At 69.0% G+C, this 198,468-nt stretch carries 170 protein-coding genes, 4 tRNA genes, 6 pseudogenes and 6 CRISPR repeat arrays (1 of these 186 only partly in view); of the genes and pseudogenes, 77 read left to right on the top strand and 103 right to left on the bottom strand.

The window, feature by feature from the left end:
* Positions 1 to 486: 486 nt before the first annotated feature.
* Positions 487 to 1,332 (top strand): IclR family transcriptional regulator, encoded by an 846-nt coding sequence (locus ACH34Q_RS11205; RefSeq protein ID WP_395982755.1) that lies wholly within the window; start codon positions 487 to 489, stop codon positions 1,330 to 1,332.
* Here the strand turns inward: ACH34Q_RS11205 and ACH34Q_RS11200 are convergent.
* Positions 1,320 to 1,919: a TetR/AcrR family transcriptional regulator gene (locus tag ACH34Q_RS11200; protein ID WP_395982754.1), complete on the bottom strand. Its 600-nt coding sequence runs from the start codon at positions 1,917 to 1,919 to the stop codon at positions 1,320 to 1,322. The two genes, ACH34Q_RS11205 and ACH34Q_RS11200, sit on opposite strands and share 13 nt — an antisense overlap.
* 875 nt (positions 1,920 to 2,794) lie before the next feature.
* Between ACH34Q_RS11200 and ACH34Q_RS11195 the strand changes: the two genes are divergently transcribed.
* The 3 genes from ACH34Q_RS11195 (at position 2,795) to ACH34Q_RS11185 (ending at position 5,839) form a co-directional block, all read left to right on the top strand.
* A protein-coding gene (locus tag ACH34Q_RS11195) for an IS5 family transposase (RefSeq protein ID WP_395981073.1) occupies positions 2,795 to 3,591 on the top strand; the annotation gives its coding sequence in 2 pieces (ribosomal slippage) (positions 2,795 to 3,137 and positions 3,137 to 3,591; 798 coding nt in all).
* A gap of 179 nt (positions 3,592 to 3,770) precedes the next feature.
* Positions 3,771 to 4,817 carry an NACHT domain-containing protein gene (locus ACH34Q_RS11190; RefSeq protein WP_395982753.1) on the top strand — a complete coding sequence of 349 codons (1,047 nt, stop codon included), beginning with the start codon at positions 3,771 to 3,773 and terminating at the stop codon, positions 4,815 to 4,817.
* Between the two features lie 143 nt (positions 4,818 to 4,960).
* Positions 4,961 to 5,839: a hypothetical protein gene (locus ACH34Q_RS11185; protein WP_395982752.1), complete on the top strand. Its 879-nt coding sequence runs from the start codon at positions 4,961 to 4,963 to the stop codon at positions 5,837 to 5,839.
* A 258-nt stretch (positions 5,840 to 6,097) separates the two neighbouring features.
* On the opposite strand, the gene ACH34Q_RS11180 is transcribed toward ACH34Q_RS11185, so the two are convergent.
* Both ACH34Q_RS11180 and ACH34Q_RS11175 read right to left on the bottom strand, forming a co-directional pair.
* Positions 6,098 to 7,081: an NlpC/P60 family protein gene (locus ACH34Q_RS11180; protein WP_395982751.1), complete on the bottom strand. Its 984-nt coding sequence runs from the start codon at positions 7,079 to 7,081 to the stop codon at positions 6,098 to 6,100.
* A 27-nt stretch (positions 7,082 to 7,108) separates the two neighbouring features.
* Positions 7,109 to 7,450 (bottom strand): helix-turn-helix domain-containing protein, encoded by a 342-nt coding sequence (locus ACH34Q_RS11175; protein ID WP_395982750.1) that lies wholly within the window; start codon positions 7,448 to 7,450, stop codon positions 7,109 to 7,111.
* A 138-nt stretch (positions 7,451 to 7,588) separates the two neighbouring features.
* On the opposite strand from ACH34Q_RS11175, the gene ACH34Q_RS11170 reads away from it, so the two are divergent.
* The 13 genes from ACH34Q_RS11170 (at position 7,589) to ACH34Q_RS11110 (ending at position 20,312) form a co-directional block, all read left to right on the top strand.
* Entirely contained in the window at positions 7,589 to 8,170 is a 582-nt protein-coding gene (locus ACH34Q_RS11170; protein ID WP_395982749.1) for a hypothetical protein, read from the top strand.
* 11 nt (positions 8,171 to 8,181) lie between these two features.
* On the top strand, positions 8,182 to 8,514 hold the full coding sequence (locus ACH34Q_RS11165; RefSeq protein WP_395982748.1) for a hypothetical protein: 333 nt from the start codon (positions 8,182 to 8,184) through the stop codon (positions 8,512 to 8,514).
* 131 nt (positions 8,515 to 8,645) lie between these two features.
* On the top strand, positions 8,646 to 9,215 hold the full coding sequence (locus tag ACH34Q_RS11160; RefSeq protein WP_395982747.1) for a hypothetical protein: 570 nt from the start codon (positions 8,646 to 8,648) through the stop codon (positions 9,213 to 9,215).
* Positions 9,215 to 10,630 carry a hypothetical protein gene (locus ACH34Q_RS11155; protein WP_395982746.1) on the top strand — a complete coding sequence of 472 codons (1,416 nt, stop codon included), beginning with the start codon at positions 9,215 to 9,217 and terminating at the stop codon, positions 10,628 to 10,630. The genes ACH34Q_RS11160 and ACH34Q_RS11155 overlap by 1 nt, the downstream gene beginning before the upstream one ends.
* Positions 10,620 to 12,095 (top strand): SCO6880 family protein, encoded by a 1,476-nt coding sequence (locus ACH34Q_RS11150; protein WP_395982745.1) that lies wholly within the window; start codon positions 10,620 to 10,622, stop codon positions 12,093 to 12,095. The genes ACH34Q_RS11155 and ACH34Q_RS11150 overlap by 11 nt, the downstream gene beginning before the upstream one ends.
* A gap of 14 nt (positions 12,096 to 12,109) precedes the next feature.
* A complete protein-coding gene (locus ACH34Q_RS11145; RefSeq protein ID WP_395982744.1) occupies positions 12,110 to 13,585 on the top strand; it encodes a hypothetical protein in 1,476 nt (491 codons plus the stop codon).
* Positions 13,582 to 15,393: a type IV secretory system conjugative DNA transfer family protein gene (locus ACH34Q_RS11140; protein WP_395982743.1), complete on the top strand. Its 1,812-nt coding sequence runs from the start codon at positions 13,582 to 13,584 to the stop codon at positions 15,391 to 15,393. Before ACH34Q_RS11145 ends, ACH34Q_RS11140 begins: the two co-directional genes overlap by 4 nt.
* 97 nt (positions 15,394 to 15,490) lie before the next feature.
* The gene (locus ACH34Q_RS11135; protein WP_395982742.1) at positions 15,491 to 15,901 is read left to right on the top strand and encodes a DUF4913 domain-containing protein; all 411 of its coding nucleotides are present in this window, start codon (positions 15,491 to 15,493) and stop codon (positions 15,899 to 15,901) included.
* 2 nt (positions 15,902 to 15,903) lie between these two features.
* The gene (locus ACH34Q_RS11130; RefSeq protein ID WP_395982741.1) at positions 15,904 to 16,704 is read left to right on the top strand and encodes a hypothetical protein; all 801 of its coding nucleotides are present in this window, start codon (positions 15,904 to 15,906) and stop codon (positions 16,702 to 16,704) included.
* A 224-nt stretch (positions 16,705 to 16,928) separates the two neighbouring features.
* Entirely contained in the window at positions 16,929 to 17,786 is an 858-nt protein-coding gene (locus ACH34Q_RS11125; protein WP_395982740.1) for a hypothetical protein, read from the top strand.
* 60 nt (positions 17,787 to 17,846) lie between these two features.
* The gene (locus ACH34Q_RS11120; protein WP_395982739.1) at positions 17,847 to 18,251 is read left to right on the top strand and encodes a hypothetical protein; all 405 of its coding nucleotides are present in this window, start codon (positions 17,847 to 17,849) and stop codon (positions 18,249 to 18,251) included.
* Between the two features lie 181 nt (positions 18,252 to 18,432).
* On the top strand, positions 18,433 to 18,825 hold the full coding sequence (locus tag ACH34Q_RS11115; RefSeq protein ID WP_395982738.1) for a hypothetical protein: 393 nt from the start codon (positions 18,433 to 18,435) through the stop codon (positions 18,823 to 18,825).
* Positions 18,826 to 18,830: 5 nt separating this feature from the next.
* Positions 18,831 to 20,312 carry a hypothetical protein gene (locus tag ACH34Q_RS11110; RefSeq protein ID WP_395982737.1) on the top strand — a complete coding sequence of 494 codons (1,482 nt, stop codon included), beginning with the start codon at positions 18,831 to 18,833 and terminating at the stop codon, positions 20,310 to 20,312.
* An 83-nt stretch (positions 20,313 to 20,395) separates the two neighbouring features.
* Here the strand turns inward: ACH34Q_RS11110 and ACH34Q_RS11105 are convergent, their stop codons facing one another.
* The gene (locus tag ACH34Q_RS11105) at positions 20,396 to 21,097 is read right to left on the bottom strand and encodes a hypothetical protein (protein WP_395982736.1); all 702 of its coding nucleotides are present in this window, start codon (positions 21,095 to 21,097) and stop codon (positions 20,396 to 20,398) included.
* Positions 21,098 to 21,393: 296 nt separating this feature from the next.
* Here ACH34Q_RS11105 and ACH34Q_RS11100 point away from each other — a divergent pair, with 296 nt between their 5' ends.
* From ACH34Q_RS11100 to ACH34Q_RS11090, 3 genes and pseudogenes are all read left to right on the top strand, one after another.
* A complete protein-coding gene (locus ACH34Q_RS11100; protein WP_395982735.1) occupies positions 21,394 to 22,551 on the top strand; it encodes a DUF6891 domain-containing protein in 1,158 nt (385 codons plus the stop codon).
* A gap of 191 nt (positions 22,552 to 22,742) precedes the next feature.
* A pseudogene (locus ACH34Q_RS11095) lies at positions 22,743 to 23,000 on the top strand (transposase); the annotation flags it as partial.
* Positions 23,001 to 24,088: 1,088 nt separating this feature from the next.
* Positions 24,089 to 24,811, top strand: a complete 723-nt coding sequence (locus ACH34Q_RS11090; protein ID WP_395982734.1) for a phosphotransferase — start codon at positions 24,089 to 24,091, stop codon at positions 24,809 to 24,811.
* Between the two features lie 465 nt (positions 24,812 to 25,276).
* On the opposite strand, the gene ACH34Q_RS11085 is transcribed toward ACH34Q_RS11090, so the two are convergent.
* The 3 genes and pseudogenes from ACH34Q_RS11085 to ACH34Q_RS11075 form a co-directional block, all read right to left on the bottom strand.
* The gene (locus tag ACH34Q_RS11085) at positions 25,277 to 25,801 is read right to left on the bottom strand and encodes an SRPBCC domain-containing protein (protein ID WP_395982761.1); all 525 of its coding nucleotides are present in this window, start codon (positions 25,799 to 25,801) and stop codon (positions 25,277 to 25,279) included.
* A 21-nt stretch (positions 25,802 to 25,822) separates the two neighbouring features.
* Positions 25,823 to 26,082 (bottom strand): annotated as a pseudogene (locus ACH34Q_RS11080) (ArsR/SmtB family transcription factor); the annotation flags it as partial.
* Positions 26,083 to 26,490: 408 nt separating this feature from the next.
* On the bottom strand, positions 26,491 to 27,453 hold the full coding sequence (locus tag ACH34Q_RS11075; protein ID WP_395982733.1) for an LLM class flavin-dependent oxidoreductase: 963 nt from the start codon (positions 27,451 to 27,453) through the stop codon (positions 26,491 to 26,493).
* A gap of 73 nt (positions 27,454 to 27,526) precedes the next feature.
* On the opposite strand from ACH34Q_RS11075, the gene ACH34Q_RS11070 reads away from it, so the two are divergent.
* On the top strand, positions 27,527 to 28,414 hold the full coding sequence (locus tag ACH34Q_RS11070) for a MarR family winged helix-turn-helix transcriptional regulator (RefSeq protein WP_395982732.1): 888 nt from the start codon (positions 27,527 to 27,529) through the stop codon (positions 28,412 to 28,414).
* 201 nt (positions 28,415 to 28,615) lie between these two features.
* Here the strand turns inward: ACH34Q_RS11070 and ACH34Q_RS11065 are convergent, their stop codons facing one another.
* From ACH34Q_RS11065 to ACH34Q_RS11045, 5 genes are all read right to left on the bottom strand, one after another.
* The gene (locus tag ACH34Q_RS11065; protein WP_395982731.1) at positions 28,616 to 29,155 is read right to left on the bottom strand and encodes a nucleoside 2-deoxyribosyltransferase domain-containing protein; all 540 of its coding nucleotides are present in this window, start codon (positions 29,153 to 29,155) and stop codon (positions 28,616 to 28,618) included.
* Positions 29,152 to 29,286, bottom strand: coding sequence for a hypothetical protein (locus tag ACH34Q_RS11060; protein ID WP_395982730.1), 135 nt, complete (start codon positions 29,284 to 29,286; stop codon positions 29,152 to 29,154). The genes ACH34Q_RS11065 and ACH34Q_RS11060 overlap by 4 nt, the downstream gene beginning before the upstream one ends.
* 114 nt (positions 29,287 to 29,400) lie before the next feature.
* Positions 29,401 to 29,745 (bottom strand): tetratricopeptide repeat protein, encoded by a 345-nt coding sequence (locus tag ACH34Q_RS11055; protein WP_395982729.1) that lies wholly within the window; start codon positions 29,743 to 29,745, stop codon positions 29,401 to 29,403.
* 30 nt (positions 29,746 to 29,775) lie between these two features.
* Entirely contained in the window at positions 29,776 to 31,407 is a 1,632-nt protein-coding gene (locus ACH34Q_RS11050; RefSeq protein ID WP_395982728.1) for a tetratricopeptide repeat protein, read from the bottom strand.
* 264 nt (positions 31,408 to 31,671) lie between these two features.
* A complete protein-coding gene (locus ACH34Q_RS11045) occupies positions 31,672 to 32,919 on the bottom strand; it encodes an MFS transporter (RefSeq protein WP_395982727.1) in 1,248 nt (415 codons plus the stop codon).
* Between the two features lie 35 nt (positions 32,920 to 32,954).
* Here ACH34Q_RS11045 and ACH34Q_RS11040 point away from each other — a divergent pair, with 35 nt between their 5' ends.
* The gene (locus ACH34Q_RS11040) at positions 32,955 to 33,569 is read left to right on the top strand and encodes a CGNR zinc finger domain-containing protein (RefSeq protein WP_395982726.1); all 615 of its coding nucleotides are present in this window, start codon (positions 32,955 to 32,957) and stop codon (positions 33,567 to 33,569) included.
* Between the two features lie 28 nt (positions 33,570 to 33,597).
* Here ACH34Q_RS11040 and ACH34Q_RS11035 read toward each other — a convergent pair whose 3' ends face one another.
* The gene (locus ACH34Q_RS11035; RefSeq protein ID WP_395982725.1) at positions 33,598 to 34,170 is read right to left on the bottom strand and encodes a TetR/AcrR family transcriptional regulator; all 573 of its coding nucleotides are present in this window, start codon (positions 34,168 to 34,170) and stop codon (positions 33,598 to 33,600) included.
* A gap of 130 nt (positions 34,171 to 34,300) precedes the next feature.
* On the opposite strand from ACH34Q_RS11035, the gene ACH34Q_RS11030 reads away from it, so the two are divergent.
* The 3 genes from ACH34Q_RS11030 (at position 34,301) to ACH34Q_RS11020 (ending at position 40,603) form a co-directional block, all read left to right on the top strand.
* Positions 34,301 to 36,004 carry an ABC transporter ATP-binding protein gene (locus ACH34Q_RS11030; RefSeq protein ID WP_395982724.1) on the top strand — a complete coding sequence of 568 codons (1,704 nt, stop codon included), beginning with the start codon at positions 34,301 to 34,303 and terminating at the stop codon, positions 36,002 to 36,004.
* The gene (gene cydC / locus ACH34Q_RS11025) at positions 36,001 to 37,809 is read left to right on the top strand and encodes a thiol reductant ABC exporter subunit CydC (RefSeq protein WP_395982723.1); all 1,809 of its coding nucleotides are present in this window, start codon (positions 36,001 to 36,003) and stop codon (positions 37,807 to 37,809) included. The genes ACH34Q_RS11030 and cydC overlap by 4 nt, the downstream gene beginning before the upstream one ends.
* Positions 37,810 to 37,888: 79 nt before the next feature.
* A complete protein-coding gene (locus ACH34Q_RS11020) occupies positions 37,889 to 40,603 on the top strand; it encodes a DUF4132 domain-containing protein (protein WP_395982722.1) in 2,715 nt (904 codons plus the stop codon).
* A gap of 71 nt (positions 40,604 to 40,674) precedes the next feature.
* On the opposite strand, the pseudogene ACH34Q_RS11015 reads toward ACH34Q_RS11020, so the two are convergent.
* A pseudogene (locus ACH34Q_RS11015) lies at positions 40,675 to 40,944 on the bottom strand (NmrA family NAD(P)-binding protein); the annotation flags it as partial.
* Positions 40,945 to 40,997: 53 nt separating this feature from the next.
* On the opposite strand from ACH34Q_RS11015, the gene ACH34Q_RS11010 reads away from it, so the two are divergent.
* Positions 40,998 to 41,249: an NmrA family NAD(P)-binding protein gene (locus ACH34Q_RS11010; RefSeq protein ID WP_395982721.1), complete on the top strand. Its 252-nt coding sequence runs from the start codon at positions 40,998 to 41,000 to the stop codon at positions 41,247 to 41,249.
* Positions 41,250 to 41,291: 42 nt separating this feature from the next.
* Here the strand turns inward: ACH34Q_RS11010 and ACH34Q_RS11005 are convergent, their stop codons facing one another.
* Genes ACH34Q_RS11005 through ACH34Q_RS10990 form a run of 4 tightly spaced genes read right to left on the bottom strand, consistent with a single transcriptional unit; the run spans position 41,292 to position 46,890 of the window.
* Complete coding sequence (locus tag ACH34Q_RS11005; protein ID WP_395982720.1) at positions 41,292 to 42,017, bottom strand: aspartate/glutamate racemase family protein; 726 nt, start codon at positions 42,015 to 42,017, stop codon at positions 41,292 to 41,294.
* A gap of 36 nt (positions 42,018 to 42,053) precedes the next feature.
* Positions 42,054 to 43,310 (bottom strand): MFS transporter, encoded by a 1,257-nt coding sequence (locus ACH34Q_RS11000; RefSeq protein WP_395982719.1) that lies wholly within the window; start codon positions 43,308 to 43,310, stop codon positions 42,054 to 42,056.
* The gene (locus ACH34Q_RS10995) at positions 43,307 to 45,052 is read right to left on the bottom strand and encodes an ABC transporter ATP-binding protein (protein ID WP_395982718.1); all 1,746 of its coding nucleotides are present in this window, start codon (positions 45,050 to 45,052) and stop codon (positions 43,307 to 43,309) included. The genes ACH34Q_RS11000 and ACH34Q_RS10995 overlap by 4 nt, the downstream gene beginning before the upstream one ends.
* Positions 45,049 to 46,890 carry an ABC transporter ATP-binding protein gene (locus ACH34Q_RS10990; RefSeq protein WP_395982717.1) on the bottom strand — a complete coding sequence of 614 codons (1,842 nt, stop codon included), beginning with the start codon at positions 46,888 to 46,890 and terminating at the stop codon, positions 45,049 to 45,051. The genes ACH34Q_RS10995 and ACH34Q_RS10990 overlap by 4 nt, the downstream gene beginning before the upstream one ends.
* Before the next feature lie 114 nt (positions 46,891 to 47,004).
* Between ACH34Q_RS10990 and ACH34Q_RS10985 the strand changes: the two genes are divergently transcribed.
* Both ACH34Q_RS10985 and ACH34Q_RS10980 read left to right on the top strand, forming a co-directional pair.
* The gene (locus ACH34Q_RS10985) at positions 47,005 to 47,676 is read left to right on the top strand and encodes a MerR family transcriptional regulator (protein WP_395982716.1); all 672 of its coding nucleotides are present in this window, start codon (positions 47,005 to 47,007) and stop codon (positions 47,674 to 47,676) included.
* Between the two features lie 208 nt (positions 47,677 to 47,884).
* Positions 47,885 to 48,199 (top strand): hypothetical protein, encoded by a 315-nt coding sequence (locus ACH34Q_RS10980; RefSeq protein ID WP_395982715.1) that lies wholly within the window; start codon positions 47,885 to 47,887, stop codon positions 48,197 to 48,199.
* Positions 48,200 to 48,388: 189 nt separating this feature from the next.
* On the opposite strand, the gene ACH34Q_RS10975 is transcribed toward ACH34Q_RS10980, so the two are convergent.
* From ACH34Q_RS10975 to ACH34Q_RS10960, 4 genes are all read right to left on the bottom strand, one after another.
* Positions 48,389 to 50,269: an ATP-binding cassette domain-containing protein gene (locus ACH34Q_RS10975; protein ID WP_395982714.1), complete on the bottom strand. Its 1,881-nt coding sequence runs from the start codon at positions 50,267 to 50,269 to the stop codon at positions 48,389 to 48,391.
* A gap of 282 nt (positions 50,270 to 50,551) precedes the next feature.
* The gene (locus tag ACH34Q_RS10970; protein WP_395982713.1) at positions 50,552 to 52,159 is read right to left on the bottom strand and encodes a DUF6882 domain-containing protein; all 1,608 of its coding nucleotides are present in this window, start codon (positions 52,157 to 52,159) and stop codon (positions 50,552 to 50,554) included.
* 902 nt (positions 52,160 to 53,061) lie between these two features.
* Positions 53,062 to 53,832 carry a transposase family protein gene (locus ACH34Q_RS10965; protein ID WP_395982712.1) on the bottom strand — a complete coding sequence of 257 codons (771 nt, stop codon included), beginning with the start codon at positions 53,830 to 53,832 and terminating at the stop codon, positions 53,062 to 53,064.
* Positions 53,833 to 54,099: 267 nt separating this feature from the next.
* Entirely contained in the window at positions 54,100 to 54,405 is a 306-nt protein-coding gene (locus ACH34Q_RS10960; protein WP_395982711.1) for a hypothetical protein, read from the bottom strand.
* 33 nt (positions 54,406 to 54,438) lie between these two features.
* Here ACH34Q_RS10960 and ACH34Q_RS10955 point away from each other — a divergent pair, with 33 nt between their 5' ends.
* Complete coding sequence (locus ACH34Q_RS10955) at positions 54,439 to 54,798, top strand: hypothetical protein (protein ID WP_395982710.1); 360 nt, start codon at positions 54,439 to 54,441, stop codon at positions 54,796 to 54,798.
* Positions 54,799 to 54,824: 26 nt separating this feature from the next.
* Here ACH34Q_RS10955 and ACH34Q_RS10950 read toward each other — a convergent pair whose 3' ends face one another.
* From ACH34Q_RS10950 to ACH34Q_RS10940, 3 genes are all read right to left on the bottom strand, one after another.
* Complete coding sequence (locus ACH34Q_RS10950) at positions 54,825 to 54,956, bottom strand: hypothetical protein (RefSeq protein WP_395982709.1); 132 nt, start codon at positions 54,954 to 54,956, stop codon at positions 54,825 to 54,827.
* 221 nt (positions 54,957 to 55,177) lie between these two features.
* Positions 55,178 to 55,834: a hypothetical protein gene (locus tag ACH34Q_RS10945; RefSeq protein WP_395982708.1), complete on the bottom strand. Its 657-nt coding sequence runs from the start codon at positions 55,832 to 55,834 to the stop codon at positions 55,178 to 55,180.
* A 95-nt stretch (positions 55,835 to 55,929) separates the two neighbouring features.
* Positions 55,930 to 56,679: an ATP-binding protein gene (locus ACH34Q_RS10940; protein ID WP_395982707.1), complete on the bottom strand. Its 750-nt coding sequence runs from the start codon at positions 56,677 to 56,679 to the stop codon at positions 55,930 to 55,932.
* Positions 56,680 to 57,540: 861 nt separating this feature from the next.
* Here ACH34Q_RS10940 and ACH34Q_RS10935 point away from each other — a divergent pair.
* Both ACH34Q_RS10935 and ACH34Q_RS10930 read left to right on the top strand, forming a co-directional pair.
* The gene (locus ACH34Q_RS10935) at positions 57,541 to 58,410 is read left to right on the top strand and encodes a helix-turn-helix domain-containing protein (protein ID WP_395982706.1); all 870 of its coding nucleotides are present in this window, start codon (positions 57,541 to 57,543) and stop codon (positions 58,408 to 58,410) included.
* Positions 58,394 to 58,603, top strand: coding sequence for a DUF397 domain-containing protein (locus tag ACH34Q_RS10930; protein WP_395982705.1), 210 nt, complete (start codon positions 58,394 to 58,396; stop codon positions 58,601 to 58,603). The genes ACH34Q_RS10935 and ACH34Q_RS10930 overlap by 17 nt, the downstream gene beginning before the upstream one ends.
* Positions 58,604 to 59,061: 458 nt before the next feature.
* On the opposite strand, the gene ACH34Q_RS10925 is transcribed toward ACH34Q_RS10930, so the two are convergent.
* The 4 genes from ACH34Q_RS10925 to ACH34Q_RS10910 all read right to left on the bottom strand — a co-directional run bounded on the left by ACH34Q_RS10925 (position 59,062) and on the right by ACH34Q_RS10910 (position 62,626).
* Positions 59,062 to 59,313, bottom strand: a complete 252-nt coding sequence (locus ACH34Q_RS10925; RefSeq protein ID WP_395982704.1) for a superinfection immunity protein — start codon at positions 59,311 to 59,313, stop codon at positions 59,062 to 59,064.
* Between the two features lie 18 nt (positions 59,314 to 59,331).
* Entirely contained in the window at positions 59,332 to 60,231 is a 900-nt protein-coding gene (locus ACH34Q_RS10920; protein ID WP_395982703.1) for a hypothetical protein, read from the bottom strand.
* Positions 60,232 to 60,255: 24 nt separating this feature from the next.
* Positions 60,256 to 62,238 (bottom strand): toprim domain-containing protein, encoded by a 1,983-nt coding sequence (locus ACH34Q_RS10915; RefSeq protein ID WP_395982702.1) that lies wholly within the window; start codon positions 62,236 to 62,238, stop codon positions 60,256 to 60,258.
* Between the two features lie 94 nt (positions 62,239 to 62,332).
* A complete protein-coding gene (locus ACH34Q_RS10910; protein ID WP_395982701.1) occupies positions 62,333 to 62,626 on the bottom strand; it encodes a hypothetical protein in 294 nt (97 codons plus the stop codon).
* A gap of 147 nt (positions 62,627 to 62,773) precedes the next feature.
* On the opposite strand from ACH34Q_RS10910, the gene ACH34Q_RS10905 reads away from it, so the two are divergent.
* Positions 62,774 to 63,256 (top strand): hypothetical protein, encoded by a 483-nt coding sequence (locus tag ACH34Q_RS10905; RefSeq protein WP_395982700.1) that lies wholly within the window; start codon positions 62,774 to 62,776, stop codon positions 63,254 to 63,256.
* On the opposite strand, the gene ACH34Q_RS10900 is transcribed toward ACH34Q_RS10905, so the two are convergent.
* From ACH34Q_RS10900 to ACH34Q_RS10875, 6 genes are all read right to left on the bottom strand, one after another.
* Positions 63,253 to 64,920, bottom strand: a complete 1,668-nt coding sequence (locus tag ACH34Q_RS10900) for a relaxase/mobilization nuclease domain-containing protein (RefSeq protein WP_395982699.1) — start codon at positions 64,918 to 64,920, stop codon at positions 63,253 to 63,255. The genes ACH34Q_RS10905 and ACH34Q_RS10900 overlap by 4 nt on opposite strands.
* Before the next feature lie 860 nt (positions 64,921 to 65,780).
* Positions 65,781 to 66,104, bottom strand: coding sequence for a hypothetical protein (locus ACH34Q_RS10895; RefSeq protein WP_395982698.1), 324 nt, complete (start codon positions 66,102 to 66,104; stop codon positions 65,781 to 65,783).
* Positions 66,105 to 66,296: 192 nt separating this feature from the next.
* The gene (locus tag ACH34Q_RS10890; protein WP_395982697.1) at positions 66,297 to 66,872 is read right to left on the bottom strand and encodes a hypothetical protein; all 576 of its coding nucleotides are present in this window, start codon (positions 66,870 to 66,872) and stop codon (positions 66,297 to 66,299) included.
* Between the two features lie 697 nt (positions 66,873 to 67,569).
* Positions 67,570 to 69,550: a CRISPR direct-repeat array (repeat unit 29 nt; unit sequence CTGCTCCCCGCGCACGCGGGGATGGTCCC).
* A gap of 124 nt (positions 69,551 to 69,674) precedes the next feature.
* Positions 69,675 to 70,127 (bottom strand): nitroreductase family deazaflavin-dependent oxidoreductase, encoded by a 453-nt coding sequence (locus tag ACH34Q_RS10885; protein ID WP_395982696.1) that lies wholly within the window; start codon positions 70,125 to 70,127, stop codon positions 69,675 to 69,677.
* 257 nt (positions 70,128 to 70,384) lie between these two features.
* Positions 70,385 to 70,773: direct repeats of the CRISPR family, unit length 23 nt; unit sequence CCCGCGCACGCGGGGATGGTCCC.
* A 311-nt stretch (positions 70,774 to 71,084) separates the two neighbouring features.
* The gene (locus ACH34Q_RS10880; RefSeq protein ID WP_395982695.1) at positions 71,085 to 72,032 is read right to left on the bottom strand and encodes a phosphotransferase family protein; all 948 of its coding nucleotides are present in this window, start codon (positions 72,030 to 72,032) and stop codon (positions 71,085 to 71,087) included.
* Positions 72,029 to 73,585, bottom strand: coding sequence for a hypothetical protein (locus ACH34Q_RS10875; protein WP_395982694.1), 1,557 nt, complete (start codon positions 73,583 to 73,585; stop codon positions 72,029 to 72,031). The genes ACH34Q_RS10880 and ACH34Q_RS10875 overlap by 4 nt, the downstream gene beginning before the upstream one ends.
* Positions 73,586 to 73,737: 152 nt before the next feature.
* Between ACH34Q_RS10875 and ACH34Q_RS10870 the strand changes: the two genes are divergently transcribed.
* Genes ACH34Q_RS10870 through ACH34Q_RS10860 form a run of 3 tightly spaced genes read left to right on the top strand, consistent with a single transcriptional unit; the run spans position 73,738 to position 77,573 of the window.
* Complete coding sequence (locus ACH34Q_RS10870; protein ID WP_395982693.1) at positions 73,738 to 75,627, top strand: hypothetical protein; 1,890 nt, start codon at positions 73,738 to 73,740, stop codon at positions 75,625 to 75,627.
* Complete coding sequence (locus tag ACH34Q_RS10865) at positions 75,620 to 76,327, top strand: SDR family NAD(P)-dependent oxidoreductase (protein ID WP_395982692.1); 708 nt, start codon at positions 75,620 to 75,622, stop codon at positions 76,325 to 76,327. Before ACH34Q_RS10870 ends, ACH34Q_RS10865 begins: the two co-directional genes overlap by 8 nt.
* On the top strand, positions 76,320 to 77,573 hold the full coding sequence (locus ACH34Q_RS10860) for an AMP-binding protein (RefSeq protein ID WP_395982691.1): 1,254 nt from the start codon (positions 76,320 to 76,322) through the stop codon (positions 77,571 to 77,573). The genes ACH34Q_RS10865 and ACH34Q_RS10860 overlap by 8 nt, the downstream gene beginning before the upstream one ends.
* Positions 77,574 to 77,846: 273 nt before the next feature.
* Positions 77,847 to 78,912: a CRISPR direct-repeat array (repeat unit 28 nt; unit sequence GGACCATCCCCGCGTGCGCGGGGAGCAC).
* Positions 78,913 to 79,025: 113 nt separating this feature from the next.
* Here the strand turns inward: ACH34Q_RS10860 and cas2e are convergent.
* From cas2e to ACH34Q_RS10800, 12 genes and pseudogenes are all read right to left on the bottom strand, one after another.
* The gene (cas2e, locus tag ACH34Q_RS10855; protein ID WP_395982690.1) at positions 79,026 to 79,376 is read right to left on the bottom strand and encodes a type I-E CRISPR-associated endoribonuclease Cas2e; all 351 of its coding nucleotides are present in this window, start codon (positions 79,374 to 79,376) and stop codon (positions 79,026 to 79,028) included.
* Positions 79,373 to 80,322 (bottom strand): annotated as a pseudogene (gene cas1e, locus ACH34Q_RS10850) (type I-E CRISPR-associated endonuclease Cas1e). Before cas1e ends, cas2e begins: the two are co-directional and overlap by 4 nt.
* Positions 80,323 to 80,328: 6 nt before the next feature.
* A complete protein-coding gene (cas6e, locus tag ACH34Q_RS10845; protein ID WP_395982689.1) occupies positions 80,329 to 81,033 on the bottom strand; it encodes a type I-E CRISPR-associated protein Cas6/Cse3/CasE in 705 nt (234 codons plus the stop codon).
* A 1-nt stretch (position 81,034) separates the two neighbouring features.
* Positions 81,035 to 81,751 carry a type I-E CRISPR-associated protein Cas5/CasD gene (gene cas5e, locus ACH34Q_RS10840; protein WP_395982688.1) on the bottom strand — a complete coding sequence of 239 codons (717 nt, stop codon included), beginning with the start codon at positions 81,749 to 81,751 and terminating at the stop codon, positions 81,035 to 81,037.
* Positions 81,748 to 82,950: a type I-E CRISPR-associated protein Cas7/Cse4/CasC gene (cas7e, locus tag ACH34Q_RS10835; RefSeq protein ID WP_395982687.1), complete on the bottom strand. Its 1,203-nt coding sequence runs from the start codon at positions 82,948 to 82,950 to the stop codon at positions 81,748 to 81,750. The genes cas5e and cas7e overlap by 4 nt, the downstream gene beginning before the upstream one ends.
* The gene (casB, locus tag ACH34Q_RS10830; protein WP_395982686.1) at positions 82,947 to 83,594 is read right to left on the bottom strand and encodes a type I-E CRISPR-associated protein Cse2/CasB; all 648 of its coding nucleotides are present in this window, start codon (positions 83,592 to 83,594) and stop codon (positions 82,947 to 82,949) included. Before casB ends, cas7e begins: the two co-directional genes overlap by 4 nt.
* The gene (gene casA, locus ACH34Q_RS10825; RefSeq protein WP_395982685.1) at positions 83,591 to 85,255 is read right to left on the bottom strand and encodes a type I-E CRISPR-associated protein Cse1/CasA; all 1,665 of its coding nucleotides are present in this window, start codon (positions 85,253 to 85,255) and stop codon (positions 83,591 to 83,593) included. The genes casB and casA overlap by 4 nt, the downstream gene beginning before the upstream one ends.
* On the bottom strand, positions 85,245 to 88,163 hold the full coding sequence (cas3, locus tag ACH34Q_RS10820) for a CRISPR-associated helicase Cas3' (RefSeq protein ID WP_395982684.1): 2,919 nt from the start codon (positions 88,161 to 88,163) through the stop codon (positions 85,245 to 85,247). Before cas3 (ACH34Q_RS10820) ends, casA begins: the two co-directional genes overlap by 11 nt.
* A 305-nt stretch (positions 88,164 to 88,468) precedes the next feature.
* Positions 88,469 to 91,731: a CRISPR direct-repeat array (repeat unit 27 nt; unit sequence GCTCCCCGCGCACGCGGGGATGGTCCC).
* Positions 91,732 to 91,859: 128 nt separating this feature from the next.
* Positions 91,860 to 92,855 (bottom strand): LuxR C-terminal-related transcriptional regulator, encoded by a 996-nt coding sequence (locus ACH34Q_RS10815; RefSeq protein WP_395982683.1) that lies wholly within the window; start codon positions 92,853 to 92,855, stop codon positions 91,860 to 91,862.
* A 92-nt stretch (positions 92,856 to 92,947) separates the two neighbouring features.
* Positions 92,948 to 94,219 carry an MFS transporter gene (locus ACH34Q_RS10810; protein ID WP_395982682.1) on the bottom strand — a complete coding sequence of 424 codons (1,272 nt, stop codon included), beginning with the start codon at positions 94,217 to 94,219 and terminating at the stop codon, positions 92,948 to 92,950.
* Between the two features lie 11 nt (positions 94,220 to 94,230).
* Positions 94,231 to 95,979: a S9 family peptidase gene (locus ACH34Q_RS10805; protein WP_395982681.1), complete on the bottom strand. Its 1,749-nt coding sequence runs from the start codon at positions 95,977 to 95,979 to the stop codon at positions 94,231 to 94,233.
* 70 nt (positions 95,980 to 96,049) lie between these two features.
* A complete protein-coding gene (locus ACH34Q_RS10800; RefSeq protein ID WP_395982680.1) occupies positions 96,050 to 97,219 on the bottom strand; it encodes a LuxR C-terminal-related transcriptional regulator in 1,170 nt (389 codons plus the stop codon).
* Between the two features lie 104 nt (positions 97,220 to 97,323).
* Here ACH34Q_RS10800 and ACH34Q_RS10795 point away from each other — a divergent pair, with 104 nt between their 5' ends.
* Positions 97,324 to 97,938: a hypothetical protein gene (locus tag ACH34Q_RS10795; RefSeq protein WP_395982679.1), complete on the top strand. Its 615-nt coding sequence runs from the start codon at positions 97,324 to 97,326 to the stop codon at positions 97,936 to 97,938.
* Between the two features lie 359 nt (positions 97,939 to 98,297).
* On the opposite strand, the gene ACH34Q_RS10790 is transcribed toward ACH34Q_RS10795, so the two are convergent.
* Positions 98,298 to 98,867, bottom strand: coding sequence for a hypothetical protein (locus tag ACH34Q_RS10790; protein ID WP_395982678.1), 570 nt, complete (start codon positions 98,865 to 98,867; stop codon positions 98,298 to 98,300).
* Complete coding sequence (locus ACH34Q_RS10785; protein ID WP_395982677.1) at positions 98,864 to 99,445, bottom strand: recombinase family protein; 582 nt, start codon at positions 99,443 to 99,445, stop codon at positions 98,864 to 98,866. The genes ACH34Q_RS10790 and ACH34Q_RS10785 overlap by 4 nt, the downstream gene beginning before the upstream one ends.
* A gap of 725 nt (positions 99,446 to 100,170) precedes the next feature.
* On the opposite strand from ACH34Q_RS10785, the gene ACH34Q_RS10780 reads away from it, so the two are divergent.
* The 3 genes from ACH34Q_RS10780 (at position 100,171) to ACH34Q_RS10770 (ending at position 101,717) form a co-directional block, all read left to right on the top strand.
* Entirely contained in the window at positions 100,171 to 100,650 is a 480-nt protein-coding gene (locus ACH34Q_RS10780) for a hypothetical protein (protein WP_395982676.1), read from the top strand.
* Complete coding sequence (locus ACH34Q_RS10775) at positions 100,647 to 100,916, top strand: integrase core domain-containing protein (protein ID WP_395982675.1); 270 nt, start codon at positions 100,647 to 100,649, stop codon at positions 100,914 to 100,916. Before ACH34Q_RS10780 ends, ACH34Q_RS10775 begins: the two co-directional genes overlap by 4 nt.
* 90 nt (positions 100,917 to 101,006) lie before the next feature.
* The gene (locus ACH34Q_RS10770; RefSeq protein ID WP_395982674.1) at positions 101,007 to 101,717 is read left to right on the top strand and encodes an HAD family hydrolase; all 711 of its coding nucleotides are present in this window, start codon (positions 101,007 to 101,009) and stop codon (positions 101,715 to 101,717) included.
* On the opposite strand, the gene ACH34Q_RS10765 is transcribed toward ACH34Q_RS10770, so the two are convergent.
* Positions 101,695 to 102,930, bottom strand: coding sequence for a hypothetical protein (locus ACH34Q_RS10765; RefSeq protein WP_395982673.1), 1,236 nt, complete (start codon positions 102,928 to 102,930; stop codon positions 101,695 to 101,697). The genes ACH34Q_RS10770 and ACH34Q_RS10765 overlap by 23 nt on opposite strands.
* 175 nt (positions 102,931 to 103,105) lie before the next feature.
* Here ACH34Q_RS10765 and ACH34Q_RS10760 point away from each other — a divergent pair, with 175 nt between their 5' ends.
* From ACH34Q_RS10760 to ACH34Q_RS10735, 6 genes are all read left to right on the top strand, one after another.
* Complete coding sequence (locus ACH34Q_RS10760; protein WP_395982672.1) at positions 103,106 to 103,936, top strand: SAM-dependent methyltransferase; 831 nt, start codon at positions 103,106 to 103,108, stop codon at positions 103,934 to 103,936.
* 101 nt (positions 103,937 to 104,037) lie between these two features.
* Positions 104,038 to 104,523 (top strand): HAD family hydrolase, encoded by a 486-nt coding sequence (locus ACH34Q_RS10755; RefSeq protein ID WP_395982671.1) that lies wholly within the window; start codon positions 104,038 to 104,040, stop codon positions 104,521 to 104,523.
* Complete coding sequence (locus ACH34Q_RS10750; RefSeq protein WP_395982670.1) at positions 104,520 to 105,194, top strand: endonuclease/exonuclease/phosphatase family protein; 675 nt, start codon at positions 104,520 to 104,522, stop codon at positions 105,192 to 105,194. Before ACH34Q_RS10755 ends, ACH34Q_RS10750 begins: the two co-directional genes overlap by 4 nt.
* Before the next feature lie 660 nt (positions 105,195 to 105,854).
* Positions 105,855 to 106,172 carry a hypothetical protein gene (locus tag ACH34Q_RS10745; protein ID WP_395982669.1) on the top strand — a complete coding sequence of 106 codons (318 nt, stop codon included), beginning with the start codon at positions 105,855 to 105,857 and terminating at the stop codon, positions 106,170 to 106,172.
* A gap of 124 nt (positions 106,173 to 106,296) precedes the next feature.
* Positions 106,297 to 106,452, top strand: coding sequence for a hypothetical protein (locus ACH34Q_RS10740; protein WP_395982668.1), 156 nt, complete (start codon positions 106,297 to 106,299; stop codon positions 106,450 to 106,452).
* 329 nt (positions 106,453 to 106,781) lie between these two features.
* Positions 106,782 to 107,444 carry a class I SAM-dependent methyltransferase gene (locus ACH34Q_RS10735; protein ID WP_395982760.1) on the top strand — a complete coding sequence of 221 codons (663 nt, stop codon included), beginning with the start codon at positions 106,782 to 106,784 and terminating at the stop codon, positions 107,442 to 107,444.
* Positions 107,445 to 107,447: 3 nt separating this feature from the next.
* Here the strand turns inward: ACH34Q_RS10735 and ACH34Q_RS10730 are convergent, their stop codons facing one another.
* The 3 genes from ACH34Q_RS10730 to ACH34Q_RS10720 form a co-directional block, all read right to left on the bottom strand.
* Positions 107,448 to 108,011, bottom strand: a complete 564-nt coding sequence (locus ACH34Q_RS10730) for a hypothetical protein (RefSeq protein WP_395982667.1) — start codon at positions 108,009 to 108,011, stop codon at positions 107,448 to 107,450.
* A 123-nt stretch (positions 108,012 to 108,134) separates the two neighbouring features.
* Entirely contained in the window at positions 108,135 to 109,784 is a 1,650-nt protein-coding gene (locus ACH34Q_RS10725; protein ID WP_395982666.1) for a pyridoxal phosphate-dependent aminotransferase, read from the bottom strand.
* Positions 109,781 to 110,380: an HIT family protein gene (locus ACH34Q_RS10720; RefSeq protein WP_395982665.1), complete on the bottom strand. Its 600-nt coding sequence runs from the start codon at positions 110,378 to 110,380 to the stop codon at positions 109,781 to 109,783. Before ACH34Q_RS10720 ends, ACH34Q_RS10725 begins: the two co-directional genes overlap by 4 nt.
* Before the next feature lie 289 nt (positions 110,381 to 110,669).
* Between ACH34Q_RS10720 and ACH34Q_RS10715 the strand changes: the two genes are divergently transcribed.
* The 11 genes and pseudogenes from ACH34Q_RS10715 to ACH34Q_RS10665 all read left to right on the top strand — a co-directional run bounded on the left by ACH34Q_RS10715 (position 110,670) and on the right by ACH34Q_RS10665 (position 125,570).
* On the top strand, positions 110,670 to 111,899 hold the full coding sequence (locus tag ACH34Q_RS10715) for a hypothetical protein (protein ID WP_395982664.1): 1,230 nt from the start codon (positions 110,670 to 110,672) through the stop codon (positions 111,897 to 111,899).
* A gap of 527 nt (positions 111,900 to 112,426) precedes the next feature.
* Positions 112,427 to 113,628 (top strand): annotated as a pseudogene (locus ACH34Q_RS10710) (IS3 family transposase).
* 388 nt (positions 113,629 to 114,016) lie between these two features.
* A CRISPR array of direct repeats spans positions 114,017 to 114,443; the repeat unit is 30 nt; unit sequence GTCCTCATCGCCCCTGCGAGGGGTCGCAAC.
* A gap of 562 nt (positions 114,444 to 115,005) precedes the next feature.
* Positions 115,006 to 115,734, top strand: coding sequence for a CRISPR-associated endoribonuclease Cas6 (locus ACH34Q_RS10705; RefSeq protein ID WP_395982663.1), 729 nt, complete (start codon positions 115,006 to 115,008; stop codon positions 115,732 to 115,734).
* Complete coding sequence (locus ACH34Q_RS10700) at positions 115,731 to 117,137, top strand: Cas8a1 family CRISPR/Cas system-associated protein (RefSeq protein ID WP_395982662.1); 1,407 nt, start codon at positions 115,731 to 115,733, stop codon at positions 117,135 to 117,137. The genes ACH34Q_RS10705 and ACH34Q_RS10700 overlap by 4 nt, the downstream gene beginning before the upstream one ends.
* Positions 117,137 to 118,165, top strand: a complete 1,029-nt coding sequence (cas7i, locus tag ACH34Q_RS10695) for a type I-B CRISPR-associated protein Cas7/Cst2/DevR (RefSeq protein ID WP_395982661.1) — start codon at positions 117,137 to 117,139, stop codon at positions 118,163 to 118,165. The genes ACH34Q_RS10700 and cas7i overlap by 1 nt, the downstream gene beginning before the upstream one ends.
* Positions 118,162 to 118,815, top strand: coding sequence for a CRISPR-associated protein Cas5 (gene cas5 / locus ACH34Q_RS10690; protein ID WP_395982660.1), 654 nt, complete (start codon positions 118,162 to 118,164; stop codon positions 118,813 to 118,815). Before cas7i ends, cas5 begins: the two co-directional genes overlap by 4 nt.
* Before the next feature lie 5 nt (positions 118,816 to 118,820).
* Entirely contained in the window at positions 118,821 to 121,319 is a 2,499-nt protein-coding gene (gene cas3, locus ACH34Q_RS10685; protein WP_395982659.1) for a CRISPR-associated helicase Cas3', read from the top strand.
* Positions 121,228 to 121,692 (top strand): CRISPR-associated protein Cas4, encoded by a 465-nt coding sequence (locus tag ACH34Q_RS10680; protein ID WP_395982759.1) that lies wholly within the window; start codon positions 121,228 to 121,230, stop codon positions 121,690 to 121,692. The genes cas3 (ACH34Q_RS10685) and ACH34Q_RS10680 overlap by 92 nt, the downstream gene beginning before the upstream one ends.
* Positions 121,692 to 122,672: a CRISPR-associated endonuclease Cas1 gene (cas1, locus tag ACH34Q_RS10675; protein WP_395982758.1), complete on the top strand. Its 981-nt coding sequence runs from the start codon at positions 121,692 to 121,694 to the stop codon at positions 122,670 to 122,672. Before ACH34Q_RS10680 ends, cas1 begins: the two co-directional genes overlap by 1 nt.
* Positions 122,673 to 122,675: 3 nt before the next feature.
* Positions 122,676 to 122,939 (top strand): CRISPR-associated endonuclease Cas2, encoded by a 264-nt coding sequence (cas2, locus tag ACH34Q_RS10670; protein WP_395982658.1) that lies wholly within the window; start codon positions 122,676 to 122,678, stop codon positions 122,937 to 122,939.
* Between the two features lie 137 nt (positions 122,940 to 123,076).
* Positions 123,077 to 124,696: direct repeats of the CRISPR family, unit length 25 nt; unit sequence GTTCTCATCGACCCTGCGAGGGGTC.
* A gap of 460 nt (positions 124,697 to 125,156) precedes the next feature.
* A complete protein-coding gene (locus ACH34Q_RS10665) occupies positions 125,157 to 125,570 on the top strand; it encodes a transposase (protein WP_395982657.1) in 414 nt (137 codons plus the stop codon).
* Here the strand turns inward: ACH34Q_RS10665 and ACH34Q_RS10660 are convergent.
* The 7 genes and pseudogenes from ACH34Q_RS10660 to ACH34Q_RS10630 all read right to left on the bottom strand — a co-directional run bounded on the left by ACH34Q_RS10660 (position 125,543) and on the right by ACH34Q_RS10630 (position 133,914).
* A complete protein-coding gene (locus tag ACH34Q_RS10660) occupies positions 125,543 to 125,977 on the bottom strand; it encodes a DUF2637 domain-containing protein (protein WP_395982656.1) in 435 nt (144 codons plus the stop codon). The two genes, ACH34Q_RS10665 and ACH34Q_RS10660, sit on opposite strands and share 28 nt — an antisense overlap.
* A 319-nt stretch (positions 125,978 to 126,296) precedes the next feature.
* Positions 126,297 to 126,755 (bottom strand): annotated as a pseudogene (locus ACH34Q_RS10655) (IS5 family transposase); the annotation flags it as partial.
* A gap of 27 nt (positions 126,756 to 126,782) precedes the next feature.
* Positions 126,783 to 127,295 (bottom strand): hypothetical protein, encoded by a 513-nt coding sequence (locus tag ACH34Q_RS10650; RefSeq protein ID WP_395982655.1) that lies wholly within the window; start codon positions 127,293 to 127,295, stop codon positions 126,783 to 126,785.
* A gap of 609 nt (positions 127,296 to 127,904) precedes the next feature.
* Positions 127,905 to 128,624 carry a hypothetical protein gene (locus ACH34Q_RS10645; RefSeq protein WP_395982654.1) on the bottom strand — a complete coding sequence of 240 codons (720 nt, stop codon included), beginning with the start codon at positions 128,622 to 128,624 and terminating at the stop codon, positions 127,905 to 127,907.
* A 23-nt stretch (positions 128,625 to 128,647) separates the two neighbouring features.
* Positions 128,648 to 132,685 (bottom strand): trypsin-like peptidase domain-containing protein, encoded by a 4,038-nt coding sequence (locus ACH34Q_RS10640; RefSeq protein WP_395982653.1) that lies wholly within the window; start codon positions 132,683 to 132,685, stop codon positions 128,648 to 128,650.
* 85 nt (positions 132,686 to 132,770) lie between these two features.
* Positions 132,771 to 133,424 carry a WD40 repeat domain-containing protein gene (locus ACH34Q_RS10635; protein WP_395982652.1) on the bottom strand — a complete coding sequence of 218 codons (654 nt, stop codon included), beginning with the start codon at positions 133,422 to 133,424 and terminating at the stop codon, positions 132,771 to 132,773.
* A gap of 97 nt (positions 133,425 to 133,521) precedes the next feature.
* Complete coding sequence (locus ACH34Q_RS10630) at positions 133,522 to 133,914, bottom strand: CU044_2847 family protein (protein WP_395982651.1); 393 nt, start codon at positions 133,912 to 133,914, stop codon at positions 133,522 to 133,524.
* 346 nt (positions 133,915 to 134,260) lie between these two features.
* Here ACH34Q_RS10630 and ACH34Q_RS10625 point away from each other — a divergent pair, with 346 nt between their 5' ends.
* Positions 134,261 to 134,929: a transposase gene (locus ACH34Q_RS10625; protein WP_395982650.1), complete on the top strand. Its 669-nt coding sequence runs from the start codon at positions 134,261 to 134,263 to the stop codon at positions 134,927 to 134,929.
* Between the two features lie 455 nt (positions 134,930 to 135,384).
* On the opposite strand, the gene ACH34Q_RS10620 is transcribed toward ACH34Q_RS10625, so the two are convergent.
* Together ACH34Q_RS10620 and ACH34Q_RS10615 are read right to left on the bottom strand one after the other, a co-directional pair.
* Positions 135,385 to 136,719, bottom strand: coding sequence for a tyrosine-type recombinase/integrase (locus ACH34Q_RS10620; RefSeq protein ID WP_395982649.1), 1,335 nt, complete (start codon positions 136,717 to 136,719; stop codon positions 135,385 to 135,387).
* A gap of 218 nt (positions 136,720 to 136,937) precedes the next feature.
* The gene (locus ACH34Q_RS10615) at positions 136,938 to 137,207 is read right to left on the bottom strand and encodes a hypothetical protein (protein ID WP_395982648.1); all 270 of its coding nucleotides are present in this window, start codon (positions 137,205 to 137,207) and stop codon (positions 136,938 to 136,940) included.
* Between the two features lie 490 nt (positions 137,208 to 137,697).
* On the opposite strand from ACH34Q_RS10615, the gene ACH34Q_RS10610 reads away from it, so the two are divergent.
* Entirely contained in the window at positions 137,698 to 137,904 is a 207-nt protein-coding gene (locus ACH34Q_RS10610; protein ID WP_395982647.1) for a helix-turn-helix domain-containing protein, read from the top strand.
* Positions 137,905 to 137,943: 39 nt separating this feature from the next.
* Positions 137,944 to 139,365, top strand: a complete 1,422-nt coding sequence (locus ACH34Q_RS10605; protein ID WP_395982646.1) for a tyrosine-type recombinase/integrase — start codon at positions 137,944 to 137,946, stop codon at positions 139,363 to 139,365.
* A 183-nt stretch (positions 139,366 to 139,548) separates the two neighbouring features.
* Here the strand turns inward: ACH34Q_RS10605 and ACH34Q_RS10600 are convergent.
* Together ACH34Q_RS10600 and ACH34Q_RS10595 are read right to left on the bottom strand one after the other, a co-directional pair.
* Positions 139,549 to 139,620 (bottom strand) — tRNA-Val (locus ACH34Q_RS10600).
* A gap of 77 nt (positions 139,621 to 139,697) precedes the next feature.
* Positions 139,698 to 140,138 carry a PGPGW domain-containing protein gene (locus tag ACH34Q_RS10595; protein WP_395982645.1) on the bottom strand — a complete coding sequence of 147 codons (441 nt, stop codon included), beginning with the start codon at positions 140,136 to 140,138 and terminating at the stop codon, positions 139,698 to 139,700.
* A 306-nt stretch (positions 140,139 to 140,444) separates the two neighbouring features.
* Here ACH34Q_RS10595 and ACH34Q_RS10590 point away from each other — a divergent pair, with 306 nt between their 5' ends.
* Positions 140,445 to 140,852 (top strand): SsgA family sporulation/cell division regulator, encoded by a 408-nt coding sequence (locus ACH34Q_RS10590; protein ID WP_395982644.1) that lies wholly within the window; start codon positions 140,445 to 140,447, stop codon positions 140,850 to 140,852.
* On the opposite strand, the gene sthA is transcribed toward ACH34Q_RS10590, so the two are convergent.
* Positions 140,849 to 142,252, bottom strand: coding sequence for a Si-specific NAD(P)(+) transhydrogenase (gene sthA, locus ACH34Q_RS10585; protein WP_395982643.1), 1,404 nt, complete (start codon positions 142,250 to 142,252; stop codon positions 140,849 to 140,851). The two genes, ACH34Q_RS10590 and sthA, sit on opposite strands and share 4 nt — an antisense overlap.
* A gap of 64 nt (positions 142,253 to 142,316) precedes the next feature.
* On the bottom strand, positions 142,317 to 142,922 hold the full coding sequence (locus tag ACH34Q_RS10580) for a TetR/AcrR family transcriptional regulator (RefSeq protein WP_395982642.1): 606 nt from the start codon (positions 142,920 to 142,922) through the stop codon (positions 142,317 to 142,319).
* A 99-nt stretch (positions 142,923 to 143,021) separates the two neighbouring features.
* Between ACH34Q_RS10580 and ACH34Q_RS10575 the strand changes: the two genes are divergently transcribed.
* Positions 143,022 to 143,762 (top strand): SDR family oxidoreductase, encoded by a 741-nt coding sequence (locus ACH34Q_RS10575; protein ID WP_395982641.1) that lies wholly within the window; start codon positions 143,022 to 143,024, stop codon positions 143,760 to 143,762.
* A 79-nt stretch (positions 143,763 to 143,841) separates the two neighbouring features.
* Here the strand turns inward: ACH34Q_RS10575 and ACH34Q_RS10570 are convergent, their stop codons facing one another.
* The 11 genes from ACH34Q_RS10570 to ACH34Q_RS10520 form a co-directional block, all read right to left on the bottom strand.
* Positions 143,842 to 146,667 carry an alpha-mannosidase gene (locus ACH34Q_RS10570; RefSeq protein WP_395982640.1) on the bottom strand — a complete coding sequence of 942 codons (2,826 nt, stop codon included), beginning with the start codon at positions 146,665 to 146,667 and terminating at the stop codon, positions 143,842 to 143,844.
* A gap of 5 nt (positions 146,668 to 146,672) precedes the next feature.
* Entirely contained in the window at positions 146,673 to 147,923 is a 1,251-nt protein-coding gene (locus ACH34Q_RS10565) for a CehA/McbA family metallohydrolase (protein ID WP_395982639.1), read from the bottom strand.
* Positions 147,920 to 149,062, bottom strand: a complete 1,143-nt coding sequence (locus ACH34Q_RS10560; protein ID WP_395982638.1) for an ABC transporter ATP-binding protein — start codon at positions 149,060 to 149,062, stop codon at positions 147,920 to 147,922. The genes ACH34Q_RS10565 and ACH34Q_RS10560 overlap by 4 nt, the downstream gene beginning before the upstream one ends.
* Positions 149,062 to 149,886 carry a carbohydrate ABC transporter permease gene (locus tag ACH34Q_RS10555; protein WP_395982637.1) on the bottom strand — a complete coding sequence of 275 codons (825 nt, stop codon included), beginning with the start codon at positions 149,884 to 149,886 and terminating at the stop codon, positions 149,062 to 149,064. Before ACH34Q_RS10555 ends, ACH34Q_RS10560 begins: the two co-directional genes overlap by 1 nt.
* Positions 149,883 to 150,803, bottom strand: coding sequence for a carbohydrate ABC transporter permease (locus tag ACH34Q_RS10550; protein WP_395982636.1), 921 nt, complete (start codon positions 150,801 to 150,803; stop codon positions 149,883 to 149,885). The genes ACH34Q_RS10555 and ACH34Q_RS10550 overlap by 4 nt, the downstream gene beginning before the upstream one ends.
* Positions 150,804 to 150,828: 25 nt before the next feature.
* Positions 150,829 to 152,235 (bottom strand): extracellular solute-binding protein, encoded by a 1,407-nt coding sequence (locus tag ACH34Q_RS10545; protein WP_395982635.1) that lies wholly within the window; start codon positions 152,233 to 152,235, stop codon positions 150,829 to 150,831.
* A gap of 89 nt (positions 152,236 to 152,324) precedes the next feature.
* Positions 152,325 to 153,704 (bottom strand): IS607 family element RNA-guided endonuclease TnpB, encoded by a 1,380-nt coding sequence (gene tnpB / locus ACH34Q_RS10540; RefSeq protein ID WP_395982634.1) that lies wholly within the window; start codon positions 153,702 to 153,704, stop codon positions 152,325 to 152,327.
* Positions 153,701 to 153,922: a hypothetical protein gene (locus ACH34Q_RS10535; protein ID WP_395982633.1), complete on the bottom strand. Its 222-nt coding sequence runs from the start codon at positions 153,920 to 153,922 to the stop codon at positions 153,701 to 153,703. The genes tnpB and ACH34Q_RS10535 overlap by 4 nt, the downstream gene beginning before the upstream one ends.
* A gap of 217 nt (positions 153,923 to 154,139) precedes the next feature.
* Positions 154,140 to 154,979 carry an aminotransferase class IV gene (locus ACH34Q_RS10530; RefSeq protein ID WP_395982632.1) on the bottom strand — a complete coding sequence of 280 codons (840 nt, stop codon included), beginning with the start codon at positions 154,977 to 154,979 and terminating at the stop codon, positions 154,140 to 154,142.
* Positions 154,927 to 155,961, bottom strand: a complete 1,035-nt coding sequence (locus tag ACH34Q_RS10525; protein ID WP_395982631.1) for a chorismate-binding protein — start codon at positions 155,959 to 155,961, stop codon at positions 154,927 to 154,929. The genes ACH34Q_RS10530 and ACH34Q_RS10525 overlap by 53 nt, the downstream gene beginning before the upstream one ends.
* Positions 155,946 to 156,626 (bottom strand): ArsR/SmtB family transcription factor, encoded by a 681-nt coding sequence (locus tag ACH34Q_RS10520; protein ID WP_395982630.1) that lies wholly within the window; start codon positions 156,624 to 156,626, stop codon positions 155,946 to 155,948. The genes ACH34Q_RS10525 and ACH34Q_RS10520 overlap by 16 nt, the downstream gene beginning before the upstream one ends.
* Positions 156,627 to 156,756: 130 nt before the next feature.
* Between ACH34Q_RS10520 and ACH34Q_RS10515 the strand changes: the two genes are divergently transcribed.
* The 4 genes from ACH34Q_RS10515 (at position 156,757) to ACH34Q_RS10500 (ending at position 157,624) form a co-directional block, all read left to right on the top strand.
* Positions 156,757 to 156,828 (top strand) — tRNA-Gly (locus tag ACH34Q_RS10515).
* Between the two features lie 26 nt (positions 156,829 to 156,854).
* Positions 156,855 to 156,925: transfer RNA gene (locus ACH34Q_RS10510), tRNA-Cys, on the top strand.
* 30 nt (positions 156,926 to 156,955) lie between these two features.
* Positions 156,956 to 157,027: transfer RNA gene (locus ACH34Q_RS10505), tRNA-Val, on the top strand.
* Positions 157,028 to 157,117: 90 nt separating this feature from the next.
* The gene (locus tag ACH34Q_RS10500) at positions 157,118 to 157,624 is read left to right on the top strand and encodes a hypothetical protein (RefSeq protein ID WP_395982629.1); all 507 of its coding nucleotides are present in this window, start codon (positions 157,118 to 157,120) and stop codon (positions 157,622 to 157,624) included.
* 723 nt (positions 157,625 to 158,347) lie between these two features.
* Here the strand turns inward: ACH34Q_RS10500 and ACH34Q_RS10495 are convergent.
* Both ACH34Q_RS10495 and ACH34Q_RS10490 read right to left on the bottom strand, forming a co-directional pair.
* A complete protein-coding gene (locus tag ACH34Q_RS10495) occupies positions 158,348 to 159,151 on the bottom strand; it encodes an aminotransferase class IV family protein (RefSeq protein WP_395982628.1) in 804 nt (267 codons plus the stop codon).
* Between the two features lie 189 nt (positions 159,152 to 159,340).
* A complete protein-coding gene (locus tag ACH34Q_RS10490; RefSeq protein WP_395982627.1) occupies positions 159,341 to 159,835 on the bottom strand; it encodes a hypothetical protein in 495 nt (164 codons plus the stop codon).
* Between the two features lie 207 nt (positions 159,836 to 160,042).
* Between ACH34Q_RS10490 and ACH34Q_RS10485 the strand changes: the two genes are divergently transcribed.
* Entirely contained in the window at positions 160,043 to 160,936 is an 894-nt protein-coding gene (locus ACH34Q_RS10485) for a LysR family transcriptional regulator (protein WP_395982626.1), read from the top strand.
* Between the two features lie 228 nt (positions 160,937 to 161,164).
* Here the strand turns inward: ACH34Q_RS10485 and ACH34Q_RS10480 are convergent, their stop codons facing one another.
* A complete protein-coding gene (locus ACH34Q_RS10480) occupies positions 161,165 to 161,878 on the bottom strand; it encodes a hypothetical protein (RefSeq protein ID WP_395982625.1) in 714 nt (237 codons plus the stop codon).
* 129 nt (positions 161,879 to 162,007) lie between these two features.
* Here ACH34Q_RS10480 and ACH34Q_RS10475 point away from each other — a divergent pair, with 129 nt between their 5' ends.
* Positions 162,008 to 162,196, top strand: coding sequence for a DUF418 domain-containing protein (locus tag ACH34Q_RS10475; protein WP_395982624.1), 189 nt, complete (start codon positions 162,008 to 162,010; stop codon positions 162,194 to 162,196).
* Between the two features lie 12 nt (positions 162,197 to 162,208).
* Here ACH34Q_RS10475 and ACH34Q_RS10470 read toward each other — a convergent pair whose 3' ends face one another.
* Entirely contained in the window at positions 162,209 to 163,066 is an 858-nt protein-coding gene (locus tag ACH34Q_RS10470) for a sigma-70 family RNA polymerase sigma factor (protein ID WP_395982623.1), read from the bottom strand.
* Positions 163,067 to 163,174: 108 nt separating this feature from the next.
* Between ACH34Q_RS10470 and ACH34Q_RS10465 the strand changes: the two genes are divergently transcribed.
* From ACH34Q_RS10465 to ACH34Q_RS10450, 4 genes are all read left to right on the top strand, one after another.
* Entirely contained in the window at positions 163,175 to 163,576 is a 402-nt protein-coding gene (locus tag ACH34Q_RS10465; RefSeq protein WP_395982622.1) for a DoxX family protein, read from the top strand.
* 285 nt (positions 163,577 to 163,861) lie between these two features.
* Positions 163,862 to 165,037: an ROK family protein gene (locus ACH34Q_RS10460; protein WP_395982621.1), complete on the top strand. Its 1,176-nt coding sequence runs from the start codon at positions 163,862 to 163,864 to the stop codon at positions 165,035 to 165,037.
* Between the two features lie 133 nt (positions 165,038 to 165,170).
* A complete protein-coding gene (locus ACH34Q_RS10455) occupies positions 165,171 to 166,289 on the top strand; it encodes a sugar phosphate isomerase/epimerase family protein (protein ID WP_395982620.1) in 1,119 nt (372 codons plus the stop codon).
* Positions 166,290 to 166,339: 50 nt separating this feature from the next.
* Positions 166,340 to 169,411, top strand: a complete 3,072-nt coding sequence (locus tag ACH34Q_RS10450) for a PQQ-dependent sugar dehydrogenase (protein ID WP_395982619.1) — start codon at positions 166,340 to 166,342, stop codon at positions 169,409 to 169,411.
* A gap of 88 nt (positions 169,412 to 169,499) precedes the next feature.
* Here the strand turns inward: ACH34Q_RS10450 and ACH34Q_RS10445 are convergent, their stop codons facing one another.
* On the bottom strand, positions 169,500 to 169,958 hold the full coding sequence (locus tag ACH34Q_RS10445) for a MarR family winged helix-turn-helix transcriptional regulator (RefSeq protein ID WP_395982618.1): 459 nt from the start codon (positions 169,956 to 169,958) through the stop codon (positions 169,500 to 169,502).
* A gap of 100 nt (positions 169,959 to 170,058) precedes the next feature.
* On the opposite strand from ACH34Q_RS10445, the gene ACH34Q_RS10440 reads away from it, so the two are divergent.
* On the top strand, positions 170,059 to 171,402 hold the full coding sequence (locus tag ACH34Q_RS10440; RefSeq protein ID WP_395982617.1) for an FAD-binding oxidoreductase: 1,344 nt from the start codon (positions 170,059 to 170,061) through the stop codon (positions 171,400 to 171,402).
* A gap of 65 nt (positions 171,403 to 171,467) precedes the next feature.
* Positions 171,468 to 172,262: an SAM-dependent methyltransferase gene (locus tag ACH34Q_RS10435; RefSeq protein WP_395982616.1), complete on the top strand. Its 795-nt coding sequence runs from the start codon at positions 171,468 to 171,470 to the stop codon at positions 172,260 to 172,262.
* A 66-nt stretch (positions 172,263 to 172,328) separates the two neighbouring features.
* On the opposite strand, the gene ACH34Q_RS10430 is transcribed toward ACH34Q_RS10435, so the two are convergent.
* Together ACH34Q_RS10430 and ACH34Q_RS10425 are read right to left on the bottom strand one after the other, a co-directional pair.
* Positions 172,329 to 173,321 (bottom strand): hypothetical protein, encoded by a 993-nt coding sequence (locus ACH34Q_RS10430; RefSeq protein ID WP_395982615.1) that lies wholly within the window; start codon positions 173,319 to 173,321, stop codon positions 172,329 to 172,331.
* Between the two features lie 132 nt (positions 173,322 to 173,453).
* Positions 173,454 to 174,623, bottom strand: coding sequence for a cytochrome P450 (locus tag ACH34Q_RS10425; protein WP_395982614.1), 1,170 nt, complete (start codon positions 174,621 to 174,623; stop codon positions 173,454 to 173,456).
* A gap of 93 nt (positions 174,624 to 174,716) precedes the next feature.
* Between ACH34Q_RS10425 and ACH34Q_RS10420 the strand changes: the two genes are divergently transcribed.
* Positions 174,717 to 175,319 carry a TetR/AcrR family transcriptional regulator gene (locus ACH34Q_RS10420; RefSeq protein ID WP_395982613.1) on the top strand — a complete coding sequence of 201 codons (603 nt, stop codon included), beginning with the start codon at positions 174,717 to 174,719 and terminating at the stop codon, positions 175,317 to 175,319.
* 83 nt (positions 175,320 to 175,402) lie between these two features.
* On the opposite strand, the gene ACH34Q_RS10415 is transcribed toward ACH34Q_RS10420, so the two are convergent.
* From ACH34Q_RS10415 to ACH34Q_RS10340, 16 genes are all read right to left on the bottom strand, one after another.
* Positions 175,403 to 176,197 carry a hypothetical protein gene (locus ACH34Q_RS10415; protein WP_395982612.1) on the bottom strand — a complete coding sequence of 265 codons (795 nt, stop codon included), beginning with the start codon at positions 176,195 to 176,197 and terminating at the stop codon, positions 175,403 to 175,405.
* Positions 176,198 to 176,310: 113 nt separating this feature from the next.
* Complete coding sequence (locus tag ACH34Q_RS10410; RefSeq protein ID WP_395982611.1) at positions 176,311 to 176,883, bottom strand: hypothetical protein; 573 nt, start codon at positions 176,881 to 176,883, stop codon at positions 176,311 to 176,313.
* Positions 176,880 to 177,536, bottom strand: a complete 657-nt coding sequence (locus tag ACH34Q_RS10405) for a hypothetical protein (protein ID WP_395982610.1) — start codon at positions 177,534 to 177,536, stop codon at positions 176,880 to 176,882. Before ACH34Q_RS10405 ends, ACH34Q_RS10410 begins: the two co-directional genes overlap by 4 nt.
* A complete protein-coding gene (locus ACH34Q_RS10400; RefSeq protein WP_395982609.1) occupies positions 177,533 to 178,171 on the bottom strand; it encodes a hypothetical protein in 639 nt (212 codons plus the stop codon). The genes ACH34Q_RS10405 and ACH34Q_RS10400 overlap by 4 nt, the downstream gene beginning before the upstream one ends.
* Complete coding sequence (locus ACH34Q_RS10395; RefSeq protein ID WP_395982608.1) at positions 178,168 to 178,698, bottom strand: hypothetical protein; 531 nt, start codon at positions 178,696 to 178,698, stop codon at positions 178,168 to 178,170. The genes ACH34Q_RS10400 and ACH34Q_RS10395 overlap by 4 nt, the downstream gene beginning before the upstream one ends.
* Positions 178,695 to 179,954 (bottom strand): MCE family protein, encoded by a 1,260-nt coding sequence (locus ACH34Q_RS10390; RefSeq protein ID WP_395982607.1) that lies wholly within the window; start codon positions 179,952 to 179,954, stop codon positions 178,695 to 178,697. The genes ACH34Q_RS10395 and ACH34Q_RS10390 overlap by 4 nt, the downstream gene beginning before the upstream one ends.
* On the bottom strand, positions 179,954 to 181,174 hold the full coding sequence (locus tag ACH34Q_RS10385) for an MCE family protein (RefSeq protein WP_395982606.1): 1,221 nt from the start codon (positions 181,172 to 181,174) through the stop codon (positions 179,954 to 179,956). Before ACH34Q_RS10385 ends, ACH34Q_RS10390 begins: the two co-directional genes overlap by 1 nt.
* The gene (locus tag ACH34Q_RS10380; protein ID WP_395982605.1) at positions 181,171 to 182,250 is read right to left on the bottom strand and encodes an MCE family protein; all 1,080 of its coding nucleotides are present in this window, start codon (positions 182,248 to 182,250) and stop codon (positions 181,171 to 181,173) included. Before ACH34Q_RS10380 ends, ACH34Q_RS10385 begins: the two co-directional genes overlap by 4 nt.
* Positions 182,247 to 183,278 (bottom strand): MCE family protein, encoded by a 1,032-nt coding sequence (locus ACH34Q_RS10375; RefSeq protein WP_395982604.1) that lies wholly within the window; start codon positions 183,276 to 183,278, stop codon positions 182,247 to 182,249. Before ACH34Q_RS10375 ends, ACH34Q_RS10380 begins: the two co-directional genes overlap by 4 nt.
* Positions 183,275 to 184,312, bottom strand: a complete 1,038-nt coding sequence (locus ACH34Q_RS10370; RefSeq protein WP_395982603.1) for an MCE family protein — start codon at positions 184,310 to 184,312, stop codon at positions 183,275 to 183,277. The genes ACH34Q_RS10375 and ACH34Q_RS10370 overlap by 4 nt, the downstream gene beginning before the upstream one ends.
* Complete coding sequence (locus tag ACH34Q_RS10365; RefSeq protein ID WP_395982602.1) at positions 184,309 to 185,559, bottom strand: MCE family protein; 1,251 nt, start codon at positions 185,557 to 185,559, stop codon at positions 184,309 to 184,311. The genes ACH34Q_RS10370 and ACH34Q_RS10365 overlap by 4 nt, the downstream gene beginning before the upstream one ends.
* Positions 185,560 to 185,566: 7 nt before the next feature.
* Positions 185,567 to 186,406, bottom strand: coding sequence for an MlaE family ABC transporter permease (locus tag ACH34Q_RS10360; RefSeq protein ID WP_395982601.1), 840 nt, complete (start codon positions 186,404 to 186,406; stop codon positions 185,567 to 185,569).
* Between the two features lie 3 nt (positions 186,407 to 186,409).
* Positions 186,410 to 187,111 carry an MlaE family ABC transporter permease gene (locus tag ACH34Q_RS10355; protein WP_395982757.1) on the bottom strand — a complete coding sequence of 234 codons (702 nt, stop codon included), beginning with the start codon at positions 187,109 to 187,111 and terminating at the stop codon, positions 186,410 to 186,412.
* 242 nt (positions 187,112 to 187,353) lie between these two features.
* The gene (locus ACH34Q_RS10350) at positions 187,354 to 188,316 is read right to left on the bottom strand and encodes an ABC transporter ATP-binding protein (RefSeq protein ID WP_395982600.1); all 963 of its coding nucleotides are present in this window, start codon (positions 188,314 to 188,316) and stop codon (positions 187,354 to 187,356) included.
* A gap of 13 nt (positions 188,317 to 188,329) precedes the next feature.
* Entirely contained in the window at positions 188,330 to 190,294 is a 1,965-nt protein-coding gene (locus tag ACH34Q_RS10345) for a hypothetical protein (protein WP_395982599.1), read from the bottom strand.
* 114 nt (positions 190,295 to 190,408) lie between these two features.
* Positions 190,409 to 191,047, bottom strand: a complete 639-nt coding sequence (locus tag ACH34Q_RS10340) for a hypothetical protein (RefSeq protein ID WP_395982598.1) — start codon at positions 191,045 to 191,047, stop codon at positions 190,409 to 190,411.
* Positions 191,048 to 191,637: 590 nt separating this feature from the next.
* Here ACH34Q_RS10340 and ACH34Q_RS10335 point away from each other — a divergent pair.
* On the top strand, positions 191,638 to 192,846 hold the full coding sequence (locus ACH34Q_RS10335) for a helix-turn-helix domain-containing protein (RefSeq protein WP_395982597.1): 1,209 nt from the start codon (positions 191,638 to 191,640) through the stop codon (positions 192,844 to 192,846).
* Here ACH34Q_RS10335 and ACH34Q_RS10330 read toward each other — a convergent pair.
* Complete coding sequence (locus ACH34Q_RS10330) at positions 192,790 to 193,692, bottom strand: ATP-binding protein (RefSeq protein WP_395982596.1); 903 nt, start codon at positions 193,690 to 193,692, stop codon at positions 192,790 to 192,792. The two genes, ACH34Q_RS10335 and ACH34Q_RS10330, sit on opposite strands and share 57 nt — an antisense overlap.
* A 304-nt stretch (positions 193,693 to 193,996) precedes the next feature.
* Between ACH34Q_RS10330 and ACH34Q_RS10325 the strand changes: the two genes are divergently transcribed.
* Positions 193,997 to 196,693, top strand: a complete 2,697-nt coding sequence (locus tag ACH34Q_RS10325; protein ID WP_395982595.1) for an ATP-binding protein — start codon at positions 193,997 to 193,999, stop codon at positions 196,691 to 196,693.
* Here the strand turns inward: ACH34Q_RS10325 and ACH34Q_RS10320 are convergent.
* Both ACH34Q_RS10320 and ACH34Q_RS10315 read right to left on the bottom strand, forming a co-directional pair.
* A complete protein-coding gene (locus tag ACH34Q_RS10320) occupies positions 196,690 to 197,634 on the bottom strand; it encodes a zinc-binding dehydrogenase (protein WP_395982594.1) in 945 nt (314 codons plus the stop codon). The two genes, ACH34Q_RS10325 and ACH34Q_RS10320, sit on opposite strands and share 4 nt — an antisense overlap.
* 57 nt (positions 197,635 to 197,691) lie before the next feature.
* Complete coding sequence (locus ACH34Q_RS10315) at positions 197,692 to 198,051, bottom strand: DUF488 domain-containing protein (protein WP_395982593.1); 360 nt, start codon at positions 198,049 to 198,051, stop codon at positions 197,692 to 197,694.
* Between the two features lie 115 nt (positions 198,052 to 198,166).
* On the opposite strand from ACH34Q_RS10315, the gene fdxA reads away from it, so the two are divergent.
* On the top strand, positions 198,167 to 198,468 hold the 5' portion of the coding sequence (fdxA, locus tag ACH34Q_RS10310; protein ID WP_395982592.1) for a ferredoxin. It continues 40 nt past the right edge of the window; the window shows 302 of its 342 coding nt (coding positions 1-302); its start codon is at positions 198,167 to 198,169; its stop codon lies beyond the right edge, outside the window.

Raw genomic sequence — 198,468 nt, 5'->3', positions numbered from 1 at the left:
AGCATCCGGATCACACCGGCGTCGCGCATCACCTTGGCGGCCTTGTCATCGAGCCGCCCCAGCGACTCGTTCACCGGGCCCAGCTCGCGCAGCTCCGCCGCCCGTTCCATGATCTTGTCGAGCACGCGATCGGTCATCGGCTGTCTCCTCCGGAATGCGGATGCACCGTGAACAGCGGCGAATTCGCGAACGAGGCGGCCGCCGGCGCCCCATCGCGAAACCTACGAGCGCTCGTCCAGAACGGCTGCCCACGCGTCCATTCAGTGGGAGACGACCGCGCGGAGACTTCGTCCGATTCGAACCGCACCGACATGGACGCCCGCTGCCCAGGCGTCTGCCGAGCATGTTCCCGGCCGCACGCGACCTGATCCGGTCGCTCGTTTCGAACTCTTTACAGGCATGTGAACCGTGACTAGCATCACGGCCATGGCAGATTCTGCCACCTAGGCATTACATGTCACGTGATGCCTGGACCTTGGAGGTGCCATGCCCACGACCCGGCCGGACCAGGCCTCGGCCATGCTCGATCGAGTCTCTTCCCTGCTTGCGACGTTCGACGGCACCAATCGTCAGACCCTGGCCGAGATAGCGCGCAAATCGCGGCTCCCCCGCTCCTCCGTCCACCGGATCCTTCAGCGGCTGGCGGAACTCGGCTGGATAGAACGGCAAGGCACCGAGTACGGGCTCGGCTTGCGCATGTTCGAGCTGGGTTCGCTCGTCGTCAGGCAGGACCGGATCCATCGCGTCGGCGCCCCGTACATGCTCGATCTGCACCGCCGGACGGGCTTCACCGTCCATCTCAGCATCCTGCGCGGGAGCGACGTGCTTCACACCGCGCGGATCGGCGGCTCGCCAGTGGACGAGGAGTGCTGGCAGGTCGGTGTCCGATGCCCGGCGCAGTACTCGGCAGCCGGCCGTGCCCTGCTGGCCGATCTGGAACCGGCCGAACGCCCCGTTCTGGACCTGGCGGCTCCCCCGACGCGCTACAGCCTGCGGACGCGAACCGAAGTGAACCGCGAACTCCAGAAGATCCGAGACTACGGCGTCGCCCTCGACCACCAGGGCCAAACGCTTGGCTTCTCCTCAGTCGCGACGACGATCGGCGCGCCCGGCCACTCCTCGGCGGCGCTGTCGCTCACCGGCCCCGCCGATCTGTTGAGACCGGACCGCCTGGCACCGCAAGTGCACATCACCGCAGCCGACATCTGGCTCGCCGCTGACGATTCACCCCGTACCCGGCGCCATTCGTCGCCGCGCCGATCGCCGGCGGCACCGTTCACCCTCGACCGTCTACCCAGGGTGACCGCGCCGAACGTCGATCACCACGCGTGATCGGCCAGGCCGCCCTTCCACGAAGACAGGACCGCCACCATGGCCCGCTCAAGCAATTCGTGCAGACCTTCGGGAGTCTCCGCCTGCATCCAGCGGTAGTACGCCAGCCGGGCGGCATGCAACACCAGCCCCGAACGCAGGCCGCGCTCGAAAGGGTCATCGCCCACGAGCCCCCGCGCCGCAAGGAAATCGGCCATCGGGCCGCTCATCGGCTCGTCCAGGGCGTGCCAGCGCAGCAGGTACTCCGGGGAGTCGCGCATCACGGACAGGAACCGCTGCTGGAAGATCGCCGGTGGCAGATCACGGAACATGGTCCGCGGCGAGAAGATCTCGACCAGGACCTCCACCACATCTCCGTCCGCCGGTGCGTCCCCCAGCGACTCGGTCATCGCCTCCGCCGAACGCTCGAACAGTGGGACCACGACGTCTTCCTTGACCGGGAAGTGTCGGTAGAAGGTCCGCTGCGAAATCCCCGCTCTGTCGCAGATGGCCTCGATCGTGGTGCTCGTTCCACCATCGAACGCGAACAACTCCAGGGCGGCGACGGCGACCGAAAGCCGCAGCTCGTCAGACCGGCGTTCGGTCAACGTCCTGCGCGCGGAACCCCTCACGACGCTCGCTCTCCCCGTACCGGGCCTACCTGACGAAGCCAAGCTTAGGCGAGTCACCCGGCAACTCCGTCACCACCGACCACCTCGTAGGCACCATCCTCAAAGGCGGCTGAGGGGTTCTCCCGCAGCACGACTGCGGCTTCCACAAGGAGCAGAAGCCCGGTCGAGAGATCTCCGTCCCGACGGGTCGCCCGCCACTCCCGCAACTCCCGCAGCGTGTCATGGGCATCCTCGGAAGACTCGCCTCGGGCTTTCGGCCGAGCGTCGGCACCCCTTGGGGGGATCACGGTGCGTACACCCGGTGTAACTGGTGCCGAAGGTGCTGCCCGCTCGTCAGGTTCGTGCCAGGTCGGACAGCGATGGAAATGGCTGCACCCGCATCATCGGGATGCAACCGCATAGTGCGCGGGCACACGCAGTGGCGGCACCATCCTGTGAATCCGGCAGCCTCGTCCCCCGAAGACGACCAAGCTTGCACGACACCAGGGACATCTTCGGCCAGGTCTCCTCCCCCAAGTGGTGACCCCGGCCCTGATCAAACGGGCGCCGAAGCCTGCCCGTTCCGGCGCAGCCGCGCCGGAACAAGCACCGGGCGTGCACGGCTCGCCAGTTCACCCTCTGACAGACACATCACATCCGGGCACGCCAACCAAACACGACCGAGTCTGGGCAACATCACCCAAACCACCCACAGACGGGATGCTGGGTGGTTAGGATCGAAACTTGACGGTTTCTATCGAATGAAAGGGATGGCCTCTATGACAGAACAAGAGTCAGGTTTTGATTTCGAAGCTCGCGCTCTAAGACGCCATCTCATTTGGTGGCTCGGTTGTAGCCTGCCGTTCGTGGGGATGGTCGAGCGGTTGGTTCCGGAGGAGTTGTGGGAGTTGTTTCAGCGGGTGGTGCCGCCTGCTCCGACGCGGCCGCAGGGTGGTGGCCGGCGTAGGTACGGGGATCGTGAGGTGCTGGCCGCGATTGTGTTCGTGGCCACCACCGGCTGCACCTGGAAGCAGTTGCCGCCGGTGTTCGGTCCGTCCGGTCCCACTGCGCACCGCCGCTTCACCGAGTGGACCGCGGCGCGGGTCTGGGCCAAGCTGCACCGCCTGGTGCTGGACGAGTTGGGAGTGCGCGGGGAGTTGGACTGGTCGCGGTGCGCGATCGACTCGGTCAGCGTCCGGGCGAGCAAAGGGGGGAGCTGACAGGCCCGAATCCTGTCGACCGCGGCAAGCCTGGGTCGAAAATCCATCTGCTGGTCGACCGTGCCGGACTGCCCCTTTCTGTCGGGATCTCGGCGGCCAACACCCACGACAAACTGGCGCTGCAGCCCCTGGTCCAGGGCATCGTGCCGATCCGCTCGCGGCGCGGTCCACGCCGGCGCCGCCCCGGCAAACTGCACGGCGACAAGGGCTACGACTACACCGATCTGCGGCGCTGGCTGCGCCGGCGCGGCATCACCCCACGCATCGCCCGCCGCGGCATCGAGTCCTCCGAACGGCTGGGCCGCCACCGCTGGGTGGTGGAACGCACGGTGTCCTGGCTCAGCGGCTGCCGCCGCCTGCACCGCCGCTACGAACGCAAACCCGAGCACTTCCTGGCCTTCGTCGGCATCGCCGCCACCCTCATTTGCCACCGCCAACTCACCAAATGAGATGCCCTCTAAACATAGCCCGAGCAATTCATGATCCTGCCGGACTGCAAGGTGCGGTTCATTATCAGGGCAGCGAACGGGATGGCCTGTTTATTACTTCTGACGCCATCCACGCATATGAATTCACAACTCGGAGAGATATTCAGAAGGCCAAGCATGATGCGACGAAGCTTCGAGACATGCTCATCGACCTACAGCGGCTGCCAGACAATTCCTTCAAAAGTCTAACCGGTTGGTTCGTCACCAGAGAGGAACCGACAGCGGAGCAAAGGAAAGCAATTGGGGAGATACTTCGCAATTCCAGAGTAGTGATTCACTCGGTAGGTGTAAGTACACTGCAGCGAAGGCTATGCAACTCCGAATCCTACCTATCCAATCGCAACAGTGCGCCATTTGGAAGTATTTCCTATTCGGCTCGCCAAAACTTGCCCGAAGTTAAAGTGCCCGTACCTTTCTTTTCAAAGGAGGGGGGCGCGCTACACCTCAAGGAGATAGTCCAAAAGCTCATTGACGGCGAAAATATACTTTTGTCAGGCGAGTTCGGCATCGGAAAGAGCCATGCTCTAAGGGAAATTTATCTGGCACTTCGAAAGTCGCATTTTCGCAAGCAAAAACTGACGGCCTTTCCGTTGCATATAAATCTCCGGGATTGTGCAGGACTTAGAAGCCCTGCCGAAATTATACGTCGTCATGCAGAAGAAATCGGCTTCCCCGAAGGGGATAGTCTTATCTCTGCATGGCGCGCTGGATCCTGCATACTTCTATTGGATGGCTTTGACGAGGTTGTACCTCCTAGATGGCTTGGAAGCGCATCTGACCTAAAGGATTTTCGCTGGGAAGCCCTTGCGCCGGTTAGGCGACTGGTTGAGGAAACCCCGTCTGAGGCAGGCGTGATCGTGTGTGGCCGGTCCCACTACTTCTCCTCTGAGCCTGAGATGGTAGACGCGCTCGGGCTCGGGAGAGAATGCAATCTTATGGCACTCAATGACTTCGATAGAGATCAGCTGCAGAAGTATCTTGACCTGGTTGGCGTACAATGGTCTGTGCCCGAATGGATGCCCACGCGCCCTCTCCTGATCGGCTATCTGGTGTCGATGCAACTTCTTTCGGAAGTAGACCCGACTCTGGATAATCCATCAGCCGCGTGGCGAAGCTTTTTCATGCGCTTTGTGAACGCGAGTCTCGGATGTTTGTTGCCGTTCGACCGCAGGTTATCCAGCGCCTAGTCTCCCGCGTAGCAACCGTCGCTCGATCCAATGGAGATGAGACCGGCCCTGTTGACGTCAATATGCTCCGTACCGCCTTTATTGACGTCAATGGAAGGGAGCCAGACGAGGAGGGATCTCAAGTCCTACTTCGCCTCCCTGGATTGGCAATAGCTGACGCAGAGACTGCCTCAACAGAGGATGGAGAGAAACGCTATTTCGTAGATAAGGCTCTGGCGGAAACTGCCTACGGGGAGGATCTAGCCCAGTACTTGGCTGCCCCCTATGAGGGACACGCTCTCTCAAGAAGCGCCTCCTGGGTACAAGCTGCAAGCGATCTGGGTATCGGCGTAGCCGCCGCCGCCTGTCTGGATTCTAATGTTGCACCCTCCGGCGCACTCGCTGCAGCCAGGAGAAGACAAGACAACCACCAGTACGATGCCGTACTCGCAGATTCGCTGCGGGTTTGCTCGGAGCTAGGAACAGGAGAGAGGAGCGTACGCAGCGACTTTCTTATCGAGGGTGTCATATTTCCTTTTCTTGGCCTTTCGGGAAACGATCCGATACTTTCTCGAGCCGTCTTTAGTGACTGCGTGATTGAGGTTCTCGATATATCAGATGTCGAGACGAACGACAGGATGCCCACCTTCCAAAACACGGTTATTGGGCATCTTGACGGCGTATCGGGAGTTCCTGCTTGGTTGTCTACGAATTTCTCCGACTCCGATATTGAAAGCTTTTCACCACCAAACCGCACGACTGCTGCGATCATGGAGTTGAAAATTCCTCCTGAGCGTAGGGTGGCGCTTACAATTCTGAAAAAGATTTACACTCAGCCAGGCGGAGGTCGTAAAGAGGGAGCCCTCTCCAGAGGTATAGATATGCGCAGCCGGGAACTTGTGCCGGACGTTATAAACAAACTGGTATCTGGTGGATGGATAGCTCGCGCATCTGGCAGTAGCGATCCCCTTTATGTCCAAATGAAGGGTCTCAAAGCGAAGGTTGTGCATGTGCTCGATGATCCGACTAGTTTTCATTTCTGACCGACAAGGCATGACCTACACCATTCGCTTTTCCAGCTTCCCAGGACCCTTGTGCACCGGGAGCGTTCGCAGGAACTGACCTGGCAGATTCTATTCGACGATAGATTGACCCGGACGGCTGCTGCAGAGACCTCATTCTGGTCCAGCCGATATCGAACACGATATCCGGTTCATCAAGATCGGTAATGTTGCGCACCCAAATCGAAGAATTAATATGGGCACGCCGCTTCACGATCGGGCTCAATCTGAGGTTTAGTGCTAGCCGCGGAGGCGGGTGGCGGGGCGGGTGGCGCCGGCGTATTGGTTTTCGCGGTAGGGGTTGCCGGCGAATTGGGCGATGCGGACGACGTCGCCGGTGTGGGGTGCGTGGATCATGCGGCCGTGGCTGAGGTAGATGCCGACGTGGTGGATGCTGCGTGGGTTGCTGGGGTTGTGGGCGAAGAAGATGAGGTCGCCGGGTCGGAGTTGGGAGCGGGGGACGTGCGGGCCGGCGTTGTACTGGTCGGCGGCGACGCGGGGTAGCCGGACGCCGGCTTGGGCCCAGGCGTAGAGGGCAAGGCCGGAGCAGTCGAAGCCCTTGATGTGGGCGCCGTGTTCGATGCCGTGACTGGGGCCGGTCGGGCGGCCGCCGCCCCAGGAGTAGGGGGTGCCGAGCCAGCGGAGCGCGGCGCGTGCGGCGGTGGGGCCGTGGCCGCTGCCGAGCGCCGTAGGGGCGGAGGCGGGAGCGGCGTAGTCGGCGGCTTTGTCCAGGACTTTGCGGACGTACCAGTCGGCGTGGTTGTAGTGCCAGATCGCTTGGCGCAGGTGCTTTCCGCCCTTGCCTGCGTGATTGGCGCACAGGTAGTTGGCGGCGCCGTGGATGGCGTCGGCGGGGTCGTAGCGGTTGGTGTGGCCGTCGCGGTTGTGGTCGATGCCGTAGGCGGCCCAGGTGCCGGCCAGGAACTGCATCGGGCCGCCGGCTCCAGCGCTGTTCTGGCCGGAGTGGATGCCGGGCAGGGTGGAGCGGCCGTGGTCGGATTCCACGCTGCCGATCGCGGCCAGGACGTTCCAGGGCAGGCCGGGGCAGGTCTGTGCGGCGTCGAGGTACCAGCGCAGGTACGCGGTCGGGATGTCGTCCTTGGCGTGGGCGGTCGGGGCACCGGCGCTGCTGGTCTGTGCGTTCGAGCCGGGGGCGGCGGCGGTGCAGATGAGGCCGAGCGGCACGGCGAACGCCAGGGCGCCGCCGGTGAGGGCTTTCAGCACGCGCGCCGCCGGTGCGGCGCGGGGCGGTCAGTCCTGGTCGGGTTGATGGGCGCCGGTGCGGGCGCGGCGTTGGGCGCGGTAGCCAGCGCCCTTCTTGGACGGCTCGGCGGGCTCGGCCGGTTGCTGGCCGGGTTGGTCGGGCTGGTCGGACTCGTGCTGGTCATTGGTGGGCACCCCTGGTTGGTGATGGGGCTGCCGCAGCACGTGGCGGACCGCTTCCCAGGAGTACCGGAAGTCCTTGCCGGTCTTGAGCGCGGGGAGTTGCCCGGCGTTGGCCATCCGGCGGACGGTCTGCGCGGACAGGCCGAGCTTGGCGGCGAGTTCGGCGGTGGTGAGCACGTCGGGGTCACGGCCGGTCTGCTCGGTCATGGCGCTGGCTCCTGGGTGTCGATCACGGGTCGCCTCTCAGTGTGGCGGAACGGGTGCCGCGGAAGCACGTTCTTCGAAACATTGACGCCTTCAGAAACGGTTTGACGATGCTTGCGCTCCATAATGTTGCCACGTACGGTGATCGTCACACCACTCACCGCACCTGAACGGGGGTTCCAGGTGTTTCCACGACGAACACCACCCAACGCCGTACACCACCGCATCCGCGCCCACGCTCACGCCGGTGACCCGGACGCCACACCGCACAATCTGCTGGTGATCGGCGCGCACGGCGGCGCAGGGACCAGCACCCTGGCCGCGCTGCTGGACCCGGCCCACGACCTGGGAACCGTCGACCGGCTGTCAGATGCCGACCGTTCACGCCTGCAGACCCAGGGGCCGGTCGCGATCGTCGCCCGCAACACCGTGGCCGCGGCCTGGCATGCGACACGCGCCGTGACCGCTGTCGCCGCAACCTGCCAGGAGACCGGCGGGCACATCGCCGCGCTCGTCATCGTCAGCGACGGCGCAGGCTCTGAACCCAGGGAAGCGACCGCGCGGTTCGGCCTCCTTCAGGGCCGGGTCCGCGGCCTGGTCCGGATGTCGTTCGTCCCCATGCTGCGGCTGGTGGACGACCCCACCACCGTGATGTTGCCCGCCAAGGCACGCGACGCCCTGGAAACCGTCCTGGAGCTGGCGTTCAGCCGGCCCTGCCACTGATGGAGACCCACATGCCCGACAACATCCTGCGATCACTGCACCTACTACCGGACATGCCGTGGCTGGTCCCCCGCAAGCCCAGCCCGCCGGTCAACATCCCCAACCCGCCACCGGCTGCACCACCCGGCCTGGACACCAAAATCAACGTGCTCCTGAGCTGGGGCAAGTACGGCGTGATGATCTGCGGCCTGGCCGGACTCCTGTACTGCGCCGGGCAGATGGGCATCGGCCGCAAGAACCGCTCGGCCCTGGCCGCCGACGGCGCCACCGGAATCCCGTGGGCCCTGGCCGGCCTCAGCCTGGCCGCCACCGCCGCACCCATCGTGGGGGTGTTCTTCAGTTGAAGACACCCTCGGCGACGAGCCGCCGCATTGTGTTCGGGAGCCTTGCGGGTACGGCGTTGCTATGCGGCGTGCTGTACGCCGGACGATGCACCGCGCCGGAGAAGATAGCCCCTGCGGTCACTCGTGTCTCCGTGCAGCCTTCCGCCGCGCAGTTGCAGGACGCTCCCCCGGTCACCATGACCGACCTGGCCTGGGAGGACTATCGAGGCGTACGGCTGCCTCGCGCCGCCGACGACGGCCCGCGTGACACGCGAGATGGACTGGCGCTCGGGTACTCCCGTACGCCGCGCGGAGCGCTGCTCGCCGCGATCCACATCAGTCTGCGGGCGAACGCGCGCTGGGGCACGGAGGTGTTCGAGCCCACGATCAACGATCAGATCGTCGGCCCCGGAACCGACCTGCTGTTGTCTTCCGCGCGAACGGCCGCGCAAGCGTCCAAGAGCGCCGAAGACGCCCGGGGATACGTGGTGATCGAGGGCTTTCGCTGGCTCGGCTACACGCCGGAGACCGCGAGCCTGGACCTGGTCTCGGCCGGTCCCGGCGATAGTGACACTACCGCCCGCGCCGCAACCCGGCTCCAGGTGCAATGGCGCGAGGGCGATTGGCGCGTGGTCGCGCCGCTGGCCGGCGGCTGGGGCGGGTCGGCCTACCCGGTCGATTCGCTGGACGGCTTCACCCTCTTCCCCGCGAGGGGGCGCTGATGGTGCCGTTCCGGCCTCCGCCGTGCTCGTCGATCCTTGACCCGCGCTGCGTCCAGACGGTCGACAAGGACGAGAGCCATCCGTTCGGACCGCCGCTGCCCGATCTACCGGCCGAAATCGGCGGCAACATGCTGGACGACATGGCCAAGTCGTTCCAGTCGGCCGTCGGATGGTTCGTGTCCAATACCGCCTCCTGGTGGGTGAAGGCACCCTCGCCCAAACTCGCGGACGACCCCGTGGTCGAGGCGATGCATCAGCTGGTGCAGCCGATCACGATCGCAGTGGCGATGATGGCGCTGCTGATCGTGGCCGGGAAGATGGCGCTGACCCGCAAGGCCAGTCCTCTGGTCGACGCGGGTGGCGGCCTGGTCGTGCTGGTCACGGTGACCGTGATTGGTGTCCTGGTCCCCGATCACCTGCTGCAGTGGGTCGACGCCTGGTCGGACTGGGCGCTGAAGGCCGCGTCCGAGGGCAACTTCGCCAAGCGCATGAGCCAGATCGTGACCATCCCCAGCGGCACGCCCGCCGGGGTCGTGGTCATCATGAGCCTGGCCGCGCTGTTCATCGGGATCATCCAGGCGATCCTGCTGCTGTTCCGTCAGGCCGCGCTGATCATCCTGGCCGGAGTGCTGCCGCTGGCCGCCGCCGGGATGATCACCACGGCCACCCGGCCCTGGTTCAAGAAGGTCACCGGCTGGGGCTTGGCCTTGATCTTCTACAAGGCGGCGGCATCGGCGGTGTACGCGACCGCGTTCCTGCTCATCGGCGACGGCAAGAACCTGCAAGCGGTGCTGATGGGCTTCGCGATGATGGTGATCAGCCTCATCGCGTTCCCGGTGCTGCTGAAGTTCTTCAGCTGGACGACCGGTGGCACCGAATCCAGCAGCGGCGGCGGGATCCTCACCGCTGTTCTCGGTGGCGCGACCGCGCTGGGCGCGCTGCGTACGTTCAGCGGTTCCGGTGCGGGCGGCGGACGCGACATCTCGGCCAGCGAACATGCCGGCTTCCTCAATCAGCAGCTCGGTCAGAACGACCAGGCCGATCCGGCATCCGACCAACCGCCGGGGGCTCAGACGCAGCCCTCCGGTCACGGCCAGCCGACCACGAGCGGGGACGTTCCACCCGGCGGTGACCGTCCTGAAGGACCGAGTGGCGGCGGTGTTCCGAGCGGAAGCGATGAGCCGATGACCGATGCCCATGGTCCCGCACGAGGCGGAGGCGGCGGGGGTGGCGCGCCCGAGGGAGGCCACGACGGCTCCGGAGAACCCGTCGGCCCGGCCGCGGTGCGCAGCTGGAACAAGGAACGCCGACGAGGCCGGGAGGGAATCCGGTGGCTGAACAACCCCAGCGGTTCCGAAGACGCCGGTGGCCCGACCGGCGCGTCCGATGGAGGAGGTAGCGGCAGTGGGGCATGACATCCGTACGTATGGCGGGTGGCGGCGCCGGCATGGCATCGGGCTGCTGGGGATGGACACCACGGCCACGTTCATCGCGCTCGGCACGGCGATGGTGGTGATCGTCGCAGCGGCAATGGCGCCCGAGTCCCTGTTGTATTTGTTGCCGCCGGTGTTGATCGCCGCGGGGTTGGGGTTGGTACGGATCGGCGGGGTGCCGGTGGCCCGGCTGATTCTGGCGCGATGCCGCTGGTGGTGGAACTGCCGCCGGCACCGCAACCAGTACCGGGCCGGTGTCGTGGTCGATCACCCGCGAGCGTTCCAGCTCCCGGGCGTCCTGGCACCGCTCACCCTCCTCAGTGCCGAGGACGGATACGGCAGCCGGTACGGCATCGTGTGGGACCGCCGATCCGGGCTGCTCACCGCGACGCTGCGGGTCGTCCCGGCCTCCACCTGGCTCGCCGACCGCAAGGACGCCGACACCTGGGTCGCGTCCTGGGGCGGATGGCTGGCCGGGCTGGGGCACCTGCCGATGGTCCGCTGGGTGACGGTCACGGTCGACACCGCACCCGAGCCCGGCTCGACCCTCGCCGACTCCATCGCGGACGCCATCGACTCCAATGCTCCCCAGCCCGCGCGGGACATCATCGACGAGCTGGTCGCGACGGCACCGGCTGCAGCGGCCGATGTCGATACCCGGGTGTCGGTCACCTTCGATCCCAAGGCCTCGCCTTCGGCGCCCAAGGACCTGGCCGAGGCGGTCGGTGAAGTCGGCCGGACGCTCGAGCACCTCGCCTCGGCGCTCAGCGGATGCGGTGTCGCCGTCGTCGGACGGGCCACCGCCGCTGAGATCGCCGGGACAGTACGGATCGCGTTCGACCCGCACGCCCGAGGCGAGGTCAACCGGCTCCTGAACGGCCCGCGTTCGGCCGAGGTACTGGGCTGGTGCGACGCCGGACCGGTCACCGCGACCGAGCACACCGACCACTACGAACACGACGGCGGCATCTCGGTCTCCTGGGGATGGCACGAACCGCCTCGGCAGAACGTGCACTCCGACGTTCTCGCGCGGCTCATGGCGCCCGGGCCGTTCCCCAAGCGCGTCACGTTGCAGTACCGGGCGTTTCCGGCGGCGGTCGCGAGCCGGCAGATGCAGCAGGAGGTCAACGCTGCCGCGTTCCGTGCCCAGTTCCGCCGCAGGACCGGACGGGACGAGACCGCCCGCGACAGCTGGGACGCCGCCCGCGCCCGCCAGGCCGCGAACGAGGAGGCCATGGGCGCCGGCGTCTGCCTGGTCTCGATGTACGCCAGCATCACCGTCACCGACCGCGAGCACCTGCGGCGCGCCGTGGCGAACGTGGAAGCCGCCGCCGATACCGCCAAGATCCGGCTGCGCCGGTTGTGGGGCAGCCAGGCCGCCGGGTTCGCCACCACGCTGCCGTGCGGAATCTGCCCGCCCGAGCTGTCACGGCGCCTCATCCACTGACTCGAAGGACCCGAATGTGCAAAACGAGAATCGGCCGGGACCGCCCGGACAGTGTCGAGGCGGAGGCGATGTCCGAGGCCCTGGCTCCGGCATGGGGTTGGAAGCAGCCTCTGGGTGGACGGGCCGCGCACGTGGAACCGGCGCCGGAGTTCCAGGCGACCACGATGCAGGTGTGCGGGCTGTTCCCGTTCACCGCAGGCTCGGGCACCCCGACCGTCGGTACCCCGGTCGGACGTCATCAGCTGTGGGGTGAGGTCGTCTGCCTGGATCCGCTGGCCTGGCTGCGCGCGGGACTGGTCACCAACCCGGGCATGTTTGTCCTGGGGCAGCCGGGCACCGGCAAGTCCACTCTGGTGAAACGCCTGGTCACCGGAGCCGTCGCCACCGCAACGACCCCGATCATCCTCGGGGACACCAAACCCGACTACTCCATGCTGGTGGACTACCTGGGTGGCCAGGTCATAAGCATCGGCCGCGGCGCGGACCGGATCAACCCGCTCGATTCCGGGCCGTTGGGCGCCGTCCTGCGCAGCCAGACCGGCGCCCGCGCCGAGACCCTGCGCTGGGAGGTACGCGGACGGCGGCTCGCGCTGCTCATGGCGCTGTGCACGCTGGTCCGCGAGTCCCGGATCTCCAACGCCGAAGAGGTCGTCCTGGGGCGGGCCGTCGATCTGCTGGACGAGCGCCTGGGTCACGAGCCGACCGTTCCTGATGTCCTGAACGTCCTGGAGGAAGGACCGGCCGAGCTGCGATCGGCGGCCAGGACCAACTCCGTCGAGACCTACCGGCAGCGGACGAGCGACCTGGTCTTCACCCTCGACCTGCTGTGCAACGGCTCGCTGGCGGGAGTCTTCGACGCGCCGACCACCCGCCCCATCGACCTGAACGCACCCGCCATCAGCGTCGACATCTCCCGTGTGAGAGCGGCGGGCGACAAGCTGCTGACCGCGGCAATGCTCTGCACTTGGGCGTATGCGTTCGGGATGGTGGACGCCAGCGCCGCACTCACCGATCTCCAGGGCGGCTCGCGCCGCTCCTACCTCGGTGTGATGGACGAACTTTGGCGAGCCCTGCGCGGAGCACCCGGCCTCGTCGAGCACGCCGACGCGCTCACCCGCCTGAACCGCGCCAAGGGCATGGCGTCCATCATGATCACGCACTCCCTCGCAGACCTGGACGCCCTGGCGACCGAGGAGGACCGGGCCAAGGCCAAGGGCTTCGCCGACCGCTCAGCGATCACCGTCCTGGCCGGGCTACCGCCCCGCGAACTGGCCCGCGTACACGAGATCACGCCGCTGACCGGGCCGGAGCAGCACCTGGTCACGTCCTGGTCGGCGCCCGACTCCTGGCAGCCCGGCGCTCGCCATCCCGGACGCGGCAAGTACCTGATCAAGACCGGTGAACGACTCGGAATCCCGGTCGAGCTGTCCCTGGTCGGAGCGGAGAAGCGGCTCTACGACACCGACCAGGCCATCAGGCGCGACGCATGAGCCGCGCCCTGGGGCCGCGCCCTTCGATCTGGCACACCGGCGCCGCCGGCGGCTGGATGGTGCTGGCCGGCTGCTGGGCACCACTCGGCTGCCTGTGGGTGCTGTGGGTGTCAGCCAAGATCGCCGCCGCGCTCACGGGCGGCCAGGTCATGGCCTTCGGTGCGGACTTCGCGATCGCGTTCGCCCGATGGGAGCCCCGGCTTCTGTGGCCGGAGACGCCCACACCACTGGTCCTGGCCGTTCTCGCGGTGCTGGTCGCCGGCCTCGGGGCGCTTGTCTGGACGATCTGGCAACGTGCCGCCCGGCTCGTCAAGGCTCCCGGGGATCCGGTCGCCGCCTTGGCCGACAACCCCGGTCTGGAAGCGCTCCAGACAGGCGCCTCGGCGGAGAAGGCCATCGCGCTGCGCCGTTCCCTCCGCGGTACGGCACCCGGACGGATCTCCCACGATGACGTCGGGCTCGTGCTCGGCGACGTGATGCGGCCCGGAGACCGTACCGGCCCCACCTTGTTCACCTCGTGGGAGGACACGGTGGTGGCGTTCATGGCACCGCGCTCGGGCAAGACCACCACCCAGAGCATCCCGCACGTCCTATCGGCGCCCGGAGCAGTCATCGCCACCAGCAACAAAGCAGATCTCTGGTCGGCGATCGCGACCGTACGAGCCGAGAAGACCGGCGGCCGAATCTGGCTGTTCGATCCGCAGCACATCACCTATCAGCCCCAGCAGTGGTGGTGGAACCCGCTTGCCTCGCTGACCACCGTGGAGGAGGCGCACCGGCTGGCCGGGCACTTCGTCCTCACCGTCGACGACGGCCAGAAGAAGGACCTGTGGGGACCCGCCGCCCAAGACCTGCTCTGCGCGCTCTTCCTCGCCGCCGCCACGTCCGGCCGCTCCCTCCACCACGTCGCCCAGTGGCTCGACGAACCGGCCGTCCCCACACCGATCGAGCTACTACACAAGGCCGGCTTCCAGCTCATGGCCTCCTCACTCAAAGGCACCCAGAACGGCGCAGTCGAAACGCGCGACGGCATCTACCAGACCGCCCGTACCGCAGCCAAATGCCTCCGCGACCAGGAGATCCTCGCCTGGGTCACACCATGCGCAGACCTGCCGACCTTCCAACCGGACGCGTTCGCCACCTCGCGCGACACCCTCTACCTACTGTCGAAGTCCCTGTCGGCCGCCGCGCCCCTCATCGCCGCGCTCACCGACACCACCATGCGCGCCGCCGAACGCCGCGCCGAACAAGCCGGCGGCCGCCTGGACCCACCCCTGGTCGTCGCCCTCGACGAGGCCGCCAACATCTGCCGCATCGCCGACCTACCCCAGCTCTACTCCCACCTGGGCTCACGCGGCATCGTCCCCGTCACCATCCTGCAGTCCTACGAACAGGGCGTCACCGTCTGGGGCGAACCCGGAATGGCCGCCCTCTGGGGCGCCGCCACCCGCAAAATCATCGGCGCCGGCATCGACTCACCCCGCCTCGTACGCGACCTGTCCACCCTCGTCGGGCAACACGACGTCCCCGTCCGTTCCATCACCTACGGCGACGGACGCACCTCCGAACAGATCTCCCTGCGCCGCCAGGAAATCCTCGAAGCCTCCGCGATCCGCGCACTCCCCACAGGTACCGCGCTCTTGCTGGCCACCGGCACCAAGCCCGCGCTCATCCGACTCCGTCCCTGGTACCGAGGGCCTCACGCCGCTCCGATCAACAAGGCCATCGAAGCCGCCGACATCGCCATCGCCGACGGCGCCCGGCGCCACTACGGGCGAACGGTGAACCTCCGCAAGGAGGACACGTGACCTAACTCAACGCACTCCACCAGGCACGCAAGACACCGAGTCCCACCGCACGAGAGGAAGCAACGCCCATGAACGAGCTGACGACACCGGAGATCACATGCACGCTCAGACCGACACCACCCCGGCCACGGACGAGCAGCGTCCCCAGCCGCTGTACGCCAGCCTCGACGCCTGGCTGACCCACCACTTCATCCCCATGTACCGCCGCACCCTCGGCGGCGAATTCCGATGGTGTGCCCAGTGGTGGAAACACGCCGAGGCCATCTCCCGGCTCACCGCCCTCTGGTACGCCTGGGAAGCCATGCGCCTACAAGGCGCCACCGGCATGAGCCTGTGGTACCGAGACCACCTCGACCACCAACTCCCCATCCTCCTCGGCGCCCGCGGCCCCTTCTACCAGTGCACCGAGTCCGAGCACCTGGATCCCCACGAGGCCGCGCTCTCCCCCGTTCCACCGGACTGGCTCGTCACCAGCACCAGCACCACCGCCGCCGAAGGAGAGGGCTGACGATGCCGACCTCAGCAATGAACCCGCACAGCCGCCTCGTCGAGAACGCCACCGCCGCAGTGGACGCCTACCTCCTGCGAGTCCTTCCCAACCGGCCACCGGAAGCCCAGGCCGAAGATCACAGCTCGGTGGAAACCCTGCACTGCCTGTTCAGCGACCTCCTCCACTTCTGCGACCACCACGGCCTCGACTTCGACGCGGCACTGGGCTGGGCCCGAACGTCCTACGCCGACGACCTGGCCATGGAACAGACCTTCACCAACGGCGATGAAGTGCAGCCAAGGCACTCAGCCACCTGGCGAGGCATCGTCGTCGACGTCCATACGACAGACCAGGGCCAGGTCCTGCACACGGTCCGTATCCCCGGTGAACGCGACCGTCGGCTGATTCCCGTCGAGGCATTGGAAACCGAAGCGCCGTTCGGGCCCATCGAGACGCGCAATAGCCCGGTCCTTACCGCTCAAGAGGCCGAGGGCCATCTTGAGGAGCTTTCCCTCCTCATCCGGCGTACCGAACACGAAGGCCGCCTGCCCGCGCAGCCGCTCTACGCCGATCAAAGAAAACTGGTCGACGCCCTGGCGGACTGGAGTCGCAGCTCACCAGCAAGCATCCTGCAGCTCCTCGGCTCGCAGATCGCGGCAGCTCTCGACGAAGAACGACTGCAGACTCCAGAGGCGACAAAGCTCGCCAGCACAGCGTTCCCGAACGACATCGCCAGCGGCCTGGCCGACCCACGGTCTACAGAGTCTGAATCTCAGGGTTCTGGATCATCCGCTCCAGATGGGCGGCCCCGCAGCCGCTGAGCCGAATCACCTCTCCACATCCATCCGACTTACGAGAGCGCAGCAGCGCGCCCGCTCGGGTCAGGCACCTTCCCGCGCCCCAACGGCCCTTACAACAGCGCTGCGCCCTTCAAGCCCGACAACGCGGCCCGCAGCCACCGGCCTTGCGGAGCACGGTCCTCGTCACCAGGACGCCTTGGCACCGGCTCGCCTGTCATCCCAGACCACCGACCCATGGAGTGCCCATGACCGACGCCACCACCGAATTCGCCGAGTACGGAGCCACAGCCCTGGACTCGTACCAGAACCTCTTCGAACACGCGGGAAGGCGAGATCACCGCGCAGACGACCGTCACGCCAGTGAACTCGTCGGCGACCTCCTGGCCGACCTGATGCACTACACCGACCACCGAGGTCTCGACTTCGACGAGATCGTCAGGACCGCGCGCAACGACTTCCTCAGGGAGCTGTCCCCGGAACCCCCACCAACGCTCGGCACGCTAGTCCGCATCAAGGGACCGTTGGCGGAAGAAGCGCACATCCTGGGCCAGCCCACTCTCGGTGCGGTCACGGGACTCGTCGTCCCTCATCGGGGCAACACCGAGTACTACGTACGGCGCATGGGTGAGCTCGGAAGCCAGCAGTACACCGGAGATGACCTGGAGCCGGCGCCGCCGTTCCCTTCGGTGCCGACCAGCACAGGGATCGTCGACAACCCACTGAGAGCCGAAGAACTCCTGGTGGATGCCACCGTCCGCTCGAGCCTGACGACAGCCGCCACCGAAACGTCCCGACCCGACGACGTACGTGAGCATCGCGCATTGCTCACCGCCCTCGCCAGCTGGAACGGCCTGGACGAGCAAGCGGCCAAAGACCTCCTCCTCGCGAAGGTCGCGGACAAGCTCAAAGTGGCCGAGGGATCGCCTGGCCAGTTGACGCCCATCCCACCGAGACAGCCGGCAACGAACGAGGAACCGGCCAACCCGGCCCGGCTGGCTGCACAAGCCTTCCCACCGGCCCTTGAACAGGACGTCACGCCAGCGGAGCCAAGCCGACCAGCGGCGAGCAACTCCCGCACTTCCCGCAGGTCTCCTGCCCTCTGACCTCCGGCCCTCGTGTCGAGATACCCGAAACCAGTATCCCACTGACGACCTGGAGGTCGGATGCAAGCCCAGTTCGACTACGTGATCCGGCAGATAGAGGCCGCGAACACCATCCCCAGCCTGATGGCCTCGGCGCTCATCGGACTGGACCTGATCGAACGCGCCACCACGCTCCTCGCCCAGATCGCTCCTGAAGAGTCCTTTCCCGCCTGCCAAGCCGCCATCGCCGAAGCCTCCGACGCCCGCAACGCGCTAGCAGAAGCTCCAGCGCTGGCATGGCGGAAGGGCTCTGAAGGCTCCGCGCCAGCCAACGTTCACGAGTTCACCGAGGCGATCACCACGCTCATCCTCGTCGCCGCCGAGAACGCACTCAACGCCGCCTCCAAGACGACCGAACCCGCAGATCGCGTGGCATGTCTCCAAGCCGTTCAGCACCTCGGCCGGCTCTACTCGGCCCTCAAATAGGCACCGAGCAGCCACAGCGCGTCCGCCGCGAGGCAGGACCTCGCAGCCGAACGAGCGCTCAGCGCCTGCGAAAGATCCGCTTTCCATCCCCAATACACAGCCCTCCCCACGGCACCCGATCCCCTTCCCCACTCTGGACTTCAAAGACCACCACATCGATCCGTCACATCAGGGAGAACACATGAACCACGACGACACCCGCTCAGAGCACGCCGACGTCCGAGGCAGTTGGCTCGTCGAGATCCTCAACACCGCCCTCGACGATCTCTCCCACGCCGAGCGGGTCATCACGGCGTTCGCCGATCAGACGCCCGACGGATTCATCGCCTGGGGGATGGCCGAAGGCGAAGCAACCCAGGCACGACAAGCCCTGCTCCAGGCTCCATCCCTTCGGTCGCCAGCCGCCTCCCCCGTCACGGACGCGACCGCGACCACCGACGCCCTCTACGAACTGGCCTCGAAAACGTCCCGTGACCTCGTCCGAGCCGCTGAACTGGCCGGCGACCCCGCCGACAAGATGGCCTGCCTCCAAGCAGCCCTCCACGCCGGCCGACTCCGCGACAACCTCCGGTAGCCGCCGTGGTCACCTTCGGAGAAATGACCGCAGTCGCCGACGCCCACTTGGCAGAGGTGAACCGCGCACTCCACACGCCCGACGTTCAACGCCAGGCCCGAGATCCCGACCTATCCGCTGAGCTAGCCCGCTTCGCCAGGGTGCTCGCCCGCTACAGCGACCAGATCTCAACCGGCTTCGGCGTCCCGGACACCGATGACACGGCCGTACGCGACACCGCCCGACGCTCAGGAGCACTCATCCGCCTCGCCCAACAAGCACTGGGCAGACCGGCAGAAACCGAAACCACAGCAACTCCGCTGACCGAACACCTCCGCGCCAGCTCCATCGCTCTCGGCTGCGGCCTAGACCTACTCACCTCCCACTTCTCCGAGACGACCTCGCCCACCACCGTGGTCATCACAGCGACCGACACCTCCCGCACCCTCCTCCAGATGCTCAACAAGCACGCGGTGACCGCCGCCCATGTGGCCCAGCACCTGGAGACCCCGCACGCCGCGGCCAGCAAGCTGCTACTCCAAGCCGCGTCGACCACTGACACCTTTAATCGCCCCATCCGAGCCCCTATCACTGCCGTCCCTCTCCGCCAACGCCCCGAACGCATCCCACCTGCAGTCGGCGAAGACTTGAGCCCGGCCATGGCCGGCATCGACACCACCGCCCAGCGCCTGAGCCACCCCGACTCCGTCAGCTCGGTCACCACGTGGCGCTACGTCTCGAGAGCTGCCGCCATCACCTGCGACATCGGCCACCTCATGGCCAACCAGCTCGCCACACGCATGGATGAACTGGCCCAGCGTGACCACGCTGCATCCCTACGCCGTGCCGCGTGGGAGACACGAAAGACGGCACTGAGTTGGAGAAGAATCGCCCGCCACTGGAGCAGCCTCACCAGCCAACACGGTCATCCGAGCAGCGAACTCGCTACCGACGCCTCCGACCTCGTACTCCGGCTCGGGCGCATCGTGTTCGCCACACCCGACTGGTCACCCGGCCCCCGAACCGTCTACCGGGTCAAGCCGCCACACGTCCTGGCCCCTACAACCACCGATGCAAGCCTTGTTGGAGCAACCGCCCTCAAAGCCATCGAGGCCTGCGCCAACCTCGCCGTCCACCACCGCGCGGCGGCCAACGACGCCGCCATCCTCCACAAAGCCCAACTACGCCGCGCAAATCCCGGCCCACCCGCCGCCGCACGAACCCTGCTTGCCCGCTACGAAACCCTCACAGCTCAAAACCGCAAAGCCGTCTTGGCTCTCGGTGAAGTCACTCTCGCACTTGCGCCCGAGATCATGCCTAGCAAGCAGGAAGTAGCACTAATCCTCCGTCGCACCACGTCTCAGGGGCTACACGCCCAACCCGCTGTGGCCTCCGCCGACTTCCCACTCAGTCCCACCGAAGCCCTCTCATCCCCACGAGTGGATTCACCCAGCACAACTCCGTTCCACAGAACCGGCACCCAAAAGGCACCTTTTAACCAAAGTTAGCAGCAGGGACCAGAGACAAGCCGATTCGGACTGCAGAAAGAGCCAGGTCTATTACTGCGGGATCTGAACGCAGGAATCGCCGCTCAGTGGTCAGCAACGGGATAGCTGGCCGCCGCTAGGTCTTGGACCAGGGACTCCATGTGGAACTCGGCGTTGAGCAGGGAGATCACCTCCCGAGTCAGTGGGCGAAGTGCATAGACATGACGCACCGCTTCGAGATCTACAGGAATCTCGTAGTAGTCCCGGGCGAACCGCTGATATGCCTCCGGCGCAGGATCTATGAGCAACTCGAACAGACCCGCGGCACCATCGAGATCGCCCCAGTGCTCCGGATATTCAATCTCGCCCACATGCCACCGAGTGTCGCCGGTTTCGCACCATAGGCAGGCCGTTACCGCCGGCACAACGTTCTCATCACAGAACGCCGGCTCCTCCACGCATGGCCTGAAGACCTCGGGGACCGAGTCGAGCACTCCCGGCCACGGTTCGTGATCTTCGTCGACATAGGGGCTCATCGGTGATTCGTGATCGAAGCCGCGGACATACGCGCCGGCCGGAGAGAAAACGATCGAATACTCATCACCAGAACCGTTCCTCATTGCGGCCAGCTCCTCGCCGCCCGGCGACCAAGTCCCGTCGAAGGAGTAGTAGCGGCTCTCCCAATCCGGGCTCAGGATCGCCTCCAGCACTGCAACGGAGCGGCAGAGATCACGGAGCTTGGGGACGTCCGGCAGCAGCCGGGCCACGTCATGAGCAGTCACGGACCACAGCCAATCGAATGCCACGGACATCCCGGACGGAAGACACGAACTTCGTGTCGCACGCGCGGGCCCCGGGAGCCTGCCACGTCGAGGTGGACAGCCCAGATCGGCAGCGTGCGTACTTGAGGGACCGCGCGTCTCACTGGGCAAGACACTCACCAAGGCGGACCGCGCCTCACCGCTACCGCTGATGCGAGGCCGCCTGGCTGGACGGCCCCGAGCAGGGAACGCCACAGGCCCGACCGGCGTCAGTATCGGAGCGAGCCGTCCTAGATCACCGGCGGCTCCGCTCCAACCTCCGGCCCCCGTGAGAGAACCCGATGCGCACCCCGCTTTCCGACCTGAACGCCCGCGAGGTCCTCGATGTCCTGTACGACCAGCTCGCCACGCCGGTGGCGATGGCCGAGGGCACCTTCGACGAGATCGTCGAGGAGGTCATCGACGGCTGCCTGATGATCGATCTGCCGCTGGAGATCGAGGCGGGCGAGTTCGAGGAATTGCAGGGTGTGGGCCAGGACGACCTGCGTGCCTGGCTCGTGGACCTGCTGCGGTCCGAGTTCGCCGAACACCTGGCCTGGCAGGAAACCCTGGACGGGCGTCCGGCCGACGGCGATCTGCTGGGCCAGGCCTTCGACGAGCTCAACGCGCGGGCGATCGTCGCGCGCGAGGACTTCGCCTGCTGCCAAAGGTGCGGCCTGTCGGAGATCCGCGACGAACACCACGACGGCGAGGACGAGCGGGCCCGGGGCTATGTCTTCTACCACGAGCAGGACACCGGGCGCCGCCCCCTGTACCTGACCTTCGACACGCCCAACGGCTCCGACGAGTCCCGCGCCGCGCTGGGCAACGAGGTCATCGGCGTGCTCCGCGAGCAGGGCCTGGTCCCGGAGTGGGACGGTGACCCGCGCCGGCGCATCGCCCTGGACGTGGACCCGCGCAGGGTCCGGCACGGCGAACTCGCCGACCACCCCGGCCACGGCCTCACCCCAAAGGAGCCGGACCAGGCAACAGGGGCGAGCACGCCGAGCTTGCAGGCCGATGGCTTCGTGCACACGGTGACCGGGGTGCGCACCGGGGCGGAGTCCTTCAACGTCGCCCACGCCCTAGTCCGCGACGGGGACGCGATCACCATCGTGGAGCAACCCGCCACCTGGACCGCCACCGGCCGCTACACCATCGTGGACATGCTCGTGGAACTCCCCCACGAGGATGGGAACGACCTGAAGTACTATCCCGGCCGAAACCAGATCCTGTACGACACCGACGGCCACGCCCACGCCCGGCACCACGCGGCAACGACCGCCTACCTCCTGCCCGACAACGCGATGCTGGTGACCAAGGAAAACGGACTCCGAACCGGGCTGGTGTTCGACCTGCCTCCCGACGCCGCCCCCTCCTACCTCGCCCTCACCGGCGACTCCCGGGGCAAAGTTCGCAACGACCTGACGCTGCCCCGCACCGAAGGAACCGGCGACTAACAGTGGTGCAGTGGGCAGGAGAGCACTGCACCACCGTCCTCCTCGCGGCCACCCTTGTCCGCCAAGTCAGACGGTGGCCGCCATGGCCCCTCACCCCCACCAACGCCGAGCCGAGCCTTTACAGCCGCCGGGCGGGCGGCCAGTGCGTGCTGTCAACCGCGTAGTGCGCCCTTGATCTCCAAAAGACGGCCCGCTATCGCGAACGCCACTCGGTCGCCCGCCGCAAGTCCGACCACGTCGACGCGATGACGCTAGCGGGCATCCTGCGCACCGACGCCCACGCCCACCGGCCAATCCCTGAGGACACCGATGAGGCCCGCGCCGTTGCGGTGCTGGCCCGCGCCCACCAGGACGCCATCTGGCGCCGCACCCGCGCCTCCAACGCGCTGCGGTCGCTGCTGCGCGAATACTTCCCGACCTTCCTGGCCGCCTTCACCGACCAGGGGTAGTGACGCAAGTCCTCCTCTAACAGCGACGGAACAGCCCCCCAGCGACAAGCTGGGGGGCCTGTTTGCTTTGCCGAGGTTCGACCTGACCCCGCCGGGGCCGCGACCAGCCGATTCCGGAAGTCTCTGGAGCCCCATGGGTACGCGCCGACCGCTTTCAGAGCATGCTGGCAGAGGCGCGGCTGACGTGGCTGGTGATGTTTTCCGGCGATGCCGGTCAGGCAGCATCGCCGTCATGCCTGCGGTGTGAACCCTGGGGTAGTTTCTTAGTGCCTGTGTTCAAAGCCCTGTTGATCTGATGTGGAACAGGCTCTCGCGGTGCGGTCCGGCGCTGTCCGGGGAGACTTCCGAGTGTGGGTCAGGCCTGGAAGTGCGCGGTGTGCGGGGGCGCGATTGCCGGCGGAGTCGTCGCCGCGCCGGAAGTACTGTTCAGCGGCGTGTGGGATGCGGGCGTATCGGGCGCGGAAGCGGGCGGCCGAGCTGGAGAAGTTGATGGCCACGCTGATCTCGGAGGAAGCAGCAGTGTGGTTACGGAGCCCGGCCGGATGGCGGGCGCGGTTGACCGCATGGCGGCACTGCCCGGTGTGCGGTGTGCTGGTGTGGGCGGGGGTTCGGCGTCGGGCGGACGCGGTCTACTGCTCTTCACGGTGTCGGTTGCGGGCATGGCGAGCGCGCCGAGAGCCCTCTGCGAGGGTGGACGATCTCAACGGTTAGCCGTTTACGATGCCCCGGAATGTCCGGGTGATGAAATGGCTAGTTGTTAGGCGGCCAGCACACGGAATGGTGCCGGTGGGGCGGGCAGGGCGGTGGCCAGCCGTGCCAGGACGGCACCAGGTCGAGTGGCGCGGCGATCGGCGCTGCAGGTCTGCACCGCCGCCGCGGCGGCCGCCAGCTCGGCGAGCGGCCCGGCGCCGGACGCGGCCTCGAATGCCTCGGCCAGGCGCCTATCCAGACCGTGGCGGCGCTTTCCGGACTAAGGAACTGATCACGGGGGTGGTTGCCTTGAGAAGACAAGGCCGCGTTCACGGAGGAGCCGGCGGCAGCCAGCCGACCGTGAGATGCGGACCGCCAGGCTGTCTATGCTGACGCGCATGGAACAGGCGCTGGAGATTCCATTGACCGGGGGCCGGATCACGAAGGGAGTCGTCCGTGTCGGGGACACGGTGCGGCGGCCGGTCGGGCCCCACTCGCCGTTCGTTCACCGGCTGCTCAATCATCTGGAGGATGTCGGCTTCGACGCCGCGCCGAGGTTGCTCGGAACAGATGGCAAGGGCCGCGAGATCCTCAGCTTCCAGCACGGTGAGAACCGTACTGACTTCCGGGCTCGTAACTGGTCGCCCGCCCAGATCACCGCCGCGGCGCAGCTGCTGCGCCGACTACATGACGCGACCGCTGGCACGGCGGTCGCGGACGGCGAGGAGACGGTGTGCCACAACGATTTCTCCCCGCTCAACGTCGCCTTTGTCGAGGGACTTCCTGTCTCCGCCTTCGACTTCGACCAAGCCGCTCCCGGCTCCCGAGCGCGTGACCTTGCCTATGCCGCCTGGCTGTGGCTGCTCGGCGCCGACATCGTCCGCCCTCTCGACCGCCAACTGGCCCTCCTACGTACCTTCCTCGACGTGTATGGATTCGCGGACGAGTCCCGCCGAGGCTTCGGCGGGCGCATCGTTGCCCGGGTCGAGGCCGAGCGCGACATGCATGACCGTGCCGGACGCATCACCAGCCCCGGGTCATGGCTGCACCTTGAGATCGCCTGGCTGAGCGAACACGCCAACGCTATCGACCGGTACTTGGAAGCAGTATCTGACGGGTAAACAAGAATCAGCGTTGAATGATGGATGAGTGGCACGACCGACGCCGCAGCCTCGCACTCAGCGCCATCAGCATCAGGCCGACCAGCCGCTTGCCTGCCCCGCCTCATGCGGGGCAGGTGGTTTTGTCGGTGTAGAGCGGTCAGGCCCTGAGTGGGGGTGTTCAGGGGTCACCCTGACCTGCGGGGAGAGCGGCGTCTGAAGATCTCTTCCCGCGAGGAGACTGATCGTTTCCCAGCCACGTAGTTGTTGGGAGACGAAGCGCCCGAAGGTCATGGGGAGGGTGGGAGCCGATCCGATCGCTCGGCGCCCAGGCCAGGATGATGCTCCAGCTCCGGGAAGAGGATCCTGCGGGTTGTGGCGGGGTGTTCAGCCGGTGTCGCGGTCGGCTGAACCCCGCGGGCCTGACCGAGTGAGCGCGTAACCATGGTCGCCGGACGGCTGGTCACGTTGATCCTCATCGGACCCTCAGTCTTGACCGGCGGGCAGATTCTGCGCCGCCCAGCGCCGTCCCGGCTCCGGGTCGACGCCGAAGCGCTCGGCGTAGCGTTCGTGGATGTCCTTCCACGGCTTGTGTGCCTCTTCGTCGGATAGGTATTCGCCGGCGAGATGGGGCGCGAGCCGCGAAAGGTAGGTCTGCCAGCCGGTTGCGGTCTGCGCTGCCGGCAAGTCGTCGATGACGTGGGTGAAGATCAACCGGCAGCCGCCTTCCTCCGCGACCAGTTCGAAGCTCTGCGGCTGGCCGGCGAAGGTCCACGCCAGGCGGTGTGGTGCGTTGACCTCAGTCACCTCGAGGGTGGCGCCGCCGAGTTCGATGGTCTCCCCCTTCACCGGCGTCCAGTCGGCGGCGCCAGGAAAGAATCGCTCGAGCTCTGCCGGGATACTGACCGCCTGCCACACGCGCTCGATCGGGTACGCGAGCGAGCACTCGAAACGCAGCGCTGGGCGGCCGTCGATCGTCTCCAGTGTTCCGTAAGCGATGGTGTCGGTCATGGAGTGTCCCTTTCGTGTCTGTGGCCAGCGATCCGCGATGGTTCGCAGTGGTGTGGTGTCGATCGAGTAGTACTTGTGGCGGCCTTCCTTGGCCGCGATCACGAGCCCGGCCGCCTGGAGTACGCCGAGGTGTTGCGTTATGGCCTGACGCGACGAGTGAACCCGTGTTTCTCGGTCAAGCGGCCGCACAGTTCGAGCAACGTCTGCCGATCCCGCTCGATGAGCTCGTCGAGAATCGCTCGCCGGGCTGGATCTGCCATCGCCTTGTACACGTCGCTCACGCAACCGACAATAGGCAAGTGTCGACTTGCCTGTCAACGGTGACCTCCTCGGTTGTGGCCTCTTAGCCGGGCGAGGGTGAGACGTGCCGGACATGGAGTGCACTGCCGGTTCCGTCCCTTGTGCCGCAGGGTTGCCCGTGGCCCGCAGGTACTGAGGGTAAGCTGATTGCAGTCTGTGCGTTGCAGCTCACAAGACACGGTGAGCACAGAGCGAGGCCGGGTTCACTTAGGGTGGTTGCAGTCATCCGCAGAGTCAGCTCGCCTAAGTGCCTGTGTTCAAAGCCCTGTTGATCTGATGTGGAACAGGCTCTTAGAACCGCCGCGGGCCTCGACGAGAGCGCCACCCTGCCCACCGGCGCCGGCGACCATGACGGCCAGCACACCCTCACGTGCTCGCCGCCACTGCCGTCACCGCGCCTTCGTGATCGCCTCCCGGACAGCAGGCACCACCTCACGTGCCCACCGGGCGAGTGCGACCTCGGCCGGCTCCGGTCCGGTGGCGAAGTAGATGAACCCGGACGCGCCGTGGTCGAGCACCGCGCTGGTCAGCTCATCGACCCACTGCTGGACCGAGCCACCGGCCCAACGCCCGTCCTCGTCACGCACCGCCGATGCCGGGGCGGCCGTGATCCGACCGGGCAGGACATAGATGGTGGCGACCTCGTCCGCGCTCCGCCCGGCCGCGGCGGCGGCCTCGTCGATCAGCGGCCGGGACCGTCGATAGCGGTCGCTGAGCCAGTCCGCCGCCCACGCGGGGATCCAGCCGTCGGCCAGTCGGCCGGTGACGGCCAGCGATCTCGGCCCCATCGAGCCGGTCCACACCGGGCACGCCGGCACCGGGGCCGGGTCAAGCTCGCGCACCTGGTAGTGCGCACCATGGATGGTGACCGGTGGCCCACCGCCGCTGAGCGCCCTGGTCAGCATGATGGCTTCGGCGAGGGCGTCCACGGCGCTCGCCGGTGACCGGCGGGCCACACCCATGCGCACGATCTCGTCCCAGTCGCCGCCGGCACCCAGGCCCAGCACCACCCGGCCGCCGGACAGCGCCGACAACGAGGTGACGGTGCGCGCCAGCATCGGCGCGGGCCGGGTCGGCAGGTTAGTCACGTTCACCAACCCGGTCAGGTCGCGGGTCTGCCCGAGGACGAATCCGAGCGTGGCGTAGGCGTCCAGCCGCTGTGCTACGTACGGATGATCGGAGACGGAGAACAGATCCAGCCCGTCCCGATCGGCGAGCTGGGCCAGCCGCAATACAACCTCGACATCGTTCTGGTCGGCAGCCGTGCCGAACCCGACGCCGAACCCGAAGTGCACCCCTGCGGCCGGGGCAGCAGCCCGGCCCTCACCCGACAGCTCAGAAAGATCGCTCATGGCGGCACAGTATCGTCAACTAGACTAATCATCAATCAACCTAACTATCTGTGGCCCTTGGTATACTAGGCCGGTGACCCGGCCAGCGCAGTCCTCCACGTCGATCGAGCCGAAACTCGCCGGCCACAGCGGCCACCTCGCCCGACTCGCTGCGTTCCGGGCGGAGGCACTGTTGCGCGAGCACCTGCCGCCGGAGCGCTCGATGCGCGACGTGGCCGTGCTGTGCGTGCTCGAGGGCGGCCGCCTCTCTCAGGCGGAACTGGGCACGCTGCTGTCGATCAACCGCACGGTGATGACCTCGGTGATCGACGCCCTCGAAGCCGATGGGCTGGTCCAGCGGCAACGCGACCCCGCCGACCGGAGGTGCTACGCCCTGGCCGTTCGCGCCGCCGGCCGGAGCGAGCTGGCGACGCTGCACCGCGCCGTCGCCGACGTCGAAGCCGCCCTGCTGGCCGGCCTCGACCCGCGCGGGCGACGGCGGCTGGTCGAACTCCTCCGGCAGGTGCAGCCCACCCCGGTGTCCGACCTGCCGGCCGAACTCGCCGACCGGGCGTGCTTCCTGCTCGACCCCGCCGCCCAGTGTCTAAGGGCGCGCAGCGTGCAGATGCTGCAGGAGCACGGCTTGACACCCCGCTGCGTGCGGCTACTGCTGGCCCTGGAGGCCGGCCAGCCCTGCCCCCAGGAACAACTGGCCCGCTCGCTGGCCTTGGCCGCCCCCAGCATTGTCGGTGACCTCGACGAGATGCACACCCACGGCCTGATCCTTCGCGAGCGTAACCCCGCGGACCGCCGTGCCTACGTGCTGCGGCTCTCGCCCTCTGGACAGCGGTACCTCGCCGACGCGGTGGCTGTCGAGCACGCCGCCCAGCGCGCGCTCGAGCACGCACTCGGCCGCGCCGAGGTGCAAGAACTCAACCACCTGCTCACCGACCTCGCCTGCGCTCCTACCGGGAATCGGTAGCCGGCGCGGCGACCAGGCTGTTGAATCGGCCGAAGGCGCGGGCCGGGGCTTGAGGATCATCTCTGCGAGATCGTGCGCCGTGCCTCTATGAGGCGGCCGGCATGTCGAGCGCGTGGCAGGGATCTTGAAGGCCGTGTCCGGGAGCCGGTGTTCACCACCCATCGCCGGCCCGGGACGGGCATGGTGAACGGCTCGGTACTCTCAACAGTCACTGGCGCATCCTGCCAACACGGCCCGGAGCACGTCGTCCAGGTCGGAGAAGACCGGCATGCCCGGCCGGGCCAGCTGGCAGAGCATTCGCACGTCAGGTTCACGCGGGAACCCCGGATGGGCGCCGACCACGACTCGCCGACCTTCGCCCAGTGCCTGGCCGAGCTCGAACAACGCGATGGGCTGACTGGTCACCGCCGGGTCGCTGGCCGGGAACCAGAACAGCGTGATCAGACCGGGCACGTGCAAGTGGTGCTGCTCCCAGCTGACCTGTTCCCACGCCGCAGCCGGGTCGGTCATCGAGAAGCCGGCGCGGGCAGGGTTGAGCAGGACCAGCGGTTGCTCGGCCTCTTCCAGGTAGGTCGCGGCCCTGGCCTGCCAGCGCTCCACGCCGGTGATCCCGCCCGCCAAGAACACCGCCGGCGGATCCGCCGCCTGGGGACGGTAGTAGGCGGGTGCCTCGAGATAGAGGTGCTGCGCCGTGGCCCGCCGGGGATCTGGAGGCGTGTGGTGGGGGCTTCCGCGACTCACCGCTCCACAACCGCCCTGTCCAGGTCGCGATGCTCCACGACCACCTGAATGCCCTGTCCGTAAAGCTGTTTCCCCAGTGCCCCGGCAGGGTGCAGGTATCCGAACGTCGTGATGGTCACTTCGAGTCCCATGAAGGGATCCTCCAGAATGGCGTTCAAGAGAGAATGCCGAATGCGTGCTCGACAGGACTGCGGGGAACGTCGCACACGGGCGCTGCAGAACGAGCCATGCGGCAGTGCCACCTCCTAGAACAAGCCCGGAATGTGAGGGGCGCCGTGCGCCCTCAGCCCGCTGGCCAGCGCGTCCGCCCCGGCCGCCCCGTCGGCCTCCTCGGGCCGGCCGAGGGCGTAGAGCAGGTTGGCGAGGCCGTCCATCGCATGGGCGTCGCCCTCCTCCGTCGCGAGACGCCACCAGACCTCCGCCTCCTCCGGCCGATTCAGTTGCTTGAACGCGACGCCGAGATTACTCATCGACGCCACGTCACCGGCCTCGGCCGCCGCCCGCCACAACCATTCGGCCTCGGCCTCATCGCGGCCAAGACCAGCATCCCGAGAACCTCGCTGCATCGCTACCTGACGGCCAGCGATCAACCCGCCTGAGCACACCTCCCGGACGATCCCTCACCGCCGCACAACCTCCAAGTTCGCCCGCACCACCTTGGTGATCGAATGCTCCTCACCCAGCACCCGCTGGCAATCGGCCAGGGTGGCCTCGTACAGCGGTATCGCCCGGCCCAGGTCACCGGCCGACTCGTAGGCGCTGGCAAGGTTGTTGCGGGAGGTCAGGGTGTCGGGGTGGTCGCCGCCCGGCACCCGCTCCCGATCGGTCAGGACGGCCTCGAACAGTGGGATCGCCCGGGCCAGGTCACCGGCCGCCCGGTAGGCACAGGCGAGGTTGTTGCGGGAAGTCAGGCTGTCGGGGTGGTCGCCGCCCAGCACCTGCTTCTGGGCGGTCAGAACGGCCTCGAACAGCGGGATCGCCCGGCTCAGGTCACCGGCCGACTCGTAGGCGCCTGCGAGGTTGTTGCGGGAGGTCAGAGTGGAGGGGTGGTCGCCGCCCAGCACCCGCTCCCGATCGGCCAGGGTGGCCTCGTACAGCGGGATCGCCCGGGCCAGGTCACCGGCCGACTCGTAGGCGCCAGCGAGGTTGCTGCGGGAGGACAGGATGGAGGGGTGGTCGCCGCCCAGCACCCGCTCCCGATCGGCCAGGACGGCCTCGAACAGCGGGATCGCCCGGGCCAGGTCACCGGCCGCCCGGTAGGCACAGGCGAGGTTGTTGCGGGAAGTCAGGGCGTCGGGGTGGTCGCCGCCCAGCACCTGCTTCTGGTCGGTCAGAACGGCCTCGAACAGCGGGATCGCCCGGGCCAGGTCACCGGCCGCCCGGTAGGCACAGGCGAGGTTGTTGCGGGAGATCAGGGTAGAGGGATGGTCGCCGCCCAGCACCCGCTCCCGCTCGGCCAGGGTCTGCTCGTACAGCGGGATCGCCCGGCCCAGGTCACCGGCCGACTCATAGGCGCAGGCGAGGTTGTTGCGGGAGGACAGAGTGTCGGGGTGGTCGGGGCCGTGCAGGCGTTGATCACAGGTCAGTGCGCGTTGAAAGTAGCTGATGGCGCGGGCCACCGCGCCCTGGTCCGTTAGAAAGGTGGCGGCGCGGTTCAGTAGTTGGCTGGTGGTGTCGGTGTCGGGGCCGGGGCCGGTGTGTTCGGCGAGGGCGTCGATGTGCGGCAGCAACGTGTGCCAGGTGGGCCATTCGGTGGGGTCGTCGGTGGTGGCAGGGAGGGCCTGGTTGAGCAGGTCGGTGGCCAGCTCGCGGGCCGCGTAAATGTCGGCGGGTCGGCGGTGCGGGTCGCCGGGGGCGTCGGGGTTGTCGGGCTGGTGGGGAGTGCGTGGGTCGGGGGTGCGGGCGACGGCTTGGGCCAGGCGGTGCACGGTGATGCTGTCGGGGTCCAGGGTGATCATGTTGTAGGCGGCCAGATTGCTCAGTGCAGTGGTAAGCCGGGCCGGCCCGGCGAGCGGGGCGAGCAGGCTGCGGGGAATGTTCTCGGGCGCGCACCAGGCCAGAACGCGCAGCAGTTCTGCGGTCAGCGGCTCAGCGGCCAGGTGGTCCAGGGTCAGGCGCCAGATCTGGGCGATGGTGCGTTCCCCGTCAGCGCCGCGCGCGGCCTGGTCGTACATCACCGCCTCCTGAGTCCGCCCCTGCTCCTCCAGCGATGCCGCCGGCTCGTACTCGGCTTCGAAGAGGTCTTTCTCCACGACGATCCTCCATTCCTAAAAGTGATCATCTAGACGTTCCGTGTCAGACCATGGTCGACCGGGATCGGTTCCCTGGAAGGTGTCCCGCACCACACCGCACCGCGAGCCGCGGCGCGGACCGGATGCGGGATCCGCTTGCGCCTGGTGATGCGGGTCTGGTTCGCGGCGCGGGTATCCAGTTCGTTCCAGCCGCGTGACCACTCCGGTGTTGGTGCCGCTGGTCAGTCCTGTCAGCACGGCCGGCCGGCAGGATCACGAGCTCGCTCATACCGATCCGCCTGCTTGCAAGGATGCGGGACGGGACGGGTTCGGCGCGGGGCGGTAGAAGACTGCGGCCAGGGCCGCACCGAGGAGAGCGACGCCTGCGGCGGTGGTGAAGGCCGCGGTGCCGTTGTCGCCGGGGCCGGTCACGGTCCCGGCGATCGCGGTACCCAGGCCGTATCCGGCCCACATAAAGGTGGTGAGCCAGGCGAAGACCTCGGTGCGGTGGGAGGCAGGGGCATGCTCGGCGAGCAGGGCGGGCTGCAGTGTGTCGCGGGGGCCGGTGAGCAGCCCGGTCACGGTGATCAGTACGGCGAGCGAGACGAGGCCAGGGGCGAAAGCGCCGGCGAGCATGCCGGCGGCGTCGACCAGGCAGAGGATGATGAGCAGATGGCGGCCGGTCGGTGACCATGTGCGTGCTCCGTAGACGAGCGCGCCAGCCAGGGCGCCGGCCGACAGCAGTCCCATCAGCAGTCCGGCCGAGGAGGCCGAGCCATAGGCGGTCGCGGAGGCGACGGTGGCGATGCGCAGGCAGCCGAAGGAGAAGGTGCCGAACGCAGCGAGGCACAGCAGGACGAGCGTGGGCCGGTGCGTGAGAGGTCCGGTCAGCCGAGCCGTCCGCGCGCCTCGGGAGTCACGGTTCCCTGAGCGCTCGGGCGGGGGTGCGTCCCGCACCGCCCCGGAAGCGATCAGCAGTATCGTGCCCAGCAACACGGACGCACCCGCCACCGTCACGACGCTCTGCGCCGGCATCGCCAGCATCAGCGCCGACACCAGCACCGGCCCGGCGATGAACATCATCTCGTTGATGGCACTGTCGACCGCGTAGGCGCTGGACAGCGACTCGGCTGGAACCAGGTGTGGCCAGAGGCCCCTGATGACGGCTCCGGCGGGCGGGTTGGTTATGCCGAGCAGCGCTGCAGCCCCGATCAGGACGGTGGCGGGTGTCGGCGTGAGTAGGGCGAGCAGGAGCAACGTGTAGGCGATCGCGTGAGCGGCCAGATAGCTCGCCAGCGTGCGGCGTGCGCCCAGCCGGTCGGCCAGCCGGCCGCCGACGGGAGCGCACAGGGCCAGAGCGAGGGCGTGGCCGGTGAGTACGAGCCCGGCGGCGCCGTAGGAGCCGAGCCTGCCGACCGCGGCCAGCAGCAGGGCGAGGCTGAGCACGGGCGCGCCGAGCTTGACGAGCAGGCTCAGCAGGATCAGCTGGGGGACGCCTCGATGGGTGAGCAACTGACGGTAAGACGCGATCACGACCATCTCCGTTACGCTCTAAAGCGATTACGCCTATGACACATCGGAAGGATGTTACTGGTCAAATGGAGATAGCCTGTAACGTCACGGGCCAGGCGCCGCTGATCGCCGAACTGGTCAATCTGGCCACGCCGCGTTGGCGCGGCGGCGGCCCGGCACGGCGGTTCGAGGGTGAGGAACTGGTGACGGCCTTCGCCGCCGTCTTGGGTGAGCGCAGCGCCGCGGCGCTGCGCTCGGCTCCGGACGCGGGAGTGCGGCTTGCGGAGCTGGCAGCGGAACTGCGTGCCGCCTTGCTGGCCGAGACGGCCGCGGGCAAGGCCACCCTCATCAACGCCATGATCCGCAGGTACGGTGCTCAGCCGTACCTGGTCGAGGACGTCGGTCAACCGTTCCATCTGCATTTCCACGGTTCGCGCGAGACCGAGGTCGAAGCGCTGGGTGGTGAATTCGCCACCGCGCTCGCACTCATCGTGGACGGTTACGGCGCTGAACGGTTCGGGCAGTGCCAGGCCCGCCGGTGCGAAGCGGTCTACATCGATCTGACCCGTAACGGCTCGCGCCGCTTCTGCGGAACCGCCTGCACGGCCCGGGCCAAGACCGCCGCCTATCGCAGCCGCCGACAGGGCGGGCAGGACAACGTCAGGTCATGACGCCCGACGTTGCTTGGAGTGGCTGCTACTAGCGCGAGCCTCGTGGGCAGGTGAGAAGGGCTCGGCAGAGGTGACGCAGCTCACGGGCAAGGGCCGGCTGCGGGCCGGGAGCGTGGATCAGATGGTCGGCCACGCCGTGCATGGCGTGATAGATCACGGTGGCCGTGGCGGCGGGATCGGGGAGCTGGAAGGCGCCCGCGTCGATGCCTTCCTGGAGCAGCCGGGTCAGGGCGGTGACGGGGGTCGGCCCGGCCGGGGCCGGGGGGTGATGCTGGAAGATCACATCGTGGAGGCTGTGGTCGCGCACGTAGTCGTCCAGGCCCACCGTCACCCAGGTCTCCACCCGCGCGACGGGGTCCCCGATGCGTGCCACCGCCTCCGCCTGGCGTGCCATGAAGCCCGTCACGTAGCGGTCGCGTAACGCCTGAAGCACGTGATCCTTGGAGTCGAAATACAGGTAGAAGGTGCCCTTGGAGATGCCGGCGACCGACGTGACCTGATCCACGGTGATGCCGTCGGCGCCCCGCTCCAGCGCCAGCTTTTCAGCGGCGTCCAGCAGGTCGGTGCGCCGTTCCTCGATGGGCTTGGTCCGTGGCCGCAACGCTTCTCCCTCCACCTCCGGCCATCGTAGAGCCCCGGCGAAGTTAGGACAGCCTTGCCTACCACTCGGCTCGCGTGATACTCCTTCAGCCATAAATGACCGGCAGTCATTAATGAGGGAGGTGCGTGCGATGGTGCTGCTCGACCGGCGGCTACTACGACTCGCGCGGACGGTCGGCGGCCCGATCGCCGCCGTCACGGCGCTGGGGGTGACGATCACCGCCACCCGGATCGTGCAGGTGCTCGCGCTGGCCGCGGTGGTAGAGGCGGCGATCGCCGGACGCGGAGCGACGACGGCGTTCGCCTGGCTCGCCGCGGCGATCGCGGCGCGGGCCGTCCTGCTGTGGTGGTTCGAGGTGACCACGCAGCGGGCCGCGGCGGTCACCACGGAGAGGCTCCGGACCCGCCTGTTCGAGCGGCTGCTCGTCCTGGGGCCCGGACACCTGCTCCTGAACCGCAGCGGTGAGGTGCGGGCCACCCTGGTGGACGGCGTCGAGGCGCTGGAGGCCTACTTCGGCCGCTACCTGCCCGCGCTGCTCAAAGCAGCGATCACGATGCTGGCGATCGGCGTGCTCCTGCTGACGATCGACCCCCGGCTCACCCTCATCGCGCTGGCCGGAGCCGTCCTGACGATCGGCGCCACGGCGATCTGGCGGGCCGCGTTCGCCGAAAGCAGCGACAAGGTATGGGCGGTCATCGGTGAGACCGACGCCGAGTTCGTCGACACCGTCCAGGGACTGCCCACCTTGAAGGCGTTCAACGCCTCCGCACGCCGCCGGGTCCTCGTCGCCGCGCATGCCGAAAGGCTGCGCAAGGTCTGCATGGACCAGCTCCGCTACAGCCTGATGTACCTGGGGCTGCAGCGGGTCGGAACGCTTGGCGCGGGTGCGGCGGCAACGATCCTCGTCGTGGCCGGATACCCGGAGATCGACGCGTTCGCGCTGCTCTGCGTGGTGTTCCTGGTGCCCGAGACCTTCCGCCCTCTCGACGAGCTCAGCCAGTACGCCCACGACGCGATGGCCGGCGTCAGCGCCGCCAAGGGCGTCGAGGAACTGATGAACGCCCCCGAGCCCGCTCCCCCGGCTCCCGGCGCCTCCCGGACACTGATGCCGAGCGTGGAGTTCGACTCGGTGACCTTCACCTACCCCGGACGGGACAGCCCGGCACTACGACAGATCTCCTTCACGGTCCGCCCGGGCGAGACGGTGGCGATCGTCGGCGAGTCGGGATCGGGCAAGAGCACGCTCGCCTCCCTCCTGCTGAGGTTCATGGACCCCGGCGAAGGCGAGGTGCGAGTGGGCGGCCAGGACCTGCGCACTCTCCCGGCGGCGGCACTGCGCGACACCATCGGGCTCGTTCCCCAGGACACCTACCTGTTCCACGGGACCATCGAGGAGAACATCGCCTTCGGCCGGCCGGACACCACGCCCGAGGAACTGCGTGCCAGTGCCCGGGCAGCGGGCCTGGACGAGATCCCGCTGGACGCCGAGACCGGCGAGCGCGGGCTGCAACTGTCCGGCGGCCAGCGCCAGCGGGTCGCGATCGCCCGCGCGCTGCTCAGGGACGCGCCCATCCTGGTTCTGGACGAGGCGACCTCGGCCGTGGACGCCGCCACCGAGTCGTCCCTGCAGGAGACCTTCGGCAGCCTCACCCGGGACCGCACCACCCTGGTGATCGCCCACCGGCTGTCCACCATCCGCGACGCCGACCGGATCATCGTGCTCGCCGGCGGCGAGATCGCCGAGACGGGCACCCACGAGGAACTGCGTCACGGCAACGGCGCCTACGCGCGGCTCATCGCCGCCCAGGACGAGATGACGGGAGCAAAGGGATGAGCCACGGCCATGGCCACGGGCACGCGCTCGCGCTGGAGGCACCGGCCGGGGGGCCGGCGCGCCCGCTGCGCAGGCTGCTCCCGTACATGCTGGAGAAGCCGGCCCTGTTCGCTCTCATCGTCCTCGCGGGCATCCTGATGTCCGGCCTGCTGATCGCCACCTCGGCCACGGGCGCCTGGCTCATCGGGTCCGTACTGACCGGCCACCCCGCAGGCGAGCTGGAACCGGCCATGTGGGCGCTGGCGCTGCTGGCCGTCCTCACCGGAGCGTCGACCTGGTGGCAGTCGACCATCAGCCACGACTGGTCGTTCCACCTCATGGCCCTGCTGCGGGTCCGCATCTACGACGGGCTGGAGCGCGCCACCCCCGGCCGGATCCTCGGCAAGCGCACCGGCGACCTCACCGCCTCGGCCATGGCCGACGTGGAGAAGACCGAACTGTTCTTCTCCCACACCGCCGGAGACTACGTCGGCGCGGTCCTGGTGTCGCTGACCTCCCTCGCGGTCATCGCGAGCCTGGACTGGCGGACGGCGCTCGTCGCGCTGGTGCTGATGCTGCTGGTCGCCACCGTCCCGCTCGCCCTGGCCCGGCGGGCGAGCCGGCAGGGCCGGGCGCTGCGCGACGAACTGGGCAGGCTCAACGCCGAGGCCCTCGACGGCGTTCAAGGGCTGCGTGAACTGGTGGTCTTCGGCCGTGGCGACTGGTACCTGAACCGCCTCCTGCGCCGCACCCGCCTGACCCACCGGCACAGCGCCGCCTACGCCCGCCGTTCAGGACTGGAGCAGGCGGCGACCGACCTGCTGCTGTCCCTCGCCGTGATCCTGGTGCCGCTGACGGCCGCACGGCACGTGGACCCGCGCTGGCTGCCCGTGGTGATCGTCCTCGGCATCGCCTCGCTCGCCCCCATCGCCACGGTGTCGGCGACCGCCCGTTCGCTCGGCGACGTGCGGGCCGCCGCGTCCAGAATCCTTACCATCATCGACTTCCCTGCCCAGGTCACCGACCCCGGCGGCAACGGGCCCGCGAGCCTGGAACCGAGCGTGGCCTTCGAGGACGTGCGATTCGCGTACGACACCGATGGTCGCCAGGTACTGGACGATGTCTCCTTCACCGTGCGGCCGGGCGAGACGGTGGCGCTCGTGGGCCGTTCAGGGGCGGGCAAGACCACATGCGCCAACCTGCTGCTGCGGTTCTGGGACACGGACTCGGGACGGGTACAGATCGGCGGTCACGACGTGCGCGACCTGCCCCTGAACACCCTCCGCGAAACGGTGACCCTCGTTCCGCAGGACGTCTACCTGTTCAACTCCTCGGTACGGGAGAACATCCGCCTGGCTCGTCCTGACGCCACCGACGGCGAGGTCGAGACGGCGGCACGCCAGGCGATCGCACACGACTTCATCACCGCGCTTCCGCAGGGCTACGACACCCCGTGCGGCGAGCGGGGCGCGCATCTGTCGGGAGGCCAGCGCCAGCGGATCGCCATCGCCCGCGCACTGCTCAGCAATGCCTCCGTCATCGTCATGGACGAGGCGATGTCCAACCTGGACACCGAGAACGAGCGAGCGGTACAGGAAGCGGTGACCGCCGCCCGCTCCCGCCACACGATGGTCACGATCGCCCACCGGCTGTCCACGATCCGCGCCGCCGACCGTGTCGTCTTCCTGGCGGACGGGCGGGTGGCCGGCAGCGGACCGCACACCGAACTGGTGGCCTCGAACGCCGACTACCGCGCGCTCCTCGCCTCCCAGACGAACGAGGGAACGAACGGGGCGCATGCCGCACGAGGGAACCGGTGGACATGACGCCGCCCTCACTCCCGGAGCCGACGGCTCTGGTCCGGTTCGGCGCGATTCTGGCGTATCCGGTCATTAGAGTGCGGCCATGATCGACGAGAGTTCCCTGATCCTTCCCGCTTCCTGGCGTTCCGCGCTGGATCCGCGGCGCGGCGACGCACCCGCGTCCGGCGGGAGGGGGCCGGACGCCGCCGCGGGCGACGGGCTGGCGGCCGCCACCGCCGCGAACGGCGACGTGATCGGCCGGGTGCTCGCGGGGCCCGAACAGGACCCCGAGCTCAAGGACCGGGCCCACGCGTACCTGGGCGGTGCGGCCGATCCGGCCGGCGCGGCGGTGGTCGCGATCACCTTGCTACAGGAGAGTCGCGGCAGGCCAGGGCTGCCCGGCTTCGTGGAGGCGTGGGCGGCACACCACGGTACGGTCTTCGCCGCCTGCGCCTTCGCCGAGATGGCCGTGCTCGCCATGGCGTCGGAGACGACCAGAACGGGGACGACGTGGCAGGGCCTGCGGTACCGGCGGCCGGCCGACCGGTGGCCGCTGTGGGGGCCGATCGGGGAGCGGGAGGGCCACCGGCTCCGGGTTCTGCTCGCGATGGCGGGCGACCTCGAGTACGGCGAGGCGGTGGAGCGCCTCGCCGCCCACCGGCGCACACCGCTGCAGCGAATCGCCGTCTCCTACGCGGTCCCCGACCGGATGGACTGGGTGGAGGAATGCTGCGCAGCGCCTCCCCCTGCTCAGGGCAAGGACGTGCTCTTCTGGTGGATGCTGCTGTTCGCGCTGGGCTCAGGCCACCATCTGGACCTACTCCAGAGCCCGGTTCCGAAGTGGGCGCTACGCAGCACCCCCAGAGCGCTGGGCACTGTGCTGGACGGCATCGGGGCGGCCGCCGCGCCGCTGATCGCCGACATGCTGGACCAGCCGAGCCAGGCCCCGGTACGCCGGCTTCAGGTGAAGGCGCTCTCTCTTCTGCCGTCGGACGAGGCGTTCGGCCTGCTGCTCCACCGGATCGAGGACCGGTACGTCCCGTTCGGGCTGATCGAGGCGATGGAGCGGTTCCCGGCCCGGGCGCTGCGCCTGCTGGGCGCGGCGTCCGCCGGTACGTCGAAGGCGGCCGCGATCGCGGGAGAGCTGCTGAGCGCCCATGTGCCCGCGCACCACGAGCGGGCGGCCGGGCTCCTGGACGGCCTGCCGGCGGAGGCGCGCGACGCGGTGGCGACCCGGTACGAAGCCCTGCGGCGTCCCGCGGACGCGGCGCCCGAGGATCTGCCGGAGCTGCTGACCGCACCGCCGTGGGAGCGGCCCGAGGTGCCGCGCGACGACTGGGAGGACCCGCCGGACCCGCTGCCGGTACCGATCCCGCGGCCCGGCGCGTGGGCCGGACCGGACCGGCTGCCGCGCATCCTGTTGCGCGGGCGCGGGCGGGCGCTGCCCCCGTCCGCGACCCGGCACCTGCTGACGATGATGGCGATGTGCGAGCACGACCGGGTGTACCCGGGACTGGAGGAGATGGGGCGGCTGTGCGATCCCGCCTCCCTCACCCAGTTCTCGTGGGCGGTGTTCCGCTGGTGGCGGCTGAACGGCGCACCGGCCAAGGACGGCTGGGCACTGACCCAGCTGGGCGTGCTCGGTGACGACGACACGGTCCGGCGGCTGGCCCCGATGATCCGGGAGTGGCCGGGCGAAGGCTTGCACAAACTCGCCGAGAGGGGCCTGGAGGTGCTGGCCGCCCTCGGCACGGAGGTCGCCTTGATGCACCTGCACGGCATCGCGCTGAAGGTGCGGTTCAAGGGCCTGAAGGCTCTCGCGCAGGCCAGGGTGGAGGGCATCGCAGCCGAACTGGGGCTGACGCCCGAGCAGCTGGGCGACCGGCTCGTCCCGTCCCTCGGCCTGGACGCCGCGGGCGGCCTGACGCTCGACTACGGGCCGCGCCGGTTCTGGGTCGGCTTCGACGAGCAGCTCAAGCCGTACGTGACCGACGAGTCCGGCAAGCGGCGCGCGGCGCTGCCCAAGCCGGGCGTCAAGGACGACCCGGAGCTGGCCCCGGCCGCCTACCGGCGGTTCGCCGGCCTCAGGAAGGACGTGCGGACGGTGGCCGCCGACCAGGTCGGGCGGCTGGAGCGTGCAATGACCGACCAGCGCCTTTGGACGGCGGCCGAGTTCGGTGCCCACGTCGCCGGCCATCCGCTGGTGTTCCACATCGCGCGGCGGCTGGTGTGGCTGGCCGAGGACGCCGGGACGGTCACGCCGTTCCGGCTCGCCGAGGACCGCACGCTCGCCGACGTCGCGGACGAGGCGTACACCCTGCCCGGGTCGGCGGGGGTCCGGATCGCGCACCCGACCAAACTGGGCGGCACGCTCGGCCCGTGGCAGGAGCTGTTCGCCGACTACGAGATCCTCCAGCCGTTCCAGCAGCTGGCCCGTCCGGTGCACAACCTCACCGAGGCCGAGCGGACGTCCTGGCGACTGGAGCGGTTCGCGGGACTGAAGGTGCCCAGCGGTGCCGTCGTACGGCTCGAACGCCTCGGCTGGGAGCGCGGCGAGCCGGAGGGCGGCGGCAGCCAGAACCGGGTGTCCCGCACTCTGCCCGGCGGCCTGTTCGCCGTCATCGACCTGGACCCCGGCCTCGCGATCGGGGCCATCGACGCGACCCCCGAGCAGGTCCTGGAACGCGTGTGGATCGACGAACGGACCGACGTGTACCGCCGCGGCGCGCAGGAGCGGCACACTTTCGGCGAGCTCGACCCGCTCACCGCGTCGGAGCTGCTCCTCCATCTCACCGAGCTGGCCGACAAGGCGCTCTGACGTCCGGGCGGGCGCGGATCCACCGGTATGGCTGCGATGAGGGCGGCGTTGTGGTCCGAGTCGAGCTCGTTGGGATTCTCGACGGCGTGCACGGCCATGCCGGCGATGTCGAGCACGGTCACCTGGCCGAGCGGCTTGCCAGGTGTCAGGGGGTTGGCGAGCATGCCGTCGCCGAGCCGGCTGAAGCCGACGTTGAGCGCGTTCTCCATGAAGTACACCGGGCCGAGCACCGTTGCACGCACCTGCCGCTCGCGCAGGTACGCCTCAATGAGCTGCTTGCTATCGGCGTGGTCGACGTTGGTGGCCACCAACTGGTCACCGCCTCGCACGGAGGAGTACACCCACCTCGTGGCCGCGCTCCAGGAGCAGGTCGGCGACCGCCCCGCCCTGTTGGGTGGCCTACGTACGCTCGGCGGAGTCGCCGGCCGCGAAGGAGCTGTCGGCCCGGGGAGCGCGGCCGGCCACCGGCGACCTCGCCGACCCTGACGCGCTCCAGCGGGCCGGCACGGGCGCCGACGCGGTCTTCGGCCTGTCGGTGCCGTTCGGTGAGGGCGGCAAGGAAGAGGAGGTCGCGCAGGGACGCCTGCTCGTCGACACCTCCGCTCGCCTCGACGTCCACTTGAGGTCAAGCGCCGGGGCGTTGTGAACGCACGTGTGCGAACACGCCACGAGCCAACGAGGGGTGAGGTCAGGGTTTCGGTCCGCCGTGCCAGGTCGGGAAGGGACGGCGGCCGGTGGCGGTGTCGAAGGCGGCGCGGGCCAGGAGGCGGGTGGAGTCGAGGGTGGGCAGCGGCGAGGCGTCCGGGGTGATCAGGAGCGGGATCTCGGTGCACACCAGCGCGACGGCGTCGCAGCCGCGTGCCGCGAGGCGTTCGATGATGGCGGTGAAGTCGCGCCGGGCGGATTCGGTGAAGACGCCGTTCACGAGCTCGGAGAAGATGGTGTGGTTGATGGTGCGGCGGTCCTCGTCGCCGGGGATCTCCGCCTGGATGCCGTGTCCGGCGAAGGCCCGCGGGTAGACGGGGCCGTCCATGAGGTACCGGGTGCCGAGCACGCCGACGCGCCGGTGGCCGTCGGCGGCGGCCTGGTCGGCGACGACGTCGGCGATGTGGAGGCCGGGCAGCGCGAGGTCCTCGCCCGGCAGTTCCAGCGCCATGTGGGCGGTGTTGTCGGGGCAGACGAAGAAGTCCGCGCCGGCGCGGGCGAGGCGCTGGACGCTGGCGGCGAGCGTGGCGCGGATGGCCTGGTGGTCGGCGGCGTCCCAGGCGGGCATGCTGCGTGCCATCGCGATGCAGTCGAGCGTGACGTCGGGATGGTCATGGGGGCCCAGTTCGGCGAACCCCTCCTGGCAGAAGGCGCGGAAGCACAGGGCTGCCCCTTCGGTGCTGTGCGCGAGGATACCGAGGTGTTTCACAGGCACTCCCGAGTGGTGGATCGTCCAACAGAGTGATCATGGTGAGCCGGGTCCGTCAAGACGGCCCTGGCGAATCCAGAGGGGGGCGACGGCGGTTCCCGCCACGGCCAGGACGACCGCGAGCCCGATGGTCCAGCCGAAGCCGGCGACGGAGGCCAGGCCGAGGCCGGCCGAGTTGATCGCCGTCACGAAGATGCCCTCGATCGACATGGGCACGGTGTAGTCGGTGGCCGCCGAGGACGGGCGGGCCTGGCTCATGGAGACGGCGGCGATCCAGGTGACCTTCGCCCCGTACACGACGGACACCGTGATCATGGCCGCCATGGCCGGCACCAGGGCACCGTGGCCGGTGGCGAGGGGGAGGAGGCCTGCGACCCCTGCGACGCCCATCAGGCCCATGACCAGGGCCGGCCGTGCGGCGCCGTAGCGGGTGACGGCCGCGCCGGCGGTGATCGCGGCGACGATCTGGAACGCGATGGACACCGAACCGGCCAGCGCGATCCGGTCGGTCGCCCATCCGGCGGACAGCAGCATGGCGGACTGGGGCGCGGTGGCCAGCCACTCGCTGGTGGCGAAGATCGGGATCACCAGGAACGTCCACATGGCCATGCGTGGGTTCCGGAAGAACCGCACCAGCGCCGGCCACGGAACGGCCTTCCGCTTCACCTCCCGGGGCGGGGGTTCGGAGAGGCGCGCGAGGACGGCCAGGGGGACGACGAACACGGCGGCGAGCGCGAGCACGGTCGGTGTCCATCCGGCGTGCGCGTACAGCAGGAGAGCGCCGCTGGAGCCGATGAGCAGGGACGCGCTGGCCGAGGCCATCTGGACTCCGTTGCCGATCCCGTGCTCGCGCGCCGGCAGCAGCCCTACCACCAGGCCGTTCAGCGCCGTGTCGTGGAACACCGAGAGCGTGAGCAGGACCGCCATCAGCCCCAGCATCACCGGCATGTCCGCGACGGGATCCACGGCGGCCAGACCCCCGAGGGTCGCGATCAGGGCGGGCTGGGTCAGCAGCAGCCAGCCGCGGTAGTGCCCGAGCCCGGCGAGGCCGAAGCGGTCGACGACCGGTCCGGCCAGGAAGCGGACGAAGTAGATCGCGCCCATCACGTTGATCAGCGCGACCTCGCCGAGCGGCACTCCCCGGTCGAGCAGGATGGTGCCCAGGGTGAGGAAGAAGAAGGTGTACCCGGTGTTGGCCACCAGGTAGAGCGACCCGACGACCCGCAGCGTTCGCCGGCGTGCTGCCGCCGCCGCTGCCGGGTCGCCGGTTCTGGGCGGATCCTTCGTCGTCATCGGCGACCGGGCGCGGTGATGTGCCAGCTTCGGGCGGTCTCGTACTGGTCGTAGAGGCGGGCGAAGGTCCCGGCCCTGGTACGGAGCTCGGCCGGGGTCCCGGTCTCGGTGACGCGGCCGGCTTCGAGGGTGACGACGTGGTCGGCGGCGGCCAGGGTGGCGGGCCGGTGGGCGATCACGATGACGGTGCGTTCCGGGTCGCGGGCGAGGCGGGTGATGGCGTCGCTGACGGCCCGCTCGCTCTCCGGATCGAGCGCGGAGGCGGCTTCGTCGATGAGCACGATGCGGGCCTTCTTGAGGAAGGCGCGGGCGATGGACACGCGCTGCCGCTCGCCGCCCGAGAGCTGGGCGCCGCCCTCGCCGACACGGGTGTCCCAGCCGTCGGGCAGCCGGTCGATGACCTTGTCGAGACGGGCCTCCCGGGCGGCGGCCTCCAGTTCGGCGCGGGTGGCGCCGGGGTGGGCGAGCCGGAGGTTCTCCTCGATGGTGGTGTCGAACAGGTAGACGTCCTGGAAGACGATTGCGATCTCGCTGAGCAGTGCGGCATGGTCGTAGTCGCGGACGTCGCGGCCGCCGACGCGGACCTGCCCGGCGCCGGTGTCGAAGAAGCGGGCGACCAGCCGGGTGACGGTGGTCTTGCCGGAGCCGGAGGGCCCGACCAGGGCCGTGGTCGTTCCGGGCCGGCAGTGGAAGGACACGCCGGACAGGGCGGGCGTGCTCCCGTACGAGAAGGTCACGTCGGCGAACTCGATGCCGGCGTCGGCCACGCGGCGTACCGGGTCGGGACTGTGCGGCAGTTCCGGGGTGCGCAGGAGGGCGTCGACGCGGCCGATGCTGTTCTCCATCGCGCGCAGCGCCCCGATGAGTTCGATCAGCGCGCCGAGGGGTTCCAGGAACCGGACGGCGAGCACGAGCAGCGCGACCGTATCGGGGACGGTGCTGGACCCGGAGAGCAGCAGCTGTGCGCCGAGGACCAGGACCGCGACGAATCCGGCCATCACCACGCTGGTGAAGCCCAGGTCGGGGAGCATGGAGCGGTTCAGTCCGCGGCGGTAGGTGCGGCGGTGCTCGTCGAGGGCTTCGCGCATGCGGTCGCCACCCGTGCCGCCCTTGCCCGCGGCGCGCAGCACCGGCTGGGCCTGGCCGAGTTCGATGCCGCGTCCGGCGATCTCGGTCGCGGCCCAGTTCAGTTCCTTCTCGGCGGCGGCGGAGACCTGTCCGGCGCGGCGCAGGGTCCAGTAGGCGGCGGGGACGACGGCCAGGAACAGCAGCGCCAGCCGCCAGTCCACCGTGAAGGTAACGACGATGATGGTGGCGGGTACGAGCACCGCGGTGATGGCCGGCTGCCCGATCGTCACCGACAGCGTGCCGATCGAGCCGGCGTCGGAGGTGACGGTACGGGCAAGCCGCGCTTTGCGTTCGGTGGTGAACCAGCCCAGCGGGAGGCCGGTCACATGCTGCATCAGCCGGTGCCGGAGCTGTGCGCTCAGCTGCATGGAGGCGGCGAACCCCACCGGTGTGGCGATCACCGTGAGCACCCCGTAGACGACCAGGCCGATGCCGCCGGTGAGGAGCCAGGGCGCCGCGGCGTCCAGGTCGGGTTCCGGACGGAGCAGTGCCCGCAGGATCGGCACCAGCGTTCCGAGCAGCAGTCCCTGGAGGACGGCGAGGACAGCGGTGAGCAGGCCCAGCCTGACCATGAGCCCGGCGTGCGGCCAGAGCCGGTAGAGCTTGCGGATCATGCGTTTTCTCCGTTCCGCTGGGCGCGCCACAGGCGGGCGTAGAGCCCGTCGCGGGCGATGAGGTCGTCATGGGTGCCGGCTTCGGCGAGGCGTCCCGCGTCCAGGACGAGGATCCGGTCGGCGCCGCGGATGGTGTGCAGGCGGTGGGCGATGACCAGGACGGTCTTGCCCGCCGCCAGCGTGGACAGCGCGTCCTGGACGGCGGTCTCGCTGTCGGGGTCGAGCGCGGCGGTGGCCTCGTCCAGGACGACGATGGGCGCGCCGGACAGGATCGCGCGGGCGATGGTCAGCCGCTGGCGTTCGCCACCGGACAGTCCCCCGCCGTCGGCGCCCAGCACGGTGCCGTAGCCGTCCGGGAGCCGCTCGATCACCTCGTGGATCTGCGCCGCCATGGCGGCCCGGCGAACGTCCTGGTCACCGGCGCCGGGACGGCCGACCCTGATGTTCTCGGCGACGGTGTCGCGCAGCAGCGCCACGTCCTGGAACACCAGCGACATCGACGACAGCAGCGTCTCGGCCGGGATGTCGCGCAGGTCGGCGCCGCCGACGCGGATGGCGCCGCCGCTCACGTCGTAGAAGCGGGGCAGCAGGCTCGCGAGCGTGGACTTGCCGGCGCCCGAGGGGCCGACCAGCGCGGTGACCGTCCCCGGCTCGCAGACGGCGCTGATGCCGGTGAGCGCGTCAGTGGCCCCGTCGTAGGAGAAGGACACCCGGTCGAACTCGATGCGGTGACCCTGGGGAAGCCGGGGCCGTTCCGGCTCGGGCAGGGTCCGGCGGGCCAGCAGGGCGTCGATGTGGGAGGCGGCCATCCGGCCCTGCCGCAGCCCCTGGCCGCCCTGAACCGCCGGGGTGATCGAGGTCGGCAGTCCGATGCCGATGATGAGGAACGGCAGCAGGTCGGCCACGGCGAGCCCGCCCGTACCGATGAGCGGCACGCCGACCGCCATCAGCGCGGCCAGCACGGCCATCTCGCAGGACAGGAGCCGGGCCGCGGCCGAGCTGTAGCGGGTCTCGTCCACCCACGCGCGCATCGCCGCGGCGTGCTCGTGGACGGCGTCGGCGAAGCGGTCCAGCGCGCGCCCGCCGGTACCGAACGCCTTGACCACGGAGATCCCGTCGGCGTACTCCACGGTCGCGGTGCTGATCCGCCCCGTGGCGGCGATCAACCGGGTCATGTGGGCGGTCATGGAACGCATCGCGGTCCGGTAGCAGGCCAGCATCGTGACCAGGACCGCGACGGTGACCAGCGCCAGCCGCCAGTCCACGAACGCCAGGTACGCGAAGCCGATCGTGATCGCCGTGGCCGCGCCCACCAGTTCCCCGAACGCGTGCGCGATGAGCTGGTGCATCTCCTCCAGGTCGTCGGTCAGCGCCTTCTTCACCTCGCCGGACCCGGCCGTACGGAACCAGCCCAGCGGGAGGGCGCCCAAGTGCCGGATCACCCGGACCCGGATGTGGTGCAGGATCTCGGCGTCGGCGTAGTGCCCCAGATGCGAGGACGCGAAGACCAGGACCAGCCGCAGGCAGGCACCGGCCGCTCCGATCCCGACCCAGCCCCACACCGTGCCGCTGACGGCCGAGACGTCGGGAGCCCCGAGCACGGCACGGGCAATCTCCGCGATCGCCACGTACGGGGCGAAGCCCGCCGCCGCACCCGCCGCCGACAGGACGGCGCAAACGATCAGATGGGTACGGACCGGGCGCAGCATGCGCGCCAGCGGGCCGGTGCTCAGGAGCCGGGCGGTGAGCGCGGCGTTCTCGGCGTCCTGCGCACTCTGCCCGGTCTCGGCAGGAGCCGGCGGCCCGGAGGTGTCCGGCGCTGTGTCTGTGGTCGTCATGGGCCTTCCTCGTCCGGCGGTCGGTGCGGGCAGCCCGGCGGACGGGGAAGAGCGGCAGAGGATTCCCTTAGGCAAGGCTAGCCTTAGATGATCCTCCGAGTTAAAGTCGGCTTCATGTCAAACCGCTCGCCCGATGAGGCGCCCGCCGTCCGGATCGGAGAAGCCGCCGCCCTGTACGACCTGGCACCCTCCACCCTGCGCTGGTGGGAGAGACAGGGCGTGCTCTCCCCATCGGCCCGCCACGGCGCCCAGCGGCTCTACCGGGAGGAGGACCTGCGCCGTATCGGCCTGGCCTACCTGTGCCGCGTCGTCGGCATGATGCCGCTGGACGGTGCGGCCGTCGTCGCCTCCGGCAGGACCGACCTCAAGGCATGGCGGCACACCATCCACGAAGAGATCGCCCGCCTGGAGAAGCGCATCGAGCAGGCGGCCGCCGCCCGCGACTACCTGGACCACCTGCTGAACTGCAAGGACGACGACATCACCCAGTGCCCCTACTTCGACATCGAGCTCGCGACCCGCACACCCGCGGGCCCGCCCCGCCACCCCGACCTCGTCACCGCCGCGCGCGCGGCCCACGCCCGCAGTCACCGCCCCCGTGACGAAAAAGCAAGCAACGATCACCCGCGTGACGAAAAGAAGCAGCCGCTTCCCGTATGCCCGAGCTGCGAACGTCCGATCCCCCGGTCACCCCGAGGCCGCCCCCGCACGTACTGCTCCCACGCCTGCCAGCAGCGCGCCTACCGCGCCCGCCGCAAAGCCGATACCGCGATCGCCATCCCGTGATCCGGCGGTTACACCTGTCCAGCCCCCAGGCCCCTCACCATCAGCGGCGGGAGCACCGGTATGGGCCGGGCGGCCGAACAGGCCATCGCCACAATTTCCGAGCAGCACGGGCCGTCGACGCGCGGCCTTGTCGTCTGCACCGAAAAAGCCAACGGCGTGCTCCACTAATCAGCACACCATTCAGAGATAAACGTCTAGTGTTTCCCTCATGTCAGTCAACATCGATTTCAACTTCACCGTCACCGATGTGACGGATGAGGAGCAGGCTCAGCAGATCGTGCGCGAGCTCGATGAAATGCTGCGTGACGAGGCGATCAAGGATCAGGTGAACCTCGGCGTCGTATTCGATGAAGGGAAGTGGTTCGTCTCGGGCGAGACGGACTTCCCGCTGATCATCACCCGCTTCGCCCTCTGGAAGCCGGAATTCGAGAGCACCTTCAGATACTGCGTAGGCAAGGTCGCAGCGGCCGCGAAGGTGACCATCGACTGGGGATACCCGGATCTGGAGGGAGCGGGGCGGTAGGCCAAGCGGCAGAGGACATCCGCGCACGGGCGTACAGACACCGGAACTGGATGCGCTACGGCGACCTCCTCGACCATGTCGCGGCTCGTACCTTAGGGCAGCCCACCGACATACCGTCCCGGAAACGGACCTCTGGGTGCGATGGGGGTGGCGCCTGGCAAGTAGCGCGGCGGCGTCTCGACTACGACGTCAGCGATCCTGGCCGAGTTTGTACAGCTCGGCGAAAAGCCCGCCGTGGTCGAGAAGGGTATGGAAATCGCCTTGTTCGAGGATGCGACCGTGGTCGAGGACGATGATGCGGTCGGCGATGCGGGCGTTCTCCAGGTTCTGGGTGACGAAGACGGCGGCTTTGCCGGTGGCGAGTGCCTTGAAGCGGCGGATCACGTTGTGTTCGGCGCGGGGGTCCATGGCGGAGGTGGGTTCGTCGAGCACGAGCATGGTGGCGTCTCGGTAGAAGGCGCGGGCGACCGCGATGCGCTGCCATTGGCCACCGGAAAGGTCGGTGCCGCCCCAGTTGGAACTGGCGACCAGGGTGTCCAGGCCGTAGGGGGCTTGGGCGATGACGCTGTCTGCGCCGGCGGCTTGCGCGGCCTCAATCAGTAGTGCGTCATCCTGGGTGCGGGGTTGACCGAGGTGGATGTTGGCGCGCAGGTCCATGGGCCAGCGGGTGTAGTCCTGCGGGACGAGCCCGACGCGCGACCACACGCTGTGGGGGTCGGCTGTGGCGAGGTCGATCTCGTCCCAGGTGACAGTGCCCTTTTGCGGGAGGTAGAGGCCGGTGAGCAGGCGGGACAGAGTGGTCTTGCCGGAGCCGTTCTCGCCGATCAGCGCGACCAGTTCACCGCGTCGCAGGGTGAGGTCGACGGCGTCGACGGCGGGGGTGTCGTGGCCGGGGTAGGTGTAGGTGACGGCGGTGGCGCGGATCCGGTCGGGGCTGTCGGCGGGGATCTGGACGGGTCCGCGGACCGCGCGCAGGGATTCGGCCCGGCGCAGGAAGGACTGCCAGTCGTCCAGGCGCAGCGAGGTGCGGAACAGGCGCGAGGCCGCCAGCACCAGGGAGGTCAGGGCGCCGGCGGATATGCGTACGGCAATAACCGCGGTGGCGGCGATGGCCAGGTCCATCCGGCCGGAGGCGGCGAGCCAGCCCAGCGCGGCCCAAGTCGCCGCGAGCATCAGCCCGCCGGCCGCGGCGCCGGCCAGAGTGACGCGCAGGACGCGGGGGGCCGCGCGGCGGTGGGTGTCCTGGATCCGGTCGGTGACTTCCCGGTACCAGGCGGTCAGGTGGCCCGACATCGTGGTGGCGCGGACCTCGGCGGCGGTGCGTTTGTCGGTGGAGTAGTACCGAAGCAGGTAGCGAAGGTGGTTGTAGGAGATGTTCTGGTGGCTGGCACGGTGCTGGATGCGTGCCGAGGCCATGGCCGCCGCGCCTTTGGGGACGACCGCCAGCAGTAGCAGCGGCAGCAGTAGCGGGTGCAGGACCGTCAGGACGCCGATGGCGGCGGCGAGCTGGGCGAGAGCGGAGACCAGGGCTTGGGCGTCGCCGATGAGGTCCTCGGTAGCCTTGGCGCCCTCCTCGGCGGCCTGAAGGCGATCGGTGAATCCGGGCTGATCGTAGGCGTCCAGTTCCACCCGCGGTGCCGCGGCCAGGATCTGCAGGTCCGCTTCGGTGGCCACCGCAGGTGCGAGCCGCGCTGCGGCGTGGACGGCGAACGCGTCGGCTCCGGCGCGTACTCCGGTGGCGAGGGCGACCACGATCAGTCCAGGAGCCGCAGCATGGACGACGTCGGCGACCTGACCGCCGGTGAACAAGTGCTTCATCACACCGGGCAGGGCGCCGAGCGCGGCGGCCGAAGAAACCGCGACGACGAGCTGGCAGCCGGCCAGCCACAGCATCGCGGGCCGGTCGGCGGCCCAGCCCAGCCGGGCCGCCGCGGCGAGCGTGCGGGGAAGCCGGCCGGCGATCCGCCACCAGGACGCGGTCGCCATGTTCTCCAGATGCGGGTCGGTTTGGAAACCGACCCGCTGCGGAGAACTCGATCCTGAGGTCGCGGGCGCTGGCTGGGGGGTCACCCGCCCATCCTGCTGCGTGTGGTGTGTTGGAAAGGCCTATTGAACCGATCTCCTGGCGGCGGCACCGGTAGTAGCTCCTCTGCCCGCTGTGATGCGCGTGCACCCTCCGCATGCGGATGCCGCACCACAGGGCACTCCTCAGCGAGTGGCGCCGCTCGATGTCGTGATGCTTGAACTTTCCGGGGACATTCGTGGCCGCCGTGGCGGGTCCTGATTGACATAGCGCGACGGGCGCAAGACCCGCAGCGCCCGGGCGCATCGCCGCACTGATGGTCGGGCGGTTCAGATGAGGCCTCTCGCGGTGGCGGCTCCGATCCATTCGTGGACGTGCGCCGTCCGGGCACCGTTGACGGTGCCGTCATGGGCGATCGTCACCTGGACCTCGTGCAGGCCTCGCTGCCCAATGAACACGTGCGGCTCACCGATATGCATCGGGACCATTCGGGCCCGCTCGAAGTAGCCGTACACCATGGACTTCATGATCTCGTGCCGGTGTGCCTGGGGGACGAGCGGCTGAAGGATGTCGGCGGCGCTCTCGATGGCGTCGCACAAGCCGGGCAGCGAGGGTGCCCATGGCGCCTCGGAATCGAAGACGGACACACTCATCGTCCCCCTGCCTGACGGGGCGGGAACCGCCCATCCACCCCGCGTCTCCTCGGGTGACAGTGCGGCGCGGGGCAGGAACGCGGCGACCCATTCCCATCTGAGCCCGGCACCGAAGTGAACGACGTCCTCGGCCAGATGCGCGGCACCATGCTCGCGCGCGATGGTCCGGATCCATGCCGTCCCGGCCTGCTCGGTGTCCGCCCACGTGAAGGTGGTACCGGACGGATCGAAGGTGCCGACCACACGGGCGTCCAGTTCCAGCAGATCACCGAAGCGGAGCCTGCCGGCGGCAAGGTCGAACTCCGGCGGACCCGCGTTCCTGTCCATCTCCCGCACCGCCTCGATCTGCGCGCACTGCGCGGCGAGGAACACGAGGAGAGCGGGCGCCGCCCGTGCCAGGAATTCCACAGGCTGTGGCTGATCGACTTCGAGTTCGAGCACCAGAGTGCTGATCGGCCCGGAAGGTGGCACGGTTCCACCTACGTCGTTCGTGCCGGATGGGGTGACCGTCACTTCGCCGAGGTGATCGCCTTCGGTAAACCGGGCGAGCACGCGTTCGCCACCGGCCAGGTCGAACTCCACCCCGTCCGGGACGGTGCGCACGGGCAGCCCGTGCCGCTCTGCGTACCCGCGCGCCACGCCCGCGGCGGACGCCCGCTCGGTGGCCAGCGCCATGCCCTCGCTCAGCCACCGGCCGACACGGGACGCCTCGGGCCCGCAGGCCTGGCCGAGGCCGGGATCCTCGGAAATGAGAAAGTTCAGCGCTCGTCCTCCGGTGCCGTGCTTGACCACGCCGCCCGCGCCCAGGAGGCCGAGCGCGAGCGCGCACAGCCGCGCCGCAGCCAGCCGCGGGTCGGGGAAGCCTCCCAGGTCGAGCAGCGGTTCCGTCAACTCGGGCACGGAATGCGCGACACCGATCTCGCGCAGGCGTTCGGAGTGGAGGTTCTCTGGCCGGCCGGGCGGGGAACCGAAGGACCACCCCCACTTGAAGGTAAGGTCCTCGGCGTAACTGGCAAGGAACCCTGCCGCCACGGAACGGTCGTCGACAAAGATGAGGCCCTCGGCGATGTTGCGGCTGAGCATAGTCCCCTCGATCAAGCCGTTGAACCGGGCAAGGCGCTCGACCGCCCAGGCTGCATGCGGGGCGACCAATGTGATGAAAGCATCACTAAAGGAATCCATGAAGTGATCATAAGGGGCAAAACTGAGCGCGACCAATATTTGGCCACTTCGCAAAAACAGCCACCCGGTCGAACCCGAAACCCGCCCATGCTCGGCGAGCATATTTTCACTCGACCGGCCGCCGAGATTGGGAGGCGGAGCACTCAGCCAGTTCCCCCTGGTTGGTCTATAGGATTCTTGCCTATCGGCCCAGGTCCATCTGTTCCCCTATGACGTCGTCCGCGGAGACTCATGGACGGTTTCATCTCGGTCCTCGTTCAGGAGTCGGGCAGCGAGCGCGGCGTCCTGCGTGCGCAGCGTGCGCTGCCCGATCTCGGCAGGAGCCGGCGGCCCGGAGGTGTCCGGCGCTGTGTCTGTGCTCGTCATGAGCCTTCCTCGTCCGGCGGTCGGTGCGGGGCGGAAGAGCGGCAGAGGATTCCATTACGAGAGGCCGCCTTAGCTGATCTTGCAGCTTAAAGTCGACTTCATGTCAAACCAATCTCCGGCAACGCATCCGCCGTCCGGATCGGAGAAGCCGCCGCGCGACTTGCCGGGTCACCTGCTGGGCTGCAATGACGACGACATCATCCGGTGTCCCTATTTCGACATCGAGCCCGCGACTCGCATACCCGCAAGCCCGTCCCGGCACCCCGACCTCGTCACCGCAGCCCGCGCGGACCGTGCCCGCGTTCACCGCCCCTGTGACGAAAAGGCAGGCGTCGGTCACCAACGTGACGAAAAGAAGCAACCGCTTGCCGTATGTCGGCTGCTGTCAGCCAGTCCTGTGCCGACCTATGTTCGCCTCCGGGCTCGCGGCCCGGTCGTGGTCCACAGGGCAACTGCTGCCGGACGGCCCAGTGAACAACTTCCAGGCACTCAACCGAGGCGCGCGGCACAGCGCCGGCCCACCGTGAATTACTGGTGTTTCCGCAGGTCGGGTGCGTCCGGATTGTTCAGACGTCCATGAAGGCCCGGACGCCTTGCCGGACAGTATCCGCCCAGGAGGCAATGAGCTGATTCCAACCTCACCTGGCCTGGTGGTGGAGGGTGAGAATGGCTTGGACGATGCTGCTCAGGCGGCTGGGTGAGCAGCGGGCCTTCCGTAGGATGTGCCAGCTTTTGAGTGTTGCTGCGCCGCGTTCGCCCAGGGCGCGGATCCGGGCGTGGTGCCGGTTGAACAGCTTCTTGCGTTTGCCCAGCTTGCGCCCCTTCTTGCGCTTGTATGGGGTGCCGATCGCTCCGCCGGCGCCGAGGTAGCCCTTGTCGGCGAAGCAGGCGATCGCTCGGCTGGTCAGGCCGTCGATGATGCCGTGGACGCGGGCGGCGGTCAGGTCGTGGGTCGAGCCGGGCAACGCCGCCGACGCCCAGATCAGCTCACCATGCGGGTCGGTCAGGAACTGCACGTTCACCCCGTGCCGACGGTGCTTTCCCGAGTAGTACAGCCGGTCGGCCGCCCCCGACAGCCGGTCGGTGGCGATCAGGGAGCCGTCCAGGATCACAAAAGCCTTGCGCGCCGCGATTCGCAGCGCCTGCCGCAGATCGGGCGCCAGTTCGGCCAGTAGTGCCACGACCTCGGTGACGTAGCGGTGCGCGGTGGCCACCCCGATCCCGAACGCGGACGCCAGGGCGGCGAAGGTCTCGTTGCGGCGCAGACGCACCAGGACCAGCAGTGCCTGACGCCCTTCAGGCACCGAGCGCCACCGCGAACCGATCCGCCGGCGGTGGCGCCGGATGAGACCGGCCACAAAGTCGCACGTTGGGCGCGACAGATCCAGCGCAGCACGATAGAACAACACAGAAGCTCCTGTGCAGATGGTTGATCTTGGTCGACAACTCATCTAGCAGGAGCTTCTCTACGTAACGATCAAGACTGGCGACCCGCAACCCGCTCGTGACCTGCAGCCTCAGGTTGGAATGGGCTCAATGATATGACGCAGGGCCCGATGGTCCCTACTCTCGTCTGCTGGTCCCGACGAAATCCCGAAGGGCCCCTGTTGGCGCCGGGGTTCCCTTCACACCGATCAGCCACGCTCGTCTTGCAACCACTGCCCCGGGCACGCGCCTCACACGGCTTCTGCTCTTTGCGGCTTCAGGCCACCGATGACGTACCCGTCCAGATTGACGCGCGCGAACGACTCCTGCTGGTGGCCGCTGCGGTTAGCGGTGCCCTGACCGTATCCACGCGCGCGATCGCGACCTTGCCGCCTGGCCACACCTGCGCTGACGCCACCGCAACGGAAGATCCAGCAGGGGGACGCAAGGTCCAGGCGACGACGCCAGTGGAGAATGATCTTTCTTAGCGTGGAATTGGTGATGGCGAGCAGCTTAGATAGCTGCTGGTCAGGGAGTTTCGTCAGTAGCCCGACCACTCCACCAACCTGGCAGGACGGGACGCCCGCGCGATGCTGGCGCTGGCGTTCACGCCGACAGCGGCCGCCGGGCTGTCGCGCTCTCGCATCGCCGCGGCATTGCGGCGGGCCGGTTGCAAACGCGGCGTCGACGAGCTGGCTCGGCGAATCCAGCTGGCCCTGCGGCGGCCGCAACTGCATCAGCCGCCGCTGGTCGAGGACGCGATGGGCGAGCAGGCACGCGCGCTCCTGGCCGTCCTGGACGCCGAGTGCCTCAACGTCGACCGGCTCGGCCAGGTGGTCGCCGAGGCCCCCGCCCGGCATCCCGACTACGAGATCATCACCAGCTTCCCTGGCCTGGGCGACGAGTTCGTCGCCCAGCTGCTGGCCGAGATCGGCGACGACCGGTCCTAGTTCGCCGACGCCCGGGCACTGAAGGCCTACGCCGGGTCGGCGCCGGTCACCCGCGCCTCGGGACAGCCTTCGGGGCCAAGGTCGTTCCCGCGGGCGTGGGCGGCCATGCGTTCCAGGACGGCGAGCGGGACGTTGTGCGCGCGGGCGATGTAGGGCAACCAGACATCTGGGATCCGCCCACCACGCTCCCAGCGAGAGGTCTAGTTGCGGGTGAGGGTGCCAGACTGTTCCAGATTGCACAGCAGTGGCATCAAGACCGCCTTGGTCTCTGCCTTCGAAGGAGTGACTTCGGGAAGGGCCCCTGATGGCTGCGCAAGGGATATTCCCGGCTTGAGCTCCCATGATTTCCGAGGGAGCCGGTCACCAGGCTGTCCGGTCGTTATTCACCAGAATGACGCGCTCGGTGTCCGGGGGCGTTGTCGGTGGTGAAGGTCATGGGCTCATCGCGTTGGTAGCGGCGGTACTGCTTGGCGAGGACGTCGAGAGGGAGGCGCGGCCAGCGGGTGACAGTGCCGGTGACCTTGTCTATGACCAGGCCGGTGGCAGTCTCGATGGTCGGAACATGCGGCGGTTCGGGGAGAGCGACGCAGATTGGCGTGGCGAAGAAGCCGTCCTCGAACTCTTGGATGTGGACCAGGAGCGCACCGTCATTGGGATCTGAGAGGTACAGGTTGGCGCGGCGCCAGGCCTCGGCTGCGTCCATCGCCTGGTGGCCGTGAGCCGCACCGACTGCATCAACGACGCGTTGAAGGATGCCGCACGTATTTGGTTCGGCCGGCTCGATGCAGCTGGGCCTTGCTGGCTTGTCGGAGCCGTGGGCGTGCTCGTCGAGGAGCGTGTTGAGGACGGTGGCCAAGGTGAGGCTGAGGTTCGGCGCCTGGCGGAGCAGGGCGAGGCTGTGGGTGTCGAGGCGATCGTTCGACGAGGCAGCGTCAAGGAACCGGCGGATGGTTGCTTGGTCGGCTCGGCGCACAGTGGCCAGCAGCTCGTCCACGGTCCGCGCGATGTGACCGTGCGGGTCGAGGTCGTTGGGCATGTGGAACTCCTGAGGCGTGGTTGGCAGGGCTCGGGGCCACGGCGTACGGGAGGGAACGTCGTGGCCCCGAGCCCTTCACCCGGCGAGCCGCCGCTCTATCGGGTCGGCTCGCGGGGTGGTCTAGGGAGTAGGTGACGGATCGAGCGGCCGGCTTCGATGTGTCCGACGATCTGTTCGGCGGTCTCCTGCACGTCGATCAGCGGCTGATGGGTGTAGCCCTTGCTCTGGCGCCAGGAGAAGGCTCTGTGCTCGACCCACACGTTGAGTTGGCCCGCGGTGATGACAGAGATGCCGATGTCGTCGCTGCGGCAGACGGTGTGGATCCCGCGTTGTTGCAGGGCAAGAAGCAGCCGTTGAGCGGCATGTGCTGGCGCGACCAGGCAGTCCGGCCATGTCGCGGGCAGAGGGATCGCGAACCAAACGGCCTTGCCGCGCACGGGAGCGCATGCCAGCCGGGAGCGCGTGAAGTGTGCCCCTGTTTCGGAGGAAAGCGCGGCGACGATGCCGAGGCCCTTTCCATGTTCGGCCAGGAGGTCGGTCTCCGCGGTGGTCGGCAGAGCGCTTCGTGAGGTGTCGAAGATCGAAATGACCAGTTCGGGACGCGGACGGGTCCGAGCCCAGATCCACAACTCGGGTGGCACCGCTGGCTGGCCGGCGTGTACATGGGCGTTGGTCGCCAGTTCCGAGACAGAGAGCTTGGCGTCATCTATAAGCCGGCCAGGGAGCATGAGGGTGCTCATTGTTTCCGCCAGCAGCGATCGTGCGAGTGAGGCGCACCTCGGGTCCGGCGGAAGCTGGAAGGTGCATGCTTCTCCTGCCGGGATGGCGTTCGCGGTGCCGGTCATGGACGGCCGCCCCTCAGCTGGGCGCGTGTCCCGGGTTGGTACGCGTGACACGCGATGCGGTCGGGCCCGATCTTGAGACCCTCGCCCTGGGCGACGAGGCATAGGGCGCGGCGGAACGACCCACGGTGTGATTTCGGAGGTCGCTTTGCAGCGGCGCTTGCCTCGCGGAGGTGTTGCTCGGGGCCGCTGAGGCATGGGCGGGGGTGCGGCGCGGACGGGCGAGGGAACAGGGAGGTGATCCTGCGGCTGAGTTCGGTCGGTGTCACCGCCTCGACCAGGTGATCTCGGTTGCTTTGGTCACGAACCAGGGCCCAGTAGCGGCCGGTGAACTCCCCCACCCACATCGACACACCAGGGAATTGGTGGCCGAGCTGGGCCAACGCCGCCTCGGGATCGATGTAGGCGATGGCCCATGGCGCTGGGCTGATCGTCGCTGTGGTCATGACACGGCCCGCTTGGGTGCCACACCGATGAGGCGCCGTCGAGGTTGTACGGCGGGTGCCGTCGCCCCGGTCGACCAGTGCTTCGTACGATCGTGCATAGGTCGGACCTCCTGCGTCCGATCGAGGTCCCGGACCGGTGTGCCAGCATCGCGTCCGGGACCGCTTCATTTCCCGTCTGCCTGGGTGTTCGGTCTCCGCCCAGGACTTGTGCCGCTAGATGAGGAAGCCAGACCGCCCTTGTCGATGGCTGTGCCTGTACTCACCGACCATCTGCGGCGATGATCACGAACTGTGAGCGTGTCGTCACGACCATCATGATGCGAACATGCGCACCTGTCCATGCACTTGTTCATTTTTCTTCGACCGAATGTCGGGTTAGACGCGATGTGATCACGTCGAGCTGCCACACTGGTGACTCATGACGCCCGATCAGAGCCCGACCGTCCGGCACCGTCGCCTTGCCCGCCAGCTCCGTGAAGCCCGCCAACACTCAGGCCTCACCATGGAAGCCGCGGCAGCAGCTCTCGGATGGAGCCGTCCCAAACTGGTCCGGTTCGAGACCGCCAGGACGCGGCCGACAGCGGCGGACGTCGCGGCCATGCTCGCCCTCTACGGCGGGGACCAGGCACTCAAGCTCGCACTGATGCAGCTCGCCAAGGACATCCGCAAGCGCGGCTGGTGGTCGGCGTTCAATGACGTGCTCACGGGATCGTTCGCGGAACTGGAGGACGACGCCGCTCAGATCCGGACCTGGCAGGTCCAGTTCGTACCGGGCCTGCTCCAGATCAGCGACTACGCACTGGCGCTCATCCGGATCGGAAGTCCAGAAGACTCAGAAGAGGTACATCTACGACGGCTTCAGGCACGGATGGCCCGGCGAACAATCCTGGAACGGCAGGACGGTTCGTCGTTGAGAGTCGTCCTGGACGAAGCCGTCCTCAGGCGCCCGGTCGGCGGGTCCGACGTGATGGCACGGCAGCTCGACGCGCTGGTGAACGAGAGCAAGAAGCCCAACGTCAGCCTTCGGATCCTTTCAGCCGCAACAGGCGAGCATGCCGGCATGGACGGACCGTTCGTGATCCTGAGCTTCCAGGGGCCGCTGGACCCTGATGTCGTCTATCTCGAGGGCATGGGTGGCGAGATCTACGTCGAGGACGTCGCTCAGGTGACGCGCTGTAATGTGAGGTTTGACCGGATTTCCGATCAGGCGCTCTCCGAGGAGGACTCGGTGGCTCTGATCGCCGACATCGCCAAGGAGTACCACCAGTCCGATGAGCCTCCTCGTTGACGCATCCCAGGCACGTTGGCGAAAGTCCCGCCGGAGCAGCAGCACCGGCAGCGATTGCGTCGAGATCGCCGACCTGGGCGAAGCGATCGCCTTCCGTGACTCCAAGGACCCGACAGGCCCGAACCTGATGCTCGCACGCACGGCTTGGCAGGACCTCTCGCGCAGGATGGCCAGCGGCGAACTTGACCTCTGATCAGCGGAGTCTTGCCCGGTCTTGACCGGACGCGGGCGACATCTCGTTTGGGTGGGGGGCTCAGCGTGGGCTCATCGACCAGGAGGGCGATCCGTGTCCAATGGCCTTCTCCGGAGAACCGGCCCCTCTCAAGTCATCCGATCCGACTCGCTTATGGCGGACCCGATCAACTGAGATCCGGCTCGATGGCGTGTCTCACTCGACCTGTCGTCGCAGGTCAGGGATACACCCGGGTTCTTGGCCCCGTCGTCGAGCAGTGACACCATTTGTCGATGAAGTCCGAGGGCATCGACGACACTGCGTGAACGTCCAGTTCCTCACCGGCACGCACGGCGAGCTGGTCTGCGCCTCGGCGGCACTGCCCAGATCCACCTACGAGCTGACCGCCGCACGCGCCACGACATCATCGATGCACTCACACGGCTGCTCACCGACAGAAACACCCCCTCACGCGCGTTTCAGGTGGGACTCGAACGCCTCTGACTCCGAGGCCGCCGCAGGACCTCGCTGCGTCGTGGCCACTTGATGGCCATGAGGAGGGCGACAGGCCAACCGAGGACGATGGCGCATCCGAGAACGTTGACGAGAACGATCAGCATGATCTCGTCCGCGCCCCTGGCCAGGGCTATCAGCGTTGGTAGTACGGCAAGGACGATGAGGCCTCCGATCAGCAGAAGCCAGAAGAGCGAGTTCGACGTGAGCGCGTACACGGTTCCGTCCCTTCTCGGCTAGCGGTTGCGACGTCGGTTTCGGTCAGGAGTCTGGCTGGTCGCTCTCTTAGCCTCCGGCGTGCCGCCTGCTCGCGCGGCTGTCACCGCCATCGCGTCGTCGATCGAGAGCGGGAAGTCTTCAGCAGCCAGCTCCATCGGCGTGAACGATCCCAGCCGAGCCTCGGCCGTTCCGTCCGCTGCGCCGGCCACCTTGGCGATGATGTGCTCGGGCAGGTTGGTGGTGGTCGTGAGCACGGTGCGGAGCTCATCCGGGTGAAGCTCGCGACCTTCGCGACGACGTTCCGTGCCGAGACCATCAGCAATCCCTTGGGCCCGCTGCTCTTGGAGGACCTCCTCCCATTCGCTGCGGTCGGGACCGTGAAAATTGGCCGCCCAGCGAACCCCTGTCCCCTTGGGCAACTCTGGCCGGGCCGCCGCGGGGTCGCCGGTCCGTACGTTGGGGTCACGGGCGAAGAAGGGGGCGGCCTCCCCCATCGCGATGAGCGGGTCCTGCCCTGCCCCACGGGCACGGTCGTAGTGGCTCATCCCATGGGGGTGCAGGTCGCGCAGGCGATCTTCACATTTGCGTACGGCCGAAGCGGCCGAAGCGCTGTCGGTTGCGTACGGTACGGCAGCTCCCCAGGCCTCGGCGACGAACAGGAGGTTGGCCTTGCGCAGCCATCGAGAATCGTGAGCCGGCGCCCAGCGGGCACGGGCCTGTTCAAAGGATGCCTTGAGCTCTAGCGCCGCCGCCTGTTCGGCTTCGGCCTCACGAGCCTCGCTCGCTGCCCTCAACCGCTCCACTCGCCGGGCGTAGCCCTGTTGTACGGCGGTGGCCAGTGCGACGACCTGGACCATGCGCTGGCCACTATGGACGAGCCCTTCGGTGATGGGCTCGGGATGCTGCTCGACGCTCATATCGATCTCCGATGTTGGTCGGCGTCAGGGGTGCCGGCTTCTCTGAGACGAGTGGCCTGGTCGGCCGCTCTTCCCGGCGGTTGCAACGCCGGGGCTAGGTGTGGGCTCAGAGAGCGGGGCTAACGGAAAGTCCTCCGCCGCAGCGGCGACGCCCTTTCCCGTTCCCTCTGGACTGATGGCCGCGGTGAGGATGGCGGTCATCTCTGCGGAGTCCAGACCCGTCCGGGTAGCGACGCGGGCAACTTGCCGGGCAACCTCAGGTGCTCGCATCTGTGCGATCAAGTTGGCGGCGGCACGCGCCGCCGCCAACTTGTTCTCGGCGAATTCGAGCGTCCCCCCGGATCGCTCGATGCTCGCGTCGACCACCAGATCGGCAAGCGGACGCACAGAATGTAGCGCTTCACGCACGCCTGCGCACCCATGGTGACGGAAGACGTCGGCCGGATCTCTACCGTCTGGGAGACAAACGGCTTCCACGGGGCCTTCGACCTGCTTCAGCGTGTTCCATGCACGCAACATCGCCTTGGCGCCTGGACGGTCACCATCCAGGGCTAGGAGCACTCCAGTCGTGTCCAGGTCGGCATGACGTGCGATCGCGTCGAGCTGCGCAGCGGTGATGGCCGTTCCGCAGGGGGCAAGCGCCACATGGTCGTCGATGGCCGCAGCGTCGAGCGCGATGACGTCCAACGGGCCCTCGGCAATGAGCGCACGAGCGCCCTGGTTCAAGCGAGCGCGCCCCTCATGCAACCCGAACAGCAGCTCGCCCTTGCGGAACACGGCTGTCTCCGGGCTATTGAGGTACTTGGGCCCAGGCAACCCATCCCGCCGGCGACCGATGAAGCCCACGATCGCGCCTTCCGCCTCCCGCAGTGGGAGGAGAACCCGGTCACGGAAGGTGTCGTACGGCTTCCCATCTGGCCCATACTTCGCCAATCCTGCCGCCACGAGCACCTCGTTGGCGTAGCCAAGGCGACGTAGATGCTCGACGAGCGCGTTCCTCTTGGCTGGGGCGTATCCGATCTGCCAGCGCTGCTGAGCTGAGTCGCCGAATCCGCGCTCGACCAGGTAGCCAGGTGCCCAGCTTGCGGCCAGACGATCGCGGTAGAAGGCGTGGGCGTCCGAGTGGACGGCGAGCAGGACGTCCCGTGCATAGTCCTGGTGCTCTGACTTCGGTTGAACGAGCTCCGCACTGTTCTCTACACGAGGCGCGAGAGCCGGCGGCAACGCCTCGAGACGACGACGGATCTGGGAGGCGACGCGGAGTGCACCCTCCCCCACCATCTTGATCGCGACCTGGGGATTGGCGCGGACGTCCTCTCCGGCCCAGCTGCGTACCGGAGAGAAGGAAATGTGGGAAACGTCCATCCCCAGGTGAGCCAGGACCAGATAGGCGATCGAGTCCGTCCGCACGCGACGTACACCATGGCAAGGGACACCAGCGTCTCGGCGGTCACCTCTCTGCAGAACGTGCGCGAGCTGGTGAGCCAGCAAGGTGGCGGCATCCACATCGCCCAGGTCAAGAGGGATCGGGATCCGCCGTTCGGGACGTCCGGCATAAGACCAGCTTTGCCCTCTGTCCACGTAGAGCTTCAGGTCGCTGGCCAACCGGTGGAGTTGATGGAAGGCGTCGCCCGGGTTCAGCGGCGCCTGGCTGGCGACCGCTCTTCCGTCTGTCTGCTTGACGTCGAAGACGGATCGGGACGTCGCTGAGCGAGAGACGATGCGTATGGCCGTCTCGCCTCGTACCACCTGACGGCCCTGTCGCTTCCACTCGTCGTACGAGCGAACGTCAGTCGCCGAGGGATGCTGTGCCGCGATCAGCAGGGTGTTGGTGAACCCATACCGCCCATGCCTACGCGCCTGCGCAAGACACTCGCCCCATGAGAGCTCCCCCTTGTACAGCCGTGAGAGCTCGTGCTCGGCGATCCCGTTCAGTATCTCGACTCGGCGTCGCCGCTCCTTGTTTTGCCGGGCTTCCTCATCAGGCGTTCGAGCAGGTGCGGGCATGGTCAGCTCTCCTGCGCAAACGTCACCAGCCCGAACGCGGGGCTAGTTCTGCATGGTCGGCTCGAGCCCGGGATCGGTATGCGGAGTACGGCGGTCACCGTTGCCTTCTCTCCGTCATCCAGACGAGGAGCCGACCGACGTAACGAACGTCGTCGACCGGGCCGAGCAGACGACCGTGGGCGGTGACGTACGCGTACGCACCTTCAGCACCCGCGCACATGACGGTCTCTGACCACTCCCCCGCGCGGATGCGCAACCGCCATCGCCCGTTACGTGGTCTGCGGACGCGCACGGCGGCTCCGAGCCGCTTGAGCTCGAAGTGCAGCCGAAGCAGATGAACCCGCCGTTGTTCCAGCTCAGCCTGCATCGTCATGGACAGCGTTGACATCGATTCCCCCGTCGTGTCAGTCGATGAACCACACCGGCCATCAACTAAAGTTCACAACATCGACGATGCATCACGGATCAGCAGCGGTCAATCAAGATCGACGATCGGCGTGTCTCAGCAACTTCAGTCAATATGAGCGGAGAGTTCGTGCCCAGGACGAACCCAAGCGATGCCGGTGACGTCTCCCCGTCCGCTTCGCTGGCAGAGAAGATCGAGTGGCTGATCCAGAACCTGTGGCCGGCCGATGCCCCGCCGCCCCGCAACAACGTGGACGCGGCCGCCGCCATCGCCGCCGCCACCGATGAGGACATCTCCTCCACCACTGTCTGGAAGCTGCGTACCGGCCGCCAGGACAACCCGCAGTTCAAAACCCTCATCGCGCTCGCCACCTTCTTCGGCGTGCCGCTGGGGTACTTCGGGTTTCCCGACGAGAGTGCCCCCGCCCGCGACGATCTGACGTTCAAGGCGCTGCACCGCGAGTTGGAGAGCGGCGCGCTCAGCATCGACGTACTACGCGCTCTCATCGACCTCTCTCCCGAGACCCGCCGGGTCGTGAACGAGATGATTCTCGCCGCCGCCGTCGCCGACCGCGCTCAACGCGACGTCTCTCCCGCCAGAGCAGATCATTAGAGGGATGGACCACGTTCAGGGATGGGCTCCGTGGAGCCACGACGCGGTCGGACGCGAGGTTCCGCCGTCTTTCCGCCGGGGTGAGCCGGAGCCCAGGGAACCGGAAAGGCCATCATCGCGAGCGTGGCCGGCGACGGCTTCGCATCCGGGTTGACCAGCCACTCAACCTGCTGCCTTGGCGTCGGCGTGGCCCTGCCAAGATGCAGTCTGGCCGTACGGGCCGCGGCCTCCTGAGCGCGTCTCCCCTGGACGCGGTGCAGCTGGACAATGCTCTCCACGAGCAGGACAAGGTTGGTCACCAGGAAGAGCACGGCCGAACTCGAGGCGCCGATCGGGCATGTCAGCGCGAGCAGGCGCGCTGCCGTACGCAGGCTGTTGCCGGCCGCCGTGGGTCTGGGAATCCTCCCGTATGGAGGACGGGCCGCGCGATCGTAGGCGTCGGCGGCTCGGCGAAGGTGCTTGTTGCCGGTGGCCTTGGCGGCCACGTGCAGAGCGTCGGAGGCCGCCCAGCAAGCATCCCGTGCAGCATGAGGGTTCGTGGCGAAATGACGGCGGATCTGGGCGGTCGCGGAGGCGGCGGCCTTGGCTGCGTCCTCGTAGATCGCCTGGCGCTCTTCTACCGTGAGGTCCAGAGCCTGTGCCTCGGACTCTTGCGATGCCTCGCGGGGTGTCCTCCACCTTTGCTGGAGGCGAGGCAAGGTGAGGTCCTCCGCAAGGCGGCCTCCGCTGTACCAGGCAGGGCCGTCATCGTCCGTCTGGTCGGGAAGGGCGACGGCGTAGCCGGTCAACTGGCCTGGGTCGGTACGACTGAATCGTCGCTTGACCATCAGGCCGGCCGCCTCCAGGCGGTCCAGGAACTCGTCGGTGTCCCGGGCCTGGCCCGCGGCTCGACGGACCGTGTCGCGTAGGACGATACGAGTACTCCGCTGAGACAGATGACGCCCGGTCGGCGGACGATTAACCGGAGATGGGCCGCTTCGCAGCTCGTTCGCTGTCCATCGCTGCCGGAGTTTGGGCAGCGTCAGATCACCAGCTAGCTTTCCTCCCCCGAACCAAATTGGACCTCCCAGCGAGCTGAGGTCATCGGAAAGCGCAACCGCATACCCCGTGACCTGGTCGGCAGTAATCGTGCGGGAACGCTCGCGAACAAGGAATCCTTCGCCCTTTAGCAACTCGAAGAACTGGGCCTCGTTCTGTGCGCTGGCCGCTGCGGTCATCACCTGACGACGCAGGGCGCTCCTGGACGGCTCAGGCCTCCCCCGACGGGCAGCCTTCTCGATCTCCCCGCGTTTGGCACGCTTGGCCGGAGTCCTATCGGCAGGAGCCGTCCACCGCAACCCATAACGCTCCTCGACCGCCCGACATGCCGCTCGCACTCGATAACCGTCGTTCCATACATGTGGCCGAACGCCATCCTGGCGGGCCAGCGTAGCGACGATGTGAATGTGGTCGTCTGCATGCCGGACCGCGAACCAGCGGACGGCTTCCCCATCACCGAACGGGGCAAGCCCCGTACGGTGCATGATTTCAGCCGCGATATCCGCCCACTGCTCATCGGTGAGCACCGGATCGTCCGGGTGGGTCCGAACCGGAAGATGCCAGACCGGCCTCGGGTGGTTGCCTTTACCCAGTAAGGTGAGCGGTTGCCGCATCAGCCCGTCCAACCGGCGGAAGTCTCGCCCGCCATCCGCTCGAAGCGGCGGTTCCAGAGCACTCGCTTCATCGAAGCCTGCGACGATGTGAGGGTCGTGGTGCTCGTTGAACCTACCCGGCCCATAAAGGTAACGGATCAGCCCTTGAATTCGGTTTCCCCGCAGCACTTTCCCAATCACCCGACAACACCCTCAAAACCGGATAACAAAGAACAGCCTAGAGCACACGACAGCTCAAGAATCTGCACTCCAAGGGAGCTCCTCAAGAGAGTTTTCTTCTGATCACCTCTGCGACCTCATCCATGTCGTGTGCGGCTTTAGCCGCGACACGCGCATACTCCCGAAGCGCCTGGTCCGGGAAGCCGAGAGAATGAAGTGCAGCCACTGCTTGGTTGAGATTCACCCCGATACGTCGCGCTTGACCCGCCGCCCGCATCACCTCAGCCATTAGTTCGGTCAACGGCGACCACTCCGGTGGATCGGCCCTTGTCGCTACGGCATGGGCGACGGCCGCTGTGTATGCTCCGACCGCCATGCCAACGCGCCCAGCAGCCGATGAGACGGCAACGAACTCCTCTTCGCTGAAAGCCACTCGGACACTGCGAGCACGCCGCTCCCCTCGCCTCCGAGCACGCCGATGCCCCTGCCCCGTTCGCCCACTCCGCGCCGTCCCCAACGCTGCACTGACCTCCCTATCGATGACGCTGGTCCCCCTGGATGACCGCCATCGATCGGATAGCAGCTCTGGACCGCGCCCGGTCCAGAGCGTGTAAGTGTCACTTACACCATTTCTTGCTCCGCGCCAGCGGGCGTAGTCGTACCCGCACCAGGCCACCGCCTCCGCAGCGGCTCCGCCGCCTTCCCTGCGATCGCTACAGACCCGGCTGTTCGATTCCCTGGAGCATGTCGATCAGGCCGTTGTGATGGACGACGATGACGCGCCCAGGCACCGGGGACACCACGACGGTGTCGCCGTCCACGAGCGAGGAGCCGATCGTCTCCGTGTACGTCGCAGCAAACTCGGCGAGGTACTCACCAGCCACAAACAAAGGCCCCGTTCCAGCAGCGTAGCTTTCGTCAATGACGACGACCAAAGGGCCGGCTACACGGGCAAGGCAATACTCCAGAAAGGCAATCGTCACGTCCCCGGGATGACGATCATCGATCTCGAACCTCTCCCAACGACCGACTCCCAAGCCTGGAATCTTGTCGGGGTCAAAGCCAGTCGCCCCGGGAATAACATGCGCTAGCACTGCCTCCGCGTAGGTCCAGTTTGGATGACGTCGCACTGGCCGATCATCGTGGGCACGCTCCAGAATTTCAAGCTTAATCTCGGCAGTCCGGGAGCCTCCACAGCTTGACCTGCGTTCTCCGCGCGGACCGAACGATCACGACGACAGCCGCGACCGGGAGGCGGGTGAGGAACCGGGCGGTGAGCGGTGATCAGCCGAGGACGGCGGAGGATGGTCGAGCATGTCCCCAATGGCGTTCGGGAACTCTGCGTTCTGTATTTCGGGCGCGGCGATAGCCTCAGTCGGTTCACTCGGCATGGACCGATGCTGCCGACCCTCCCGCCTCCGTCCTTCTCGCTCAGAGGCATAAAGCGCGCTCACTGCCTCCTGAACACGGGACAAGCCCTGCTCGAATCTCTCTCCGCGAGCGGCGGCATCCGCCAAAGCATCCTGCGTACGCAGAACCCCCTGAACGATTTCCTGCCGGTCCGCGTGGTCCTCGAGACGCTCGGCGGCGAACTCTTCGATGATGTATTCGCCGATGTGCTGCACCGTTTGATGAAGCTCGTCCACCGTCTTGATGAGACTCGCTACCACCGAGTGCACTGCCGGCTGCCTCAGCCCTTGCGAGGCGGCCGTCGCTTGATTGAGCGCTTGGACGTCTTGCCACAACGCGTCAGCAAGGCGTGTGGTCTCCTCGGCACCCGAACCCGGCTCCAGGTTCTCGTTCATCGATACTCCCCAGATGGGACTGAAAGTCGGACATTTCAGATCTCCCTTCCGGTGGTTCGGCTATCTCGCCGCGATGGACACCCAGAGTCGCTACACCTGTAGCAGCTTGAGAATGTTTGCGCTCTAAAGCTGCCACACCAGGTCGCCAGTTCCAAGGACGCCGCGACACGGCGTGTCCTCGTCGCTGTACCTGATTACGGAGCCGGTGAGGAGCAATCCGTGCGCCATCCACTCCAACCTCGTCATCGTCGACAACAGCGGGCTGCTTCGACGAAATCGTGCCCTAGTCCCTGGCCGCTACCGCCAGCAACTGGTGACTACAGGAAGGGAGACCCCGTCTTCACCTCGCCCGCCTAGAGACATCCGCGGGTGCGGGGAGCAGTAGTTGCACGTCCTGTCCAACCTCTGATCGTCCGGACCATCCCCGCGTATGCAAGAGCACCGGCGCGACTGGCCCCCCAAGACCGTCTGGTGTGCCAGGGGGAGCACCCAGTCTTGGCCCTGGCGTAACTGGAACCATCCCCGCATGCGCGGGGCCTACAGCACGGGGATCGCAAGCCCGAACGCCGCTACATTGGAAATGTGGCCACCCCGCTTCCGCCATCACCAACCACCCCACCCCACGCCCGAAATGTCCAAATCTGCAAAAGTGCTCCAAATTGCTGTTACCAGCCGGTAGACCCCCAGGTCAGCCAGCCTGCTCCCCGCGCACGCGGGGATGGTCCCTCCTCGCCGACCTGGTCGGCCTCGCCGCCCGGCTGCTCCCCGCGCACGCGGGGATGGTCCCTCCGCCTGCGTGGGCGCGCCGGCGACGACCGCCTGCTCCCCGCGCACGCGGGGATGGTCCCCGCCACTGCTCTTCGTTGGCTTTGCCATGGTCCTGCTCCCCGCGCACGCGGGGATGGTCCCGGGGAGCTGGAGCAGCTGATGGAGCAGGCCACCTGCTCCCCGCGCACGCGGGGATGGTCCCTGGCAGTCCCCGCAGCGCAGGCCCTCGGCCTTCTGCTCCCCGCGCACGCGGGGATGGTCCCCCAAGGTTGCCCCCGATCCGCCGGCCGAGGCTCTGCTCCCCGCGCACGCGGGGATGGTCCCGACGACCTGGGCGGCCCCTACACCCCCGGCCACTGCTCCCCGCGCACGCGGGGATGGTCCCGCTTCCCACTGATCACCCAGGCTGATCCGCAGCTGCTCCCCGCGCACGCGGGGATGGTCCCGAAGAGGTGAAGAAGTCCTTCACCACGGTGTTCTGCTCCCCGCGCACGCGGGGATGGTCCCGTGCGCGTCCCGAACACCGGATGCCGCCACCGCTGCTCCCCGCGCACGCGGGGATGGTCCCTTGGGGTCGGTCGGGATGACGTACTCGGGGTACTGCTCCCCGCGCACGCGGGGATGGTCCCTCCTACTACCATGCGCAGTCCGCCGCAAAGAACTGCTCCCCGCGCACGCGGGGATGGTCCTGGGGCCGATGGGTGGCCGATTGCCCCCGCGACTGCTCCCCGCGCACGCGGGGATGGTCCCTCCACGTGGCCGTTGACCGGGTTCAGGTACATCTGCTCCCCGCGCACGCGGGGATGGTCCCCGGACGCCGCCTTGGTACCGGTGCCGGACAGGCTGCTCCCCGCGCACGCGGGGATGGTCCCTCGCCGCTGTTCCCCTGGGCCCCAAAGCCCACCTGTCTCCCCGCGCACGCGGGGATGGTCCCCGACTACGTCAACTCGCTGCGCTACACCGGCGCTGCTCCCCGCGCACGCGGGGATGGTCCCGTCGCCGACTTCTTGTAGGCCAGCACCAGCCCCTGCTCCCCGCGCACGCGGGGATGGTCCCGTGGCGGTCGTCGCGGCGAAGGCGCGCAGGAACTGCTCCCCGCGCACGCGGGGATGGTCCCAGCCCCGAGTGGCACCATCACGGGGGCTGCGGCTGCTCCCCGCGCACGCGGGGATGGTCCCCGACGCCGGTCGGGGGCGGCGGCTCGACGTCCCTGCTCCCCGCGCACGCGGGGATGGTCCCGGCACGAACGGGTCGCAGCGGTTCCCCGCGTCCTGCTCCCCGCGCACGCGGGGATGGTCCCGCCTGCTTCTACGTCAAGACGTGGCGGGCCAACTGCTCCCCGCGCACGCGGGGATGGTCCGAGGGTGTCGAAGCTCTCGTCAGGGAAGGTCGTCTGCTCCCCGCGCACGCGGGGATGGTCCCGTGACACGGAGAGCCGCCGCGACGTTCGGGTGCTGCTCCCCGCGCACGCGGGGATGGTCCCGCGGCGCCTGATCGCGTGCGCGCCGGTTCTACCTGCTCCCCGCGCACGCGGGGATGGTCCCATGTCGTCGCCGAGCTGGGTGAGGGCGAGGTGCTGCTCCCCGCGCACGCGGGGATGGTCCCGTCCAGTACGGCAACGGCCAGCGCTCACGCTCCTGCTCCCCGCGCACGCGGGGATGGTCCCATGGCCGAGGACATGTCCAACGTGGCCCGCGTCTGCTCCCCGCGCACGCGGGGATGGTCCCGCTGGTAAGAATCTGCTGATCGGCATGTGGAACTGCTCCCCGCGCACGCGGGGATGGTCCCGTGGCCCGAGCACCGGCGCGAAGGTCGCTCGCCTGCTCCCCGCGCACGCGGGGATGGTCCCACTGCCGTCCTGAAGGGATCCGTCGAGCTCACCTGCTCCCCGCGTGTTGGTGGCCATTTCCAATTCCCCGCCCACGGCCAGTTAGTGGGGAGCTATATGGCCACGGATCTCACTTTGCGTGACTCTGCGGGCATTAAGTCAGGACTCTGAATGTTGCTACGGCCACCGATCGTGAAGGCAGAGGCTCAGCGGATAGGCGGGCTGTCCGGCATGAGCGTGCCGTAGAGGGCGCTTCGTGCCCGAGTTCCTGCGGCTGCTCGGACCGCCGCTGGGAGTTCCGGAGAATCGGAAGGGACGACGCTGGGATCGGTCAGTCGATACCGCCCGCCCCGCTGCACGACGGTCGCCGTCCCGGCAGCTTGCAGGTTGCGGACCCAATCTGACTCGGTGCCGTAGTTCAGCATGACGACGAGTTCGCCGTCCTGGACGAAAGCCATGACCGGAGTCTGGTAAGTCCTGCCGGACTTGCGGCCGGTGTGCTCGATGACCGCGTAATACGGCAGGTGAGGAGCCCATAGGCGCTGGATCGGGTTGGTGACGTACTTGTTGAACCGTGCGAGGGCGCGCATCCCTCCCGGCCCCAGGAGCGAGGCTGTTCGGGCGGCCAGCAGGGCAACAACAGCGGCGAGTCGCTTCATCACGTTGGCCGGCTCCGAAGTTCGAGGATTCGGTATGGCCCGCCCACGGCCTCAAGCCGCGGGGCCAGTTGGAGTCAGAATCCACACCTGAGGCCCCCTGAGGCGCGGCTCCTTCTGATCCTCATCGGCAGCACCTCAGCCGTCAAGTAGACGGCAATGTTTTCTGTTCTCCAGCTGATGGACTGCGACCCTTCACCATGACCGAGAGTCACAGCCTTAGCTGGCCGTACTTGGGGAAATCCTGCTGGCCGCTGTCACCCGCGCACGCGGGGATGGTCCCTACGCCGAGCGGCACGGGGACGAGTTCCTGCGCTGCTCCCCGCGCACGCGGGGATGGTCCCGCCGCCCGCGACAAGTTCGTCTTGGCCGTGGCCTGCTCCCCGCGCCCGCGGGGATGGTCCCAGCAGCAGCGCTGACCTGGAGTGGTTGCCGTGCTGCTCCCCGCGCACGCGGGGATGGTCCCCGTCTTCCTCCTCGCCCTGCCGACCAAGCCGGCTGCTGCCCGCGCACGCGGGGATGGTCCTCGGAACAGAACGAGCGACCCCTGTCCGAGGCCCTGCTCCCCGCGCACGCGGGGATGGTCCCTCGGGGTCGATGAGCACCGCGTGCGGCGCGTGCTGCTCCCCACGCACGCGGGGATGATCCCACCGCGCGCACTCCTCCCTGCGCACGCCGGGATAGCCCAACGCTGGGGTGCTGCGCGGGCTGACCATGTCTGGCATCCAGCGCTGCTGGACGAAGTTCGGCTGCCAATAGCCAGTACCTTCCGGTCAGGGTTCCGCACCGGCTAGGGCACTGTCGTAGTCGAGCAACAGATGAGTTCCGGGTCGGTCGTGAAGGCGCCGGGCTGTTATCGGTAGAGATGGGCGGCGCCCGCGCCCACGGCGTCGAGGTTGGTAGGCGGCGTGTGACGCGCGACCACGGCGAGGATCGTCCAGCCGGTAACGCGGCGGCGGATCAGTTCAGCGTGCAGGTCGGCCAGCGGGTGCGGTGGGCTACCCAGGCCAGGGCGGCGGTCGCGGCGCGGGCTTGGTAGCCGCGCAGGTTGGGGACGCCCGGCGGGGCGGGTCGGCGGCTCATCCGCGTCCAATAGCCGGCAAAGGCCACGGCGTAGCTGGTGATCGTCTGGGCGTCCACGCCGGTGGCATGCACGGCCCGTGCGACGGCTTGTTCGGCTGCGGGCGGGGTGTGCCCGGCCAGGATGAGGTGGGGGATGAGGTCGGCGATGTCGATCCAGGATGCTCCGCGCACCGGCTGGGCCCAGTCGATCAGCAGGACCTTATCGTTGGTGATCAGCAGGTTGGAGGCGTTGATGTCGCCGTGCAGGAGGGTGTTGCCGTCGGCGGCCGACAGCCATGTGGTCTCGTGTTTGGCCAGCCGGTCCATGTTGCGGCGCGCCCAGGGATCCAGGTCGGCCGGGGGCTCGGCAGCTAGCTCGCGCCAGCCGTGCACGAAATCGGCCAGTTCGACCGAGGCAACCGGCGCGTGCGGTAGCGGGCAGGGCGTCAGGGCGGGGCCCAGGCGGATGAGCATGTCGACGACCCGGCCGATGTCAGGTGAGCCGGGCGCGAGATTCGCGTGGCGTCCGCTGGCGTCATCGAACGCCAGGACCACCCACCCGGCCATCTCCTGCGTCCAGCGCAGCGCGGGAGCGGGCACCGCTGTGGGCAGCTCGGCGACCACGTGTGCCTCGGTGCGGTAGCGGTCGGCTAGAACGTGGTCGGCGGCGATGCCTTTGACGAAGGCGCGTTCGCCGCTGGTCAGTTGCAGTCGTACGGCCAGGCCAGGGGTGAATCCGCCGGTCTGAACCTCGGCGTGCTGGATCGAACCGAGCCGGGTGGCCAGGCCGTCGCGCAGCGGCTCAGGGAGCTCGTTCCAGGACGGGCGGACAGCGGTCGCCGTCATGGCTGCTTGCTCTGCCGAGTTGACGTCGGGTTCTGTGGGCGGTCGCGGGCATCGTCCATCAGCGCCGCGTGCAGTTCGCGGACCTTGGGTTGGTGGGGCCATCGGCCGGTCAGGGTGCGGTCGAGAACGATCAGCTCGGCGCGGGCAGGCTGGGATCCGGCGCGGCGCGTCTCGGTCAGCGAGGCCAGCCCTGCGGTCGCGGCGGCGTCGGGTACCTGGTCGGCGGCGTGCGCGGCGCCGAGCCGGGCAAGGTGAACGGCGCGGTCGCGGTGGTGGGTGCCGGGTAGCGCGGTGAGGCGGCCCTGCAGGATCGTCACCGCCCGGTCGGGGACGCCGGCGGACATGTAGCAGGTGGCGCGCTGTAGCTGGCCGAAGTCGCTGGTGTAGAACCGCAGGTAGGCGGGGCCGTTCACGGCCAGGGAGGAGCGCAGCAGTTGGTCGGCGCGGTCGAGGTCAGCCTCGGCGATGGCGCCGGTCACGGCCTGGGCGCGCGCGTGATACAGGTGCGCGACGGCCTGCAACGGCGCGGGAACGGACCAGTTGGTGTGTCGGGCTGCTTGGGCGAGTTCGGCGGCGCGTACGTGGTCGCGCTGATCGAGGGCGACGGCGGCGCGGCGGAGCATCATGTAGGTGGCCATCGAGGTGTCGCCGGCTTCCAGTGCCCATTCGGTGGCGCGGTCGGCCCATCGCCAGCAGCCGGGCAGATCTCCGGTCTCACGGCTCAGCCAGCTCAGGTGCTCGGCGTACTCGGCCTGCAGCTGGCGGAGTGGGCCGCGTTCGGCGGTCGGCGCCTGCGCGCGGGCGGCGCTGACGTCGCGTACGGTCTCGGCCAAGGCGCTGATGTGCGCGGAGGGTGACAGTAGATGGTGTCCCGACTGGTGCGCGGTCAGCGTACGGCGGAACGAGGCGATGCCGTTGCCGCCGGTCTGGGCGAGTGCGGTGTCGGGTAGCAGCGCGGCCAATCCACCGGCGGCGAGCAGTTGCTGGAATTGGCGGCGCGACAGCCTCACGATGATGCTCCCGTCTCCGACAGCGGCCCGGAGCACCACGGGCGCCGGTTCGCCCATCTGCTCGCTGCCGCCGGGGTGGTCCTCTTCAGCGTAATCGTCGACGGCGCCCAGACTCGATAGAACGTCGGTGAGCACCTGGTAGGGGACGGTTGTGGGCGGGCTCGGGGCGTAGCGCGGCCCGTTCAGCAAGTCATCGATGAGGCACCCGTACAGCTCGGCCAGGCGCACCAGGTCCTGATAGGACGGGGCGCGCGCGGAAGCCGAGCCGCTACTGCTTGCGGGGCCGCCCCAGCACTCCCAGTAGGAGATCTCCTTGCGGCTCTTGGGAGTCATGGCGGGCCACCGCTGGTTGTAGCGGTCGGCGACCTGCGCCTGGGTGAGGCCGAGCGCGCGGCGGAACGCGACGCGTGGGTTGATGTCGAGGGCCTTCATGAGGGCCGCGGCGATCTGCCCGGTGCTCGCGCCGCGGCGCAGCATGCGCTCGCGGATGGCGTCATGGTTCACCGGCTGCCTTTCGCCGCCGGCCGCGCGGCCTTGGGTCACGCGCGTGAACGTACCCCGGGCGCCCAGCGGAAGGGGACCCCGGCAAGCGGGGTGTCGCTGACCGGACAGCTCCCCTGCCGGCGGGGTCGTCACAAGCCGTGTACGCACGGTGAGGTGAGGGTGACCCGGAACGTCGACACCTGGGAGACCCCATGATCTTCACCAGTACGTATCGCGACCGGCGCACCACGCTGGCCCGGGATCTGCTGGCCGCGTACTCGCCCCTGGACCACCCGACCACAGCGCAGCTACCGCCCGAGACCGTGGATGCCGCCTTCGAGCGGGTCCTGCGCCGCTTGGCGGTGCTGACGTTCCTGCACGGCCCTGCGGTCCCGGCCGATTTCCTGGACGCGCTCACCGCTCACGACGCCGACGTGGTGGACCTGGCCGCAGCGTTCCTGGAGACCGGCACCTGGTCTGGGGCGGGCAGTGGACCGAGCGAGCTGCAGCAGGAGCTGGTGCACTTTTCGCGCATCGTCGACATCGGCAGCCTGGGCCTGGCCGCCGGCGCCGCCGAGCACGCGCTGCGGCGGCTGCGCGGCTCCCAGCGGCTTCCCGACCCGCTGAAGATGCTGTCCGAGCTGGTCATCGTCGCCCGCTCCCGGCTTCTCCAGCGAGGAACGCGGCTGCCGGTGCCGTGGCTGCGCCCAGGGCAGGCGGCCGAGTCCGAGCCCGTCCCGGGCCTGACCACGGCGGCTCCGGCGGCCAGCCCGGACTACTGGATGGTGGTCCGCAGCCAGCGGCGGCGGCTGCGGCGCCAGCACCGCGCTGAACTAGGCATGCTGCTGGAGTACCTCACCCCGGCCGAAGCCGCGCTCGCGCTTTGGGCTCACTGCCACGAGCAGCAGGCCGGCACGCCGGTGGAGATGGCCGTTGTCCAGGCTGACGGGATCGGCGGTGTCACCGTCGTGTCCTGGAACTATCAGCCCCTGCCCGACACCGGCAGGTCCGGGGCGGAACGCGACGCGATTGGCCGCGTCGCCGCCACCCTGCCCACCGTGACCCGGCTGGAGGCGGGCGCCGCCACCACGGTCTGCGGCCACCGAGTCGCCGCCTCCGGGCCTGCGGCGGCCTGGGTCACCGAGACCACGGCCGGTACCACGGCAGCGATCCTCGCCGCCCCGGACACTACGGCCCGACCCACCCTCGAACTCCTGGCCGGCCGCAGCCGCGAACTGCTGGCCGCATGGGACGGCCCCGACGTGGTCAGTGTGGAAGCTGCCCACATCCACCTGGACCGCGAGCTCGATCTCGACCAAGACGCCGGCGCCGCCATCGGTGCCGCCGCCCTGAACCTGCTGGCCGCACGGCAAACCCGGCCGCCGCTGCTGACGCCGATGATGGACGACGACCACGTCCAGGTCCGGCTCACCCCCGCCATCTACCGGCAGTACCTGACCAGTGCCTTCGGCTCGGCGCCGATGCATCTGATCTGCGAATCGTCCCCGATCGTCCGCGCGATCGTGGTCGCACTTCACCAGCGGCTCCGCAACAGCCGCCTCGCCAACCGGCTCCAGCACCGCGGCGGCAACCTGTTCCTGCCGCTGGACGACGGAAGCCACTGCGAGCTGTTCGAGGACTACAGCGGCACCCCCATCACCGGATGCGTGTTCTTCGAGGCCGCGCTCCTGATCTACCGGAGCGACCCGGCGCGCTTCGACCGCTACTTCAACGATCGCTACCGACTGGATATCGGCGCCCACGAGCACGCCGCCGCGATCATGTCCCGCTGTGCCCCCTCCCCCGGCCTCGCCGGCAAGCGGCCCCGGCACGACACGACCATGGCCGCCCTGGCCGCCTACTACCGCCGCTTCGCCGACGTCACCGACCCGCACCGGCCCGACCCCCACATCACCGCCCTGGTGCAGAAGGTCTTGGACGAGGCCGACCCGGTGTTCACTCACCTGAACGTGCTGGAGGACTACTACGAGGTTCAGCAGCACCGCGTCCGGGAACTGCTGCGCCTGCTCAACCTGCCGCTGCGCCTCATCACCCTGCATTTCAACGCCGTCACCGGCCGCATGGTCCTCACCGATGACTAGCGACGCGCCCGAGCAGGGGGCGCTGCTGCTGACCGGCGCCAGCGGCACCGTGGGCACGGCTCTGCTGCGCGCGCTCGCCCCGGTCTGGCCCGGCGAGCTGGTCGCTCTCGGCCGTACCTGCCCCTGGCCTCGCGCCGCACCTACCCGCCGCTTCGTTCCGGCTGACCTGGGTGACCCCGCAGCGGTCGCCCGGGTCGGCCGCCGCCTGGCCAAAGGACCCCCGATCGGCGCGCTGGTGTGCGCGGCAGGGATGGACGCCCGCGCCAGCCTGCACGGCATCGACATACAAGCGGCCGCCACTTGCGCCCAGGTCAACTGCTGGGCCCACCTGCAACTCCTGGACGCCGCCACCCAGACCCGCCGCCAGCCCGGCGCCTCCGCAGGGCCTCTGCCGACCGTCCTCGTCTCCAGCGACGTCATCGGTGACGCCCAGCCCGCCACCCTGATCTACGCCGCCGCCAAGGCCGCCGCCGAAGAAGCCTTCCGGCACGCCGCAGCCGACACCGCCCCGCCTGGCATCGCGGTCTTGATACTCCGCCTTCCCGACATCGGCGTCCCGATGCGAGCCGCCACCCCCGGCCCTCCACCGCCACCCCGTACCGGCCGGCCTCCCCATCTGGCACTGGCGGCGGCGGCCGCCACCACCGCCGCGTTCGTGACCTCTGCCCACCTGCCGACCGTGGAGGTATGGCATGCGTGACTGGACCATCTCCACGACCGGCATGGAACCGATCTCCGCCCACACCTACGCCGCCCGCCTGGCCCCATCCCTGACTACGCCCACACCTCGCCGCACCTGCCTGCTCACCGGCGACCACCAGCCCGGCATCGCCACGCTCGGCGCCGCCGCCCTGACGGCCGGACACCAAGTCGCGCTACTCCCCACTGGCCCACAGGTACTCGCCCCCCCCGGCATCGGCCTCCACCTCCAGGCCGGCCAGCAGCCGCCCCAGCCCGCATCCGTCCCCGGCGACGACGTCCGGGACAGATGGGACCTGGCGCTCTTCAGCTCCGGCAGCACCACCGGACGGCCACGCGGCTACGGATTCACCCTCGACCAGCTCGACACCGTCACTGGCTGGTACCAGACGATCTACCAAGCCACCGCCGACACCATCATCGTTACCGCCCTCCCAGCCGCCTACAACTTCACCTTCATCGCCGGGGGCCTGCTCGCATCCCGCCTGGGCGCCCGCCTGCACCTGGTCGACGCCTTCCCTCGCGTCCTGCAGGAGGCCACCCGACTCGCCCCCGCCGCAGACCGCGTCATCGTCCTGGCCAACCCGGTCGTACTAGACCAGGCCGACCCGTCCCCGCCGCCGACCGGAAACCTCACCATCGACTCCGGAGGCGCCCCCCTGAGCAGCACCGCCATCACCGACTACCGCACTCACGGCATCGACGTCCGTGAAGGTTACGGGCTGACCGAGACCGCCTCCCTCACACACTTCGACACCACCCCCGCCGCCCCGCCCGGCACAGTAGGTACCGCCATGCCCGGCGTGACCACCATCATCAACAACGACGCCCACCCACTCCTACAACTGGCCAGCCCCGCCTTGGCCCTCCCTCTCGACCCCGCAGAACCCGCCACCGGCCCGCTCCTGCAGACCACCGACCTCGGCCGGATCGACGAAACCGGCCGGCTACGACTGCTGGGTCGCGCCGACGACCACCCCGTAAACGGGTACTGGCCCCGCGACACCCTCGACGCACTCGGCCCCATCCTGGGACGGCGCTGCGCCATGGTCCGCCACCCCAGCCCCGACCAGGTCACCGTCCACACCTTGACTCCCCTCAGCGCCACAACCCGCACAGCACTTGCTGAACAAGCCGCCGACCTACTCGGCATCCCTCCCAGCCACATCACGATCACCGCCCAGCGGACCCCGCTGCTGCACTCAGCCAAACTCCCCCGCTGGGGCGCGCATCATGCCCCGCCGTAACCGCCACGGGCACCAGCCCACACGTCGTCCCACCACGCTGAAGTGGTGGACATTCGACACCGCCACCCCACTGCATGCCCTCACCGAGAACAGAAAGGATCTGGTCGAGCGAACAACGCCCAAGCGCGGTCCACAACGAGGACGAGCTCAGGTCGCGACCGATGCTTCGAGATAACTGCAGGCGGACGCCGAGAACATCGGACGCTTTATGTCGATGTTCTGCATAACCTGATCGCCCTGGACGCCGCCAGCCAGGCCCCTCCGTCTCAATAGGAGACCATCCCCGCGTGCGCGGGGAGCACTGCCGGTCTGGGTGGCGTGCCTGCTGCTGATCGGGACCATCCCCGCGTGCGCGGAGAGCACCGGCCCGCCGTCGCGCTGCAGCTCTTGCCGGTAGGACCATCCCCGCGTGCGTGGGGAGCACGCCACCCTGTACTTGCCGGGGGCGCTGTACCGGGGACCATCCCCGCGTGCGCGGGGAGCACCTGACCGGGCACCTCGGCCTCGGACTCTGGTCGGGACCATCCCCGCGTGCGCAGGGAGCACGAGCACATGTGGGCGTTGTAGTCCTGGCCCTTGGGACCATCCCCGCGTGCGCGGGGAGCACAGAGCGGCGCACTGTTAATGCGCAGGTCGCAGGGGACCATTCCCGCGTGCGCGGGGAGCACTCGGCCTTGCCTGCTCCGCCGGGCCAGCGCCAGGGACCATCCCCGCGTGCGCGGGGAGCACGCGTTGAAGATCCCCCACTCCGCCCAGACGTGGGGACCATCCCCGCGTGCGCGGGGAGCACAAACGAGTAACCACCTTCCCACCGTTGGCCGTGGGACCATCCCCGCGTGCGCGGGGAGCACATCAGTGATCAGCGAAAGATGTATTCCAGTCTGGGACCATCCCCGCGTGCGCGGGGAGCACTTTCAATGCGTCCGGCGAGAGTGCGGTATGTCGGGACCATCCCCGCGTGCGCGGGGAGCACACAGCGCCCGGCACACGTCCCGCTCATGATGTAGGACCATCCCCGCGTGCGCGGGGAGCACCCCGAGACGTTCTGGACACAGCTCCTCGCGAGGGGACCATCCCCGCGTGCGCGGGGAGCACGCGTGTCCGAGCCCGGCCAACCGCTACTGATCGGGACCATCCCCGCGTGCGCGGGGAGCACTTCACGCTGGATTCCACGATCGTGCCGCAGAAGGGACCATCCCCGCGTGCGCGGGGAGCACTCGGCCATGGCGGCAGGGCTGGCGAACAGCCGGGGACCATCCCCGCGTGCGCGGGGAGCACGAGGCGCTGCTGCTGGCGCACACCCCGGTCCTGGGACCATCCCCGCGTGCGCGGGGAGCACCCTGGCTGACCTGGGCATCTACCAGTGAGTAACAGGACTTCTGAGCACTTGTGAAGGTTCGGACATTTCGGACAGCATGGGGCTGTCGATGCTGGCGGGCTGGTGAGGACGGATCATCGTTTGCCGTAGCGGCGGCGTTTGGAGGCGTTGCTCCACCCTGCTGAGGGTGCTGCGGCAGAGATCTCCGGCTGGTTCTTGGGGCGGCGGATCAGGGTGAGACCTTCGTGGTCGATGGGGTGCCATTTGTGGTCGTGGGTTTCGAAGCTGAAACCTTGTTCGTTGTTGGTGCTGTAGGCCAGCAGGGCGCGGCCGGTGTTGGCGTACTGCTGAACCTCGTCCCACAGGGCCTGGCGGATGCGGGTGGAGGGGCCGCCGATGAAGACGCCTGGAGAGATCTCCATGAGCCAGCGGGTGAGGAATCCGCGGAGTCCGGCGGGGCAGTTGGTGAGGATGATGATCGTCACCAGTTGAGGTCCTCGGCGTAGTTGCGGCCGGACTCGATGTTCATGCCGTGGTCGCTTTGCAGGGTGACGTGGTCGGTGTCGGCGCTGGCGGGGTCTTGGGTGGCGCCGGGGAGAAGGAGTTGTTGATGTCGTTGACGCAGCGGCGCAGGAGGCCGGTCTCGTTGACGCGATCGCGGATGGCGCGTCGGGTGCGGGAGCCGATGTCGTCGGGGCTGTGGGCGGCTTCTTCGAAAGCGACGGGGATGGCGACTTCGGTTTTGTAGAGATCGGCGATGTCTAGGACAAAGGCGAGTTCGTGGCCGGAGTGGATGAAGCCGAGGCCAGGGGCGCAGCCGAGGGCGTGGACGGTGGTCTGAGCGATGCCGTACATGCATTGGGCGGCGGCAGTGACGGCCTGGTTGACGGTGTCGCCGGAGTCGAAGTCGCCGGGGGTGTAGTTGCGGCCGTTCCAGGTGAGGCCGGCTCTGGTTGCCTGTTCGCGGTAGCTGTCTTTGACGCGGCGTCCTTCGCGTCCCAGGAGTTCGTGGCGGCTGAGGCCGGATGGGTCTTCGCCGGGGAACCGCATCCGGTACATGGCGCGGGCGACGTCCAGGCGGGTGCGGCGGTTGGCCCACAGGGTGGCTTGGGCTTCGACGAGGGCGGCCGAGCGGGTGAGGGAGCGGCCGCCGGAGTAGAACCGGACGCCTTGTTCGCCGACCCAGACGACGCCGGCGCCGCTGTCGCCCAGGACGCTCATGGCCTGGTGGGTGACGCGGGTTCCGGGTCCGAGCAGGAGGGTGCCGATGGTGGCCGAGGGGATGTGGGTGATGCCGTCGGCGTCTTCGGCGGTGATGGCGTTGTCGTCGCGATGCAGGGTGCAGCGTTCGAGGTAGATGAACGAGATGCGGTCGCTCATCCGGGTGAGTTCGCGTGGCGAGGATGCCCCGCGTTTGCCGACGGTGGACATCGGCGGTCAGGCCGGGGCGAGGGTCATCAGGCCGCAGCCGTAGGCCTTGGCGCGGCCAAGGCCGTGGGTGAGGGCGGCGCGGAACGCGTCGGCATCGGTGATCTCCAGCCGTCCGTCGAACGTCACCGCGACCACTGTCACCGGTCCGCTCGCGCCTTTCTTGGCGAAGCGGAACTGGCGGCGGTCGTGAACGAGGAGGTCGTGGGTGTCCTGGTCGCGGCCGTCCTGGTCGCGGACGAGGCGCTTTTCGGGGGGCTTTTCCATCACGGTGAACCCGGCCTTGTTCTGCTGTTTGAGCAGCCAGCCGAGTTGATGGGCGGGGCTGAGGTGTGCGGTGATCTTGGTGGGTTCGCCGTCGTTGCGGCGGATGCTGTGGACGGGGTTAGCGGTGAGGCGGAAGCTCCAGGTGTCGCCTTCGGTGAGGCGTTTGAGGAACGGGGCGTAGTCGAAGGTGTCCCAGCGGGCGGTGGTTGGCCAGCCCGCCTGCTCGACCAGGTGGGTGAGGTCGGGCCGCATCGGGCTGACGATGCACAGGTGGGTGTCGGCGTTGCTGTTGCGGTCCAGGCGCCACAGGACGCGGGGGCCGTCGCTGCCGGGGGTGGGGGCTTCGGCGAACGAGGTCATGACGGCCGCGTGCATGGTCTGGGGGGAGGCCAGCAGCTTGCGGGCGCCGACGCGTCCGGTGTTGATGCGGAAGCGCGTCAGGTACATGTCACTCGCTCCTCAGGACGGTCGTCGGGTCGTGCTCGATGTGCTTGGTGGGCTGGGCCGCGCGGGGGTTGGGCACCGTGACGGGGAAGCTGCGGACGCCGCGCAGCGCGTACCGGCGGTGTGCGGGGTCGAAGCTGAGCGGCTGGTCGCGCAGGGTGTTGACGCGGCCGTCCTTGCCGGTGGCCTCCAGGAGCACTTCGAGGTCGACCTGCGGTTGGTCCTTGAGCCGCCATTGGTGCCAGTCCGACGCCTGCCACGGTTGGGTCCTCAGCGCCGTCTCGAGGTCGGCGTCGTCGCGTAGCCGCAGGTCGACTGGTTGCGCCGGCGGGCACGACCGGCGGCCCAGGTAGGGCAGGAATCCGGGCCGCCGCAGGGCCTGGTGCAGGGTGGTCAGCTGGTCGTGGGGACCTTCGACGGCGGCGACAAAGACGGCGTCTGCTAGGTAGAACCGCTCCGACACCGGAAGGGCGCCGCCGGTGTCGGGGTCATGGGCGGTCTGGAAGTCGCGCAGCGGCGTGCCTGGCTGGTCGACGCGGACACCAAAGCGTAGTGCGGCTAGGTCGGACGGGTCGGCGGTGCGGGGGCGGCCGAGTGCTGCGGCCAGCATGCCGAGCACGCCGCTCTTGGTGGGGGCCGCTTCGGTGGTGCGCCGGGCGAAACGCGCCGCCGAGCCCCATGACTGCAGGGGCCCCGCCAGCCGCAGGAGCAGGACGCTCATGCCGAGCCGTTCTGCCGCCGCTCGACCTCCACGCCGACCGCCGACACCAGTGCTTGCAGCGGCAGTTCGGTGCCGAGCGCGGCCAGCGCCTCGGTGTCGTCGCCGGCGCGAGTGACCCAGGTGAGCGTGTCGTCGCCGGCGCCGAAGGCGGTCTCGATAGCGGGGATCTGCTTGGCGAGCCGCTCGCTCGCTTCCCGGACGTGGCCGCCGGTGTCCTGGTCGGCCTTGCAGGGCCGCTCGAACGCACCGACGAAGTTGATCGGGCGCGTCGCACGCACCTTGACCACCACCGCGTCGGGCAGGGTGTGGTGCCCGAATGTGTTGATCTTCCCGGTCGGGAGGGACTCGGTGAATCCGCGGATGAACGCCTCGACCGCGCGGCGGACCGGTTCGTCCGCCGATTCGTCCTCGCGCAGGCCCTTACCCAGGTTCTTGGCGAGCAGGTCGACGTCGAGGGCGGCATAGCGGTAGAGGGTGGCGGAGTTGAACTCCACGGTCCCGATCATGCCCGCGCCGTTGTCGTCCTCCTCGCGTTCCTTGTGGTCGTCGACGGCGGTGTAGTAGTCGGACTCGACGTCGGCGCGGTGGACGCTGATGGCGTGGGCGACCTGGGCGGCGGCGTCGACGTTGATGTCAGAGTCGTCGGCGACCATCCGTCCGAACAGGGCGATGTCGATGGAGTGGCGGCTGTTGGCGTGCTGCTTCGCCGCGGCCTTGTTCTCCTTGTTCTTGAAGAACGTCTTGATGTCGTCGCGGCCCTCGATCGCCAGTTCGGCCAGGGCGTCCAACTGCCGGGCGGACAGGAAGATCAGGTACTTGGCCTCGGGTGCCGGTTCCCGCTGGTCTTCCTTGTCGGCCTTGGCGTTGCGTTTGGGCGGCTCCATCTTGGCACCCGTCGCGGCGGTGATCGTCTCGGCGGCCAGCGCCCATGCGTCGGCCTCGGACAGGGCCTTGTCCAGGCCGCGGATCCGCTTGCCGAGCAGCTCGGCCAGGCGGCGGCTGCGGACTCCCAGGTCCTTGGGATCCAGGATGTCCTGGAACGTTCGGCGGGTGGCGCGCTTCCACGCCTGGCTGGACACCCGGGCCCGGCGGACGCCGCCGTAGACGGCGGACTTGGGCGTGCCGGTGTCGTCCCGGTTGAGGTTGCTGGGAGGGACGGTCTGCAGAAGGTGCAGCTCGACGATGGTCCGGGTCGTCATGGGGTGTCCTTGTCGGTGAAGGCGCCGTTATCGGTCTCGTCGTTGGCTTGGTCGGCCTTGTAGGTGTGGAAGCTGCGTCCCCAGTCACGGCGGACCTCGCTCAGCCCGTCGGGGGTCTGCGCCTTGTAGAGCTGGCGGCCGAGCCGGCCGTAGTCGAGTGGGATGCCGGCGCCGCGCAGCAGAGAGATGACCTCGCGCAGCCGGTAGGCCAGGACGTCAGGGGTCGCGGCGGTTCCCACCCGCACGAAGCGGCGGCGGATCGTCTCCTCGATCTCGCCCTTGGGCATCAGGCGCCGGACGGCCTGCCCCAGATCCACGCCGTGCTGATGCATTGGGGTGCCCTGCGACTGCTGGTGCAGGGCGTACAGGGTGACGGCCAGGAAGTACGCCGCCTCGGCGCGGGTCTCCTGCTTCTGGTCACCGAACGAGTTCTCCTGGGCGAACAGCCGCTCGGCGCCGGTGACGCCCCACAGCTCGGGAACGTCCTGGGGCAGCTTGCCCGCCCCCCGGCGCAGCTGAGCCAGCGCCCCCACCGCCGACGGCCGGTCGGCCAGGAACCCTGTCTGCAGCTCGGCAACGAATCGGCCGGCCGCGTCCTGCACCAGGTCTGCGGGCCATTTGAGTGCAGGTGTCGCCGGCGTCATGCCTGGGCCTCCGTGGTCGGGTCTTCGGGTCGGGGGGTGCCGGGCAGGGCTTTGGCCAGTCGTGCGGTGAAGATCTGGTCGGCGCGGGTGGAGCTGAGCCAGAGCTCGCGGCCGTCCCTGGTCGTCACCATGCGGCCCTGCCAGGCGGTCTCAGCGGCGGCATCCACCATGTCCGCGCCCAGTCCGCGGATCTTGCCGCGTGCGGTCTTCTGCCAGGCGGCGCGGGCGAGCCGGGGGCTCTCCCCCGGTTTCAGCGCGGCAAGCCAGGCCCGGAATGGGCCGTCGAGGGTGGCGAAGCCCAAAGTGCGTGCGGCGTCCTTACGCGGGTCGGCCGCGTCACCGGCGGCCCTGGCCAGGTCGGCGGCCAGATCGCCGAGGATGCCGACGGCATCCTCGGCGTCGGAGACGGCGTCGATCGCCTCGACTCCCAGTTCGGAGTCCTGCTCGTGCAGGAGCACAACCGGCATCGCGACCTCGTCGTCGATCACCTCGTCAATGATCGACTGCTGCGTTCCGTACACCGCGCCGAGTAGCCGCGCCCGCAGCAGGTAGTCCTTCGGCAGCGGGCCTTCGACGGTCAGGCGTGCCAGCCAGTCCAGGATCCGGGGCCGCACGATCGCCGCCGCCTCCTGGCGCTGCTCGAACCCATCGGCCTTACCGGCGATCAGCGCACCCAGTCCGCGCCAGCCGCTGCGGGCCTGATCGTGCACGCGCGGCAGATAGACCTGCGCCTCCTTCAGTTTCTTCTCCTGGAACGGGCTGCGCCGCCAAGCCGTCATCGGCTCGCAGGCATGCTTGTTGCGTGGTGCGAGGGCGTCCCCATAGGCCAGGACAACGCCGTACACGCCTTCGTCGTCGAAATGCAGCCGGACGCGACGCGCCGGCCAGGTGTACAGGTCCCGCAGCCCATACGGCCGACGGGCGGCCTCGACCTCGTCCAAGGGCTTAGCTGTGGGGACATCGCGTGTCCAGATGGGGCGGTCGTTCTTGGGGTCGACCTGCAGCGTTGCGGTGTCGAAGGCGATGAGGTTGAGCAGCAGCGTTTCGCGCAGGTCATCGGCGGCGGCGAGCACTCCACCCAGATTTCCCGCCCACGCCACACCCTGGGGATAGCCCCTGCCGCCCTTGGCCCGCGGGTCGCCGACCGCTCCGGTCTTGATGCCCGAGGTGTCGAACGCCTGCGCGTGCACCAGCCACCGCGCGGCCTCAGCGAATTCCAGCCGCTCGACCCCTTGTCCGCGCATCGTGAAAAACGGCGCCCCATTGGGAACATCGGCGACGATCTTGTCCAGGGACGACACCTCGTCCTTCGCGGTGTGCAGCGAAGGTGTCTGCAGGAACGGCGTCTGCGGGTGAAGGAGATCGAAACGGCCGCGATGCTCGTCCAGGTACTCCTCGATCCGGCCGATGGGCAGATCGCCGTCCCACAACTCTTCCCACGCTTCCAGGTCCTGGGGGCCCTCGACCGCGTCGTGCAGGATCGCCAGCAGCAGCCGCATCAGTGCGAATTCCTGCGTCGGCAGATCCCCGACGATCCGGCGCAGCGTGCGGGCCTGGTCGAAGACCTCTCGCAGCGACAGCACGTCGCTGGTGCCATCGGCGCGCAACACCGGAATCCAGGCTTGGCATGTCAGGTCGAAGGATGGGGGGTCATTCGACACGGGTGGCCTCCAGGCCGTCGTCCTTGCTGTAGCTCAATTCGTAACCTGCCAGCCGGGTACGACAGTTCTCGTCAAGGAACAAGATCAGTTCTCCGGCCAGCCAGGAACTGTCCCGGGACTGCCAGGCCGAAATGACCTCTTTCTCCAGTTCTGCGATCGCCTGATCGGTGATCTGCGGGATAGAGAATTGGAACGGGAGCCGCAACCCGCATGCCGCCACGATGCGGCCCAGCCTCGGTTCGGGAACGGCCTCGGTCGGCAGGACGAGCCCGCCCCGGCCGCCGTCCAGCCAGGGCACCGTCCGCACCGTTCCGTCGGCCAGGCGCTGCACCACCAGCACCTCCAGCGACTCGACGCCGTCGCGGACCTGTGCGCGTCCGGCGGGAGTGTCGTCGGCCTCGCCCGCCCCCGCGTCGATCCAGCCGATCAGCGCGGTCCCGTCCCGGCCGGCGGCCGCCAACTGGAACCCCTCGGCCTTGGTGCGCTGCTTGGCGATGTGCACCAGGTGCCGGTCGTGGGCGGCGTCCATCTCCTGCCGCCAGGACTCCGGTCCCGCGGGCGCGGTTCCGTAGGCGCGCTGGACCAGCGGGCTGATGTCCTCGGGCAGCCGCACCGTGCGTCCTGTCGGCGCCGTCCCGGTCAGATACGGCCACAGCACCGCGGCCGACCGCAGCAACGCGTGCGGTCCGTACACCCGCTGGGAACCCTTCACCGCTTCCGGCGGGGCGGTGCTCCAATCCGCGCCGACCACCAGGCACCGCGCTTGCCGCAACCGCTCAGGGCGATCACTTTGTCCCGGGCCGCGCTGGTGGCGGTGCAACCGCCCCATCCGCTGCAGCAGCAGGTCAACCGGACACAGGTCCGACACCAGCAGATCAAAGTCGATGTCCAGGGATTGCTCGGCAACCTGGCTCGCCACCACCACATGGGGCCCGCCAGGACGAGCGCGACCGTCCCCGGGCGGGCCGAAGTCGTTCACCAGGTCACTGTCCTTGCGCATCCGGTCCAGGTCGAGGAAACGGGCATGCGCGACAGTGACGTTGTCTTGACCGAGCCGGCCGCGCAGGACGGCGGCGGTCTCCAGGACCCGCGCCACGGTGTTGCGCACCACCAGTACGCACCCACCCCCGGTCAACTCGTGCACGAGCCGATCGGCCAGCACCTCAAGGTCGTCATCGAGGGGCTCGACCTGCACATCGGTACGCCGTCCTGAGGCGGCCACCTCGTGCACGGCCCGCGTCCCGTCCCTGCCGGCGACGGTGATCAGCGGGTAGCCGGTCGCTGTCTCGACGGCTTCCGCGCCCTCAACGGCGGTGTAGGCCTCCACCAATTCACGGCGACGGCCCGCCGGAAGCGTCGCCGACAGCACCACCACAGGGACCCCGTACACGCCCAGCCATGACAACACCAGATCCAGATACGAACTCATGTAGGCGTCGTAGGCGTGCACCTCGTCGATGACCACGACCTTGCCCGCCAAGGCCAGATGCCGCAGCGCCAGATGCCGGCTCTTGAGCCCCATGAACAGCACCTGGTCGATGGTCCCGACACCGAACGACGCCAGCATCCCCTTCTTACGACCCCTCAGCCACTGATGAGCCACCAGCTCGGCCGCCGCGCCTTCCGAGGCCTCCTCATCCGGCTGCACGCCGCGCACCGAATGATGATCAGCCCAGGTCAGAGCCCGGAAATCCTCGTTCAACGCAGCCTTGGAATGGGCCAGCTGCACCGACCGCGCACCGGCGTCCGGCCGCTCATCGGGCAGACAATCCAGCCAGCTCAGCACCCGCGAGAACATCGCATTGCTCGTCGCCATCGTCGGCAACGCCACGAACACCCCACCCGCACCCGACCGGCTCGCGAAGATCTCAGCGACCGCCAGCCCAGCCTCGGTCTTGCCCTCCCCCATCGGCCCCTCAATGATCATCAAGCCCGGCGCCATGTCACTGGCTGCCCGTACCGCCCGCTCCTGCAACGGCCGCACCTGCGCACCAACCGGCAATTCGAAGCGGGACGCGAACAGGTTCGCGGCATCAGATCCCGGGTCGAGGGCCTGCCAGGGCGGGGGAAGCGCCAGGCCGCGCCACGCCGCTTCGACACGGTCGCGATCGCTTTGGTCCCGGGCGTCCAGCGAATAGGGGAACAAGTCGGCGTTGCTGGCGATCCAGTCGGCGACGATCACCACACCCGTCAACACCGCCTGCGCAGGCTGGGAAAGCTTCACCTCACGCCATTCCGGCAGCCGCTCCGCCACATCGCAGACCTCGGCGCAGGCATCCAGCAACTCCCACTGCACCCCGCTCCATACCTCCGCGCTCCCCGTAGAACGCAGCAGCCGCGGCCGCGCGGCCAGCGCCTGAATGTCGCTCATCGTCGGCGGAACCCCGTGATGGCCCCCCGCGACCACCGCCCACTGCCACGCCGACCGCTTGGACCAGTCGTATTGATCCATCAGCCACTCATGCAGCAGCAACATCCCCGCAAGCCCATGAGGAGCCAGCCGCCGATCATGCAGCTGAGAATGCAGCGGCATCTCCAAATTTTGGGCCCGCATTCCATCGGCGAGCGATTCGACCTGGCACGCGAACGCCGGCGTCGCCTTCCCGATGTCGTGCGTGGTCGCCGACCACACCACCAGCCGCCGCGCATCGTCCGCACCCTCGGGCAACGCCGCGCTGATCACATGCCGCACCTGGGCAGGAAGCCACTGATCCCACAACAGCCCCGCCACCGCGCCGCTATCTGCCATATGACGCCACAACGGGAGCCAGTCGTCCGTATCGCGATCATGCTTTGCCCACGCATGACGCGCAGCCGGAGACAACCCGCTCCCGAGCCGCGCCCACCCCGCCACCGCATCCAGCACACCCGCATCCAACCCGTCCGACCCGAGATCACGTGCCACCATCGACGGACCAGTCCAGAACCGGACACCCTCGCGCCAAACGCCTTCCAACTCGCTACAGAGTTGGCCTCCCGTCATCCCACTCCGCACCCGCGGGGACGCAAGGCGCACTTTCTGAAACGAAACATGACCCGCTCCACCAACACATCGATAAACGACGCCACGCCCCTTAGCGCCAAGACCCGTAGTCTGACCATCACGCGACGCCGCCACTCCAACCCGGGGCGCCACCAATGTCCGAATTGTCAGAATCTCCACAAGTACTCAAAATCACTGTTACCGGCCGGTAGACTCCCAGGTCAGCAAGCCCGCTCCCCGCGCACGCGGGGATGGTCCCTCGCGGCGGACGCGGTGTCACGGTGCTCCACCCCGCTCCCCGCGCACGCGGGGATGGTCCCTCCTGAGCCAGGATGTCGAGGACCCCGCTGCCCCGCTCCCCGCGCACGCGGGGATGGTCCCAGACCTTCCTTGACGTCAAGGGCGACATTGAGCCGCTCCCCGCGCACGCGGGGATGGTCCCGCGCCCAGCAGCTCGGCGGCGGTTCGGGCACCCCGCTCCCCGCGCACGCGGGGATGGTCCCCTCCCCCCCTCGGGAGCGGACGTGCCCCTGCGCCGCTCCCCGCGCACGCGGGGATGGTCCCTGGTTCCGCCCTCCAGGAACAGGGCGGAACTGCCGCTCCCCGCGCACGCGGGGATGGTCCCCTCGCGCCCCCTGATTAAGAGTCAGGTGCTCTCCGCTCCCCGCGCACGCGGGGATGGTCCCTACATCTACAAGCGGTTCGGAGCGCGGCCGGACCGCTCCCCGCGCACGCGGGGATGGTCCCCTTTCCACCCTCAGAGAACTTCAGGTCAGGAACCGCTCCCCGCGCACGCGGGGATGGTCCCGGACAGCCTTTGCTTTCGGGTTTGCCCACAGACCGCTCCCCGCGCACGCGGGGATGGTCCCTGCCCGGCCAGCTCGACGCGGCCGGAGTGCGCCCGCTCCCCGCGCACGCGGGGATGGTCCCTGCTGGGCGAACGCGTACCCGATCGTCGCGACCCGCTCCCCGCGCACGCGGGGATGGTCCCCTGGACCCGTCCAAGGCGACCAAGGGCATGGGCCGCTCCCCGCGCACGCGGGGATGGTCCCTTCATGTCCTCGTTGTCGAACTCCAGGAACCGCCGCTCCCCGCGCACGCGGGGATGGTCCCATCACCGACCTGACCCGCCGGTACCGGCTCCACCGCTCCCCGCGCACGCGGGGATGGTCCCGACGACCAGCAACAGCCGCCACACGACATCACCCGCTCCCCGCGCACGCGGGGATGGTCCCTGGATCGGCAACCAGAAGACGGGTGCGCCGTGCCGCTCCCCGCGCACGCGGGGATGGTCCCTTGCCGTTGCACACCTGCGGGTACCGGGCCCGCCGCTCCCCGCGCACGCGGGGATGGTCCCGACAGCGGATTCCCGGGGCCGTCCGCCGCCGGCCGCTCCCCGCGCACGCGGGGATGGTCCCATCGCGTCGAACTGCTCGGGCGTGATCCCGTACCGCTCCCCGCGCACGCGGGGATGGTCCCTTCTCGCCGGTGGTCCGGGTGCCGAGCTTCATCCGCTCCCCGCGCACGCGGGGATGGTCCCGGCCGGGCCGGACTCCGGCCGGGGGATCTCGTCCGCTCCCCGCGCACGCGGGGATGGTCCCGTGCCCGCGCTGCCGGGACGGACGCTGGTGCTCCGCTCCCCGCGCACGCGGGGATGGTCCCGCGTGCGTGCCGTCGGTGACGACACCGGCGTCCTGCTCCCCGCGCACGCGGGGATGGTCCCCGGTTCCGCACCTCGTCCATGTCCTCGGGCGGCTGCTCCCCGCGCACGCGGGGATGGTCCCGCGTTGCACATCAGCGTCGCGTACTCCGACTCCTGCTCCCCGCGCACGCGGGGATGGTCCCCGACGTCGGATCCCGCGAGGGACGCTGGTGATCTGCTCCCCGCGCACGCGGGGATGGTCCCTGGGCGAACTCGGTGAGGACGGCCCGGTCGTGCTGCTCCCCGCGCACGCGGGGATGGTCCCTGGCGCCGGTGCCATCCGTGTGCTGGGGATAGCTGCTCCCCGCGCACGCGGGGATGGTCCCTACGAGACCAGCGTCCTGCCCGGCCTCCTGCACTGCTCCCCGCGCACGCGGGGATGGTCCCGTCTTGTAGTTGACCGGCCGGCCCCAGTGGTTCTGCTCCCCGCGCACGCGGGGATGGTCCCCTTGTTGATCAGGTACGTCGGCTCGTACGCCGCTGCTCCCCGCGCACGCGGGGATGGTCCCGAGTGCGGCCGCCCGCTCACGGACGCCGCCAGCTGCTCCCCGCGCACGCGGGGATGGTCCCCAGCACAGGAACGCGGCGCTGGGGTGCGGGCCCTGCTCCCCGCGCACGCGGGGATGGTCCCGCACCCAACGCGCCCTGAACATCCTGGCCAAGCTGCTCCCCGCGCACGCGGGGATGGTCCCAGAGAGATCATGGCCCGTGCGATGTCGGGATTCTGCTCCCCGCGCACGCGGGGATGGTCCCTTCGGCGTCACGCTCCTCGCGGCCGCGTTCCTCTGCTCCCCGCGCACGCGGGGATGGTCCCCTTGGGACGGCGGGCCCCTCGGTCACGCTGGTCTGCTCCCCGCGCACGCGGGGATGGTCCCACGCGCAGCAGGTAGAGCAGGAGCAGGTCGGTCTGCTCCCCGCGCACGCGGGGATGGTCCCACGTCCGGAGCGCGCGCCGGAACCTGGGCGTGCTGCTCCCCGCGCACGCGGGGATGGTCCCCGGGCCTCTTTGCTGTACGGGACCAGCGCGCACTGCTCCCCGCGCACGCGGGGATGGTCCCGCTGGGCATCGCGGTTGCGGCGATCGGCCCGCCTGCTCCCCGCGCACGCGGGGATGGTCCCGCGCTCCCGGCCGGGTACGAAGACGTCGGCCTCTGCTCCCCGCGCACGCGGGGATGGTCCCGCACCGAGCAGTGCGACGAGTGCGAGACGACCCTGCTCCCCGCGCACGCGGGGATGGTCCCGTGCGGCCCAGGTCGGGCGTCTCGACGGACTCCTGCTCCCCGCGCACGCGGGGATGGTCCCTTCTACCCCCGCACCTTGGACATGACGGTGCGCTGCTCCCCGCGCACGCGGGGATGGTCCCGGCCTCTACACCACCTACGACTTCGCCTTGGACTGCTCCCCGCGCACGCGGGGATGGTCCCTCTCTGCCGCCGCCGCCCTCGCGGATGTGGCGCTGCTCCCCGCGCATGCGGGGATGGTCCCGTCCGCTTGGCGGTGTTGACCAGGCCGTTGGTCTGCTCCCCGCGCACGCGGGGATGGTCCCCACTCGAAATACGCCACGCTCGAGTGCTCGCCGCTGCTCCCCGCGCACGCGGGGATGGTCCCGGCGCCCCGCTCGTGGGCCCGTTCTCGGGGCACTGCTCCCCGCGCACGCGGGGATGGTCCCTGCGCGGCCTGATCCTGCCCGAGCTTGCGGGCCTGCTCCCCGCGCACGCGGGGATGATCCCGCCACGAAGCCGGGAAGCTCCTGCACGGCGTCCTGCTCCCCGCGCACGCCGGGATAGTCCCTCGTACTTGATGGCTTCGCGCGGTCCAGGCTTCTGCTCTCCGCCCATGCGTGGCCGTGATTTCACGCAATCGCGTGGACAAATACGCACGAATCTGCCGGTGAAGCCATACACCAAATGGAGGTCGGCCTAATCGACGAGACCTCGTTGGACGGCCGCGGCTCCCACCGCGAAGCGGTTCTGAACGCCCAGAGCATCACGGATGATATTGAGGTGGCGGCCGACCGTAGCGAGACTTACCCCCAACTGCTCTGCGATGGCCTTGTCCGGCAGGTCCTGCACGAGCAGCCGAAGAATCTTCATCTGGATCGGCGGGAGAGGCCCGTCCTGCCTATCGGGTGCACCGTACGGTGTCGCACGCTCCCAGAGAAGCTCGAAGTACTCCCTCAGTGCTCCCACGATCACCGACGACTGGAGGAGCAGGGCACCTGCCGAAGCTCTCTCGGCCAGCGGCATCAGAGCGATCGCCTCGTCGGCGATCCGCATGCTCATGCCGATCTGCGGGAGAAGCCGGACGGTGGCGCCGGCTCGGACGTCGGCATCCACGCTCTCGCGTCCGTCGAGCGATTCGATCCGACCGCTCTCGTAGATCGCCCGGCATCTCGTACGGCTGAAGGACGGGCGCGGCCCATCAACGGGTTGATCGCCTGCGATGTGATCGCCGAGGATCAGCCACTCACGCTGGGCCGAGCCGGCAAGAGTCGATGTCAGCTCGGCGATCCTGTTCTGGTCGGTGAGGAACTGGACAAGCTGGTCCATGGAGCCGTCCGCGACGGTGCCGGTCCCCGTTTGGGCAGCACGGAGTCGTTCCTGTCCCTCGAGCAATATCTGGTGTTCGGACGCGAGGTCGCCGGCCTGGCGCGCCAGGGCTCGCTGCAGGGTCAGCTCCGGCGAAGCCGGCACGAGGGCCGAATCACAGTTCGCCTCCTCCTGCAGGTACGCCATCCCCTGGCGGATGAGGAGTTCAACGTGCTCGCCGTCGCCGAGCAGGCTCGTGGCGTCCTCGATCGGGCATCCACCCTGCACGAGCATCGGGATATAGAGGGCCAGCAACTCGTCTTGGACCACGCCTTCCAGGAGTTGCCGCGCTCTGAAAGCGAGCGAACTACGGTGCACATCACTCACGGTCAAGACTTTCTGGGTGCAGGTGGAGGCGGTCAGTAGGGCGGTGCAAGCCGTGGCCGTGTCCGGCGTCGCTGCACCAGGTTTTGCGTTGGTCAGCGAGCGGCGACCTCCGTTTCGCGCATTGGCAAGGCGGCTGGGGCCTCCCGTGTTCCGCAAGATGAGCGGACATCTGGGAGCAGCCAGAGGACGAGCAGCGTCAAGGCCGTTGCGCCGATGGCTCCCGCTGCCGCGGCAAGGACGATCAGTTGCGAGCCAAAGGCGGCGACCAGCGGGCCGGCCAGCAGTACGGTCACCGGCATCAGAACGTAGCCGGTCACCATGTTCCAGCTGTTGACACGGACCAGCAGCGGATGCGGGATCTTGTCCTGCAGCGCTGTCGTCCAGAAGACGTAGTAGACGGCCTGTGCCGCTCCCGGGACGAGTGTGGCAACGGCGATGGCCTGCCACGACGCCTCGCCACCCATCAGCAGCATGGGCAGCGACACCGACATGGGCAGGAGGGCCGTGACGGACATGAGGTGGGCCGGTCGCCAGCGGGCGCCGATCAGCGCGCCGGCCAAGGCTCCGAGGGGTTGGGCTGCGCTGATGACTCCCCATGCCCATGCGCCGCCGTGCCCGTTCTCGGTGTAGAGCGGGCCGGCGATCTTCATGTAGCAGACCAGGGCCGTGGTGATCGCCGTGTACTGCAGCGTCATGATCCAGACCCACGGACGGCTCGCGAACTCCCGCCAGCCCTCGCGAAGGTCGTGGACGGGGCCGGCGGCGGAATGAGTTGGGCGGTGTGTCACGAGTCGGCCGAGTAGTACGGCGCTGATGCCGCACAACGTCCCTCTCGCTCCTGCCGCCCACGCGGGGCCGACCAGGGTCACCACCGCACCTGCGGACACGAATCCGATGAGGTGGCCGACCGCCTCGGTCTGGCTGACCATCGCGTTCCCGGCCGGGCGCCTGCCACCTGCGAGGAGATCAGCGATGACTCCGCGGATCGTCGGGAGGAAGATGGCCGTCGCGATTCCGCCCAGACCTGCAAGCGCGCAGAGCAGCGGGAGCGGGGCCCGTTCCATCGAGAAGGACGCTCCCAGCGCCAGCCATGCCAGGCACGCGAGGATCTCCGCGCCTAGGAGTACGTGGTGACGTCGGAACCGGTCGCCGACGATGCCGCCGCAGAGGATGAGCAAGGCGGGGAATGCGTTGCAGGCGAGAACGAGTGACAGTTCTCGAGGGCCGTATCCCATCCTCATGACGCCCCACGCGAGAGCGACATGGCCCATCCCCACGCTCGTACTCGAGATGACCCTCGAGACGAAGAGGGGAGCGACCGAGGCCTCTCTGAACAGGGAGAACGGAGACAGGATTCCGGGCATCAGTGGGCGCCCTACTTGCCGAGCAGGTGAGTGGTGATGAACCGCGCGATGTCTCCGTAGGCCTTGTTCTCGTTGTCGCGGTTCGTGAACCCGTGTCCTTCGTCGGGGTAGATGTCGTACCGGACGTCGACACCGCGGTCGCGGAGTCGGGCCACGATCTGGTCGGACTCGTCCTGCGGAACGCGCGGGTCGCGGGCGCCCTGGAGAACGAACAGCGGTGCATCGATCGCATCCGCATAGGTGACAGGTGAGCGCTGCAGAAGGTGTTCGGCGTCGGTGTCGGGGTCGCCAAGGACGTTGGCGACGACGGTCTTCCAGGTCGGCGGGCACGCCTGTGCGAGTGTGAGCAGGTTCGTGGGTCCGCAGAGCGACACCCCGGCAGTCCAGGGATGGCGGAGCCGTGCGAGGCAGGACAGTGCGGCGAAGCCTCCGTACGAGGCGCCCATCACGGCGAGGCGGTCGGCGTCGAGACCAGGAAGGGCCTGGAGGTATCGGGTCGCGTGGTCCAGGTCGTGCAGATCGATGCCGCCCCAGTCCCGGTAGATCAGCAACTGATGGGCGAGGCCGTATCCGGTAGATCCGGCGATATTCGGCGCGAAGACCGCGATGCCTTGGGCCAGAAGGTGCTGGTAGAGACCTGAGTACACGTACTGGGGGCGTTCCTGGGCTTCGGGGCCGCCGTGGATCGACAGCAGCACAGGGTGCGGGCCGGGTGTGAGCGGCCGATACAGCAGCGCGTGCACGTGGCGTCCGTCGCCTGCGGCATAGCGGACCATGTCCGGCTCGACCGGAGTGGCGGCCTGGATCGCCGGCGGGCGGGTGTCGGTGAGATACCTGAAGCCGGTCGACAGGTCGAGTACGCCGATCTCCCTGGGCCGGGCGGCTGAGTCGACCTCAAGGACGACTTGCTGGCCATCGGGCGTGAGGGCCATTGCGTCGACGACCCCCTGAGGAATCTGCGGTAGTCGCAGAAGGGTGTCGTTCCTTCGGGCATGGAGGGTCGAGCAGCCGTTCTCGTTCACCGTCCAGAACAGAGTGTCACTGGCGGACTCGATCAGTTCGGCGTCCCACTCGTCGGCGGTGATCTGTGTCAGGGAGGCATCCTGGAGCGAATACAGGCCGACTGCGGTGAACTCGCCCCAGAGGTCGGTGCACAGGTAGACGCCGGACGAGTCGGGCGTCCAAGGTCCCGGCGAAAAGAAGCCCTGCCCGTGCTCGGAGGTGACGCACACGGGGCTTGAGTGAACGTCGGCCAAGTCGATCAGGTAGGCCGCGACATCGGTGTTGGAGCGGCCTCCGCGGGCTGACAGCCAACGGCCGTCGGGCGAGATGCCGACGGGAGTGAACTGCACGCCTGAGGGTGGGGTGATCCGGCGTTCGGTGTCAACGGACAGGTCTCGGATGAGGATGTCCTGCACGGTCTCGTCGCGGTCGTTCGCGGCGTAGACCAGGTACCGCCCGTCCGGGTCGAACGGCTTGTCGGCCAGGACGCGTTGCCGGTCAGGTCCATGGCTGATCTCGGTGACGTCTTGGCCGTCCGCCCCGATCGTGTAGAGGCGGTACTGCTCGTCGCCTCCTCGGTCGGCGGTGAACACCAGGCTCTTGCCGTCCGGTGCCCATGCGATCTGTGACACCGCCTGGTCGATCAGGTGAGTGAGACGGCTCGGCTGTCCTCCGGATACGGGGATCGTCCAGAGATCGAAGGTGCCGTCGGCGTTGCTGGAGTAGGCCACCGTCGCCCCGTCCGGGGAGATCGCCAAGGCGCGGCGGAACCGTTCTCTGGGTACAAAATCGAGGTATTCGAACACGGGCTCTCCGTTCTCGGGGGCGTCAATTGAGCCAGCCACGGCGAGCGGCCGCGGCGCCTGCTGCGAAGCGGCTGACGGCTCCCAGCTCCTTGCGGATCTCGCTGACGTGCCGCCGCACGCTGGTGACGTTCTTGCCGAGCTGGCGCGCGATGCGCTCGTCCGTCATGTCCTGGGCGAGCAGTTTCAGGATCGTTCTCTGGGTGGTGCTCAGTGGCGGCTCGGCCTCGGCTGCCCCGATCGGGACCGCCCGTTCCCACAGGAGCTCGAAGTACTGCCGCAGCGCGCCCACGATGAGAGGCGACCGGACCAGCAGCGCCCCGGACACTCCGGTCGGCATCAGCGGAAGCAACGCCACCGTCTCGTCGGCGAGCTTCATCTTCATGCCGATCCTCGGAACCGTCCGGGCCTCTTCGCCCGCCTCCGTGTGGATCTTCATGATCTGGGCGCCGATCGGAGTGTCGGAGCAGGAGGCCTGGTAGATGCACCGGCATCTGACCTCGCCTTCGAACACCGGCAGCGGCGGCATCGCGACCAACTCTTCCAGCGGCCGTTCCATGACGAAGTTCTCGAGAGTGAGCCAATGTTGCCGCGCGGTACTGAGCAGTGCGCGGGAGACGTCGCTGATCTCCGCCCGTTTGGTGAGGATGGTGACCAGCTGGTCCCTGCCGGCTTCCAGCGCACCGGGAAACGGATGCGCCTCGGCCATCCGGCGGTAGCCGTCCACCAGCCGTTGCTGCCGCGTCACGAGTCTGCGGGAAAGCGCGGCAAGGCTGCTCTGCAGAGCCAGTTCGGGTTGGATCGCGACGAAGCGTGGCCGCCCCGCCAGACCGGCCGGCTCGACGTACGCCATCCCCGCCTCGGTGAGCGTCGCCACCATCTGCGGCCCTCCGAGCAGGTCGGCCGCTTCGCCGTTCGGGCACCCGCCGCGCACCAGTAGTTCTTTGTACGAGGCGAGCACGTCGTCGTCGACGATGCCCTTCAGCAGCCTCGTTGCCGTCTCTCCAGCCTCAGTCCCCACCCGCCACCTCCGGGCACAGACAGTAACGAGCATTGCTATCTGCGTCACCTGAGGTCGATGAGTGTTTCGCTTCAGTGAGCGGAACTCGTCACCACGTACCGAGGGACCGGCCCAGTCGCGAAAGGCGCGGCTCCACAGCGATTCCGCCGTGCCCAGAGTGCTGACCTGGGGCATTGGCCCGTGACCAGTTGTCGACATGGCGTGTTTCGATCACGCAGACTCCCCTGCCGGCACCGGTTTGATCATGGCTCCGCTCATCCGACGATCTTGGAGCGTCCATGAGGCACCTCACCGCGCTGACCGGCCGTCAGATCTTCGACCGGTCCGCCGCACGTCTCGTCGCGATCTTGCAAGGCCACTCGCCGCAGAACACGCGCCGCCTGGCCGACGACTACAGCCATCCGTACGGCGCCGGCGTGATCGGCCCAGGCGCGGACGGGTTGCTTCGGGCGGTACTGGTCGAAGCATTGACCGTTGCGCCCGGTTCGGTCGAGGTACTGACGACGGGGCATGACCTGGAGCACCTGTTCGGTGAGATGGTCGGCCGGGTGCCGTACGAGCGCCTCCGCGGCATCCTGCACGTGGCCGGCACCGTTGAGGAAACCGTCGAGCATGTGGAGGACAGAGTGCTCGGGGTCGAGCTTCGGTTCGACTTGGGCAGGAAGCCGATGCTGTGGACGGCGACACCCGGAGCCGATGCCGATGTCGTCCACCGAACGCTGAACAGCTGTCCGGCCGGGCTGCTGACCGGGCTGTTCAGTGGGCCGTGGCCGTACGGGCCCACACACCTGATCGAGGCGAACGGCCCGCGACCTCGTCCCCGGAGGCCGGTCCGGCTCCTCTCACCGCAGCAAGCCGTCGCCAGACTGCACCTCACGATCCCGCAGGCATAGGTGGCGCTGCCGACAACTCCACTCAGCCCCGTGAGCAGTGATGACGCGAGAGAGTCTTAGCACTGGGGGGTACTCGCCTGCGGAGTGGCCTGGACAACCGTGATCGTTTCTGCGGTGGCCCGGCACACCCGGTTCCCGCGCTCGGGCCATGAGGACGTTGCCGTCCAGTTGGTCAGCACGCACCTACGGAATGTCGCTGCTTGCCGCCATAATCACCTCACCTTGCTCACAGCAATAACCCGGAGGTCGCAGTTGTCCTCGCCCTACGACTTCGCGACCTGGGAACCGCTGCCGAGGCTTCTGCGGGCGGCCCATACGGACGAGGTCGCCACCTCGGGCAGCCACCTCGGATGTCAGTTTCAGGAGTCCTCTGCACGGATGTCAGAAGACCTGTGCACACGAGAGGCTGAGCTCAACCGGCCGTGGTGTGAGAGTGTCCGCCTGATGTCCCACTCGTGGTGGTAGGCGTCGTGGGCGTTGTTCCGGACGACCTCGGCCACCGGTTGAGGGCCGCGTTTGGGGTGGAGCAGGACGACCTCGGACTCGGTGGCCATCTGCACCGCTTGGCGCCAGGATGTGGCGGCTGATCGCAGTGACCACAGCGCGCCGGAGACCGGCAGGAGGTTGTAGGCACGAGCGCGGGCGAGTAGGTCATCGTCGTATCCGGTGATGTCTGCATGGCCGGTCAGCGCGGCGCTTGCGAGCCGCTCGGCCCAGATGCGCAGGTTGTCGGTGACATGGCAGACGTACGCGCTGGCGGTCCATTCAAGATCGGGATGCTGCAGCGTCGCGTCGTGACCGTAGAGCAGGCCTGCGTAGCGCTGTGGGATGGCCGCTACCAGGTCGATGGCCTGTTCGAGGGTGATCGACCATTGGTAACCGCACTCCCGACACGGGCTGCCGTACTGGAGGACGCCCCAGCCGCTCACCGAGTCGCGCCGGCTGCGCGGTCAAGTACCCGGTAGACAGTGGCGCGTCCGACGGAGAACAGCTCCATCAGCTCGGCGATGGTGTAGTCGCCGGTGCCGTGCATGCGCACCAGCTCGGCCTGCTGCCGCAGGCTGAGCTTGGGCGCCCGGCCCTTGAGCTTGCCGCGGGAGCGGGCGATGGCCATGCCCTCGCGGGTGCGCATCTTCAGCAGGTCGGCCTCGAACTCGGCGAAGACGGCGAGCATGTTGAAGAACATCTTGCTCATGGGGTCGGCGGGGTCGTAGATGCTCCCGCCCAGCGACAGCCGGACTCCGCGCGCGACGAGAGTGTCGCCGATGACGCGGGCGTCGGGGACCGACCGGGCGAGCCGGTCGAGTTTGGGGACGACCAGGGTGTCGCCGGCGCGGACTGCGGCCAGAGCCTGGTCCAGGCCGGGCCGTTCCCGGTTGGTGCCGGTGAGTCCCTTGTCGAGGTAGATCCGGTCTTCGTGGACGCCGAGACCGGTAAGGATCTCTGTCTGGGCGGTGAGGTCTTGGAACTCGGTTGAGCATCGGGCGTAGCCGATCAGTTCTCCCACCCGCATAGCGTACCGTTTAGCCCCCCTTCATCGGACACTTCTACGGACCACCTATATGAGACGACGTTCCCGCAGGTCGGCTGTATCGGGGGCCGCGCCGAAGAGCGTCTCGTTCAAGGTTCCCCTAACGGACACCGAAGAGAAGAGGCCGGGCGCCGTCGCGCACACAAGTGCAGACAAGATCGACCCACCGTGCACAGGGGTACGGAAACGCTGGCGATCCGAAGTCCTCTACAACCCTGCGGGTGCCGAAAATGTCATCCGTGCAGGTGAGAGCCCATGCGGCTGTTGATCAAATACCGGGTGCAGTTCTATGGTTGTTCAGCTGCGAACGGCCTCGTGGGGGGTGCTTGCCCCGGCATGATGGCTGGCTGTGCTGTTGCGATTGGCCTACCTGACGGTGACGAACACCTTCACGGTCCTGCGTCTGCTTCCGGTAAGCGATCGGGACAAGGACACCGAGATCCTCGTGCTGCGGCATCAGATCGCGGTGCTGGAACGTCAACCGGGCGGTCAGAAGGTGCGGTTCACCGCGCCGGACCGGGCGTTCCTGGCGGCGATGCTGCACCGTCTGACGCCCGAGGCGCCACGCCGGATGCGGCTGCCGGTGCGTCCGGACACCGTGCTGCGCTGGCACCGCGACCTTGTTCGTCGTCGGCACGCTGCCCGATCCCGGCCGAAGCGGCCGGGCCGGCCGCCGACAGTGCGTTCCACCCTGCGTCCTGGTGCTGCTCCTGGTCCACCAGAACCCGAGTTGGGGATATCGGCGGGTGCACGGCGAATTGCTCGTGCTCGGCGTGAAGGTCGCCGCCTCCACCGTGTGGGAGATTCCCAAGGACGCCGGGATCGACCCGGCACCCGAACGAGCCGCCGGCACGTGGGCCGACTTCCTGCGCACCCAGGCCGACGCCCTGCTGGCCTGCGACTTCCTGGAGACCGTCACCCTCACAGGTGCACGGTTGTACGTGCTGGCCGTGATCGAGCATCGAACCCGCCGGATCCGTATCCTGGGCACGACCACCCATCCAACGGCCGCATGGGTGACGCAGGCCTCCAGGAACCTGGTCATGGACCTGGAAGACGCCGGGTCCCGGGCACGGTGGCTGATCCGTGACCGCGACGGCAAGTTCCACGAACTGTTCGATACCGTCCTGGCCGAGCAGGCATCAAGATCGTGCTCACCGGCGTCCGGATGCCGAGAATGAACTCGATCATGGAACGGTGGGTGCAGACCTGCCGCCGTGAACTCCTGGACCGGACGTTGAGCTGGAACCAACGGCACCTGCTTCAGACCCTGCACGAGTTCGAAAGCTTCTATAACCGCCATCGCCCGCACCGCGGCATCGCGAACGCCCGACCGTGCACTCCGCTGCCCCCGGCGATCACCGACCTCGACCAGCTCGCCCACCTGAACGTACGACGACACCAACACCTCGGTGGAGTCCTCAACGAGTACCAGAATGCCGCGTGACGTGCACGGATGGAATTATCGGCATGCGCAGCGCCACACAGAGCGTTGGGCGCACGTATTGCTCATGTACGTCTGCCCTACGATCTCTGAGTGAAGATTCTGGTGCTCTGGGACATCGACCACACGTTGGTCAGCGTCGGAGGCCTCTCCGGAGAGATCTACAAGGTGACGTTCGAGCGGGTCACCGGCCGTCGCATGAAACGGCTGGCCGACATGGCGGGCCGCACCGACCGCGCCATCACCGCCGAGACGCTCCGGATCCACGGCATCACTCCCACGCCTGAGGTCATGGCCACTTTCACCGATGCCCTCGCCGACGCGTTCTGGGGACGCCAGTCAGAACTCACCACGCGAGGTCAGGTACTGTCCGGCGCCCGCGACGCACTGGTAGCACTGGCCGGGCGAGATGAGGTGATCCAGTCGGTTCTCACCGGGAACATGGAACCGATCGCCCGCTGCAAGCTAGCCGCGTTCGGCTTGGACCGGTTCGTCGACTTCGACGCCGGCGCCTACGGAATGGACGACACCGAACGCCCACCACTGGTCGCCCTTGCCCGCGAGCGCGCCGAACGCAAGTACCGGCAGGCCTTCGGCCCTTCCACCACGGTCCTGATTGGCGACACCCCTAAGGATGTGGAAGCCGGCCACCAGGGTGGCGCGCGGGTCGTCGCCGTGGCCACAGGGGCCACGAGCGAGCAGCAGTTGCGGGATGCGGGTGCCGAACTGGTCCTTGCGAGCCTGGAGGACACTGCGGCCGTCGTGCGCTCGGTATTGGGGGTCACCGGCCCGGTTGGTCCCTGACCTTGGCCATCAGGTCGTGAACCTCTGGGACGTCGAACGGCTCGAGCTTGGCGATGAGGTCATCAAAGCGGTCACTGACCCTCGCTGATCCGATCTGCGCGGCCAGGTCGTGGGCCTCGGCCGCCACGCTCGCGGCCTGTTCGGGTTCCCCCTGCAGGACGTGCGCAGCGGCCAGTCGGGTCTTGTAGTGCGCCAGGTCCCGATGGTGGTCGGGAGTCCGGGTCTGCGCGAGGGCGATCGCCATCCGCAGCGCGTCCACAGCGGGCCCGCCGAGCTGGAGGTCCAGTAGGCATGCCCCTCGCTGGGCGGCGATCTCGACGTCGTTGACGTAGGTGGTCCACTGCGGTTCCTCATCAGCCGGAGCACGAGCATGTTCGACTTCAGCCAACTCCAGGTGCCGGCGGCATTCGTCGCTGTCCCCCAGCCGGGCATGGGCGCGCGCTACCCGGTCGTGCAGAATGGCGCGCGTTCGGGGAGACCCGGTGGCCTGCGCCAGCATGCTGGCCGTGGTCGCCAATGTCAGGGCTCGCCGAGGCTCATCGCGGTAGAAGGCGTGCACGCTCATGTAGCCCATGGCGTGTGCGGCCAGGGCCAGGTCGTCGGTCTCATGGGCCGCGTACACCGTGGCGGCCAGGTGACGGTTGGCGTCCGCGTGCCGATTGGCGTCAATGCACAGCCATCCCGCGATCTGAGTGAGTCCCGCCAGTGCGGTGTACAGCCTGCGTTCCAGCTGCGCCGACAGCGAGGACGCTCCGAACAGGGCCGAGGCGTTGTCCACCTGATCGCGCACCACGGCGCACAATTCGTTACCGCCGAACTCTGCTTCCAAGCGGTACAGCCTGCGCAGCAATGCCTCCACGTTTTCGACCGCCGGCAGCCGGGCCGCGTCGCCCGTGACCGTGGCTCCACGCGGAGGGCCTGCTAGCAGCAGAGGTAGCGCCTGCGAAGGATCCGTGCCTCTCGCCAGGTGGAAGAGGTCGGCCTCATCAGTCTCGAACACGACGGCGTAGGCGGGCGCCCAATCGCGCGGAAAATGCCGGCCCTCTTCATGCCATGCCACCTGCTTGGCCAACGACGTCACGTTCCCGTCGCGGATGCCAGCCGCCGTGTAGAGCTCGCGGGCCGTCTTTCGCTTGCCCCACCCGCGTGCCTCCCGCTCGGCCTGGAGTCGTTTCGCCCACTCCGGGCGCGGCCTGCCGTGTTCCTCGCCCATGCGTGCACCGTTCCGCCGGACTGTGATGTGGATATTCGGCGTATCCCTATCCCTATCCGCAGTATCCACCTGCCCCGCGGCGGCGTGCCGGGCGTTCACTGACCTGACCTAACAAAGTCGAACGAGAAAGACGGTCAACGGTGCACGCAGCAGCGATCGAAGTGGGGTCGCCCCGATGACGCAAAACGAGGGCGCGGAACCGCTCATCGACACCACGCGCCCGCAGATCGCGCGGGTCTATGACTTCCTGCTGGGGGGCCGGGACAACTACCCCGTCGACCGCCAGTTCGGAATCCTGCTGGAGGAGGACAGCCCCATCGTCGTGCAGCTCGCTCGGGAGAACCGGTACTTTCTGCGACGGGTCGTGGGCTACCTGGCCGACGAGGCGGGAATCGACCAGTTCGTAGACATCGGCTCCGGGCTTCCCACACAGGAGAACGTCCACGAGGTCGCCCAGAACGCCAACCCGAACGCCCGGGTGGTGTACGTCGATAACGATGCCCTGGTCCTGGCCCACGCGCGTGCGCTGCTGGCCACTGACGAGCGCACCGGGATCGTCTCCGGCGACATGCTCGCCCCTGGAGCGATCATCGATCACCCCGTCACCCGCGAGCTGATCGATTTCTCCCGGCCGGTGGCCGTGCTGCTGGTGTCGGTGCTGCATTTCGCCGACGATCCCGATCGGGCGCTGAATGGCTGGCGTGAGGTGATGGCCACCGGCAGCCGCCTGGTCATCTCCCATGGTGAGGACGACCCGCGCATCGAACGCGCGACCGCGCACTACCGGCAAGCTCTCAAGGTGGGGGTGGCACGTACCCGTGAAGAGATCGCGTCCATGTTCACGGGACTCGAACTGGTCGACCCGGGCCTGGTCCCCGTACCGGACTGGCGCCCGGAGCTGGCAAGGATCGACAGCACCGTGGCCACGCTCCCGATCGGGGCCGCGATCGACACCACTATGGACAAGCTCCCAATGCTGGGAGCGGTCGGCCGGGTGCCGTCATGAGGCCTCTGTTCTTGGGGCGGCACCGCCGAGGTAGCCGGGACCACCGTCTCAGCGCCGCCCGCTCAGCCGCTGGCCAGCCCTACCCGTTCCGCGCCGCAAGCATGGGCGGCCCGATCACCTGCGTCGCCCTGGACTACGGCGACACCCTCGGGACCGGGACATTCGATCCCGACCTCGGTATGCGGCTGATCACCCCTGCCGCGCAAGGGGTCGTACTCGAACTGGTCAAGGACCTGGGGCTGCGGCTGCTGGTTGCGTCTAACACCCGACCGGACCAAGACCGCCGCCTGGCACTAGGTCGGGCTCGTCTGAGCAGCCGCTTCGCCGAAGTTCTCCAATCGCATGAGCTGGCCGCGGCAAAGCCGTCCCGGGACTTCTTCGACCTCGTGCTGAACCGCGCCGGATGCGCTCGGCACGAGCTGTTGGTCGTCGGTAACAGCCTGCCGCATGACGTGCTCCCGGCCATCGAGCTGGGCATGCCCGCGGTCCTCGTCGGTCCCAAGCCGCGCCGCGGGCTGCCGCCCGGCGCCACACGGCTCCCCGATCTGACGGAACTTCCCCAATTGTTGAAGGGGCGCCGCCTGTGAATCAGCCATCATCCCTGGAAGTGGTGGTCATCACCTACAACCTCCGAGGCGGAAACACCGAGGATGACCGCGCCCGGGAACTGCGGGACCTGTGCGCCATCTCCAAGCGCTTCCCTCACATCGTCGCTCTGCAGGAGTGCAAGGAGTGGGACCGCGATCACCGCCGCCAACTCCGCGCGGCCGAGAGCGTCTTGGGAATGCGCGGGATCCTGCTGGAATCCAATACCGACGGCTGCCATCTAGCTCTGTTCGTCGACGACTGGGCCGTGAACGTCATCGACGGACGGCATCGTACCCACCTCTTCCACCATGGCGTTCTGTGCGTACGGACGCTGATATGCAAACGCGTCATCGACCTGGCGGTCGTGCACATGGCGCCCTCCAGTCCCCGCCTGCGGGAGATCGAGGCCGAGACGTTCAGGCTGTTCATCGGCGCGGGCCACGATGTGATCGCCATGGGCGACTGGAATGCCGTCCCCACCGTCGAGGCCGGCTTGGAGCCTCCGGCCGGGGTGCCTGCCGCGCATGCTCGCCGCAAACTCGACACTGCGGCCGCCCTGGCACTCGATGAGGCGGGCTCCTGGACGTCGGAGCCCATCTGGGTGACCGGACACCCACGGTCGGCCACACCGGCGACGACAAGCTCGCCTTTCGCTGTGACCGGATTCTGAGCACGCTGCCGCCGGACACCTTCCTCAAACACACCGTGCTACGGCTCAGCGCCTCCGACCAGGCCCCGGCCGGAACGACCTCCGAGCACTACCCGGTCGAAGCCACCTTCAGCCTCAGCCCCCGTAAGGAGAGCGAGCCGTGAGTACCCATGACACCGTCCCGCACATCCCAGCCGCACCAATCGGCTCCACATATGGACGGCCGACGCTGTACGCGTGGGACGTCGAAGCGCGCCACACCGGCGGAGTGACCGACACCCCCGCCACCGCCACACAGTGCGTTCAGCAGACCCTCCAGAGCGCGGACGCAGGCGCGGAGGGACACGTGCACCGGGTCACCCTGTCAAGCTCCGGGGCCTGCACGTACGTCGACTGCGGAACCGTGGCCAGCGCCCGGCGGAGAGACGACGGCGGCATTACCTGGCAGACCGCACCATAAGCCGACCTCTCGTCCGCTGCAGCGGTTGCCACCACGGCATCGCATCACATACTCCGCTGCCTCGACACGGCGGACAGGCAGCGGACCGGGCGTGGGCGCGCCGGCACCAACCAGACCCTCGAGGAGCACCCGGCGCGCCCACGACGCCATACACCTGGCCTGTTCGACCGAGCGCGTGGCGCCGCAAGGCCTCAGTCAACCATCACATGCAAGGAGTTCCGATGCTGAGCTTCCACCTCGACAAACGCGGCGAAGTATTCGGACCGCTCGTCGCGCTGTACGGCCAAGTCCGCGGACGTGCTCCGCACGCCCCCCGGCGCCTCACGCCGAGGCACAACACGCCGCAGCCTTCCGAGGCCGTGGATCTGGTCCGCGCCGCCTACTACGAAACCAGCCCCTCGCTCGTCGTCTGGGACGGCGAAACCGGCTCCTTCATCTGGCACGACGGCCCCCACGCCGGACATCAGTTCGTCCCACGGAACGACGCCCCGGACGAGACCGACAACATCACCGACGATCTCGGGGCCTCGCCCTGCTGATGAGGCGGAATACCAAGTGAGGCCCCGGAAGGCGGTAATCGTGAAGTCATCGGCTGATCGCACGATCGCGGTAGTCGACGCGATGGCTCTGCTACAGATCCAAGAGCGGTCATTCATGTGGGCGATGCGGCAGCACAAGCTCACCGAGCCAACCGCTGTGGCCATCGTCTTCGACGCCCGCAGCGAGTGGGAGCGCCTGGCCCGCGACAGCAACAGCCTGGAACGCGAGATCGGGCTCGTACGGGACTTCCTCTCCCGGCCCAAGGCACATGAACCGTGACCCGGTGGGTGATGAGAACGAGCAGACGGTGATGCGCACCGTCGACGGGCAGCGCCGATTCTCCCGCAAGGGAATGCACGCGTTCGACTACTCATAACCGCCGCGTTCCGCCCGCACGCTTACACCGCAGGCTCGCGACCAGCCTGGCGCAGACCATCAGCGGCCAAGCATCACCGCTTTCGGGATGTTTGGACCGCGTGGGCATTCGGGAGGGCTTCCCGAGATGAACAGGAGACAGATTGGGCACGGTAGATGCGTCTGGGCACTACAGGCGGTTGGCGGGCCGTTTCGAGGAGCATTGGGCTCATAGTCCAGCGTTCGTGGCCTGGATGAGCGGGTGCATCCTGGATCGCCTCGGTCTGTGTCGGAAGGATCGGGTCGCCGATATCGGGTGTGGGACCGGGCTGTACGCACGGGGCCTGGCCGAGCGTGCCGGTTCGGTGGTGTGCGTCGACCCCTCGGCCGAGATGCTCGAGCGACTGCCAGACGTTGCGACTTTGATTCCGGTGCGGGCGTCGCTGGAAAATCTCGCCACAGGGACATCCGCCGTGGCGCATGAACGGTTCGATGCCGTGCTGGCCAAGGAGGTTCTGCACCACGCCGCAGACAGGGACGCCGCGTTGCGCGCGCTGGCCGGGCTGGTGGCGCCCGGCGGGCGGTTGCTGATCGTGCTGTTGGCTCCAGTACTGGGTTATCCGCTGTTCGACGCGGCGCTGGAGCGGTACGGGCGGCATCCGGTCGATCCTGCCGACCTGGCGCGCCGGCTGGAGGAGTGTGGTTTGCGGGCCGAGGTGAGCACCGAGTCGTTCCGGCTGGCCGTCGCCAAGGACACGTGGCTGGGCATGGTCGCCGACCGATGGATGTCGCTGCTGGCCAAGTTCAACGACAACGAGCTCGCGGCCGGTATCGCCGAGATCGACGCCCGGCACGGCGGGCCGGTACTGGAGTTCGATGACGTGTTCGTGTTCGTCACGGCCCGCCGCGTGGGGTGAAGGTCAGGCGTGTGGCTTGAGCGGGACGCCGATCCCGCTGGCCAGTTCGGCGCGGAATGCCGCCATGACCTCGTCGGCGTCGGCGGCCGGGTCGGTCGAGGGGACTTGGGCCTGTACGGCGGGGATCTTGGCGGTCTCGGCGGCGAGCCAGTCGCCCGCTGCGGTGACGCGTTCGTCGACGGTGAAGATGCCTTCGGCCGCGCGGACCTCATAGGGCAGCCAGTCGATGGCCAGGCGGCGGGCCGTCCAGTCCACGACGGATCGGACGCGGGGGATGTCGGGGTCGTCGGTGTGGCCTTGGGGCGGGAAGTACAGGTCCAGGCCCTGGTGGACCAGGTCCAGGAGCGGGACCCCGTGCTGCAGGCCGACCGACAGGGCCACGGCGTAGATGTCCATGAGCCCGGCCTGTGTCTGGCCTTGCTTGCCCCAGGAGATGAACACTTCGCCGAGGGTGCCGTTTTCGCGGCTGTTGGCGGTGAGGTAGAAGCGTTCGCCGCCGATGGTCACCGAGGTGGTGAGGCCGGTCCGCCGCCGGGGCATATGCCGCTGGGCCGCCCTGTGATCCATTTCCGCCTCCATACACTGGTTCCACAACTTGTGGAGTGTTCGGTTGATCCAGCTACTACATGTGGTGCTGGGTGAGCCTACTGAGCACCGGTGACGATTTCGGGGACGGCTCGCCGGGCGAGGTCAGTAGCGGCAGGTGCGCACGATCGTGTCGATGTCGGCGACCTGCCGTGCCCGGCGCAGCGCCCGCGCGCTGATGTCGGCGCCGCCGGGCCCGGCCAGGATGGCGGCGGCCTGGCCTAGGCGGTCAGCGAAGCGGTCGAGTTGGTGTTCGCCGGCGGCCAGGGTGCCTCGCAGGAGGAATCCGTCCGGGGTGCCGGGTGGGGTGCGGTGGCCGAACAGTTCGCCGGGGAGCAGCGCGATCCCGCTGGCCGGGTCGTCCAGGCCGTAGTGCAGCAGCAGCGTGAAGGCGTCCACGCTGCTGACCGCGGCGGGCAGGATCGCGGGATCGATGCGCAGGGGCAGGTACCAGCCGCCCTCGATCGGGTCGATCCGGATCGCGGGGAATCCGATGCGGACGTTGATCGCGGCGATGTGGCCCGTCAGCCGCTGCAGCGTCTGCCGGTAGTGGGTGTTCCAGCCGTCGATCCAGGCTTGCGGGGTGAGGCAGATCGCCGCGGCCGCGGTGAGTTCACCGGCTTGCGGGACTCGGCCTTGTGACAGCACGGTTCGGTAGTGCGACACCGCCGCCCGCAGGGTCGGGTTGGTGGTGGTGGCGAACGCGACCCGGGCCGTGGGCAGAGCGAAGGTCTTGGAGGGGGTCACCACGGTCAGCGTCCAGTCACTCATCCGTCCCAGTTCGGGGGCGTCCAGGTCGGCGCCGGTCACCGCGGCGATCGGCAGTGCTTGGGTGTGCGGGTTCAGGTAGGAGCCGACGTAGACGTCATCGGCCAGGACGTATACCGGGCGGGCCGGGTGGTGCAGGTTGTGTTCCAGGATGGCGCGTGCGACGTCGCGGGCCCGTTCTGGGGTGAGGACGGCTCCGTCGGCGTTGTTGACCAGCGGCACGTACACGCAGCGGCGCGGGTGGCCAGCGGTGGCCTCCAGCCATTCGGCGACCGCCGGGCCGGTGAGCCGCGGCGTGAGGTGAATGTCGCCGCCGAAGATCGGTGGGATGAGCCGCAGGCTCTGGTAGTAGCCGGCCGGGGTGAGCAGCAGACCACCCAGATGCTGCAGGTCGTCGTGGCGTCGGCGGCACATGATCGCGGCGCAGAACGCGGTGAACGCGCCTTTGGCGCCGCCGCAGAACACCAGGACCTCCTCCGGGCGGACGGGGACGCCCAGGCCGTGAAAGTGGGCGGCGGCGAACGCGCGGGTCTCCTCATCGAAGCCGCTCGATCCACCTCGGTAGGCGCCCAGCGAATGGGTGCGGGAGGTGACGTAGCGCAGCACGTCCACGGCGGACTCGCCGGGGCGGGCCAGCGTACCGAACAGCGACTCGAACGCTGCTCGGACGCTGACGCGCGGATGCTGCTGGGCGTCGTAGACGTCCAGGTCGGCCAGGGTGGCGTCCCGGTGCGGGTTCACGGCCTGGCAGGCGTAGGCCACCAGCCCGCGCCGCTGGGCGAAGAAGAAGGACCCGACGTCGGTCACGACCGGATGCGGGTCGGGGGAAGCGTGGCTGCCCTTGTAGAGCTTGACCAGGTCGTGGCCGGTTTTGGCGTCATCCAGGATCGCGTACACCGCGCTGTAGAGGTCGTCGAACCCATCCTGCAGAACCGGGCCCGCCCGCAGCTCCCCCACGATCCCCGCGGACACGCGGCCGCCGCTCACGAGACTGACTCCTCGCTGGGAGCCGACAGGTCGGCGACGGTGGCACGGATCAGCTCCGGGCACCTGTGATCAGCCCAGTCCCAGGCCGCGGCGTCAACACGCGGGTCCAGGGAGGCGACGACGCGGCGCAGCCGGATGCGCCGATCTGCTTCCAACGGCCCGTCGACGGCGAAGACCGTCAACGCCGCGTCCTGGCCGCGGACGGCGATGTAGGAGCCGTCACCGCCCGGCAGCTCGGGCAGCGCCCCGATCGGATTCCCGGCCAGGCGGTCGGCGAGCCATCGGTTCAGGTCCGCTTCGGTGGGGAGCAGGTGCCAGTGAGCGTGCTCGATCCTGCGTTTACCCGGGGCGTTGATGCCGTACTCGAACCCGAGCACCGGCAAGCCGTACGCCTTCTGGAGCCGGGCGGCGAGCGAGTCCATCAAGTCCTGGGCCTCGGCCAGCAACCGTGCGTTCACGCGGCCGAACGACAGCACGTGACCGCGCGGGACGATCAGCAGATAGCCGGGGACGAAACAGCCGTCCGTCGGCACCGCCACGAAGCCGGGCGTGATCGCGATGAACCGAGACCGCCCGGGCGGCAACAGCTCATCCATCGGGGAACGGACTCGCGGATCGGCTCCTGCACACAGGACACAACCAGCGGCACCGCCGGGCCTCGACTCCCCCATCTGTCGCATTGCGCTCCCTCCACCGGCACCCCTTGAACGGGACGCGTCCGCCTCCAGTAGGCGGCGATCACCGGACCCAAAGCAGGAGTGCGGAAGGTGCCGCTCGGTGCCCTTGGTGCGCACCGGTGCAACCCGATAGCGAAGACGGCCCAGCCGGACTACGGTGCGAAGCCCAGGGACATCACTCGCCTGCCGCTGGCCTGCGGAGATCCTGATGACCGACTCGATGACCGGCTCCCACCTAGCCGGCCTGCTGGCCGCGCTGGGCTGGACTCCTGAACGGCTGGCCCGCCGCCTCAACACCTTCGCCGAACAGCAAGGACGCACCGAGCGGATCCACCCCAAAACGCCCTACAAGTGGGTGACCGGAGACACACCACGGCCACCCTGGCGGGCACTGACCGCAGCACTGCTCACCGAGGTCATGCACCGCGAGATCACCCCCGGCGGGCTCGGCTGGCCCGACGATGACCTGGAGTGCCTGCCGGCGGACGCGGGCCTGGTGGTGCCCTGGGATGCCGAGGGCACCTTGCGGGCATTGCACACCGTCACGCAGGCTGGAGCCATGGATCGGCGCCTGTTCTTGCTACTGCTGGGAAGTGCGGCCACCTCCCCCGCCCACGAGTGGCTCATCGCCCACCAGAACGGGACCACCGCCCGATCGGCAGGGGCCAGGGTGCCGATGCAAGTCGTGGACCACCTCGACCAGATCACCGACCGGCTGCGGAGGATGGACGACCAACTCGGCGGCGGCCAACTCCTCACCCTCGTCCACCAGCACCTGCGCTACGTCACCGGCCTGCTGGACCAACGCCGCTACACCGATTCGGTCGGGCGCCGGCTACACAGCACCGCCGGAGAGCTGCTGCGGCTGGCCGGGTTCCTGTGCTTCGACTCCGGCCTGCACGCCCGCGCCCAGCGGTACTGGATCGCGGCCCTGCACGCCGCCCACGCCGCCGGAGACCGCGCGCTGGGCGCCAACATCCTGGGCTTCCAATCCTGCCAAGCCAAAGACATCGGCCAAACCCGCGAAGCGGTCACCCTCGCCGAAACCGCCAGGACCGGATACCGCGGAGCCAGCCCCACCGTCACCGCCATCCTCGAACTACGAGCCGCAGAAGCACACGCCAACGAGCACTCCCCCGGCCAGGCCCGCCAAGCGATCGACGCCGCCTTCAACGCCCTCAGCGACACGCCCTCGTCGTCAGGCCCGCCGGACTGGTGCTACTGGATGGACGAAGCCCAAGCCCACGCCCAAGCCGGCTACTGCTACCTCAAACTCGGCGACCACGCGATCGACGCACTATCAGGCGAAGTCGACTCCGCCCGCTGCATCGGCCACCTATCCCGCCTCGTCACCGGCCTGGCACCGTACCGCCGATCGACCGGCGTCGCCGAGTTCCTCGACCACGCCCGACCACTACTCACCACAGGAACGCACTAGCCCGCAAGCAGGCCGGCTGTACGGCGCGACAACTCCTAGCGGGCATGATCACCATAGATCCGCAGGCGCGGGAGGTACTCACGGTTTGCGGCCCCACCGCTGCCTCAGTCCAGGGGCTGCCTGCGGGCAGGCAAGCTCGTGGAACCGGGCATCGGCTGTTGCCGCGCTTGCCGGGCGCCCTGTCACCGTCGTCACCGGAGACTTCGGCATGGCTACCCGCGCCCGGCTCGCCCGCCTGCCTGCGGTCCTGCTGACCTGGCCTGACCCTCCGCAAAAAAACAACCTCGCGGCCAGCAGTCCAGGACGTAGCGATCCCAGCCGCCCCGGTACGGTCGGCGCCGATTCTCCTGGCCGTTCCTCTTTCTCGATGACTAGGGAAGATGGAGACGCCTCCGATCCGTACGCGGTGGACGCTCGCGGTTTTGCGAACCCGGCGGCGAGCCACTCCCGGGCATGAGCCGTACCGGGTTTGGTGAAGTCCTTCAAGCCAGTCATGATCTTGACTGGCAGGGAGGAGAATGACCGCGATGGCGGCAACACGTAAGTACCCCAAGAGCTCCGGGAGCGGGCTGTCCGACTGGCGCTGGAGTCGGAGCGGCCGATCGCGCAGATCGCGGCCGATCTGGGCATCCACCGCGAGTCGCTGCGCACCTGGGTGCGGCAGGCCCAGGCCGATGCCGGCAAGCGACCCGAGCAGCTGAGCACCGCCGAGCGTGAGGAGCTCAAGCGGCTGCGCAAGCAGAACTCCGAGCTCAAGCGGGCCAACGAGATCCTCAAGGCGGCCAGTACGTTTTTCGCCGCCGAGCTCGGCCAGCCCCGGACGAAGTAGTCGCGGTGGTCGACAACCTCCGCGACCGCTTCGGGGTCGAGCCGGTGTGCAGGGTACTTAACCTGTGCCCGGGTACCTACTACGGCCGCAAACGCCGCCCGCCCTCGGCCCGCGCCCAGCGCGACGCGGTCCTGTTCGAGCAGATCACCGACGTGCACCAGGCCAGCTACGGGGTCTACGGGTCCCGGCGTGTGCACCGGCAGTTGCGCCGCCAGGGCGTTCAAGCGGCGCGGTGCACGGTCGAGCGGCTGATGCGCGAGCACGGGCTGGAGGGCGTACGGCGCGGTGGTCACCGGCGCACCACCACACCGGACGAGTCGATGCCGCGGCCACCGGACCTGGTCAACCGGCAGTTCACCGCCGACCGGCCGGACCGGCCGTGGCTGGCCGACATCACCTACGTGCGCAGCTGGGAAGGGTGGATGTACGTGGCGTTCGTGCTGGACGCCTTCTCCCGCCGGATCATGGGCTGGCAACTGGCCGACCACCTGCGCACCGACCTGCCACTGGACGCGCTGGAGATGGCGCTGTGGCAACGTCGGCGCGAGGGACGAGCGCAGGCCGGCGGCCTGATCCCACCACAGCGACAACGGCTGCCAGTACACCAGTTTCCGGTATGTCGCCCGGCTGGCCGATCTCGGCGTCATGGCATCGGTCGGTTCGGTCGCCGATTCCTACGACAACGCCATGGCCGAAGCCTTGAACGGCACCTTCAAGGCCGAACTGATCCACCGGCGAACCTGGCAAACCCGTGACCAGGTCGAATACGCCATCGTCGAATGGATCGGCTGGTACGACCACCGTCGTCTGCACTCAGCCATCGGTGACGTGCCACCTGCCGAGTACGAGGCCAACCACTACCGTTCGATCAACACACCAGCGCCAACCGGCGCCAGGTAGACCGGACTTCACCAAACCCGGTACGGCTCAGCACTGGCATGGTCAGTGCGACAGGGCGGTACGCGCCTGCTGGAACCTACGGAAGGTTAGAGCCAACGCGCAGATCGCACAGCACTACTGGCCCGCGTACCCGCCGCTAACACTGGCCTCGATCGCCCGGAGCCGTACTTTGCTGCTGGTCAGCCCATGGGAGGCAGGGGCCGAGAACCTCGGAAGTGAGCTGAGCAGATAGCGATACCTGGTTCACAGCAATGACATCGCATCATGGCCCAGATCATCTGCAGGTTTTCAGCAAACCTCCCGGTTCGCGTACACAACCAGAGGTGCGCTGCATTTGGACTCTCACCTAGCTTCACGCATATCCCTCCACCAGCAGCTTTACCGTTGGGTCCTCATCGCCCCTGCGAGGGGTCGCAACTGCCGCTGCTGGGCGTCCAGGATCTCCTGGGCGAGTCCTCATCGCCCCTGCGAGGGGTCGCAACGTGACATCATCCGGCATGCGCTGCTGGCCCGCCGTGCGGTCCTCATCGCCCCTGCGAGGGGTCGCAACCACGCCACCGTGACGGTCTCGCCGAGCTGCGGCACCCCTGTCCTCATCGCCCCTGCGAGGGGTCGCAACCTCACGTGGGGCGGGTCGTACCGGACCGTGGTGTAGTCCTCATCGACCCTGCGAGGGGTCGCAACAGGTAGCGGGGGACGTCCCACATCGCGCCCGGCTGGTCCTCATCGCCCCTGCGAGGGGTCGCAACGTCGCGGACTGCACGAGACCGCCCGCCATCTCCACGGTCCTCATCGCCCCTGCCAGGGGTGCAGCCTGTCCCCATTGGCTGGCACGGTAGTGCGTAACGGCTCTTATCGCCCGAGAGGAAGGCTCACACGTGATCAAGCCCCCCAGTTCCTGCGCGACGGTCCGCTTAGCTTAGGGCTCTTCTTCTGGCGGGAAGCTGTCCCGGAAAATTTGGTATGCGATACCGACAATCGGGAAAAATAGAGATGCTCCGACCACGGGTTCAAAGAACACAGATACTAGTACGGCACCTACGATTGCCACCGCTAGAGCACATAGCAACCACAATAGCCACCGCCTGTGGCGCTTTTTCAAAATGATCACCTTAGGCAGGTCGGCAATCTGAAGTCCTCGGAGTGACTGTGCACTGCCAGTACTCAATGTGTATCCGTTGAGCCATAGCACGACCGGGGTCAAAACGAGTGGCTGCGAATTGCGACATTTGCCCGCTTTGCCCGTCATTGCCCTTGGAGGGGGCGGGTGGCCTGTAACGGCCACCCGCCCAAGGCCTTCACTCGGGGAAATTCCGGTTTTTGTCGGTGCCCGGTCGTATCGTCTCCGGCGTTGGGTCGTGGAGATCGGAGGCGCGGGTGCGGTTGCGGGTGGAGGTGGTGACCTCTGCGGCGGTGATTCCTTGGCCGGTCGTGTTGTCTCCGGGGCGAGGGCTGGCGTACGACCTGCTGGCGCGTTCGGCTCCGGAGTTGGGCAGGCGGCTGCACCAGGAAGGCTGGGAGCCGCACGGTCTGGTCCCCTTTGGGCACGGTGCCCCGGTGTTTCCGCAGGCCAGGCGGGAGCGGGGCAGCTATGCGGCCGGTGGTAAGGGGATCGTTGAGTTCGGCAGTCCCTTGCTGGCGGTGGTTGAGGCGTGGGTCAAGGGGTTGCGTGAGCGGGAGTTGATCGACTGGGGTGGGGTCGCGTTGCGGGTGGTGAGCGTCTCACCGTTGGAGGCGCCGGCTTTTGCGGACGGGACCGCTCGGATGCGGACGGCTACGCCGGTGGTCTTGAAGGGGTCGGGGCGGGACGAGGAGGGGATCCGTCGTTCTCGGCAGGCATGGCTGCTGCCGACCGAGCCGGAGTTCCCGGTCTATTTCGAGGGAAATCTGCGGCGTAAGGCCGAGACGTTGGGGCTGGATCCGGACGTGCATTTGGAGTCGGTCAGCTGGGTGGGTCCGAAACGGTCTTTTTCTGTGGGGGGCGGCAAGAAGCCGGGCGCTGCGGTAGAGGTTGCGCTGCGTGGTGCTCCGGAGTCGTTGCAGGCGATCTGGTGCTGGGGGCTGGGCCAGGCGAACGCGGCCGGGTTCGGGTGGGTGATGCCGTGATCGAGTCGCAGTCGCGCTTGATGTTGACCGCGCATCCCCTTCAGCGGATCGGGGCGTTCACCGTGGCTGCGCTGGCACGCAGGTCTCATCCATCTGATGTGGATGCCGAGGCGTTCTGCCAGGTGGTCGAGCGTCTGCGGGAAGAGGCCACGCGTGCTGCTCTGGTCCGCGATACCAAGCAGAATTTTTGGTTGAAGTGCAGCTTGTCGTTCTTTCCTAACTCGCCGATGGCTCATCCCAGCAATGGGAAGAAGGACGACTCGGTCATCATCGCCACGGTTTCTCGGTGGCGGGCGATGCCTGAGGCGTCGAGTTGGCCGGGGGCGGACTGTGTCCTGTGCGGGCGGCAGGCGGTGCGGTTCTACGGCAAGGTGGACATCCCTTTGGCGGAGAGTGATATCTATCGCAACTCCACGCCGCGTGGTCACGAGGGGATGGCGCTGTGCTGGCCTTGCGTGGTCAGTTTCCATGCCTTGCCGTACGGGTGCCGCCTGTCGGGTGGGCCGGCCGCGGGGCTGCATAGTTGGGATGAGCGTCTGATCTCGCGTACGACGGCTCGGCAAACGCGTCGCAATCTGCAGATCTTCGAGGTCGGGGCTGTGACGCCGGATGTGGAGCTGGTGCGTGAGGTGATCGCGCTTCGCGAGCTGCGCCACTACAGCAGTCCGGTGAGGGCGGACGTGGAGTTGCTGCTATTCACCAACAATAACCGGGGGCAGGCGCTGACCGTCGAAGCGATGGATCAGCCGCTCGCGGAATGGTTGCGGCGTACTGCGCGGTCCCCTGATCTGCGGAGGGGCTTCGGTGTTCTGATCGGGGCTCATTGGACTCCCAATCAGGCTGCGATCGTGGGGCTGGCCCGTAATGCTTTCCGGGCGCCGGACAGGATTTTGGGTGCTGCTGCCGCGCTTTTGGCCCGGTCCGCCGAACGCGGTGTCGTCCCGGACTACACGGCCGATCTGGCCGCCATCTGCCGTTCCTTCGCCATCGAGGTAGAGCACATGAATCCCAAAGATCTGACGGAGCTGGAGGCGGTCGCCGCGCGGGTGGCGATGCTGCTGGCCACCGACGACAGTGGCGGCAAGCTCAAAGAGTTCTACGCCACGCTCAAGAGCCCGTCGCGGATGCAGGCCTGGCTGCTGCGGCGTGCGGTCGATTGGCTGCTGGTCGCGCCCAAGGGCGCTGATGGGCCGCTGGTGACCGCCCGCGGGAACGAGTTGCTTTTTGATCCCGATCCTGATGTCCGGGCGTGGTTCAACCGGCGGATGCTGCTGGTGGCGGTGTTGGAACAGCTTCATGCCAATGGTTGGCGGCCGGCCGATGCCCAGCAGGTCGCCGAGGAGCTGGCCGAGGAGCAGGGCGCCGATGGCCTGCAGATCCTGGATGCGGAAGGGGAAGAGTGATGGCGTTCCTAGTGGGGAAGATCGCCGTGGACGTCGTCGCGGGCGCTCCCAACAACGGGCTGGGCCAGGACAACGTGGCTCAGGTCAAGCAGATGCGGGTGGGCCGGGATGTCCACCCGTACGTGTCGGCTCAGGCGTTTCGGCGGTGGCTGCGCGATTCGCTGCCCGATGGCGAGCCCCGGTCGGCGGTGACCCGTTCGGGCAGCGGCAAACGGCAGCAGGCCTACACCGCCGGCCGTCCCGACCGGTTCCTGGATGACGACCTGTTCGGCTACATGGTCGCGGTCAAGGGGGCGGGCACGTGTCAGCGCGACACGGTTTTGGCGAACGGGACTTTGGTGTCGGTGGCCGCCCGCAAGCCCAGCCTGGACTTCGGCACCATGAGCCGCGGATTCGCCGCCGGCGAGAACCCGGTGATCCACGAGCATGAGTTCTACAGCGCCGAACTCGCCGGTGATCTGCTGCTGGACCTGCCCCGGGTAGGGGTGTTCGAGGTCGACGGCACGGGACTGAAGGTGGCGCTGACGGCGGAGGCCGCGGCCGAGGCCGAGCAGGAAGGTGCCGAGCCCACGATGCTGCGCGGCGTGCGGGCGCTGCGGCTGCCGGTCGCCGAAAGGCGCCGCCGTACCGGATTGCTGCTGCGAGCGCTGGCCGAGCTCCAGGGCGGGGCCAAGCAGTCGTTGCACTACGGCGACCGGACCCCGTCGCTGGTCCTGCTGGCGCCGATGCGCGGTGGCGTCAATCCCTTCACCCGGGTCTTGACCCAGGACAACGGCAAGGTGGTGTTCTCCTGCGAGGTGCTGCGTGAGGAGCTGGAAGCCTGGGCCGATGAACTGGCCGGGCCACTGCTGCTGGGCTGGGCTCCGGGGTTCCTGGGCAACCAGCGTGACAAGGCCGAAAACTCTCTGGCCGATCTGATCGCCACCGAGCAGGTGATGCTCGGCCATCCCCGCACGATGCTGCGCGGCTTGGCCGACAGGATCGAGGCGGGCGTGCATGATGCATGGTTCGAGGACGCGAAGGCGTGACCGTCCAGGCGCTGGAGCTGACGGTCACCGCCCCGGTCGTGTCCTTCCGCAACCCCTTGTACGCCGGCGTGCAGGTAGGGCTGCCGTGCCCGCCGCCGGCAACGGTGGGCGGGATGCTGGCTGCGGCCGCCGGCGGCTGGGCGCAGGTCGACCCCCGGATGCGGTTCGCGATGGCCTTCCGCGCACGCGGGCAAGGGGTGGATCTGGAGACCTACCATCCCCTGGAGGCCACCGGGAAGAAGGCCGACCCCACCCCCCGCGAACGGGCGTTCCTGGCGGACGTGAGGTTGACCGTCTGGGTGCTGGACGACCCGGCCGTCTGGATGCAGCGCATGCGCCGCCCCAGATGGCCGCTACGGCTGGGCCGCAGTCAGGATCTGGTCGGGCTGGCCAGCCTGCACCTGGTACGGCTACAGGACACCCCGGGGCGGCAGGGCGGCGCGGTCGTACCGGCGGACCTCACCTCCATCGGAACGCTGCTGCGGCTTCCCACCGCAGTCTCCGAAGACCGCGGACACACCCGCTGGGACGCCTACCGGTTCGCGGCCAGGCATGATGCCGACCAGCCGATCGGATGGTCGGACGGCCAAGGACGCGCCGTGGTGGCGCTTCCGCCCACACATCCGGCCGGCACCCGAAACCGGCGGTGAGGTCGATGTGGCCGCTGCCTCATCTGCGCGCCAAGAGCCGCCCCGCGCAAGAACTCACCGCCCATCTCGCGGCCGGTTTGGCCGCCGCCCAGGCCCTGCAGGCCCGCGTCGGTGCCATCGAGGCGTTGAAGGCACCGTTCCAGGACCGATTCTGGACCGCGGTGATGCTCGCCATCCTCACCCATGACTGCGGCAAACTCTGCCGCGGTTTCCAGGACATGGTCTGGGGACGCAGCCCGCGGTGGGGGCATCGCCACGAAGTCGTCTCCCTGGGCTTCCTCCCTGCTCTGGTGCCCGACCCTGAACTCCGCCGGCACATCGCCGTCGCTGTCGCCACCCACCATCGCCCGCTGAGCGGCGCAGCCACCAACAGCCTGGAATATCTCTACGGCGACATCGCGCTGGAAGAGTTCCGCCGGTCGGTGGAGCCGGTGTCGTCCGCTGACGCCGACGCGTTGTCCCACTGGCTGGCCACCACCGCCCACCAGGCAGGCCTGCCCGTCGACAGCGCTCCACCGGGGCACCGCGATGTCCTCGCCGAGGCCCATGCCGTTCTGCAGGAACTGCTCACCGACTGGCAGGCCCCGCTCTACGATAAGGACGCAGGGCTCGGCGCGGTGCTGCTGCAGGGTGCGGTCACCTTCGCCGACCATCTGTCCTCCGCTCACGGCTCCCTGCACACCCGCCAGCCGATCGGCGCGGACTTCCCCACCTTGCTCCACAAGCATTTCGCCACCCAGGGGCGAACGCTTCGCCACCACCAACTACAGGCCGCCGACGTGGACGGTCACCTGCTCCTGCGCGCGCCCACCGGTAGCGGCAAAACCGAAGCGGGCCTGCTGTGGGCGGCCACCCAAGTCCAGCACCTCAACCGCATCGTCCACGGCACACCCCGCGTGTTCTACACCCTGCCCTACCTGGCCTCGATCAACGCGATGGCTTACCGGCTGGCAGACCTGCTGGGCGACACCGAGGCCATCGGAGTTTCGCACTCCCGGGCCGCCTCCTACCATCTGGCGCACGCCATCGCCTCCGAGGATGCAAGCCCCGGTGACACCGAGCAGCACCGCCCCGACGCCGCACGCAAAGCCGTGTCCCGAGCCGCCGCCACCCGCTTGTTCCGCGAAACCATTCGCGTCGGAACGCCCTACCAGCTGATGCGCGGCGCCCTGGCCGGGCCGGCACACTCCAGCATTCTCATCGACGCGGCCAACTCGGTGTACGTCCTGGACGAACTGCACGCCTACGATCCACAACGGCTCGGCTACCTCCTCGCGACAGCCCACCTGTGGGAACGCATGGGCGGCCGGATCGCCGTGCTGTCGGCCACCTTGCCCACTGCTCTGGCCGAGTTGCTCAGCGAGACACTCGACGGTGACATCCATGAGATCAGCACCCCGGACTTGGGGCTGCCGGTACGCCACCGGTTGCGTCTGCGCCCCCATCACCTGACCGATCCCGCAGCCGTGAAGGAGATCACCCAACGCCTGCTCCAAGGGCAAGCGGTCCTGGTGGTCGCCAACAACGTCGCCGACGCCCAAACCCTGTTCGACGAACTCGCCCCCATCGCCGAACAAGCCCACGGCCACAACAGCGCCGTCCTGCTGCACTCCCGGTTCCGTCGCAAAGACCGGCTGAGCATTGAGCAACGAATCCGGCGACGCCATGGCGTCGGCAAGAGCCGCCGCCCAGGGCTGGCCGTCACTACTCAAGTCATCGAGGTCTCCCTGGACGTGGACTTTGATGCCCTCTTCACCTCACCGGCTCCCCTGGAAGCATTGCTCCAGCGATTCGGCCGGGTCAACCGCGTCGGGATGCTGCCACCCGCGGACGTGATCGTGCACGCCCCCACCTACCGTCCCCGCCGCGGCAGCACCGGCGAATACGCCGACGGCGTCTACCCGCGCCAACCTGTCGAGGCCGCCTGGCAGATCCTGCTACGCCACGACGGCGACAAGATCGACGAATCACAAGCCACCGACTGGCTGAACCACATCTACGCCTCCGCCTGGGGCATCCAATGGCGCGACCAGGTACACCAGCGCCGCACCGCCTTCATCGATCGCTTTCTAACCTTCGAGTTCCCCTTCGACGACCGCTCCAGCCTCACCGAAGCATTCGACGAACTCTTCGACGGAACCGAAGCCATCCTGCTCTCCGATCTGGACGCCTACCGCGCCGAACTCGACAGCGTCGACGGCGCCGCTGGAAGACTCCTGGCAGAGGATTACCTGATCCCCATGCCCTACTGGGCAGCACCACTCACCCGCTACGAACGCAAACTCGGCGTACGCATCGTGGAAGGCGACTACGACCCCAAAAAGGCCTCCTGTCGGTGCAAGGCCCAGCCCAGGCGAGGTATCAGCCAGGAGAGATTCTTTGATGCTCCCAGGCGATGTCGGCGGTGTCCATATCAAGTACCTTCACCACTGCCCCCGCCAGTTATGGCTCTATTCACGCGGCGTCCGCCCCGAACACCTCAGCGCCCTCGTGCAACTGGGTGAGGCGGTCCACGAGACCTCCTACACGCGAAGTACACCGGTCGATCTCGGCGCGGCACGTCTCGATCACCTCGACGGCCGCCACTGGGTACACGAAATCAAATCCTCCAACCGCCCCACCTCAGCCGACAGAGCACAGATCTACCACTACTGCCACCGGCTCCACCAAGTGGGTGTCCCAGCTGCGGGCGGGATCCTGCACTACCCCAAAACCCGCCGGACCGAACGCCTGGAATACGGCCTCGAAGAAACAAAGCAAGCCGAAAACGACATCGACCAGGTCATCCAGATCGCCGGCGCCACACAATCACCACCACGGCTGGCCCGCACGTCCTGCCGCGGATGCAGTTACCTCGACTACTGCTGGAGCGAGTGATGCCCACCGCAGGACGCACCTACTGGCTCACCACCGCCTGCCGGATCCGCCGCAAAGACCAATCACTGCTCATCGAACGCGAAACCGGCGGCAACGTCCACATACCGATCACCGACGTCCGCGACATCATCGCCTGCGCACCGATCGACGTGAACACCGCGGTCACCTCCCTACTCAACCGGCACCGCATCAGCATCCACCTCCTCAGCCACTACGGCGACTACGCCGGCTCCCTTCTCACCTCCGACACCAGCACGTCCGGTGCGACCGTCCTGGCCCAGGCACGCGTCGCGATGGACGAGGCGGCCAGCCTCAAGATCGCCGGCGACATCGTGCTCGCCGCCGCGTTCAACGTCCGCCGCGTCATCGACCGCGACCTCCTGGCCAGCCCCCACGCCGTCCTGAAGAAATCAGTCACCACCGCTCGAACCCGCGCCGAACTCATGGGCGCCGAAGGCACCTTCCGCAGATCAGCATGGGAAGTCCTCGACACCAAACTCCCTGAATGGCTGCAACTCAACGGCCGCAACCGCCGACCGCCTCGCAACGCCGGCAACGCCTTCATCTCTTACGCAAACGGCATCACCTACGCCCGCGTCCTCACCGCCCTACGCCTAACTCCACTGCACACCGGAGTCGGCTTCCTGCACAGCAGCATGGAGCGCCAACGCCACACCCTCGTCCTGGACCTGGCCGAGGTCTTCAAACCACTGCTCGCGGAACGACTCCTTCTCCGGCTCCACGGACGTGGACAACTCAAGCCCCACCACTTTGACACCGACACCAACCAAGCAATGCTCAGCGAAACAGGACGCAAACTCCTCGTCCAGACCATCCGTGACGAACTCGGCGTCACGGTCCAGCACCGAACTCTCGGCCGCAAAGTCGCCTACGAAGAACTTCTCTACCTAGAGGCACTCCGCTTGACACGACGCATCCTCGAAGACGAGGAATACAAACCGTTCCGCATCTGGTGGTGAACCATGTACGTCGTGGTCGTCTATGACACCGCCGTCGAACGCAATCCCCACATATTGCGAACCTGCCGCCAATACCTTCACCACGTACAACGCAGCGTCTTCGAAGGCTCCCTCAGCCCAGCCCAAGTCAAACGCTTCAAAGCAGCCGTCGAAAAAGCCATCGACCAAAGTTACGACAGCGTCCTGGTCTACACCTTCCCGCCAGGCACCACACCAGTACGAGAATCCTGGGGCACATCACAGGCCGCACCTTCCGACATCCTGTAGAGCCACCCAGCAACAAGATCGACTTCGCTCACTTTCAGCGAACCCCCAGGGTCACCTGCACAACCCAGGGTGCGCTGCAAACTCACCCCCACCGCCGCACCCCCATATGTCGTCTGACCAGCGGCTTTTACCATGGGGTTCTCATCGACCCTGCGAGGGGTCGCAACAGGCCCGCGGTGAAGAGAACGCCGTGGAGCGGTGGACGGGTTCTCATCGACCCTGCGAGGGGTCGCAACGTGCGCGGGTGCACCGTGACTGTCATTGGTCATGGCGTTCTCATCGACCCTGCGAGGGGTCGCAACTCGGTGTCGACCATCGCGAGCAGCTCGGCACTGGACGTTCTCATCGACCCTGCGAGGGGTCGCAACGCGGGTGGGGAAGCCCGTCCGGCCGAGGCGCCCGCTCGTTCTCATCGACCCTGCGAGGGGTCGCAACCCGTGGCCGATGCGCGCCGCGACATTCGCGTTCATGTTCTCATCGACCCTGCGAGGGGTCGCAACCTGCAACTGCAGGCCGCGTTCTCGCAGCAGCTCCTCACGTTCTCATCGACCCTGCGAGGGGTCGCAACGGGTCCAGGCTCTTGGCCACGAGGGTGCGCCTGTCCGTTCTCATCGACCCTGCGAGGGGTCGCAACCCCTTCAGCTTCGCCATTAGGCGGCGTAGGTGTCAGGGTTCTCATCGACCCTGCGAGGGGTCGCAACCCGGGCGGCCGGCTGCTGGACGGCGTCGCGCAGGTTCTCATCGACCCTGCGAGGGGTCGCAACGTGCGGCCACCCGGTGCGGTGATGGTGGTGCAGACGCGTTCTCATCGACCCTGCGAGGGGTCGCAACGTGGTGTAGCTCCTGCTCGCGCCCGAGCGCGACGGTAGTTCTCATCGACCCTGCGAGGGGTCGCAACGAGACGAGGTCAGGGACAGGTCTGCTGCGTGGGTGGGCGTTCTCATCGACCCTGCGAGGGGTCGCAACATGAGCCACAGGCGGATGCCGCAGCCCGGCTGCCCGGTTCTCATCGACCCTGCGAGGGGTCGCAACAAATCGTAGGCGTTCGTCCGGCCGCCGTTGGGGCCGAGTTCTCATCGACCCTGCGAGGGGTCGCAACGGGCAGATGGCGCGGGCTCCTCGCCGGACGGTCTCGGTTCTCATCGACCCTGCGAGGGGTCGCAACGTGGTGATGCGGCGGAGGGTGCGGGAGGAGACGTGGTTCTCATCGACCCTGCGAGGGGTCGCAACAAGTGCTCGCCGACCGCGCCGCACATGCACTCGTAGTTCTCATCGACCCTGCGAGGGGTCGCAACGCGTACGGCACGGCCGGGCCCGCGAACGACCCGTACGGGTTCTCATCGACCCTGCGAGGGGTCGCAACGGGTCGGTCACCTCCCGCCAGGCGTGCTCGCCGGTTCTCATCGACCCTGCGAGGGGTCGCAACCCGAGCTGGCCCGCCGGCTCCGCCCCTGGGTGGGTTCTCATCGACCCTGCGAGGGGTCGCAACAGGTCGCCGAGTACGTCCGGTCCGACACCCTCACCGGTTCTCATCGACCCTGCGAGCGGTCGCAACGCCACGATCGCCTGCACGGCCTGGACGATCACGCGTTCTCATCGACCCTGCGAGGGGTCGCAACCTGTAGTGCCCGACGACGATCGGCGTGCCGTTGAGTCCGGTTCTCATCGACCCTGCGAGGGGTCGCAACATGCGCAGGTGGATCGGGCGCCGCTCGATCGAGTCCCGGGTTCTCATCGACCCTGCGAGGGGTCACAACGCGGTGATTGTGTCCGCGAGAAGCAGAAACGCTTGTCCACGAGTTCGAGCGACGCTGGCGGCTGAGCGCCGCGAGGTCTGTCGATTAGATTCAGGAACGGTTCGGGCGGCGTCCCGTCCTCCAGGTGCAGTCGGCGGTGGTGAGCCTGCCCGTGAGCGTGCCATGGTAGACGACACCGTTAGCCGTGCCGCGGTCCTCCACGACCGCCCTGGAACGCCCGGCACGCGCGCCGTCGTGTCGCGCTCGCCATGTTGGGCGCTCGGCTCCATGCCGTCGCCGTGCAGCGAGGGCAACGCCATCGGTCAGCCGGTGCGCGTTGCCACTCTCGACTGCCGGTTCTCGGTGTTGCTCGATCTCATCGACACGGAACGGCCGTTGGTGCAAGCGTTGCCGGAACTCGTCGAGAAACGTTGCCGGAAGACGCGAACAAAACCACAACGCGGGGATCTGGTCGGCGAGGATGACGATGAGTGCGGCGGTCGCGCGGCGCAAGCCGACGGCCAAGTCCACGGTCCTGCATTCCGATCACGGATGCCAGTACACGTCATGGGCGTTTGGCCGGCGGCTTCGCGAGGCCAGCCTGCTCGGCTCGATGGGGACGGTCGGTGATTGTTTCGATAATGCCATGATGGAGTCGTTCTGGGGAACGATGCAGCTCGAACTCCTCGATGTCAAAGAATGGCCATCAAGGGCCGAACTCGCTGCCGCGGTGTTTGAATGGATCGAGTGCTGGTACAACCCGTTCAGAAGGCATTCCAGCATCGGAATGCTCAGCCCGGTCACCTTCGAGGAACAGCACCAAACCTCACAGACCGGAACTGACCCATCTCACCCCAGGTGGCCGTGCTACGGGGGGAACCTCAGAGGCGTATGAGACCCGTCTGAGCACCTGTCGAGCCTTTCCGTAGCTTCGTATGAGGCGATCGGAATCCGCGGCGGCTGCGACCCGTGCCGTACTTGGCGCATCAGGAGTTCATACGCTCCGATCAGCGCACAGCTCGGCCAGGCGGCAATGAGCCAACCAACCAGCGAGGGCTCGGCGACTGCGACGTTGGCGGCCAGGCTGGCGGCGCTGCCCAGCACCAGCAGTGTCCAGGGCAACAGCCCGCTGCGGCGCCCCTGCCGCGAATCGGCCAGCAGCGACATCGAGGCCACCGCGATCATCCCATCCACACTGACCGGCAGCAGCGCCGCCGTCCACGACGTCTCGCCGTACCGCAGCACGAGCTGATACATGTGCTTGTAACTGATCACCGCGACAATGCCCGCCAGCACGATCACACGCTGACCATCGAGGCCCACCGGATGACCCGGTCCGCGGCTGAAGACTGTGCGATCGCCATGGCCGCTCAGTCCCCCGGCCCCTCGACCAAGGCGGCGGCGTCTAGCGGGACGCACCCGAGTGGAAGTACGATATATGGGGATTTGGTGCGAGTCCCCCCTCGGCCCGAACCCCCATAGCGGCGAGCAACCGTAACCCGATCGGGACCAGGACGACTGTCCTGATTGCCAAGAACGATCTCGTCTCGATTCCTATGAAGCAGCCGTTAACGCCCTGCCAACCCTTCCTCCGCAGAGCTCCGGACTTTTAGACGACATCTCATTTGGTGAGTTGGCGATGGTAGATGAGGGTGGTGGCGATGGCGACGAAGGTCAGGAAGTGCTCGGGTTTGCGTTCGTAGCGGCGGTGCGGGCGGCGGCAGCCGCTGAGCCAGGACACCGTTCGTTCCACCACCCAGCGGTGGCGGCCCAGTCGGTCGGAGGACTCGATGCCGCGGCGGGCGATGCGTGGGGTGATGCCGCGCCGGCGCAGCCAGCGCCGCAGATCGGTGTAGTCGTAGCCCTTGTCGCCGTGCAGTTTGCCGGGACGGCGCCGACGTGGACTGAGCCGCGAGCGGATCGGAACGATGCCTTGCACCAAGGGCTGCAGCGCCAGTTTGTCGTGGGTGTTGGCCGCCGAGATCCCGACAGAAAGGGGCAGTCCGGCGCGGTCGACCGGCAGATGGATTTTCGACGCAGGCTTGCCGCGGTCGACAGGATTCGGGCCTGTCAGCTCCCCCCTTTGCCCGCACATAGAGTGCACGTCCTACTCCGGGGAGCGGTAAAGCTCCACTTCAGGGTCGGGAGGGCCGGACTCGCCGAGATCTGTGCGCATGGCTTCGCGGACGGCGGCGTTAGCCGTCCAGAGGTCGGTGCGCGCGCGCAGGTAGCGGTCGCTGCGGGTGTCGAAGGTCTCGGTGAGGGCGTTCTGCATGGCCACCAGGGCTTCGGTGGCTGTGATGGCGAGCGTGATGATCTCTGCGGGAGCAGACAGGGAGAGGCACTGACGAGCACGCCAGATGCCAGATTCGTCGATCGCGTTGTATAGGACGTTGTGACGTTCCGATGGTTCCGGTGTGGTGGTGAACGTGGCCGCGCGCATGTTGGAGTGGCTCTGGCTCAAGGCGATAAGAAAGGTGGTGTAGGTCTCGCGGCAAACTTCAGTCTTATGGCGATCATTGTCTCTCCGCCAGCGGGATCGATCGGCCAGCAGCGTGGACCCCACACCCACGACGGCTCCGATAATCGTTCCCAGGGGCGCTGACCAATCCATGGGCATGGTTCCCTCCGGCATCCCTGATCGGGAGCTGCCTCCAGCAGCGGATATCAGTCTGACCTGGAATCGACGGGCACAGTTCCACTGCGGCCGATGGCGGCCCGGCTACCTCTCTGCGGGGCACATAAGGTTTGGAGCCCGGTTGTTGAGACGCGCAGAGAGAGGAGCATCGCGCGAACTGCAGCGCATGCTGGCCGACCGGGGTCTGAAGATCAGCGCGGGCAAGATTTCGGGGCTGTGGTCCGGACGTCCCTCAAGCGCCATCATTCCACTCATGCTGAAAGGCCGAGCTCTTGGAGCCAGGGCGGTCGGGTGGTTGGGCCGATGTCGAGCGGCGGCAGGCGGTCGATGTCCCGCCGATCGCCGTCGAGGTGACCGAGTATCGGCTGGTCAAGCGGTACTGCGGGGCAGTAACCATGGCGCTGGTGCCCGAGGGGAGGCCGCGCCGGTGCAGTACGGCCCGAAAGTCACCGCGATCATGATCTACAACCGGGGCCATCGGCAGATCGCTCCTGGAACCGCACGGCCGCCGAGCAGCGGGATCTCACCCGTGAGGCAGTCGGTCGGAAGGTTGCTAGTCGTCGGCCAGGCCCGACGGCCGAGTAAAGTTCATCAGCAACCGAGTTTGACTTGGAGGCGTGGCGTGATTTTGCGGCACAGTTCTCCGAGGGAATCATCGGAACCCTCGTTGTTGTAGACCTCCTCCCATCGTGAGCCGGTCCACCGAAATAGAGCGACATCGTTCGTGCTCCTGGGAGGCATGGCGGCGTGCGCCACTGCCCACCCCTTGTCACAGACGATGCTTTTCACCTGGAGTGTCGTTCCAGGTGGTGGGTACCTAGTGGCGGCGAACTCGGCCCGGGTCAGGCACGGTGCGGGCGCCGGAAGCGTCTTTGTTGGAATCGCCGGATCCGGGGTCGCGGCCGGCGGTGGGACGTGGATTTTCGCCTCGGGGAACAGGTTTGCGAGCATCCTCGCGTCGAGTCCAGCTGCGGTGAGGGACTGCGCAGTGAATCGGCCGTGGCTAGTCTCCCCTGCGGCGAGCACGCGCCATTTTCCATTCCGCTTTTCCAGAAAGTAGTCCTGGCTGTTGTGCACGCCTACTTTCGGCCCCTGCACGCTGACGTAGGCGTACCGGCCACGGCACAGGCTGATGCGGAGGCCGACGCCGGACGGCGGTTTGAGGAGGCGTTCGAATTCGGGCGCGTTGCAGAGCGCGGGGGCGGCGGCACTGCTCCCCGAGGGGGTTGCCCGGGCAGGGGCCAGCGAATCGTCGGATGCAGACTTGTCGGAGCATCCCGTGAGCAGCATCGCTACGCAGACGGTCGCCACGCACGCGCCTGCCGCACGCGCGGTCATCCGCACGGCCGCGGGTCGGAGATGCCCGGTGCCACCTGACGCCAGTCCGTCGCCTTGACGGGCGAGGCCACGCTGGCGCAAATCGCCTTGACCGCCGCTTCGGGGTCTGTATTCCACATCAGCACCGATCCGTTCGTGTAGGTCGCCACGACCGTGTGACCGTCGCGGCCTATGTCCACTGAGGAGATCTCTGGGGCTCCGGCGGCGGTAAGGCGTCCGATCTGCGTCGCCTCGCCTTTGGCGTCAATCTGCCACAACAGCACGACGCCTGAGTTGTCGCCGCTTACGAGCCGGGTGCCGTTCGCACTGATCGCAAGCGTGGTCACCGGAGTGGTGTGCCCGGTCAGCGTGGTCAGCAGTTGCGAGGCGTCCGGCTTCGAGACGTCCCAGATCCTCACCATGCGGTCGCCGCCGGCGGTGATGAGCCGTGCCCGTCCCGGATCGAAGCGGAGTGCGGAGACGTTTCCCGGATGGGCGTCCAGAGTCTTGACTAGGTGGGGTCGTGACGGTTCGTCGATGTCGAACAGCCGCACCTTCGTGCCGCTGCCGTTGGCGAGCAAGCGATGTCGCGGGTCGAGCGCGACGCTCTCGGCGATCGTGCTGCCTTGATCGTCGACGGCCAGTTCGTGGGGGTCGGACGGATCGGCGAGGTTCCACAACGTGGTCAGTCCTACCCCGGCTGCCGCCAAAGTTCGGCCGCCGTTTCCGAAGGCCACCGCGTGGATCGCGCCCGACCGGCTGGGCAGGCGTGCCAGCTCGGTGATTCCCGCGTTCGTCCATCGCCAGAGCTTGATGAAGTTGTCGGCGCCGACGTTGGCCAGCAGGGATCCGTCGTCGCTCACCGCGATGGCCTGGACGAAGTTCTGACCCGTGGTTGCCGGGCCGCCGCTGCGAGACAGCACGCGAGGCCTGTCGCCGCGGAGGTCGACCGTTGTGACGCGGCCGAGTGCATCGGCGACCGCGAGTGCACGCCCGTCCGGGCGCAGCACTGCTCCGGTTTCGAAGCCGTCGCCCATCTGACTCCAGCGGGAGCCTGCGCAGTTCGCGCTCATGTGGGGACGGATCTCGATGCGGAACTCTCGTGCCGAGGCCAGCAGCTGTCCGTCCGGACTCACAATGGACGGCGGCGGGAGGTCGGTGGTCGGCGAAGGCGCCTCAGGAGGGTCCCAAGGACACGTGGCCGGGACGGCGGTGATCGCCTGCGAGGCAGGGACGACGGCCGGGGTGGCCGTGGCGTCTCCCGTCCTGCGCGGCCTGCGCGGGTTTCGAACGTCCCATACCCCGTCGCGTCCAACGACTGTGGCGCCGTCCGCGCTGAGGTACCCGGCCTGAGTCGCGATGGTGCTCAGGACTTGCGGGTTTCCCACCTTGTGGACGTCGAGGACCAGTGTGTGGGAACCGCCGATCACCAAAGTTCGGCCAGCCGGATCCTGTGATAAAGCTGGTACTGCACCGGCCCGGGGCACCATGCTCGCCATCAAGCGTGGCGCCTTGGGGCGTGAGAGATCCCATGCACGTACCTCGGAGACTCCGGGGTCCGCATTACTCTCGTTGGGATCAAGCGCGGTGTACAGGCGGCGGCCGTCTGGGCTGAACAGCATGCGGGTCGCGGTGGCCGGGGAGAGCGGTAAAGCGGCGACTCGGGCAGGGCGGTCCGTACGCCCGAGCTCCCAAAGTCCTATTCCGCCGCCCGAGGTGGCAACGGCCACCAACTGACCATCACCGCGTACGGCGATTGAGGTTACCGTGGTGTCCCCGGCCTGGAAGGAACCCGTAAATCTGCGCTGCCGCATGTTCCATAGATGGACAGCCGATGACGCCCCCACTAGCAGCGTCATGCTGTCGGGGCTGTAGGTGAGCGCACTGACCTCGTCTGGCGCTTCGATGACGCCGGGCGCGGCCATGGCTTGGAGGACGGCGTCGACTGCCTGCCGGGTGTGCGAGCGCTTGTAAGCCAGGACGGCGAGTTGTCTGGCGACATCCGGGCGAGTCGCCATGAGTTGCCGGGCTGTATTGGCCAGGCTAACCGACTCGCTGGCGGCTTCCGAACTGTCGCGCTCCTCCCACGCGACCACGATGGTGGCCATCAGAACGGCCACTACCGTCACGATGGCACCAATGGCGATGCACCACCGGAGTCGTCGGGTCCGCAGGTGGCGACGCGCGATCTCGATGAACTCGTGCTCGTCGGCGCTGAGCAGTGCGTCGTCGGCCTGCTGGCGGAGTACCTGGTTGAGCTCGGTGCCGGACGGCAGTAAGTGCGGATGCCTGCCCCCGTGTAGCCACGCTAAGCGTCTACGGCGGAGTGCGTCGCGGCGTACGAGGAAGTCGTGGTGTGCATCCAAGTGCTCGGCCAGTGTGGGCCAGTGGTCGATGACGGCGTCGTGCGAAAGCTCGGCTGTTGCAGCCGTACCGTGCCCACGCAGCACGATCAAGCGGCTGCCCGAGAGAGCATCGGCGGCGCGGCGCTGTGGTTCAGTGAGCTCCGGTAGGCACGCCCGGCGCCGCACGAAGGCGCCCGGCCCGCGTGCCTCGGGGTCGATCGGGACGACAAGGTGGAGCATGAGCCCGAGGGCCTGCGCTCTGATGTCGGGCGCGATCGCGTGCCAGACCTGGTCCAGGTGGGTGGTCAGGGGTTGATGGTCGCGGCTGAGGCGCAGGTAGTCGCTCAGCCGGAGGGTTCCGTCGGCTGTCTTGGAATCCCACAATTCCTTCAGGACGATCTGCAGGATCGGCAGCGCGCAGGAGTGCCCGCGCAGGTCTTCGAGAATGCGGTCGACCAGACCGGCCTCGTAGCGGGCGTACCCGGTCGCTCGCAGCGGTCCTTCGACCGCCTCGCGCAACTCGTCCCGGTCCAGTGGTCGTACCTTCACCTCGGCGGGCCGCCGGGTGCGGAAGGCGGGCGCGTTCAGCAGGTCCGTGAGCAGATCGTCGCGGACGACCAGGACCGCCCGGGCAGCCGGCCGACCGTCCTCGCCCCGGAGCGAGGTCAGCTCGACGAGTTCGCCCAGCACGCGGTCGGCGCCGTCCGGGTCCTCGCGCATCAACTGCTCAAACTGGTCCCAGACGAGCACCACATGCCGTTCGCCCAGCACATCACACAGGCGATGCAGGCGCTCACGCATCCCAGCGGGCGCTGTGTGGTCACCCTTCAGGGCCTGCGGAAGGACGTTCAGTTCTGCCGCGATCGCGGCCCACAGACCGCCCTCGCGGCTGGTATCCACGAAGACGACAGCATGACCGGCCTGGCCGAGCAGCGGGATCATTCCAGCCCCGAGCAGCGAAGACTTACCCACGCCCGACGGCCCGGTGACAATCGTGCATTCGTTGCCGGTGACGACATCAATGGCCGCTCGTGCCGCCCCGTCGCGTGCGAAGAAGACCGCGCTATCGGAAGCCCGGAACGGCACCAGCGCACGGAAGGGGCAGGCACGGTCAAAATACGCGCGCAGGTCCGGCCACGCCTCGTAGACCTGGTCCCCGGACACTGCGTAGGCGAGCCACATGTCGGGGCCGAGCCAGGCCTGTGCAATCAGACCAATGACCTGGCCAGTGCGCCGGTCCCATACCGGCCCGCCACTGAATCCCTTGCGAATCCGCAGCCCACCGGTTGACTGGCGGGCCCCGATCTGCAGCCTTCCGCTGGCGATCTCGCCGGCGATCTGCCCAGGCACCCAGGTGGGTGCCTGGGCGGCTTCGACGTCTTGATACCCGTAGGCCAGCACTTCGTGCTCGTCGTAGGGGCCACCGCGAGCCATCCCGGCGGGACGTGCCCCGGCAGGCGCCTCACCCACAATCTCCAGCCCGGCGATGTCGCCGGAGTCCTCGCCCATCATGGGCGCCCAAGCGGCGACCCGCGCCGAGGTCTCCGCCTGCGGCCCGAGGAAGGGAAACGCCAGCCGGATCGTGCCGGCCGGTGCGTACGCCAGCTCGTTAGGCTCTCCCACCGCCTGCGCGACAACATGGGCGCAGGTGACGACCTTGCCGGGCGCGACAAGCAGACCGAATCCCCAATGGTCGCCGTCTTCGTCCACAACACTGACCATCGCGGCGGCGAAGCCTTGAACGCCGTCGGCGAGGTCAGAGTCCGCCCCATGCGGCACCGTGTGCGCGAAGGCGTCATCGACAGACAGCGGGCACCTCCTGACTCGTGTTGTATCGCCGCCATTCGGCGTCCGTGAGCGGTCTGCCAGCGATGCGGCACATTTGTGCGGCCAGGTCGGCGGTGGGTGTCACGCCCCAGAAGCGGACGAGCCCGTCGAGGCCGCCGGTGGCGAAGACCTTGCCATCGAGCCGGAAGCTCAGATCGCTGATGCCGCCGACGTGTGCGGTAATGGGTGGGCCGATCGGTTGCCAGGTGTCGACGTCCCACAGCCGCATCGTCTTGTCCATGCTCACGGTGACAAGCGTTCTACCGTCGGGACTGAACGCCATTTTAGTCACGCCCCCGGTGTGACCCTCAAGTGGGGCGCCGATCGGCAGGTGGGTTCGGGCATTGAACAGGCGGGGCGTCGGGTCGTAGGCGCCAGTGGCCACAACGGATCCACGCGAGGAGAACGCGACGGTGTAGATCGAGTCCGCGTGCCCGGTGTTGATCCTTGCTACGAGCTTATATTTCTGCAGATGCCGCCCAGGGGCGACAAAGGGAAAGTCGAGGCGAACCCGGCAGCGTTCCGGCGCCGTCCGCAGCGTCATCTCCTCGCCCATCGAATCCGCTACGACGTGCGCGCAGGTGACGACCTTACCGGGGGCCACCAGCAGCGCAAACCCCACATGGCGTCCTTGCGGATCCAGGACCCTGGCCAGTGGGGTGTCTGGCGGCCAGGACTGAGCGGGGGGCTGGTCGGTCCCCACAGGGGACGGTGAGCCGTCACCGGTCAGGGTCATCGCCGCTGTCCCCCGAGTCGCCATCGCCGTCATCCACGAGAGGATCGGCCTCGAGGGAGTCGCGAGTCCATTCCGCGATGAATTTCAGGCTCCCCTCGCCGCTGGACTCGGCGATCACCAGGCCCGCTTTCGCGGAGAACTTCAGGCCGAACTCGACTGCGATCCTGTCGGGTTGACGGGGGTAGCGCCCGGCTTGGTTGAGGATCTCCGTAGTAAAGGACCGCACGCGGGCCAGCGAGGCCGTAAAGCTCTCAGGAAGGCGTTCGATGACCTCCTTCGATCGCCGACCCACGGGCGCCAGGCCACTCTCGGCCTCGCTCATCTCAACGAGGATGCTGTCGCCGTCGCGCAGCGGAACCTCAAGGAAGTAGGGCACCTGACCAGCTCCTCGCCACAAAGCCCCGGGCGGCCAGTGCGACCGGCGGGTTCGAAGGGAGGCCACGGTATTCGACGAATTACGTACTGCGCAGGCGTACTGCCGCGTTCTCCATTCTCCATTTTCGTCTGAGGATGTCCAATGCAGCAACTGTTTCGAGTTCAGATTGGCCTTCAGACTTCCGATTGAACGAGATCTTGTCCTACGAGGCCACTGCTCGGAGATCCCGACGATCTAGGCCATCTACGGCCGTGAACCAGACTCCCCGCCAAAGCGTCCGAGGCCAGCAGCGCAGCAGGCGGACCGGGAAGCCTTCGACCGTTCGGCCTGGAGATGAAACCGTGGCATGACGCAGTGGATCTTTCTGGTCATGAGATCGCTGCGCGCGCTGGACATCGCCTGCGCCAACGCCGACGAACTGGCCGCCACTATCGTCGAGCAGGTCTTTGGTCGACACCCCGACGCCGCCATCATCAGCAGCTTCCCCGGACTGGGCCACCTCACCGGCGCCCGCGTCCTGGCCGAAATCGGAGATGACCGAGCACGCTTCACCAGCCCACGAGCGGTCAAGGCCTACGCCGGATCGGCACCAGTCACTCGGAACCTCCGGCAAAGCGCGAGCCTGATGCACCGCTGGGTGAAGAACCGACGCCTGGCCAGCGCGGGCTACCACTGGGCCTTCTCCGCCCTCACCGCCTCACCAGGCACTCACGCCCACCCTGTGGGTGCCGAAACTGCATCCGTGCAGGTGAGAGCCCATGCGGCTGGTAATCAAGCAGCGGGTGTAGTGGTACTGGTTGTTCAGCTCCGAGCAGCCTTGTGGGAGGTGGCCGGCGCGGCATGGCGGTCGGTTGTGCTGTTGCGATTGGCGTACCTGACGGTGACTAGCACCTTCGCGGTCCTGCGCCTGCTTCCGATGAGCGATCGGGACAAAGACACCAAGATTCTTGCGCTGCGGCATCAGCTCGCGGTGTTGGAGCGCCAGCTGGGCGAGAAAAAGGTGCGGTTCACCTAAAGCGCCCCGAGTTCAGTAGAGGCTCTCGCGCCATTGGCCCGTACTGATCATGTGTCGGCCGAAGCACCGACCACCCATCGAGAGTCGCGCACTACCACTCCCCTATGTGTGCTCCCGCTGCTCCCGCCGTCGGCCGGGGGCACCGGGAGCACGCAGGGTTCCCGAACCGCCCTGAACGGACATCAACGAGCGTCAACAACCGCCGCTGACCTGCGGTATCTCAAAAGCCACAGGTCAGTTGTGATCGCGGACTACCTTGACACGGTAGAGGTCAGCGACTTCGACCGGATCCCGCCTGTCACACCAGGCATAGCGCTCTGGAGGAAGGCCCCCGTCAGGCATGCGGTTGCCCATCACCGCGCCCGCTGCCGGGAAGCACATCCTCGGATGATTTTGGGTGAAGCGCAAGATCACCCTGCTCGTGCAGAAGGGGACGGGGACTCTCATGCTTCGACTCAGTCGGTAGGGCGTTTGCGGCTTCGGATCTTGTCGAGGGCGTTGAGGGCGGTGTCGAGGGTGTGCAGGTATCGCTCGGTGGTGGAGATCGAGCCGTGGCCCAGACGTTCCTTGACGACCTGGAGGTCGGCGCCGCCCGCGAGCAGCCATGAAGCATGGGCGTGGCGAAGGTCGTGGATGCGGACCTTGATGTCGAGGTCGGCCTGCTGCAGGGCCGGCTTCCAGATCTGGTTGCGAAACCAGGTGGCCGGGATGTGGCCGTCGGTGTCCCTGACCCGAGGTAGGCGGGGATCATCCTTGCCGTAGGCGCGTCGCTGAGCGCGGTAGGCGGCGACCGCATGCCTGCAGTGCTGACAGCGGCAATTGGCTGCGTTGTAGGCGCTCAGAGTGCCATGGCGGTAGCGGTGCCCCTTGGCGTTACTGTCGGTCCACCCCAGGGATTCCGGGTCGGCCACCAGGTCAATGCGGCGCTTGGCCGGGGTATCGGGCAGGTAGGAGAAGAGCAGATCGTCTTGCCCTAGTCCTTGCTCGTCGATGTGATCCTGGAGTTTGTCGACGATCTGCCGGCTGAGCTTGAAACGCCTCCATTCCTTATCCTTGGGGTAGTGCTTGACCAGGAAGCGTTTTCCCTCGGGGTGGAAATTGGGATTGAGTTCCACCCCGACCCTGGTGACGGTCAGGACCCGGGATTTAACCTTGAGATCACAGGGCCGCAACTCGGTGAGCTCACCCCACCGCAGACCGGCTTCGATATCGCTCTCCACCAGCAGCTTGGAATCGGCGCCGGGCAGCGCTCGGTAAAGCTGGTCGAACTGCTCGGGCGTGATGATGTCCAGCGGCTTCTCCGGGACGGTGGGAGTCCGCACGCCCTTGCAGGGATGGATATAGCTGACCTGGTCATTGAGCGCCGTCGTGAAGATCGCGCTGAGCACCACCTTGTTGTACCTGATGGTGGCCGGTGAGACGCCGTTCCGCTTCATGCGCTTGATCCACGTCCGGACGTGCTCGGGCAGGATGTCCATCATCCGCATGGAGCCGAACTCGGGCATGACGTGCTTGTAGATCGAGTAGTGGTAACTCTGCATCGTCGTGGGCTCGACCTCGTGGTTGGGCAGCCACGTCTCCTCGACGTACTTCTGGAAGGTCTGCCGGCCGCGCTTGAGGTTCATGTCCCGGCCCTTGCCGACCTCGGCCTCGGCTCGCTGCCAGGCCCGGTCGGCCTCCTTCTTGGAGGAGAAGGTACCGGCCGACACCACCCGCCCCTTGAGGTCTTCGTAGCAGGCGGTGTATCGCGGCTTGCCGTTGCGGCCCAGCCGCTTGAACGAGTACCCCATCTCATCACCACTCCCCCGAGTGATCGTTCGTTAGTGACTCGTTAGTGGACTCCGCACCATGCGGCGGCATCCAGCGTCACCACACATCACCAAGAATAGGCCTCTCACCTGCATGTTTGCAGTCGAGGTCGTGATCTGTCCAGGATGATGTGAACGCTCATAATCCACTGGGGGTCAAGGGGTAATGGGTTCAAATCCCGCCGTCCCGGCCAGCCTTTTCACATGCCAGAAGGGCTTCGGAGGTCATTCCCCGGCAGCCCTTTTTCGATGTTGAAAGTCGTTGAGGAGCTATACAGGGAGCCATCGTCACGCGACCAACGCCGACCCGTCTTTCCCCCCGTCATGGGCTCGGTCCTGCTCTCGCCGAACACTGCGTTGATCGCCGCGGCGCCCTTGGCGATCAACGACCGGAGCTGGTACCAGTAGACAGCCTCGGTGACCGCCATGGACGAGTGCCCGCACAGATCGACGATGTCCTCGATGGGCACGCCATCCCCTCATGATCGACACGAACGAGTGGGACTCCCCGATGCCCGCCTTCGGCGGTGATGAGCCGGAACACGGCCGCTTGGCTGCACTCTCAATGCGGCCGACGAACCATCAGCACTCCCGCATACAGCACAGTTCGGTGTTCCACCTCGACAGACCCCGGGGAGTCACTGTCTGCAGCCGAGCTCCGGCAAAGTTCGTCTCGGGACTAGGGACACCAGGGGCCTCACTCGACACGATCAGACCTGAGTGTAGTTGAGTGACTACTTTCGGTGTAGCATGGAGCGTATAGCGCTTCAAACATCGAGAAAGGTGTTGTCATGGCCCTGAAATGAGGCGTACGACCGCTCCCCTGTCGGACTGTTCGTACGCCACTTCGAAAGAGGTGGGCGTGAGCTTGCAGAACAGACCTGTCCCCCTAGAGCCCCGAGACCGAGGAGGCTCTGTACCCCCTTCAGCCAGTTCAGCCCGGCGGTCCTGGTGGCGCCGATGACGGGCGTCCGGTTGTACACGCCAGCCGAGGCAGCGAGGTTCTTGCAGGTGCGTGAGTCCTGGCTGCGCAAGAAGGCCAGCGCTCGCGCGATCCCCTGCACCTTCCTCGGCAAGCATCTGCGGTTCAGTGATGAGGACATCGACGCGATCGTCACGGCGGGCGCCAAGCGCCCGCGCACCGCTCATCGGCGCGATCGATGCTAGTTCGCGCTGTCAAGTATCCGAGAAGAAGAGGAGTCAGTCATGGCGTATGCCGAAAAGCGCGGGAAGCGGTGGCGCGTGCGCTACGCGCGTCCGGATGGCAGCACGGCCTCCGAGCCCGGGTTCGACACCAAGCAGGCCGCCCTCGCGTGGGGAGAAGAGCAGGAAGCTCAGATCCGGCGACATACGTGGTACGACCCTCGCGGCGGGGCCGCTTTACTGGCGGACTGGGTAGAGCTGTGGTGGTCAGGACAGGATCTGGAAGCGACCACCGAGGCCAAATACCGGTACCTGATCGACCGCCACATCGTGCCCACGTTCGGGAACCGGCCGGTCAACACCCTGAGCAGCCCGGAGGAAATCGTCGCCTGGGAGAAGCGCACGCGGGCTCATGGGTTCTCGTATCGGACCGCCGGTGACGCGCGCTCTCTACTGAGCACGATCCTCGGAGACGCCAAGGACCGAGGGTTGGTGGGGAGCAACGCGGCCGAGAAGCGGCGAGGGCGCGGGCGGAAGCGGACACGCCGTACGCTGGCGGCGCGGGGGCCTGAGAAGGTGTGGCCCACACCCCTCCAAACGCTGCTCCTCGCCGAGAGATGCGCCCTCCTGTCCGGGCGGGACGACGACTTCGTCATGATCGTGCTCACCGCGTACGCGGGCCTGCGATGGGGCGAGGTCTTGGGGCTGGAACGGCCGGCCTGCCGGCTCGACCGGCTTCAGATCGACTGGCAGCTCCATGAACTGCGCGGCAAGGTCGACAAGGTTCCCCCCAAGGACGATTCGTACCGGCATGTCGACCTTCCACCGTTCCTTGCCGGTCTCGTCTCCACACAGAGCATCCAGACCCGCGGGCGCTGCACGTGCCCGGGACGCGCCCCGGAGTGCGGAGGCTTGGGGCAGTACCTGTTCCTCAGTCCGGACGGAGGCCACCACCGGCGCTCCAACTACGCCCGCCGGATCTTTCAGCCGGCGGCGGACGGCCGGTACCCCAAGGGGACCCGGCAGACGGGAAAGCGCGTTCTGGCGGATACCACGAACTGGCCGGGGGTCCCGCTGCGGCCGTGGCCTGACGCCGTTCCCGGAGAGCCGTTCCAGCCACCTCGGGGCAAGGGCATTCCAGCGGTCGGGCCAGACGTTCCGGTGTCCGTCTGGCTGCCGCTACGGGAGGACCTCACCCCGCACGGGCTGCGCCACGGACACAAGACCTGGATGGCCGAGGACGGCATCCCTGAGATCCTCCAGGCCGAACGGCTGGGCCACACCGTGCCGGGTATCCGCGGCGTCTACACCCACGTCTCGGACGCGATGCGCGATGACCTCAAGGCCAAGCTCCAGCGACGGTGGGAGGACTCGCTGGACGAGCGACTCCGGTTCGGCCGGTCCTCCCCCGTGCCGATCCTCAACGAGCTACTGGCCAACGCCGCGAAGGGTTCGAGCCCGCCGCTCCGGGTCCTGAGCGCCTGAGGAACAGAAGTCGGGGTGGGCGGTCATCGGATCGCCCACCCCGCTTATGACTACAGAGAGTGGTCGTTCGGTTCCGTCTTTACGTGACCTCACTTGGGCGGGAGAAAGATGATCTCCCAAAATCCTCCCAGTTGATCACGAAGGCCCCTCCTCGGAGTCGAGGAAGGGCCTGTGTGGTGGGGGTGGGCGATACTGGGTTCGAACCAGTGACCTCTTCGGTGTGAACGAAGCGCTCTCCCACTGAGCTAATCGCCCCGGCGGAGCGCCTGTGCGGGCGTTCCGACGTGGAAGACTCTAGCGCATTCCAGGGGGCGTTCGTGCATTGAACGCGTTCAGTTCCAGGGGGTGAAGTCCCGGATGTCCCAGGGCAGCGCGAAGCCGTAGATGACGAGGTAGGCGATCACGGCGGCGCCGGCGAGGAGGCCTCCGATGACGCCGAGGATGGTGTTGCGCTTCTTGGTGCGCGGGTCGAGGGCCTTCTCCTTGGCCTTCTCGGCGGCCGCCCTGGCGCGGTGCAGGGCTCGCTGGGCCCAGGCGAACTCCGTGGCCAGGATGGCGAGGCCGACGATGATGCCGAGGATGCCCGGGCCGGGAGCGATCATCATGAACACGCCGCCGGCCAGGACGGTCGCACCCACGGTGAAGACGCCGATGCGCCAGGTGGTGTTGAGCAGCGCGTTCCGGCGGACGTACTCGCGGAACCTCACGAAGACCCCCGGGGCCTCGGCCTCCTCCGGAGGGACCGCAGCCGCTTTTTCTTGGTTAATCGCCACGGTTTTACTCTAAGCCACGACGTGGCCGTTTCGGGCCGAGGGCAACCATCGGGGCGTGTCCGATCGTCACATAGGGCAGGGAGGAGTGTCCGGGGCGGGGAGCGGCGAGCCATACCGTTTGATCCGTTTTTGCCCTGGTCAGATCATGTTTTTGCGAGCGTGAGTTAGGTCACATTCACGGGGGGTGACGGAATGTTGAACCCCGGGCCGTCAGTTAGGCGTCATAGATCGCGGGGACATCCGAATGAAGGAGAGCTCCATCGGAACGCCCGCGCGCAAGCGGGACCGACGACCGAAGGATCGAGTATGAACAGCAGCACCACAGTCTCAGCGGAGCTGGGCCTTCGACTCGTCGTCCCCGACCGCACGACCGTCCCCCTGCTCGCCGGGGTGGAGTACGCGGCGGACGACCCGTACGCCATCCGGATGGCTTTCTATGTCGGTGAGGACGAGCCGGTCGAGTGGATCTTCGCTCGGGAGCTGCTCACCGTCGGGATCGTGCGCAAGGTCGGGGACGGCGACGTCGAGGTGTGGCCCTCGGGCACCGACGACGACACGTTGCACATCGCGCTGTCGTCGCCGTTCGGCAACGCCCTCTTCGAAGCCCCCCTGTCGGCGCTGGCCGAGTTCCTGCACCGGACGCACGAGCTGGTGCCGGCCGGACGCGAGGCCGACTACATCGACATCGACAGCGAGCTGGCGAACCTGCTCTAGCCGGTGAGGCGGGCGATGTGGCGCATCTTGTTCATCGCGTCCAGCGCCGCGACCTTGTAGGACTCGGCCAGCGTGGGGTAGTTGAAGACGGCGTTGACAAGGTAGTCCACCGTCCCCCCGCACCCCATGACCGTCTGCCCGATATGGACCAGTTCGGTGGCCCCCGTGCCGAAGACGTGCACGCCGAGCAGCCGCCGGTCCTCGGGTGAGACCAGCAGTTTGAGCATCCCGTACGAGTCGCCGATGATCTGGCCGCGGGCCAGCTCGCGATAGCGGGAGATCCCCACCTCGAAGGGCACCTTGGCCTCGGTGAGCTCGTCCTCGGTACGGCCCACGAAGCTGATCTCCGGGATCGTGTAGATCCCGATGGGCTGCAGCTCGGGCATCGCGTGGACGGGCTCGCCGCAGGCGTCATGGGCGGCCAGCCGGCCCTGCTCCATCGACGTGGCGGCCAGCGCGGGGAATCCGATCACGTCGCCGACGGCGTAGATGTGCGGGACCTCGGTGCGGTAGTGCTCGTCGACCTTGATCCGGCCGCGCCGGTCGGCGGCCAGCCCGGCGGCCTCCAGGCCGAGGTCCTCGGTCATGCCGTGCCGGCCGGCGGAGTACATCACGGTGTCGGCGGGGATGCGCTTGCCGCTCTCCAGGATGGTGAGCGCGCCGTGCGCCATCCGTTCGACGGAGGCCACGGTCTCGCGGAACCTGAACGTGACGGCCAGGTCGCGCAGGTGGTACTTGAGGGCCTCGACGACCTCCAGGTCGGCGAAGTCCAGCATGCGCTCGCGGCGTTCGACCACGGTGACCTTGGTGCCGAGGGCGGCGAACATCGAGGCGTACTCGATGCCGATCACCCCGGCGCCCACCACGACCATCGTCTCGGGGATGCGCTCCATGTTGATCATGCCGTCGGAGTCGATCACGGTCCGGTCGTCGAACTCGACGGTGTCGGGACGGGCCGGGCGGGTGCCGGTGGCGATCACGATCTTGTCGGCGGTGACCTTCTGCTCGCGGTCCTCGCCGTCGCCGATGCCCACCGTGTGGGGATCGAGGAAGTGGCCCGTGCCGGCCAGCACCGTGACCCGGTTGCGGGCGAGCTGGCTGCGGATGACGTCGACCTCGCGGCCGATCACGTGCTGGGTCCGCATCCCGAGGTCGGCGACCGTGATCTCGTCCTTGACCCGGTAGCTCTGGCCGTACAGCTCGCGCTGGTTGAGGCCGGTCAGGTACAGGACGGCTTCGCGCAGGGTCTTGGACGGGATCGTCCCGGTGTTGATGCAGACACCGCCCATCATCGTGCGGCGGTCGACGATGGCCACGTTCCGGCCGAGCTTGGCGGCGGCGATGGCCGCGCGCTGCCCGCCGGGCCCGGATCCGAGCACGAGAAGATCGAAGTCGTTCACGTCCCCCAGTCTTACCGGGGACGCGCCTCCGCCATAAGCCCCTTCAGGGAACCAATCCGTCCACTCACGGCCCCCCGAGGCCGGTCACCAGGTCGTCCAGGCCGGCCTTGACACGGTCGAGGTCCATGCCGCGCGTGTGCCGCTGGTACCGGAACAGGTTGGCGGCGAACGGCGCGAGCAGGGCGTCGGCGAGGTAGCCGGTGTCGGCCTCGGGCCGGATCCGCTCGAGCAGGGACGCCAGGTGCCGCTGGTAGAGCGCGTACCAGCCGCCCACGAACCGCGCGTCCGGCGAATCCATCTCGGCCATCTCCAGCAGCTCCGACTGGGCCTCCGTGCGGTCGGCGAGGGCGTGCAGGAACGCGCGCAGGCGGTCGAGTGGCGGGATGTCAGGCCCCGGGCCGAGAGGCGGGGGCCCGTGCAGGAAGCCCTGCTGGAACTCGCGTTCACGCTCGTCGACCACCGCGTACACCAGCCCCGCGCGGTCGCGGAAGCGCCGGTAGACCGTGCCGACGCCGACTCCGGCCGCGCGGGCGACCTCGTCCATCGACAGGGCGTCGGCCCCGCGGGACGCGATCAGCGCGGCCGCGGCGGCGAGGATCCGGCGTCGGTTCTCGGCGGCGTCGGCCCGCTCGGCCGGCGGGCCGCCGAGGACGGGCAGCTCTCCGCTCATGGGGCCAGCTTAGCGGAGCACTCTCCGGATCGCGGTTGCTAAGTGGAGAGCTTTCCGCTTACGGTTCAAGCGGAGAGTTTTCCGATTATGGGGGGGATCATGAGCGAGCCGACGGGAAAGACGGCCCTGGTGACCGGTGGCGGGCGCGGCATCGGTGCGGCGATCGCGCTGCGGCTGGCCCGCGAGGGCGCCGATGTGGCGATCACGTACCAGCGGGACGCGGAGAGCGCGGGCAAGGTCGTACGGGAGATCGAGGCGTACGGGCGGCGCGGGCTGGCCGTCCGGGCCGACTCGGCCGATCCCGACGCGGTGGTGCAGGCCGTGGACCGTACGGCCCGGGAGCTGGGACGGCTGGACATCCTGGTCAACAACGCCGGGATCGCCCCGTTCGGCCCCTTGGAGGACGTCCGGGTGGAGGACATCGACCGGACGCTGGCCGTGCACGTACGGGCCGTGTTCGTCGCCTCCCAGGCCGCCGCCCGGCATCTGGGGCCCGGCGGGCGGATCATCAGCATCGGCAGTTCGCTGGCCGAGCGGGTGCCGTACGCGGGCTGGACGCTGTACTCGATGAGCAAGTCGGCGCTGCTCGGCCTCACCCGCGGCCTGGCGCGCGATCTCGGCCCGCGCGCCATCACCGCGAACGTGATCCAGCCGGGCTCGATCGACACCGAGATGAATCCCGCCGACTCCCCCGAGGCCGATCTCGAGCGCGGCTTCATCGCTCTGGGCCGGTACGGGCGCGCGGAGGAGGTCGCCGCCATGGCCGCGCACCTGGCGGGGCCCGGCGGGGACTACGTGACCGGTGCGGCGATCGCCGTCGACGGCGGCGTCACGGCCTGACCTTGCCGGCTCGGGTCGAAGAGCCGCGAAGGCCGGTGTTCGGGTACGGCTCCGCGGGCGTCCGGCGGAGCCGTACCGGCTAGCGGCGGAGCCGGAGGGTGGCGATCTCCCAGGGACGCAGCGGCAGCGTGACGGTGCCGCCGGGGCCGACGTTCAGGTGGTCGCCGGGACCGCCGCGAAGGCCGGCCCGGGTGGCCTGGCTGAAATCGCCCCTGACGAACGCCGTCGTGGCGGCGGGCTGCTCGGCGACCATGCGGACCTCCAGCCATCCGTCCCGTTCCCGCAGGCTCGTCATGACCACGCCCGGGCCGCCGACCTCGATGCCGGACCGCGCCGGGGGCAGCGGAGCCGTACGGGGGCCGTAGCCGGGGGCGGACAGGAGATCGTGGCGGTACGACTCGGCCGCCATCAGGACGTCGTTGCCGGGCGAGGCGGTCCGGTACGGCATGATCGCGAGGCCGACCGTACGCTCGCCCCTGCACTGGGCCAGGGGCGTGGCGAGCTGCGGGCCCGCCGGCTGGTCGCGATAGGCGTTGCGGTCGCGGGACAGGTAGCCGACCGAGCGGAGCAGGGTCAGGGCCAGTTCACGGCCCTGGTCGGTCACTTCGTACTCGGTGACGTGTTCGAGGAGTACGGCGATACCGCCGGCGGCAACGAAGCTTGAGGCGGGGTAGGTGGGGATGGGTTTTTCTCCGAAACCGCCCTCGGCCGCTAGTCCGCGTTCCACTATCGCGAACTGTCCCTCCGCGAACGACGACTGTGCCTGTTGCGGCAAGGGCAGGTGCATGCGCACGCGGTGGTCGTCGCAGCGGTTGTCGAACGTGACCCAGAGGCGCAGGAACGGTTCTCCTGCACGCAGTTCGGCCCGTGTCGTGACGACGACGTCCTCTTCGGCCTTGGAACGGATCCCCTGCTGCGCGTCGCATGCGGCGGGCCAGCGATAGGTCCGTACGACGTCGAACGCTCCCACCAGCGGCCCCGGCCAAACGGGCTCGACCTGAACGAAGGCGGGGCTTTCGACAAGGCGGTCATGGCGCGGGGGCGCGTAGTTGTAGGTGTCGCCTAGGTCGCCCCCGTCCACGAGCCGTCCGAGGCCCTCCAGGACCTCTCCGTGTGGGGTACGCAAGGTCAGGGTGCCGTCGGGCCGTACTTCTACGTGCAGGAGCCCGTTGTCGAGTGCGACAGCCTCCGTCTCCGCTTGTACGGGCATGTCGAACGGGACCGCGACCTCTTCCGAGGAGGAATCTGCAGGGCCGACCGTCGTGTAGCCGAGGGGCGGTGTCTCGATGAGGGCCGCCACCGTACAGCGCGGGTCCGCGAGGATGCGCACGCGCCAATCGCCGGTGGCGCCGCGCAGGCTCTCCTTGACCTCGGCCACCGAGAACGGCCGCTCCGCGCGGCGCGTGACATGGAACGTGATCGTGCGGTCGTCGGGCGATACCGACCAGTCCCGGATCTCCTGCCCGAACAGCACCCTGCCGTAGATGCGTTCGAGCACCACCGGGAGGTCGGACGCGGAGTGCACGGCGTCGTCCAGGACGGTCGGGGCGGTCTCCAGGGTCTGGGTCGGGATGCGGCGTCCCGCGGCGGTGCGCAGGACGGGGTGGCCGCGGGCGTCGACCGCGCCGGCGTCGACGGGCACGTCCAGGGTGACCAGGCCGGTACGGGGCGTCGGGCTCGGGTTGAAGACCAGATGGCCGTCCAGCGGCACGGCGGCGGCCCGCTCGGCCGTCACCAGGTCGCAGACGGCCCGCCCGAGCTGCTCGGCCTCGGCCATCCGCGCCGCGACCTGGCCGGCGGTCTCGTCGCTGCCGCACCCGGTCACCGAGTCGTGGCAGCTGACCTCGATGAGGCGGCGCCAGGCCATGTCCAGGAAGCGCCGGGAGGCCCCGGCGTGCCAGAGGGCCGCCAGCGGCTCGGCCTGCCGCTCGACGAGGCGCTCGGCGCGGCCCATCGCCTGCTTGAGGTGGACGCGCGCCGAGATGACGCCCGGAAGGATGTTGGCGCGCGCGTGCGAGCGCAACTCGCCGCGGACGCGGGTCAGCCCCTGTACGGAGGTGTCCTCGCCCGCGAAGTACCCGCCGAGGGTGTCCAGCCGCATCGACATCCCGGCGGCCGCGATCTGGTCGGCGAGGTCGGCGGCGGGCGCGGTGTGGTCCGCCCCGTACATCGCCAGCAGGGCACCGCCCCCGGGACGCCATGGCCGCATCCGCACGATGAATTCCGCCGCGTGCCTGTAGAGCGGGGGGACGCGTCCGCTGTCGCGGGGCAGGGCGTGCTCGAACATCCCGGCGGCGTTCCCGTAACCGCCTTCGGGCAGGTACGTGGTCCGGATGACCGAACCGTCCGGGGACTCCCACCCGAAAGCGTGGCGCCGTACGGACGCGGGTACGCCGCGCCATACGCACGCGTGCGCGATGCCCGCCTGGCGCAGGATCTGTGGCATCTGCGCACAGTGGCCGAACTGGTCGGGCAGGTAGCCGACCTCCATGACGGCCCCTAGCTCCTCGGCTCTGCGCATGCCGAGTTCCAGGTTGCGGACGATGTTCTCCCCCGAGCACAGGAACTCGTCGTGCAGGATCTGCCACGGCCCTACCGCTAGGCGGCCTTGCCGTACGAGGGCGGCGAGGCGCTCGCGATGCTCGGGGCGTACCTCCAGGTAGTCGTCCACCGCCGCCATCTGGCCGTCCAGGGTGAAGCACCAGCGCGGGTCGAGTTCCATGCGTTCGAGGACCTCGTCCAGCAGCGACACCAGGCGCAACCGGAATCGCTGGAACGGCAGATACCACTCGCGGTCCCAGTGGGTGTGGGGTACGACGACGATCGGATCGGCCGCCTCGCCCGTATCGCTGGGCGCGGTGGCCGGTTCGTCAGCGTCGGCGCCCGCTTCGTTTGCCTCGCCCATGCCCGTCACCCGCACAGCGCCATCACCTCGTTCTCATGGGATTCCAGGTGGTGCATTCCTGGGTCGGCCAAGGAGATCCGGACCCGTTCGCCGCGCACGGTCTCGCGGCGCCCGTCCGGCCGTACGAGCACGGTCCCCTCGGCTCCGATCGCGAACAGGTCGTCCTCCACGCGCAGCAGCAGCGGCCCCGGCGCGCCGCCTCCCGGGGGCAGCGCCGCGACCGCCGTACGGCCCGCCGCGAGGCCGCCCAGCACGTCATCGTCCTCCGCCAGGACCCACGTGACCGGCTCGCCGAGCCGCTGCACCTGGGCCGGGTCGTGGAAGTCGCTGCCGCCGACCGGGACGGTGCCGGGCCCCCAGAGCCGTGCCCAGGCCAGCGGCGCTCCCCACCGCCGATCCCACCACGACGGGTGCCAGATCTCCGCGAGCCGCGGCCGTGCGGGCGCGTCGGCGCCCTCTGACGCGCCGGGCGAAGGCCACCGCCAGGCGCAGTCGCCGGCCAGCGGGTGGTTGATCGACATGAGCTGGCCGCGCGCGGCGGCGCCGGCGGCCCATTCGGCGGCGGTACGGCGGAAGTCCACCCAGGCGGGCCGGCCCTCGCCGCCGAAGACGTTGGCGTGGCCGAGGTCGGTGGTGACCTCCTGGCCGGGCAGCAGCATGATCCCGGCGTGCGCGGCCGCCGCGGGCAGTTCGGCGTGGTGGCTCACGGTGTTGTGATCGGTGACGGCCAGGAACTCCAGCCCGCGCGCGGCCGCCAGGCAGGCCAGCTCGGTCACGGTGAGGGTCCCGTCGCTGTGCAGCGTGTGGGCGTGCAGGTCACCGGCCAGCCAGCGCATTCCGGCGGGCGCGGGCAGGTCGCGGCGGGGCGCCGGCCTGTCCGGTACGGGTGGCGGCGCCGCGGGCGGGTGAGGCGCCGGGACGGCCGTGGACGGTGTCGCGACGACCTCGTACGGGACGCCCTCCGGCGGAACGCGGTGCAGGCCGAGCCAGACATGCCACAGGCCCGGCTCGAGTTCGCCGGGCAGGTAACCGGGGGTCGCGTGCTCCGCCGTGATCGTGTACCTCCGGCGGGCGCCCCCGGACCAGCCCCGGAAGCCGTGGGGGCCGTGGCAGCCCAGATCAAGGACGCCGCCTTCGTGGGACAGCTCGACGGTCAGCGCCGCGCATCCGGGCGGCACCTCGACGGGCAGCTCGCGCAGTGGCGCCGACACCCGGTCCTCCAGCGTCCACCGTCCTCGGTGTACGACGGCGTTCATCCTGGTCGTTCCCCCATCAAGCCCCCATCACGCGCATTCGTCATCTCCCCGCCGCGACCGTTCAGCAGTTCACCGTCCCGGTAGAGCAGGGCCCGGTCGCTACGGGGGCGGGCCCGTCCGTGGTCGCCCGGCCCCGGCTCGCGTCCCTCCCCGACGACGACGTGGACGAGCGTTCCCGCGACATCCAGCGTCACGAGCGAACTGCTACCCAGGTTCTCTACTACGGCCACCCGGCCCGCGAACGTTCCTTTGCTCATGTCGGTGGTGTTCTCTAGGGAGAAGTCCAGATACTCGGGACGAATCCCGTACACGACCTCCTCGCCATCCGACGCCGTCCCGCGCGCACCGTCCGGAAGCGGGAGGACGGTTTCGCCGGCGATGACGACGCCTTCACCCCGCACATGTCCGGGGAGCAGGTTCATGGGGGTCGAGCCGATGAACGAGGCGACGAACAGGCTCGCGGGACGCCGGAACACCTCGGACGGTGTCCCCACCTGGCGGATGCGTCCCGACTCCATGACCGCCATACGGTCGGCCATGGCGAGGGCTTCCGCCTGGTCGTGCGTGACGAAAACGGTGGTGACGCCCAGTTCCTTCTGGAGCCGCTTGAGGAACGTACGGGCTTCCAGTCGCAACCGGGCGTCGAGGTTGGACAGCGGCTCGTCCAGCAGGAAGACCTGGGGCCGCGCCGCCATCGCCCGTGCCAGCGCCACCCGTTGTTGTTGCCCGCCCGACAGTTCGTTTGGACGGCGTTCCAGCAATCCGTCCAGGCCCAGGGCGGAGGCCACATCGGCGGCGGCCGCGTGCCGTTCGGCCTTGCCCTTCTTCTTGATGCGCAGCGGGTAGGCGATGTTGTCCGTGACCGTCATGTGGGGGAACAGCGCGTAGTCCTGGAACACCATGCCGACATCGCGCCGCCCAGGGGGAAGTCGCGTCACGTCCGCGTCCCCTATCTGGACGGACCCGGATGTGGCGACCTCCAGGCCGGCGATCGTCCGCAGCAGCGTCGTCTTGCCGCAGCCCGAGGGTCCGAGCAGCGCGAAGAACTCCCCATCGGCGATCTCCAGGTCCAGCGCGTCCAGGGCCCTGACCCCGCCGGGGTAGTCCTTGGTGAGCCCGCGCAGCGTGATGCCCGCCATCAGCGCTTGATCCCTCCGTGGAAGCGGAAGCCGTACCGGCGGCTCACGAACAGGTACATCGCCACCACCGGCAGCGCGTAGAGCAGCGAGAACGTCGAGATCAGGGCCAGGTTCGGCTGGCCGCCCTCGGTGTAGAAGGTGTACATGATCACCGACGCGGGCGCCTTGCCCGGATCGCGCAGCAGCAGGAACGGCATCAGGAAGTCGCCCCACACCTGCGCCACCGTCCAGACCGTGACGGTCGCCAGTCCCGGGCGGATCACCGGCGCCACCACGTGCCGCAGCACCTGCGTCGGCGAGGCCCCGAACACCCGGGCGGCCTCCTCGTACGAGGGCGGCGTGGCGTCGGTGAAGTCCTTCAGGATGAAGATCGCGGTGGGCAGCAGGCCGCCGGTCAGCACCAGGATCACCCCCAGCCGGGAGTCGATCAGGTTGAGGTTGAAGGCGAGCAGGAAGATCGGCACCATCGCGGCCGTGCCGGTGATGATCGACGACAGCAGGAGCAGCGCGTACAGCAGCGCGTCCCGTCCCGGCACCCGGACGCGGCTCAGCGCGTAGGCCGCCAGTGCCGCGCTCGACACCACCAGCGCGGCCGTCCCGGCGGCGAGCAGGACCGAGTTGCGCAGCGAGGCCAGCGCGTACGGGTTGTCCAGCAGCACCCGGAAGTTGTCCAGCGTGAACCGCGGCAGCGACGCGGCGATCTCCGGCTCGGCGTCGAACGGCGCGAACGCCAGCCACAGCAGCGGCAGCGAGAAGAAGCCGAGCAGCACCGACACGAACGTCGCCAGCCCGATCCGCCGCAGCGCCTCCCGTACCGCGCTCATGGCCGGCCCGCCTGCACCGCCCGGCCGTCCGCCACCCGGCCGTCGGCGGCCCTGCGGCGCAGCGCGCGCAGGTAGACCAGGGCGATCGCCAGGTTGATCAGGATCATCAGCAGCGAGACCGCGGCACCGAACCCGAGCCGGCCGTCGTCCAGCGCCGTCCGGTAGACGTACACCGACATGATCTCCGACCGGCCGTCCGGCCCGCCCGCCGTGATCAGGAACGGCGTGAAGTCGTTGAACGTCCACAGGCTGACCAGCAGCAGGCTGGTCAGCACATGGCCGCGGATCCTCGGGAACACCGCGTCCCGCAGCGTCTGCCAGGTGGAGGCCCCGGCCAGCCGCGCGGTCTCCAGATGCGACGGCGGTACGTTCCCGAGCGCGGCGCCGTACAGCATCATCGAGAACGCCGTCCCGCGCCAGACGTTGAACACGATGACGCACGCCATCGGATGGTCCAGCAGCCAGGCCGTGCCGGGCGTGCCGAGCAGCGCGTTCAGCGTGCCCGCGTCCCGGTCCAGCAGCGCGATCCACAGGAACGCGATCACCGAGCCTGGCAGGATCCAGGCCAGCAGCACCAGCGCCTCGACCAGCCGCCGGACCGGGCCCGTACGGTCGCGCATCACCCACGCGATCGTGAACCCCAGCACGGTCTGCCCGATGATCGCCGAGCCCAGCACGAACTGCAGTGTCAGCCACAGCGAGCGATGGAACTCCGGGTCGCTCAGCGCGGCGGTGTAGTTCTCGGCTCCGACGAACCGCGGATCGCTCGCCGCGATGCCGGTCAGCCGGTAGTCGGTCGTCCCGAGGTAGAGCGTCCAGAGCGCCGGGAAGACCAGGAAGACCGCGACCAGCACCAGTGCCGGGGCCACGAACGCCACCGCGCGGCCCCGTCCGAGCCCCGCGGCGTCGCTCGCCACGGCGCGGCCGGTGGCGGCCTTCCCGCTAACCGGTGGTGACGTTGGCGGCGCCACCGACGATGCCCTCCAGCCTCTTGCCGTACTCCGCGGCGACCTCGTCCACGCTCCGTCCCGCCACCACGGCCGCGGTGGCCTGTTGCAGCGCCGTCGACACCTGCGGGTAGACCGCCAGGCCGGGCCGGTACGAGGTGATCGGCAGGACCTTCTCGGAGACGAACGACAGGAACGGGTCGCCGGCCAGGATCTCCCGGTTGACGTCGGTACGGGCGGTGATCTCCGGTGTGCCGGCCGTCCTGGCCTTGTGCATCTGCGCCGAGTTCATGAAGGCCAGCAGGTCGAACGCCTGCTGCGGGTACTTGGTGCTGGGGTTGAGGACGCTCACCGAGCCGCCCGACATGCTGACGTACGACTGGCCGCGCACGCCCTTGCCCGGTGAGACGGCGGGGATCAGCGCGTATCCGACGTCCCGGTCGCGGTCCTTCATCTTGGCCACGCCCGTCTCCGGGTTGATGACGTCCCGCCAGAAGTAGTCGCCTTCCGCCAGGATGCCGATCTCGCCCTTGGCGAACTCGCTGAACGACTTGTCGCGTCCCTTCGCCTCCTGCTGCAGCTTCGGATCGCCCAGGCCCTCGCGCCCGTAGATCGCCTCGTACAGGCCCAGGACCTGCTTGACCGCGGCGCCGCCGCCGGCCCACTTGCCGCCCGAGTAGATCTCCGTACCGGTCCCTGCCAGCAGCGGCAGCACGCCCTGCATGCTGGTCGCCTCGCCCATCGCGGTGCCCGCGTTCAGCTGGATCGGTGTCACCCCGGGGACCTTCTTCAGCGCGCGCCCGGCCGCGAGGATCTCCTCCCAGCTCTTGGGCTGCCAGGTCGCGGGCAGCCCCGCCCGGGCGAACAGCCGCTTGTTGTAGAACAGCACCCGCCCGTCGGTCGCGGGCGGGATCCCGTACCGCTTGCCCTCGAACGTGGCCAGCTGCTGGACGGAACGCGGGATCTGCGCCCAGCCGTCCCAGGTGTCGGCGCGCGCGCCCACCACCCGGCTCAGCGGGCTCAGGTAGCCGGCCTGGGCGAACTCCCCGACCCAGATCCCGTCGACGTCGATGATGTCGGCACCCGAGCGGGACTTCAGGTCGAGGGCCAGCTTGGTCTTGTACGGCTCGTCGTCGACGCCCTGGCCCTGGAACACCACCTTGGCCTGGACGCCCTTGGCCTTCTGGGCCGCCACGAAGCCGGGGATCACCGTCCTGGTGATCCACTCGGCCTCGCCCGCGTTCTTGCCGCCCTCGATCGCGTTGCGGGTGATCGTCAAGGTGTAGCTCTTGGCGTCCGCGCCGCGGTCCGGGTCGGCGGGGGCGCCACCGCCGCCGCAGCCGCCCGCCAGGACCAGGCAGAGCGCCGCCGGGACCCCGATCCGCTTCCGGGAGAAGTCCACGATGACCTCCTAGCGTCACCGCTAACGTGACCCAAGAAGCCGATCAGGTAAAGACCGTTACCTGAAATGTGCTCGTGTGTGAGCACATTTCAGGTAGCCGTGGCCTTGCGGCCCGGCGTTCCCCGTTTCAGGGGTTCCCGTTTCACGGCCGACCGCCCACCCGGGGTGGGGCTTACACCGGCTCCGCCGGAACGGCTGGTGCCGTCCCACCCGGTCTTCCGGGGGGCGTTTTGCGTCTCCCCGCAACTCTGGGCGACGTTGGCCACAAGCGCGGCCAGGTTGCGTGCGGCATTGTGGTCCCGGTCCAGGGCCAGCCCGCACACGGTGCAGACGTAGGTGCGCTCGGACAGGGCGAGCTTGGCTTTCACCGCGCCGCAACCCGAGCAGGTCTTGGAGGAGGGGAACCACCGGTCGGCCACCACAAGCCGCCCGCCACCCCATTCGGTCTTGTACTCGAGCTGCCACCGCACCTGGCCCATGCCGACGTCGGCAACCGAGCGGGCCATCCGCCGGTTGGCCAGCATCCCCGACACGTTAAGGTCCTCGACCACGATCGTGCCGTAGGTGGCGGCCAGACGACTGGTGAGTTTGTGCAGGCCGTCACGCCGCTGGCCGGCGACCCGCGCGTGCGCTTCGGCCAGTGCGGCCTTGGTCTGGTGCCAGCGGGCCGATGGCGGGCGTGTGCCGCCGTCGAGGGCGCGGGGGCCGTGGCGGCGGGCGAGTTCTTTGTTGAGCTTGCGGAGCTTGCGCAGCGCTGCGGCATGATGCCGGGGGTTGGGGATCACCTGCCCGGTGGACAGCACCGCCAGCTCCTTCACCCCCAGGTCAACCCCGACGACGGCGTCGGGGTGGGCAGGGGTACGGTCAGCCCGGTCGATCTGGCAGGTGAAAGACACCAACCATCGCCCACCCTGGTATCGGACGGTCGCCGCCAGGATCCGGCCGGTGCCGCGCTCCAGGTGGCGGGCGAGTTTGCGGGTGGACTCGGCGGTGCGGATCGTGCCCAGCCGGGGCAGCGTCACATGATGCCGACCGGCCTCTACACCGATGGCACCCGTAGTGAACCGGCACGACAACGCAGCACGGTGCTTGGACTTGAACCGGGGGAACCCGACCGGCTTACCCGTCCGCTCCCCCTTACGGGAGGCGCTCCAATTCCTCAGCGCCCGCGCCAGGCCGTCCAGGCCACTGCTGTAGGCCTCCTTGGAGTTCTCCGCCCACCACGGCGCGACCTGGCCCTTGGCCGCGTTCCACGCCCGCCGCAGAGCGTACAAATTCCACGGCACCTCGGTCAGCGACTCGGCAGAGATCCCGTAGCTCTTCTCCGTCTCTCGCTGATCGAGCGCGGCCTTGACCGACGCCAATCCCCAGTTGAACGCGAACCGCGCCGCACCACAATGTGAGGCCAGCGCGACGGCCTGACCCGGAGTGGGATCCAGCGCGTACCGGTACGCCTGAACGACCTTCACAGGCCGCCCCCGCCGGGCTCGGCCACGCCCTTGGTGGCGGTGACCGCGCGCAGGGCGCGGTTGCGTGCCCCACGCCGCCCGTACCGGCAGACGCTGACCTCGGTCACCGACATGATGGCGGGCAGCCCGGCTGCGGTCGTGAACTCGGTGCGGCGGGTGAGCTGCCGGTCCAGGACAACGCGTTGATCACAGCAAGCCACGCACGTATAACGAGGCACCGCCGCCCCTCCCAGGCGGCCGGGTGGCCACGATGATCGTGCCAGACGGCAAACGGCGAGCACCGACGGGCATCCCGCCCTCCTGGAACCACGGGTAGGTGCTCTGCGGTCGAACACCTGCGACCGCGCCCCGCTCCACAAGCCTCACGCACTTATTGAAACATATGTTCGATCATATCCGCCTACATTCCGTGAACCTTCGACTCCTGACGGAACGTCACGGATCCAGCTGCTCGGCGGCACGCGCCGCGAAGACCTCCATGGCCTTGGCGGTGACCGGCCCCGGCGCGGCGGGCAGCACGGTGCCGTCCACCGCGCGGATCGGCTGGACGTCGCGGGTCGTCGAGGTCAGGAACGCCTCGTCGGCCCGGTAGAGGTCCTCCAGCGGGAGGTCCTCCTCCTCGGCGCCGAACCACTCCAGCACCAGCGCCCGCGTCACGCCCGCCAGGCAGCCGGCCGACAGCGGCGGCGTGACCAGCCGCCCGCCGCGAACGACGAAGATGTTGGTGCCGGTGCCCTCGCACAGGTCGCCGGCCAGGTTGCCGAAGATCGCCTCGCCGCTGCCGCGCTCCTTGGCGTAGGCCAGCGACAGCGCGTTCTCGGCGTACGACGTCGTCTTGAGCCCGCTCAGCGCGCTCCGCTCGTTGCGCGGCCACGGCACCACGGTCACGTCGGCCGTCGCCGGGAACGGCTTCTGCTCGGCCGCGATGATGCTCGCCGTCGGCCCCGCGCTCCCGCGGTCCGAGCCCAGCGGACCAGGGCCGCTGGTGTAGGTGATCCGGATCCGGGCCAGCGGCCACTTGGGCGCGGCCGCCAGCACCTCCAGCGTCCCGTGCGCCAGCGCGTCCTGGTCGGGCTCGGGCAGCCCCAGCCCGGCCGCCGAACGGGCCAGCCTGCGCAGATGCCGGGTGAGCGCGAACGGCTCCCCGTTGGTGGCCTTGACCGTCTCGAAGATCCCGTCCCCGACGAGCATCCCGTGGTCGAAGACCGACACCGTCGCCCGCTCAGGATCGAGCAGTTCGCCGTTCAGCCAGATCGTGCCCTGTGCCGCCGTCACCGGAAGCCACCTCCAATAGCCGAGCCGCCTTGAGCTCGGTCTCGCGCCATTCGCGGGCGGGCTCGGACCCCCAGGTGATCCCCGCCCCGGTACCGAACCGCAGCAGGCCTTCCTCCGCCCAGAACGTCCGGATCCCGACCGCCAGGGCGGCGCGCCGGGAGTCCGCGTCCACCCAGCCGATGGCCCCACAGTACGGGCCCCGGGGTACCGGTTCGAGCGCATCCAGCAAGGTCAGCGCGCTGGATTTCGGGGCACCCGTCACCGAACCCGGAGGAAACGTCGCATCGATCAGCTCCGGCCATCCGATCCCCCCGCCGAGCCGCGCCCGTACGGTCGAAACGAGATGCACCAGACCGGGATGCGGCTCGAGCGCGCACAACTCCGGCACGCTCACCGACCCCACCTCGGCCACCCGGCCCAGGTCGTTCCGCACGAGATCGACGATCATCACGTTCTCGGACCGGTCCTTGGGCAGCAGGTCCCGTTCGGTACGGCCCGTCCCCTTGATCGGCCGGGACTCCACGACCTCGCCGTCCCGGGACAGGAAGAGCTCCGGCGAAGCGCTGGCGATCTCCACCCCGGGCAGCTTGAGCGTCATCGCGTACGGCGCCGGATTCCCCCGGACGAGCCGCGCCCCCAGACCACCGATCTCCGCCCTGCCGTCGAGCGTCGCCGACAAGATCCGGCACAGATTCGCCTGGTAGACGTCCCCGTCCGCGATGGCGGCGCGGATCCGTTCCACGCCCCGCATGTAGGCGCCCTCGTCCAGCGAACTGGACCACTCCCCCGGCGGCACCCACCGTCCACCCGGATGGGGGCCGCGCTCGACACGGTCGAACCGCGCGCACGTCACCTTCCCCTCATAGGTGACGACGACCGCCCACCATCCCCGCGAGTCCAGCGCCCCGAGATCGCTGGTCACGTCCCTCAGCCCGGTCGCGAGGACGCCACCCGCATAGGCGAACATCACGGCAGCACGCACCCGAACGAATCCGCCAGCCCCTGAAGGCCCGCCTCGGTCACCAGAAGCTCCCGGCTGTCCCCCCGTACGACCCAGCCCAGCTCGATGAACCGCACCAGCAGCGCCGCCCCGAGCGCCCCGTTCAGATGCGGGCGCCGTTCCGTCCAGTCCAGGCACTCCCCCGCGAACCGCCGCCGTGCCTTCCGCAACGTCCCGACGTCGATGCCCACCCCGAGAAGGCGCTCTTCCCCCTTCTCGGTCACCTCGCAGTCCTGATCAAGCAGCCCGCCCCCGGCCAGCGCCGCGAACAGGGCCACGCCCGCCTCGCCGGCCAGATGGTCGTAGCAGCTCCGCGCCCGGTGCAGCCTCCTCGCCTGCCGCGACTGCCGCAGGCTGCGTACCTCCACCGGCGCGCTGATCCGGCTCAGCGCCTCGATGACCTCCGCGACACCGGTCCCCGCCAGCCGGTAGTACCGGTGCCGTCCCTGCTTGACCACCGTCACGAGCCCGCCGTCCAGCAGCCGGCCCAGGTGCGCGCTGGCCGTCGGCGCGCTCACCCCCGCCGTACGCGCCAGCTCCCCCGCCGCAAGCGGCCGCCCGTCCAGCAGCGCCGTCAGCATCGCGGCCCGCCCCCGGTCCGCCATGAGGGCCGCCACGGGCGCGATATCCGCCTGAAACCCGGTCATACCCCCGACTCTAAGCGGCCCATCCTTCGGCCCGGATCGAACCGTCCCGGAAACCCAGTTTGGGGAAGCGGCCCGAACGCGCTAATGTTTTCCCCGTCGCCGCAAGGGGCAAGGCCCCCGAGCGGAACACGCGGAAGTGGCTCAGTGGTAGAGCATCACCTTGCCAAGGTGAGGGTCGCGGGTTCGAATCCCGTCTTCCGCTCTGAGGTGAGGCAACCGTCTCGCTCTGGTGGAGTGGCCGAGAGGCGAGGCAACGGCCTGCAAAGCCGTGTACACGGGTTCAAATCCCGTCTCCACCTCAACGAACGTGCCCCCCGGGGCTCGATCGCGGGCGATTAGCTCAGTGGGAGAGCGCTACCTTGACACGGTAGAAGTCACTGGTTCAATCCCAGTATCGCCCACCCGCGTCGGCGCAGTTCAAAGGCCCTGTCTCACTCCGGTGAGCCGGGGCCTTCGGCGTCGGGTGGAGAAAAACCGGAGATCATCCGCGGGTGAGCGCTACCGTCCGCCGCTCACCCGTCCCCCGGCCCGTCACCCTGTGCAACGACCGCCGCAAGGTCGACGCCTACGCCCGCTTGGCCCACCTCACCGCGATCACCACTCCGGTTCTGTTCGTACTGCCCGGCCCGCGCCGCGAGTACGGGCTCCACCATGCACTGGGGGCGCCGCAGGTTCCGGTCCAGACCCTGCTGCCCGTGCCACAGCCCGACCTGGCCGCGGCAACCGAGCTCGCCCGTCAGTTCATCACCGCATACGGCAGCTACCGATACGACCAGCCCGCCGAGGCATACCTCGCCCGCCTCCGCCCCATCACCAGTGATGAGCTGTACCAGCGACTCGCGCGAAGCGCCCACAACTCCGCCGTCCTGGCCACGCGTCAACGCGAACAGACGATCGTGGTGGCCAACGCCCGCGTCATCCGCATCCACGACCTTCAGGCCAACGCGATCATTCTTCTGGTCAGCGGCCACCAGCAGACCCTGCACGCCAACCAGTAGGCGCAAGACACCCAGTCCTTCACCGTCACCCTCCGCCGAGTACGCAACGGCAAAGCGAGCAATACGCCCCACGGCCCTTGGGAGGTGCTCTCCCTCTCCCCCGCCGACATCGGTCAGGACGGGGACCACGAATCATGAGCTTCCACATCGGCACCATGCTGCCCATCAGCGGCACAGCCTCAGCCATCATCGCCCTGCCCCTCATGGCCCTGTCCACGGCACCTGCCGCCGGAAGCCGCGCGACTCCATACGCATGAAGATCAGGTCGCCGGGGCGGGCCTGGTGGGCAGGAATCCGAAGCCGCGGGAATCGCATCCCCCGTACGACCTACGATCAGTGGCGCTCCGGAAACCCGTGGTGCGGCGATCATGTGTCCTTTGCCGATGACGATGCCGACGTGGCCCGGGCGCCGGAAGCGACGTACCAGTCCAGACCTACACCAGCCGCCGGGACCTCGTCGGCTTCGTCCGCATCACCGCCAGAACACCGCGCCTCACGCCGGTTCCGGGGACTGAGCATGCCCCTGAGGGCGACGGCCCCGGCGAACTGCGCGAGCGGCTGCATGGCCTGCCCTCCTCGAGCCGCACTGATGCGAACAAGAAGAGTGACGAGCGTAACGGAGGTGCCGCTTCGGGGCCGTCGCGCCGTCCGTGTGGCGGGACGAGCAGCAGGGAGATCCTGAACTCCTGTTCGTGGTCGGCGGCGAGTTGCCGTGGTGGCTGGTCAGGGGGAGGTGAGCGGTTCGGCCTGGTAGGCACGGCGCAGCGATTCCAGGAAGGCCGGGGCCTCGGGTACGGGCTGGGAGCCGATCCGGTGCACCGGGATGCCGGGGGACCATGAGTTCATGACCACGGCCCCCGACAGTGCGGGCAGGTCGGCGAGCGTGATCTCCTGCTCGCGCTGCGGGATGCCGAGGCGGTCCAATTGGCGGCCGAGGATGCCCATCGTGGTCCCGGCCAGCATCTCGGCCTCCGGCCACACCACCGAGGTGCCGTCCCAGAAGGCCAGGTTCCAGATCGATGCCTCGCTGAGCCGTCCCCGACGGTCGACGAATGCGGCGTCGTCGAAGCCCTGCCGGGCGGCTTGGCGGAGGAAGTAGGTCTTGGCCACCTCACCGACATGCTTCACAGCGGGAAGGGCACGTTCGTGCTCCACGGCCGCCAGCGCCAGCGGGCCGGTCGGGCCGGACGAGGCAGGCCCGGTACGGATCAGCACATCGAGTTCGACGTCGTCCCCGGCGACGGTGAACTCGCCGGCCGGGGAGGACACCGTCGCCATCAGCGAGAGGTCGGCGGGGCCGGTCTTGAGTGCCGTCCGCAGGAGGGAACGGATTCGATCGTCCGGCAGCGCCTGGCCGAACAATTCCTTCGAAGCGCCGTGCAGGCGCTCCAGGTGGAGGTCGAGGCCCCGGATCCGATTGCCGCGCACTTGCATCGCGGTGAAGTGGGCGTAGCCGGCGAAGGCCAGCGGCGCCAGGTCCTCGGCGGTCGCCGGTCGGCCGTTGCGTTGCACGGTGAAGAAGGTCATGGTCACTCCAGTGATCGAGGCCGCTGCGAGCGGGAAGATCATTCGCAGCCAGGACGGGTTTGAACCAGGCGGTCTCTTGCTAGGTGAGGGCTCGGGGCGGACACGGGCGCAATGCCGCCGTCTGCGCCCATGGACCATCGGCGCAGGCCGTGCCGAGGACGCCCTCCGATGGTGCGAGTGGTGCGGTCGTCACCGCCTGACCGCGGGGATGATGCGGTGATCGCGCTGAGCGGCCAGGTTGTGCAGGTCGGCGACCGCGATCGCGCGCAGGGTGTGCAACTCGGCGGCGGCCTGCTCGGCGGTGAAGACGTTCAGCGGCCATCGGCCGACCGTTCCGCCCTGCAGGTGCGGGTGGTCGAACCCGGCGCCGTAGAAGGCGTGCAGCCTGACGGCGCCGATGCCGGCCAGTCGCTGTTCGGGCCAGGACAGCTCCCATCGCGCTTCCAGTCCCCGCTCGCCGGTACGGCGCGCGCCGGAGGCGGTGACCTGGCCGGTGTCCAGGAGCAGAGGTCCGTTCAGTTCCTCCAGCGCCTGCCGGGCGAACCGGTCAAGGAGCGGTACCGTCTGCAGGAAGAGCACCTCCTTGCCGGGCCGGCCACGCGCCGCCGGGGCGTGGCCGTGGGTGCGGTCGCGCAGGTCGGCGCAGTGCCGCAGCAAGGCCGTGACATGGGCGGGGACGGTCATCGCGGGGCCGAGGCGCCGACGCCCACCACCGGCGCTGAGCCGGTCAGGAGCGTCAGGGTGTGCAACCGGGTGATTCTCATCGTGATCATCCCTTCGTGAACCGTGCCGGGATTTGTATGCGTCCAGAGTTCCGGTTGAGGATGTCCGCAACAAGACCGATGTTGACCATGTCCGGTGAGCCGTACTCACCGATGAAGGGCGGGCGCCGTGGAACGGCATGAGATCGAGACGTTCTTGACGCTGGCCGAGGAACTGCACTTCCGGCGCACCGCCGAACGACTCGGGCTGGCCCAGGGCCGCGTCAGCCAGATCATCAAGAAACTGGAACGCCGGATCGGCGCCCCTCTCTTCGACCGCACCAGCCGCCACGTCGCGCTCACCCCGATCGGACAGCAGCTCCGGGACGGCCTGCTCCCCGCCCACCGCCAGATCCAGGGCGCGGTCGACCAGGCACGCACCGCCGCGCGCGGCTTCGCCGGCCCGATCCGGGTGGGGTTCTCCGCCCCCTGGTCTGGCGAGGCCGTCATCGCAGCCGCCGACCTCTTCCAAGGTCGCCATCCCGACGCCGAGGTGCACATCACAGAAGTGCAGCTCAACGACCCCCTGGGCCCGATGCGCGCCGACGCTATCGATCTGCAACTCACCGAGTTCCCCATCCGCGAGCCCGACATCGCCGTCGGACCCGTGGTGTTCGCCGAACCGCGCGGGCTCATGGTCCCCGTACGGCACCCGCTCGCCGCAAGCCCATCGGTGTCGGTGGAAGACCTCGCTCAGACCACACTGATCGCCATGGCGGGCACGGACGTACCGGAGTACTGGCTGGACGCCATTTACCCCCGCCGCACCCCGTCCGGGCTCCCCATCCCGCATGGCCCCGGCGCCACCTACTGGCAGGAAGTGGTCTCGCTGGTCGGCTCGGGAAAAGGCGTCTCGCCCGCATCCCTTCGAGCCGCGCAGTACTACTCGCATCCAGGTGTCGTGATGATCCCCTTTCACGGCGCGCCGCCGATCGACTATGGACTGCTGTGGCCGGTCAGCCGCGAGACCGCCCGAGTCCGCGCGTTCGCCGAACTCATCTCCCAAGTCGCCGTAACGGCCTGACCCCTGACCGCCCGTCGACCACGCCGATCGCCACCACGGCATAGACGCCGATCAGCGTGGCGATGATGGCCGCGTAGGTCAGCATGAGGCCGACCGGGCGTTCGACGTCGAAGAGCCGGTGGCGCCACATCAAGCATTCAGGCTCGGAAGGATTCTTCATGTGGGCGCATCACGCGGCTGTGCTCGCTTCGTCTTGCCGCGCGGGAGGAGCGCCGCGGTCCTGCTTGGTCAGCGATACTTCGGGCATGTCCACGCTGTACGTGGAGAGGTGCACCGGCATGATGAGCGCCTCGAAGTGCTCCCCGATCCGTACCTTGAGCACCTTCGCTCGGCCCGAAGGGACATCTCCATCGGGGTGGCCTTGCCTTCGGCACAGGTGACCCGGGTGAAAGTGGCGAGCAGTCTGGGGTTGAAGGCGATCGAGTCGATGTGCCCGGGTACGTGGCCGGCGAGCATGCTTCGGTAATTGACGAACTCGCCACCATCCACCTCGGTGAATTCGACTCTGACCGGCGCCGCGCCCTCTGCGACTTCCACGGTCAGCGTCCTGGTGACCTGCTCGTATCCGTCGGTCACTTCGCCGGTCTGCTGGTTCTCCCAGCTCGATCGGGTGCATTTTTGTGTCACGCTCAGTACCGCCGGAAGCAACTGGCGGTGCGGGCCACGCCTGGGAAGTAGCTTGACCAGGTTCCGGGCGTCCGCCAAGGCCAGGCTGAAACCACCCTCACATGGTGCGGGATGGTCAGGATCGTCGTCCTCTTCCAACGGCATCAGTACCGGCGTTTCGACCGACAGTACGTACCGGTCGGTGGCGGCGATGGCCAGATTTCCGCCTGGTGACACCTCCAGCCGGACCGCGTTGAGGGCCGGGAGGGTCGCATCAGTGGCCGCGAACGGGATCGCGTTCCTCAGCACTCGGGCAAGATCTTCGGCCGAGATCACGCACCGCATACCGCGGCTGACCGTCGTCGTATCAGTCCGTACCGTCGGAACGCCGGCCGAGACGGTGGTGGTCTGCTCAGTACTATGGCTGATGACGTCGTTCTCGTTAGCGTCGGCGGGCCTCCCATCTTGATCGCACTGTTCGCGGGGTACGAGGGCGGCCTCGGCGACGACGTCGGAACCGCCGCGATGGCCGCCGTGGCCGTACTGACCTGGCTGGCCACGGTCGCCGCCGCCGACCTCGCAGCCCGGACCGGCCGCCGGGGCCCCGCGGAGGTGCTCCTGCGCCGCCTCGCCTCCCGCCATGAGAGGCGGTGACCTGGTCGCGGGTCAGCCGGTGAGGAGGACCAGGTCCAGGCGGCTCAGGTGGTCGGGGTCGGCGCGGAGGACGATCCCGGTGATCAAGCCGTCGGCGAAGGTGAAGCCGAACACGATGCGCGGCCTGCCGCCGGGGGCCCATACGGCTCCGGCGGCACCGTCGATGAGCGCCGGTCGCGCGCCCTGGGCGCGGCCGGAGAAGGTCTCGGCCACCGCCTTCGCGCCGCGTACCTCGGCGGACGCTCCGGTCCGGACGGCGGCCCGGTCGGCGCGCAGCACGATGTCGGGGGCCAGGACCGTCAGCAGCGCCTCGAAGTCGCCCTCGCGTGAGGCGGTGAGGAACGCGGCGACGAGTTCCTTCTGCCGGGCGACGTCGGGGACGGTGTCCGCACCCTGGACGCGGCGCCGCGCGCGGCTGGCGAGCTGCCGTGCGGCGGCGGGGCTGCGCTCGACGATGGGGGCGATCTCGTCGAACGGCACGGCGAACATGTCGTGCAGGACGAACGCGAGCCGCTCGGCCGGCGTCAGCATGTCGAGGACCACCAGGAGCGCCAGGCCGACCGAATCGGCCGTGAGCGCCTGGTGTTCGGGGCCCGCCTCCTCGTCGGGACCGGGGGTGTGGACCTCCAGCGGCTCCTCGCGCCGCGTCCTGCGCGACTGGAGCATGTTCAGGCACACCCGCGCGACGATCGTCGTGAACCAGCCGCCCAGGTTCCGCACCCCCTCGGTGCCGGAGCGGCTCAGCCGGAACCAGGCCTCCTGTACGGCGTCGTCGGCCTCGCTGGCGGAGCCCAGGATCCGGTACGCCACCGCGTGCAGATGGTTCCGGTACTCCTCGAAGCGCTCGGCCAGAAATTCGTTCTCGTCCACCGGTCACATTCCTTCGTCGCGGCCTGTCATGAGCACTGACCGGCGAAACACCGCCGATGTGACCGGCGGACGCGTCATTCCCGGACGACTTCCTGGAGGAAAAGGATCATGCCCGACCGCGTGTGGCCGCGACGGCTGCTCACCGCCTTCTACTGGATCGTGGCCTTCACGTTCATCATGGGCTGCATCACCAAGTTCTGGCCCGGCCCGACCTTCTTCGGCCCCGCGTACTCCGTGAAGTTCGCCGAGTGGGGATACCCGTCCTGGTTCCGGTTCATCGTCGGCTCCATCGAGGGCGTCTGCGCCGTGCTGCTGGTGCTCCCCCGCAAGCGCTTCAAGTTCATCGGCGCGGCCGCGCTGATGCTGCTGCTGACAGCGGCGACCACGACGCACATCGTCGCCGCCAGCGAGCTGCAGGAACGCATCGCCGCCCCCACCAATCTGGGGATCATGGTGTTCTTCGTCCTGCTGAACTGGCCGGCCGACTGGGGGGAACTCCTGCGGCCCTGATGCCGTGCCGGTCGGACCATACGGCGGTCTCGCCGCCTGGCGGATTCGGACAGGGTGGCACTCCCCGGTCCCCGTGTCTCGGCGCGACGACGGAGGGGGAACCGGCCGAATCCACCAGGCGGCGGAGCCAGAGGACGAGCAAGGGCCGGCGGGAGCGGCTTCCTCCCAACGATGCACTCGTTACGGACAGGTGATCCCTTATGTCCGGCCTATTCTGGGAAGATAAGCACCACTTATGATTCCCGTCAACGGAAGTCCGTGGACGGTCGGAACAAAGTGGGGCGCATGCCAGGTGAAACCGGTCATCACAGCGTCGGCGTCGGCTCGCTGCTGACGATCCTCCGGGACGGGCAGGCCCGCACGCGCGGCGAGCTCGTCCAGCTCACCGGGCTGGCGCGGTCCACGGTGTCGCAGCGGCTGGACGCGCTGATGCACCACCGCTGGGTCGTGGCCACCGAGGACGCGATCTCCTCCGGGGGCCGGCCGGCGGCGGCGTTCGCGTTCAACGAGAGCGTGCGGGTCGTGCTCTCGGCCGACCTCGGGGCCACCCATGCCCGCCTGGCCGTCATCGATCTCGGCATGACCGTGCTCGTGGAACGGGCCGTGGAGCTGCCCATCGACCAGGGGCCCGAGGCCACGCTCGGCTGGCTGGTGACCGCGTTCCAGGACCTGCTGGAGCAGGCCGGCCGCGACCTGGCGCAGGTGTGCGGGGCCGGCGTCGGCCTGCCGGGACCGGTCGAGCACACCACCGGGCAGCCGGTGAACCCGCCCATCATGCCCGGCTGGGACGGCTTCCCCGTACCGGCGTGGCTCGGGGAGCGGATCGGGGCGCCCGTCCTGGTCGACAACGACGTGAACATCATGGCGCTCGGCGAGCACTGGGCCGCGCGGCCCGAGGTCGACCACATGATCTTCATCAAGATCGGTACCGGGATCGGCTGCGGCATCATCTCCGATCGCCGGCTGCACCGGGGCGCGCGGGGCGCCGCCGGCGACGTCGGCCACATCCGGCTGGCCTCGTCGGACGTGCTGTGCCGGTGCGGCAACGTCGGCTGCGTGGAGGCGGTCGCCGGCGGCGCGGCGATGGCGGCGACGCTGCGCGCCGAGGGCGTCGACGCGCGCGGAAGCCGCGACGTGGTGGCGCTGATGCGCGCGGGCGACACCAGGGCCGCGCAGCTCATCAGGCAGGCCGGACGCGAGATCGGCGGCGTGATGGCCTCGATCGTGAACTTCTTCAACCCGTCGGCCATCGTGCTCGGCGGCGACATCGCCGAGGCCGGCGAGCATGTGCTGGCGGGCGTGCGGGAGGTCATCTACAGCCGCTCGCTCCCGCTGGCCACCCAGCATCTGAGCATCCGCGCCAGCGAGCTCGGCGACCGGGCCGGCGTCATCGGCGCCGCGGTCATGGTCGTCGAGCACGTGCTCGCGCCGGACACCATCGACCGCACCGTGGCCGGTTGAGGACCATTGACCCCGCGACACCCCCGGATGACAATGTGGACGTTCCAAGCCTGACGGCGGTGGCACGCCGGACGGGGCGGAGACGTTGGTTGCGACGCGGTCGGCGCACGCGTTCCTCATGAAGGGAACGTGCGTGGACGACTTCGAGATCCAGGCCCAGGACGACGTGCTCGGCCGCAGGCTCGGCCTGAGCCGCCGCCGGCTTCTGGCCGCGACCACCGGCATCGCCAGTGCGGCGGCGATCCCCGCCCTGCCCGGCCGGGCCGCGGCCGACGGGCCGCTGATCCGCCCCAGCAAGCGCGGCATCATCCTCTACACCGTCCGCGACGCGATCTCGCGCGATCCGCTCGGCACCGGCCTCCCGTCGGGCTTCCGCCGGGTCTTCGAGGCGCTCGCCGACATCGGCTTCGAACGGGTCGAGTTCGCCGGCTACCGGCAGCACGCCAACGCCGAGGGCGGGGCCGACCTCGGGACCGTCGAGGGCGCCAGGCTGCTGCGCCGGTGGCTGGACGACAACGGGCTGCGGGCCGAGGGCAACCACGGTTTCATCCCGGGCTCCTGGCCGCTGACGCCGAGCGACCTCGACCGGTTCGAGCAGGCGCTGGAGATCGCGAACATCCTCGGCCTGGACCACATGGGCACCGGCGCCGACCCCACGTCCAGCCCGTACAAGGCCGACTGGGACGTGGCCGCCGACAAGTGGCACCAGCTCGGCAGGATCGCCAAGCGGGCGGGCGGGACGAGGCTCTACACCCACAACCACGACGCGGCCTACGACTTCCTCCTGGACTGCGGCCCGCCGGACGCGCAGGGCAGGCCGACCCGCTCGTCGGGGATCCGCAGGCTGGAGTACTTCCTCAGGATCACCGACCCGCGCTACGTGTACCTGGAGATGGACATCTTCTGGGCGCACGTGGCCCAGCACAAGTTCAGGACCTACACCGCGCCCGACGGCTCCGTCCGGACCGACATCTTCGACCCCATCGCCGTGGTCAGGCCGCAGGAGCGGCGCTTCCCGCTGTTCCACGCCAAGGACGGCCGGGCCAACCCGGCCTCGCCCAACGGCTACGACATGGTGCCGTTCGGGACCGGTGACATCGACTACTCCGCCTTCTTCCGGAAGTTGAAGAGCGGCCATCACTACCCGATGTACGAGCAGGACAACGCGCCGGGCGGCGCCGCGGACCCGGGCCAGTCACTCAAGTTCGCGGAACTGAGCTACGACAACATGGCCGCGCTGCGCCGTAAGTAGCACCCGCAGCGGCTCGGGGGCACCGATACCTCATCCAGAGGAGCAGCACCATGAAGCGTGTTTCGGCTGCGCTCGGCGCCCTCACGGCCGCCGCCGCGCTCGTCCTGACGGCGCTCGGCGCGCCGGCCCAGGCCCATCCCGGGCATGATCCGGCCACCGAGTGGTCGAGCTACGAGAAGATCACCCTGACCAAGAACGTCGGCGAGCCGATCGACCTGGCGGTGCTGCCCGACCGGCGCGTCCTGCACACCGCCCGCAACGGCGACATCCGGATGACCGACCCGTCCACCGGCATCACCCGCGTCATCAACACCATCCCGGTCTACGCCAACTCCGAGGACGGCCTCCAGACGATCGCCGTCGACCCGGACTTCGAGCAGAACAAATGGGTCTACGTCTACTACGCGCCCAAGACGATGACGGCGCCGTACCCGGAGACGACACCGACCGGCTCGGCGCCCAACTCGCTGCCCCCGGGCGAGGACGAGTCGTACTGGGACCGATGGAAGGGCTACAACCAGCTCTCCCGCTTCAAGTGGACGGGCGGCGCGCTCGACCTGTCCACCGAGCAGGTCATCATCAAGGTCGAGGTCCAGCGCGGGCAGTGCTGCCACGTCGCGGGCGACCTCGACTGGGACGAGGCGGGCAACCTCTACCTCGCCACCGGCGACAACACGCCCGCCGGCACGCCGGGCGCCGCCGGCTACGCGCCCAACAACGACGCGCCCGGCATGAACCCCGGTTTCGACGCCCGGCGCGGCGCGGGCAACAGCAACGACCTGCGCGGGAAGATCCTGCGGGTCAAGGTGGCGGACGACGGCTCGTACAGCGTCCCCGCGGGCAACCTGTTCGCACCCGGCACGGCCGGGACCCGGCCGGAGATCTTCGTGACCGGGGTACGCAACCCGTTCCGGATCGACGTGGACCCCGGGACCGGCACCCTGTCGTGGGCTGACTACGGGCCCGACGCCGGAACCGGCGACCCGCAGCGCGGGCCGCTCGGCTACGTCGAATGGAACATCACGCCGATCGGCCAGCCGATGAACAGCGGCTGGCCGTACTGCACCGGCGACAACTTCAACTACAACGACTGGAACTTCGCGACCTCGCAGCCGCGTGAATGGTTCGACTGCGCGGCCGGCCCCAGGAACACCTCGCGGTGGAACGACGGCATCGAGCAGCTGCCCCCGGCCGTACCCGCGGACCTCTACTACGGGGACAACGCCACCCACCAGCCCGCCGAGTGGGCCGGGCTCGTCGACTTCGAGCCGCAGGGGGGCCAGGGGCCGATGGGCGGTCCCATCTACAACTACGACCCGGACAACCCTTCGACCAGCAAGTTCCCCGCGTACTGGGACAAGAAGGCGTTCTTCGCCGAGTTCTCCCAGGACTACCTGGCGGCGTTCAGCGTGACGCATCCCGACGGGCCGGTCACCGGCATCGAGCACTTCCTGCCCAACAGCGCGCTGCGGACCGCCGCCCTTCCGATCACCGACAGCCCGATGGACATCGAGTTCGGTCCCGACGGGTCGCTGTACGTCCTGGACTACGGCGACGGCTTCTTCCGGGCCAACCCGGACGCCGGCCTCTACCGGATCGACTACTCCCCCGACAACAAGACACCGCAGGCCAGGATCAAGGTGGACCGGACGTCGAGCAGCGAGGCACCGCTCACGGTGGCGTTCGACGCCTCCACGTCCACCGACGCCGAGACCGGGCCGCTCACCTACGAATGGGACTTCGACGGCGACGGTACGTTCGACGCGACCGGGGCGACGGCGTCCCACACCTACACCGACCTGGGGCAGTACATCGCACGGCTGCGCGTCACCGACTCCGGTGGCCGGGCCGGCCTGACCTCGACCGAGATCACCGTGGGCAACACCGCGCCCGACGTGACCATCCGGAAGCCCGCCGACGGCGGCTTCTTCGACTGGGGCGAACCGCTCCCGTTCACGATCGGGGTGACCGACGCCGAGGACGGCGACAGCCCCGTGTGCAGCCGGGTCCAGTGGACGTTCGGCCTCGGCCATGACGCCCACGCCCATCCGGAGACCACGGGTACGGGCTGCAGCGGCGCGTGGCCGACCCCGGCGAGCGCGCCCGAGCACGGCGAGACGGAGAACATCTTCGGCGTCGTCGTCGTGAGCTACCGGGACAACGGGGCCAACGGCGTTCCCAGCGCGCTCGGCGAGGACACCCTCATCGTCAACCCGAAGCTGCTGCAGGCCGAGCACGGCGACGCGAGCAGCGGGGTGACCAGGACCGCCGACGACACCGCGTCCGGCAAGTTCAAGATCACCTCGTTCGACGCCGGCGACTGGATCGCCTACGACCCGGTCAACTTCACCGGCATCGACGCGGTGGACACCACGGTCGCGGGCGCCGGTACGCTGTCGCTGCGCTGGAACTCGCCGACCGCCAGGCCGTTCGCCACCGTCCGGGTGCCGGGCGGTTCCGGCTGGCGGACCGTCACCACCGGGCTCCGCAGGGCGCCCGAGGGAACCGGCCGCCTGTACGTCACGTCCACCGGCGGGCTGGACGTCGACTCGTTCGGCTTCCAGGGCGACGGCGTGGCCGACGCGACGCCGCCGACCGCCAGGCTGACGCTTGATCCGGCCGAGCCCAACGGCTCGCGCGGCTGGTACAAGACCAACGTCACCGTCCGGGTCGACGCCAGCGACGACGGCGCGGTGTCGGCCCGCCAGTACTCGCTGGACGGCGGCGCCACCTGGGTGAACGTCCCCACGGCGGGACTGGTGCTCGGCGCGGAGGGCGAGACGCGGATCCGCTACCGGGCCGTCGACAGCGCGGGCAACCTGTCCGAGGTCGGCAGGGCCAAGTTCAAGATCGACAAGACCGCTCCGGTGCTGTCGGTGAGCGGAGTGGAGGCCAGGCGGTACGGCATCGGCGAGACCATCAGGCCCGTGTTCACCGCGACGGACGCGACCTCGGGCATCACCACCCTCAAGGGAAGGATCGACGGAGACGGGATCGCGTCGGGCAGGCCGATCCCGCTGTCGCGGCTGGGCGCCGGCGAGCACGAGCTCGTCGTGACCACCACCGACCGGGCCGGGCACAGCGTGACCCGGAGCGTGAAGTTCACGGTCGTCGCTTCCTGATCCCTGAAGGCCGTGTCCCCGGCGAGCCCCACCTCCCGCTCGCCGGGGACACCCGTCTCCACCGAACCGCCCTGCCGCGGACGCACCCTCAGTTCCCGGGCCCGTGCGCTTCGCGGGCCTCGCGCCAGGCGCTCTGGTTCTCGGTGATGCGCTGGAACGTCTCCTTGAACGCGGCGTACGGCCCGGCGCCCAGCGTGTCCCGGTGGCGGCGCTCGATCGCGGCGAGGATGGCGCGGGCCTTGGCGACCTCGTCGAGGCCGTGCTCGGTCGGGACGACCAGCTTGGCACGGCGGTCACGGGGATCCGGCTCGCGCCGCACGTAGCCGAGCGCGACGAGCTCGTCGACGATCGTGCCGACGATCTGCTTGTGCTGCCCCGAGCGGGCGGCCAGGTCGGTGGCGCGCGCCCCGTCCGGGCCGAGGAACGCCAGGACGGTCCCGTGCCGGGGCCGCACGTCGGGGTGGCCCTGCTCGGCGAGGCCCTGGAAGAGCTCCTCCTGTACGGCACGCATCAGCCGACCGGTCAGCATGCCCAGATCCGGTTCCATCTTCCCGCCCTCAATTTAGTCACGAAGCTTTACTATCAAGTATCGTGACTATATCGTGGTTCCCAGCCGCCTGTCGAGCCGCGAACCGAAGGGAACGATCATGTCCTCCACCTCATCCGCCGCACGTGCCCTGCGTGCCCTGCGTTTCAGCGGCCCCGTCCACCGGCCGGGCGAGACCGGCTACGAGGAGCAGCGGCAGGCCCCGTTCGCGCCGATCGATCCGCGGCCCGCACTGATCGCGGAGGCGACCGGCGCTGCGGACGTCCGCGCCGCCATCAGCGCGGCGCGCGAGTACGGCCTGCCGGCGGCGGTCCAGGCCACGGGTCACGGAACGCGGGTCCCGTGCGACGGCGGCCTGCTGCTGAAGACCTCGCGGATGGCCGCGGTCCTGGTGGACCCCGACCGCAGGATCGCGCGGGTGGGGCCCGGCGCCCGCTGGCGCGCCGTGCTGGACGCCGCCGCCCCGTTCGGGCTGGCCCCGCTGTCGGGATCGCACGCCGGCGTCGGCGTGACCGGCTACACGCTCGGCGGCGGATGGGGATGGCTGGGCCGCCGGTACGGCCTGGCCGCCGACAGCGTCCTGCGCGCGCAGGTCGTCACCGCCGACGGCCGCCTGATCACCGCGAGTCCGGACAGCCACCCGGACCTGTTGTGGGCGCTGCGCGGCGGGGGCGGCAACTTCGGCGTGGTCACCTCGCTGGAGTTCCGGCTGCATCCGGTGGAGAGCGTCCTGGCCGGCACGGCCTACTTCCCGATCGAAGGGGCCGCCGACACCCTGGCCCGCTACCGCGACTGGACGGCGGATGCCCCCGGCGAACTGAGCACCGCCGTACTGCTGACCCGGGCACCCGACGACCCCGACGTCCCCGGCCACGTGCGCGGGCGGCGAGTGCTCGCGATCAAGGCCATGTACGCCGGGGAGGCCGGCCAGGGCGCGCGGCTGCTCGATCCCCTGTGGCGGGCCGCCGGCCCCATGCTCCACAACGGCATGCGCCCGATGCGCTACGCCGAGGCCGAGATGGGCGGGACGCAGCCACGGCGCCTGGAGCTGTTCGAGCGCCTCCCCGATCCGGTGATCGAGACGCTGGTGACGGTCTCCGCACGGGCGAATGTGGAGATCAGGCACTGGGGCGGCACGATCGCCGACCCGGGACCCGGTGCCGGCGGCGCCGGGCACCGCGACGCCCACCTCTCGGTGATCGTCGACGACGATCCGCCCGGCCTGGCCGCCGCGCTGCGCCCCCACGCCACCGGCGGTTCCCTGCTGAACTTCCTGCACGACCCCGAGGCCACCGAGACCGCCTACACCCGGGAGAACCACCGGCGCCTGCGGGAGATCAAGGGCCGTTACGACCCGGACAACGCCTTCCGGCTGGGCCACACCATTCCTCCGGCGAACCGCGCGGCCGTCCCGGAGCCCCGCCGCCACACGTCCGTATCGTGACCTCGCTCAGCCGTTATGCTGGCGAAGGCTCGGGGGACGCCGTTCGCAAGGACAGGTAACTGATCATGACTCAGGAGTTCGTCCCTCCCGGCATCGATCCGACCGTGATGAGCCACGCCCGCGCCTACGACTACGTACTGGGCGGGAAGGACAACTACGCGGTCGACCGTGAGATGGCCGGCGCCGTGATGAAGCTGGCCCCCGACCTCCCGGTGCTGGGGAACGCCCAGCGCCGCTTCCTGCTGCGGGTGACGCGGATGTGCGCCGAGGCCGGGATCGATCAGTTCCTCGACATCGGTGCCGGCATCCCGACCAGGCCCAACGTGCACGAGAGCGCCAAGGCGGTCAATCCCGACGCGCGCGTGGTGTACGTCGACTACGACCCGATCGTGGCCGTGCACAACGGCGCGCTGCTCGCCGGTGTCCCCGGGGTGACGGCGCTGGAGGCCGACGTGCGCGAGCCCGACTCGATCATGGAGGCGCCCGAGCTGGCCGGGCTGATCGACTGGGACCGGCCCCTGCTGGTGCTGTTCGTCGGGCTCTTCCACCTGGTCGGCGATGCCGACGACCCGGCGGGCCTGGTCGCGCGGTTCCGCGACCGGATGGCGCCGGGCGGCCACATGATGCTCTCCCAGTTCTGCTCCGACGGCAGCGATCCCGGTGCGCGGGCCAAGCTGGAGGAGATCTCGGCGGGCTCGCCGTCGCCGATGTGCTTCCGGTCGCGCGACCGGATCGCCACGTTCTTCGACGGCTTCCGCGTCCTCGATCCCGGGGTCGTCGACGTCCAGGACTGGTGGCCCGACGAGTCGGCGCCTCCGACCCAGCTCAAGGTGGCGGCGGGCGTCGGCGTCAAGCCCTGAGCCCTTGGCTCGCGCCCATGGTCAGAACGCCCGTGGTCAGGACGCCCGTGGTCAGGACGCCCGTGGTCAGGACGGTACGGGGAAGGCGACGGGGCTGCGGTGCCCGGCACGGTCGACGGCGCGGACACCGAAGAAGACGTTGTCCTTGGACAGGTCGACGCGGGCCTCGGTGACGTTCCCGACGGGGATGACGTACTCCCAGTCCGGTGCGGTGGTCTCGCGCCACACGACCTCGTACCCGGCCAGGTCGGGTTCGGTGCCGCGGGCCCAGACCAGGTCGGTGTCGTTGGTGAGCCGGTCGGTACGGACACGGGCGTTCTTGGGGGTTCCGGGCGCTTGGGCCAGGGACCAGAGCGTCGCGGCGTTCACCCGGGAAACGCGGGCGATGTAGGCGAAGTCGCAGAACTCGGGGAGGTCGCCGTACTGCCTGCCGTTCTCCACCCGGACGTCCTGGTGCTGGTGGTCGAAGTTCTCGTGCGGCTCGGTGAAGCGCGCGGCGGGGTATCCCTGCTCGAGGAAGCCGATGTGGTCCCCGCCGCGCAGGTAGCGGTCGCGCCGGTAGATGACCCGGGAGTCGTAGTGCCCGGACACCACGTAGATCCGGTCGGGGGCGGCGGAGCCGCGCAGTGTCGCGACGACGTTGGTGATCCTGGTCGGGACGGGGATACGGGACGCCGGTTCCTGGATGTAGGACTGCAGCTCGGCGGTCATGCGGCCACCGGAAGACGCGGCGTACCGCTGCATCTCCGCGAGGATCCAGTCGCGGGCGGCGCCGATCCCGCGCGCGGGGTCGTCCTGGCTGGACAGCGTGTGGCGGGTACCGAAGCCCACCAGCTTGCGGACGGTCGCCTCGATGCGGTGCCGGTCGATGTCGCGCAGCAGCGCGCGCAGTTCCGCGTCCGGAGGCCGGGCGGTCTCGGGCCTGCCGGGGCCGTCCCGGTCCGGTCCGGCCGCGGCGGCGGGACCGCCGTGGAACGCGACGCCTGCGGTGACGGCGGCCGTCGACAGGGAGAGGAAGGTCCTGCGCTTGGCGGTGGTACGAAACTCCTCGTTAGTCACAGAATCGGTGTATGCGGACACCCGGCCCCTGTCTAGGGTCGAACGCTGCCAGCGATCGGGGCGCTCTAGTGTCGACAATTGCGTCGCCGCAGGCCGGCGCCGGTCGGAGTGCCCGCACCGGTACGCGGTTCGTCACCACTCCACCGGGAGGGCCGTGAGGCCTCCGGTCAGCACGTCGGAGCGGACTCGCAGGTCCTCGACCGGTACGGCCAGCCGCAGGGCCGGGAAGCGGGTGATGAGCTGGGCGAAGACGGCCTGCAGTTCGATGCGGGCCAGTGGGGCTCCGATGCAGTAGTGGCCGCCGTGCCCGAACGACAGGTGCGGCGCGGCCTGGCGGGCGACGTCGAACCGGTCCGGGTCGGGGTAGATCCCGGGGTCGTGGTTGGCGGCGCCGTTGTCCAGCAGCACCAGCTCGCCCGCGCGCACCCGGATCCCGGCGATGTCCAGGTCGGTACGGGCGTAACGGGGAATGCCGCCGCCGCCCTTGGCCGGTGCGCGCAGCATCTCCTCCACCGCCGAGGTGACCAGGCCGGGGTCGTCGGCCAGGGCCTGCTGCTGGGCCGGGTGGGTGAGCAGGCACAGCGCGCCCATGCCGATCGCCACCACGGTCGTCTCGTGTCCCGCGAACAGCATGGCCATCGCCATCATGGCGATCTCGTCGTCGCTGACCTCGCCCTCGGCGCACATGCGGGAGATGAAGTCGTCCCCCGGCTTGGTGCGCTTGTCCGCGACCAGGGCCTGGCCGTACCCGAACAGCTCGGCCAGTCCCTGCTCGGAGCGGGCCCGGTCGCGGGTGTCGCCGGCGGCCTCGGACCAGGCGCGGAACCGCTCGCGGTCGGCGTACGGCACGCCGAGCAGCTCGCAGATCACCAGGATCGGCAGCGGCAGCGCCAGCGCCTGGTGCAGGTCCGCCGGTGATCCGTGCTCGGCCAGATCGTCCAGCAGCCCGGCGGTGAGCTCCTCCACCCGTGGGCGGAACGCGCGCATGCGCTTGGGTGAGAACTGCGGCTGCAGCAGGGCGCGCAGCCGCGCTCCGTCGGCGGCCTCGGTGTCGAAGTCGCCCATCGGCCCTCCGAACAGCACCGACTCCCCCGTACGGGCCGCCTTCTCGGGCTCGGGGTGGGAGCGGCCGAGCCGGTCGTCGGCCAGCAGTGCCCGTACCCGGTCGTATCCGGTGACGAGCCAGGCCTCGTGCCCCACCGCGGTCCGGACGCGGTGCACGTCCCCCTCGCGCTGGAGCCCGCGCAGCAGCGGCGCCACCTGCAGCGGATCGGTCTGCTCGAACGGCAGTCGTACGGTCATCGCGCACTCCCTAAGCTAAGGTCTACTTGTATAAGTCAACTTAAACAAAGCTACTTGTCTAGGATGGCTTTAACAAGTGGGAGGGAGCGGACGATGACCGCAGCGGAGCCGACCCGGCGGATGCCCCGCGCACAGCGGCGCGAGCAGATCCTCAACGCGGCCACCCGCGCCTTCGCCCGTTCGGGCTACGCGGGCACCGGCCTGGACGACGTCGCGGCCGAGGCCGGGATCAGCCACGTCATCCTGTACCGGCACTTCGACTCCAAGGCCGCCCTGTACCGGACCGTGCTGGAACGCGCCTGCGAGCGGCTGTCCGACGCCACCGGCACCGACGACTTCGGCGACGACGCCATCCCCGCCCTGCTCCGCGCCGCCTCGGCCGACCCCGACGGCTTCCGGCTGCTGTTCCGGCACGCCGCCCGCGAACCCGACTTCCGCGAGTTCGTCGACCTCATCACCACCGCGTCCGCCGAGATCGCGCAGAAGAACCTCGCCCGGCTCATCCCGGCCGGTCCCTGGCTGGACTGGGCGTCCCGGCTGATCCCCACCCTCACCACCGAGGCGGTCATCGCCTGGCTCGACGCCGGCCGGCCCGACCCCGGCCAGGCCGCCGACCGCATCCACCGCAGCGTGCACGGCGTGATCGATGCCGCCCAGCCCGTACCCGCCAGGCGGCAGGACCCGCCCTCCGGCTGAGCCCGGCCCGCCTTCCGCCGATCGGATCGGCGCCCGGCCGAGGGGACGTGTCCTGTCCCGCCCGGCCGGACCGAGCCGTTCGACTACGGGAGGAAGAGGTAGCTCTTGTAGCTGGCGTACTGGCTGAACACCATCGTGTTCTTGCCGCCGGCCGCCGGAACACCGGCCTGGCTGTTGACGATGTGGTTGACGAGCCCGAAGTTCAGGGCGCATCCGGTCGCGCCGCCGACCGCGAAGCCGTTGTCGACGTTGGTGAGCTTGAGGACGTACGGGTCGAGGGACACCACCTGCGGCGGGGAGCCGCTGATCGGGGTGTTCGGCGCCGGCGGGCTCGTCGTTCCGGTGATGAGCTTCAGGTCGAGCGGGTTGGAGTTGGAGCCGATGGTGCAGGTCCCGCCGAGGAACGGGTTGGTGAGGTTGATCTTGAGTTTGAGGTCGATGTTGTAGTTGTCGATCGCGAACCCGCCCACGTACACCGGCTTGGCGTAGACGGCGGTCACGATCGGGTCCCCGAAGATGCCGGGCCGCACGAGCATCTTGTCCGCGCGCAGCTTCCCGAAGCGGGTGTGGGAGTTGCCCTCGGCGTCGAAGCCCTGGGCGAACGTGAGGGTGATCGGGCTGGTGATCTGCTGGTCGAACGTGCCGACCTGGAACCGGCCGGAGGTGGTGATGGCGACGAAGCAGTTCCAGTCCGACTTCTCGGCACCTGCGGGCAGCGCCGGGCAGTCGTCGTAGTTGAAGGTCGGAATGGTCTCGGCGAGTCCGGCCGGTGCCTTGGCCGGGGCGGCGTGCGCGGGGGCGGCCAGGGACAGGGCGGTGAGGGCCGTGCCGAGCACGGCGGTGCCGAGGACTGCGGTGAGGCGTCTGGTCGGTTTCACGGAGCGTGCCTTTCCGTGGTGGGGGGGTGGGTCACCGGCGGCGATACCGGACCTGTGGCGGGGTCCGGAGACATGGGCGGGTCAGGCGGTCAGGCGGTCAGGTCGTCAGGTGGTCAGGTGAAGGTGTCGATGCCGCTGATCCGCCAGGTCCCGCCGGCCCGCTCGGCGTGGACGAGGATCACCGCCCCCGAAGAGGACTGGCGGCCGTCGGCGGTGCCGGTCGAGCGCTGGTCGGCGTAGACGAGCACCCGGGCCTTCGGGCCGCGCAGGCTGGTGACACCGCTGTGGGTCACCGTGGTCGTGAGGATCGACTTCTGCTTGTCGGCGGCCTGCCGGGTGGGCGTGAACAGCTTGGTGTACTGGCCGCGCGCCGCTCCCGTCAGCGCCAGCCGTACGGCCGCGTCGGTCCGGCCCGGATCGGCGTGGTTGTACGAGAAGACGGCGCTGACGGCCTGCGTCACCTGGCCCTTGACGTCGGCCGTGGTGGCGGCGTCGACCAGCGCGGTACCGGCGCGCGGTTCGCGCGCGTCCGCTGCGGCGTGCCACGCCACTCCCCCATAGGCGCATAGGGCTACCGCGAGCACCGGCAGCGCGAACCGCCGGGGTGGTGCCGCGCGCCTTGCGAGGGCCGCGGCGCGGCGTACGGGGGTGAGCGCCCGCCGCAGGGTCGTGGCCGTGCGGGTCATTCGCCACCTCCGGCGGACGAGAGCGTGGACATCTTCCATCCGGCCGGCGTGCGGGCCATCTGGCCGACCAGGCGGCTGACGGTGACGCCCGCGGTGCCGTCGGGTCGGGTGACGGTGACCCGGGCGGCGGCGAGCACGGCCGCCTTGCCCGCCCGCTCGTCGACCTCGGTGACCGCCACGGACAGGATCGAGGCGCTGCTGACGGTCTTGTTCTTGACGGCGTCGGCCGCCAGCCGGACGCGGCCGCTCGCGATCTCGGCGTAGAGCGTGCCGGTCGCGGAGTTCTGCCACCGGTCCAGATCTGCGGCGGCGGTGCGGTGATCGAGGGTGTTGAGGTTGATGACGTCCTGGGTGGCCGCGGCGGCCACCTGGTCCCGCAGGCCGGCTCGATGCCGGGCACCGTCGTCGTTCTGGACGTACCGCCAGGTGGCCGCGCCCGCGAACAGCGCGGCGGCCAGCACGGCGGCCACGCTCACCCGGGCGAGCACCTTGCGTGTGGTGCGCGGACGGGCCCGGACGGCGGCCTTGGCCCGCGCCGCCCGTACGGCCGGGCTCCTGGTCGCCGGCTCTGGTTCCGGCTCCTTCCCGTCCGGGGACCTGCTCTCCGGCGGGTCCTTCGCCTCGGTGGTGCCGTCCATGGCATCGGTGGTCATGGTCGCTCCTTCGTGGCCGAGGCGAGCGCGCTGATCAGCCACCGGTCGCCGGTCCTCTCGGCGGTGACCGTCAGGGCGGTGCCGGCGGTGCCTTGTTTCCGTCCCGGTCGCGAGCTGACCTGGTCGACGAAGACCAGCAGGGTGGCGTCCGCACGGCCCATGCTGATGACCGCCGCCCGGGTGACCCGGGTCCTGACGGTGAGGCGCTGGCGTGGGGCCTCGGTCTTCACCCTGGCGATGAGCGACCGGTGCTGGGCGGCGGCGACGCCGGTGAGACCGCGGTCGGCCGCCTGGCCGGTCGCGTCCACGGTGCCGGGGCCGTACGAGAGAGCGGCGCCCAGGGTGGCGCTGATCTCGCCGGTGAGTGCGGCGCGGGCCTGGTCCTCGCCGGCGGTGCCGCCGCCGGTGCCGTCGCCGGGGGCGGTGGTCAGCGCCACGGTCGCGCCGGTGGCGAGACCGGCCAGGATCGCGAGGGCGGCGATCCACCGGCCGCGTCCCGGCCGCCGCTCCGCCTCCGTACCGGAAGCGCCGTCCTCGGGCCGTTCCTCCTCGCCCTGCTCCTGCTCGAGCAGGTCTTCCCCGGGCTCGGACGGGTGGTCCGACGCCGGGCCGGCCGTGTCACTCGTCGTCGTCATGGCGCTCCCGTTCCGGGCGTGGGCGGGCTGAACGCGGTCAGGGAGGCGAGCTTCCAGCCTTGCGGGGTACGGCGGACGGTGGCCTGGTAGCGGCGTGCCTCCTCGGGAGCGCCCGAGGTCATCCGGACGAGGACGGAGGCGATGACCGTGGCGTCGGCGCCGGGGCCGCTGTAACCGGTGACGCCGATCGCGGTGACGGTGCCGGTGGCCTTGAGGCGTCCGGCGGCGAGCTTCGCGGTCCCGGTCCGCTGGTCGCGCGCGAACTGGTCGTGGAGCGTCCCGGTGCTGGAGTCCAGCCACCGCCGCCAGGTGGCGGGCGCGTCGGCGGGGTCGGCCGTCGTGAGGACGGTGAGATGGCGGGAGGCCGCCGCGACGACCTGGGCGCGCCCGTCGGGTTCGGCCGCGCTGTCGCGCAGCGGGTTCAGGCCGGGGATCCAGGTGAGGGACGCGTAGGCCAGCACCGCCGCCCCTGCTGCCAGTCCTGCCGTTCTGAACGGCGTGACGAGTGGCATTCTTCGTGGCTTCATGGCTGCCGACCACCTTTGCTCGGGGCGTCCGGAAGAAGCAGTGCGGCCAGGTCGCCGCCGGGCTTGAGCGGCGTGGTGGGCAGGCTCAGCGCACCGGGGAGCGCGGGACCCGCGGCGGCGGCCGGGAGCCCGCTGCCCGGAACGGCGGCCTCGGGTACGCCGGCGTGCGGGGCGTTCGCCGAGCCCCGGACGTTGACACCGGATGAGGCCGGGAGCGAGCAGCGGGCGGCGGCGTTGAGGGGCGGCGGCGCGGACAGGTTGGCGCCGTCCCGGTAGATCGTCCCGCCGTACCCGGTGACGCAGGGCAGCGGGTTGAAGAAGGTGTTCACCGCGCTGAGGCCGATCCTGCCGTCGCGGGTGACGGTGACGCCGACGGCGCCGATGGCGGGCAGGTCGGCCAGCAGGTGGGCCAGCTGGGACGTGCGGGGCGCGGCGATCCGCGAACCGGTGTTCAGGTTGGCGAGCAGGACCGACAGCTGCGGCCCCGACTCGCGCAGCAGCAGCTCGATCTGGGTACCGGCGGGCGGCGCGCTGACGATGAGGGTGCGCAGGTCGGCGTCGGAGTCGCGGAGCCGGCGCGCCAGCAGGGCCGAGTTCGCGGCGAAGCTCTTGAGCGCCGCCGCCTCCTCGTTCTGCGTCTTCAGGACGATGTTGCCGTTCCTGATCAGGTCGAGGGTGTCCTCGAAGTGGGCGTCGGCGGAGGCGGTGAACGCGGCGGACTCGTCCAGCAGCGCCTGGAGGTTGGGCCCCTGCCCCCTGAAGGCGAGGCCCAGTTCGGCGACGAGCGTGCTCAGATCGGTGAGCGGGACGGAGGCGGCGAGGTCGTTCACCGCCTGGAGGGTGTCGGTGACGGGCGCCGGCGTACTCGCCGCGATGACCGCGCCCTCCCGCAGGTAGGGGGCTCCGTCGCGGGCCGGCCGCAGGTCGATGTACTGCTCGCCCACGGCGGACCGGTTGGCGACAGCGGCGGCCAGGTCGGACGGCAGCCGCGTCCCGTGGTCGATCCGCAGATCGGCGCGGACGCCGGTGCCGTGCAGGCGGACACCGCCGACCTTCCCGACCTGGACGCCCCGGTAGGTGACCGAGGAGCCGGGGAACAGCCCGCCGGTCTGGGCGAGGTCGGCGTGGACGGTGTAGTGGCCGCCCAGCCCGACCAGGCGGCCGAGATCGGCGTACCCGATCGCGATGTAGCCGGTCACCAGGACGGCCAGCACCGCGAAGGCGACGAGCTTGACGCGGGTGACGAGGGTGAACATCAGCCGCCTCCCAGTGTGGGCAGGACGCCTTCCGGCTTGGGCAGGGTCGGCCCGGGGCTGGGGGCCGCAGGCTGCCTCGGGGCGGTGGGCAGGGTCGGGGCCGCCTTGGACTTGGGGTCGAAGGGACGGCTGCACCCGGCGGCGGGCAGCGGCAGTGCCAGGGCGCGCGCCAGGGCGGCCGGATCGGGTTCGGGCGGGTCGATGGGGACGGTCGGCTCGATCGGGCAGAAGCCCTTGGCCGCCGCGATCGTCGCGTACACGTTGATGTAGTCGCCCTTGATGCCGCTCATCACCTGGTCGGTGTACGGGAAGGTCAGCAGGACCTGCAGGGAGGCGGGCAGATCGTCGCCGGAGTCCGCGAGCCTGCGCAGGGTCGGGGCCAGGCCCTGGAGGTCGGCGATGATGTCGTCGTGGCCGTCGCGGGTCACCTTCACCGCCACCTTCGACAGGTCGTCGAGGGCGTCGAGCATGGTGACGAACTGGCCGCGCTGCTCCTCCAGCACCTTCAGGCCGGGGGTGAGGTCGGTCAGGATCCCGGCGACCTGGTCGTCGCGGGCGGCCACGGTGCTCGACAGCCGGTTGAGGCCGTCGAGCGCGGCGACGATCTGGGCCCGGTGGGAGTCGAGGTTCGCGCTGAGGTCGCTGAGCCGGTTCAGCGCGTCCCTGATCTCCTTCTCCCTGCCGCCCAGCGCGCTGTTGAGCTCCTTGGCGATGGTCTGGATCTGGGTGAGGCCGCCACCGTTGAGCAGCAGCGACAGCGCCCCGAGCACCTCCTCGACCTCCGGGTTGCGGGACGTCCGCTCCACGGGGATGACCGCGCGGTCGGCCAGCCGGCCGGTGGGCGCCTCCTTCCTGGGTGCGGCGAGCTGCACGTACTTCTCGCCGAGCAGCGACGACTGCTCCAGGTACGCCTCGGCGTTGGCGGGCAGCCGGACCTTGCCGTTGACCAGCAGGGTGACCTCGGCGGTGTAGGAACCGCGCGGCAGGGTGATCTCCCCGACCCGGCCGACGGTCACGTCGTTGACCTTGACCGCCGCCTGCGGGACGAGGTCGAGGACCGTCGCGAAGCGGGCGCGGACGGTGTACGGGTGGTCCCCCAGGTCCGCGCCGCCGGGCAGGGTGACGTCCTGGACGCCCACCGAGCATCCCGCGGTGAGGGCGCTCGTGGTGAGGGCGACCGCCGTGAGCGCGGCGGCGGCGAGCGCCGGGCGGCGGGTCATGAGCCGCCTCCCGCCGCCGGCAGCGGGTGCGGCAGCCGCGGTGCGGCCGGTTCGGCGGACGGCCCGCATGCGCCGGGGGCGGCGGTACCGCACAGCGGGCCGGGGCCGCGCCTGCCGTACGCGGCGGTGACCTCCAGCAGATCCGCGCGCGCCATCAGCGTCCCGGTCAGGGGATCGTAGGCCTTCAGGGCATTGGACGTGGCCAGCGGCGCGGTGTCGAGTGCCTCGGCCAGCGCGGCCCGCCGGTCGGCGATGGTACGGGTGAGCCTGGCGAGCTTGTCGATGTCCTTCTTGAGCAGGGCCCGGTTGCCGGAGATGAAGACCTTCACCCTGGCGAGCCCGGCCGACAGGTTCGCCAGCGCGGCGGCCAGTTCGTCGCGGTCCTGGGCCAGGAACGACGACACCGTCGCCAGCTGCCGCTCGGCGGTCCTGACCTGGTCGTCGTTGGCGGCGAGCATCCCGGAGAAGTCCGCGAGGTTCTTGACGGTGGCGAACAGGTCGTCGTCGCTGCCGTTCAGCGTCCTGGACAGCTTGCCCAGCGCCGCCACCGTGTCGTTGATCTTCTGGCCGTTGCCCTCCAGGTTGGCCGCGCCGACGCCGATCGCCTCCGACAGGGCACCGTCGGGGTTGTACTTGCCGTTGGGCGCGAGGTCGCGGCTCAGCGTGCGTACGGCGTCGTACAGCTGGTCGAGCTCCAGCGGTACGGCCGTGCGGTCGGTGCCGAGCACCGCCCGGGACGCGAGCGTCGCCCCCGAGGTGTAGGCGGGGGTGAGCTGGACGTACCGGTCGCTCACCATCGAGGGCGCGACGATGACGGCGCGGGCGCCGGCGGGGATCCGTACGCCGTGGTCGAGGGTCATGGTGACCTTCACCTGCCGCCCTCTCGGGGTGACCGCGTCGACCCGTCCCACCTCGACTCCGAGGACGCGGACGCTCGACCCGGAGAAGACGCCGACGCCGCTGGCGAACCACGCGGTGATCGAGGGGCCCGGCGGCCGGGGCCACAGGACGATGCCGAGGACGGCGGCGAGCATGACGGCGAAGAGCACCGACAGGGCCGGACTGGGGCGGGTCATCGTCCACCTTCCCGGGGCGGCAGGCAGGTGCTCGGCGGGGTGTAGGCGGATCCCGACCCGGACACGTAGTCGGGCGGGACGGCGCCGCACAGGTACCCGTCGATCCACCGGCCGTTGCCGGCCGCGTTGTTGAACAGGCGGACGTAGGTGCCGGTGAGCGACAGCACCTTGTCGAGGTTGCCCTGGTTCCGGGTGAGCACGTCGGTGACCTTGTCCAGGTAGGTGAGCGCGGAGTGCAGTTCGGCGTTGTTGTCGTCGACGAGATGGCGCAACTGCTCGCCGAGGTCGGCCGCTCCGGTGAGCAGCGCGTGGATGGCCTGGCGGCGCCTGGTCAGCTCGGCCAGCAGCAGGTTGCCGTCCCGCAGCAGCGAGGCGAACTGGGCGTTCTGCGAGACGAGCGTTCCGGAGAGCCGCTTGGTCCCGTCCAGCAGCTGGGCGAGCTGGGCGTCCCGGGAGGAGATGGTCGTGGACAGCGCCGACAGTCCGTCCAGGGCCTGGCCGACGCCCGCCGGGGTGTCCTTGAAGGTCTGCGACAGGACGGTCAGCGACTGCGCGACCTTGCCGGTGTCGACCCGACCGATCGTGGTGCCGAGGTCGTCGAACGCGCGCATGACGTCGTAGGGCGCCACCGTCCGGGTCAGCGGGATCGGTGTCCCGGGCTCCTGCTTCCGCGCGCCGAGCGGGTCCAGGGCCAGGAACTTGCCGCCGAGCAGCGTCTTGATCATGATGGTGGCGGTGCTGCGGTCCCCGATCCAGGTCTCGCGGACCCGGAACTCGACCCGGACCTTCGGGCCGACCAGGCGCACGCCGGTGACCTCGCCGACCTTCACCCCGGCGACGCGGACCTCCTGCCCCGATTTCAGCCCGGCCGCCTCGGAGAAGTAGGCGGTGTAGCCGGTGCCGCCGCCGATGACAGGCAGGTCGTCGGCGTTGGCGGCGGCCGCGAGCAGGCCGAGGAGGACGGCGATGGCGGTGAACGCGACCCCGATGGGATTGCGGTCCCTGACGGGCTTCCAGCGGGTCCTCATCGGCCACCGCCCGGCTTGCAGCGGTCGTCGGTGATCGGGATGCCGGTCGGCGGCGGGCGGCCGTCGGTGTACGAGGCGCCGGTCACCCGGATCTCGCAGCGGTAGAAGTTCGCCCAAGAGCCGTACGAGGCGGTACGGGAGATCGCCGCCATCTTGCCGGGCGTGGTGGTGAGGAACCGTTCGAGGACGGTGCGGTTCTTGTCGAGGTTGCGGGCCAGGTCGTTCAGTCCCGCGATGGACGTGCGCAGCGGTGCCCGGCCGTCGTCGAGCAGGCCGGCGGTGGAGCTGGTCAGCTCGCCGATCCCCGCCAGCGACCCGCCGATCTGCCGCCGGTCGGCGGCGAGCCCGGAGACCAGCCCGCGCAGCGTGGTGATCAGCGCCACCAGCCGCCGGTCCCGGTCGTTGACCGTGCGGACGACCGCGTCCAGGTTCGTGATCAGCTGCCCGATCACCTGGTCCCGCGAGGCCAGCGTGCTGGTCAGCGACCCGATCGAGGTGACCAGCTGGTGCATCGTGCCGCCCTGGCCCTGCAGCACGTCGATGATCGACTGCGACAGCCCGTTGACGTCGGACGGCGACAGCGCGGCCATCAGCGGCTGGAACCCGGTGAACAGCGCGTTCAGCGACAGCGCGGCGGTGGTGCGCGTGGACGGGATCGTCCCGCCGCGCGGCAGCGTCCCGCCGGCTCCGGCGCCCTGGCCGAGGTCCAGGTACCGCTGCCCGACCAGGTTCAGGTACTTCACGGCCGCGGTGCTGCTGCCGGGCAGGTCGCGGTCCGCGCTGACGGTGAAGCTCACCCGCGCGAGCCGCCGCCCGGTCACGCCGATCGTCTTGACCTGGCCGACCCGGACCCCGGCGATCCTGACCGTGTCGCCCTTGTTCAGGCCCGTCACGTCGGTGAACACGGCGTGGTAGGTGTGGGCGTCGCCGCCGGAGACGTTGCTGATGGACGCGGCCAGCACGGCGGTCGCGGTGGCGGTGACGGCCAGGAACGCCAGCGACTTGGCCAGCGGCGCGGCGAGCGGCGCGCTCACGAGCCGTCCCCGGCCGGGCCGTCCTCGGTGACGGTGACCTTCGCGCCGCGGTAGAGCGGCCCGATGAGCAGGCCGCCCCAGTCGGGGACGGGCCCCTGCCCCGCCGCGGTGCCCAGTTCGTTGATCAAGGTGTGCTCCCCTGGTCCGTTCGGAGCCAGATCGATGGCGTTGCCCGGCCGGTACGGCGTCCCGTAGCAGCGCGGCCCCGGCCCGTTGCCGGTGAAGCGCGGCGCGTCCCGTCCCGGGAGGTAGCGGCCGCGGTGGCGGACGACGCGGAGGGTGACGTGCGCGCCCGGACGGTCGGTGCCCTTGCCGAGCGCGCGGTCCATCAGCGGTACGAGCGTCGTCAGCGTGCGGAACAGGCACGGATATTCGGGGGCGTACCGGCCGAGCGTGGTCAGCGGGCCCACCGAGTTCGCGGACAGTTCGATGATGTTGGGCGCGTTGGCCCGCAGGAACGTCTCCAGATGCTGCGCGACCCCGGTGGTGGAGCCGTACAGCCGCGAGAGGTTCGCCCGCTGGTCGGCGACGGTACGGGTGGTCACCGACAGGTCCGACAGCGCGTTCAGCAGGTCGGGGGCGGCGTCGGCGTAGTGGTTCGCGAACTCCGCCAGCTGGGAGATGTTGCGGTTCAGCTCGGGAAGGTGGGGGTTCAGCTTGCGCAGGTAGGCCGCGAGCTGGACGAGGTTCTCGCCGAGCCGGTCGCCGCGTCCCTCCAGTGCCTGCGCCATCGCGATCAGCGTCGCCGAGAGCTCGGCGGGCTTCAGCTCCGTGAGCAGCGCCATCGTCGACCGCAGCACCTGCTGGAGCTCGATCGCGTTGCTCGTGCGGTCCTGCGGGATCACGGCGCCCGCGCGCAACCGGCCCCCGGCGTTCCCGGACTCGGAGATCAGCGACACGTAGCGCTCGCCGAACACCGTCGTCGGCAGCATCTGCGCGCGCACGTCCGCCGGGATCAGTCTCGCCTGCGCCGGGTCGAGCCTGAGCCGCAGCGTCGCGCCCGTCCCGTCCGGCTCGACGGAGGCGACCCGCCCGACGACGACGCCGCGCACCTTCACGTCCGCGCCCTCGTGCAGGTCGTGCCCGACCAGCGAGGCCCGGACGGTCACGGCGGTCTCGGTCGCGAAGTCCTTGTTGTAGATCGCGACCGAGAGCCAGATCAGCAGCGTCGGCACCAGCAGGAACGCGACGCCGAAGACCAGCTTCAGCCGCCGTTCGCGGCGCCGCCTGGCGAGGATGGTGGTCATCGCGCCCTCACCCCGCGATCTTCACGGTCGTGGTCGCGCCCCAGATGGCCAGCGAGGCGAAGAAGTCGGTGAGGGAGATCAGCACGATCGCGGTCCGTACCGCGCGGCCGACCGCGACCCCCACCCCGGCGGGCCCGCCGGTGGCGCGGAACCCGTAGTAGCAGTGCGCCAGGATCACCATCACCGAGAAGATGATCACTTTGACGAAGGAGTAGATCACGTCGGCGGGCGACAGGAAGACGTTGAAGTAATGGTCGTAGGTGCCCTGCGACTGCCCGTGGTACCAGACGGTGATCTGCCGAGATGCCAGGTAGGACGACAGCAGCCCGACCCCGTACAGCGGGATGATCGCCACGGTGCCCGCGATGACCCGGGTGGCCACCAGGTACGGGACCGGCTCGACGCCCATCCCCTCCAGCGCGTCGATCTCCTCGTTGATCCGCATCGCGCCGAGCTGCGCGGTGAACCCGGCGCCGACGGTGGCCGACAGCGCCAGCCCGGCGACCAGCGGCGCGATCTCGCGGGTGTTGAAGTAGGCGGAGATGAACCCGGTGAACGCCGACGAGCCGATCTGGTCCAGCGCCGCGTACCCCTGCAGCCCCACGACGGTGCCGGTGAACACCGTCATGGCGAACATGACGCCGACCGTCCCGCCGATGATCCCGAGCGCGCCCGACCCGAACGCGACCTCGCTCAGCAGGCGCAGCGACTCCCGGGTGTCCCGGACGGCGGCGCGCGGAGCGTGCCGCAGCGCCCGTACGTAGAACAGCAACTGGTCGCCGGCGCCCTCCAGCCACGACATCGAGGCCAGCGACCTCACCCGGCGGCGCAGCGCGACGTTCGCCATGCCTCAGGCCCCCTTCATCGGGACGACCTGCAGGTAGATGCCGGTGATCACGAGGTTGGTGAAGAACAGCAGCAGGAACGTGATGACCACGCTCTGGTTGACCGCGTCGCCGACGCCCTTGGGCCCCGGCGGGGGGTTCAGGCCCCGGTACGCCGCGACAACCCCGGCGGTGAAGCCGAAGATCAGCGCCTTCAGCTCCCCGACGTACAGGTCGGGGAGCTGCGCGAGCGCGGCGAACGAGGACAGGTACGCGCCCGGCGTGCCGCCCTGCATCACCACGTTGAAGAAGTAGCCGCCGACCACCCCAACGCAGGACACCAGCCCGTTCAGCGCGGCGGCGGCCACCATGCAGGCCAGCACCCGGGGCACCACCAGCCGCTGGATCGGGGAGATGCCCATCACCTCCATCGCGTCCATCTCCTCGCGGATGGTCCGCGCGCCGAGGTCGGCGCAGATCGCCGACCCGGCGGCCCCGGCGGCCAGCAGCGCCACGATCAGCGGCGACGCCTGCTGGACGATCGCCAGCACCGAGGCGCCGCCGGTGAACGACTGCGCGCCGAGCTGCTTGGCCAGCGATCCCACCTGCAGCGCGATGACCGCACCGAACGGGATCGACACCAGCGCCGTCGGCAGGATCGTCACCGAGGCGATGAACCAGAGCTGGCCCACGAACTCCCGGAACTGGAACGGCCGCCGGAAGCTCATCGAGATGACGGTGGCCGCCAGCTGGAAGAGCCGGCCGGTCTGCCGGAGCGCGCCCGCGCCGGGAACGCTCGCGGCCTGCGGGGCGGTCACGGCGCATCGTCCCTGTGGCGCATTCGCTGGGGCGCTCCGTACAGGGGTGGTGGCGCGGGCCGTGGAGGAGACAAGGGGGGTTCCTCTGCGATCAGAAGGTCGGTTCGAGCAGAAGGGCCGGAGCGGTCGGGGTCGGTGCGGTCGGGGTGCGGTCAGAGGGTCGGGGACGGAGGCGGGCCGGCGCGCCTGGCGACGATCGCCTCCCGGGCGGAGACGGGAAGGTCGTTCAGCCGGGCCATCACCCGGGCGTGGTGCCGGCGCGCCCCCGCGCGCTCGGGCAGGCCGGGGGACGGCACCATCTGTCCGGGGATGTCGAAGGTCAGGGTGCGGACCACCGCGTGTTCGGCGCCGTCCGTCTCCTCGGCCATGCCGATCGGACCGCGCGCGCCGCCGTGCAGGAACTGCGCCACGGCGGGCTGGTCGGAGGTCAGCAGCAGCTCGCGTGGACCGAAGGCGATCAGGTCCCGCCGGTACAGCATTCCGATGTTGTCGGGCAGGGTCGCGGCGATCTCGATGTTGTGGGTGACGATCAGCATCGTGCAGTCGGTGACGGTGTTGACGTCCAGGAGGACCTGGGACAGCAGCGCGGTGCGGACCGGATCGAGCCCCGAGTCGGGCTCGTCGCACAGGATGATCTGCGGATCGAGGATGAGCGCGCGGGCCAGTCCCGCCCGCTTGCGCATCCCGCCGGAGATCTGCCCCGGCAGCTTGCGCTCCTCGCCGTCGAGGCCGACGATCGCCATCCGTTCCAGCACCTTGCGCCGGATGTCGGCCTCGGTCGTCCGGGTGTGCCGCCGGAGCGGGAACGCGATGTTGTCGAACAGGTTCATCGACCCGAACAGCGCGCCGTCCTGGAACATCAGCCCGAACCTCCGCCGCGCCCGGTACACCTCGCGGTCGCTGCCGGCGACCATGTCGGTCCCGTCCACCAGCACCCGCCCTTGCTCGGGCTTGATCAGCCCGATCAGCGACTTGAGGAAGACGGTCTTGCCGGTGCCGGACGGCCCGAGCATCACCGAGACCTCACCGGCCGGCAGCGTGAGGCTCACGTCCTGCCAGACCACCTGCGGGCCGAAGGATTTGGTGAGTCCCTCGACGTGGATGTCGATACCCAAGGTCCCGTTCCAATCAGGGCGTCGGACCGGTGATGGTCTGTTCCGGGTCGAGGGTGTAGATGCCGGTCTCGGTGTAGTCGAGGATGTTGAGGCCGATCAAGATCCCAGCTGTCCCTGCGGACTGCCGCTGCCAGCCCGAGCAACCAGAGGAGGAGTTGACCCACATGCTGACGAAATTGCTGAAGTCCAGCATGTGGAGCGTGCGGGTCTGGTTGTCGTAGACGGCGTTCAAGTTCTGTACGCGCTCATGAGGAGGCGCGGCTCCATTGCCGATGTCGGCGGTACAGCCGTCCGCGCCCTTGATCCGGAGCCGCATCTTGGTGTTCAGCAGCGCCGATCCGGTGGCCGGGTCATAGCGGGTCCCCGAGAAGCGGCGATCTCTGTACGGCAGGACGGACACCTCGTAGGGAACCCCGTCCAGGTCGGTGCATCCATCGAAGGAGAAGTCCGTGATCGCGGCGATCCGGCCCTGCCGGTGGGAGAGATCCGCGTCCATCGTGATCTTCGATGTGGCGCAAGTGATCATTGATGTCGTGTCGATGTCGCCGATCGTCACACCGGTGGCGGTAGCGGTGATCGTTCCGCCGGGCTTGACGGTCCATGCCGTGTTCGCTATCGGCCCCGGAACGCACGGCCGCCCATCGTTGTGCCCCAGGAAGCACAATCCACTCTGGTTGACCTCGACGGTGTTGCCGGGACCGGAGACCGACGCGGTCAGCAGCGGGCTGATGTCCTCGCCGACTCCACATCGAGCGAACCGTGGGATGGTGGCCGTACCGGTGTACAGACCCGGGTCGTAGATGCTCTGCCGGCCCAAGTCCCGGTGCACCGTCAGGTTCACCGGGGTCGCGGTGCCGCACCGGGCGCCCACCGGGACGGTGACCCCGTTCGCTTTGATCTCGGTGACCCGCAAGTTCGCCTTCGACTTCGCGATGGCGCGGTCCGGACCAGGCCCGCCGGGACTGCCGGGCGGAGATGTGATCCCAGAGATGTTGGCGAGTCCTTCCTGCCGGATCTCACTGGTCGCCGCGGTCGGCAGGAAACCGAATCCCAGGGTGGTGGCCGTGGCCGGACGGACGGCCACGGTGCCGAAGTTGTCGATCCGGAGGTAGTTGAGGTCACTGTGCATCCAGGTCCCCGCGCTGTAGTGCAGCGAGGCCATGCCCTCGGTCAGGGTCGCGGCATCCGCCTTCAGGATGTTGGCGGTAAGGGCCAACCGCCCGCATGCGGGGTCGTAAGCGGTCTCAGAGTTCGGGGTCGAGCCCGGAGGCGGATCGGGCATCTGCAGGTCCGGGTCCGGGTTCCAGGTCCACTCCGGCTTCGGGTCGCACGGCGGCAGATCCTCGACGAGTCGAACCGGCCCCGTGGCCGCCCGGCGGGCACGGTCGCTCGCGGCCGGGTTCCCGGCCGTACCGGGAGGCGCTCCGGCCGCGCCCCGGACCGGGACGGTGGCGAGCACGCCCTCCTTGTCGGCCGTGCACTTCACCGGCCGGCCGGACCCGACCGGAGTGATCACGAGGTCTCTGACGCGCCATGTCACGGCGCCGCCGGCGGCCGTCGTCACGGACGGAACCTGCCCGGTGGCCGAGACGGCGGCCGGGTCCGCGGACGTCACCAGCAGCGGCGGCCACTGCGCGTCGACATGGTCGCCACCCGCCTGACCGGCGGTGACCGAGAGGGTGATGATGCCACCGGCCTGCCCGCCGCCGGTCGTCCTTTCGAGCAGGCCGGTGGTTCCTTCGCCACCGGTCACCGTGACGGTGACGGGGCCGATTCTGAGCGGCTTCCCAGGGATACCGGTCGCGGGGGCGTTCCCGGAGATCCGCACGGTCGCCTTCTGGAGCCCGGAGGCCGTCGCGCACTGGTAGGACAGCGTCGCCTTGATATCGGCGGCGCCATGGGCGGCGCCCGGCGCCAGGCCGACGATCGAGACGGTCGCCGCGAGACCGGCGGCGGTACGTCCGGGAGTCCAGTGCATGGGGGTGGGCCTTTCCCGATGTGGCTCGTGGGATCAGGTGGTGCCAAGGCGGGCCGCACCTCGAACGGGGCAGGAGGTGCGGCCCTGTTTCCTAGAGGGCTCGGTTCACTGGGGTCAGGGGCTGGTGATGGTCTGCTTGGGGCTGACGACGAGGGTGCCGGTCAGGGTGATGGGGTCCCCGACCTGGATCTGCGCGGGCGAGCAGGAGGCGTTGACGGTTGCCACCTCCAGGGTGGAAGCGCCGCCGGCCACCAGCCGGCCGGTGGAGTTGGTGTAGGTACCGTTCACGCTTCCGCCGCCGCCACCGGGTCCGGTGACGGTCGCCACGCAGCCGTCCGTCGGGTTGCTGTACGTGGCCTTGATGCCGGTGACGCTGCCGGTGGTGACGCCGGTGGCGGCGTCGTACGACACGGCGTCCATGGACCAGGGCAGGTTGTTCATGGTGATGTTCACGGCCGCGTTCGCCGGACCGATGCAGTTGGAGGCCGACAGCGAGGTGACCGAGACGACACCGGTCCCCGAGCCGACGGTTCCGGAGACGGCCGTACCGGCTCCGGAAGCCGTTGAACAGGCGGCCTGGGTGCCCCGCAGGGGGTCCTTGGCGATCACCTTGGTGAAGGGTGCGTTGGCGGCGGTGACGTTGCCGCCGGGGCTGACGGTCCAGTCTGTGGCGTGGGCGGGGCCGGCCAGGGCGATGAGGGACGCGGCCGCCAGGCCCGCGCCGGCGAGGATGCTGCCGAGTTTCTTGCTCATGGTCAGGTGTTTCCTTTACGGAATTGACGAGCTCATTCGGAGACGGCACTGACCGGCGGATTCTGTGCGGTTGCGGCTGAGGCGGCTCCTTCACCAGTGGCAGCAATGACCCCCGGCCGGTTCGTACCGTCCGGTTCGGAAGGGAAGGTACGTCGCTCCGGAAGCCCGGTTCAATAGGTCACGAGCTGTTTCCTCATCGAAATCCAGCGTTTCTTCCCGGTCTTTGTCACCGAGTTAGTCCACGATCTTGAGGAAGCTGGACGCGACTGCGTACCCTTCGGTAACACCGGGCGTGACAGGGGCCGCGGCGCTCCGCCGACCACTCCCCCGGGTTGTCAGTCACGTACGGACCGCGCATGGCCGGCGGTTATCGGATCCGCACACGGCCCCGAAGCCGAGGGGTGCTGCTCATCGGCCATAAATACCGTCGGGCCTCCTGATAACGACTGGGCCGTTATCACCGGCGCACCAATTCAAAAGGGGCGCGTCCCTTGCCGATGAGCTAATGGAGGCATATGTTCGGGACCATCCCGCCGGCCCTGGGGTCGGGCCCGGCGGCCGTAACACGGCCGGCCCCGCAGGAGCGCGCTGTGACGACGGAGAGCATCGCGGACCCGCCTCTGGGCGCGGTCCCGCCGCATTTCACCGAGCTGATGTGGCCGGCGCTGCCGGGCGTGGTCGACGAGATCACCGCGGCGATCCGCACACTGATCCCCGCCTATGACCGGCCCGACGAGTCCACCTACCACCGGATCATGACGCTCGGGGTGGAGACCCTGGTCCGTGGCTTCATCGTCCGGGTCGGCGACCCGTCGGCCCCCTCGATCGAGCGGAACGCCACCGCCCGGGCGCTCGGCCACTTCGAGGCGGTCGAGGGCCGCTCCCTCGACGAGCTGAACGCGGCCTTCCGGGTCGCCCTGCGGATCTGCTGGCACCGGACGGCCGAGGCCGCCTGGCGGGAGCACATCCCGGCCGGCGTGATCGCGGCCATGGCCGAGACGATGATCGACTATGTCGACGAGGTGTCCGAGCAGACGGTCATCGGGTACCGGTCGGCCCAGGCGCGGGCCGACCTCGCCCGCAAGGACGCGCGGAAGGCCCTGCTGGCGGCGATCCTGCAGCAGGGCCGGCCGGTTCCCGGGGACGCCGAGTTCCGCACGCTGGCGCTCGCCGCCGACTGGGTGGTGCCCGCCCAGGTGACCCCGGTCGTCGTCGCCGCCGGGACGAAGTTCACGCGGTCGGCCCTCGATCCCGACGTGCTCGCCGAGACCGACTCGTACCAGCCGTGCCTGCTCGTCCCCGGCAAGGCCGGCCCGGCGCGGCTGGCGATGCTGTCGGCGGTCCTGGAGGACGCCCCGTCGGTGATCGGGTGCACCGTTCCGATCGACCAGACCCCCGACGCGCTGCGCTGGGCCCGGCGGGTGCTGGCCCTCAGCGAGGCGCGGGTGATCGGGGAGGACGGTGCGGTACCGCCGCTGACCAGGTGCGACGATCATCTGGTCACGGTGCTGCTGACCTCGGACGCGTCGATGACCCGCTACCTGGCCGGGCGCCATCTCGCCCCGCTCAGGGACCTGTCGCCCGCGACCAGGCAGCGCGCGATCGACACGCTGCGGGAGTGGGTCACCTCGCGGGGCAGCGCGGTCGAGGTCGCCGACCGGCTCGGCGTCCATCCGCAGACGGTGCGCTACCGCCTGCGCCAGATGGAGGACCTCGTCGGCGAGCAGCTGAAGGATCCGACGTCACGGTTCGTCCTCGAGCTGACCCTGCGCGCCGCGTACCTGCAACGGCGCCCCTGAGCGCGGCAGCCGGGTGGTGACCACGGCTCCGCTGAGCGGCCCGCCGTTGGCGGCCGTGACCGTGCCGCCGTGCGCGGTGACCACCGCCCGGACGATCGACAGGCCCAGGCCGGCGCCGTGCGCGCCCCGGGTACGGGCGTCATCGCCGCGGGCGAACCGGGCGAAGGCCGCGGTCAGCATCTCGGGCGGGAATCCCGGCCCGTCGTCGGCGACCTGGAGGGTGGTGCCGTCCGGGCCTCGTCCGATGTGGATTCGCAGGGCGCTCGCACCGGCCGTGGCGCTGTTGCCGGCCAGGTTGGCCAGGATCCGCCCGAGCCGTTCCGGGTCGGCGTCGATCACGACCGGGTCGCCGGACACCTCGACGCGCAGGCCGTGCAGCGTCCCGAGCCGGCGGCCTTCGGCGGCGGCCAGGTCGAGAAGGTCGACCGGCTCGGTCCGTACGACGAGGGAACCCGCCCGGTCGCGCGCGAGCAGCAGCAGGTCGTCGGCGAGCCGCGACAGCCGTTCCGCCTCGGCGAGGGCCGCGCGCAGCGAGTGCCGCACCTCGTGATCCCGGTCGGCGGCCAGGGCCAGCTCGAGTTCGCCGCGCAGCACCGCGATCGGGGTACGCAGCTCGTGGCTCGCGTCATCGACGAACGCCCGCTCGCGGGCCGCGGCATCGCGCAGGCGGGCGAGCATGTCGTTCAGCGTGCGGGCGAGCCGCGCTATCTCGTCGTCGCCGGGCACCGCCGGGAGACTGCACCCGGTCTCCAGCAGGGAGATGCCGGCCGCCTCGCGGGTCAGCGCGTCGACCGGCCGCAGCGCGGTCCGTACGAGGGTCCAGGCCGCCAGCGCGAGGAGGCCCACCAGCAGCGGCGCGGCGAGGAAGAGGACGGCGGCGAGCCGGTCACGGGCCGCGGGCCCGGAGCCGGTTCGCCCTCGTCTTCGCGGGCGTGGTCACGCTGCACGCCCTCTGGGACGGAACGGCCGGCGGAAGCGGCTACCTGCTCATCGGCGGCCTGAGCCTCCTACTCCTCCTCCTGGTCACCTGGCGCCTGAATCGCACCCCGTCCGCCCGGACGCCGGCGCGTGCGGGTGGCCTTGAGTGGACAAGATCCCGTACGTAGCTGCATTCAGCCACAAATAATCAGAAGTCGGTCATGATGGTCCGGTGGGGGAACAGCCCGTCGAGGTGTCCGCGCGCGAGGCCGAAGTGCTGGCACTTCTGGGGCTTCGGCTGTCGAACGCCCAGATCTCCGGCCGCCTGCACGTCTCGGTACGCACGGTCGAGGGGCACGTCTCGTCACTGCTGCGCAAGTACGGCGTGGCGGGCCGGAGCGAGCTGGCCGGGCTCGCCGAAACGGTCGGCGACGGCGCTCCGCCTCCGCTGGGACGGCTGGCCGGGCTGCCGGCGGCGCGGACCTCGTTCATCGGGCGCGCGGGCGAGCGCGACGCCGTCGTGGCCGCGCTGCGGGACGGCCGGCTGGTGACGCTGCTGGGGCCCGGCGGGGTCGGCAAGACGCGGCTCGCGATGGTCGTGGGCGAGGCGGTCACCTCGCTGTTCCCGTTCGGCGGGGCGTTCGTCGATCTGGCGCCGGTGGGTGCCGGGTTCGTCGCGCAAACGGCGGCCGAGGCGCTGGGGGTGTCGGAACGGCCGCAGCAGCCGCTGGAGGACACCATCGCCGAACGGCTCGCCCGGGGCCGGTCGCTGCTGATCCTGGACAACTGCGAGCACCTGCTGGACGCGGCGGCCGACTTCGCCGAGCGGATCCAGTCGGCCTGCCCTCAGGCCACGATCCTGGCCACCAGCCGCGAGCGGCTCGGCCTGCCCGGCGAGCAGGTCGTGCCGGTCGGGCCGCTCCCCCTGGCCTCGGACGCCGAGCGACTCTTCACCGACCGCGCCCTGGCCGCCGATCCCGGCCACGCGGCCGATCCGGCGGTGGTGGCCGACCTGTGCGCCCGCCTGGACGGGCTGCCGCTGGCGATCGAGCTCGCCGCCGCCCGCAGCGCCTCGCTCGGCGCGTCCGGCCTGCTCACCGCGCTGGGCGACTACCTGCGGCTGCTGGCGGGTGGGCGCGGTCCGGCCGTACGGCACCGCTCGCTGCGCGGCGTGATCGGCTGGAGCCACGATCTGCTGGACGAGGAGGAGCGGACCCTGTGGCGGCGGCTGGCGGCGTTCAACGGCGCCTTCGATCTGGCCGCCGTGTCGGCGGTCTGCGCGGTCTCGCCGGCGGCGGGCGCCGACGTCCTCGGCCGGCTGGTGGACAAGAGCCTGGTGATCCACCGGCGGGGGCCGGTGAGCCGGTGGCGGCTGCTGGCGACCATCCGCGCGTACGCGGCCGAGCAGCTCGACCTCAGCGGTGAACGGGCCGAGGTCCAGCACCGGCACCTGGAATGGGCCGCGGCCACCGCGGCGGCACTGGAAGACCCCCTCGACGGCCGGTGGACCGAGGACTTCGACACCGTCGCCGCGGAACTGCGGGCAGCGCTGGCCTCGGCACCCGCCGGGCCGGACCCCGTCTCGCACCGGCTGGCGCGCTCGCTCAGCCGGCTGGCGTACGCGCGGCGGTTCCTGCGGGAGTCCCTGGACCACTACCGGTGTGCCGCCGAGCACGCGCCCACCGCGTCGGCCGCGGCCGACGCCTGGCGCAGCGCGGCGGACTGCGCGCAGGTCATGCACGACACCGGCCAGGCGTTCGAGTCGCGGCTCGCCTCGGCCGGCGCCGCGCGGACCGCCGGTGACGGCAACGCCCAGGCGGTCGCGCTGGCCCGGGCGGCCGAGCTGGCCGGGCGGTTCCCCGCCACGTTCCGTACCGAGATCCCCGGCGAGCGGCTGGCCGGACTGCTCCGGGAGGCGGCCGGGGCGGGCGACCCGGCCGATCCCGTCGTCGCCGCCCATCTGGCCTGCGCGGCGGCGTGGAACAACGGCCCGTGCAAGCTCGCCCCCGATCCGGCACTGGGCGAGCGGGCCGTCGAGGCGGCGCGGGCCACCGCCGACCCGGTGCTGATCAGCGGTGCCCTCGACGCGCTGCGGACCGCGGCCGCCACGTCCGGCCGGCTCCGGGACGCGCACCGGCTGAGCGCCGAACGCCTCGCCCTGCTCCCCCTGATGGACGCGGACGATCCGTACTCGGCCCCGGAGATCGACGACGTCTACGGCGGGGCGTGCGCCGACGCGGTCGCGGCCGGCGACCTGCCCGCCGCGCTCGCCACCGCGCGGCGGCTGCTGGCCGACGACCTGCTCGGCGACCATCCCTACCTGTCGGCCAGCAAGGTGATCCCGGCGCTGGTGCTCACCGGCGATCTCCAGGAGGCGCTGCGGTACGCCGTCACGATGTGGGACAGCTGGCGGCGGGCCGGGTGCCCGCCCACGTTCGGGATGACGGCGGCGGTGCAGTTCACCTCGCTGGCGTACGGGCTGCTCGGCGACCCCGAGCTGTCCGCGCGGTGGCGGGCCCGCGTCGGCGCGGTCTCGGGCATCCCCAACCCTTTCCAGACCCAGCTCGCGCCGCTCGCGTGCTTCGTGGACGCCAGGATCGCGGTCCACACCGGCGACCTGGCCGACGCGGCCGGTCACCTGGAGCGTGCGTTCCAGTACGTCCCGCGCGCACGGTACGAGCCGTACGCCCATGCCGCCGCCGTGGAGCTCGCCGTCATGGCCGAGCTGCCCGAGGCCGAGAAGCACCTGCCCGCGCTGGAGGCCGACGCCGGGGAGAACGACTGGGCCGGAGCCTGCCTGGAACGTGTCAAAGGGCGCCTGTACGGGGACCGCGCCGCCCTGGAGGCCTCACTCGCGGGCTGGGAACGGCTCGGCGCACGCTTCGAGCATGCCCGCACCCTTCTTCTCTGCCCGGGCGGCGACCTCTAAGCCCGTGCCGGTCGCACCGCGGCCTTCACGATCGAATGGTCGCCACGGGAGAAGTCCTCCAGCGCCGCGACGGCCGTGTCGAGGCCGACGACCCGTACCCACGCGGGATCGGTACGGCCCGCCAGGTCGATCGCGGCCCGGAACTGCGCGTCGTCGAAGACGAACGACCCGGTCAGCCGGTGCTCGGCACGGATGAAGGCCACCGGGTCGAACCCGGGAACGGTGTCGGCGAACCCCAGCAGCACGATGTGGCCGCCCGGGCGGGTCAGCTCCACCGCCAGGGCACGGGTCGCGGCGCTGCCCACGGTGTCGAAGACGACGTCGTACCGGCCGGCCTGCCCGGTATCGCGGCCGGTCGCTCCCAGCCCGGCGGCCGCGGCGGCCCGTTCATCGGACGGCTCGACGCACTCGATCCGGCGGGCGCCCGCCTGCCGCGCGGCCGCGACGCATCCCAGCCCGAGCCCGCCCGCGCCGATGACGCCGACCGCGTCGGCGCTCGTCGCGCCGGAACGCTCCCAGGCCCGTACCGCGTTGGCGAACGGCTCGATGAACACGGCCTGCTCCCACGCCAGGGCATCGGGGATCGGGACCAGTGCCCGCCGTGCGACGGCGACCCGTTCGGCGAGCCCGCCGTCGTAGTGGACGCCGAGCATCCGCCAGCCGGCGCACCGCTGCGCCAGGCCCGCCGTGCACTGCGCGCAATCGCCGCAGCCCGACAGCGGGTTCACGGCGACCCGGGTGCCCTCCGGCGTGCGGCCCACCACCCCATGGCCCATGATCAGCGGCAGCTTCCGGGCGCCCGGGTTCCGCAGCGCCAGCACCTCGCTGCCGCCCAGCCCGGTCAGGTCCACCGACACGACCACGCCGTCCTCGCCCGCCACCGGCTCGGCGACCTCGTCGACCTTGAGCACCGCAGGACCCGCATAGACCAAGGCACGCATCTCATCCCCCAAAGGGCCCGCCGCGACGTAGCGCTCGGAACATACCGCGTGCGGCGGTCAGGAGATCATGTCCGCCAGCACCGCCGCCTGGCTGATATCGGCCTCCTTGGTGGCGGTCAGCAGCGTGACCGTCTTCCCGCGGGCCAGGTCGCGCAGATGCGCCAGCGCCTCGGCCCGCTCGTCCTCCCGCAACTCGCTCTTGTAGCGGCGGGTGAACTCGGCGAACCGCTCGCGGTCGTGGGCGTACCACTTGCGCAGCTCGGTGGACGGGGCGACCTGCTTGCACCACTCGTCGATGTGGGCCTTGTCCTTGCTGAGCCCGCGCGGCCACACCCGGTCCACCAGGACGCGGAGCCCGTCGGCGGACGCCGGTTCGTCGTAGACGCGGCCCACCCTGACCTGTGCTTTCCCGGTCACCTCGGCACCTCTTCCTCTGTACGTCCCGCCGGGTACTCCCTGCCCGCAGGGGGCGGTGGCCTACCCCTTATTTTAGAGGGATATGATCCTCTAAAATAGGAGAGGGAGGCCGCTGGTGACGTACGTGATCGCTGAGCCGTGTGTGGACGTGCTGGACCGGGCGTGCGTGGACGAGTGCCCGGTCGACTGCATCTACGAGGGAGCCCGGGCGCTCTACATCCATCCTGACGAATGCGTGGACTGCGGGGCGTGCGAGCCGGTGTGCCCGGTCGAGGCCATCTACTACGAGGACGACGTCCCCGAGCAGTGGTCGGCCTACACCGGCGACAACGCCGCGTTCTTCGCCGAGACGCTGCCGGGACGGGACGGACCGCTGGGTTCGCCCGGCGGAGCCACCAAGCTCGGCCGGCTGGGGCA

The organism is Actinomadura sp. 9N407, from assembly GCF_044326315.1.
Taxonomy (GTDB): Bacteria; Actinomycetota; Actinomycetes; order Streptosporangiales; family Streptosporangiaceae; genus Spirillospora.
Note: the sequence above shows the minus strand (reverse complement) of the source record. Positions and strands in the feature narration are given on the sequence as shown.

Bases quoted from the DNA above. Each gene is read 5' to 3' on its own strand.
- ACH34Q_RS11125 (WP_395982740.1), top strand. From the start codon at position 16,929: ATGACCGACGCCACCACCGAATTCGCCGAGTACGGAGCCACAGCCCTG.
- ACH34Q_RS10405 (WP_395982610.1), bottom strand. From the start codon at position 177,536: ATGACCACCGATGCCATGGACGGCACCACCGAGGCGAAGGACCCGCCG.
- ACH34Q_RS10605 (WP_395982646.1), top strand. From the start codon at position 137,944: ATGGCGTATGCCGAAAAGCGCGGGAAGCGGTGGCGCGTGCGCTACGCG.
- cas2 (WP_395982658.1), top strand. From the start codon at position 122,676: ATGTACGTCGTGGTCGTCTATGACACCGCCGTCGAACGCAATCCCCAC.
- ACH34Q_RS10440 (WP_395982617.1), top strand. From the start codon at position 170,059: ATGTCCTCCACCTCATCCGCCGCACGTGCCCTGCGTGCCCTGCGTTTC.
- ACH34Q_RS10870 (WP_395982693.1), top strand. From the start codon at position 73,738: ATGATCTTCACCAGTACGTATCGCGACCGGCGCACCACGCTGGCCCGG.
- ACH34Q_RS10490 (WP_395982627.1), bottom strand. From the start codon at position 159,835: ATGACCGTCCCCGCCCATGTCACGGCCTTGCTGCGGCACTGCGCCGAC.
- ACH34Q_RS10380 (WP_395982605.1), bottom strand. From the start codon at position 182,250: ATGACCCGCCCCAGTCCGGCCCTGTCGGTGCTCTTCGCCGTCATGCTC.
- ACH34Q_RS10565 (WP_395982639.1), bottom strand. From the start codon at position 147,923: ATGAACGCCGTCGTACACCGAGGACGGTGGACGCTGGAGGACCGGGTG.
- casB (WP_395982686.1), bottom strand. From the start codon at position 83,594: ATGACGCCGGCGACACCTGCACTCAAATGGCCCGCAGACCTGGTGCAG.
- ACH34Q_RS10740 (WP_395982668.1), top strand. From the start codon at position 106,297: ATGCGGCAGCACAAGCTCACCGAGCCAACCGCTGTGGCCATCGTCTTC.
- ACH34Q_RS11155 (WP_395982746.1), top strand. From the start codon at position 9,215: ATGGTGCCGTTCCGGCCTCCGCCGTGCTCGTCGATCCTTGACCCGCGC.
- ACH34Q_RS10410 (WP_395982611.1), bottom strand. From the start codon at position 176,883: ATGACCCGCACGGCCACGACCCTGCGGCGGGCGCTCACCCCCGTACGC.
- ACH34Q_RS10495 (WP_395982628.1), bottom strand. From the start codon at position 159,151: ATGACCTTCTTCACCGTGCAACGCAACGGCCGACCGGCGACCGCCGAG.
- ACH34Q_RS10885 (WP_395982696.1), bottom strand. From the start codon at position 70,127: ATGAAGCGACTCGCCGCTGTTGTTGCCCTGCTGGCCGCCCGAACAGCC.
- ACH34Q_RS10560 (WP_395982638.1), bottom strand. From the start codon at position 149,062: ATGGCGGGCATCACGCTGCGCGGGCTCACCAAGGACTACCCCGGCGGG.
- ACH34Q_RS10590 (WP_395982644.1), top strand. From the start codon at position 140,445: ATGAACAGCAGCACCACAGTCTCAGCGGAGCTGGGCCTTCGACTCGTC.
- ACH34Q_RS11140 (WP_395982743.1), top strand. From the start codon at position 13,582: ATGAGCCGCGCCCTGGGGCCGCGCCCTTCGATCTGGCACACCGGCGCC.
- ACH34Q_RS10400 (WP_395982609.1), bottom strand. From the start codon at position 178,171: ATGACGACGACGAGTGACACGGCCGGCCCGGCGTCGGACCACCCGTCC.
- ACH34Q_RS11090 (WP_395982734.1), top strand. From the start codon at position 24,089: ATGGAACAGGCGCTGGAGATTCCATTGACCGGGGGCCGGATCACGAAG.
- ACH34Q_RS10890 (WP_395982697.1), bottom strand. From the start codon at position 66,872: ATGAACGAGAACCTGGAGCCGGGTTCGGGTGCCGAGGAGACCACACGC.
- ACH34Q_RS11145 (WP_395982744.1), top strand. From the start codon at position 12,110: ATGTGCAAAACGAGAATCGGCCGGGACCGCCCGGACAGTGTCGAGGCG.
- ACH34Q_RS10865 (WP_395982692.1), top strand. From the start codon at position 75,620: ATGACTAGCGACGCGCCCGAGCAGGGGGCGCTGCTGCTGACCGGCGCC.
- ACH34Q_RS10795 (WP_395982679.1), top strand. From the start codon at position 97,324: ATGAGGCACCTCACCGCGCTGACCGGCCGTCAGATCTTCGACCGGTCC.
- cas5e (WP_395982688.1), bottom strand. From the start codon at position 81,751: ATGAGCGTCCTGCTCCTGCGGCTGGCGGGGCCCCTGCAGTCATGGGGC.
- ACH34Q_RS11030 (WP_395982724.1), top strand. From the start codon at position 34,301: ATGGTGCTGCTCGACCGGCGGCTACTACGACTCGCGCGGACGGTCGGC.
- ACH34Q_RS10760 (WP_395982672.1), top strand. From the start codon at position 103,106: ATGACGCAAAACGAGGGCGCGGAACCGCTCATCGACACCACGCGCCCG.
- ACH34Q_RS10745 (WP_395982669.1), top strand. From the start codon at position 105,855: ATGCTGAGCTTCCACCTCGACAAACGCGGCGAAGTATTCGGACCGCTC.
- ACH34Q_RS10935 (WP_395982706.1), top strand. From the start codon at position 57,541: ATGACGCCCGATCAGAGCCCGACCGTCCGGCACCGTCGCCTTGCCCGC.
- ACH34Q_RS10345 (WP_395982599.1), bottom strand. From the start codon at position 190,294: ATGCACTGGACTCCCGGACGTACCGCCGCCGGTCTCGCGGCGACCGTC.
- ACH34Q_RS10390 (WP_395982607.1), bottom strand. From the start codon at position 179,954: ATGTTCACCCTCGTCACCCGCGTCAAGCTCGTCGCCTTCGCGGTGCTG.
- ACH34Q_RS10940 (WP_395982707.1), bottom strand. From the start codon at position 56,679: ATGACCGGCACCGCGAACGCCATCCCGGCAGGAGAAGCATGCACCTTC.
- ACH34Q_RS11165 (WP_395982748.1), top strand. From the start codon at position 8,182: ATGCCCGACAACATCCTGCGATCACTGCACCTACTACCGGACATGCCG.
- ACH34Q_RS10990 (WP_395982717.1), bottom strand. From the start codon at position 46,890: ATGACGACCACAGACACAGCGCCGGACACCTCCGGGCCGCCGGCTCCT.
- ACH34Q_RS10575 (WP_395982641.1), top strand. From the start codon at position 143,022: ATGAGCGAGCCGACGGGAAAGACGGCCCTGGTGACCGGTGGCGGGCGC.
- ACH34Q_RS10385 (WP_395982606.1), bottom strand. From the start codon at position 181,174: ATGACCCGCCGCCCGGCGCTCGCCGCCGCCGCGCTCACGGCGGTCGCC.
- ACH34Q_RS11000 (WP_395982719.1), bottom strand. From the start codon at position 43,310: ATGACGACGAAGGATCCGCCCAGAACCGGCGACCCGGCAGCGGCGGCG.
- ACH34Q_RS11075 (WP_395982733.1), bottom strand. From the start codon at position 27,453: ATGAGCGATCTTTCTGAGCTGTCGGGTGAGGGCCGGGCTGCTGCCCCG.
- ACH34Q_RS10375 (WP_395982604.1), bottom strand. From the start codon at position 183,278: ATGAGGACCCGCTGGAAGCCCGTCAGGGACCGCAATCCCATCGGGGTC.
- ACH34Q_RS10765 (WP_395982673.1), bottom strand. From the start codon at position 102,930: ATGGGCGAGGAACACGGCAGGCCGCGCCCGGAGTGGGCGAAACGACTC.
- ACH34Q_RS10395 (WP_395982608.1), bottom strand. From the start codon at position 178,698: ATGAAGCCACGAAGAATGCCACTCGTCACGCCGTTCAGAACGGCAGGA.
- cydC (WP_395982723.1), top strand. From the start codon at position 36,001: ATGAGCCACGGCCATGGCCACGGGCACGCGCTCGCGCTGGAGGCACCG.
- ACH34Q_RS11120 (WP_395982739.1), top strand. From the start codon at position 17,847: ATGCAAGCCCAGTTCGACTACGTGATCCGGCAGATAGAGGCCGCGAAC.
- ACH34Q_RS11100 (WP_395982735.1), top strand. From the start codon at position 21,394: ATGCGCACCCCGCTTTCCGACCTGAACGCCCGCGAGGTCCTCGATGTC.
- ACH34Q_RS11175 (WP_395982750.1), bottom strand. From the start codon at position 7,450: ATGACCGAGCAGACCGGCCGTGACCCCGACGTGCTCACCACCGCCGAA.
- ACH34Q_RS10340 (WP_395982598.1), bottom strand. From the start codon at position 191,047: ATGAGCAAGAAACTCGGCAGCATCCTCGCCGGCGCGGGCCTGGCGGCC.
- ACH34Q_RS10460 (WP_395982621.1), top strand. From the start codon at position 163,862: ATGCCAGGTGAAACCGGTCATCACAGCGTCGGCGTCGGCTCGCTGCTG.
- ACH34Q_RS10445 (WP_395982618.1), bottom strand. From the start codon at position 169,958: ATGGAACCGGATCTGGGCATGCTGACCGGTCGGCTGATGCGTGCCGTA.
- ACH34Q_RS10735 (WP_395982760.1), top strand. From the start codon at position 106,782: ATGAGCGGGTGCATCCTGGATCGCCTCGGTCTGTGTCGGAAGGATCGG.
- ACH34Q_RS10985 (WP_395982716.1), top strand. From the start codon at position 47,005: ATGTCAAACCGCTCGCCCGATGAGGCGCCCGCCGTCCGGATCGGAGAA.
- ACH34Q_RS10425 (WP_395982614.1), bottom strand. From the start codon at position 174,623: ATGACCGTACGACTGCCGTTCGAGCAGACCGATCCGCTGCAGGTGGCG.
- ACH34Q_RS10945 (WP_395982708.1), bottom strand. From the start codon at position 55,834: ATGCCCAACGACCTCGACCCGCACGGTCACATCGCGCGGACCGTGGAC.
- ACH34Q_RS10360 (WP_395982601.1), bottom strand. From the start codon at position 186,406: ATGGCGAACGTCGCGCTGCGCCGCCGGGTGAGGTCGCTGGCCTCGATG.
- ACH34Q_RS11085 (WP_395982761.1), bottom strand. From the start codon at position 25,801: ATGACCGACACCATCGCTTACGGAACACTGGAGACGATCGACGGCCGC.
- ACH34Q_RS11115 (WP_395982738.1), top strand. From the start codon at position 18,433: ATGAACCACGACGACACCCGCTCAGAGCACGCCGACGTCCGAGGCAGT.
- cas1 (WP_395982758.1), top strand. From the start codon at position 121,692: ATGCCCACCGCAGGACGCACCTACTGGCTCACCACCGCCTGCCGGATC.
- ACH34Q_RS11060 (WP_395982730.1), bottom strand. From the start codon at position 29,286: ATGGGACTCGAAGTGACCATCACGACGTTCGGATACCTGCACCCTGCC.
- ACH34Q_RS10420 (WP_395982613.1), top strand. From the start codon at position 174,717: ATGACCGCAGCGGAGCCGACCCGGCGGATGCCCCGCGCACAGCGGCGC.
- ACH34Q_RS10570 (WP_395982640.1), bottom strand. From the start codon at position 146,667: ATGGGCGAGGCAAACGAAGCGGGCGCCGACGCTGACGAACCGGCCACC.
- ACH34Q_RS10810 (WP_395982682.1), bottom strand. From the start codon at position 94,219: ATGCCCGGAATCCTGTCTCCGTTCTCCCTGTTCAGAGAGGCCTCGGTC.
- ACH34Q_RS10910 (WP_395982701.1), bottom strand. From the start codon at position 62,626: ATGTCAACGCTGTCCATGACGATGCAGGCTGAGCTGGAACAACGGCGG.
- ACH34Q_RS10955 (WP_395982710.1), top strand. From the start codon at position 54,439: ATGCTGGCGCTGGCGTTCACGCCGACAGCGGCCGCCGGGCTGTCGCGC.
- ACH34Q_RS10730 (WP_395982667.1), bottom strand. From the start codon at position 108,011: ATGGATCACAGGGCGGCCCAGCGGCATATGCCCCGGCGGCGGACCGGC.
- ACH34Q_RS10995 (WP_395982718.1), bottom strand. From the start codon at position 45,052: ATGATCCGCAAGCTCTACCGGCTCTGGCCGCACGCCGGGCTCATGGTC.
- ACH34Q_RS10520 (WP_395982630.1), bottom strand. From the start codon at position 156,626: ATGACCGGGTTTCAGGCGGATATCGCGCCCGTGGCGGCCCTCATGGCG.
- cas7i (WP_395982661.1), top strand. From the start codon at position 117,137: ATGGCGTTCCTAGTGGGGAAGATCGCCGTGGACGTCGTCGCGGGCGCT.
- ACH34Q_RS10450 (WP_395982619.1), top strand. From the start codon at position 166,340: ATGAAGCGTGTTTCGGCTGCGCTCGGCGCCCTCACGGCCGCCGCCGCG.
- ACH34Q_RS10775 (WP_395982675.1), top strand. From the start codon at position 100,647: ATGAACTCGATCATGGAACGGTGGGTGCAGACCTGCCGCCGTGAACTC.
- ACH34Q_RS11040 (WP_395982726.1), top strand. From the start codon at position 32,955: ATGACACATCGGAAGGATGTTACTGGTCAAATGGAGATAGCCTGTAAC.
- ACH34Q_RS10800 (WP_395982680.1), bottom strand. From the start codon at position 97,219: ATGCCCCAGGTCAGCACTCTGGGCACGGCGGAATCGCTGTGGAGCCGC.
- ACH34Q_RS11130 (WP_395982741.1), top strand. From the start codon at position 15,904: ATGCCGACCTCAGCAATGAACCCGCACAGCCGCCTCGTCGAGAACGCC.
- ACH34Q_RS10880 (WP_395982695.1), bottom strand. From the start codon at position 72,032: ATGACGGCGACCGCTGTCCGCCCGTCCTGGAACGAGCTCCCTGAGCCG.
- ACH34Q_RS10915 (WP_395982702.1), bottom strand. From the start codon at position 62,238: ATGCCCGCACCTGCTCGAACGCCTGATGAGGAAGCCCGGCAAAACAAG.
- ACH34Q_RS10465 (WP_395982622.1), top strand. From the start codon at position 163,175: ATGCCCGACCGCGTGTGGCCGCGACGGCTGCTCACCGCCTTCTACTGG.
- ACH34Q_RS10625 (WP_395982650.1), top strand. From the start codon at position 134,261: ATGACGCAGTGGATCTTTCTGGTCATGAGATCGCTGCGCGCGCTGGAC.
- cas3 (WP_395982684.1), bottom strand. From the start codon at position 88,163: ATGGTGGCACGTGATCTCGGGTCGGACGGGTTGGATGCGGGTGTGCTG.
- cas7e (WP_395982687.1), bottom strand. From the start codon at position 82,950: ATGACGACCCGGACCATCGTCGAGCTGCACCTTCTGCAGACCGTCCCT.
- ACH34Q_RS10970 (WP_395982713.1), bottom strand. From the start codon at position 52,159: ATGCTCGCCGAGCATGGGCGGGTTTCGGGTTCGACCGGGTGGCTGTTT.
- ACH34Q_RS10650 (WP_395982655.1), bottom strand. From the start codon at position 127,295: ATGCCCATGGATTGGTCAGCGCCCCTGGGAACGATTATCGGAGCCGTC.
- ACH34Q_RS10610 (WP_395982647.1), top strand. From the start codon at position 137,698: ATGACGGGCGTCCGGTTGTACACGCCAGCCGAGGCAGCGAGGTTCTTG.
- ACH34Q_RS10665 (WP_395982657.1), top strand. From the start codon at position 125,157: ATGACGATGAGTGCGGCGGTCGCGCGGCGCAAGCCGACGGCCAAGTCC.
- ACH34Q_RS11135 (WP_395982742.1), top strand. From the start codon at position 15,491: ATGCACGCTCAGACCGACACCACCCCGGCCACGGACGAGCAGCGTCCC.
- ACH34Q_RS10715 (WP_395982664.1), top strand. From the start codon at position 110,670: ATGACCGACTCGATGACCGGCTCCCACCTAGCCGGCCTGCTGGCCGCG.
- ACH34Q_RS10720 (WP_395982665.1), bottom strand. From the start codon at position 110,380: ATGGATGAGCTGTTGCCGCCCGGGCGGTCTCGGTTCATCGCGATCACG.
- ACH34Q_RS11190 (WP_395982753.1), top strand. From the start codon at position 3,771: ATGCTCATCGACCTACAGCGGCTGCCAGACAATTCCTTCAAAAGTCTA.
- ACH34Q_RS10355 (WP_395982757.1), bottom strand. From the start codon at position 187,111: ATGAGCTTCCGGCGGCCGTTCCAGTTCCGGGAGTTCGTGGGCCAGCTC.
- cas6e (WP_395982689.1), bottom strand. From the start codon at position 81,033: ATGTACCTGACGCGCTTCCGCATCAACACCGGACGCGTCGGCGCCCGC.
- ACH34Q_RS10555 (WP_395982637.1), bottom strand. From the start codon at position 149,886: ATGAGCGCGGTACGGGAGGCGCTGCGGCGGATCGGGCTGGCGACGTTC.
- ACH34Q_RS10980 (WP_395982715.1), top strand. From the start codon at position 47,885: ATGTCAGTCAACATCGATTTCAACTTCACCGTCACCGATGTGACGGAT.
- ACH34Q_RS10320 (WP_395982594.1), bottom strand. From the start codon at position 197,634: ATGCGTGCCTTGGTCTATGCGGGTCCTGCGGTGCTCAAGGTCGACGAG.
- ACH34Q_RS10580 (WP_395982642.1), bottom strand. From the start codon at position 142,922: ATGAGCGGAGAGCTGCCCGTCCTCGGCGGCCCGCCGGCCGAGCGGGCC.
- cas3 (WP_395982659.1), top strand. From the start codon at position 118,821: ATGTGGCCGCTGCCTCATCTGCGCGCCAAGAGCCGCCCCGCGCAAGAA.
- ACH34Q_RS10435 (WP_395982616.1), top strand. From the start codon at position 171,468: ATGACTCAGGAGTTCGTCCCTCCCGGCATCGATCCGACCGTGATGAGC.
- ACH34Q_RS10755 (WP_395982671.1), top strand. From the start codon at position 104,038: ATGGGCGGCCCGATCACCTGCGTCGCCCTGGACTACGGCGACACCCTC.
- ACH34Q_RS10930 (WP_395982705.1), top strand. From the start codon at position 58,394: ATGAGCCTCCTCGTTGACGCATCCCAGGCACGTTGGCGAAAGTCCCGC.
- ACH34Q_RS10860 (WP_395982691.1), top strand. From the start codon at position 76,320: ATGCGTGACTGGACCATCTCCACGACCGGCATGGAACCGATCTCCGCC.
- ACH34Q_RS10365 (WP_395982602.1), bottom strand. From the start codon at position 185,559: ATGACCACCATCCTCGCCAGGCGGCGCCGCGAACGGCGGCTGAAGCTG.
- ACH34Q_RS10620 (WP_395982649.1), bottom strand. From the start codon at position 136,719: ATGGGGTACTCGTTCAAGCGGCTGGGCCGCAACGGCAAGCCGCGATAC.
- ACH34Q_RS10920 (WP_395982703.1), bottom strand. From the start codon at position 60,231: ATGAGCGTCGAGCAGCATCCCGAGCCCATCACCGAAGGGCTCGTCCAT.
- ACH34Q_RS11205 (WP_395982755.1), top strand. From the start codon at position 487: ATGCCCACGACCCGGCCGGACCAGGCCTCGGCCATGCTCGATCGAGTC.
- ACH34Q_RS11020 (WP_395982722.1), top strand. From the start codon at position 37,889: ATGATCGACGAGAGTTCCCTGATCCTTCCCGCTTCCTGGCGTTCCGCG.